The sequence below is a fragment of the Pseudomonas coleopterorum genome (genome assembly GCF_900105555.1).
GTDB lineage: Bacteria > Pseudomonadota > Gammaproteobacteria > Pseudomonadales > Pseudomonadaceae > Aquipseudomonas > Aquipseudomonas coleopterorum.
In genome coordinates, this window is sequence record NZ_FNTZ01000001.1 from 1 (window position 1) to 230686 (window position 230686).

Annotated in this window: 201 protein-coding genes, 2 tRNA genes, 5 pseudogenes and 1 riboswitch (1 of these 209 cut by a window edge); of the genes and pseudogenes, 98 read left to right on the top strand and 110 right to left on the bottom strand. The window is 59.8% G+C overall.

The genetic code is table 11. The features are described from left to right. From BLV18_RS00005 to BLV18_RS00015, 3 genes are all read left to right on the top strand, one after another. Positions 1-224: permuted SH3 domain-containing protein (locus tag BLV18_RS00005; RefSeq protein ID WP_482822331.1), on the top strand; the 224-nt coding region annotated here is incomplete at its 5' end. Continuing rightward, positions 221-1291 (top strand): efflux RND transporter periplasmic adaptor subunit, encoded by a 1071-nt coding sequence (locus BLV18_RS00010; RefSeq protein WP_090355143.1) that lies wholly within the window; start codon positions 221-223, stop codon positions 1289-1291. The genes BLV18_RS00005 and BLV18_RS00010, both read left to right, overlap by 4 nt. Further along, entirely contained in the window at positions 1288-4347 is a 3060-nt protein-coding gene (locus tag BLV18_RS00015; RefSeq protein WP_090355146.1) for an efflux RND transporter permease subunit, read from the top strand. Before BLV18_RS00010 ends, BLV18_RS00015 begins: the two co-directional genes overlap by 4 nt. 127 nt (positions 4348-4474) lie before the next feature. Here the strand turns inward: BLV18_RS00015 and BLV18_RS00020 are convergent, their stop codons facing one another. The 7 genes from BLV18_RS00020 to rpiA all read right to left on the bottom strand — a co-directional run bounded on the left by BLV18_RS00020 (position 4475) and on the right by rpiA (position 12216). After that, the gene (locus BLV18_RS00020) at positions 4475-5119 is read right to left on the bottom strand and encodes a methionine ABC transporter permease (protein ID WP_043191791.1); all 645 of its coding nucleotides are present in this window, start codon (positions 5117-5119) and stop codon (positions 4475-4477) included. Beyond that, positions 5109-6242, bottom strand: coding sequence for a methionine ABC transporter ATP-binding protein (locus BLV18_RS00025; protein WP_090355149.1), 1134 nt, complete (start codon positions 6240-6242; stop codon positions 5109-5111). The genes BLV18_RS00020 and BLV18_RS00025 overlap by 11 nt, the downstream gene beginning before the upstream one ends. A gap of 2 nt (positions 6243-6244) precedes the next feature. Continuing rightward, positions 6245-7036, bottom strand: coding sequence for a MetQ/NlpA family ABC transporter substrate-binding protein (locus BLV18_RS00030; RefSeq protein ID WP_056844562.1), 792 nt, complete (start codon positions 7034-7036; stop codon positions 6245-6247). A gap of 58 nt (positions 7037-7094) precedes the next feature. Further along, positions 7095-8453 carry an LLM class flavin-dependent oxidoreductase gene (locus BLV18_RS00035; RefSeq protein WP_090355152.1) on the bottom strand — a complete coding sequence of 453 codons (1359 nt, stop codon included), beginning with the start codon at positions 8451-8453 and terminating at the stop codon, positions 7095-7097. Continuing rightward, entirely contained in the window at positions 8453-9658 is a 1206-nt protein-coding gene (locus BLV18_RS00040) for an SfnB family sulfur acquisition oxidoreductase (protein ID WP_090355156.1), read from the bottom strand. Before BLV18_RS00040 ends, BLV18_RS00035 begins: the two co-directional genes overlap by 1 nt. A 20-nt stretch (positions 9659-9678) precedes the next feature. Continuing rightward, the gene (locus BLV18_RS00045) at positions 9679-10932 is read right to left on the bottom strand and encodes an SfnB family sulfur acquisition oxidoreductase (RefSeq protein WP_090355160.1); all 1254 of its coding nucleotides are present in this window, start codon (positions 10930-10932) and stop codon (positions 9679-9681) included. A 606-nt stretch (positions 10933-11538) separates the two neighbouring features. Then, entirely contained in the window at positions 11539-12216 is a 678-nt protein-coding gene (gene rpiA / locus BLV18_RS00050) for a ribose-5-phosphate isomerase RpiA (protein WP_090355164.1), read from the bottom strand. 137 nt (positions 12217-12353) lie between these two features. Between rpiA and ilvA the strand changes: the two genes are divergently transcribed. Further along, entirely contained in the window at positions 12354-13868 is a 1515-nt protein-coding gene (gene ilvA, locus BLV18_RS00055; protein WP_049861576.1) for a threonine ammonia-lyase, biosynthetic, read from the top strand. A 337-nt stretch (positions 13869-14205) separates the two neighbouring features. Continuing rightward, on the top strand, positions 14206-14652 hold the full coding sequence (locus tag BLV18_RS00060; protein ID WP_090355168.1) for a DUF2269 family protein: 447 nt from the start codon (positions 14206-14208) through the stop codon (positions 14650-14652). A 415-nt stretch (positions 14653-15067) separates the two neighbouring features. On the opposite strand, the gene BLV18_RS00065 is transcribed toward BLV18_RS00060, so the two are convergent. Further along, the gene (locus BLV18_RS00065; RefSeq protein ID WP_090355170.1) at positions 15068-15721 is read right to left on the bottom strand and encodes a histidinol-phosphatase; all 654 of its coding nucleotides are present in this window, start codon (positions 15719-15721) and stop codon (positions 15068-15070) included. Between the two features lie 140 nt (positions 15722-15861). Between BLV18_RS00065 and BLV18_RS00070 the strand changes: the two genes are divergently transcribed. Further along, positions 15862-16341: an RNA pyrophosphohydrolase gene (locus BLV18_RS00070; RefSeq protein ID WP_043191776.1), complete on the top strand. Its 480-nt coding sequence runs from the start codon at positions 15862-15864 to the stop codon at positions 16339-16341. A gap of 22 nt (positions 16342-16363) precedes the next feature. Next, on the top strand, positions 16364-18643 hold the full coding sequence (gene ptsP / locus BLV18_RS00075) for a phosphoenolpyruvate--protein phosphotransferase (protein WP_049861579.1): 2280 nt from the start codon (positions 16364-16366) through the stop codon (positions 18641-18643). Positions 18644-18691: 48 nt separating this feature from the next. Here the strand turns inward: ptsP and BLV18_RS00080 are convergent, their stop codons facing one another. Both BLV18_RS00080 and BLV18_RS00085 read right to left on the bottom strand, forming a co-directional pair. Next, positions 18692-19618, bottom strand: a complete 927-nt coding sequence (locus BLV18_RS00080) for a 2-hydroxyacid dehydrogenase (RefSeq protein ID WP_090355173.1) — start codon at positions 19616-19618, stop codon at positions 18692-18694. A gap of 678 nt (positions 19619-20296) precedes the next feature. Continuing rightward, complete coding sequence (locus tag BLV18_RS00085) at positions 20297-21376, bottom strand: tartrate dehydrogenase (protein ID WP_090355176.1); 1080 nt, start codon at positions 21374-21376, stop codon at positions 20297-20299. 118 nt (positions 21377-21494) lie between these two features. Between BLV18_RS00085 and BLV18_RS00090 the strand changes: the two genes are divergently transcribed. The 3 genes from BLV18_RS00090 (at position 21495) to BLV18_RS00100 (ending at position 25519) form a co-directional block, all read left to right on the top strand. Then, the gene (locus BLV18_RS00090; RefSeq protein WP_090355179.1) at positions 21495-22412 is read left to right on the top strand and encodes a LysR substrate-binding domain-containing protein; all 918 of its coding nucleotides are present in this window, start codon (positions 21495-21497) and stop codon (positions 22410-22412) included. Positions 22413-22794: 382 nt separating this feature from the next. Continuing rightward, positions 22795-23832 carry an ABC transporter substrate-binding protein gene (locus BLV18_RS00095; protein WP_090355183.1) on the top strand — a complete coding sequence of 346 codons (1038 nt, stop codon included), beginning with the start codon at positions 22795-22797 and terminating at the stop codon, positions 23830-23832. Between the two features lie 13 nt (positions 23833-23845). Next, positions 23846-25519: a GMC family oxidoreductase gene (locus BLV18_RS00100; RefSeq protein WP_090355186.1), complete on the top strand. Its 1674-nt coding sequence runs from the start codon at positions 23846-23848 to the stop codon at positions 25517-25519. A 12-nt stretch (positions 25520-25531) separates the two neighbouring features. Here BLV18_RS00100 and BLV18_RS00105 read toward each other — a convergent pair whose 3' ends face one another. Beyond that, on the bottom strand, positions 25532-26959 hold the full coding sequence (locus BLV18_RS00105; RefSeq protein WP_090355189.1) for an aldehyde dehydrogenase family protein: 1428 nt from the start codon (positions 26957-26959) through the stop codon (positions 25532-25534). Positions 26960-27389: 430 nt separating this feature from the next. On the opposite strand from BLV18_RS00105, the gene BLV18_RS00110 reads away from it, so the two are divergent. The 4 genes from BLV18_RS00110 (at position 27390) to BLV18_RS00125 (ending at position 31252) form a co-directional block, all read left to right on the top strand. Next, entirely contained in the window at positions 27390-28337 is a 948-nt protein-coding gene (locus BLV18_RS00110; RefSeq protein WP_056844549.1) for a LysR family transcriptional regulator, read from the top strand. Between the two features lie 139 nt (positions 28338-28476). Then, positions 28477-29181 (top strand): HAD-IA family hydrolase, encoded by a 705-nt coding sequence (locus BLV18_RS00115; protein ID WP_049861587.1) that lies wholly within the window; start codon positions 28477-28479, stop codon positions 29179-29181. Positions 29182-29227: 46 nt separating this feature from the next. After that, positions 29228-30511 carry an NAD(P)/FAD-dependent oxidoreductase gene (locus tag BLV18_RS00120; protein WP_167375899.1) on the top strand — a complete coding sequence of 428 codons (1284 nt, stop codon included), beginning with the start codon at positions 29228-29230 and terminating at the stop codon, positions 30509-30511. A 30-nt stretch (positions 30512-30541) separates the two neighbouring features. After that, positions 30542-31252 carry a cupin domain-containing protein gene (locus tag BLV18_RS00125; protein ID WP_090355192.1) on the top strand — a complete coding sequence of 237 codons (711 nt, stop codon included), beginning with the start codon at positions 30542-30544 and terminating at the stop codon, positions 31250-31252. 72 nt (positions 31253-31324) lie between these two features. Here the strand turns inward: BLV18_RS00125 and BLV18_RS00130 are convergent, their stop codons facing one another. From BLV18_RS00130 to BLV18_RS00225, 20 genes are all read right to left on the bottom strand, one after another. Beyond that, positions 31325-31816, bottom strand: a complete 492-nt coding sequence (locus BLV18_RS00130; RefSeq protein WP_043191751.1) for an Lrp/AsnC family transcriptional regulator — start codon at positions 31814-31816, stop codon at positions 31325-31327. A 38-nt stretch (positions 31817-31854) separates the two neighbouring features. Beyond that, positions 31855-32541, bottom strand: coding sequence for an HAD family hydrolase (locus tag BLV18_RS00135; protein WP_090355195.1), 687 nt, complete (start codon positions 32539-32541; stop codon positions 31855-31857). 155 nt (positions 32542-32696) lie between these two features. After that, the gene (gene gabT / locus BLV18_RS00140; RefSeq protein ID WP_090355198.1) at positions 32697-33989 is read right to left on the bottom strand and encodes a 4-aminobutyrate--2-oxoglutarate transaminase; all 1293 of its coding nucleotides are present in this window, start codon (positions 33987-33989) and stop codon (positions 32697-32699) included. Positions 33990-34266: 277 nt separating this feature from the next. Next, positions 34267-35355 carry an ABC transporter ATP-binding protein gene (locus BLV18_RS00145; protein ID WP_056844544.1) on the bottom strand — a complete coding sequence of 363 codons (1089 nt, stop codon included), beginning with the start codon at positions 35353-35355 and terminating at the stop codon, positions 34267-34269. Between the two features lie 151 nt (positions 35356-35506). Next, entirely contained in the window at positions 35507-36967 is a 1461-nt protein-coding gene (locus BLV18_RS00150) for an NAD-dependent succinate-semialdehyde dehydrogenase (protein ID WP_090355200.1), read from the bottom strand. A 240-nt stretch (positions 36968-37207) separates the two neighbouring features. After that, positions 37208-38005, bottom strand: coding sequence for an ABC transporter permease (locus BLV18_RS00155; protein ID WP_090355203.1), 798 nt, complete (start codon positions 38003-38005; stop codon positions 37208-37210). Beyond that, positions 38005-38925, bottom strand: a complete 921-nt coding sequence (locus BLV18_RS00160) for an ABC transporter permease (protein ID WP_090355205.1) — start codon at positions 38923-38925, stop codon at positions 38005-38007. Before BLV18_RS00160 ends, BLV18_RS00155 begins: the two co-directional genes overlap by 1 nt. Before the next feature lie 284 nt (positions 38926-39209). Beyond that, complete coding sequence (locus BLV18_RS00165) at positions 39210-40262, bottom strand: ABC transporter substrate-binding protein (protein WP_090355208.1); 1053 nt, start codon at positions 40260-40262, stop codon at positions 39210-39212. A gap of 225 nt (positions 40263-40487) precedes the next feature. Beyond that, positions 40488-42758, bottom strand: a complete 2271-nt coding sequence (gene gspD / locus BLV18_RS00170) for a type II secretion system secretin GspD (RefSeq protein WP_090355210.1) — start codon at positions 42756-42758, stop codon at positions 40488-40490. Next, positions 42755-43270 carry a DNA utilization family protein gene (locus BLV18_RS00175; protein ID WP_090355213.1) on the bottom strand — a complete coding sequence of 172 codons (516 nt, stop codon included), beginning with the start codon at positions 43268-43270 and terminating at the stop codon, positions 42755-42757. The genes gspD and BLV18_RS00175 overlap by 4 nt, the downstream gene beginning before the upstream one ends. Continuing rightward, positions 43267-43887, bottom strand: a complete 621-nt coding sequence (gspM, locus tag BLV18_RS00180) for a type II secretion system protein GspM (protein WP_090355216.1) — start codon at positions 43885-43887, stop codon at positions 43267-43269. Before gspM ends, BLV18_RS00175 begins: the two co-directional genes overlap by 4 nt. Continuing rightward, on the bottom strand, positions 43877-44908 hold the full coding sequence (locus tag BLV18_RS00185) for a type II secretion system protein GspL (protein WP_090355218.1): 1032 nt from the start codon (positions 44906-44908) through the stop codon (positions 43877-43879). Before BLV18_RS00185 ends, gspM begins: the two co-directional genes overlap by 11 nt. Beyond that, positions 44905-45627, bottom strand: coding sequence for a type II secretion system protein GspK (locus tag BLV18_RS00190; protein WP_090355221.1), 723 nt, complete (start codon positions 45625-45627; stop codon positions 44905-44907). The genes BLV18_RS00185 and BLV18_RS00190 overlap by 4 nt, the downstream gene beginning before the upstream one ends. A 14-nt stretch (positions 45628-45641) precedes the next feature. Continuing rightward, on the bottom strand, positions 45642-46265 hold the full coding sequence (locus tag BLV18_RS00195) for a type II secretion system protein GspJ (RefSeq protein ID WP_090355224.1): 624 nt from the start codon (positions 46263-46265) through the stop codon (positions 45642-45644). Continuing rightward, on the bottom strand, positions 46262-46630 hold the full coding sequence (locus BLV18_RS00200) for a prepilin-type N-terminal cleavage/methylation domain-containing protein (RefSeq protein ID WP_090355227.1): 369 nt from the start codon (positions 46628-46630) through the stop codon (positions 46262-46264). Before BLV18_RS00200 ends, BLV18_RS00195 begins: the two co-directional genes overlap by 4 nt. Beyond that, positions 46627-47064 (bottom strand): GspH/FimT family pseudopilin, encoded by a 438-nt coding sequence (locus tag BLV18_RS00205; RefSeq protein WP_049861602.1) that lies wholly within the window; start codon positions 47062-47064, stop codon positions 46627-46629. The genes BLV18_RS00200 and BLV18_RS00205 overlap by 4 nt, the downstream gene beginning before the upstream one ends. Positions 47065-47066: 2 nt before the next feature. Then, positions 47067-47492 carry a type II secretion system major pseudopilin GspG gene (gene gspG, locus BLV18_RS00210; RefSeq protein ID WP_090355230.1) on the bottom strand — a complete coding sequence of 142 codons (426 nt, stop codon included), beginning with the start codon at positions 47490-47492 and terminating at the stop codon, positions 47067-47069. A 10-nt stretch (positions 47493-47502) separates the two neighbouring features. Then, positions 47503-48705: a type II secretion system inner membrane protein GspF gene (gene gspF, locus BLV18_RS00215; protein WP_090355232.1), complete on the bottom strand. Its 1203-nt coding sequence runs from the start codon at positions 48703-48705 to the stop codon at positions 47503-47505. A 2-nt stretch (positions 48706-48707) separates the two neighbouring features. Continuing rightward, the gene (gene gspE, locus BLV18_RS00220) at positions 48708-50432 is read right to left on the bottom strand and encodes a type II secretion system ATPase GspE (protein ID WP_244156791.1); all 1725 of its coding nucleotides are present in this window, start codon (positions 50430-50432) and stop codon (positions 48708-48710) included. Between the two features lie 78 nt (positions 50433-50510). Further along, positions 50511-50741, bottom strand: a complete 231-nt coding sequence (locus tag BLV18_RS00225) for a hypothetical protein (RefSeq protein ID WP_049861605.1) — start codon at positions 50739-50741, stop codon at positions 50511-50513. Positions 50742-51224: 483 nt separating this feature from the next. On the opposite strand from BLV18_RS00225, the gene BLV18_RS00230 reads away from it, so the two are divergent. Continuing rightward, positions 51225-53960, top strand: a complete 2736-nt coding sequence (locus BLV18_RS00230; protein ID WP_090355239.1) for a beta-glucosidase — start codon at positions 51225-51227, stop codon at positions 53958-53960. A 141-nt stretch (positions 53961-54101) separates the two neighbouring features. On the opposite strand, the gene BLV18_RS00235 is transcribed toward BLV18_RS00230, so the two are convergent. Continuing rightward, complete coding sequence (locus BLV18_RS00235; protein ID WP_375143239.1) at positions 54102-54737, bottom strand: TetR/AcrR family transcriptional regulator; 636 nt, start codon at positions 54735-54737, stop codon at positions 54102-54104. A gap of 336 nt (positions 54738-55073) precedes the next feature. Between BLV18_RS00235 and BLV18_RS00240 the strand changes: the two genes are divergently transcribed. Then, the gene (locus BLV18_RS00240; RefSeq protein ID WP_090355244.1) at positions 55074-55700 is read left to right on the top strand and encodes a glutathione S-transferase family protein; all 627 of its coding nucleotides are present in this window, start codon (positions 55074-55076) and stop codon (positions 55698-55700) included. Between the two features lie 12 nt (positions 55701-55712). Here the strand turns inward: BLV18_RS00240 and BLV18_RS00245 are convergent, their stop codons facing one another. Genes BLV18_RS00245 through BLV18_RS00255 form a run of 3 tightly spaced genes read right to left on the bottom strand, consistent with a single transcriptional unit; the run spans position 55713 to position 59037 of the window. Next, positions 55713-57299, bottom strand: coding sequence for a M48 family metallopeptidase (locus tag BLV18_RS00245; protein ID WP_090355248.1), 1587 nt, complete (start codon positions 57297-57299; stop codon positions 55713-55715). Positions 57300-57307: 8 nt separating this feature from the next. After that, the gene (locus BLV18_RS00250) at positions 57308-57667 is read right to left on the bottom strand and encodes a hypothetical protein (protein WP_090355252.1); all 360 of its coding nucleotides are present in this window, start codon (positions 57665-57667) and stop codon (positions 57308-57310) included. After that, positions 57664-59037 (bottom strand): CHASE2 domain-containing protein, encoded by a 1374-nt coding sequence (locus tag BLV18_RS00255; RefSeq protein WP_090355255.1) that lies wholly within the window; start codon positions 59035-59037, stop codon positions 57664-57666. The genes BLV18_RS00250 and BLV18_RS00255 overlap by 4 nt, the downstream gene beginning before the upstream one ends. Before the next feature lie 116 nt (positions 59038-59153). On the opposite strand from BLV18_RS00255, the pseudogene BLV18_RS22630 reads away from it, so the two are divergent. Continuing rightward, a pseudogene (locus tag BLV18_RS22630) lies at positions 59154-59252 on the top strand (hypothetical protein); the annotation flags it as partial. An 11-nt stretch (positions 59253-59263) separates the two neighbouring features. Here the strand turns inward: BLV18_RS22630 and BLV18_RS00260 are convergent. The 7 genes from BLV18_RS00260 to BLV18_RS00290 all read right to left on the bottom strand — a co-directional run bounded on the left by BLV18_RS00260 (position 59264) and on the right by BLV18_RS00290 (position 63862). After that, positions 59264-59554 carry a HigA family addiction module antitoxin gene (locus BLV18_RS00260; RefSeq protein WP_090355258.1) on the bottom strand — a complete coding sequence of 97 codons (291 nt, stop codon included), beginning with the start codon at positions 59552-59554 and terminating at the stop codon, positions 59264-59266. Between the two features lie 13 nt (positions 59555-59567). Beyond that, the gene (locus tag BLV18_RS00265; RefSeq protein ID WP_090355261.1) at positions 59568-59846 is read right to left on the bottom strand and encodes a type II toxin-antitoxin system RelE/ParE family toxin; all 279 of its coding nucleotides are present in this window, start codon (positions 59844-59846) and stop codon (positions 59568-59570) included. Positions 59847-60020: 174 nt separating this feature from the next. After that, positions 60021-60296: a hypothetical protein gene (locus tag BLV18_RS00270; RefSeq protein WP_134722775.1), complete on the bottom strand. Its 276-nt coding sequence runs from the start codon at positions 60294-60296 to the stop codon at positions 60021-60023. A 95-nt stretch (positions 60297-60391) separates the two neighbouring features. Beyond that, the gene (locus tag BLV18_RS00275) at positions 60392-61660 is read right to left on the bottom strand and encodes an NAD(P)/FAD-dependent oxidoreductase (RefSeq protein WP_208598874.1); all 1269 of its coding nucleotides are present in this window, start codon (positions 61658-61660) and stop codon (positions 60392-60394) included. 5 nt (positions 61661-61665) lie between these two features. After that, entirely contained in the window at positions 61666-62418 is a 753-nt protein-coding gene (locus BLV18_RS00280; RefSeq protein ID WP_090355268.1) for an amino acid ABC transporter ATP-binding protein, read from the bottom strand. Continuing rightward, positions 62415-63083 carry an ectoine/hydroxyectoine ABC transporter permease subunit EhuD gene (gene ehuD, locus BLV18_RS00285; protein WP_090355270.1) on the bottom strand — a complete coding sequence of 223 codons (669 nt, stop codon included), beginning with the start codon at positions 63081-63083 and terminating at the stop codon, positions 62415-62417. The genes BLV18_RS00280 and ehuD overlap by 4 nt, the downstream gene beginning before the upstream one ends. 14 nt (positions 63084-63097) lie before the next feature. After that, positions 63098-63862: an ABC transporter substrate-binding protein gene (locus BLV18_RS00290; protein ID WP_056844526.1), complete on the bottom strand. Its 765-nt coding sequence runs from the start codon at positions 63860-63862 to the stop codon at positions 63098-63100. A 215-nt stretch (positions 63863-64077) separates the two neighbouring features. On the opposite strand from BLV18_RS00290, the gene BLV18_RS00295 reads away from it, so the two are divergent. The 4 genes from BLV18_RS00295 (at position 64078) to BLV18_RS00310 (ending at position 66376) form a co-directional block, all read left to right on the top strand. After that, complete coding sequence (locus BLV18_RS00295) at positions 64078-64857, top strand: IclR family transcriptional regulator (protein WP_090355273.1); 780 nt, start codon at positions 64078-64080, stop codon at positions 64855-64857. A gap of 60 nt (positions 64858-64917) precedes the next feature. Next, on the top strand, positions 64918-65148 hold the full coding sequence (locus BLV18_RS00300) for a DUF4160 domain-containing protein (RefSeq protein ID WP_090355276.1): 231 nt from the start codon (positions 64918-64920) through the stop codon (positions 65146-65148). Further along, positions 65136-65591 (top strand): DUF2442 domain-containing protein, encoded by a 456-nt coding sequence (locus BLV18_RS00305; RefSeq protein ID WP_090355279.1) that lies wholly within the window; start codon positions 65136-65138, stop codon positions 65589-65591. The genes BLV18_RS00300 and BLV18_RS00305 overlap by 13 nt, the downstream gene beginning before the upstream one ends. 140 nt (positions 65592-65731) lie before the next feature. Further along, entirely contained in the window at positions 65732-66376 is a 645-nt protein-coding gene (locus BLV18_RS00310; RefSeq protein ID WP_090361911.1) for a LysE family translocator, read from the top strand. Positions 66377-66505: 129 nt separating this feature from the next. On the opposite strand, the gene BLV18_RS00315 is transcribed toward BLV18_RS00310, so the two are convergent. Continuing rightward, complete coding sequence (locus tag BLV18_RS00315; protein ID WP_090355282.1) at positions 66506-67627, bottom strand: SMP-30/gluconolactonase/LRE family protein; 1122 nt, start codon at positions 67625-67627, stop codon at positions 66506-66508. Between the two features lie 102 nt (positions 67628-67729). After that, on the bottom strand, positions 67730-68131 hold the full coding sequence (locus BLV18_RS00320; protein WP_090355286.1) for a type II toxin-antitoxin system HicB family antitoxin: 402 nt from the start codon (positions 68129-68131) through the stop codon (positions 67730-67732). A gap of 259 nt (positions 68132-68390) precedes the next feature. Between BLV18_RS00320 and BLV18_RS22635 the strand changes: the two are divergent. Further along, a pseudogene (locus tag BLV18_RS22635) lies at positions 68391-69545 on the top strand (FIST signal transduction protein); the annotation flags it as partial. 372 nt (positions 69546-69917) lie between these two features. Further along, positions 69918-70412 carry a methyl-accepting chemotaxis protein gene (locus BLV18_RS22640; protein ID WP_425272634.1) on the top strand — a complete coding sequence of 165 codons (495 nt, stop codon included), beginning with the start codon at positions 69918-69920 and terminating at the stop codon, positions 70410-70412. 47 nt (positions 70413-70459) lie between these two features. Here the strand turns inward: BLV18_RS22640 and BLV18_RS00330 are convergent, their stop codons facing one another. Beyond that, positions 70460-71356, bottom strand: coding sequence for a class I SAM-dependent methyltransferase (locus BLV18_RS00330; RefSeq protein WP_090355292.1), 897 nt, complete (start codon positions 71354-71356; stop codon positions 70460-70462). Between the two features lie 312 nt (positions 71357-71668). Then, on the bottom strand, positions 71669-72523 hold the full coding sequence (locus BLV18_RS00335) for a LysR family transcriptional regulator (RefSeq protein ID WP_049861623.1): 855 nt from the start codon (positions 72521-72523) through the stop codon (positions 71669-71671). 95 nt (positions 72524-72618) lie between these two features. Between BLV18_RS00335 and BLV18_RS00340 the strand changes: the two genes are divergently transcribed. The 5 genes from BLV18_RS00340 (at position 72619) to BLV18_RS00360 (ending at position 77970) form a co-directional block, all read left to right on the top strand. Next, positions 72619-72852, top strand: coding sequence for a DUF1127 domain-containing protein (locus BLV18_RS00340; RefSeq protein WP_090355295.1), 234 nt, complete (start codon positions 72619-72621; stop codon positions 72850-72852). Between the two features lie 192 nt (positions 72853-73044). Further along, complete coding sequence (locus tag BLV18_RS00345) at positions 73045-73884, top strand: alpha/beta hydrolase (protein ID WP_090355298.1); 840 nt, start codon at positions 73045-73047, stop codon at positions 73882-73884. A 109-nt stretch (positions 73885-73993) separates the two neighbouring features. Continuing rightward, positions 73994-74491 (top strand): RNA polymerase sigma factor, encoded by a 498-nt coding sequence (locus BLV18_RS00350; protein ID WP_049861626.1) that lies wholly within the window; start codon positions 73994-73996, stop codon positions 74489-74491. Beyond that, complete coding sequence (locus tag BLV18_RS00355; protein WP_090355301.1) at positions 74488-75441, top strand: FecR family protein; 954 nt, start codon at positions 74488-74490, stop codon at positions 75439-75441. Before BLV18_RS00350 ends, BLV18_RS00355 begins: the two co-directional genes overlap by 4 nt. 108 nt (positions 75442-75549) lie before the next feature. Next, entirely contained in the window at positions 75550-77970 is a 2421-nt protein-coding gene (locus BLV18_RS00360; RefSeq protein WP_090355304.1) for a TonB-dependent siderophore receptor, read from the top strand. A 131-nt stretch (positions 77971-78101) separates the two neighbouring features. Here BLV18_RS00360 and BLV18_RS00365 read toward each other — a convergent pair whose 3' ends face one another. Next, entirely contained in the window at positions 78102-79118 is a 1017-nt protein-coding gene (locus BLV18_RS00365) for an SMP-30/gluconolactonase/LRE family protein (RefSeq protein WP_090355307.1), read from the bottom strand. A gap of 261 nt (positions 79119-79379) precedes the next feature. Here BLV18_RS00365 and BLV18_RS00370 point away from each other — a divergent pair, with 261 nt between their 5' ends. Beyond that, complete coding sequence (locus tag BLV18_RS00370; RefSeq protein ID WP_090355310.1) at positions 79380-80333, top strand: alpha/beta hydrolase; 954 nt, start codon at positions 79380-79382, stop codon at positions 80331-80333. Positions 80334-80773: 440 nt separating this feature from the next. Here the strand turns inward: BLV18_RS00370 and BLV18_RS00375 are convergent, their stop codons facing one another. Then, positions 80774-82675, bottom strand: coding sequence for a UvrD-helicase domain-containing protein (locus BLV18_RS00375; RefSeq protein WP_090355313.1), 1902 nt, complete (start codon positions 82673-82675; stop codon positions 80774-80776). After that, positions 82657-84906, bottom strand: coding sequence for an ATP-dependent nuclease (locus tag BLV18_RS00380; RefSeq protein ID WP_244156792.1), 2250 nt, complete (start codon positions 84904-84906; stop codon positions 82657-82659). The genes BLV18_RS00375 and BLV18_RS00380 overlap by 19 nt, the downstream gene beginning before the upstream one ends. A gap of 889 nt (positions 84907-85795) precedes the next feature. Here BLV18_RS00380 and BLV18_RS22165 point away from each other — a divergent pair. The 4 genes from BLV18_RS22165 (at position 85796) to BLV18_RS00395 (ending at position 92062) form a co-directional block, all read left to right on the top strand. Then, positions 85796-86050: a hypothetical protein gene (locus BLV18_RS22165; protein ID WP_139210993.1), complete on the top strand. Its 255-nt coding sequence runs from the start codon at positions 85796-85798 to the stop codon at positions 86048-86050. Between the two features lie 302 nt (positions 86051-86352). Then, positions 86353-87378, top strand: a complete 1026-nt coding sequence (locus BLV18_RS00385; RefSeq protein WP_090355318.1) for a helix-turn-helix transcriptional regulator — start codon at positions 86353-86355, stop codon at positions 87376-87378. Between the two features lie 55 nt (positions 87379-87433). Beyond that, positions 87434-88849, top strand: coding sequence for a hypothetical protein (locus BLV18_RS00390; RefSeq protein WP_090355322.1), 1416 nt, complete (start codon positions 87434-87436; stop codon positions 88847-88849). A gap of 12 nt (positions 88850-88861) precedes the next feature. Further along, positions 88862-92062: a hypothetical protein gene (locus BLV18_RS00395; protein ID WP_090355324.1), complete on the top strand. Its 3201-nt coding sequence runs from the start codon at positions 88862-88864 to the stop codon at positions 92060-92062. 63 nt (positions 92063-92125) lie between these two features. Here the strand turns inward: BLV18_RS00395 and BLV18_RS22170 are convergent. The 9 genes and pseudogenes from BLV18_RS22170 to BLV18_RS00435 form a co-directional block, all read right to left on the bottom strand. Then, positions 92126-92299: pseudogene (locus BLV18_RS22170) on the bottom strand (LysR family transcriptional regulator); the annotation flags it as partial. Then, positions 92298-92417: pseudogene (locus BLV18_RS22645) on the bottom strand (integrase domain-containing protein); the annotation flags it as partial. The pseudogenes BLV18_RS22170 and BLV18_RS22645, both read right to left, overlap by 2 nt. Positions 92418-92902: 485 nt before the next feature. Next, on the bottom strand, positions 92903-93349 hold the full coding sequence (locus BLV18_RS00405; protein WP_090355329.1) for a hypothetical protein: 447 nt from the start codon (positions 93347-93349) through the stop codon (positions 92903-92905). A 318-nt stretch (positions 93350-93667) separates the two neighbouring features. Continuing rightward, positions 93668-93743, bottom strand: a tRNA-Thr gene (locus tag BLV18_RS00410). A gap of 290 nt (positions 93744-94033) precedes the next feature. Then, positions 94034-95236 (bottom strand): methyltransferase, encoded by a 1203-nt coding sequence (locus tag BLV18_RS00415; protein WP_090355332.1) that lies wholly within the window; start codon positions 95234-95236, stop codon positions 94034-94036. After that, positions 95221-95910: an ABC transporter permease gene (locus BLV18_RS00420; RefSeq protein WP_049861637.1), complete on the bottom strand. Its 690-nt coding sequence runs from the start codon at positions 95908-95910 to the stop codon at positions 95221-95223. The genes BLV18_RS00415 and BLV18_RS00420 overlap by 16 nt, the downstream gene beginning before the upstream one ends. Continuing rightward, a complete protein-coding gene (locus BLV18_RS00425) occupies positions 95907-96602 on the bottom strand; it encodes an ABC transporter permease (protein WP_049861638.1) in 696 nt (231 codons plus the stop codon). The genes BLV18_RS00420 and BLV18_RS00425 overlap by 4 nt, the downstream gene beginning before the upstream one ends. Before the next feature lie 55 nt (positions 96603-96657). Further along, positions 96658-97401: an ABC transporter substrate-binding protein gene (locus BLV18_RS00430; protein WP_090355335.1), complete on the bottom strand. Its 744-nt coding sequence runs from the start codon at positions 97399-97401 to the stop codon at positions 96658-96660. 15 nt (positions 97402-97416) lie between these two features. Beyond that, entirely contained in the window at positions 97417-98190 is a 774-nt protein-coding gene (locus tag BLV18_RS00435; protein ID WP_056844502.1) for an ABC transporter ATP-binding protein, read from the bottom strand. 588 nt (positions 98191-98778) lie between these two features. Here BLV18_RS00435 and gabP point away from each other — a divergent pair. After that, entirely contained in the window at positions 98779-100167 is a 1389-nt protein-coding gene (gabP, locus tag BLV18_RS00440) for a GABA permease (protein ID WP_090355338.1), read from the top strand. Between the two features lie 238 nt (positions 100168-100405). Here the strand turns inward: gabP and BLV18_RS00445 are convergent, their stop codons facing one another. Continuing rightward, complete coding sequence (locus BLV18_RS00445) at positions 100406-102151, bottom strand: anti-phage dCTP deaminase (protein ID WP_090355340.1); 1746 nt, start codon at positions 102149-102151, stop codon at positions 100406-100408. 321 nt (positions 102152-102472) lie between these two features. On the opposite strand from BLV18_RS00445, the gene BLV18_RS00450 reads away from it, so the two are divergent. Beyond that, on the top strand, positions 102473-104692 hold the full coding sequence (locus BLV18_RS00450) for a TonB-dependent siderophore receptor (RefSeq protein ID WP_090355342.1): 2220 nt from the start codon (positions 102473-102475) through the stop codon (positions 104690-104692). Between the two features lie 181 nt (positions 104693-104873). On the opposite strand, the gene BLV18_RS00455 is transcribed toward BLV18_RS00450, so the two are convergent. From BLV18_RS00455 to BLV18_RS00470, 4 genes are all read right to left on the bottom strand, one after another. After that, a tRNA-Phe gene (locus BLV18_RS00455) sits at positions 104874-104949 on the bottom strand. A 92-nt stretch (positions 104950-105041) separates the two neighbouring features. After that, positions 105042-105314 carry an oxidative damage protection protein gene (locus BLV18_RS00460; protein WP_090355347.1) on the bottom strand — a complete coding sequence of 91 codons (273 nt, stop codon included), beginning with the start codon at positions 105312-105314 and terminating at the stop codon, positions 105042-105044. After that, positions 105314-106378, bottom strand: a complete 1065-nt coding sequence (mutY, locus tag BLV18_RS00465; protein WP_090355349.1) for an A/G-specific adenine glycosylase — start codon at positions 106376-106378, stop codon at positions 105314-105316. Before mutY ends, BLV18_RS00460 begins: the two co-directional genes overlap by 1 nt. Then, entirely contained in the window at positions 106375-108603 is a 2229-nt protein-coding gene (locus BLV18_RS00470; protein WP_090355351.1) for an AsmA family protein, read from the bottom strand. Before BLV18_RS00470 ends, mutY begins: the two co-directional genes overlap by 4 nt. 406 nt (positions 108604-109009) lie before the next feature. Here BLV18_RS00470 and BLV18_RS00475 point away from each other — a divergent pair, with 406 nt between their 5' ends. The 7 genes from BLV18_RS00475 to trhA all read left to right on the top strand — a co-directional run bounded on the left by BLV18_RS00475 (position 109010) and on the right by trhA (position 114866). Further along, a complete protein-coding gene (locus tag BLV18_RS00475; protein ID WP_090355356.1) occupies positions 109010-110668 on the top strand; it encodes an OFA family MFS transporter in 1659 nt (552 codons plus the stop codon). A gap of 212 nt (positions 110669-110880) precedes the next feature. Then, positions 110881-111474, top strand: coding sequence for an imidazoleglycerol-phosphate dehydratase HisB (gene hisB, locus BLV18_RS00480; RefSeq protein ID WP_043191647.1), 594 nt, complete (start codon positions 110881-110883; stop codon positions 111472-111474). Continuing rightward, positions 111474-112112 carry an imidazole glycerol phosphate synthase subunit HisH gene (hisH, locus tag BLV18_RS00485; RefSeq protein WP_049861647.1) on the top strand — a complete coding sequence of 213 codons (639 nt, stop codon included), beginning with the start codon at positions 111474-111476 and terminating at the stop codon, positions 112110-112112. The genes hisB and hisH overlap by 1 nt, the downstream gene beginning before the upstream one ends. Beyond that, a complete protein-coding gene (locus BLV18_RS00490) occupies positions 112112-112369 on the top strand; it encodes a DUF2164 domain-containing protein (protein ID WP_049861648.1) in 258 nt (85 codons plus the stop codon). The genes hisH and BLV18_RS00490 overlap by 1 nt, the downstream gene beginning before the upstream one ends. A 42-nt stretch (positions 112370-112411) precedes the next feature. Next, on the top strand, positions 112412-113149 hold the full coding sequence (gene hisA / locus BLV18_RS00495; protein ID WP_049861649.1) for a 1-(5-phosphoribosyl)-5-[(5-phosphoribosylamino)methylideneamino]imidazole-4-carboxamide isomerase: 738 nt from the start codon (positions 112412-112414) through the stop codon (positions 113147-113149). 91 nt (positions 113150-113240) lie between these two features. Beyond that, complete coding sequence (gene hisF, locus BLV18_RS00500; RefSeq protein WP_043191638.1) at positions 113241-114011, top strand: imidazole glycerol phosphate synthase subunit HisF; 771 nt, start codon at positions 113241-113243, stop codon at positions 114009-114011. Positions 114012-114248: 237 nt separating this feature from the next. Beyond that, complete coding sequence (trhA, locus tag BLV18_RS00505) at positions 114249-114866, top strand: PAQR family membrane homeostasis protein TrhA (RefSeq protein WP_090355359.1); 618 nt, start codon at positions 114249-114251, stop codon at positions 114864-114866. 3 nt (positions 114867-114869) lie between these two features. On the opposite strand, the gene BLV18_RS00510 is transcribed toward trhA, so the two are convergent. Together BLV18_RS00510 and BLV18_RS00515 are read right to left on the bottom strand one after the other, a co-directional pair. Then, positions 114870-115589 carry a 16S rRNA (uracil(1498)-N(3))-methyltransferase gene (locus BLV18_RS00510; RefSeq protein ID WP_056844496.1) on the bottom strand — a complete coding sequence of 240 codons (720 nt, stop codon included), beginning with the start codon at positions 115587-115589 and terminating at the stop codon, positions 114870-114872. Between the two features lie 159 nt (positions 115590-115748). After that, the gene (locus tag BLV18_RS00515; RefSeq protein ID WP_090355363.1) at positions 115749-117155 is read right to left on the bottom strand and encodes an adenosylmethionine--8-amino-7-oxononanoate transaminase; all 1407 of its coding nucleotides are present in this window, start codon (positions 117153-117155) and stop codon (positions 115749-115751) included. 189 nt (positions 117156-117344) lie between these two features. On the opposite strand from BLV18_RS00515, the gene BLV18_RS00520 reads away from it, so the two are divergent. The 3 genes from BLV18_RS00520 to BLV18_RS00530 all read left to right on the top strand — a co-directional run bounded on the left by BLV18_RS00520 (position 117345) and on the right by BLV18_RS00530 (position 120495). Further along, a complete protein-coding gene (locus tag BLV18_RS00520; RefSeq protein ID WP_090355366.1) occupies positions 117345-119111 on the top strand; it encodes a flavin monoamine oxidase family protein in 1767 nt (588 codons plus the stop codon). A 195-nt stretch (positions 119112-119306) separates the two neighbouring features. Then, positions 119307-119858 (top strand): cytochrome b, encoded by a 552-nt coding sequence (locus BLV18_RS00525; protein WP_090355368.1) that lies wholly within the window; start codon positions 119307-119309, stop codon positions 119856-119858. A gap of 37 nt (positions 119859-119895) precedes the next feature. Continuing rightward, the gene (locus tag BLV18_RS00530) at positions 119896-120495 is read left to right on the top strand and encodes a YceI family protein (RefSeq protein WP_049861655.1); all 600 of its coding nucleotides are present in this window, start codon (positions 119896-119898) and stop codon (positions 120493-120495) included. Between the two features lie 135 nt (positions 120496-120630). Here BLV18_RS00530 and rhlE2 read toward each other — a convergent pair whose 3' ends face one another. The 5 genes from rhlE2 to ahcY all read right to left on the bottom strand — a co-directional run bounded on the left by rhlE2 (position 120631) and on the right by ahcY (position 127099). Further along, positions 120631-122511, bottom strand: a complete 1881-nt coding sequence (gene rhlE2 / locus BLV18_RS00535; protein WP_049861656.1) for an RNA helicase RhlE2 — start codon at positions 122509-122511, stop codon at positions 120631-120633. Positions 122512-122732: 221 nt separating this feature from the next. Then, positions 122733-123563, bottom strand: coding sequence for a substrate-binding periplasmic protein (locus BLV18_RS00540; protein WP_090355371.1), 831 nt, complete (start codon positions 123561-123563; stop codon positions 122733-122735). A 52-nt stretch (positions 123564-123615) separates the two neighbouring features. After that, positions 123616-124698 (bottom strand): hypothetical protein, encoded by a 1083-nt coding sequence (locus tag BLV18_RS00545; RefSeq protein WP_090355374.1) that lies wholly within the window; start codon positions 124696-124698, stop codon positions 123616-123618. 76 nt (positions 124699-124774) lie between these two features. Beyond that, positions 124775-125620, bottom strand: a complete 846-nt coding sequence (gene metF, locus BLV18_RS00550) for a methylenetetrahydrofolate reductase [NAD(P)H] (protein ID WP_090355377.1) — start codon at positions 125618-125620, stop codon at positions 124775-124777. 69 nt (positions 125621-125689) lie between these two features. Further along, entirely contained in the window at positions 125690-127099 is a 1410-nt protein-coding gene (ahcY, locus tag BLV18_RS00555; RefSeq protein ID WP_049861659.1) for an adenosylhomocysteinase, read from the bottom strand. A gap of 20 nt (positions 127100-127119) precedes the next feature. Further along, a riboswitch (S-adenosyl-L-homocysteine riboswitch) is annotated at positions 127120-127227 on the bottom strand. 197 nt (positions 127228-127424) lie between these two features. Here ahcY and BLV18_RS00560 point away from each other — a divergent pair. The 3 genes from BLV18_RS00560 to BLV18_RS00570 all read left to right on the top strand — a co-directional run bounded on the left by BLV18_RS00560 (position 127425) and on the right by BLV18_RS00570 (position 129988). Next, entirely contained in the window at positions 127425-127820 is a 396-nt protein-coding gene (locus BLV18_RS00560) for an acyl-CoA thioesterase (RefSeq protein WP_043191602.1), read from the top strand. Positions 127821-127943: 123 nt separating this feature from the next. Continuing rightward, complete coding sequence (locus BLV18_RS00565) at positions 127944-129164, top strand: putative DNA modification/repair radical SAM protein (RefSeq protein WP_090355379.1); 1221 nt, start codon at positions 127944-127946, stop codon at positions 129162-129164. Next, positions 129161-129988 carry a TIGR03915 family putative DNA repair protein gene (locus tag BLV18_RS00570; RefSeq protein ID WP_090355382.1) on the top strand — a complete coding sequence of 276 codons (828 nt, stop codon included), beginning with the start codon at positions 129161-129163 and terminating at the stop codon, positions 129986-129988. The genes BLV18_RS00565 and BLV18_RS00570 overlap by 4 nt, the downstream gene beginning before the upstream one ends. A 6-nt stretch (positions 129989-129994) precedes the next feature. Here BLV18_RS00570 and BLV18_RS00575 read toward each other — a convergent pair whose 3' ends face one another. Beyond that, positions 129995-130738: an NRDE family protein gene (locus tag BLV18_RS00575; protein WP_090355385.1), complete on the bottom strand. Its 744-nt coding sequence runs from the start codon at positions 130736-130738 to the stop codon at positions 129995-129997. Between the two features lie 350 nt (positions 130739-131088). Here BLV18_RS00575 and lgt point away from each other — a divergent pair, with 350 nt between their 5' ends. The 7 genes from lgt (at position 131089) to BLV18_RS00610 (ending at position 139747) form a co-directional block, all read left to right on the top strand. Further along, positions 131089-131901 (top strand): prolipoprotein diacylglyceryl transferase, encoded by an 813-nt coding sequence (gene lgt / locus BLV18_RS00580; protein ID WP_090355389.1) that lies wholly within the window; start codon positions 131089-131091, stop codon positions 131899-131901. A 54-nt stretch (positions 131902-131955) separates the two neighbouring features. Then, positions 131956-132660 (top strand): thymidylate synthase, encoded by a 705-nt coding sequence (gene thyA / locus BLV18_RS00585; RefSeq protein ID WP_139210994.1) that lies wholly within the window; start codon positions 131956-131958, stop codon positions 132658-132660. An 89-nt stretch (positions 132661-132749) separates the two neighbouring features. Beyond that, positions 132750-133997, top strand: coding sequence for a tyrosine-type recombinase/integrase (locus BLV18_RS00590; protein WP_090355392.1), 1248 nt, complete (start codon positions 132750-132752; stop codon positions 133995-133997). Beyond that, entirely contained in the window at positions 133994-136345 is a 2352-nt protein-coding gene (locus tag BLV18_RS00595; RefSeq protein ID WP_090355395.1) for a site-specific integrase, read from the top strand. Before BLV18_RS00590 ends, BLV18_RS00595 begins: the two co-directional genes overlap by 4 nt. Continuing rightward, the gene (locus tag BLV18_RS00600) at positions 136342-138414 is read left to right on the top strand and encodes a tyrosine-type recombinase/integrase (RefSeq protein ID WP_090355400.1); all 2073 of its coding nucleotides are present in this window, start codon (positions 136342-136344) and stop codon (positions 138412-138414) included. Before BLV18_RS00595 ends, BLV18_RS00600 begins: the two co-directional genes overlap by 4 nt. Then, positions 138411-138917: a helix-turn-helix domain-containing protein gene (locus BLV18_RS00605; protein ID WP_090355403.1), complete on the top strand. Its 507-nt coding sequence runs from the start codon at positions 138411-138413 to the stop codon at positions 138915-138917. Before BLV18_RS00600 ends, BLV18_RS00605 begins: the two co-directional genes overlap by 4 nt. Beyond that, the gene (locus tag BLV18_RS00610) at positions 138914-139747 is read left to right on the top strand and encodes a thymidylate synthase (RefSeq protein ID WP_090355406.1); all 834 of its coding nucleotides are present in this window, start codon (positions 138914-138916) and stop codon (positions 139745-139747) included. The genes BLV18_RS00605 and BLV18_RS00610 overlap by 4 nt, the downstream gene beginning before the upstream one ends. 36 nt (positions 139748-139783) lie before the next feature. On the opposite strand, the gene BLV18_RS00615 is transcribed toward BLV18_RS00610, so the two are convergent. The 8 genes from BLV18_RS00615 to BLV18_RS00650 form a co-directional block, all read right to left on the bottom strand. Next, positions 139784-141211 (bottom strand): heavy metal sensor histidine kinase, encoded by a 1428-nt coding sequence (locus tag BLV18_RS00615; RefSeq protein WP_090355409.1) that lies wholly within the window; start codon positions 141209-141211, stop codon positions 139784-139786. Then, the gene (locus BLV18_RS00620) at positions 141208-141891 is read right to left on the bottom strand and encodes a heavy metal response regulator transcription factor (RefSeq protein WP_090355412.1); all 684 of its coding nucleotides are present in this window, start codon (positions 141889-141891) and stop codon (positions 141208-141210) included. The genes BLV18_RS00615 and BLV18_RS00620 overlap by 4 nt, the downstream gene beginning before the upstream one ends. A 396-nt stretch (positions 141892-142287) precedes the next feature. Continuing rightward, on the bottom strand, positions 142288-142908 hold the full coding sequence (locus BLV18_RS00625) for a hypothetical protein (protein WP_090355415.1): 621 nt from the start codon (positions 142906-142908) through the stop codon (positions 142288-142290). Between the two features lie 294 nt (positions 142909-143202). Then, on the bottom strand, positions 143203-144138 hold the full coding sequence (copD, locus tag BLV18_RS00630) for a copper homeostasis membrane protein CopD (RefSeq protein ID WP_090355419.1): 936 nt from the start codon (positions 144136-144138) through the stop codon (positions 143203-143205). Between the two features lie 2 nt (positions 144139-144140). Continuing rightward, positions 144141-144524: a copper homeostasis periplasmic binding protein CopC gene (gene copC / locus BLV18_RS00635; protein ID WP_090355422.1), complete on the bottom strand. Its 384-nt coding sequence runs from the start codon at positions 144522-144524 to the stop codon at positions 144141-144143. 68 nt (positions 144525-144592) lie between these two features. After that, positions 144593-145558 (bottom strand): copper resistance protein B, encoded by a 966-nt coding sequence (locus BLV18_RS00640; protein WP_167375901.1) that lies wholly within the window; start codon positions 145556-145558, stop codon positions 144593-144595. Positions 145559-145568: 10 nt separating this feature from the next. Then, positions 145569-147425: a copper resistance system multicopper oxidase gene (locus BLV18_RS00645; RefSeq protein ID WP_090355424.1), complete on the bottom strand. Its 1857-nt coding sequence runs from the start codon at positions 147423-147425 to the stop codon at positions 145569-145571. Positions 147426-147765: 340 nt separating this feature from the next. Beyond that, complete coding sequence (locus tag BLV18_RS00650) at positions 147766-148623, bottom strand: hypothetical protein (protein WP_090355427.1); 858 nt, start codon at positions 148621-148623, stop codon at positions 147766-147768. Between the two features lie 257 nt (positions 148624-148880). On the opposite strand from BLV18_RS00650, the gene BLV18_RS00655 reads away from it, so the two are divergent. Further along, positions 148881-150206 carry an OprD family porin gene (locus tag BLV18_RS00655; RefSeq protein WP_090355430.1) on the top strand — a complete coding sequence of 442 codons (1326 nt, stop codon included), beginning with the start codon at positions 148881-148883 and terminating at the stop codon, positions 150204-150206. Between the two features lie 154 nt (positions 150207-150360). Here BLV18_RS00655 and BLV18_RS00660 read toward each other — a convergent pair whose 3' ends face one another. Continuing rightward, entirely contained in the window at positions 150361-150687 is a 327-nt protein-coding gene (locus BLV18_RS00660) for a DUF2790 domain-containing protein (protein WP_090355432.1), read from the bottom strand. 238 nt (positions 150688-150925) lie between these two features. Here BLV18_RS00660 and BLV18_RS22175 point away from each other — a divergent pair, with 238 nt between their 5' ends. Both BLV18_RS22175 and BLV18_RS00670 read left to right on the top strand, forming a co-directional pair. Further along, positions 150926-151144, top strand: coding sequence for a hypothetical protein (locus BLV18_RS22175; RefSeq protein ID WP_139210995.1), 219 nt, complete (start codon positions 150926-150928; stop codon positions 151142-151144). 182 nt (positions 151145-151326) lie between these two features. Next, complete coding sequence (locus tag BLV18_RS00670; RefSeq protein ID WP_090355437.1) at positions 151327-152259, top strand: cation diffusion facilitator family transporter; 933 nt, start codon at positions 151327-151329, stop codon at positions 152257-152259. Between the two features lie 48 nt (positions 152260-152307). On the opposite strand, the gene BLV18_RS00675 is transcribed toward BLV18_RS00670, so the two are convergent. The 3 genes from BLV18_RS00675 to BLV18_RS00685 form a co-directional block, all read right to left on the bottom strand. Then, positions 152308-155445 (bottom strand): CusA/CzcA family heavy metal efflux RND transporter, encoded by a 3138-nt coding sequence (locus BLV18_RS00675; protein WP_090355440.1) that lies wholly within the window; start codon positions 155443-155445, stop codon positions 152308-152310. Positions 155446-155469: 24 nt separating this feature from the next. Then, on the bottom strand, positions 155470-156786 hold the full coding sequence (locus BLV18_RS00680; protein ID WP_090355443.1) for an efflux RND transporter periplasmic adaptor subunit: 1317 nt from the start codon (positions 156784-156786) through the stop codon (positions 155470-155472). Between the two features lie 67 nt (positions 156787-156853). Next, complete coding sequence (locus tag BLV18_RS00685) at positions 156854-158053, bottom strand: TolC family protein (protein WP_090355446.1); 1200 nt, start codon at positions 158051-158053, stop codon at positions 156854-156856. 501 nt (positions 158054-158554) lie between these two features. Between BLV18_RS00685 and BLV18_RS00690 the strand changes: the two genes are divergently transcribed. The 4 genes from BLV18_RS00690 to BLV18_RS00705 all read left to right on the top strand — a co-directional run bounded on the left by BLV18_RS00690 (position 158555) and on the right by BLV18_RS00705 (position 164033). Further along, positions 158555-159229, top strand: a complete 675-nt coding sequence (locus BLV18_RS00690; RefSeq protein ID WP_090355449.1) for a heavy metal response regulator transcription factor — start codon at positions 158555-158557, stop codon at positions 159227-159229. After that, positions 159226-160617 (top strand): heavy metal sensor histidine kinase, encoded by a 1392-nt coding sequence (locus tag BLV18_RS00695; RefSeq protein ID WP_090355452.1) that lies wholly within the window; start codon positions 159226-159228, stop codon positions 160615-160617. Before BLV18_RS00690 ends, BLV18_RS00695 begins: the two co-directional genes overlap by 4 nt. Positions 160618-160773: 156 nt before the next feature. After that, on the top strand, positions 160774-161238 hold the full coding sequence (locus tag BLV18_RS00700) for a DUF411 domain-containing protein (protein ID WP_090355455.1): 465 nt from the start codon (positions 160774-160776) through the stop codon (positions 161236-161238). Positions 161239-161840: 602 nt separating this feature from the next. After that, entirely contained in the window at positions 161841-164033 is a 2193-nt protein-coding gene (locus BLV18_RS00705) for a heavy metal translocating P-type ATPase (RefSeq protein ID WP_425272635.1), read from the top strand. A 218-nt stretch (positions 164034-164251) separates the two neighbouring features. On the opposite strand, the gene BLV18_RS00710 is transcribed toward BLV18_RS00705, so the two are convergent. Continuing rightward, the gene (locus tag BLV18_RS00710; protein WP_090355462.1) at positions 164252-164809 is read right to left on the bottom strand and encodes an arsinothricin resistance N-acetyltransferase ArsN1 family A; all 558 of its coding nucleotides are present in this window, start codon (positions 164807-164809) and stop codon (positions 164252-164254) included. A gap of 50 nt (positions 164810-164859) precedes the next feature. Then, positions 164860-165357, bottom strand: a complete 498-nt coding sequence (locus BLV18_RS00715) for a MarR family winged helix-turn-helix transcriptional regulator (protein ID WP_090355465.1) — start codon at positions 165355-165357, stop codon at positions 164860-164862. A 403-nt stretch (positions 165358-165760) separates the two neighbouring features. Between BLV18_RS00715 and BLV18_RS00720 the strand changes: the two genes are divergently transcribed. The 7 genes from BLV18_RS00720 to BLV18_RS00750 all read left to right on the top strand — a co-directional run bounded on the left by BLV18_RS00720 (position 165761) and on the right by BLV18_RS00750 (position 174433). Further along, entirely contained in the window at positions 165761-166687 is a 927-nt protein-coding gene (locus BLV18_RS00720; RefSeq protein ID WP_244156793.1) for an MFS transporter, read from the top strand. A 143-nt stretch (positions 166688-166830) separates the two neighbouring features. Continuing rightward, positions 166831-167172, top strand: a complete 342-nt coding sequence (locus tag BLV18_RS00725; protein ID WP_090355469.1) for a hypothetical protein — start codon at positions 166831-166833, stop codon at positions 167170-167172. 98 nt (positions 167173-167270) lie between these two features. Continuing rightward, positions 167271-168527, top strand: a complete 1257-nt coding sequence (locus tag BLV18_RS00730) for a TolC family protein (protein WP_090355474.1) — start codon at positions 167271-167273, stop codon at positions 168525-168527. Beyond that, the gene (locus BLV18_RS00735; RefSeq protein WP_090355478.1) at positions 168524-170002 is read left to right on the top strand and encodes an efflux RND transporter periplasmic adaptor subunit; all 1479 of its coding nucleotides are present in this window, start codon (positions 168524-168526) and stop codon (positions 170000-170002) included. Before BLV18_RS00730 ends, BLV18_RS00735 begins: the two co-directional genes overlap by 4 nt. Further along, positions 169999-173157: an efflux RND transporter permease subunit gene (locus tag BLV18_RS00740; RefSeq protein WP_090355481.1), complete on the top strand. Its 3159-nt coding sequence runs from the start codon at positions 169999-170001 to the stop codon at positions 173155-173157. Before BLV18_RS00735 ends, BLV18_RS00740 begins: the two co-directional genes overlap by 4 nt. Beyond that, positions 173154-173492, top strand: a complete 339-nt coding sequence (locus BLV18_RS00745; RefSeq protein ID WP_090355484.1) for a copper-binding protein — start codon at positions 173154-173156, stop codon at positions 173490-173492. Before BLV18_RS00740 ends, BLV18_RS00745 begins: the two co-directional genes overlap by 4 nt. Before the next feature lie 497 nt (positions 173493-173989). Next, complete coding sequence (locus BLV18_RS00750) at positions 173990-174433, top strand: MerR family transcriptional regulator (protein ID WP_090355486.1); 444 nt, start codon at positions 173990-173992, stop codon at positions 174431-174433. A 13-nt stretch (positions 174434-174446) separates the two neighbouring features. On the opposite strand, the gene efeU is transcribed toward BLV18_RS00750, so the two are convergent. Next, on the bottom strand, positions 174447-175286 hold the full coding sequence (gene efeU, locus BLV18_RS00755; RefSeq protein ID WP_090355488.1) for an iron uptake transporter permease EfeU: 840 nt from the start codon (positions 175284-175286) through the stop codon (positions 174447-174449). Positions 175287-175959: 673 nt separating this feature from the next. Here efeU and BLV18_RS00760 point away from each other — a divergent pair. The 6 genes from BLV18_RS00760 to BLV18_RS00785 are packed head-to-tail and all read left to right on the top strand — an operon-like array spanning position 175960 to position 180418. Then, a complete protein-coding gene (locus BLV18_RS00760) occupies positions 175960-176316 on the top strand; it encodes a metalloregulator ArsR/SmtB family transcription factor (RefSeq protein ID WP_090355491.1) in 357 nt (118 codons plus the stop codon). Between the two features lie 24 nt (positions 176317-176340). Beyond that, entirely contained in the window at positions 176341-177624 is a 1284-nt protein-coding gene (locus tag BLV18_RS00765; protein WP_090355493.1) for an arsenic transporter, read from the top strand. Positions 177625-177640: 16 nt separating this feature from the next. Continuing rightward, positions 177641-178111, top strand: coding sequence for an arsenate reductase ArsC (locus BLV18_RS00770; RefSeq protein WP_090355496.1), 471 nt, complete (start codon positions 177641-177643; stop codon positions 178109-178111). Positions 178112-178158: 47 nt separating this feature from the next. Next, the gene (gene arsH, locus BLV18_RS00775) at positions 178159-178872 is read left to right on the top strand and encodes an arsenical resistance protein ArsH (protein ID WP_090355498.1); all 714 of its coding nucleotides are present in this window, start codon (positions 178159-178161) and stop codon (positions 178870-178872) included. Between the two features lie 20 nt (positions 178873-178892). Beyond that, positions 178893-179315 carry an arsenate reductase (glutaredoxin) gene (gene arsC / locus BLV18_RS00780; protein ID WP_090355500.1) on the top strand — a complete coding sequence of 141 codons (423 nt, stop codon included), beginning with the start codon at positions 178893-178895 and terminating at the stop codon, positions 179313-179315. A gap of 29 nt (positions 179316-179344) precedes the next feature. Beyond that, entirely contained in the window at positions 179345-180418 is a 1074-nt protein-coding gene (locus BLV18_RS00785) for an ArsO family NAD(P)H-dependent flavin-containing monooxygenase (protein WP_090355503.1), read from the top strand. Positions 180419-180707: 289 nt separating this feature from the next. Here the strand turns inward: BLV18_RS00785 and BLV18_RS00790 are convergent, their stop codons facing one another. Both BLV18_RS00790 and BLV18_RS00795 read right to left on the bottom strand, forming a co-directional pair. Further along, on the bottom strand, positions 180708-181214 hold the full coding sequence (locus BLV18_RS00790; RefSeq protein ID WP_139210996.1) for a hypothetical protein: 507 nt from the start codon (positions 181212-181214) through the stop codon (positions 180708-180710). 224 nt (positions 181215-181438) lie between these two features. Continuing rightward, positions 181439-181933 carry a helix-turn-helix domain-containing protein gene (locus BLV18_RS00795; protein WP_090355509.1) on the bottom strand — a complete coding sequence of 165 codons (495 nt, stop codon included), beginning with the start codon at positions 181931-181933 and terminating at the stop codon, positions 181439-181441. Positions 181934-182138: 205 nt separating this feature from the next. On the opposite strand from BLV18_RS00795, the gene BLV18_RS00800 reads away from it, so the two are divergent. The 5 genes from BLV18_RS00800 to BLV18_RS00825 all read left to right on the top strand — a co-directional run bounded on the left by BLV18_RS00800 (position 182139) and on the right by BLV18_RS00825 (position 186232). After that, complete coding sequence (locus tag BLV18_RS00800) at positions 182139-182870, top strand: metallophosphoesterase (protein ID WP_090355513.1); 732 nt, start codon at positions 182139-182141, stop codon at positions 182868-182870. 14 nt (positions 182871-182884) lie between these two features. Continuing rightward, on the top strand, positions 182885-183169 hold the full coding sequence (locus BLV18_RS00805; RefSeq protein ID WP_167375902.1) for a hypothetical protein: 285 nt from the start codon (positions 182885-182887) through the stop codon (positions 183167-183169). Positions 183170-183460: 291 nt separating this feature from the next. Further along, positions 183461-183904, top strand: coding sequence for a DUF6957 family protein (locus BLV18_RS00815; protein WP_090355523.1), 444 nt, complete (start codon positions 183461-183463; stop codon positions 183902-183904). Between the two features lie 33 nt (positions 183905-183937). Beyond that, positions 183938-184570 carry an HAD family hydrolase gene (locus BLV18_RS00820; protein ID WP_090355526.1) on the top strand — a complete coding sequence of 211 codons (633 nt, stop codon included), beginning with the start codon at positions 183938-183940 and terminating at the stop codon, positions 184568-184570. A gap of 1164 nt (positions 184571-185734) precedes the next feature. Beyond that, on the top strand, positions 185735-186232 hold the full coding sequence (locus BLV18_RS00825) for a hypothetical protein (protein WP_139210997.1): 498 nt from the start codon (positions 185735-185737) through the stop codon (positions 186230-186232). A gap of 44 nt (positions 186233-186276) precedes the next feature. On the opposite strand, the gene BLV18_RS00830 is transcribed toward BLV18_RS00825, so the two are convergent. Next, positions 186277-188418 carry a nuclease-related domain-containing protein gene (locus tag BLV18_RS00830; protein WP_090355531.1) on the bottom strand — a complete coding sequence of 714 codons (2142 nt, stop codon included), beginning with the start codon at positions 188416-188418 and terminating at the stop codon, positions 186277-186279. A gap of 197 nt (positions 188419-188615) precedes the next feature. Then, positions 188616-189659 carry a TauD/TfdA family dioxygenase gene (locus tag BLV18_RS00835; protein WP_244156794.1) on the bottom strand — a complete coding sequence of 348 codons (1044 nt, stop codon included), beginning with the start codon at positions 189657-189659 and terminating at the stop codon, positions 188616-188618. A 453-nt stretch (positions 189660-190112) separates the two neighbouring features. Between BLV18_RS00835 and BLV18_RS00840 the strand changes: the two genes are divergently transcribed. The 5 genes and pseudogenes from BLV18_RS00840 to BLV18_RS00860 all read left to right on the top strand — a co-directional run. After that, entirely contained in the window at positions 190113-190850 is a 738-nt protein-coding gene (locus tag BLV18_RS00840) for a hypothetical protein (protein ID WP_139210998.1), read from the top strand. A gap of 1 nt (position 190851) precedes the next feature. Then, positions 190852-194151, top strand: coding sequence for a UvrD-helicase domain-containing protein (locus BLV18_RS00845; protein WP_167375903.1), 3300 nt, complete (start codon positions 190852-190854; stop codon positions 194149-194151). Between the two features lie 118 nt (positions 194152-194269). Then, complete coding sequence (locus BLV18_RS00850) at positions 194270-194971, top strand: hypothetical protein (RefSeq protein ID WP_090355542.1); 702 nt, start codon at positions 194270-194272, stop codon at positions 194969-194971. Positions 194972-195159: 188 nt separating this feature from the next. Continuing rightward, the gene (locus tag BLV18_RS00855; RefSeq protein WP_090355544.1) at positions 195160-198393 is read left to right on the top strand and encodes a hypothetical protein; all 3234 of its coding nucleotides are present in this window, start codon (positions 195160-195162) and stop codon (positions 198391-198393) included. A 415-nt stretch (positions 198394-198808) separates the two neighbouring features. Continuing rightward, a pseudogene (locus tag BLV18_RS00860) lies at positions 198809-199123 on the top strand (thymidylate synthase); the annotation flags it as partial. 144 nt (positions 199124-199267) lie between these two features. On the opposite strand, the gene BLV18_RS00865 reads toward BLV18_RS00860, so the two are convergent. The 3 genes from BLV18_RS00865 to cadR form a co-directional block, all read right to left on the bottom strand. Further along, the gene (locus BLV18_RS00865; protein WP_090355547.1) at positions 199268-199741 is read right to left on the bottom strand and encodes a GNAT family N-acetyltransferase; all 474 of its coding nucleotides are present in this window, start codon (positions 199739-199741) and stop codon (positions 199268-199270) included. A 243-nt stretch (positions 199742-199984) separates the two neighbouring features. Continuing rightward, complete coding sequence (locus tag BLV18_RS00870; RefSeq protein WP_090355550.1) at positions 199985-200284, bottom strand: helix-turn-helix domain-containing protein; 300 nt, start codon at positions 200282-200284, stop codon at positions 199985-199987. Positions 200285-200399: 115 nt separating this feature from the next. After that, complete coding sequence (cadR, locus tag BLV18_RS00875; RefSeq protein ID WP_090355553.1) at positions 200400-200849, bottom strand: Cd(II)/Pb(II)-responsive transcriptional regulator; 450 nt, start codon at positions 200847-200849, stop codon at positions 200400-200402. 83 nt (positions 200850-200932) lie between these two features. On the opposite strand from cadR, the gene BLV18_RS00880 reads away from it, so the two are divergent. Further along, complete coding sequence (locus tag BLV18_RS00880) at positions 200933-203221, top strand: heavy metal translocating P-type ATPase (RefSeq protein ID WP_090355556.1); 2289 nt, start codon at positions 200933-200935, stop codon at positions 203219-203221. 8 nt (positions 203222-203229) lie between these two features. Here the strand turns inward: BLV18_RS00880 and BLV18_RS00885 are convergent, their stop codons facing one another. Both BLV18_RS00885 and BLV18_RS00890 read right to left on the bottom strand, forming a co-directional pair. Further along, entirely contained in the window at positions 203230-204588 is a 1359-nt protein-coding gene (locus BLV18_RS00885) for a DUF3482 domain-containing protein (protein ID WP_090355559.1), read from the bottom strand. Then, positions 204581-205960, bottom strand: a complete 1380-nt coding sequence (locus tag BLV18_RS00890; protein ID WP_090355561.1) for a DUF2868 domain-containing protein — start codon at positions 205958-205960, stop codon at positions 204581-204583. Before BLV18_RS00890 ends, BLV18_RS00885 begins: the two co-directional genes overlap by 8 nt. A gap of 65 nt (positions 205961-206025) precedes the next feature. Between BLV18_RS00890 and BLV18_RS00895 the strand changes: the two genes are divergently transcribed. Next, positions 206026-206538 carry a dihydrofolate reductase gene (locus tag BLV18_RS00895; protein WP_090355564.1) on the top strand — a complete coding sequence of 171 codons (513 nt, stop codon included), beginning with the start codon at positions 206026-206028 and terminating at the stop codon, positions 206536-206538. A 58-nt stretch (positions 206539-206596) separates the two neighbouring features. On the opposite strand, the gene BLV18_RS00900 is transcribed toward BLV18_RS00895, so the two are convergent. The 3 genes from BLV18_RS00900 to BLV18_RS00910 all read right to left on the bottom strand — a co-directional run bounded on the left by BLV18_RS00900 (position 206597) and on the right by BLV18_RS00910 (position 211541). After that, positions 206597-207988 carry an L-cystine transporter gene (locus BLV18_RS00900; RefSeq protein ID WP_090355566.1) on the bottom strand — a complete coding sequence of 464 codons (1392 nt, stop codon included), beginning with the start codon at positions 207986-207988 and terminating at the stop codon, positions 206597-206599. A gap of 205 nt (positions 207989-208193) precedes the next feature. After that, complete coding sequence (ilvD, locus tag BLV18_RS00905; RefSeq protein WP_049861674.1) at positions 208194-210035, bottom strand: dihydroxy-acid dehydratase; 1842 nt, start codon at positions 210033-210035, stop codon at positions 208194-208196. Between the two features lie 309 nt (positions 210036-210344). After that, the gene (locus BLV18_RS00910) at positions 210345-211541 is read right to left on the bottom strand and encodes a class I SAM-dependent rRNA methyltransferase (RefSeq protein ID WP_049861675.1); all 1197 of its coding nucleotides are present in this window, start codon (positions 211539-211541) and stop codon (positions 210345-210347) included. 187 nt (positions 211542-211728) lie between these two features. Between BLV18_RS00910 and mutM the strand changes: the two genes are divergently transcribed. Further along, on the top strand, positions 211729-212541 hold the full coding sequence (mutM, locus tag BLV18_RS00915; RefSeq protein WP_049861676.1) for a bifunctional DNA-formamidopyrimidine glycosylase/DNA-(apurinic or apyrimidinic site) lyase: 813 nt from the start codon (positions 211729-211731) through the stop codon (positions 212539-212541). A gap of 153 nt (positions 212542-212694) precedes the next feature. Beyond that, entirely contained in the window at positions 212695-213042 is a 348-nt protein-coding gene (locus BLV18_RS00920; protein ID WP_049861677.1) for a hypothetical protein, read from the top strand. Positions 213043-213062: 20 nt separating this feature from the next. On the opposite strand, the gene BLV18_RS00925 is transcribed toward BLV18_RS00920, so the two are convergent. Together BLV18_RS00925 and coaD are read right to left on the bottom strand one after the other, a co-directional pair. After that, positions 213063-213314: a YfhL family 4Fe-4S dicluster ferredoxin gene (locus tag BLV18_RS00925; RefSeq protein ID WP_049861678.1), complete on the bottom strand. Its 252-nt coding sequence runs from the start codon at positions 213312-213314 to the stop codon at positions 213063-213065. A gap of 101 nt (positions 213315-213415) precedes the next feature. Then, positions 213416-213898 carry a pantetheine-phosphate adenylyltransferase gene (gene coaD, locus BLV18_RS00930; protein ID WP_049861679.1) on the bottom strand — a complete coding sequence of 161 codons (483 nt, stop codon included), beginning with the start codon at positions 213896-213898 and terminating at the stop codon, positions 213416-213418. A 269-nt stretch (positions 213899-214167) separates the two neighbouring features. Between coaD and BLV18_RS00935 the strand changes: the two genes are divergently transcribed. Beyond that, positions 214168-215022: a sulfurtransferase gene (locus BLV18_RS00935; protein ID WP_090355569.1), complete on the top strand. Its 855-nt coding sequence runs from the start codon at positions 214168-214170 to the stop codon at positions 215020-215022. Here the strand turns inward: BLV18_RS00935 and BLV18_RS00940 are convergent. Genes BLV18_RS00940 through BLV18_RS00955 form a run of 4 tightly spaced genes read right to left on the bottom strand, consistent with a single transcriptional unit; the run spans position 214985 to position 219451 of the window. Further along, a complete protein-coding gene (locus BLV18_RS00940) occupies positions 214985-216019 on the bottom strand; it encodes a hydrolase (protein WP_090355571.1) in 1035 nt (344 codons plus the stop codon). The genes BLV18_RS00935 and BLV18_RS00940 overlap by 38 nt on opposite strands. A 21-nt stretch (positions 216020-216040) precedes the next feature. After that, positions 216041-216628 (bottom strand): 16S rRNA (guanine(966)-N(2))-methyltransferase RsmD, encoded by a 588-nt coding sequence (rsmD, locus tag BLV18_RS00945; protein ID WP_049861682.1) that lies wholly within the window; start codon positions 216626-216628, stop codon positions 216041-216043. After that, positions 216628-218103 (bottom strand): M16 family metallopeptidase, encoded by a 1476-nt coding sequence (locus tag BLV18_RS00950; protein WP_090355574.1) that lies wholly within the window; start codon positions 218101-218103, stop codon positions 216628-216630. Before BLV18_RS00950 ends, rsmD begins: the two co-directional genes overlap by 1 nt. Continuing rightward, positions 218096-219451: a M16 family metallopeptidase gene (locus BLV18_RS00955; RefSeq protein ID WP_090355577.1), complete on the bottom strand. Its 1356-nt coding sequence runs from the start codon at positions 219449-219451 to the stop codon at positions 218096-218098. Before BLV18_RS00955 ends, BLV18_RS00950 begins: the two co-directional genes overlap by 8 nt. A gap of 232 nt (positions 219452-219683) precedes the next feature. Between BLV18_RS00955 and ftsY the strand changes: the two genes are divergently transcribed. From ftsY to rpoH, 4 genes are all read left to right on the top strand, one after another. Further along, positions 219684-221159 carry a signal recognition particle-docking protein FtsY gene (gene ftsY / locus BLV18_RS00960; protein WP_090355581.1) on the top strand — a complete coding sequence of 492 codons (1476 nt, stop codon included), beginning with the start codon at positions 219684-219686 and terminating at the stop codon, positions 221157-221159. Next, the gene (gene ftsE / locus BLV18_RS00965; RefSeq protein ID WP_043191541.1) at positions 221156-221827 is read left to right on the top strand and encodes a cell division ATP-binding protein FtsE; all 672 of its coding nucleotides are present in this window, start codon (positions 221156-221158) and stop codon (positions 221825-221827) included. Before ftsY ends, ftsE begins: the two co-directional genes overlap by 4 nt. After that, complete coding sequence (gene ftsX, locus BLV18_RS00970) at positions 221824-222855, top strand: permease-like cell division protein FtsX (RefSeq protein ID WP_049861686.1); 1032 nt, start codon at positions 221824-221826, stop codon at positions 222853-222855. Before ftsE ends, ftsX begins: the two co-directional genes overlap by 4 nt. 165 nt (positions 222856-223020) lie before the next feature. After that, positions 223021-223875 (top strand): RNA polymerase sigma factor RpoH, encoded by an 855-nt coding sequence (gene rpoH / locus BLV18_RS00975; RefSeq protein ID WP_043191535.1) that lies wholly within the window; start codon positions 223021-223023, stop codon positions 223873-223875. A 79-nt stretch (positions 223876-223954) separates the two neighbouring features. Here rpoH and mtgA read toward each other — a convergent pair whose 3' ends face one another. Next, positions 223955-224710: a monofunctional biosynthetic peptidoglycan transglycosylase gene (gene mtgA / locus BLV18_RS00980; protein WP_090355583.1), complete on the bottom strand. Its 756-nt coding sequence runs from the start codon at positions 224708-224710 to the stop codon at positions 223955-223957. Positions 224711-224756: 46 nt separating this feature from the next. Between mtgA and BLV18_RS00985 the strand changes: the two genes are divergently transcribed. The 4 genes from BLV18_RS00985 (at position 224757) to trmB (ending at position 226995) form a co-directional block, all read left to right on the top strand. Further along, on the top strand, positions 224757-225128 hold the full coding sequence (locus tag BLV18_RS00985) for a DUF423 domain-containing protein (protein WP_090355586.1): 372 nt from the start codon (positions 224757-224759) through the stop codon (positions 225126-225128). A gap of 85 nt (positions 225129-225213) precedes the next feature. Beyond that, positions 225214-225414, top strand: coding sequence for a sulfur carrier protein ThiS (gene thiS, locus BLV18_RS00990; protein ID WP_049861744.1), 201 nt, complete (start codon positions 225214-225216; stop codon positions 225412-225414). 54 nt (positions 225415-225468) lie between these two features. Further along, positions 225469-226263 carry a thiazole synthase gene (locus tag BLV18_RS00995; RefSeq protein ID WP_090355589.1) on the top strand — a complete coding sequence of 265 codons (795 nt, stop codon included), beginning with the start codon at positions 225469-225471 and terminating at the stop codon, positions 226261-226263. Between the two features lie 9 nt (positions 226264-226272). After that, a complete protein-coding gene (gene trmB / locus BLV18_RS01000; RefSeq protein ID WP_090355592.1) occupies positions 226273-226995 on the top strand; it encodes a tRNA (guanosine(46)-N7)-methyltransferase TrmB in 723 nt (240 codons plus the stop codon). Between the two features lie 109 nt (positions 226996-227104). Here the strand turns inward: trmB and BLV18_RS01005 are convergent, their stop codons facing one another. The 5 genes from BLV18_RS01005 to metX all read right to left on the bottom strand — a co-directional run. Continuing rightward, positions 227105-227428: a DUF3392 domain-containing protein gene (locus BLV18_RS01005; RefSeq protein WP_043191527.1), complete on the bottom strand. Its 324-nt coding sequence runs from the start codon at positions 227426-227428 to the stop codon at positions 227105-227107. 11 nt (positions 227429-227439) lie between these two features. Beyond that, positions 227440-228627 (bottom strand): radical SAM family heme chaperone HemW, encoded by a 1188-nt coding sequence (gene hemW / locus BLV18_RS01010; protein ID WP_090355594.1) that lies wholly within the window; start codon positions 228625-228627, stop codon positions 227440-227442. Next, positions 228624-229220: an RdgB/HAM1 family non-canonical purine NTP pyrophosphatase gene (gene rdgB / locus BLV18_RS01015; protein ID WP_049861691.1), complete on the bottom strand. Its 597-nt coding sequence runs from the start codon at positions 229218-229220 to the stop codon at positions 228624-228626. The genes hemW and rdgB overlap by 4 nt, the downstream gene beginning before the upstream one ends. A gap of 167 nt (positions 229221-229387) precedes the next feature. Next, a complete protein-coding gene (gene metW / locus BLV18_RS01020) occupies positions 229388-230008 on the bottom strand; it encodes a methionine biosynthesis protein MetW (RefSeq protein WP_043191520.1) in 621 nt (206 codons plus the stop codon). Positions 230009-230015: 7 nt separating this feature from the next. Further along, positions 230016-230686, bottom strand: partial view of a homoserine O-succinyltransferase MetX gene (gene metX, locus BLV18_RS01025; RefSeq protein WP_049861692.1) — the 3' portion only. It continues 469 nt past the right edge of the window; 671 of the gene's 1140 nt are visible here — the last part of the coding sequence; its start codon lies beyond the right edge, outside the window; the stop codon is at positions 230016-230018.

Sequence of the window (230686 nt, forward strand, 5' to 3'; positions counted from 1 at the left end):
AACTGCCGTGGTCGGCGCTGACCAAGGATATCGAAGAGCCTGCCGTGTGGGTGGTCGGGGAAGGCGACAAGGTCAGTCTGCGCAAGGTCGAGGTGGGCCGTTACCTGACTGCCAAGGTGGTGATCGCCAATGGCTTGAACAATGGCGACCGTGTGGTGGTGGCCGGGGGCCAGTTGTTGCATCCCGACATGCAGGTGGAAATTGCCCAGGAGCGTCAGCCATGAAAGCGGTGATCGCGTTGTCTGCGGCCGTGCTGTTGCTGGCAGGCTGTTCGAAGGAAGAGCCGGCCCCCGAGCCCATCCGTCCGGTGTTGTCGGTGGAGGTCGAGGGCCTGGACCAGCAAAGCCTGGGTCGCTTCGCCGGTAATATCCAGGCGCGCTATGAAAGCACCTTGGGTTTCCGCGTGTCCGGACGCATTGCCCGCCGGGCGGTGGATGTCGGCAGCCAGGTGGAGAAAAACCAGTTGCTGGCCACCCTCGACCCCACCGACCAGCAGAACCAGTTGCGCGCCAATCAGGGCGATCTGGCCCGCGTCCAGGCGCAGTTCATCAACGCCCAGGCCAACGCGCGACGTCAGCAGGAACTGTTCGACCGTGGCGTCGGTGCGCAGGCCGGGCTGGACATCGCCCAGACCGACCTGAAAACCACCCAGTCTTCGCTCGATCAGGCCAAGGCCGCCGTCAGCCAGGCCAAGGACCAGTTGAGCTACAGCGAACTGCGTGCCGACCATGCCGCGGTGGTCAACCAGTGGAAGGTGGAAGTCGGGCAGGTGGTCAGCGCCGGTGAAGAAGTGGTGGTCCTCGCCCGTCCCGACGTCAAGGAGGCGGTCATCGACCTGCCCGCCGGGCTCGCCGAGACCCTGCCTGCCGGCGTGGAATTCCACGTGCAGTCCCAGCTTGACCCCAGCGTTGCGACCACGGGCACCTTGCGCGAGCTGGAACCACGCCCCGACAGCTCCACGCGTACCCGTCGCGCACGCCTGACCCTGCGTGAGAGCCCTGCGGGCCTGCGCCTGGGTACGGCGATCAGCGTCACCTTGAGTTCAAGCATCGCGCAGCGCCTGGAGCTGCCGGAAACCGCCGTGCAGGAGATCGACGGCAAGACCCAGGTGTGGCGGGTGGACGTCCAGAACAAGACCGTGAACCCGCAACCGGTCACCGTGCTCAGCCGCGACCGTGGCATCGTGGTGGTGGGCAGCGGTGTGCAGGCGGGCGAGCGCGTGGTCAGCGCTGGCGTCAATAGCCTGAAACCTGGGCAGAAAATCAAACTGGACGAGGCGAGCCGGCAATGAAGGGAAGTTTCAACCTGTCCGACTGGGCGCTCAAGCACCAGTCCTTCGTCTGGTACCTGATGTTCGTCGGCCTGCTGATGGGCGTGTTTTCCTATTTCAACCTGGGCCGTGAAGAAGACCCGGCGTTCGCCATCAAGACCATGGTCATCCAGAGCCGCTGGCCCGGGGCGACTCAGGAAGAGACGCTCAAGCAGGTCACCGACCGCATCGAGAAGAAGCTCGAAGAGCTGGACTCGCTGGACTACGTGAAGAGCTACACCCGCCCCGGCGAGTCCACGGTGTTCGTGTACCTGCGCGATACCACCAGTGCCAAGGCGATCCCGCAGATCTGGTACCAGGTGCGCAAGAAGGTCGACGACATTCGCGCGACCTTTCCCCAAGGCTTGCAGGGACCGTCGTTCAACGATGAGTTCGGTGACGTGTTCGGCTCCATCTATGCCTTCACCGCCGACGGCCTGAGCATGCGGCAGCTGCGCGACTACGTGGAACAGGTGCGCGCCGAGATTCGCCAGGTCGACAACCTGGGCAAGGTCCAGCTGGTAGGTCAGCAGGACGAAGTCATCTACCTGAATTTCTCCACGCGTAAACTCGCAGCGCTGGGCCTGGATCAGCAACAGGTGGTGGGTGCGCTTCAGGCGCAGAACGCAGTGACGCCGGCGGGTGTGATCGAGGCGGGACCAGAGCGCATTTCGGTGCGAACCTCGGGGCAGTTCAAGTCCGAGAAGGACCTGGAAACGGTCAACCTCAGGCTCAACGACCGTTTCTATCGGCTGACCGACATCGCCGACATCGAACGTGGCTACAAGGACCCGGCCGCGCCGATGTTCCGCTACAACGGCCAGCCTGCCATCGGCCTGGCCATCGCCATGAAGGACGGCGGCAACATTCAGGAATTCGGTACCGCGCTGCACAAGCGCATGGACGAGTTGACCGCGCAACTGCCCGTGGGCGTGGGTGTGCACAAGGTGTCGGACCAGGCCGAGGTGGTCGAGAAGGCGGTCGGTGGGTTCACCAGCGCGTTGTTCGAGGCCGTGGTGATCGTGCTGATCGTCAGCTTCGTCAGCCTCGGCGTGCGCGCCGGTCTGGTCGTGGCCTGCTCGATTCCGTTGGTGCTGGCCATGGTCTTCGTGTTCATGGAGTACAGCGGCATCACCATGCAGCGTATTTCCCTGGGGGCGTTGATCATCGCCCTGGGCCTGCTGGTCGACGATGCGATGATCACCGTGGAGATGATGGTCACCCGCCTGGAGGCAGGTGACAGCAAGGAGGAAGCGGCTACCTTCGCCTACACCTCCACCGCATTCCCGATGCTCACCGGCACGCTGGTCACCGTGGCGGGCTTCGTGCCGATCGGTTTGAACGCCAGCTCGGCAGGTGAGTACACCTTCACCCTGTTTGCCGTGATTGCGGTGGCCATGCTGGTGTCGTGGGTGGTGGCGGTGCTGTTCGCGCCGGTCATCGGCGTGCATATCCTGAGCAAGAACGTCAAACCCAAGCCGGAGCAGCCCGGGCGCGTCGCGCGCTGGTTCCACAGTGGGCTGCTGGGCTGCATGCGCCACCGTTGGCTGACGATCATCGGCACGTTGCTGCTGTTCGCCGTCGCACTGTTCTGCATGCGCTTCGTGCAGAACCAGTTCTTTCCCTCGTCCGACCGGCCGGAAATTCTGGTGGACCTGAATCTGCCGCAGAACGCCTCGATCAACGAGACGCGCCAGGCGGTCGATCGCCTGGAAGCGACGCTCAAGGATGATCCGGACATCGTTCGCTGGAGCACCTACATCGGTCAGGGCGCGATTCGTTTCTACCTGCCTTTGGACCAGCAACTGGAGAACCCTTACTACGCCCAGTTGGTGATCGTCAGCAAGGGTCTGGAAGAGCGCGGGGCCTTGACCGAGCGTCTGAAAAAGCGTCTGCGTGACGACTTCGTGGGCATCGGCACCTATGTTCAGGCGCTGGAAATGGGTCCACCCGTGGGGCGGCCGATCCAGTACCGGGTCAGCGGCAAGGACATCGATCAGGTGCGCAAGCACGCCATCGAACTGGCCACCTTGCTGGACCACAACGCGCACATCGGCGAAATGATCTACGACTGGAACGAGCCGGGCAAAGTGCTGCGCATCGACATCGCCCAGGACAAGGCCCGGCAGTTGGGGTTGTCGTCCGAGGACGTGGCGAAGCTGATGAACACCATCGTCAGCGGTTCGGCGGTGACCCAGGTCAACGACGATATCTACCTGGTCAACGTGGTGGGCCGGGCCAACGATGCCGAGCGTGGCTCGCCGGAAACCCTGCAGAACCTGCAGATCGTCACGCCCAGCGGGACGTCGATTCCGCTCTTGGCGTTCGCCACCGTGCGCTACGAGCTGGAGCAGCCGCTGGTGTGGCGGCGTGATCGCCTGCCGACCATCACCTTGAAGGCGGCGGTCAGCGACGATATCCAGCCGACCGACCTGGTGGCCCAGCTCAAGCCCGAGATCGAGAAATTCGCCGCAGACCTGCCGGTGGGCTACAAGGTGGCCACCGGCGGTACGGTCGAGGAAAGCGGCAAGGCGCAGGGCCCGATCGCCAAGGTGGTGCCGTTGATGCTGTTCCTGATGGCGACCTTCCTGATGATTCAGCTGCACAGTGTGCAGAAGATGTTCCTGGTGGCCAGCGTGGCGCCGCTGGGCATCATCGGGGTGGTGTTGGCGTTGGTGCCGACCGGGACGCCCATGGGCTTCGTGGCGATCCTGGGGATATTGGCCCTGATCGGTATCATCATCCGCAACTCGGTGATTCTGGTGACCCAGATCGATGCCTACGAGCGTGATGGCTACAAGCCCTGGGACGCGGTGCTGGAGGCGACCGAGCATCGTCGTCGGCCGATCCTGCTCACCGCAGCGGCGGCCAGTTTGGGCATGATCCCGATCGCTCGTGAGGTGTTCTGGGGGCCGATGGCCTACGCGATGATCGGCGGGATCGTGGTGGCGACCTTGCTGACCCTGTTGTTCCTACCGGCGCTGTATGTGGCCTGGTACCGGATCAAGGAAGGTGAGGGCGAGGGGAAGGAGGCCTGATGATTTGAGGTGTCTGGCAGGGCCTCTTCGCGGGTAGAGGGCTCGGCCGCCCGCCCCGCTCCCACAAGGAACGCGTAACCCTGTGGGAGCGGGCTCTGCCCGCGAAGGGGGCGCTGCGGTATGGGAACTAGCGCTTGTTGAGCACCCGCGCCAGCCGGTCGCCGCTGAACTGGATCAAGGTCACCAGGGCCACCAGCAGGACGATCACCGTGAGCATGATCTGACTGTCGAAACGCTGGTAGCCATAGCGGTAGGCGATGTCGCCCAGCCCACCGGCACCGATGGCGCCTGCCATGGCCGATGAGTTGATCATGGTCACCACGGTGATGGTGAAACCGGCGACGATGCCGGGCCGCGCCTCGGGCAGCAGCACGTGCCAGATGATGTGCCAGCGTCGGCAGCCCATGGCCTGCGCGGCCTCGATCAGGCCATGGTCGACCTCACGCAGGCTGACCTCGGCGATGCGCGCAAAGAACGGCGTCGCAGCGATGGTCAACGGCACCACCGCCGCCCACACCCCATAGGTGGTACCCACGATCAACCGAGTGAACGGTATCAGCGCCACCATCAGGATCAGGAACGGCACCGACCTGAACAGATTGACGAACGCGCCCAGCACGCGGTTCAGCGCCGGCGCCTGGTAAATGCCGCCTCGGTCGCTGGTGACCAGCACCACCGCCATCACGACTCCCACCGGCAACGCGATCAACGACGAAACGCCCACCATCAACAAGGTGTCGAGGGCGCCCTGCAGCAGACGGTCAAACCACATAGCCCAGCTCCTCTACCTGTTGTGCCCATTGCCGGGCGCGCTGCAGCAGATGCTCACGGTCATGGGGCGAATTGCTCACCGCCACGACCAGGCTGCCCAGCGCCCGCCCTTGAATGCGTTCGATCCCGCCCTGCAGCAGGCTGACCTGCCCGCCCAGCAGGTTGAACAGCGAGGATAGATCCGCTTCACCCGTCTGTGCCCCGGTTACGCCCAAGCGCAACACCAGCGCGGCCTCGGGTGTCGGCGCCGTACTGCGCAGACGTGCTCGCAGCTCATCGGACAGGCCGTGTTGCAACGGTGCCAGCAGAGTGCGGCTGACCTCATGCCGAGGGTCGCCGAAGACCTGCCACACTGGCCCCTGCTCGACCACCTGGCCGCCCTCGAGCACCACCACGCGGTCGCAGATGGCACGGATCACGGCCATTTCGTGGGTGATCAAAATGATCGTCAGCCCCAGGCGCCAATTGATGTCGCGCAACAGCGCCAGGATCGATTCGGTGGTCTCCGGATCCAGCGCCGAAGTGGCTTCGTCGCACAGCAGGATCTGCGGGTCGTGGACCAGCGCGCGGGCGATGCCGACGCGCTGCTTCTGCCCGCCGGACAGCTGCGCCGGGTACGCGTCGCGCTTGCCCTGCAGGCCGACCAGTTCGAGCAGTTCACCGACCTTGCGCCAGCGCTCGGCCTGGGGCACGCCGGCGACCTTGAGCGGCAGCTCGACGTTCTGCCACACGGTTTTCGCCGACATCAGGTTGAAGTGCTGGAAGATCATGCCGATGCGTCGCCGCAGCGCCACCAGGCGATCCTCGTCGAAATCACCGATGTCCACCTGATCGATCAGCACGCGCCCACTGCTGGGCTGTTCCAGCCGGTTGATGGTGCGGATCAGCGACGACTTGCCGGCGCCGCTGCGGCCGATGATGCCGAACACTTCACCCCGCTCGATGGTCAGGTCGATACCTTGCAAGGCCTGCACCGGACCCTGCGCGCCCTCATAGGTCTTGCCGACGCCGATGAAGCGCACCAGGCTGTTGGCCAGTTGCGGGTGCAGCTCCAGGGGTTCGGCAGGCTGCCGGGCAAGGCCGGCGGTATCGGCCAGACGGCGTTGGACATTGGTGGTGGGCATACTCACTCCTTCCAGCCGACTTGGTAGAGCTTGCCGTTGATCTTGTCGAGCGAAGCGCGCACGACGGGCGAGTGTTGGTAGATATCCACGAACTTGGCCAGGCGCGGATCATCCTTGCGCTCGGGCTTGATCACGAACTGGATCACGTACTCGGGATGGTCGAGGCCGTCGAACAGCAAGGCCGAGCCGGCATCGAAGGTCTTGGCCAGGCGGATGTAGGCCGGGTAGCCCTGCACCAGATCGGCGTCGTCGTAGGCGCGCACCAGTTGCACGGCTTCGACCTGAAGAATCTTGATGCCCTTGGGGTTGGTGAGGATGTCGTCTTCGGTGGCCTTGTAGCCAACCCCCGGCTTGAGGGTGATCAAGCCGGCCTTGGCCAGCAGTTGCAGGCCGCGACCGCTGTTGATCGGGTCGTTGGCGATGGCCACGCTGGCGCCCTTGGGCAGCTCGTCAAAGCTTTTGTAGCGTTTGGAATACAGCCCGACGTTGTTGATGATGCCCGGTGCATAGGGCACCAGGTCGGTACCGGCCTGGGTATTGGCGTTTTCCAGAAAGGGGATGTGCTGGAAGTAGTTCACGTCGATGTCGCCGGCGGCCAGGCTGACGTTGGGCGCGATCCAGTCGGTGAACTCCACCAGCTTGACGGTCAGACCTTGTTTCTTGGCTTCCTCCACGGCGGTTTCCAGGGGAATGGCGAAGGCGGCGGTGGTGCCGACGATCAGGGGCTTGTCATCGGCGGCGTGGGCCAGGCCGGTGAGGAGGGTGAGGGCGAGTAGCAGGGTGGGTTTGAGCATGGTGTTGGTCCATTGGTTTTTGTGGGGTTGGGAGGGCCTCTGCCGCGAAGAGGCCCGGTCAAGCACCGCGCTTGCAACTGAAACCGGCATGCCCCTCGGGCAACCCCGGGCCTTGGCCGAAGACCTTTTCGCGCAACGTGCCCTGGGCATAGGCGGTCTTGTACGAACCGCGCGCCTGAAGCACCGGAATCACCAGATCGATGAAGTCGACGTAGCTTTCCGGCGTGACCGTGCGGGTCAGGTTGAACCCGTCCAGGCCGGTCTCGGCGATCCAGGCTTCGAGTTCGTCGGCAACCTGTTCCGGGTCGCCGACCAAGGTGATGTAGCGTCCGCCCAGAGCGTGCTGGTCGAGCAGTTTGCGGCGGGTCCAGTCGTTGTTCTGCAGGGTCTTGGTGGCCGATTCGATGGCGTTGCCCTTCACGTACTGAATGGGCTCGTCGAGTTCGTAGCGGGCAAAGTCGATCGCGGTGGAGGCGGCGAAGTGGGCGACGCCGGCCTCGGCGCTGGCGTAGCTCAGGTATTCGTCATGCTTGGCCCAGGCCTGGGCCTGGGTGGCAGCGACGATGACCGTGATGCCCATAAAGACCTTCACGGCCTGGGGATCGCGGCCGGCTGCGCGGGCTGCGTCGCGCACCTTGTCCACCTGGGCGCGGGTGGCCTGCTTGTTCTGTCCGCTGATGAACACGCATTCGGCATGCTGACCGGCGAACTGCAGGCCCCGTGACGAGCTGCCGGCCTGGAACAGCAGCGGTGTGCGCTGTGGCGAGGGTTCACAGAGGTGGTAACCCTGGACCCGGTAGAACTCGCCTTCATGCTGCACCTTGTGGACCTTTTCCGGCTGGGCGTAGATGCGCCGCTCGCGGTCTTCGACGACAGCGTCGTCTTCCCAGCTGCCTTCCCAGAGCTTGTAGAGCACCTCCAGGTATTCGTCGGCCTGATCGTAACGGCGGTCGTGCTCCACCTGCTGGGTCAGGCCCATGGCCTTGGCCGCACTGTCCAGGTAGCCGGTGACGATGTTCCAGCCGACCCGACCGCGGGTCAGGTGATCGAGCGTGGACAGGCGTCGGGCGAACAGATAGGGCGCTTCGTAGGTGAGGTTGGCGGTCAGGCCGAAACCCAAGTGGCGGGTGACCGCGGCCATGGCCGATACCAGCAGCAACGGGTCGTTGACCGGCAGCTGGATCGACTCCTTCAAGGTCACATCGACCGAATCCTGATAGATGTCGTAGACCCCGACGATGTCGGCGATGAACAGCCCATCGAACAGACCGCGCTCCAGCAATTGGGCCAGCTCGGTCCAGTATTCCAAGGTCTTGTACTGGCTCGACGTGTCGCGCGGATGGGTCCACAGGCCGTGGTTGATGTGGCCCACGCAGTTCATGTTGAAGGCGTTGAGGAGGATCTGCTTCTTGCTCATCAGATCGTCCCCCGGCGGGGTGGCAGCTGGTCGTTGAGGTAGTAGTTGCCGATCGCGTGGTACTTCCAGCGCACCGGGTCGTGCAGGGTGTGCACGCGGGCGTTGCGCCAGTGCCGGTCCAGGCCATGCTCGGCCAGGGTGGCCTGGCTGCCCGCCAGTTCGAACAGGGTGCTACCGGCGGTCAGGGAAATTTCGGTGCTGAGGGCGCGGGCTTCGGCCACGGCGATCGAGGCGGCGCCAACGTGTTCGGCGGTGGGCTCGACCTGGGCTTTGTCGAGGATTTCGCCGGCACGCTCCAGCAGCGCTTCGGCGGCGTGCAGGCGGATGGCCAGATGGCCGAAGCTCTTGAGCGACAGCGGATCTTCCACTGCCTTGTCGCTGGTCGCGTCGATCCACGGCCGGGTACGGGTGCGGACGAATTGCAATGCGTCCTCGAATGCCCCGCGCGCGATGCCGGTGTCGATCGCGGCGTGAAGAATCTGCGCGAACGGGCCGACCGTAGTGGGCCGTTCGAACGCGCTTTGAAACGGTACGATGGCGTCGGCGCTGACCCAGACGTTGTCGAACACCACCGAGCCGCTGCCCGTGGTGCGCTGGCCGAAGCCGCTCCAGTCGTCGATGACCTGGACTCCGGCACTGTCGGCGGGCACGAAGGCCAGTTGCTGTACGCCCTGTTCATCGATCACCGAAGTGGGAATGCATTGGGCATACAGCGCGCCGGTGGCGTAGAACTTGCGGCCATTGATGCGGAAACCGTCGCCGTCGCGGGTCAGGCGCGTAGTGCGGTCGTGGGCGGTGCGGGTGCCGAGTTCGGCCAGGGCGTTGCCCAGCCGCTGGCCTGCCAGCACATCGGCGTACAGGCGCTGCTGCTGCGCCGGGCTGCCGTTGATGCGCAGCACTTCCAGGGCATAGAAGTGATTCTGCGGGATCTGTCCCAGCGAGCCGTCGGCAGCCGCCAGCAGAGCGATGACCTGGGCCAGGGTCACGTTGGACACACCGGCTCCGCCGAACGCCCTGGGCACACTGATGCCACCCAGGCCGGAGCGGGAGAACAGCGTCAGTTCGGTGTGGGGCAACTGCCGCTCGCGGTCGCGCAGGGCGCTGTCGTGCTGCAACTGGGGGGCCAGCTGCCGGGCAACCTCCAGCGCCTGCTGATCGTTGGCGATGCGTGCGACGCCGTCGAGGGGGTGGGGCAATGAGCTCATGCTGATCTCCAGCGGTCTGGTCAAATCCAGGAATGGCGTGCAGGCAGGCTGCCGTTCAGGTGATAGGCGCCGACGGCGTGATATTTCCAGCGCACGGGATCGTGCAGGGTGTGCACGCGGGCGTTGCGCCAGTGACGGTCGAGGTTGAACTCGGCGAGGGTGGCGCGGCTGCCGGCCAGCTCGAAAAGCTTTTCACTGGCCTGCAGGGCGACTTCGGTGGTGATCACCTTGGCCTCGGCCACGGCGATCGAGGCCTGGCCGGCGAGGGCGGCGTCCACCGGCCCCTGGCCAATCTGGTCGAGCGCGCGGGCGGCCTTGCGCAGCAGTGCCTGCGCGGCGTGCAGTTCCAGCTTCAAGCGACCGATGTCGGCGATCACGAACGGATCATCGCTGGCACGCTCGACCCCGGCATCGATCCACGGGCGCGATTTTTCCCGGACGAAGGCGATGGTGTCGTCGATCGCCGCTTCGGCAATCCCGGCGTCGATGGCGGCCTGCATCAGTTGCGACACGGCGCCCTGAATGTTCGGTTGCTGTGCCTGGCGCCAGATCTGCACCACATGGGCGTCGGGTACGTGCGCATTTTCGAGCACGACAGTGCCGCTGGCGGTGGTGCGCTGGCCGAAGCCGGACCAGTCGTCGACGATGCGCAGGCCAGGTGTGCCGCGGCGTACGAACGCCATAACCAGACGCTGTTCATCGTCCACGGCCTTGACTGCTACCCAGTGGGCGAACAGCGCGCCGGTGGAGTAGAACTTTTGCCCGCTGATTCGCCCGCCGTCATCGTCGCGGACGATGCGGGTGTTGATTTCCAACGTGTTGCGGGCGCCGCGTTCAGGGCCGCCGTTGCCGATGCGCGCGCCTCCGAGCACGGCAGTGAATAGCGCGTGCTGCTGCGCTTCGGTAGCGGTGCCGCGCAGCATCTGCAAGATGCCGAAATGGTTCTGTGGGATCTGCCCCAGAGCTGGATCGGCGGCGCTGATGACGCGGAAGACCTCGGCCAGGGTCACGAAACTGACGTCGGGGCCACCGAAGGCGCGTGGCACGGTGATGCTGCCCAGGCCGCTGGCGGTGAACTGCTCGATCAGTGGCCAGGGCAGTTCACGTTGCTGGTCTCGCCTGGCAGCGTGGGTGCGGGCACTGGCGGCAAGCGCCTGCGCGGCTTCGAGTGCGTCGGCGTCGTTGCGCAGGATCTGCGCAGGCAAGAGTGCCGGGCCGTTGTCGGTTGTTGTCTGTGGTTGGGGGTGTTCGAGGGAAATCGAGTGGTTGACCATACCGTCCTCACGTCATGCAGGGCGTATGTCGCCTTGCTTGGATGTACGCAGGTCCGGTGGTCCGGTTCATATACCCTAATCGTTTGTTAAATTTAAATGAACTAACGATTGGGAATATGGATAGATGTGTTTTTTTATGGCTGTACAGTGACCCTTGTGGGAGCGGGGCGGAGCCCCGCTCCCACATCTGGGGTGTGTCAGAGACGCCGCGGCGCGCCCTTCGCGGGCAGAGCCCGCTCCCACAAGCTGCGGTGTGTCAGGTACAGCGCAGCGTGTTCTTCGCGGGCAGAGCCCGCTCCCACAAGCTGCGGTGTATCAGGTACAGCGCAGTGTGTCCTTCGCGGGCAGAGCCCGCTCCCACAAGCTGCGGTGTGTCAGGTACAGCGCAGCGTGTTCTTCGCGGGCAGAGCCCGCTCCCACAAGCTGCGGTGTATCAGGTACAGCGCAGCGTGTTCTTCGCGGGCAGAGCCCGCTCCCACAAGCTGCGGTGTATCAGGTACAGCGCAGTGTGTCCTTCGCGGGCAGAGCCCGCTCCCACAAGCTGCGGTGTGTCAGGTACAGCGCAGTGTGTCCTTCGCGGGCAAGACCCGCTCCCACAATCGAGGGTCAGGTGGGGCGGGTGAGGGTCTTGACGCCTTCGCTGGCGCCCAGCAGCAGCACATCGGCCGGGCGGGCGGCGAACAGGCCATTGGTGACCACGCCGACGATGGCGTTGATCTGTGTTTCCAACGCCACCGGGTCGGTGATCTGCATGTTGTACACGTCGATGATGATGTTGCCGTTGTCGGTCACCACACCCTCGCGGTAGACCGGGTCGCCGCCCAGTTTCACCAGCTGGCGCGCGACATGGCTGCGGGCCATCGGGATGACTTCCACCGGCAGCGGAAACTCGCCCAGCACCGGCACCAGCTTGCTGCCGTCGGCGATACAGATGAACGTGGTGGCCACGGCCGCGACGATCTTCTCGCGGGTCAACGCAGCGCCGCCGCCCTTGATCAGGTTCAGGTGCTCGTCGCTTTCATCTGCGCCGTCGACGTAGAACTCCAGGTCGCCCACACTGTTGAGTTCGTACACCGGAATGCCATGGCCCTTGAGCCTGGCCGCGGTCGCTTCGGAGCTGGCCACGGCGCCGTCGAAGGCGCTTTTGTGCTGCGCCAGCGCGTCGATGAAGCAGTTGGCGGTGGACCCGGTGCCCACGCCGACGACGCTCTTTTCGCCCAGCTTGGGCAGAATGAAATCCACGGCAGCCTGGGCGACGGCCTGTTTGAGTTGGTCCTGGGTCATGCAAGCTCCGCAGCGGCAGTTGGGGCTCTAGTGGTTGTGGCCCCGAAGGCGCGCATTATAAGGGCAAAACCTTGGTTTTGCCGTGGTCGTTGGCTTAGACTCGTCGGCCCTGCCCGTTATCGTCAGTGATGTCCGCCATGCTCGAACAGTACGTAAAGATGATCCTCACCTCGCGCGTCTACGACGTTGCGGTGGAAACCCCTTTGCAGCCCGCCGGGCAGCTGTCCGAGCGCCTGAACAACAAGATTCTGCTCAAGCGCGAAGACTTGCAGCCGGTGTTCTCGTTCAAGATTCGCGGCGCCTACAACAAGCTGGCGCAGCTCAGCGCAGAGGAACTGGCCCGTGGCGTCGTCACCGCCTCGGCCGGCAACCATGCCCAGGGCCTGGCGCTGGCGGCGCGCGAGCTGGGGATCAAGGCCACCATCGTGATGCCCAACACCACCCCCGAGATCAAGATCGAAGGCGTGCGTTCGCGCGGCGGCATCGTGGTGCTGCACGGCGACTCGTTTCCCGAGGCCCTGGCTCATTCGCTCAAGCTGGTGGACGAGCAGGGCATGGTCTACATCCATCCCTACGACGACCCGTACACCATCGCCGGCCAGGGCACGGTGGCGATGGAGATTCTGCGTCAGCATCCGGGCGATCTCGACGCGATCTTCGTGCCGGTGGGCGGCGGCGGTCTGATCGCGGGCATCGCCGCGTACGTCAAGTACCTGCGGCCGGGCATCAAGGTCATCGGCGTCGAGCCGGACGATTCCAACTGCCTGCAGCAAGCCATGCGTGCCGGTGAGCGCGTGGTGCTGCCGCAGGTCGGGTTGTTCGCCGACGGTGTGGCGGTGGCGCAGATCGGCCAGTACACCTTCGAGATCTGCAAGGATCACGTGGACGAAGTGATCACCGTCAGCACCGACGAGATCTGTGCGGCGATCAAGGACATCTACGACGATACCCGCTCGATCACCGAACCTGCCGGCGCGCTCGGGGTGGCGGGGATCAAGAAGTACGTCGAGGCACGAGGTGTGTCGGGGCAGACCCTGGTAGCGATCGATTCGGGTGCCAACGTCAACTTCGACCGGCTGCGCCACGTGGCCGAGCGGGCCGAGCTGGGCGAGGGGCGCGAAGCCATTATCGCGGTGACCATTCCCGAGCGTCCGGGCAGCTTCAAGGCCTTCTGCGAAGCCATCGGCAAACGGCAGATCACCGAGTTCAACTACCGCTACCACACCGGTCACGAGGCACACATTTTCGTCGGCGTGCAGACCCACCCCGAGCGGGATCCGCGGGCGGTGCTGGTGCAGACGCTGCAATCCCATGGCTTCCCGGTGCTGGACCTGACCGACAACGAGCTGGCCAAGCTGCACATTCGTCATATGGTCGGTGGCCATGCGGTCCGGGTCAGCGACGAGATGGTCCTGCGCTTCGAGTTCCCGGAGCGTCCGGGTGCGCTGTTCAACTTCCTCGACAAGCTGGGCGGGCGCTGGAACATCTCGATGTTCCACTACCGCAACCACGGCGCCGCCGATGGGCGTGTGGTGGCTGGGCTACAGGTGCCTGAAGAGGAGCGCCATCTGGTGGCCGGCGCGCTGGCCGAAATCGGCTACCCGTTCTGGGACGAGACGGACAACCCGGCTTATCAGTTGTTTCTGGGGTAGTGATGCGGTGCCTGGATTGAGTCCGTAGTGTGCCATTCGCGGGCAGAGGGCTCGCCGCCCGCCCCGCTCCCACAAGAGCGACCCCGGCTTATCAGTTGTTTCTGGGTAGTGATGCAGGGCCTGGCTTGAGTCCGTGGTGGGTCATTCGCGGGCAGAGCCCACTCCCACAAGAGCGACCCCGGCTTATCGGTTGTTTCTGGGTAGTGATGCGGTGCCTGGCGTGGTGGGCCATTCGCGGGCAGAGGGCTCAGCCGCCCGCCCCGCTCCCACAGGGTGAACTCGACGGGTGCTACGCTTGTCGATGATGAATCGTCAATGCCCATAGGGATCACGCGTCATGGAAAGCCTGGCGATTTTGAAAGTATTTCACGTCGCTGCTACGGTCGTGCTGCTGGGCAGCGTGGTGGCCGTCATCTACCGTGCCTGGCGCAGTTGGAAAGGCGGCGACCGGCTGCCCTTCGCCAGTACCCTGCAACGGCCCTGGGTGTACGCCTGGGTGGTCATGGCCGTGAGCCTGGTGAGTTTTCCAGTGACCGGCTGGTGGCTGGTGCACCGGGTCGGCTGGCCTTTGGGGCAAACCTGGATTCTCACCGCCGCGGTGTTGTATGTGATCGGCGGTGGGGTCTGGCTGCTGCTGATCAATCGGGTGAATCGCCTGCGTCTGGCGACGGGACTCGATGAGGTCGTCGTTGCGGCCAAGCGGCGCAATGTCTTGATCATCGCGACCATGGCAGTGGTGGTGCTTTTGTCGATCATCGGACTGATGGTGACCAAGCCTGCCTGAGGCTGCGCATTCAGGCAGACCGCGGCGTATTCTTCGCGGCCGATGACCGCTCCTACGGTTGGCCGCGATCCCTGTGGGAGCGGGCTCTGCCCGCGAAGAGAACCTCGCGGTGGATCAGACAGACCGCGGCGCATTCTTCGCGGGCAAGCCCGCTCCCACAGTCAGGCAGACCGCGGCGCATTCTTCGCGGGCAAGCCCGCTCCCACAGTCAGGCAGACCGCGGCGCATTCTTCGCGGGCAAGCCCGCTCCCACAGTCAGGCAGACCGCGGCGCATTCTTCGCGGGCAAGCCCGCTCCCACAGTCAGACAGACCGCAGCGCATTCTTCGCGGGCAGAGTCCGCTCCCACAGTCAGGCAGACCGCGGCGCATTCTTCGCGGGCAGAGCCCGCTCCCACAGTGAGCAGTGAGCAGTTATCAGCGCAGGGAGATTTCCTTCCAGCCGCGGCGCTTGGCTTCTTCGTGCAGGCGGGGGTCCGGGTCGACCACCACCGGGTGGGTCACTTGCTCCAGCAGTGGCAGATCGTTCATCGAGTCGCTGTAGAAATAGCTGTCGTGCAGATCGTAGCCGTTTTCTTCCAGCCAGCGGTTCAGGCGCGTGACCTTGCCTTCCTTGAAGCAGGGCACATCGAAGCTGCGACCGGTGTAGCGGCCGTCGACGCTTTCCACTTCGGTGGCCAGCAGCGTTTCCACGCCCAGGCGCTCGGCGATCGGGCCGGTCACGAAGCGGTTGGTGGCGGTGATGATCACCAGCTTGTCGCCCGCGTCGCGATGCTGTTGCAGCAAGGCGGCGGCCTTGGGCAGCATGATCGGCTCGATGCAGTCACGCATGAAATCGCGATGCCATTCATCCAGTTGCGCCACGTCGGTCGCCGCGAGGATTTCCAGGGTGAAGTTCAGGTACTCATTCAAGTCCAGACGGCCTGCCAGGTAGTCCTGATAGAACTCATCGTTGCGTGCCTTGTAGGTGTCGGCATCGAGAATGCCGCGGGCGCACAGATAATCACCCCAGGCATGGTCGCTGTCGCCGCCGAGCAGCGTGTTGTCGAGGTCGAATAGGGCCAGGCGCATGAAATGACTCGCATTAAATGGGGAAAAGGCCCACAGAATACGGACTTTTCACATGCGTGCACATAAGCTACGCGGCGTCGTTGCTGCCTTCACAGGCTTTGTGGAACAATGCCAGAACATGCGTTTACGAGGTTGTTGCCGTGATCGACCCCGATGGTTTTCGCCCTAACGTTGGCATCATTCTCACCAATGACGCCGGTCAGGTGCTATGGGCTCGGCGTATCAATCAGGACGCCTGGCAATTTCCGCAAGGGGGTATCAACCCTCAGGAAACGCCGGAAGAGGCCTTGTACCGCGAGCTGAATGAAGAAGTCGGGCTGGAACGCCAGGATGTAGAAATACTTGCCTGCACCCGCGGCTGGTTGCGTTATCGTCTACCCCAACGCCTGGTGCGCACGCACAGCCAACCGTTGTGCATCGGCCAGAAACAGAAATGGTTCCTGCTGCGCCTGGTATCCAACGAGCAGCGCGTGCGCATGGACCTGACCGGCAAACCCGAGTTCGATGGCTGGCGCTGGGTCAGCTATTGGTACCCGCTGGGCCAGGTAGTGACATTCAAGCGCGAGGTCTACAGACGCGCGCTCAAAGAGCTAGCCCCGCGCCTTCTCTCGCGCGACTGACGACGGAGTTCGACCCCGAGCCATGCTCAATACGCTGCGCAAGATCGTCCAGGAAGTCAACTCCGCCAAGGATCTCAAGTCGGCGCTGGGGATCATTGTGCAACGCGTCAAGGAAGCCATGGGCAGCCAGGTCTGCTCGGTGTACCTGCTGGATCTGGAAACCAATCGCTTCGTGCTGATGGCCACCGAAGGCCTCAACAAGCGCTCCATCGGCAAGGTCAGCATGGCCCCTAACGAAGGCCTTGTAGGCCTGGTGGGCACGCGCGAAGAACCGCTCAACCTGGAAAACGCCGCCGGCCACCCGCGTTATCGCTACTTTGCCGAAACCGGCGAGGAGCGCTACGCGTCCTTCCTCGGCACGCCGATCATTCACCACCGGCGCGTGGTGGGGGTGCTGGTGATCCAGCAAAAGGAGCGGCGTCAGTTCGACGAGGGCGAAGAAGCCTTTCTGGTCACCATGAGCGCGCAATTGGCGGGGGTGATCGCTCACGCCGAAGCCACCGGCTCGATCCGTGGCCTGGGACGTCAGGGCAAGGGCATCCAGGAAGCGCGCTTCGTCGGCGTGCCCGGTTCGCCCGGCGCGGCCGTGGGGACCGCAGTGGTCATGCTGCCGCCGGCCGACCTGGACGTGGTGCCCGACAAGAGTGTCAGCGACATCGATGCCGAACTGGCGTTGTTCCAGAACGCGCTGGAAGGCGTGCGCAACGACATGCGCACCCTGTCGGCGAAACTGGCCACCCAGCTGCGCCCCGAAGAGCGGGCGCTGTTCGACGTCTACCTGATGATGCTCGATGACGCTTCGCTGGGCAGCGAAGTGACCAACGTGATCAAGACCGGGCAATGGGCCCAGGGTGCGCTGCGCCACGTCGTCACCGAGCACGTCAACCGTTTCGAATTGATGGACGACGCCTACCTGCGCGAGCGCGCCTCCGACGTCAAGGACCTGGGGCGGCGCCTGCTCGCCTACCTGCAGGAGGCGCGTCAGCAAACCCTAGTCTACCCCGACAACACCATCCTGATCAGCGAAGAACTGTCGCCGGCAATGCTCGGCGAGGTGCCGGAAGGCAAGCTGGTGGGCCTGGTGTCGGTCCTGGGCTCGGGCAACTCCCACGTTGCCATCCTGGCGCGCGCCATGGGCATCCCGACGGTGATGGGCCTGGTCGACCTGCCGTATTCCAAGGTCGATGGCATCAAGATGATCGTCGATGGCTACCACGGCGAGGTCTACACCAACCCCAGCGACATTCTCAGCAAGCAGTTCGCCGATGTGGTCGAGGAGGAGCGGCAACTGGCGCTGGGCCTAGACGCCCTGCGCGAATTGCCCTGCGTGACCCTCGACGGCCACCGCATGCCGCTGTGGGTCAACACCGGTCTGCTGGCCGATGTGGCCCGTGCGCAGCAGCGCGGCGCCGAGGGCGTGGGCCTGTACCGCACCGAAGTGCCGTTCATGATCAACCAGCGCTTCCCCAGCGAGAAGGAACAGCTGGCCATCTACCGTGAACAGTTGGCCGCCTTCCACCCGCTGCCGGTGACCATGCGCAGTCTGGACATTGGCGGCGACAAGTCGCTGTCGTATTTCCCCATCAAGGAAGAGAACCCGTTCCTGGGCTGGCGCGGCATCCGCGTGACCCTCGACCACCCGGAAATCTTCCTCGTGCAGGCCCGCGCCATGCTCAAGGCCAGCGAGGGTTTGAACAACCTGCGCATCCTGCTGCCGATGATCTCGGGGACCCACGAGCTGGAAGAGGCTCTGCACCTGATTCACCGGGCCTGGGGCGAGGTGCGCGACGAGGGCACCGACGTGCCGATGCCGCCGGTGGGCGTGATGATCGAGATCCCTGCGGCGGTGTATCTGACCAAGGAGCTGGCGCGCCAGGTCGACTTCCTTTCGGTGGGCTCGAACGACCTGACCCAATACCTGCTGGCTGTGGACCGCAACAACCCGCGCGTGGCCGACCTCTACGATTACCTGCACCCGGCCGTGCTGCAGGCTCTGCAGCATGTGGTCACCGAGGCGCATGCCGAAGGCAAGCCGGTGAGCATCTGTGGCGAAATGGCCGGCGACCCGGCTGCGGCGATACTGTTGATGGCGATGGGTTTCGACAGCCTGTCGATGAACGCTACCAACTTGCCGAAAGTGAAGTGGATGCTGCGTCAGGTCAATCTGAGCAAGGCCAAGGAACTGCTGGCCCAGTTGAGCAAGATCGACAACCCGCAAGTTATCCACAGCTCGCTGCAGCTGGCCCTGAAGAACCTGGGCCTGTCGCGGATGATCAATCCGAGTACACCGAAGAAGCACTGAAGCGCCTGACCTGTGGCAGCCCTCTATGTGGCTGCCACAGGTTTGCCGCTAATAGCCGGTGCCCGGTTCCACAAGACCGACCATGCCCTCACCTCGTTGATGCCTGCGGATGTTCTCCAGCAGTACCTCGAAGGCCGAGTGCGGATCGGTCATGGCGCCGATGTGCGGGGTCAGCCAGATTTTCGGATGGTCGAGGAAGGGGTGATCGCTGCGTGGCGGCTCTTCTTGCAGCACATCGACGATTGCATGGGCCAGATGGCCCGAGTCCAGCGCCGCCAACAAGTCCGCTTCCACCAGATGGCCACCACGGCCCAGGTTGATCAGGCTCGCGCCCGCGGGCAGCGCGGCGAAGGTCCGGGCATCGAGGATGCCGGCCGTGTCGCTGGTCAGGGGCAACAGGCACAGCAGGATGTCGCAGTTGCCCAGGAACTCCGGCAACTGGTCGCGGCCGCCGTAGCAGCGTACGTCCGGGAGGGTCTTGAGTGTGCGTGACCAGCCACTCAAGGCGAAGCCGAACGGGCGCAGCGCTTGCAATGCCGCCTGGCCCAGGTTGCCCAGGCCCATCACACCTACCCGACGCTTGCCGGCGGCCAGCAGTGGATGGGTCTTCCATACGCCTTGGCGCTGTTGCTGCAGGTAGGTTGGCATCTGTCGATGCAGGCCCAGCACGGCGAAGCCGACGTACTCGATGATGCCTTGGGCGATGCCGGGGTCGAGCATGCGCACCACGCTGACCGATTCGGGCACATGGGCAAGGTCGAACTGGTCGACCCCCGCCGAGGTGGCAAACACAACCTGCAACTGCGGGAATTGCTTATACAGGTCCGCAGGCGGCTGCCAGGCCGCGAAATAGCGCACCTGCGCCGGGTCGCCGATGTCCGGCCAGAAGCGCAGGGGGATATCCGGTGCATGCTCGGCGAACAAGGCTTTCCAGGCCGACGCACGCTCGTCGGGGACTTTGAACAGCAGCGTCATAAGGCGGGCTCTCATGGACCATCGGGGTTTACACCGACGATGCCAGATCGCGGCGCAACATTCTCCCGAATCGAGCGGGTCAAACAGAACAGTCGTCCGTAAGAGCGGTGCCGTGTGGGAGCAAGACTCTGTGGGAGCGGGCTCTGCCCGCGAACGGGGCGCCGCGGTGTGTCAGAGGTACCGCAGCGCTTGCTTCGCGGGCAGAGCCCGCTCCCACAGGGGCGCTGTGGTGTGTCAGGGGTACTGCGGTGTTTTTTTCGCGGGCGGAGCCCGCTCCCACAGGGGCGCTGTGGTGTGTCAGGGGTACTGCGGTGTTTTTTTCGCGGGCAGAGCCCGCTCCCACAGGGAGCGGTGATAGCCTTTTCCCACGGCGCACTGCCGATAATCTGTGGAGCATTGGCACCTTGTGGGAGCGGGCTCTGCCCGCGAAGGCTTCACTGCAGTACACCTGACGCACTGCGGCGCTTGTTTCGCGGGCAGAGCCCGCTCCCACAGGGGAGCGGTGATAGCCTTTTCCCACGGCGCACTGCTGATAGCCTGTGGAGCATTGGGACCTTGTGGGAGCGGGCTCTGCCCGCGAAGGCTTCACCGCGGTACACCCGACACACTGCGGTGCCTGTTTCGCGGGCAGAGCCCGCTCCCACAGGGGCGCTGGGGTGCGTCAGAGGTACTGTGGCGTCAACAGGCGGCGGCGATGGCCTCGCCCAAGGCGCGGGTGGTACCGGTGCCGCCGATATCGGCGGTAAGGGGCGCCTGTTCAGGGCCCATGGCCAGGACCTTTTCGATGGCCGCCAGAACTGCCGCACCTGCCTCCGGATGGCCGAGGTGTTCGAGCATCATGGCGCCGCACCAGATCTGCCCGATCGGATTGGCCACGCCCTTGCCGGCGATGTCCGGCGCCGAGCCGTGCACCGGTTCGAACAGGCTGGGGAAGGTGCGCTCCGGGTTGATGTTGGCCGACGGCGCAATACCGATGGTGCCGGTGCAGGCCGGACCCAGGTCGGAGAGGATGTCGCCGAACAGGTTGCTGGCCACCACCACATCGAACCAGTCCGGGTGCAGCACGAAGTTGGCCGTGAGAATGTCGATGTGGTACTTGTCGACGTTGACGTCCGGGTACTGCTTGCCCATTTCGGCCACGCGTTCGTCCCAGTACGGCATGGTGATGGCAATGCCGTTGGATTTGGTCGCCGAGGTCAGGTGCTTCTTGGGTCGGCTTTGCGCCAGGTCGTAGGCGAACTTGAGAATGCGGTCCACGCCAACGCGGGTCATCACCGTTTCCTGAAGGACGATCTCGCGGTCGGTGCCGGGGAACATCTTGCCGCCTACGCTGGAGTACTCGCCTTCGGTGTTCTCGCGCACAACCCAGAAATCGATGTCGCCAGGCTTGCGATTGGCCAGTGGTGCCTTGACCCCAGGCATCAAGCGGCAGGGACGCAGGTTGACGTACTGGTCGAACTCGCGGCGGAATTGCAGCAGCGAATCCCACAGCGAAACATGGTCGGGCACCACATCGGGCCAGCCCACGGCACCGAAGTAGATCGCGTCGTAGCCCTTGAGCGTTTCGAACCAGTCATCGGGCATCATCTTGCCGTGAGCCAGGTAGTAATCGGCACTGGCGAAGTCGAACCAGTCCCACTGCAAGTGCAGGTCGTGGCGGGCGGCCACGGCGTCGAGCACGCGAACCCCTTCGGGCATGACTTCCTTGCCGATGCCGTCACCGGGGATCACCGCGATCTTGTAAGTGGACTTGCTCATGCTGCACTCCAGTCATTGATGCATGGGTTGATGAACCTGTGGACTCAGTGTAATCAGTGTCAAAGGATTAATAATTGGCCTGCCGGTTAAGCCATTCTTAGATTCAGGTAAACAATCCATGAGCATGATCGATGACCTGAGCTTCTTTCAGCAGGTGGCGACTCGCGCCAGCCTGACCGACGTCGCGCGCCACTTGGGTCTTTCACTGCCGGCGGTGAGCAAGCGTCTGAGCCAGCTGGAGCAGCGCCTGGGCGTGCAGTTACTGCAACGCACGACGCGACGCTTGTCGCTGACCCCCGAAGGCGAGCTGTACCTGGAGGGCGGGCGGCCGATTCTGCGCCAGCTCGATGAACTGGAAAGTGCGCTGGGTACGCGTCAGCCGACGCTGCATGGCCGGTTGCGGATCAATGCCACCCTGGGCTTTGGCCGCAGGCACCTGGCCCGGGTGGTCTCGACATTTGCGCGCCTGCACCCTGAATTGGAAGTGTCCCTGGAGCTGAGCAGCCAGCCGATGAGTCTGCTCGACGATCAGTTCGACCTGGGTGTGTTCATGGGCGAGCCGCCCGATTCACGGCTCATCGCCATCCGTCTGCTGGAGAATCCACGGGTGCTGTGCGCGGCGCCCGGATACCTTGAGAACATGCCTGCACCGACTCAGGTGGCCGATCTGGCGGCGCACAATTGCATCGTGCTGCGCCAGTTCGGCAGCGATTACGCCATCTGGCGCTTTCACAAGGACGGCCGCGACTATGCGCACAAGGTCACTGGGACGCTGTCGAGCAATGACGGCGAGGTGGCGCTGGGCTGGGCGCTGGACGGTCACGGTGTGATCCTGCGCTCGCGCTGGGATGTGCAGGCGCATCTGGAGAGTGGCCGGTTGCAGGCGCTGCTGACCGACCACCAGGCGCCGCAGGCCGACGTGTACGCGGTGTACCAGCAACGGGGTCACACGCCCCAGCGCATCGTCGCCTTCATGCATTACCTGCGCGAGGCGCTTGGCCAACGATTGCCGTTCGCTATGCTGGAACACGGCTGACCGGCACCTGCGTCCCGTAGCAGCGGCGCGAGCCGCGTCCGGCCTGCATGCGGTGGGTCAGGTGTACCACGGCGTTGGTGACGCGGCTCGCGCCGCTGCTACAGGGGCTTGTTTTGCGTTTGGGGTCCATGCGGTGGGTCAGGTGTACCGCGGCGTCGGTGACGCGGCTTGCGCCGCTGCTACAGGGGGTGTGCCGGGGTTGGGGCTCATAACCTGAGATCATGGTGATACTGACTAATGGTGCATTGTCGTCCTGGGTTTTCGTCTTGTACCTTCCAGCGATCCCGCTCGGTCGAACAAAAATACAGAACCGGTGCAAACATGGGTTACCCGTCGAGGTTTTTGTCGCTGCCGAATTAATCTACCTACAGGATGATTTGCCATGAAAACCTTGTCTTTCGGTGCTGTTCTATCCCTGTTGTACGTGGCCATGGCGTGCGCAACGACCGCTCAGGCCGAGCAGATTACCTTCGTCTCCCAAGGTGGCGTCTACCAGGAAGCGCAAACCAAGGCCATCCTCGACCCGGCCGCCAAACTGCTGGGTATCACCATCAAGCAGGACAGCGTTCCGGACGCCTGGCCCATGGTCAAGGCCCAGGGCGAAACCGGCAAGCCGGTGTGGGACGTGATCGACACCCCACCTTCGAACTGCCTCCGCGGCGGCCGCGAAGGCCTGATCGAACCGCTGGACCTGGCGAAGATGCCCAACGTAAAGGGCATGCCCGAAGCCTATCGCACGCCGTATTCGGTGGCCTATGAGTTCTATTCCTCGGTCCTGGGCTACAACACCAAGACCCTGAAGAAGGTGCCGCAGAGCTGGGCCGACTTCTGGAACGTCAAGGACTTCCCCGGCACCCGCGCCTTGCGCAACGACCCCATGGGCACCCTGGAAGCGGCGCTGATCTCCGACGGTGTGCCGCGCGACAAGCTCTACCCGCTGGACGTCGACCGCGCCTACAAGCGCCTGGCCCAGATCAAGCCGGACATTGCCGTGTGGTGGAGTTCAGGCGGGCAGTCGGCGCAGCTGCTCAATGACGGTGAAGTGGACATGCTGATGATCTGGAACGGCCGCGTGGGTGCGGTGAAGAAAGACAACGCCGATGTCGACTTCACCTACAACGACGGCATCCTGCAGAACACCCAGCTGTGCATTCTCAAGAACGCGCCGAACCTGGCCCAGGCGGTCAAGTTCGTCGACACTGCTGTGTCGCCCGAGCTGCAGGCCGACCTGCCCAAGTACATCGATTACGGGCCAGGCAACCCGGCCGCCTTCGCCACCGGCAAGCTCAGCGCCGAACGGGGCAAGGAGCTGCCGAGCTCGCCGGAAAACGCCGCCAAGCAGGCGCTGATGTCCGAAGAGTGGTGGTCGTCGGCCGAAGGCATTGCCGCCAAGGACCGTTGGTTGAAATTCGTCCAGTAAGGCGGCCGCAAGCGTGATCGACTATCTGATTCTCGGCGGTGGCAGCGCGGGCTGCGTGCTGGCCGCGCGGCTGTCCGAAGACCCGAACAAGCGCGTGTGCCTGGTGGAAGCGGGGCGTGACATTGCGCCGGGCAAGATGCCCGCGGCCATTGCCAGCCGGTACCCCGGTCGTGCCTATCTGGATGTACGCAACATCTGGCAGCGCCTGACCGCGCGCATGGCCGCCCAGGGCAGTCGTCGCTACGAGCAGGCGCGCCTGCTCGGGGGTGGCTCGGCGATCAATGCGCTGATGACCAATCGCGGTGCGCCGGACGACTACGATGAGTGGGGACGGTTGGGCGCCGAGGGCTGGAGCTGGGACAGCTGCCTGCCGTACTTTCGCAAGCTGGAAACCGACTGTGATTTCAGCGGACCCTTGCACGGTGATACCGGACCGGTGCGCATCCGGCGTACGGCACCGGCGTTCCTGTCGCCCTTCGTCAAGGCGGTCATGGGGGTGTTGGCGTCCCGTGGCTTGCCCATTCGGGCGGACCAGAACGGAGAGTGGCAGGATGGCGTCTACGTGGGCGCGATCGGGGTGAGCGAGCAGGGCGAGCGGATTCCGGTGTCAGTGTGCTACCTCACCAACGAGGTTCGTGCGCGGCCCAACCTGACGCTGCGTACCGAGTGTGTGGTGGACCGTGTGTTGTTCAGGGGCACGCAGGCCGTCGGTGCGCGCGTGCTGGATCGGGCTGGCGCGGTCGAAGAGCTGCACGCGGCAGAGGTGATCGTCTGTGCCGGGGCGATCCACAGTCCAGCGCTGTTGATCCGCAGCGGGGTCGGACCGCTGGACCAATTGCTGGACCTGGGCGTGCCGCTGGTGGCAGACCGGCCAGGCGTGGGCGGCAATCTGATGGAGCATCCGTCGATCGCTGTGTCGGCGCTGCTGACGACACAAGGACGCACGCCGCACGTCGACGAGCATCACGAACAGGCGATCGTGCGTTTTTCATCCGGGCTGCCGGGCACTGTGCCGGGTGACATGCACGGGGCGATCCTCTCGCGTTCCGGCTGGCATTCGGTGGGTTACCGTTTGGGCACGATGTTCTTCTGGGTGAATAAATCCTACTCGCGCGGACGGGTGCAGGTGACGTCGCTGGATCCGTTGCAGGAACCGGATGTCCGTTTTTCGATGCTGTCCGAAGCACGCGACCTGCAGCGTTTGAAGCAGGCCCTGCGCATGGGCGCCGAGACGTTGTCGGCACCGGGCCTGAACCCATTGCGCTCCGTGGTGTTTCCATCGAGCTACTCGCCAAGGGTGGCCAAGGTGGCCATGCCGGGACGCTTCAATGCCTTGCAGCGCGGGGTGTTAAGCCTGCTGCTGGACATAGCCGGCCCCTTGCGCGGATGGGTGGTGCGTGGCCTGGTGACCCAAGGGGTCACCCTGGACAAGCTGTTGGCCGACGATCGAGCATTGAGCGAATTCGTGCGAGCCAACGTGGGTGGCACCTGGCATCCGTCGGGTACCTGCCGCATGGGCCGGGCGGACGATCCCCAAGCCGTGACCTCGAGCGATGGTCGGGTGATCGGCGTGACGGGATTGCGGGTGTGCGATGCGTCGCTGATGCCGGCGATTCCGTGCGCCAACACCAACGTGCCGACCATCATGATCGCCGAGCGCATCGCGGATCTGATCAAGGCGGGGTGACGCTGCGGTGTTTCAGGCCCCCCAGCCGACGATTCCCTTCACCTCCAGAAACGCTTCCAGGCCCCACTCGGCATATTCGCGGCCATTGCCGGACTGCTTGTAACCCCCGAATGGGGCTGCGGGATCCCAGCTGGGGTAGTTGATGTAGACACTCCCGGCGCGCATCTGCAAGGCCACCTGGCGAGCGCGCTCCAGGCTCGCTGACTGTACGTGCGCCGCCAGCCCGAACACGCTGTCATTGGCCATGCGCACCGCGTCCTGTTCATCGGCATACGGCTGGATCACCAGCACCGGGCCGAAGATCTCTTCGCGGGCAATGGTCATCTGCGCATCCACCCCGGCGAAGATCGTCGGCTGCACGTAGTAGCCAGTGCCCAGACCGGCTGGCCGGCCCAGGCCGCCGCACACCAACTGCGCGCCTTCGTCGATGCCGATGGCGATCATCCGCTGGATCGCCCGGTATTGCCGCTCGCTGATGACCGGGCCCAGGGTTGTCGAAGGATCGTCGGGCGCGCCGACTCGATGGGTCGATGCCGCCTGGCGAGCGATGGCCACGGCGCGATCGTGCAGCGCGGCGGGCACCAGCATGCGTGTCGGTGCGTTGCAGGACTGGCCGCTGTTGCCGAAACAGCCGTTGACCCCCGCCGTCACGGCCGCCTGCAGGTCCACATCGTCGAGCAGGATGTTCGCTGACTTACCGCCCAGTTCCTGATGCACGCGCTTGACCGTCGGCGCGGCCAGGCGCGCCACTTCCACGCCGGCCCGGGTCGAGCCGGTGAACGAGACCATGTCCACGTCCGGATGACACGCCATGGCGGCACCCACAGTGGGGCCGTCGCCATTGATCAGGTTGAACACACCCGCGGGCACTCCGGCGTCGTGCATCACTTCAGCGAAAATGAGTGCGTTGATCGGCGCGATTTCGCTGGGTTTGAGGACCAGGGTGCAGCCGGCTGCCAAGGCGGGTGCCACTTTGCAGGCGATCTGGTTGATCGGCCAGTTCCAGGGGGTGATCAAGGCCACCACGCCAACGGGTTCTTGGTTGATCAGCGTGGTGCCGCGGCTCTTGCGAAACTCGAAGCTGTCCAGGGTACGCAGCATCTGCTCCAAGTGCCGCTTGCCGATGCCGGCCTGCCAGTCATGGGCCAGGGCCTGCGGCGCGCCGACTTCCTGCATGATGGCGGCGGCGATGTCGTCGTAGCGGGCCATGAACGACTCGAGAATTCGTTCGAGCAGCGCCTTGCGCTCGGCTGGAGTGGTAAAGGCAAACTCGGCAAAGGCCCGCCGCGCCGCCGCAACGGCTGCATCGACATCAGCCTGCTCACCCAAGGCGATTTCGGCAAAGGCCTGCTCGGTGGCCGGGTTGATCACCGCCAGGCGCCGCGCGCCGGAGGGCTCGACCCAGCGACCGTCTATATAGAACTTCAACGCGTTGTCCAAAATCGCTCTCCACCCATGATGAAAAAAACCGATGCCCCTGCGTACCCGTAGCAGCGGCGCGAGCCGCGCCCGGGGTTGTGCGGTGTGTCAGGCATACCGTATGTGCCGCCGACGCGGCTTGCGCCGCTGCTACAGGGACAGCGCACGCGTCCGGGGGTGTGCGGTGCGTCAGGCATACCGTGTGTGCCGCCGACGCGGCTTGCATCACCCCTGTAGCAGCGGCGCGAGCCACGTCCGGGGGTGTGCGGTGTGTCAGGCATACCGTGTGTGTCGCCGACGCGGCTTGCGCCGCTGCTACAGGGGACCGCGCACTTGGTTGGGGTTGTGCGGTTTGTCTGACAGACCGCACGCGTCGCCGACGTGTCAGGATAGGAAGGGTTTCAGTGTCGCGGCAATTTACTAATAGTTTTCCCAGGCATAAACTCAGGTCATGTCCAATCTTCGTAGAAAGCTGCCCAGTTCCGGCTCCTTGTTCGTTTTCGAGGCGGCGGCGCGTTGCGGCAGTTTTACCCGGGCGGCCGACGAGCTGTGCGTCAGTCAGCCTGCGGTCAGCCGCATGCTTTCGCGGTTGGAAGATCATCTCGGGGTGCAGCTGTTCGAGCGTGTCCGTGGCGGCGCGCGGCTCACCGAAAGCGGGACCATTCTCTATCGCCGGGTCCAGGAAGGCTTCGACACCATCGAATCGGCCATCAGCGAAATCTCCGCCCGCGCCACGGGTATGGAGACCATCACCCTGTCGGTGTCCACTGCGTTCACCACTCACTGGCTGATGCCGCGCATGAGCCGTTTCAGCGAACGTTTTCCTTCGGTGGACATGCGCTACCAGCTGATGTCCGGGCGCATCGGCGGGCCGTTGATGGATGTCGACCTGGGCATGCGCTACCTCGACGTCGGCAGCGTCAAAGCCGCAGACAGCCTGGTTCTGCCGGAAATCACCCTGCCTGTGTGCAGCCCCCAGTACCGCTCCGCAGTGCCGGGCGGCAAGGGCAAAAGTGCAGCCCCGGCGCTGATCCACATGGACAACCAGGACCGCGCCTGGGCCGCGCCTTTCGACCACGGCGGGCGTATCGACAGTGCCCTGGTGTTTTCCGATTATGCCGTGGTCGTGCAGGCGGCTTTGCTCGGTCAGGGTATGGCACTGGGTTGGCTCAACGTGGTGTCGCACTGCCTGGCCAACGGACAACTGCTGCCGGTGGGCGATGCGGTGACCGTCAGTGCCCGGCGCTGCTGCCTGGTGACCCCGGCCAACCGTCCCAGCCGGCCGATCGTCGACAGCGTGCGCCAGTGGATCATCGAAGAGATGCAGGCTGACATCGCGCGAATCGACCTGCTTTATCCTCAGCTGGACCTGGCCGGAAAGATCGCCGAGGCCTCCTGAACCCAGGTATGCCGCGATCGCGGGAAAAACGGTAGGTTATGCCCTCAGGTAAGGACAAAACAGAACATATGGCGATTCACCCGGCTGATAATTGAACCACACCCAGCACCTTCCCTTGGTTCATCCTGCGGAGCGCCCTATGTCATTCAAGCAGTTCAAAGCCCTGACGTTCGATGTTGTCGGCACCCTGATCGATTTCGAAGCCGGCATTCTCAACCACGTGCGCGAAGTGGCCGGTGAAGCGGGCAAGGCGTGCAGCGACGACGACATTCTCAAGGCCTACCGCGAAGCCCGTGCCATGCCCGATTCGGGTTGGTGGCCGGACGACCTGGAGCGCTGCTACCACCTGATCGCCGGCAAGCTCGGCCTGCCGGACAACGACGAATATGCCCGCGGCCTGGCACTGGCCGTGGAAAACTTCCCCGCCTTCCCGGACTCGGTCGAAGCGCTCAAGCGTCTGCACAAGCACTTCAAGCTGGTGGCCACCACCAATTCGCAGATCTGGGCCCTGAACCACATGGCCAAGACCCTCGACGAGCCCTTCGATGTGCGGGTGACGGTCGACGACGTGCGCTTCGAGAAGCCCGATCCGCAGTTCTTCGCCTACACCCGTGGCGTACTGGCCACGCAAGGCATCGTCTTCGAAGAGATTCTTCACGTCGCCCAGAGCCAGTACCACGACATCGGCGTGGCCATGCGTCTGGGCTACCAGACCTGCTGGATCGAGCGTCGCCACGCGCAGAAAGGCAGCGGCGGCACCCTGGAATCCGAGCACACCAAGCCGCATTACCACTTCACCTCGCTGGCGCAACTGGCCGACGCGGTCGAGCAGGAACTGGGCTGACAACCGCGGCGCTCATCTGGAGCGCCGCCTCTCGTGGAAACCGGCTATGACTGTGAAGAGTTTGTGGGCGGCCACCGCCCGACCGGGGCCGGCACTGCAAGCGCTGCAGGGCGACCGGCAGTGCGACGTGGTGATCGTCGGCGCCGGCTATACCGGGCTCTCGGCGGCGCATCACATTGCCCTGAGCGGTCGCGAGCCGTTGATTCTGGAAGCCAATACCCTGGCCTGGGGGGCCAGCGGCCGGAACGGCGGCGTGGTGTCGCCCAAGTTTCGGGTCGGCTTTGCGACCCTGATGCAACGCTTCGACCGTGACACGGCGTTGCACATGTACCGCACCGGCTATGCCGCTGTGGACAGCCTGGTGGAAATGGTCGAAAGCCTGGGCATCGAAGACGCCCAACTGCACATGGGTGGGCACATCGCCGCGGCCCACAACGAGCTTGCCCTGACCGGGCTGCGCAACACCGCCGAGTGGATCAAGCGCGAAACCGGCGGCGAGTCGTCACGGATGATCGATGCCGCCCAGGTGCAGGAAATGACCGGATCGAGCATTTTTCACGGTGGGCTGCTGACGCCGAAGGCGGGCGGCATTCACCCCCTCAACTACGCCCGTGGCATGGCCAACAGCCTGCACGAACGGGGCGTGAAGATGTTCATCAACAGCCCGGCGTTGCAGGTTCGCCAAGAGGCTGACCGGGTGATCGTGCAAACGCCTCAGGGTCGGGTCAGTGCCAAACAGGTGGTGTGTGCCACCAATGGCTATTCCGACCAGAGCGCCGCGACCGACACCCTGCATCGACGACTGATCCCGTTTCGCAGCGCCATCATCGCCACCGCACCACTGCCCGCCGACGTACTGGCCAGACTCATGCCCGGCGGTCAGGTCTGTGGCGACACCAAGCGCATGCTGCGCTGGTTCCGCGTGGTTGGCGACCGGCTGATCTTCGGTGGCCGCGGTGCGTTCGGCAAGAACGACTCGGACAGTGCCTTCGCCACCCTGCAACGCAGCATGGGCGTGGTGTTCCCGATTCTGCGTGACCAGCCCGTGACGTTTCGCTGGTCGGGCCTGGTGGCCATGACCCTCGATTACCTGCCTCACGCCGGTCAGCTGGACCCGCGCAGCTTCTACGCCATCGGCTACAACGGCGGCGGTGTGGCGATGTCCACCTACATGGGCAAGCAACTGGCGGCCATGACTGCCGGCGAGCCGGTGCAGCTGGGGCTGCTGGCGGGCGATACCTTCAAACCCATTCCCCTGCATGCCTTCCGCGCGCCCGGTGTACGCCTGGCCGCCGGTTGGCAACAACTGCTGGATGCCATCGGCCGCTGAGCCGCGAACCTCATTGCCAAGACGAGCCTTATGCCCCCGATCCTGCATTACTCACAACCTCCTGCGGACCGCCAATTGCCCCTGGCAGCCTTTGCCTTGCAGGACGACCCACTGGCGGCCGGGCGTACCGTGCATTTTCATGATCCGCGCACGGGTTATGCCGTGGGTGCCTCGACCAGTGTCGGCGCCAACCTCTTGATCGAAGACTTTCCCTGGGTCGAGTTGGGGATCGTAGAAGCTGGCGAGCTGACCCTGCAAGGCGAGGGTTTCGACCTGCGGTTGAAGGCCGGCGATTGTTTCGTGGTGCCCCGTGGCGTGGCGGTGCGCTGGCAGCATCGGGGGCAGTTGCGCCGCCTGTTCATGGCCTTTCCCGGTTTGCCGCCGAGCAACGACATGCCGAACGCGCCGCTGAAGATCGACTTTACCCAGTCACTGCCGCCCAGCGATCCACCGGCACCCACCGTGCTGCTCACGCCGACCCCCAAGGCCTGGAGCGAAACGCTGTTCAGCGCGGCCAATCTGCGCATTGGTCTGTGGCAGTGCGAGGCCTATGCGCGCAAGCAGGTGCAGCCAGGCTACAGCGAGCTGATGTTCATCCTGGAAGGCGCCATGACCCTCACGCCCGAGCAGGGCGTGGCGTGCACGGTGAGCGCAGGGGAGGTCGTGATAGTGCCGGCAGGCGCGACCAATGCCTGGGCCAGCACGCAGACGGTGCGCAAGGTGTTTTGCATATTGAGTTGAGACGGTGGGACCAGCGGACGCGGCTTGCGCCGCTGTTACAGGGGATTGGTGTGCTGGCTGGCGGTGCGGCTGTCAAACCGCCCGCACCAGACTGCGCAACGGCACGGCGCTCTTGAGCACCGGGCTCTTGATGACGATGTAGCTGAAATACTTGTCGATGCCGATGTTCTTGTCGAGGATCGACTCCATCAATTCCTGGTAGTGCTGGATGCTGCTGCACAGGAACCGCACCAGGTAGTCATACCCACCGCTGATCAAATGGCATTCGAGCACCTCGTCGATGTTGCGGATGCTGGATTCGAACTTCACGAAATCGGCGCGCTTGTGGTCCGACAGAGTCACCTCGGTGAACACCGTGACGGAGCTGGCGAACTTGGCCAGATTGACGTGCGCTTCGTAGCCACTGATGTAGCCCGCCGATTCCAGGCGCTTGACCCGTTGCAGGCAGGGGCTGGGTGACAGGCCCACCGCTTCGGCGAGGCTGACGTTGGTCATGCGCCCGTCTTTCTGCAGTTGCACCAGGATATTGATGTCGATGCGATCCAGTTTCGTTGCAGCATCCATGGGGTGGACCTCGTCAAGTCAGAACATGAACGTGGGCCTCAGGCGTGCAATGCCGTTTGATGGGCATGGGCGAGGTCCGCAAGGCTGGCGTACTCACAGCGCTTGCCGTCCAGAGCCTGGGCCGAAAGATTCCATGGCTGGCGATGATCGCGATGCAGGGTGCACACCGGAAAATCCACACGCAGGTTCCATGGGTCATCCGTTTCGGTACTGCGCACCGGCAGTAGCTGCGAACGCTCCAGGTCCAGGCGCTGCAGCTCGCTGGCGAGGCTGCTGTGCCAGGCATCGTTGCAAGGCTCGATGACCGCATCGAATGCCACCGGCAAACGTTGGGTCAGGGCGCCGACATCGATGCCCTGGGGTGGGGCGATCAGTATCAACCGGTAGAACTTGCTCAGGTATTGCAGGGCACCGGGGGCGTCTTCGAAGATCGGCCAATGGGCTGACGAGCTACCGAAGGCAACACTTTCATCCCAGCCGGGAATCACATGCAATCGGTGCGCCATGCGTTGGTACAGCTGGCCGTGGAAAGCGCTGGCACTGGCGTTGCCGCCCGCCTGGCCCAGCTCCTGGGCGATCTCGCGATAGGCGTCAAGCAGTTGCTCGTCGCTGCTGGGCGTGCGGCTCTGCACCGACAAGGGTCGCAGACCTTCGAGAATGCCCCGTTCACGGTCGACCAGGGTGGCATAGGAGAACCCCAGCGCCTTGTACTGTGTTACTTTCATGATTGGCTCCCGAGCGACGGTATGAGTGGCTTCCCTGCAGACTTCTACAGCTTTTCCGGCGTAGGAGCGGTCCGTGGCCGCGAAGAGGTTGCTGCGGCGTATGAGAAAAACCGCGGCGCCTTCTTCGCGGGCTGAGGCCAAAAGGCTCGCGTCGATCAGGCCCCGGCTTTTGCCAATGCCTTGTCGAGCATCTGCAAGGCCTCTGCCACCTGCTCCTCGGTGGTCACCAGCGGCGCCAGGAAACGCACCACGTTACGGTACAAACCACACTTGATCACCAGCAGCCCCGCATGGCGCGCCTCGTCGATGACGCGTTGGGTGAGGTCGACATCCGGGCTGTGCGCGGCATCGTCCTTGACCATCTCGATCGCCAGCATGAAGCCCAGGCCACGCACTTCACCGATGCGCGGGTAACGTTTCTGCAATGCCAGCAGGCCCTCGCGCAATTGCAACGCGCGTTGCTCGCCCTGGGCCAGCAGGTCCTCACGTTCGAACAGGTCCAGCACCGCCAGTGCCGCCGCGCAGGCCACGGCGTTACCCCCATAGGTCCCGCCCAAACCGCCTGGGGTCGGTGCATCCATCATCTCGGCCCGACCGACCACGCCCGACAGCGGCATGCCACCGGCCAGGGACTTGGCCACGGTGACCAGATCCGGCTGGATACCGGCATGCTGGAAGCCGAACATTTTCCCCGTACGACCGAAACCGGCCTGGATCTCATCGGCGATCAGGACGATGCCATGTTGCGTGCACAACGCGCGCAGCGCCTGGAGGAATTCGACCGGCGCGGCCAGAAAACCGCCGTCGCCCTGCACCGGCTCGATCAGGATCGCCGCCACGCGATCCGGTGCCACGTCGCTGGCGAACAGTTCGTGCAACTGCGCCAGGGCGTCCTCGCTGCTGATGCCGCGGTAGGCATTGGGGTAACTGGCGTGATAGATCTCCGCCGGGAACGGGCCGAAGTTCTGTTTGTAGGGTTGGCTCATGCCGGTCAGGGTCACGCCCAGCAGGGTGCGGCCGTGGAAGCCCCCGCGGAACGAAATCACCGCCGGCCGGTTGGTGTGGCTGCGGGCGATCTTGATGGCGTTTTCCACCGCTTCGGCGCCGGACGTGAACAGCACCGTTTTGTAGTGCTCATCCCCGCCAATCAGGGCATTGAGCCGCGCCGCCACGTCGATGTAGGTCTCGTAGGCCGCCACCTGGAAGCTGACATGGGACACCTTACCCACCTGCTGACGCACCGCCTCGACCACGGCCGGGTGATTGTGGCCTACATTGAGCACGCCGATGCCGCCGACGAAATCCAGAAAGCGCTTGTTGTCCACGTCCCACAACTCGGCGCCCTGGGCGCGCGCGGCGACTACCGGGTGGGCGGTGGCGATGCCACGGGGAACGTGTTGTTCGCGCAGGGCAAGCAGGCGTTGATTTTCGGTCAGTGCAGAATTCATCTCGATCTCCGTGAGCGCCGAGCATGGCGGGTGATGTGATCAGGATAAGGAGTGGCGCTAATCACAAGCACCGAAGTTGCGGGCTGTGGTGGGGTGTTTGCCTGTTTTTTGCGGGTGGGGCGGTAGATTCGGTTGTTTGGGTTGTTTGGGTGGTGGGGTGGAGGGGTGTCAATGAGGGCCTCTTCGCGGGCAGAGCCCGCTCCCACAAGGACCTGCACAACTGTGGGAGCGGGGCGGGCGGCGAGTCCTCTGCCCGAAGGAGCCAGCACTGAACTCCTCAAACCCCGGCGCGGGGCACTACGATGGTGTCTTCGGGGTGCAGGCGCATCAGCATCGGCGAGCCGATCGGTGGCAGGCTCAGGTTGCCTTCGTGGTGGCTGGGCTGGCGCAGGCTGACCGTTGGGCCGCCGTCCAGGTCGACGAAAACCTTCAGGCTTTCGCCCTGAAAGACGATGTCGGCGACCCGCCCGCTCAAGCGGTTCCACTCAGGCCCGGCGCTGGCGCTGTCCAGCAGCAGCTTTTCCGATTGCAGCGCCAGGAACACATCGCCCGAAGCCGGGACCGGCCGGGTAGTGCGCAGCGGCGTGGCGCCCAGGGTCAAGCCGTTGTCCGCGCCGCGTTGCAAAGGCACCAGGGTGCTTTCACCGATGAAGCTGGCGACGAAGTCGTCCGAAGGGTGATCGTGCAGGCGGCGAGGGGTGTCGACCTGGACCAGTTGCCCGCCGCGCATGATGGCGATGCGGTCGCTCATGGTCAGCGCTTCACGCTGATCGTGGGTCACGTAGATCATGGTCGCGCCCAGGCGCTTGTGCAGGGCGCGCAATTCGATCTGCATGGTTTCGCGCAGCTGCTTGTCCAGGGCCGACAGCGGCTCGTCCATCAAAATCAGTTTGGGCTCGAAGACGATGGCCCGGGCCAGGGCCACGCGCTGGCGCTGGCCGCCGGAAAGCGCTGCGATCGAACGCTCTTCGTAGCCGCCCAGTTCGACCGTGGCCAGCGCCTGCTTGACCCGGTCGCGGCTCTTGCTCGCGCTTTCGCCGCGGGCGCGCAACGGGAAGGCCACGTTCTCGCCCACGGTCATGTGCGGAAACAGGGCGTAGTTCTGAAACACCACGCCGATCTCGCGCTTGTGCGGCGGCATCAGGGTGACGTTGCGCTCGCCGAACAGGATGTTGCCAGAGCTGACCCGGATGAAGCCGCCCAGGATGCTCAGCAAAGTGGTCTTGCCTGAGCCCGACGGGCCGAGCAACGACATGAACTCGCCGGCTTCGACCTTGAGGTTGACGTTGTCCAGCGCCTTGAGGCTGCCGTAGTGCTTGCTGACCTGGTTGACGCTGACCGATTCGAAACCTTCAGTGAAATTCATCTGTGGTGCTCCAAGAGATCAAGAATGTCGTTTCGGGAGGGTGTCAGGGGCGGCCTCTTCGCGGGCAGAGACCCGCTCCCACAAAAGCGCGCACGCTGTCTGTGGGAGCGGGTCTCTGCCCGCGAATGAGGCCCGTCATGACACCCCGCCTTCACCCCAACCCGCCGATATGCCAGGCCTTCACTTCGAGGAATTCATCCAGGCCGTACTTGGAACCCTCGCGGCCGGTACCCGATTGCTTCATGCCGCCGAACGGCGCCACCTCCATGGAAATGATCCCGGTGTTCAAGCCCACCATGCCGAACTCCAGGCGCTCGCCCACGCGCCAGGCCCGACGCATGTCCTGGGTGAAGTAGTAGGCGCCCAGGCCGTAGGGCGTGGCGTTGGCCAGTGCCAGGGCTTCTTCTTCGGTATGGAAGCGGAACAGCGGCGCCACCGGGCCGAAGGTTTCCTCACCGGCCAGCAGCATGTCGGCGTTGGCCTCCAGCAACACCGTGGGCTGTACGTACAGGCCATCGTTTTGCGGCAACCCGCCGATGGCCACGGTGGCGCCTTTTTCCACCGCGTCGCCGATGTGGCGCGCCACCTTGTCCACCGCCGCGGCATTGATCAATGGGCCGATGGTCACCCCTTCGGCCAGACCATCGCCAACTTTCAGCTCGGCCACGGCCGCCTTCAGGCGTTCGGCGAAACGGGCATAGATGCCGTCCTGCACCAGGATGCGATTGGCGCACACGCAGGTCTGCCCGGCGTTGCGAAACTTGCTCTGCATGACCCCGGCGATGGCCAGGTCCAGGTCGGCGTCGTCGAACACGATGAACGGCGCGTTGCCGCCCAGTTCCAGGCTCAGGCGCTTGATGGTCGAGGCGCACTGGCTCATCAACAGTTGGCCCACGCGGGTGGAACCGGTGAACGACAGCTTGCGCACGGCCGGGTTGCTGGTCATTTCGCCGCCCACGCCTGCCGGCAGGCCGGTGAGCACGTTGAACACCCCCGCCGGAATGCCCGCGCGCTCGGCCAGCACCGCCAGGGCCAGGGCCGACAGCGGGGTCATCTCCGAGGGCTTGACCAGCACCGGGCAACCGGCGGCCAGGGCCGGGGCGCACTTGCGGGTGATCATGGCATTGGGGAAATTCCACGGGGTGATCGCCGCGACCACGCCGATCGGTTGCTTGAGCACCAGAATGCGGCGGTCGGCGGTGGGTGAAGGAATGGTGTCGCCGTAGATGCGCCGGGCTTCCTCGGCGAACCATTTGACAAAACTGGCGCCGTAGGCGATTTCGCCGCGCGACTCGGTCAGGGGCTTGCCTTGTTCGGCGGTCATGATCAGCGCCAGGTCTTCCTGGTTGTCCATGATCAGCTGGTACCACTTTTCCAGGAGCTTGGCGCGCTCGGCCGCCGGCGCTTCGCGCCAGGTGGCGAAACAGGCTTCGGCCGCCGCGATCGCGCGTTGGGTTTCGGCGCCCTGCAGGGCCGGGACGTGGGCGATGGTGCTGCCATCGGCGGGGTTGGTCACCGCCAGGGTGGCGCCGTCATCGGCATTGATCCACTGGCCGTTGGCGTAGGCCTGCTCGACGAGCAGGGAAGGGTCACGCAGTGAATGCTTCAACATGATCAGGGTGCCTTTGCAGTCCGAACGATGGACCTAGTGTAGAAATGTCCGCGCAGTGGCCGATGCCGAGATGGGGCACGCGGCGGGGCGTGGATGCTGAATTGCGGTGGGGTGGCGGCAGGCTGTGCTGGGGGGTGTCAGTGCTGGCCTCTTCGCGGGCAGAGCCCGCTCCCACAAAGGATCTCCAATAAAGCGCGGTTCATGTGGGAGCGGGCTCTGCCCGCGAAGAGGCCGGATCAGTCACCCCTGCTTGTTCCGCCCAGCCACCACCACCAGAATCAGCGACGCCAGGATCAGGATCGAGCTGATCGCCGCGATCGTCGGGTCGATCTCGTCGCGCAATGCGGTGAACATGCGCTTGGTCAGGGTCTGGTTGTCGCCCCCGGAGATGAACAGCGCCACCACCGTTTCATCCAGCGACGTGATGAACGCGAACAGAGTTGCCGAGATCACGCTGGGCTTGATCTGCGGCAAGGTCACCGCCATGAACGCGCGAAAGCGGTTCATGCCCAGGCTGCGCGCGACCATTTCCTGGGACATGTCGAAATTGCGCAGCCCGGCCAGCAGGGCGATGATCACGTAGGGCAGGGCCAGCATGATGTGCGCCAGCACCAGGCCGGTCAGCGAACTGATCAGCCCTACCCGCGCGTAGACGAAAAACACCCCCGCCGCGATCAGGATGATCGGCACCATCATGGGCAGCAGCAACACGATCTGCAGGGTGCGAATCACCTTCAGGCTCGAGTTGTTGATGGCGTAGGCCACGGCCATGCCGATCGGCAGGCTGACCGCCGTGGTCACCACCGCGGTGATCAGGCTGACCCGCGCCGCCGACATCCACTCGGCGCTCTGGAAGAAGGCTTCATACCAGCGCAGCGACCATTCCTTGGGCGGGAACTGCAGAAAGCGCGCCTCGGAGAACGACATCGGCACCACGATCAGCACCGGCACGATCAGGTACAGCAGAATCGCCGCGACCAGCACGGTGAACAGCACGTGCGACAGGCGGAGCTGGCGCAGGTAGGCAAGCGTATTCATCAGCGTGCTCCCAGGATGCGTTCGATGGGGATGAAGCGGTTGATGCCCCAGAAGATCAGGAACACCACGAACAACAGCACCAGGCCCACCGCACTCGCGGCGCCCCAGGCGTGATAGAGCTCGACGTTGCGCTGCACCAGCATCGACACCAGGATGGTGCGGCCACCGCCCAGCAGTTCAGGGGTGATGAAGAAGCCCAGGCAGATCACGAAGACCAGGATGGAACCGGCCATCACACCGGGCGCGGCCATGGGCAGGAACACCCGACGAAAGGTGTAGAAGGGTTTCGCCCCCAGGCTCTCGGAGGCCTGCATCAGGTCTTGCGGGATCTTCTTCATCACCGAATACAGCGGCAGCACCATGAACGGCAGCATCACGTGCAGGGTGCCGATCACCGTGCCGGTGGTGTTGTGCATCATGTTCAACGGCTGGTCGATGATGCCCAGGTCCAGCAGTGTCTGATTGACCACGCCGCGCCGTTGCAGCAACACCAGCCAGGCGTAGGAGCGCACCAGCACGCTGGTCCAGAACGGCAGGATCACGCAGATCAGAATCAGGTTGGCCCAGAAGCCATGCAGGCGCGAGGCGGCGTAGGCGATGGGAAAGCCCATGACGATGGACAACAGGGTCACGATCAGGCTGATCTTGAACGTCAGGTAGAAGGTGTCCCAGTAGATGCGTTCTTCGAAGATGCGCGCGTAGTTGGCCAGCGAGAAGCCTTCTTCGGTCTGCACCGACTGGAACGCCAGCCAGCACATCGGCAGGATCAGCAGCACCACCACCATGAACAACGCCGGGGCGAGCAGCAGCAACATCGAGGTGTTTTCCCGACGCTCCTCGCGTACCAGGGCATCGGCATTGCTTGCCGGTGGCTCACGGTGGGCGTCGGGCAGGGATTTGGCGAGATAGGCGTTGGACATGGAACGATTCCTCACGGCCGAGCGCCGGTGGACCAGCGCAAGCAGCTTGTTGTCGGTCGGTCAGGGCGACCCTCAGGGTTCAATGTACCGACAAGCCAAAGAACGAAGCGGGCTTAAACGGCCCGCGCGCAAGTGGTTTGTTTCGTATTGAGGGCGGGCGACAGCAGCAACTGCGTTGGCCCCTTCGCGGGCAGAGACCCGCTCCCACAAAAGCACGCACGCTGTCTGTGGGAGCGGGGCGGGCGGCGAGCCCTCTGCCCGCGAAGAGGCCCGCCCTGGCACCGCTACTTCTTCTGCACAAACGAGAGCCAGCGCTCTTCAGCCTTCACCCCTTCCTGGGACGCCCACCACTTCGCCGACAGCAGTGCCTGACGGGAGATGTTCTGCGGCGACGACGGCAGCTTGGCCGCGCGCTCGGCGGGAATGGTGCCGGTCTTGAAGGCTTCCGGGTTCAGCGGGCCGTAGTCGATGATCATCGGCAGGGCTGCCTGCAACTTGGCATCGATGGCCTCGTTGACGAACTTCATCGCCGCCGCCTTGTGCGGTGTGCCCTTGAGCACGCACAGCGAGTTGGTTTCCAGCACGCCCTGGTTGTAGTCGAACGCCACCGGCGCACCGTCGGCCTGCACGGCCGTGATGCGGCCATTCCAGGCCTGGATCATGTCCACTTCACCATCGCTGATCAGCTGCGCCGACTGCCCGCCCGAGGTCCACCAGGTGGCGATATGCGGTTTGATTTCCTCGAGTTTCTTGAAGGCGCGCTCCACGTCCAGCGGATACAGTTTGTCGGGCGCCACACCGTCAGCCATCAGGGCAATTTCGAGGGTAGGGCGCGGCAGGTTGCGCAGCGAGCGTTGTCCGGGAAACTTCTTGGTGTCCCAGAAATCCGCCCAGGTCTTGGGGACGTTTTCGCCCTTGAAGGCATCGGTGCGGTAGGCCAGCACGGTCGAGTAGCTGATGTAGCCCACGGTGTAGTCGTCTTTTAGCTCCGCCGGAAGCTGCGCGGCATTGGGGATCAACGCTGGGTCGAGCTTTTCGAACAGGCCTTCGGCTTCGCCGCGCAGGCAGTCGCCGGTGGGCAGGTCGACCACGTCCCAGCTGACCTTGCCGCTTTCCACCTGAGTCTTGATGATCGGGTAGGCCTTGGGCGAACTGTCCTGCTTGAGGGTCAGGCCCAGCTTCTTGGCCGCCGGCTCCAGGATCGCCTTGCTCTGGGCTTCCTGGTAGGCGCCGCCCTGGGATACGAAGGTGATGTCCTCGGCCCAGGCCTGCCCGAAGGCGCCGACCAGCAAAGCCAGGCCGGTCAGTTTGAATGCGCGCAGCGTCATCGATGTCATGTACAGGACTCCCGAAAGTTGGCAGGTTGGAGGCGCGAGACGGTTGTCATGCGGTCGCTCTGCAGGACCTTGGGTATCCAATTTACCGGTAACGCTGTACTGCAAACGGTCACAAATTCGCGTCGAGGAAGCGTTTTATTGCAAAAACGCAGGGCTGCGCAGCACATTCTGCAGCGCGGTGGCAGCACGCCCGCCAGCCGGGCCACCACCCGGCTGGTTCTGTTGCTACAGCGGTTTGATCAGCTGCAATTGCTGGCGGTAATCGTCCGTCACCTGGCGTGCCTGACTGTTGCTGGTGACGACCCTGGGCGTGATCAGCACGATCAGCTCCGTGCGGTTCTTGCTCTTGCTGGTGTTGCCGAACAGCCAGCGCAAGCCGGGCACCCGGCCCAGGTAAGGCACGGCCGAGACGGTATCGCTGTTGTCCTGCTTGATCAGCCCGCCGAGCAGCACCGTCTGCCCGCTCTGCACCGCGACCTGGGTGGACACCGAGCGCGTGGAAATCCGCGGGTTGCCATTGCTGTCCGCACTGCCGTTATTGTCGGCATCGCTGACCTGCTGCTGGATGTCCATGTACACCAGGCCACCGGGATTGATCCGCGGCACCACGTCGAGAATTACCCCGGTCTGGATGTATTCCACACTGCTCAGGGTAGTGTCCGAGGTGTTGGTATTGACCGTGGTCTGGCTGATCGGGATGTTGTCGCCGACCTGGATCTGTGCCTGCTGATTGTTCATCACCACCAGCGAAGGCGCCGACAGCACCTGGGTACGGCCGCTGGTTTCCAGGGCATGCAGGGCAAACTGCAGGTTGCTGCTGACGAACGAGTAGAACAGCGAATCGGCGGCGCCCAGCCCGGCACCACCGCCGCCCAGCGCGCCCTGGCTGCCTGCGGTGTTGGCCACGGTGGTGCTGCCGGAGTTGCCCGCCAGCCGGCCCAGGTACCACTGCACGCCCAGATCCAGCTCGCCGCTGAGGCTGACTTCCAGGATGCGCGTCTCGATCTGCACCTGCATCGGCGCATTGTCCAGGCGCTTTATCGCCGCTTCGATCTCGGCCCACTGCGCCGGACGGGTGCGGATCAGCAACTGGTTGCTGCTTTTTTGCGCCGTGATGCGAGTGCTTTCATCCAGGCTCTTGGCCGTACCCGATTCGGCACCGGCAGTGCCGCCTTCCAGACCACCCTCGTCGGTGGTTTCGTCCATACCTTCTTCGCCGCTGTCCTCCTCGCCGTCCTGCACCTGGCTCTGCAGGTTGCCGTTGCCCTGGCCCTGACCCATGCCGCCCATGCCGGTGGACGCAGTGCCGCCCATGCCGCCGTTACCGTTGAGTGACGACAGCGAGCGCGTGCGCAGCCCCGGCGCCACCTTGGCGGCGCTGTCGTCCTTGATCTGGCCGTTGCCGTAGATCTGCCGCAGGTACTTGGCCAGGTCCGTGGCCTTCATGTTGCGCACGTCGTAGACGTACATCTGCGGCTCGTTGCCGCCGCCCTCGTCGATAGTGTGAATCCAGTCACCGACTTCGCTCAGGTACTGCGGCTGCGAGGAAATCGCCACCACCGAATTGGTCCGCTCGATGGGCAGGAAACGCACCATGCCTGCCAGCGGCATACCGCTGTCGGGGCCGAACATCTTCTGCAGTTCGGGCATCAGCTCGCCCACGGTGGCCCGTTGCAGGCCATAGACGCCGATGGACATGCCCTTGAGCCAGTCCACATCGAAGGTGTCGATGGTGTCCTGGTAATTGGCCAGCTCATCCGGGGTACCCGCCAGGCTCAGCACGTTGCGCGCCGGGTCCACCAGCAGGAAGGCGTTGTCGCGGGCGAACGGCTTGAGCAGTTTCTGCATCTCGGTGGCCGAGATATAGCGCAGCGGGAACAGACGCGCCGACAGCCCGCTGGACGGCTTGGACACGGGCATCTGCGGCACCAGCTTGCCGGCCACGGCCTGGTTCGACGGCAGGATGACGTAGCGGTCGCCCTGGCGAATCATGGCGTTGTCGGTCCAGGACAGCAGGGTCTCCAGAATCGACAGCGCCTGCTGCTTGTTCACCGGTTGTGAGGTGGAAAAGCTGACGTTGCCCTTCACACCCTGGGCGATGCTGTAGTTCTCGTGCAGCAGGTCGCCCATCACGCTGTTGATCACCGCCTCGATGGGCTGGTCGGTGAAGTTGAACACGATGTCGCCACTGGTTTGCGCGGTCCCCTTGGGCGTATTGGCCGCCGGCGCAGGGCCGCGGACGAACGTCTGATTGCCCCGCGTGATCTGACGGCGCGCGGCAGTAGTGGCCGCTGGCGTCGTCGGGCTTGCGGTGGCTGCAGGCGGATCGACCATCGCCGTGCGTTGCGAACCGGTGCCGTTCAATGCTTCCTGCATCAGCGCCGGGTCGTTTTCGAAAGGCTCGGGGGTGGAGGCGCAGCCCGCAAGGGCGACGGCGGTGGCCAGGCACAGCAAGGGGCTGCGCAGACGGGAGAGTTCAGGGTAGCGATCGTTCATGGTGTGGTTACGTTTGGAAGGGTGATGGCGGGGGCCTTCGATGGCGGCGGAAGGCGTAGCACGGGAAGGCTCAGCTGTTGGCTCTGGCCCTGATGCAGGAAGGTGGCGGTTTGTGGCGTGACGCTGGTCAGCGTCCAGCCGTTGTCCAGCGTGCTGCCCACGGCCAGCTTGAGCGTGCGCTGGTTGGCCAGGCGCAGCAGCGCCCACTGGGCCTGACCGTCGATGATCACGCCGCTCAGGCGGATGCCGGCCAGGGAGGTGGCCTGGCTCTTGCCGGTGGCCGCATCGGGCTTGCGGTCGGGGCTGAACATCGATTGCTGCCAGGTCAGGGCCAAGGTGTTTTCAGGCAGCGCCGCCAGGCTGACGGGCTTGGCGGCGGGCGGTTGTTCATGGGGATGGCTGGCGGGCAGCCAGTCGACGGTCCGGCCGGCGCCCAGCAACAGGCTGCTGGCCACGCCGATCAGCACCGCCGCCGTCGCCAGCAGGGTCAGGCCTACGCTACCCAGCTTCATGTCGCAGGCTCCTTGGCCAGGGTTACCGGCGCCGGTTGCAGATAGCCGCGCAGCAGCAGGTGCACGCGCAGACGCCCCGCGCCGCCGACCGAGGGCGCCGTGCTGGTGCGGCGAACGCTCAGGTTGTCGACGAACAGGAAGGGCTGGCCGTACTCCAGATCCCGCAACAGCCGGGTCAGGGGTTCCAGCGCGCACTCCAGGGTGAGGCTGACTTTGACCTGGCGGTACGGCTCGGCCGTGTCCTGCTCCGGGGTGATGGGCATGCGCTGTGTCACCTGGCAGCCCGGGCCTTGGTCGGCATGGGCCTTGACCAGGTCGAGGCTGCGTTGCATCAGGTCGGCGGCCACGGCGCTGGGGTCGGTGCCCGGCAGCAGGCTGCTGCGGCTGGACGGATCGCGCCGCGCGGCCTGCAGGCGCTGTTGCAGGTCATCGCGCTCGGCCAGCACGCCGGCGTAGCGCTGTTGCTGCTGGCGCAAGGTATCGGCCTGTTCTTCGATCGCGGCCAAGGGGTCCAGGAACCAGCTCTGTACCAACAGGTACCAGGCCAGCCACAGCACCGCGGCAAGGGCTATCCAGGCGGCGCCGCGGCGTTCGCGTGGTGTGAATTCACGGCGCATCGGCAGGCTCCTTGCGCAACTGGGCGCGCAGCGAAAAACGCTCCTTGGCGGTTTTTTCGTCGGGTTGGATGATGCCCTGGAATCGCGCATCGACCAGGGTCTGGCAGGCTTTGACCCGGGTGATCAAGGTGCTGGCCTTGGCGCTCTGCCCGCTGATGGAAAGCGTGCCGTCCTCGGCGATTTCCAACTGCTCGATCCAGGTGTCGGCACCCAGGCAACCGGTCAGGTCCACCAGCACGCTGGTCAGGGTCGGCTTTGCGGCTTTCTGCTGCGCCAGATAGCGCGCAGCGCCCTGGGTGTTGGCCAGCTCCTGACGCAACGCCTGCACTTGCTGCACCTGCTCGCGCTGGGCGGCCACGCTGTCCTGCATGCTGGCCAGGCGGTCGCTGCGGGCGTCCAGCCACAGCAGCATGCAGGCCAGGGTCAAAGCCACGCACCCCAGCGCCAGGTAGCGGGTCAGGCGGTCATGTCCGGAGCGAGGGGGGCGGCGATCCGCTGGCAACAGGTCGACGCCCAGAGGCTGACCGGCACGGTCCAGGCCGTCCACGGCCACGAACGTCAGGCCACGGTCGCGACACTGATCCAGCATCTGCGTCAGACGCTCCTGCACGATGGCCACCAGCAACACCTGCGCCTGGGTCTTGCCCCGGCTTTGCAGGCGCGCCACGTAGTGCATGCGCTCGCGGGGGAAGGGCGTGTACTTGTCCAGCTCGAAACCCACCACGCTGTGCAGGTCGCGAATGGCTGCCAAGGGCAATTGCAGGGTCTGGGCCATCACCGTGTCGGCGGGCAGCAGCAGCACCAGGCGCTCGCCCGGAGCGCTGTCGAGAGGCTCTGACAAGGGCCAGCGAATCGAGCGCTCGCTCACCTGCGGCAGCAACCGATCGCGCCAGCGGGCGGGCAGCGACTGGCGCAATTCGTGCAGCCATGCCCGCCACAGCCCAGGGGCCGGCGATGCGCGCCACTGGCTGTGCAAGCGTGCCTGCAGCGGCGCCAGGCGTTGTGTGAGTCGTTGCTTCATTCTTGCCAGCGCAGGACCCGGTAAGGTCGTGCCCCCTCCTTCGATGGGTTGAGTAACAGGGTGACGCGCAGCGTCGTGGTGTAACCACCCGGCAGCGTCGCCTGGCTGCGGATCGTGACGATGGGCCCGGCGTCTTCGCCCATCGGCCCGCCCTGTGGCAGGTCCAGTGCGCGGCGCAGCCATGGCGCCGCCAGGCGTGGTTCGGGGCTCGGCAGGCCGCTCCACAGGGTCAGGTAGGGCGCAGCGCGCCGGTACAGCGACTGGTCCATGCCCGGTATCGCGCGCAGTTCTTCGAGCATGCGCAACGGTGCATGGCCATCGCCCCGGCGCTCTTCCAGCGCTCGGGCCAGCTGACGCGCCTGCTCGGCGCTGGCGCCGGCGGCCTGCAACAGCCGTGCGATCTGTTCGGCGGAACCGGCGTTGAGGTCCAGCTTGCCTTGCTCGCTGCGCAGGCTGACCGCCAGTTGCGCACCGTTGAAGCTCAAGGCGTGGGCTTGCCCATCGGCCAGCCAGTGCCGTTGCGGATCGCGCTGCAGTTGCGCCACCACCGCCATGCCCACACCCGCTTCGGCGGCCAGCAACGCCTGGGTATGCTGGCGTTGCCACAGCGCCTGGCGGTTCTGCAGGTGCACCCAGCCCACCAGGCCGGCCAGCAGAGCGCTGAGCAATGCCAGCACCCATAGCACCAGCAGCAGTGCCACGCCGCGCTGACGACGCATCCCACTTCGCGCCGTCACAGCGCACCAGCCTCGCCGGACAGGTCCAGACGCAGGTTCACGCTTTGCAGCGGCCAAGGCACTGGCCCTGCCAACCGGACATCGATGCGTACCCCGCGCGGCAAGCGGCTGGGCCATGGCCAGTGGTCCAGCCAGCCGGTGGGCTGGCCTTGCGGCGTCAGGCCGCGATAGCTCAACTGCAGCGTCTGCACCCGATGGAGCAACACCTGTGGCTCGCCGTGGGGTTGCAAGGTCTGCCCTTGCAACCGTGCCAGCGTGAGTTGCAAGCGCTGGCCCGCCAGTTCCAGACTGTGGCGATACACGCCGCCTCCCAGGCTGGGCGACAGCGGTGCATAGAAACGCACGTGCTGTCCGTCGCCTTCGAAAATCGCCTCGGCGGGCTGCCCTTCCAGCGCGCTCTGCCCGGCACCCGCCGCCAGTGGCAGGGCCTGCCCCAGCGCCGTGCGCAGAAAGTTCTGGCCGGCACGTACTTCGTCCAGGGCCATGCTGTAGCGCTCGGCCTTGGCCATGGCGCGGTTGGCGCCCAGGATGGCGCCTGCGATCAGGCTCAGCAGCACGCCCAGCAGGCTCAATACCACCAGCACTTCGAGCAGGGTGAAACCATGGCTGCGCGCTTTCATCGATTGGCGCCACTGGCGCGGCTGCGCACCTGCAGCGTGCTGTATTCAGCCTGACGGGCACCCTGACCGACCCGTAGATCCAGGCGCCAGACGTCTACCGGCGCCTCACCGGCGGGCAGGGCGCTGATGGCCAGCCGCCAAGGCAGGCCACTCCAGCGCCCTTCGGTGCTGCCTGCCTGCAATTGGCCCGCGCTGGCTTCGTCAAGAATCGAGCGCGCCGCCAGGCTCAGCTCATCGCTGCGCTGGGCCTGCTGCAGGGCGCGGGCGCTGTTGCCGAAAGCCAACACCAGCACCGTGCTGCACAGCGCCAGTATCAGCAGCGCCGCGAGCATTTCCAGCAGGGTGAAACCGCGCTGGCCGATCAATTGAGGCTGCGCAACTGAACGTTGCCGGTCAGCCAATTGATGTCCACGCGCCAGCGTTTGTCATCGCGTGCCAGCAGCAGGTGCCCACCGCTGGCGCCGCCATCGGGGTAGAACTCGAAGGCCGGCCCCAGCCCGTCGGCAGTCTGCAACTGCACGTGCATGTCACCGGGCAATTGCCGGACCGGCTCGCGCGGCCCCTGGAAGCGCCCGGCGTTCAGGTCGAAGCGGGTCCGCGCCGGCTGGCCGGTGACGATGGCCTGCACCCTGGCGGCCCGCAGCGACTGCACCACTTCACTCAGCGCGCGTCGCTCGCTGGCCGCGTGCAGGCCACGGCCGACGCCGAAGCCGACCAGGCCGATGGCGATGCCGATCAGCACGATCACCACCAGCAGTTCGAACAGGGTGAAACCACGGTGGCTGCGCGGGCGGTTCATGCTTACTGCCAGTTGCCGATGTCGGCCTTGTAGCCGTCACCGCCGGGCTGGCCGTCCTGGCCGAGGAAAATCAGGTCGAAGCTGCCATGCTCGCCGGGGTAGCGGTAGGCGAAGGGGTGGCCGAATGGATCCTTGAGGTCCGACGGCTTGGCATAGGGGCCGGCCCAGCCGACGGCGTTGGCCGGCTTGCTCACCAACTGCTGCAGATTCGCCGGCGGCGAGCCGACGTCCAGGCCGTAGCTCTCGATTTTCATTCCCAGGCTGGCGAGCTGGGCCTTGCCGGCACCGTACTTGCCCTTGTCGACATTGCCGCCGACCTGGCGCACCACGATGGTGGCGACGATGCCCAGCAGGACGATCACCGCGAGCATTTCCAACAGGGTGAAACCGCCCTGGCGGGTGCCGCGGGCAGAGTTGAATCGGGACATCGCAGTTTCCTCAAATGTTACTGGTAAGACTCATCAGCGGCAGCATGATGGCGAGCATGATCACCGCCACCATCACCGCCATCACCACGGTCAGGCTGGGCACCAGGGCGGCCAGCAAGCGGTCGATGCCACGCTTGGCCTCGACGTCGAACACGTCGGCCACCTTGAGCAGCATGGTGTCGAGGTTGCCGGACTGTTCGCCCACCTCGATCATCTGCAAGGCCAGCTCCGGCAGCAGCGGCTGCTCGCCGAAGGCCTGCGCCAAAGTGCCGCCGCCCTTGACCCATTGCGTGGCCTGTTCCACCTGTTCGCGCAAGGCATGGTTGCCGCACACCTGGCGCACGATGGTCATGGCCTGCAGCAAGGCCACGCCGTTGTTCAGCAAGGTGCCCAGGGTTCGCGCCAGCCGCGCGACTTCGATGCGTTGCAGCAACGGGCCCAGCACCTTGACCGACAGCACACGACGGTCGTGTCGCTGGCGCCGCTGGGGATTGCGTCGCGCCACGGCAACACCCCAGACCAGCGCCACCAGGGCGGCGAGCAGGAGCAGCCCATAGCCGCTCAGAAATTCACCCAGGCCAAGGATCGCCTGGGTGATCAGAGGAATGGGCACGCCCAGGTCGCGGAAGATGGGCACGAACTGCGGCACCACATAGGCCAGCAGCAAGGCCAGCGAGCCGAGCACGCCGACCACCAGGAAAATCGGATAGATCAGCGCGTTGATCACTTCGCCACGCACTTTCTGGCTGCGCTCCAGGTAGTCGGCCAACTGGTGCAGGGTGTGCTCCAGCGAGCCGCCTGCTTCCCCGGCGCGCACCATGCTCAGGTAAAGACTGGAGAACTGTCCGTGTTCCTCTTCCAGCGCCTGGCTCAACGGCTTGCCGGCCTTGACCTGCTCGCGCACACGCTCCAGCAGGGCCCGGCGCCGAGGTTCGCCAGCCTGTTTCAACAGGATGCCCAACGAACGCTCCAGCGGTTGCCCCGCCCCGAGCAGCGTTGCCAGTTGCTGGGTAAAGCCGACCAGCGCGGCGGCATTCATGACACCGCGCTGGCGCGTACCGCCAAGGCTGGCCTGAACATCGCTGTCCAGACTCAGCAGCAACAGCCCACGCTGTTGCAGTACCCGTGCGGCGGCATCGCGATCGCTGGCTTCCAGGCTGCCTTGACGGCTGGTGCCGTCGGCGTCCACTGCCCGGTACTTGAAATAGGCCATGATCAGTCGCCGCGCGTGACGCGCAGCACCTCTTCGAGCGAGGTGATACCGGCCACCGCCTGGCGCAAACCTTCTTCATACAAGGTACGCAGGCCACCGCGGCGCGCGGCCTGTTCGAGGGTGGCGGCATCGGCCTGGCGCATGAGCAACGAGCGCAGCTCTTCGTTCATGACCAGCAACTCGGTGAGGGCGCTGCGGCCGTGGTAACCGCCGCCGGGCAGCTCGCTGGCGGGTCGGTAGAGCATGATCGGGCGCTGCGTCGTGAAGCGCTCCAGCCCATGCTCGGCGATCAGTTCGAGCGGTGCCTCGAAGGGCACACGGGTCTGCGGGTCGAGCCGGCGCACCAGGCGCTGGGCCAGAATGCCCTTGACGGTGGACGCGATCAGGTAGCTTTCCACGCCCATGTCCAGCAGGCGGGTGATACTGGCCGCGGCGCTGTTGGTGTGCAGCGTCGACAGCACCAGGTGGCCGGTGAGCGAGGACTGGATGGCGATGCGGCAGGTTTCCAGGTCGCGCATCTCACCGATCATGATGACGTCCGGGTCCTGGCGCACGATGGAGCGCAGGGCCCCTGCGAAATCCAGACCGATGCTGGGTTTGACCTGAATCTGGTTGATGCCTTCGAGCTGGTACTCCACCGGGTCTTCGACGGTGATGATCTTGCGCTCGGCGGTGTTGAGCCGCGACAGCGCGGTGTACAAGGTGGTGGTCTTGCCCGAACCGGTGGGGCCGGTCACCAGCAGAATGCCGTGGGGATTCTCCAGCACGTCCAGGAACGTGCTCAGCCGCTCGCCATCCATGCCCAGGCTGGGAAAGTGGAAGCTCACGGTCTGGCGATCGAGCAGGCGCATCACCACCGATTCGCCGAAGCTGGTGGGCACGGTGCTGACCCTCAGGTCCAGCTCCTTGCCTTGGATGCGCAGCATGATGCGGCCGTCCTGAGGCAGGCGGCGTTCGGCGATATCCAGGCGCGCCATGATCTTGAGGCGCGAGATGATCGCCGCCGACGAGGTCGATGGCGGGGCCTCGGCCTCGTGCAGTACGCCGTCGATGCGATAGCGCACCTTGAGCTGGCTCTCGAAAGGTTCGATGTGAATGTCCGAAGCCCGCTGCTCCACTGCGCGTTGCAGGATCAGGTTGACCAGGCGGATCACCGGCGCTTCCGACGCCAGGTCGCGCAGGTGCTCGATATCGTCTTCGGCACCGCTGTGCTCGTCGAGGGTTTCTATCAACGAACCCATGGCCGACCGCCCCTGGCCATAGAGCTTCTCGATCAAGGCGTCGACCTCACTGGCGGCCCCCACCGACACATACACCGGTCTTTCACAGGCGTAGCGCAATGCCTGCAAGGCATAGTCGTCGCCCGGGTTGGCGGCCAGTACATGAATGCCGTCGCCATGGATGCCCAGCGGCACCAAGCGGTAATGACGCAGAAACCGCTCGTTGACGGTGGGCAAGGGCTCTTCGCAAAGCTGCACGGCGTCGGCCAGCAGCAAAGGCGCCTGCAAGGTCGCGGCCCACGCCTTGGCCAGGTCCAGTTCGGACACCAGCCCCAGGCGGGTCAGCAATTCCACCAGCGTGCTGCCTTCCGATTCCTGTGCCAACCACCGTGCCCGCTCCAGGTCGCTGGCCTTGAGGTGGCCATTGTCCAGCAGCCAGGCACACACCTGCTCGACACCCTGTGTCGGCAAGTAATGGCTATCGATGGGGGCGACGGATAAAGACACGGTGGTGTACTTCAAATGATCAGGGGCCACTTTCGAGGCCCCTGAGGTGTAATGACTACAGTAACTAGGCGCGCTGCGTTAGTTTGCCGCAGGCTTGCTCTGCTCTGTAGGGCGGCCACGCTGATTTTCATCGGACTGCTTTTGCTGCTTCTGTTGTTTCTGCTCCACTTTGACGTTCTTTTCCTGTGTCATGACCGTGGAGTCGCTGACGCCTTGAGCGTTTTGTTCAGTGCTGGATTCGGCTGCGAAAGTGGTGCCGGCAGCAACAAGAGTGAACGCGGCAATAGTGCCCAGTAGTGGCAATTTCATTTCAAGCATCTCCAAGGTTTGTATCGAGCCCGTCCGCCTCAGCGGATTGATGCTCGCGATCGTTTGCCGAGTTTCGCTCAAAATGGCCGCTGTACGAGCGTTTTTGAGGGTCGATCGACAAAAATGCTAAACCTACAGACCGGAAGGTTTAGCGATGGTTCCCCATGTGTAACAAAAAAATACCGAGAAAATACTAAAACCGCCGAAGTTCACCTTTTCGTTTGACTTCGTTTGTAAACAATTGTCTTAATTTAAAGGCGCGGGCACGTCTCGTGATAATTACTGGCAACTTGCCATTCACCTTAGTTATCCAGGGAAATATCGCCTCAGAACTATCGTAAGTCGAAGTGCCACTAGCGGTGATCTTCCGTGCTTCCTGCGAAGTTGCGGTATAGGCCCACTATTGCCTGAAATAAAGGCGTGCAGTACATCGACTGCGACAAATGAGCGCGGGGGTACCTGATACTTGGAGATCGTCTTCACATGCTAAATCGGAAAACCTTGGGTGCTCATTCGGCCCTGGCCCTGCTGAGCCTGGCCGTCGGCCATGCCAATGCATCGACGACCATCAGTCCGAAACAACTCGCCGCCAATGAGCTGCGCGCCGACAAGGCCGCCGAACGAACCCTGGCCAAGATGACCCAGGAAGAAAAACTGGCCTACATCGGCGGTATCGGCGGTTGGGACGTCAAGCCACTGACCCAGTACGGCGTGCCGCAGATCCACGGTGCCGACGGCGGTGCAGGCATTCGCTACACCAGCGAAGGCAACGATCCGGGCGTGGTCTACCCTTCGGGACCGAACCTGGCAGCGACCTTCAACCCGCAGCGCGCCATCGACTTCGGTCGCGCCCTGGGCTACGACACCGCCACCGGCGGCTACCAGTTCGTCACCGGCCCGGGCATGAACCTCTATCGCATGCCGTGGAGTGGTCGTGCCTTCGAATACCTCTCCGGTGAAGACCCGTTCCTGGGCGCGAGCCTGGCTCCGGCGGTGGTCAACGGTATCCAGCAACGTGGCGTGTGGGCCGAAGCCAAGCACTACGCAGGCAACGACCAGGAGACCAACCGTTTCATCCTCGACCAGACGATGCCCGAGCGCGTGCTGCGCGAGCTGACGCTGCCGGCGTTCGAGTCCTCGGTGAAGAACAGCACCGTGGCCATGATGATGTGCTCGTTCCAGAAGGTGAACGGCGAGTACGCCTGTGAAAGCAAGCACCTGATCGCCGATATCCTGAAGAAGGAATGGCGCTACAAGGGGCTGGTGCAGAGCGACTACAACGCCGTGGTGCACGGCCTGCCTGCGGCCCAGGCCGGTACCGACCTCGACATGATGGGCGGCCAGATGAACAGCACGGTGCTCAAGCCGTACCTGGACAGCGGCGAGCTGGACATGGCGACCATCGACGACAAGGTCCGCCGCATCCTCAAGAATATCTACCTGTACAAGTTCGACAAGATCGACCCGCAGACCACCCACGACATGAACAGCGCTGCCAGCAACAAGGTCGCACTGAACATCGCCCGCGAAGGCATCGTGCTGCTCAAGAACCAGAACGACGTATTGCCGCTGGACAAGGCGAAGGTCAAGCGCATCGCCGTGGTCGGCAACCTGGCCAAGTACGCGCCGCCTACCGGTTTCGGCAGCGCCCACGTCGACGCCACGCACTACATCAGCGAGCTCAGCGGCCTGCAGCAGATGGCGCCGAACGCCAAGGTCGAGTTCCTCGACAGCCTGTCCCTGGATCCGGCAGCGTCGCAATGGACCACCACCGACAGCAAGGGCAATACGGTCAAGGGCATGAAGACCGAGTTCTTCACCAACGCCAACTGGTCCGGCGACCCTTCGGCCACCCGTATCGACAGTCACGTCGACATGGACTGGTCCACCGACGATATTCCCAGCAACGGCGACACGGCCAACACCTCGATCCGCTGGACTGGCCAGGTCACCCCGACCATCAGCGGCGAGCAAGTGTTCAAGGTCCGCGCCGACGGTGCGGTGCGCGTGTGGGTCGACGGCAAGAAGATCATCGACAACGGCGACGGTGAAAACATCACCAACAAGAGCATTCCGCCGACCATTCCCGAGTCCGGCAAGATCACCCTGGAAGCCGGCAAGACCTACGACGTGAAGCTCGAGTATTCGCGCCGCGATGGCTACCTCTCGACCATGGGCGGCCTGGTGGGCGTGCAGATGGCCTGGGCCTCGCTGGCCGCGCCGCAAGACCTGTCCCAGTACGATGCCGTGGTGGTTGCCGTCGGCAACAGCAGCGAATACGAAGGCGAAGGGTTCGACCACAGCTTCGACCTGCCCGAGTATCAGAACGAGCTGATCCAGAACATCGCCAAGGTCAACCCGCGCACGCTGGTGGCGATGCACGGCGGTACCGCACTGAAGATGAGCGACTGGATCGACCAGGTCCCGGCCGCGCTGCATGCCTTCTACCCAGGCCAGAACGGCGGCCAGGCCCTGGCCGAGATTCTGTTCGGCAAGGTCAACCCATCGGGCAAACTGCCGATCAGCATCGAGCGCAACATCGAAGACAACCCGCTGTACGCGGATTTCCCGAACTTCGACAACACCCGCACGCTCAAGGACCTGAGCTACAAGAACGATCTGACCATGCTCGGTTACCGTGGTTACGACAAGACCGGGACCAAGCCGCTGTTCGCCTTCGGCCATGGCCTGTCGTACACCCAGTTCACCTACAACAACATCTCGGTGACCCCGGGTGTGGCGGTAGGCAACACGCCGATCAAGGTCTCCTTCGACCTGACCAACAGCGGCCAACGCGCCGGTGCCGAAGTGGCCGAGCTATACGTCGGTCAGCAGCATCCGAAGGTGGAGCGCGCCGTCAAGGAGCTCAAGGGCTACAAGAAGGTCTTCCTGCGGCCGGGTGAAACCCGTCGTGTCACCATCGAGCTCAACGATCGCTCGCTGGCGTACTTCGACGAGAAGAGCAAGCAGTGGGTCGTCGATGCCGACACCTTCGATATCAGCCTGGGTGCAGCGTCCGATGACATTCGTCTGAAGGGCCGCTTGGTCAATCCGTTCCGTCAGGAACTGTCGACCACCACCAGCAACCCACTGCCACGTTCGGCGTTGAAGTCGACCAAGGTATCCCAGTCGCACGACAACACCGGCGGTGTGTTCGAGCAAACCGAGAGCGAGAACGAATCGAGCGGAAACAGCGAGTACGAAAACGCCGCTTACTAAGTGAAACCGACGCGGCTTGCACCGCTGCCACAGAGGATCGCAACACCCCTGTAGCAGCGGCGCAAGCCGCGTCAGCGTTCCGTGCAGTATCCCTGACTCAACGCAACACATCTGGACGCGGCTCGCGCCGCTGCTACAGGGTCAGGCCGAGGGGGCTCGGATATCACGTTCTACCTGAGCTATATAACTGTCGAACCGCTCCACCAGATCGACAGTCTCCGGAAACCGCAGCCACTGCAACTGCAAGCCATCCATCATCGCCAGCAACTGGTGAATCAGCGCATCCAGGTCCACATCCCCACGCACTTCGCCAATGGCCACCAGATGATCGAGGCGCGTGCGCATACGCCCGTGGATAGCCGCATAGCGTGACTGGAACCACTCCCAGCCCGGATGACTGTCCACCAGGCTTTCGGCATTGAGCATGCTGAAGGCGCGGATCACACCCGGCGCGGTCGCGTTGGAACGGTTGATCTGCTGCAGACCTCCCAGAAAACTGCTCAGCGTCAGCTCGCTCTGCAAGGCGTCGCTGATCTTCTGATTGACCTCGTCCCGGCGCGCCAGCACACCCATCAGCAATGCAACCTTGTTGGGAAAGTGGTGCAGCACGCCGGCCACCGAGATCCCCACCCGGTCGGCGATCCGGGCGATCGACGCACCGCTGTAGCCTTCCAGGGAAAACAGCTGCAACGCCGCATCGAGCAATTCCTCGCGGCGCTTCTCGCCTTTGGGCGCGCGGCGAGTGCGGGGGGCGATGTCGGGGGTACTGTCGGTCATGTCTGTCATGGGCACATCCTGTGTGGGGTATTTCCTGCGTCAGGTGCTTCCTGACATGGAACATCCTGCGGGGGGCTGAGGGGTCGGTTCGAGCAAACCCGGTTTCGAGCAAACCTAATGCAGATGGCCTGCGCCCTGCAATGGTGCGCCAGGGCAAGCCACGTTCAGATGTGTCAGCGACGAGCGACATTAAGTTCAGAGAATCCCGCCGCCGCGCCGTCGAACCGGGTCGGCACTCTCTCGATTGGCACTTACTCAATTGGTACCTACTTGATTGGCACTCTGGTCGATGCGCAGGGTCACCTGCTTACCTCTTCAACAAAACAGGTTCGACCCATGATCACCGTTCACCACCTGAACAACTCCCGCTCGCAACGCATCATCTGGCTGCTGGAAGAGCTGGGCGTGCCCTACGAGATCAAGCGCTACGAGCGCGATGCGAAAACCAATCTCGCGCCCGCCGAGCTCAAGGCCGTTCATCCATTGGGCAAATCGCCGATGATCCAGGACGGTCCGCATACCATCATCGAGTCCGGCGCCATCGTCGATTACCTGATCCGTCGTCATGGCCATGGCGCGCTGCAACCTGATCCGGCCAGCGCCACCTACGACGAATACGTGCAGTGGCTGCACTTCGCCGAAGGCTCGGCGATGCTGCCGCTGATGCTCAATCTGTACGTGGGCCGTCTGGGCGACGCTGGCGCGCCGCTGCATCCACGTATCGAATCGGAGTTGGAGAACTACCTGGGCTATCTGAATACCGCCCTCAGCCTGACCCCTTACCTGGTGGGCGAAGAGCTGACCGGCGCCGACGTGCAGATGAGCTTCGTCGGCGAACTGGCCAAGGCCCAGGGCAAGCTGGATGCCTATCCGCACCTGTCGGCCTGGGTCGAACGCCTGCAGGCGCGTCCGGCTTACCAGAAAGCGATCGAGCAGGGCGGCGAGTACAAGTTCGCCAAGTGACCGCGGCATGCGTCAGGCCGGCAGCAGCTTCTTGCAGCCGTCCTTGCGCGTCGGGTACTGGGTGCACTTGCGCGCCAGTTCCTTGACCTGCGCATCGTCCTTGAGCTGTTGGTTCGCCGCCAGCTTCTCGGTGATGAACAGCTCCTCGGAACCCAGCGTGCGTTCGGCCTGAGCGATCATCGCCAGGGCCGCATGCGGATCCTTGTTGAGCAGATGATGGGCAATCATCAGGTCATACAATTCGGGGCTGGCCAATGACCAGTCCTTGATCGCCTGCAATGCCTGCAACGCCTCCCGGCGCTTGCCTTCGGCCATCTCCACACTGAACTGCGCACGACGAATACCCGGCTGGTCGCGCACCGGCGAGGCCAACGCACGTTCGCTGAACAGGCGAGCTTCCCGCACCTGTCGCTGTTCCAGGGCCACCGTGGCGGCGTAGGCATCCTTGTACGCCTGCAACGACGGCGCCACCGCAGTGGAGGCGCGCAGCTGCTGCCAGCCATCCGCATTCACCCGTGCGCGGCGCTGCCCGTCGTACTGCCGTTGCAGGTACTGACGCAGTTCGGTATCGCGATCCAGCGGCGACATGTGCGAGCGCTGAAAGTATTGACCTGCGGCGCTAATGCCGGTGGTCAGACCCTGATTGAGGGTGACCCCAACCTCCTTGACCAGACGATCGACCTGCAGATTTTTCACCGACTCCTGCAGGGCGTCCTTGCGCGCCGTGGCAAAGCTGCCGAGCAAGGATTGCTGCTTGCCTTGGAAATCGCTCAGGCGTTGCAGGCTGTGGCTGGCCGCCCGCGGCGCGTAGCCAGCCTTGATCATCAGGTCCGCGCCCAGCAGATCGGCCTGATCTTCCTGGGTGCGGCCCCAGGCGGTGCTCCAGATGTTCTCCGAAAAGCTGTTGATCAAGGCGGTGTACAGCACCGTATTGCTGACGGTCTTCTGGGTGCGCTGGGGGTCCTTGCTGACGAACTTCAACGTGTCCGAGCGATGATCGACCCGGGTATCGGCGACCTTGGCCGCGAGCACGATCGAGGTCGCCACGTTGGTCAGCATCGCGTTCTGTTGCTGGAAGGCCGCGCGTCGGTCGTGGTGGTGCAGCAGCACATGGCTCATTTCATGGCCCAGCATCGCGGCGATTTCGTCTTCGCTCTGGACGTTGTCGAGCATGCCCAGCGGCACGAACAGATTGCCGAACGGATCGGCCGAAGGACCGAAGCCGTAGCTGTCGATCACCTTGACCTGCAAGGCCGGCAGCTCGCCGGGCCAACCCTTGCCCAGGCGGGTGACGATGCCTTGCAGATACGCCTGCAAGGGCGGAATCAGCACCACGTTGTGCTGACGGATCTCGCCGGCCGGGATGGCCATACCGTCGTAGCTCAAGCGCTGCGCCGTGACCCGCTGCGGGTCGAGCTTGTAGTACTGGCGCACGTCGGCGGTATCCAGGTAGCGACCCTGGACCTGGGACTGGGTCGAAGGCCCTACCAGATTCATGAAGGCCGCATCGGCGCCCTTGAGCGTGCCGCAGCCGCCAAGCAGAAGGCAGCCGATAGCGCCGAATACCAGGCCGATGCCATGACCGCGCGGGTGTGTCATTGGCCGGATCATGGCTTGTTGCAGCCTGAACCGAAGCCGATGGTCGAGGCATTGCGGGTGTCGGCTTTCTGGCTGTTGGACAGGCGCTCGCACGGCGTGGTGACGATCTTGCCTTCATTCAAGCGCAGGTCCATGGTGTCCAGCCAGACCTTGCGTCCGCCGAGCTCGACCTGCACCAGCTCCAGGTTCGGATTGCTCTCCAGCACCGGTAGCGGCGGCTTGGGCGCGTCCTTGAGGGCCAGCGTACCCTGGGATTTGCCGTGCGCATCGAGCAGCGTCAGCGGATCCGCCTCGAAAGCCTCCACGGTGGCGGCAAACACGCCGGGGCTGCACAGCGCAGCCAATAGCAGAAAAGTGGTTCTGGTCATCCTTGAGTTCCTTTGAGAAGTGAAATACGGACGCGCCTGCGTCGAGCGAAGCCGCGCAGAAGCGACCGCCATTGCCGCCTGACAAACTGGCTGATCGGCTCTGCAATGATGGAAAGGGACAGCACGGCGATGGCCAGCACATTGGCCGGACTGATGTTGTTCCTCCACAGCCCCCAGCACATCGCGGCCAGCGCCACCTGGACGACGGCCCACCAGAACAGCGGTGCGCGCCAGCTTCGGGCGCGGCGATGACGGCGCCGCCGGTACCAGGCGCGCAAGCCGACGATGACGATGACAAAACCCAGTTGCACCAGGTCCAGCCAACTGATCGACAGCCAGGCATAAGGCTGCGGATCGCGTTGATACGTGTCGTGGTAGGTCACCAGGTTGTCCAGCGCCATGGCGTGCAGGTACACCCCCGGCAGCAGGCCGTGCACCGGCGTTTGGGCCAGGTCACCGGCCGACGTGATCTCGGCACCCACCAGCACCAGCTTGTCGCCGAGCATCTGCCGCAACAGCGCACGATCCTCCGGCGAATTGGCTTCCAGGGCACTGGCCTTGAGCGTGAGGGTGTAGGCGCAGCTGGCTGGGGCGCTGTCGCCGAACTTCCAGAAGATCGCCTGCCACAGCTGGATGTACCAGGCGGTGTCGTCAATCGAACACTCCGCCACCGAGGTAGACCGCGCTTGCAGGGGCGACAGCGTCGTTCCCCAGCGCAGCGCCATCGGTGGGCGTTGCGCGGCCTCGGCGGCATCCACCGGCAGCCCGGCACAGTCGCGGTCGCGGCAGAACTCGCGGTACAGGCCCAGTGCTGGGGTTTCGAGCAGTCCTTGCGAAGTCTCGACGGCCAGCGGGTACCTGTCGCCAACATCGCTCCACTTGACCAGGGCGCGACGGGTCATCCGATCCAGCGAGTCCAGGGCATTGGCCTGGCCGTCGACGCCGCGCCGGTCGCCGGTATTGGCCAGCAGCAGCGCGATGCCTTGTTCCCGATAGCGCTCGAAGACATTCACCAGCAGCTGGCTGCCGTTGTCGGCGTCATTGGGTGCATGGTCGTGGCTGTACATCAAGTCCACGAACACAGCCCGTGGCTTGTAGGCGAGCAGGCGTTTGAACAACTGGCTTTGCTGCGCGTAGGGCAGGGGCCAGAAGGTGGCGTTGTGCATGAGGTAGGCGTCGTCGATCAGCACCACGACCACCTGCTGTTGACCGGTGTCCGGGTAGCTGCTGGCGGTGATGCGATTGATCCACTGCGAAGACGCAGCATCGCTGGCACTGGACAGCCCGAAAGGATCGAGCAGTGCAATGCAGCCTATGACCAGGCCGAGCAGCACTTGCCCCAGCCAGAAGCGAAAATAATTAGCCTTCATCCGTGGCCTGATCAGCGATTCCTTGTGTGTCGGCTTTGTAAAGGAAGTGGACAGATGATGTCAAGGCGATGGCAGGCGGCGTTGCGCGCGGCTGAATAGGGTTATTCTTTAATTCCCTTGCCAAACTCATGCACCGCGTCGGCGCGATCAAGAACAAACCGGCCTCCAGGCAGATTTACTTTTTCAAGGACGCCAAGCCGTTGCAGGGGAGTTGAGAGCAGCGCAGTCAGGAACCCCGCACTGCAAATGGCTCGATCGGCGGCTGCTCGCGGTGCTCCGCCTGCCATAGATCCCAATCGGCCTGAATGGCCAGCCACGTCCGCGCCTTGCCGATGCCGGCACGTTCCAGGCGTACGGCGAGGTCCGGACTGATAGGTGCATGGCCGTGCAGGATTCGCGACAGGGTTTCCCGGGCATAACCCAGACGACGGGCGAATTCGGCGATCTTGATGTTCAAGGCCGGAAGTACATCTTCCAGCAACGCTTCGCCGGGATGAGGAGGGTTGTGCATAGGCATGGCGCATTAATCCTTAGTGATAGTCGAGGTAATCAAGCAGTTCGACGTCGCCGTCATCGAAGCGAAAGATCAGCCGCCAATTACCGCTGACTGTCACCGACCAAAATGTCACGAGATCGCCCTTGAGCGGGTGGAGTCTCCACCCAGGTATATCGACGTCGCCAGCATCGATGGCGCGATCGAGAATCGGTAGGATGCGGGCCAGACGTTTGGCATGATCGGCGCGGATACCTTTGGTTGATCCGGTCTCGAAATAGACCTTGATGCCTTTGTGTCGAAAGCTTTTTATCATGCTCACTCCGTGATGTAAATGATCACGCTTCCGGTGCGTGCCTGGCACAGCCTACCGCCATTTCGGAAAGTCTCTGAACATCTGGCTGTTTCCAGATATGGTTCGAAGCCGGATGCCCAGGCATAAAAAAGCCCCGTCCATCACTGGCGGGGCCTGGGTCGATCGCGCTGCGAATTACTTTTTCTCGGGCGCCTTGATCTCGTCCGGTACGTCCGAGGACAGCGCCTGATGGCGGTCTTCGGTCACGCGCTTTTCGCGGGCCTTGTCGTGTTCTTCGGCGGCTTCGGCTTTTTCCTCGGCGGCTTGCTCAGGCTTGCCCTCGGCTTGCTTCTGGGCGGCGGCTTCGGTGTGCTCGTTGGCTTTCTGCACGTGGTCTTCGGACGTCTTGTCACAGGCCGCCAGGCCCAAGGCAGAAATCATCAGCAGAGCGAGGGAAAGTTTCTTGGGCATGGGACGCAACCATTGTTCTGAATGAACCCCTTTGAAACCGGCGCACGGCGATTGGTTCACCGCCAACGCCAGGCGCGACGCTCTGCCGCAGGCCATCAGCTCACGTTCAGGCGATCCAGCAGGCTATACCAAGCCACGCCGGCGCCGATGTAGAAACGTTGCAGTCCGTGCATCGGCAGCTTTTGCAGAGGGCTCACCGGGTAGGCGAAGTCGGCCTGGCTGTCGCACAGGCTGGTCGCCAGTTGCTGCCCCAGGCTGGTACACAGGGCAATGCCGCGACCGTTGCAGCCCAGCGCCAACGTCAGGCCCGGCGCGGGTTGATGCACATGCGGCATGAAGTCCCGGGTGATGGCGATGCGTCCGGCCCAGCGGTACTCGAAATCCAGCCTGCCCAACTGCGGAAACAGCAACGCCAGCGAGCGTTCCAGATGAGCGAAATCCTGGGGTGCACCGGGGTCGGCGAAGGTGCCGCGGCCGCCCATGAGCAGGCGCCCATGGCTGTCCTTGCGAAAGTACAGCAACAGCCGCTGCGCCGTGGACACCGTTTCCTGTCCGGGCAGAATGCTCTGAGCCGCAGCGCCCTGCAGCGGGCGGGTGGCGACGATGAAGCTGTTCGCCGCCAGGACGCTTTGCGCCATGCCCGGCCACAAGCCATCGCTGTAACCATTGGTGGCGAGCACCACCTGGGCTGCGTTGATTGTGTGGCCGCTGGCGGTCTGCACCTGCCAGCCCGACGCGACCGGCTGCAGCCCGATCACCGGGCTCTGCCCGTGAATGCTGGCACCGGCCGCCTGGGCTGCCCTTACCAACCCACGGGCATAGGCCAACGGCTGAATGGCCCCGGCACGGCCATCCAGCCAGCCCCCGGCAAATGCCTGGCTGCCCATGCGCGTCGCCACGTCGGCGGCATCCAGGCACTGCACCGGCACACCGCGACGTTCCCACTGCGCGGCCCGCGCGTGCAGGCCGGCAACGCCCTTGTGCGAATAAGAGACCTGCATCCAGCCCTTGCGCACCGCAGCGCACTCAATGCCATGGCGATCGATCAGGTCGAACACCAGGTCGGCCGAGCGCGACACGGTATCGATCAACGGTTCCGCCACGGCCGCGCCATACAGCCGCACCAGTTCGTCCGGGTCATGCTTCAAGGTCGGATTGACCTGCCCGCCGTTACGTCCCGATGCCCCCCAGCCCGGCTCCCGTGCTTCCAGCACGCACACGCTGACACCTCGCTCGGCCAGGTGCAGGGCAGTGGACAAGCCGGTGTACCCGGCACCGACGATCACCACATCGTACGTGCCCGATTCGCGCAGTGGCGGTGTCACCCGCGCGGGGGGCGCGGTCGCGGCCCACAGTGAAGGCACGTCGATCATGGCTGGCTCCGCGTGCTGGTGGTCGGATGCAACACCCGGCGCAGGAAATCCTGGGTACGCGGATGTTGCGGATTGCCCAGCACTTCTTCGGCCGGTCCGGTTTCCACCAGGTAATCACCGTGCAGAAAGCACACGCGGTCGGAGACTTCCCGGGCAAAGCCCATCTCGTGGGTGACGACGATCATGGTCATGCCCTCGTCGGCCAAGGTGCGCATCACCTGCAGCACATCGCCCACCAACTCCGGGTCCAGCGCCGAGGTCGGTTCATCGAACAGCATCGCCTCGGGCTTCATCGCCAGCGCGCGGGCAATCGCCACGCGTTGCTGCTGGCCACCGGACAACTGTTCTGGATAGGCATCGGCCTTCTCCGCCAGTCCGACCTTGTCGAGCAACGCCAGTGCCTCGCGGCGCACCTGCGCGGCCGGCTCGTTTTTCACGTAGAGCGGCCCCTCCATCACGTTTTCCAACACCGTGCGATGGGGGAACAGATTGAAGCGCTGGAACACCATGCCCATGCGGCTGCGCAAGGTATGCACCGTCTTGCTGCCGCGCTGCACGGTTTCGCCGAAGGCCAGGATCGAGCCGCCTTCATAGGTTTCCAGCGCATTGATGCAGCGCAGCAAGGTCGACTTGCCCGACCCCGACGGGCCGATCAGGCACACCACTTCGCCTTTCTGCACCTGCAGATCCACCCCGTGCAGCACGCGGTGGTCGCCATAGTTCTTCTGCAGTCCACTGATCTGGATCATGCCTTTTTCCTCCGGCTCAGACGCTGCTCCATGCGCCGCAACCCGTACACCAGCGGCAGGCTCATCAGCAGGTACAGCAAGGCCACCAGGGTGTAGACGGTCATGTTCTGGAAAGTCGACGAGGCGATGAGCTGGCCCTGGCGGGTCATTTCAGCCACGGTGATGGTCGACACCAGCGACGAGTCCTTGAGCATCATTACCAGCGTGTTGCCGTAGGGCGGCAGCGCGATGCGAAACGCCTGGGGCAGGATCACCCGGCGCATCATCATGAACGAACGCATGCCCAAGGCTTCCGACGCCTCGCGCTGGCCCTGGTCCACGGCAATGATGCCGGTGCGAAAGTTCTCCGCCTGATAGGCCGAGTAGGCGATGCCCATGCCGATCACCCCGGCCTGGAAGGCCGTCAGGTGAATGCCCATGTCCGGCAGCACGAAATAGATGTAGAACAGCTGCACGATGATCGGCAGCCCACGGATCACGTTGATCACCGTGCTCGCCGCCCACGACAGCGCGCGGATCGACGACAGCTTGAGCAGCGCCAGCACCAGCCCGATGGCGCTGCTGAGCAGGAACGACAGCACCGTGATCTGGATGGTCACCCACGCGCCCTGAAGCAGAATCGGCAGGAAGTCCTGCGCGTTCTGCAAGAAGTCAGCAAGCTTCATGGTCGCTCCTCAGCCTACACGCCCCACTTCTGCACAATGCCCTGCAGCGTACCGTTGGCCTTGATGGTGTCGATGGCCTTGTTCAGGCGCTCCAGGGTTTCGCTGTCACCCTTGCGCACCACGAAGCACACATCGCCTACCTTGGCCGCCTTGTAGTCGGCAGCCAGCTTCACCCCTTTGAAGGTGTTCTGGCGAATCTGGTAGGCCACGATCGGCTGATCGGCCACGGCCGCCTTGATGCGGCCCAGAGACAGGTCGCGGACCATCTCGGCGATCGAATCGTAGGTGCGCACTTCCTTGAAGATGCCCATCTTGTTGACCAGGTCGTAGAACGCGGTGCCCGCCTGGGCGCCGATCACTTCACCCTTCAACGCCGCCAGGTCGGGGTAGGCGGTGTTGTCGTCGGCACTGACGATCAGGCCTTCGCCGTAGGAATAGACCGGCGCGCTGAAGTCCACCACCTTGGCCCGCTCGTCGGTCTTGAGCATCCCTGCGGAAATGAAGTCCAGCTTGCCCGAGGTCAGGGACGGTATCAGCGCTGCGAAGTTGGTCTGCTCCATCTGAGTTCCGAAGCCACCGGCTTCACCGACCGCCTTGGCGATATCCACCATCATCCCCTGAATACTGTTGCTCTTGATGTCCAGGAAGGTGAAGGGTGAACCCGTGGCGGTTGCACCAACCTTGTACAGCGGTGCCTCGGCGGCGTGCACCAGGGATGCACCAAGGGTCAGGCAGATACCGAACGCGAAACGGCGAAACAGAGGGGAGAGGCTGTTCATCGGGTCACTCCAGAAGGGATCGGAAGGTGGAGACCGCCAGGCGGACTTGACCGAAGTCGCAAGCTCTATGCCATTTCACACCGAAATCATCGATTTTCAGTGACTGGAAATCGATAAACATCACATTCGTATCGGTATCCGATTTTCAGGCGCGTAAATTGCTGTCTCTTTGCTGTTGTCCGGGTCCATTCGCCGAATATTGCCTCGAGGCTCTCATGTCCGAAGATCGCAACAGCCTGTTCAATCAATCCCTGGAAAAAGGCTTGGCCGTGCTGCGTACATTCAGCGCCAAGCGCCGCAGCATGAGCCTGGCAGAGATCGCCGAAGCCTCGCACATGACCAAAAGCTCGGCCCAGCGCATGGTCTTCACCCTGGAAAGCCTGGGTTACCTTCGGAAACACTCGCGCACTCGGCATTACCAGCTGACACCCCATGTGCTGGAACTGGGCTTCAGCTACCTCGATGCTCATTCCCTGATCGAAGTCGGCAACCCGTTCCTGGCCGAACTCACCCGACTCACCGGCGAGACCGCCTGCCTGACCGAACCCACCGGCATGGAAATGACCTACATCGCGCGCTTCGTCAGCGCCCGTTTCGTACCCGTGCACATGCCCATCGGCAGCCGCGTGCCGATGTACTGCACCGGCTCCGGCCGCGCCTACCTCAGCGCCCTGCCCGAAGCCGAAGCGCTGGCGCTGGTGCAGGGCAGCACTCGCGTTGCCCACACCCCGCACACCCACACCGAGGTGGACGACATCATGGCTTCGCTGCAAACGGTGCGTGACTGCGGCTACGCCGTGAACACCCAGGAACTGTTCCTGGGCGACATGACCATCGCCGCCCCCGTCATCGGCGGCAACGGCCGGCCCGTAGCCGCCGTCCACGTGGTAGCCCCCACCAGCCGCTGGACCCGCGCCGACGCCGAAAGCCAACTGGCACCGGCCTTGATGCAGTGCGTGCAGGTGTTGAGCAATTCGGCGCGGAGTTTGGGGTAGGGGAAAATGGAGGCTGTACTCTAATATTGTGATATCGCCAAATTGGCGATACGATCAGGCATGTCTACCAAATATCGATTTCGCGATAAATACCGTATCGAGTTGCGGGAGAGAGACCATCTGCCTCCGCATGTGCACCTCACTGGCGGTGGTTTGGATGTCCAGATCAGTCTGGAACCCGTTGCAGTTACCCAAGGCAAAGCACCTCAGAAAATCTTGCAGGAAGCCTTGGCGTGGATCTCGGCCCATCAAGCCGAACTTTTGAAGGAGTGGAAGCAATGGCATCGATGAAACGCCCCCGCCTGCGGGCTGTGCAGGCACATCCAGGCGCCATACTTGATCTGACGTTTACCAGCGGTCAGCAATTTCGCCTCAACATGCATGACGATTTGAAAAAGTATCCTGGCCTGCGCCCACTGGCCAAAGGCAAAGCCTTTGAAGGCGCTGTGATGGGTGATGCAGGTTGGACGGTCGAATGGCCTGCGCTCGATATTCAGATCGGTGCCGACACGCTGTTTCTGGACGCACTGGCGCAATCGGCGGTGGACGAAAATACGCGCCTCTTTATCCAGTGGCGATTGAAACACCGCCTTACACTGGATCAGGCTGCCGAGGCTCTAGGGGTGAGCGCTCGCAGCATCAGCCGATACAGCAGTGGCCGAGAGACAGTGCCGCGGACCTTGGCGCTGGCGTGCCTGGGGTGGGAAACGCTGGATCATCCAGATGCGGCTTGAAGGGTGGCTAATCTGCTTCCGATCTAGCAGTTACCAGGTGTTCCCCACATGATCCAAGCGCACGAACACCAACTCGGTTGCCGGTCGTGAGCCGAATACGCTTGGCTGCAGGGCAACAGGATTCTAGATAAGGGATGACTATGTTTGATATCACCAACTTTTGGCTTTTTATAGTTGCCGTTTTTATGCTTTCCATAACACCAGGCCCCGACATGGCTTACGTGGTGGGGCAAAGTGTTGCAAATGGTCGGCGTGCGGGCGTCATCTCAGCGGCTGGCGTGGCCTTGGGCAGTTGCACTCATGCGTTGGCGAGTATTGTCGGGCTCACGGCCCTGATTGCGGCCTCGCCTGTCATGTTTACCCTGGTTAAATATGTTGGCGCGATCTACCTGATCTACCTGGGTGGAAAGTTGGTGCTCGAGACCTTTGGTCGCGCACGCGCAGAAGCCGCTGAAAGCGCTGACATCAAAAAAGATGCGGATCTTTATGGCCTCCTGTCAAAGGGGTTCATAACGACCCTGATGAATCCAAAGGTTCTGCTGTTCTTCATTTCATTCTTTCCACAATTCGTAGCGCCTGGAGGCGAGCACCACACCGCGTCTTTCCTGGTGTTGGGATTGACCTATGCGCTGGTAGCCTTTTTAACCGACGCAACCTTTGCGATCCTGGCTGGAAGTGCCTCAAGCGGCATGTCACGCAACCGATCGCTGCAGAAATTGATGGATCGTGTCGTCGGAGGTGTGTTCATCGCGTTAGGCATCAGGCTTGCGCTGACTCGTACATGAAAATGCCTAGGTAATCGCCGGGTTCTGCAGGTGATCACGAATCACATCCCGTGACGGATGCAGGCCACTGTTCGACGCCGCAGACTCATCGACTGCCGTGCATCCCCCGATGCGCGGCAGACTGGGTCATTACACCGCGAACGTCGCCCCACGCGCATTCACGAACAACGAATAGATCGAGTGACTGCTGGCCATGAACAGCCGGTTTCCCTCGCGCCCGCCGAAGCACACATTCGGGCAGCGTTCGGGCAGGGAAATGTGCCCGATGGCCTTGCCCTGTGGATTGAACACGCGCACGCCGTCGAGTTTTTCCAGGTCGGCCTTGGGATCACCATTGCCACCCCAGCCGCACCACAAATTACCCGCCTCGTCGCACTTGATGCCGTCGATGGCGGCGTAGTCCAACCCTTCGATATGTTTGCGGCGCTCGCCCAGAGTACCGTCGTCCTTCACATCGATCGCCCAGATCAGTCGATTGGGCTTGGCCCGGCCTTCGACGACGTACAGCAGTTTTTCATCGGGTGAAAAACACAGGCCATTCGGTCCGTTGATGTCGTCGATCACCCGCGTGACTTTCCTGCTCTCGCCGTCGATGCGGTACACCGCATGAGGTTGAGTGGGGGTGATCTTGTGGCCTTCGTAGTTGTTGATGGTCTGGAAGGGCGGATCGGTGAACCAGATGGATCCGTCGGTTTTGCAGACGACGTCATTGGGGGAATTGAAGGGCTTGCCGTCGAAACTGTCAGCCAGGACGGTGACGGTGCCGTTGTGTTCAGTGCGCGTGATGCGGCGGCCTTCACTGGTGGTGGTAGAGCCTTCGCAGACGATCAATCGCCCCTGGCGATCCTGGCACATGCCGTTGGAGAAGTTGGAGTGTTCGCGGTACACGGAGAAGGTGTCCGTGATTTCGTCCCAGCGCATGATGCGATTGTTGGGGATGTCGCTGACCAACAGATAGCGACCAGCGCCGATCCACACCGGCCCTTCGGCCCAGCGCAGGCCGGTGGCCAGTCTTTCGACGCTGGCGTTGAACACCCGCAACTCAAGGAAACTGTCGTCGAGCACGTGCACCAGCGGGTCAGGGTAACGCTGACTCAAGGGCTCGGCGGCACTGGACAACCGGGGCAGCGCAGCGCTGCCCACGGTGGCAAGTGTGGCGGAAACCGCGAGGGATTGTTTCAGAAAACTGCGGCGGGTATTGCCCTTTGCTCGGTCGAGCCGTTCAGGCTCGGCGGACGAGAATGAGTCCATGTAGCGATCTCCGTAGTTTTGTTTTTATGAGGAGACGTAGTAATACCTTGTGATAGGACATCGTACAAGTATTTGGCCTTGTTTCGGGTCCCGGTTTTTTGCTCAACGCCCTAGTTTTTCAAGTGCCGCATCGGTCAAGAAAGAAGATCGACTTTTGACATTGTGCTCACGAACAAATCGGTCGATCTGCGAAATCACGAATCCAGGCAGTGTGACGTTGACCTTTTCGGTCTTGCCCAAGTAAGGCGTTATATCGATATCGAGCATTCCCCAGCCCATGTCCGTGTATTCGGCGTCGTTACGAAGGACTGCCGTCGCGCTTGGGAGAGGAATACGCTCTCCACGAGCCGCAAGTTCCTCCAGCATGATATGAGCGATCTCGATCGCAGCACCGTAGGCCTCTTCGAACGTGTCGCCAGCGGTGATGGCGCCAGGAATGTCGAGCACCTGAATTCCGACGGCTGTAGGTTCATCGCCCCACTCGATGCAGATTGGGTAGCGCATGGCATCTCCAGACACTTTTTGTACATAGGTTTATAGAATTGAATGCGCTTGGGCTTCCCTGATTTGCCCCAAGCCTTTTCAAGATAACGGGTATGCCGTTTCGCCTGAAAACCCTGGCGTTTCAAGAAATGTCCAACCAGCAGCCTAGATCCCCACAAACCCGACCACCTGCATCAAGTCCACCTCCCCATGGCCGATAGCGAAAGCAATGCAGGCCACGCCCCGCGTGCGCTGTGCAACCTTTCCAGCGAGCCATGTGATGAATCTCTTCAAACGCTTCAACCCCGCCCGCGCACTCAGCCAGGGTGCCGTGAGCCTGAGCTGCACGGCCAATGAGCTGGACCGCGGTCTGGCCGGTTTGCGGGCGGATCCTGTGCTGGTGACAGGCTTCGTCTCGCCTCACCTGGACATCGACAAGGTCGCGGCCAGCGTTCGGCAGCGCTTCCCCAATGGCACCATCAGCCTGTGCACCACTTCAGGCGAGCTGTGCAACAGCGCGGATGGTCTGTACTGCGCGGCGGGCGAGCACTGGGACCGCATCGTGCTGCAGTGTTTCGAGCGCAATGTGATTACCTCGGCGGAAGTGGTCATGGTGCCGCTGGAGTGCGAAGACATCCGCAACGGTGGCAAACGCATGGAGATGCGCGAGCGCATCGCGAAGCTGGTCGCCAACATCAAGCGCGTCCAGGTCAGTACGCCCATCGACCACCGCGATACCCTGGCCTACGTGGTTTTCGACGGGCTGTCGGCTTCCGAATCGTTCTTCATGGAAGCGCTTTACGAGTCGGGCCGCTTTCCCTGCCTGTTCGTCGGCGGCTCTGCGGGCGGCAAATCGGATTTCCAGAAAACCCTGATCCACGACGGCCAGCGCAGCTACCAGAATCACGCCCAGATCGTCTTTCTCAAGACCGCACCGGACATCCGTTTCGGTGTGTTCAAGAGCCAGAACTTCGAGCCGGCCGGGCTGACGTTCAGCGTGCTCACCGCCTCCGTCGAAGACCGCACCATCGATCAGGTGATCGACAGCAGCGGCAACATCATGAGCATGGTCCAGGCCCTGTGCAACGCGTTCAAGTGCGACAGCCATTCCCTGGAAAAGAACCTGGCCGAGTACTCCTTCGCCATCCGCGTCGGCAGCGAATTGTTCGTTCGTTCCATTGCCCGTATTGACCATACCCAACAGATCATCCAGTTGTTCTGCGACGTTGCGCCGGGCGAAGAGCTGGTCATGGTCAAGCGCACGCCGCTGCGTCAGGCCACGGAAAAAGACTACCGACAGTTCCTGCAAGGCAAGGGCGGCCAACCGGTGGCTGCCATTCTCAACGACTGCATCCTGCGCAGGCTCAACAACGCCAATGACCTGGGCAGCATGCGCGGCCTGTTTGGCGACGTCCCGGTGGTGGGCTTCTCTACCTTCGGTGAAATCCTCGGCTTGAATCTCAACCAGACCCTGACCGCGATTTTCTTCTTCCGCGTCGCCAAGGGCGCATCGTTCACCGACGAGTATGTGGATAACTTCATCGCCCACTATGGCGAGTTCAAAGCCTTCTTCCTGCGCCGCCAGCTCAAGAAAATGGTCGGCCTCAACCACGTGGTGGTGAAACAGATCGAAGCCTTCAAACGCAACGATTTCACCAGCGCCCTCGACACCCGCGGCCTGGACACCGGCATCCTCCCCGTTTTCAAAGGGCTCGCCGCTCTGGGCCAGGTGCTCGCCGACGCTGGCGAACACCAACAGCAGATGGCCACCCAGATCAACCATTATTCCGGCGAGCTGCACCTCTCCATGGACGATCTGGCCGCCACCATCGACCGGCAGAATACCGTTTCGACCCAGGCCGGCAGCACCGTCGAAGATCTCGCCCGGCAGGCCGACCAAGCAGTGATCGGCGCGCGTGCCCTGGCCAGTTCGAGCCTGCAGATTCAATCCATCGTCCAGGTGATTCAGCAGATCGCCGGCCAGACCAATCTGCTCGCGCTCAACGCCGCCATCGAAGCAGCCCGCGCGGGCGATCTGGGAAGGGGCTTCGCCGTGGTGGCCGACGAGGTCCGCAAACTGGCGGAGATCACCCGCAAGAATGCAGCGGACATCGGCGTGGATGTCGATCTGCTGTCGAGCGAGATCCAGCGAGTGGCTCAGCAGATCGAAGATCAGTCCACAGGAGTGAGTGCGTTGAGGGAGATGCTAGACACCTTGGAGGCGTCGAGCCAGGCAACCGAGGGGACGGCGAGGCGGACCAAGGGGATTGCGGATACGTTGACGGGGCTGACGCGAGGCTGATGATGAGACGAACCATGCACCGCTGATCCTGTCTCGCAGCGGTGCAGTCACACTTTGGTGATCTCCAGATAAATCACGTTGAGGTAGGGGTCGAAGTGCAGATATGACTTGGCTACTTGGCTAGCCGGTATCAACGTGCGCATAGCGTCTTTGGTTCTCAGGATCAAATGCCAATCCATGACGGTTTCCATATACCCGCGCCCCCAATTGTCCGGGGTGAAATTGGCGATGAGAAGTGTGCCTCCGGAGGTCGTTCGCTTTAGAAGTGCGGTGCACAACGCCGTTGCAGCACGATCTGGAAGGTAGTCGAACAAACCTGCCGAATAGATAAGATTAAAGGATCCCAAGCTCGAATCGGTGGCGATGTCTTTAACATTCATTCGTACAGGTGTTACGAACCCTTTCAGACTGTTTCGGACAACTTCGAGGCTTTTGGCATCCTGATCCAAAGCGATAAGGCGCTTTATTCGGGCTTTGGTTGCAGGCTGCAGCATCAGGCCTTCGCGGCAATGACCGCACGCCACGCTGAGCACGGACAAACTGCTTCGACGCTGGGCTTCACGGGCAATCAGACCGGCGAGATACTCGCATCTCCAGCGCACGCTCGCGCCATTGGGGCTGGCGACCACAGCCCTGAAAATACGCTCGCCCAGTTCGCTGCACCCACGGGGAGGTTGCTGAAAATTCATGTAGTCCATCATGACTGCATCGCCAGCGTAACCTCGGGGCTTCTCCAAGGCGCGGCGAGTGTAGGGATCCTCCTGCAAAATCCGAGCGAGGGGATGGGACCTGAAAACCTTGAGAACCTGAGCACTCCAGTCGTCCTTGTTCAGCTTCAAGCGGTGCTCTGTCAATTCTTCCGAAAGCTGGGTAAAGCCCTTGACGAGATCGCCGTTTTCAATTTCATCACGGCACGCGTTGAATAACGTCTGCATAGCTGACATGTGAGAAGTTTCCCGTTCAAGTAGGCCAGCGGTAAATTGCATTGCGCACTTTAATAACGCTAGCACAGCTTCGAGCCGAATCGGCGGAATGATCAGTAAATGAAATGAATGTTTATTTTTTTACAATTACGAAGTCAATGAAAAGGATATTTGAATGCTGAGTGGCGTGGTTCTGGCCATTGAATAAAAACTCATTGGTTTTGGATATGCTGTATATCAACAATCACCTTGGAGTCATCCGGGCGGTACTGGCATCGTTTCGTGGTCTTTTTAGAGGATCCTGCAGTTGGCGGGCCACGAACACCCGCTCGATCAAAGCCTGAACCCCTCGACGATATGCTCGGCCAACGCATCGATCATTGGCGACCGGGTATCGGGGTTGCGCAGCAGCATGATGCTCGCCAATGGCAACAAGGGCATGCCCTCGGCTTCGCCGATGATCCGCAGCCCCGGCGTGATCAGGCTCTGCAGCTGTGCGGTGACCGCCAGACCAACGCCGACCGCGGCCATTATCGCCGCGAGGCTGGGGCTGGAGTAGGCGATCCGGTAGGGTTTCTGCCCGGCGTCCAGGGCATTGCACGCCCATATCCGGCAAAAACAATCGGTATTGAACATCGCCAGTGGCACGGGCGTTTGTTCATGGAGAAAAAAGCCCTCGGCTTCGGCCCACACGAAGCGCTCCTGACGCAGCAACTGGCCGACTTCGCGCCCGGGCTCACGGGTAACGATCGTCAGATCCAGGTCCTTGCGTTGCATCAACTGCCGGGAGCTCTCGCAATGCACTTCCACCTGCACCAGCGGAAACGCCTGAGCAAAGCCCGACAAGATCCCCGGTAGAAAGCGCATGGCGTAGTCGTCCGGAGTACCGATGCGCACCGTGCCGACCATGTGCGGCTCGCGCAGGGTGGTGAACACTTCGCTGTGCAATTTGAGAATGCGGCGCGCATAACCCAACAGAATCTGCCCTTCAGCCGTCAGCTTCACCTGCCGGCCATCGCGCTCGAACAGTTGCCGACACAGCACGTCTTCCTCGAGCCGCTTCATCTGCATGCTCACCGCCGACTGGGTGCGGTTCACCCGCTCACCGGCCTTGGTGAAACCGCCCTCATCGGCGATGGCCACGAAGGTACGCAGGACTTCCGAATCGATGCTCTGGTAGTGGGACATTGATCAATCTCTGAGATGCACTGCATTCAAAACATTCGTTGGATTGATGTTAAGCCTGAACCGAAAATCAAGCCATCAACCCGGAGGATGAGCAGATGAAAGGTCAAACAGTGAGTGCTTGTGCTTCGCACAGCTGCTGCACCCAAAGTGAATCAGCCAAGCCTTTTGCCAATCCATGGAAGCGCATCACGCGCTGGTATGAACTGGCTCGGCAACGGCATCAACTGGAGCAGATGAGTGACGCCGGGCTCAAGGACCTGGGCTTGAGCCGGGCGGATATCTATAAGGAGATCGAACGCCCGTTTTGGGATGATCCGTTTTGCAAGTAAGGTCTCGGGCGCTGAAGGAATGGCACAAATTGGAATAATCCGCTCGGCCATCGCCAGCTCAAGACAAACGACGCCGTCATCCGTCTTATTGGCAACCGAGCGCATTCTCCGCCGCGTGGGTTTGCCGGTCGGCTTCTTCTGAGGTCTACCCCCTACGCTCACGTGCCTGCACAGTAAGGAACACTCAGAAACATGATCCGCAGAGTATTCACCGTATTGAGCGCATGGTTGCTCGGTGCAGCGATGGTCGCTCAGGCGCAGCCGGTTGCGCTGGACGGCACCGAGCAATGGACGATGAAAAGCGAAGGCGGGCGGGACTACCGCATCATGATCAGCCTGCCCGAGGGCGATGTTCCTTATACCGGTGGTTATCCGGTGATTTACCTGTTGGATGGCAATGCCTATTTCCCCGCGTTCCATGCCGCCAAGCGCGCGCAGGCCAAATTGCGCGGCTCGATTCTGGTGGCGATCGGGTATCCGAGTGACACGCCGCTGGACTTCGCCAGGCGCGCGTTCGATCTGACACCGCCTGCACCGCAAGATCGCAACACGCCGGCACAGGGTGGCCAGGATCTGTTTCTCGACTTCATCCAGAAACGCTTGATGCCCAAAGTGTCCGAGCATTTCAAAGTCGACGAAGATCAACGCAGCCTGGTCGGGCACTCATTTGGTGGCATGCTAGGTGTGTACGCGGTGTTCACTCGGCCCACCCTGTTTCAACACGTTGTAGCGGTCAGCCCCAGTCTGTGGTGGCGCGACCAGTTCCTGTTGGCGCCCGAACGCGCTTTCGACGAGCGCGTCCGCGCCGGACAACTCGATATGACGCAGACAAGCCTGAGCATCGTGATGGCCGAGCGCGATTCGGTTCAGGCGATCCAGGATGCCAGCGCGTTGTATTCACGCCTGCAAGCATTGTCAGGCTTCGGACTGCGAACCGGCTTTAGGGTCGAACCTGGCGAAGACCATGCGTCTATACCCTTTCGCATCCCCAACCAGGCGCTGGGTGAGCTGATCGGGGCGAGGCGCTTTTAAGGCAGGGATATACACGGTTGTGTGAATGCGGGCAGGAGCGCGCAAGCGCAAATGATTCTCTTTGTGATATTTTCCTGCCCTTGCCACTCCGCCTTTCAAGGTTGCGTTCATGTCCGGCTCAGATCTCAAGGCGCTGTACCTCGCCCACCGCAGCGAAATCCAGGATTACCTGGATCGTCGCTTGCGTTGCAAAGAGACCGCCGCCGACCTGACTCAGGACACCTTCATTCGCCTGTCCGAACAAATGGGCCGCACCCCGATTGCCAATTTCCGCGCCTATCTGTTCTCCAGCGCCCGCAATCTGTTCATCGACCACACCCGACGTCAGGAGCATCGCAAAGGCGAGACCCTCGATCCCCAGACAACCTCCAGTTTCGAGCCGTCCACGCCGACCCTTGAACAAGCGGCGATTGCCCATCAGCAACTGAATACGTTGAACGACGTGATTCAGAATATGCCCGCGCCGTGTCGCGAGGTGTTTCTGATGGTGCGCGTGGAAGGCCTGACCTACGTGGAAATAGGGCAGCGCCTGGGGATCCCGTCGAAGACCGCTTACAGCCGCATGGTTCGTGCCTTGGACCTGATCAAGATCGGTATGTCCGAATGAGCGCCGAACCCCCACCAGTGTCGCGCGTTGACGACATCAGCCATCAGGCGAGCGCCTGGTTCGCGTTGGTTCAGGGCGGCTCACCCACTGCCGCCGAGCGGGCGGAGTTGGTAGCATGGCTCGATGCCGACCCCCGACATGCCGAGGCCTACGCCCAGCTCGAGCACCTGTGGGCCGCTTCCGCGCAGTTGCACTCACTCGCCATTACACCGGCTGCCCCGCAACTTTCCCGCCGACGTTTCGTCGGCTTGGGCATCGCCGCCAGCGCCGTCGCCGTTACCGCTTGTGCATCGGCGCTATGGCTCAAAGATATGGGCCTGCCGTTCGCCGATATCCGCAGCGCCGTGGGCGAGCGTCGTACCGTCACGTTGCCCGATGGGTCCTCTGTCGATCTCGCCGGCAACACCGCATTGAATGTGGAATTTTCACCGACCCGGCGCGCCGTGGAACTGCTTCACGGCGAGGCCTATTTCAATGTGCTGCCCTCGGCGGCCGGCGAGTTCACGGTCAACAGCCGATCGGGGCAGGTGGTAGCCGCCGACGCTGGATTCTGTCTGTCATGCGATGACGCCTCGGCGCTGCTGGCAGTGAACCGCAAAACGGTGCGCGTCGTGACGGCCAGCCAGCAGGTCGATTTGGGCGAAGGCCTGTCGATGCGCTTCAGCAGTGATCGTACCGGCGCCATCCAGTATGCCGAGCTTGAGCAGATCCTCGCCTGGCGCAGCGGACGATTGGTGTTTTTTGACAAGCCTTTGCTCAGCGTCATCGATGAGTTGCAACGCTGGCGCGAAGGCCGAATCTTCATCATGGACAAGCAACTGGCCATGCGCCGAGTCAGTTTGATACTCAACCTGAACAAGCCCGAGCAGATGCTCGACGCCATCACCAAAGCCCTGGCCGTTCGAGTGGATCGCTACACCGACCTGATCACCCTGATCTATCCCGCCTGATCCCGCTGTAAATAATTCACGCGACCTTAGGGAATTGCGCTCGCTCATGCGTCTTAGCCTGACTGATTGGTATTCGCATCTTCGAGCACTCCCTGGGGAACGACCGCAATGGCAACGCAACTCAACCATGAATCCAGAATCGACAGCCGCTGGCAGCGTCACGCATTGGGCACCGCATTGGCGTGCACGCTGTTCGTCGGCGCGCTTCAGGCTCATGGGGCACAGGTCCATCCGGCGACGGCGTCCATAGAGCGTCTACCCCTCAATATCGCTGCCCAACCTCTGCGTCAGGCCTTGCTGCTGTTCAGTCAGCAGTCGGGCCAGAACGTGTTGCTCGACGGCAACCTGGACAGTGCCCTGCGCAGCACCGCAGTGGAAGGTCGCTACTCCACGGAAGAAGCCCTCGCGAGGTTGTTGCAAGGCAGTGGCTACACCTTCGCCCGAACCGATGCCACGACCGTTTACCTGGTCCCGGTTCAAGCCGAGCAGGCCAACAGCGAAATCTTGCTGGCGCCCACGCAGATCCAGTATCAAGACAACGCAGGCGTCAGCCCAAGCCAGAGCTACCGGGCAAACCCTGTGTCCAGCACCACGCGCCTGGGCCTGAGCGACAAGGAAACGCCGCAGGCGATCACCGTGGTGACCCGCCAGCAGATGGACGATTTCCAGCTCAATAGCGTGAAAGATGCGTTACGCAATGCACCGTCGGTAACCGTGGAACAGTTCGAAACCGATCGCACCGCCTTTACTTCACGCGGCTTCAAGATCGAAAACTTCGAGTTCGACGGCATGAGCCTGCCGTTCTCCGGCGGTGTACTGGTCGGCGATCAGGACATGACCGAATTCGAACAGGTCGACGTGCTGCACGGCGCCAACGGCCTGATGAGCGGCACCGGCGATCCGTCCGCCACGGTCAACCTGGTGCGCAAGCGGCCTACCGACACGCTCCAGGCGCGGGTCGACAGCAGCGTGGGTTCATGGGACAACCGCCGCTTGGGCTTTGACGTGTCAGGTCCGCTCAGTCAAAGCGGGAATGTTCGCGGACGTTTCATCACCTCCCACGACAAAGGCAATTCCTACCTCGATCAGTACGGCCATGAGGTCAACGTGGCGGCGGGCCTTTTGGCCTTCGACCTGTCCGAGGCCGACACCCTGACCGTGGGCTTCACCCAGCAGAACAGCTACTCCAACGGCAGCACCTGGGGCGCCTTGCCCATCGCCGATTACCAGCGTAACCGCATTCACTACAGCAGCCGCAGCTCCAGTGTCGGCCAGCCCTGGACCTACTGGGACGTGAAGACTCAGCGCGCCTTCGCCGAGCTGACCCACGCGTTCGACAACGGCTGGAGCAGCACCCTTACGGTGGCCGGGATGAAGCAAGATTCCGACACCAAGATGCTCTACGCCATCCCCGCCACCGCCGACGAGGCCTACGCCTATATCAACCGCACCACCAGCAAGGAAGAGCAGATCACGGCCGAAGCGAAACTGTCCGGCCCCTTCGCGCTGTTCGGCAGGCAGCATGAGTTGACCCTGGGTGCCAACTACGGACGCACCCACCACGACGAGGTCGGCCATTACAGGAACTCATCCGGCTACCAAATGGAGAGTTTGATCGACGTGCTGTCCGGGAATGTCGTGCAACCGCCGCTGAACTACACCGACGACCTCAATACCCAGCTGTTCACCGACCGCCAAAAAAGCCTGTTCGCCGGCGCGCGCTTCAGTGTTGTCGATGACCTGCACTGGATTGCCGGCGCGCGCATGCTCAGCGCCGACGGCGATGGCGCCGGGTATGGATCGCCCCACGACACCCGGGTCCACGGCAAAGTCACCCCTTACACTGGCCTGGTCTACGACCTCACGCCGCAGTGGAGCCTGTACACCAGTTGGACGAAAATCTTCAAACCGCAATACCTGCGCAGTACCGGCGGGGGCTTGCTCCTTCCACTTGAAGGCAAGAGCCTGGAAGTCGGTATCAAGGGACTCGTGCTCGACGAGCGACTCACCCTGACCGCTGCGGCGTTCAAAACCGATCAGCAGAACGTTGCCGAACTCACCGGAGAAGTCGTCGGCGGTCAGTACCTGTATCGCGGCACCAACCTTAAAAGCCGTGGCTTCGAGCTGGGTGCATCGGGAGAAGCGTTACCAGGCCTGGACATAGCAGGTGGCTATACCTTCGTGCAGATCGAAGACGCCAATGGCGATGAAACCCGCAAGTACATCCCCACCCATACCCTGCGCGGCAGCCTGACCTACCGCCTGCCCGAGATGCCCAGCGTCAGAGTGGGCACCCGTTTCCAATGGCAAAGCGCAACCGAGGTGGACACCAACCGCAATGTGCGCCAAGACGCCTACGCGCTGGTGGACCTGATGGCCAGTTACGACATCGACGACAACTGGAGCACGTCGCTGAACCTGAACAACGTCACCGATCGCAAGTACTTGCTGTCGCTATATCAATCGTCCGGTTCTACCAATTACGGGGCGCCGCGCAATTTGACGGCGTCGGTGACGTGGAAGTATTGAGCTGTTGGGGACCGCTTGGTCATCACCTGGCAAGCTAACTCGTCGACACTTTCGGTGGGCTAAACGGACTTCTTGGCGGGGGTGGTGAGCGTCTGCAACAGGACGCTCACCACCTGCTCAGCGCTACTGGCCTAGCGCCCGGTAACCCCCTTCGCCACTTGCACGCGGAGTACCTTGTTGGCAGCGGTGATATAGGCCCAACTGCCTTGTTCATCCGAGCAGAACGTTAGGTTGCTGGTATCGCTCGCGCTTACCAGCAGTTTACCCAGCAACTTGCCGGCTGCGGAAAAGACCTGGATGCCTTCCTTGCTGCTGCTCCAGACGTTGCCAAGCGCATCCACCTTGATACCGTCGGGAATGCCGGATTCGATCTCGGCAAAGACCTTGCCGTTGCTCAAACGACCGTCGCGGACCTGATAGACCATGATGCGGTGCGCCAACGTCTTGTTGCTGAAGTCATGGGCCATTTGCGAGTCGGCCACATACAACAGCTGTTGATCCGGCGAGAAGGCCAGCCCGTTGGGTGAATGCACTTCTGGCGTCTCGAGACGGGTGATCTCACCGGTCTCGGGCACATAGCGATAGACGAACTCCCCGCCCTGTTCGGGCGTGCCGCCGTAGCCTTCACTTTTGCTCAACACCCCGAAAGTGGGGTCGGTAAACCAGAGCGTGCCGCTGTTATCGGCCACCACATCGTTCGGGCTGTTCAACCGCTTGCCCTGGTACGTGTCGACCAGGGTCCGCCACTCACCGTTGGCCTCCTGCCGCACGATACCGCGCTTGCCGTGAGACGCCGCGACCACACGGCCCTGCGCGTCCAGCGTATGCCCGTTCTGGAAGTCGGCCGGTTCCAGCCAGGTCGACACGCCATCCTTCGCTTGCCAGCCGCTGACCTTGTTCGCCTTGATATCGCTCCATATCAGACGACCATCCTGCAGACACAGCGGCCCCTCGGCCCACTTCGCCTGATCGGTGAGCAGCTCGACCCGGGCCTTGGCGTCGACCAACTGGCTGAACGCCGGATCGGTGACCACTTGCCGGACAGGCGCCGCTGCAGTGGCAGCGCTGGCAGAACCTGCGACCAGAATCGCGCTGCCCAACAACCAGGACGAAGGGCTCAGGAACAGTTTTTTAAAGGTTGGATTCATGTGTTCAGGTCCGTTGGAAATCAGTAGGCACAGCTGCCGTTGATGCGCTTGTCAGCCGCACCTGGCTTGAGTTTGATGATCAACTGAACATTGGGTTCATCGGCTACGGTGCGGGTCAGGGACCGAGCGCCGACACATCACTGCAGGAATAACTTTCCGGAGCAGGTAGGTTGGTCAAATTTGAGGTAGTGTTTCTAACGCACCAGACAAGCCCCCAGGCTGGAAAAGCAAAACCCTTGTTCATAGACCGAGTGAGCTTTCATGAATCGCCGCAATTTCATTCTAGGCGCCGGCACGGCAGTGTTGATGTTGAAAGTAGCGGCCATTCAGGCCAAAGATCCAACGGCCAACAGTGAAACAGTCCAGCTGTGGAGCGACGTCCCGCCAGGGGGCGGCGGACCCTCGGGCAACCACCTGCTCACATCCCATGGCTCGCTAAGCAACGTCACCCGTCCATACCTACAGATCTTCAGACCCGTCAAACCCAACGGAAAAGCGGTGATCGTCGCTGCCGGTGGCGGGTACAAACGAATCGAACTGGGGATCGAGGGATGGCCCTTGGCGGATTGGCTCACGGAGCGCGGGTACACCGCGTATGTGCTGGCCTACCGCTTGCCGAGTGAAGGCTGGAACGCCGGCAACATCGTCGCACTGCAAGATGCACAGCGCGCCCTACGCATTGTCCGCAGCCGGGAGAGCCACGTCTCGCTACTAGGCTTTTCAGCCGGTGGCCATCTGATGGGCATGACCGCGACGCTTGGCGATTCTCAGACTTATGCTGCGCAGGACAGCATCGACTCGATATCTGCCGTGGTTGAAGGAGCGGCGTTGATCTATCCACCTATTACGTTGGAGCGGCCTTACACACATACCTCGACCCACAAGGTACTGGTGGGGCCAGACGCGTCGGCGCAAGAAGAGGCTGAGTGGTCTGTGCAGAATCGGGTGACGGGGAGCACACCGCCCGAGTTCTTGGTGCAGGCGGAGGATGACTCGGTGGTGGATCCGCAGAATACGTTGATCATGGCTGCGGCTTGTAAGCAGCGTGGGGTGGCTGTGGAGATGCATCGGTATGCGACAGGGGGGCATGGGTTTGGGTTGGGGAGGGGGGATGCGCCGACTAAGGAATGGCCTGGCCGGTATGAGGCTTGGTTGGGGAGGTTGGGGGTGGTTGGAGTGAGGAGTGGCAGCCGAGATCAGTCTTACGGTTCTTAAAACGCTGCGTTTGACGAAAATTCACAAGCGACTTTGGGGCATGGGCTGTCCAGCGTAGGTAAGCTGGGCAGGAGACATTGCACCATAATAAAAAAAGCGAAAGCTGCCAGCTGTGTGAAGAACTCATTTCGCATGGTTATGGCGTCGTATCAGGAATCGAAAAAAATTGTAAAGTTATGACTTATATTAAGTATTTACTACGAAGAGGCTGAGTTTGTTTCCAGAACTATCCTTTGATAGCCGACGGATCTGGGTCTCCTAGAAAAATTTCAAATAGTTTGGTCTGGAGGAACTCCTGCAATCTCGTGACAATCGTGTAAGGCGTACGATTTTCCACTGTTTGAGCATCAAAATTTGGCTATGCGGAACTTGCGTTTATTGAGTTCTGCTAGGTTGGCGTACCGCACAGAAAGTGCGGCGCGCCTAGAGTAAGAAATGAATTAAATAAGTCTTAATACGGAGGCATCTCCGAACCATTTTTTGGCTGTTGCTAACGCTTTTTGGCTAGGGTTGCGATAGTACACGACTAAGCTTTTTTTAGAACGCGTAGTGCAGACATAGAATAGTTTTTTTGTCCGCTCAAGGACAGATGGGGTGCCAGCTTCTTCGAACAGGTAATTAAAGTTGTATTTGGTCCAATTCCCATTATCCAATACAACAAGTACGTTCTCGAACTCGGCACCTTTTATTTTATGCTGAGTTGAGAATGGAGTGTACCCCTCTAAGTATTGATATAATTTTTTAAATTCATTGAATTTTATCTTTATCACTCTGTCATAAACATAACGATTGTGTGCAATAAAAATAGAAAGTTTATCGTCCTTTCTGCAGATGCCAAGCTCATCGGCTCTGTCGATGACTGCGCCAATCGAAGCATTCGACATTTTTCTCAACTCGTCAATGATGTCTCTAAGTCTTTTTTTGTCATCGATCGAGCGTATTTTAAATTCCGTGCGCTTAAGAAATTCATTGAATTTCTTATCCTCATAAAGACAAATTATGTGTTGAATTTTGAATAGGTGCTTAATCAATGCGTCACGTTTACTACCAGCCTTTGGGGATCCGTCAGGGTCATCTTTTTTATCGTCTATAAGCGCATCTTTGGACAAGTATATGCGTTTGAAAATTTCGTACGGCTCCGTAAGTGCACGGTTGTACAGCTCAGGATTTAGATCTATGAACTGCTGCATCCCCGCTGTAGGGGATAGATCGGATTTCTGGGCTGGGAAATTATCAATTAGGTTGTCTATGACCTGTCCGAAAGTGAAACCCGAGAAGTCAGTAAGTAGTTTGCGGCTCTTGATAAATCTTTTAATGCGATCGCGGTATTCTAGTATTTTATCTCCGTCATAAACAAGCATCAATTCTGGGAATCCAGCTTTAGGTGCGATTAAGTTATGAGTTAGGTTTAATTCTTTGTTTTCTTTGCTGTGACCAAAGTCCCAGCCCAGTGAGTCTTTAACCTGCTGCAGTCTATCATCTGGTCCTTCCGTATAAATTAGCCGTATTTCACCATCTATAACAACCCCATTTAACATATTAGGAGCATTATCGTCGAGCGATGCAGTCTGTTGTAGGTTGTCGGTTCTTAGCCTGTTGGCAAGCTCAAAGACTAGTCTTGGATTTCTTCGGTTTTGTTCTTTCTTTACCTCGTAAACATATTGCTGCGTGATGTACTTGTCTAGATTCCCCACGCCGTCATCATATATTGACTGCATCGCATCCCCAAAAAAACCTACAATATTTTTTTTCACACCTTTTTGGAAGTGATCGAGAAGTACTTCTATTACAGCAGCCGATGTATCTTGGTACTCGTCGACGAATATAAACTTGTATCTATCTTTAGCTATGTCACAAAGTTTCGGATGAGACTTGAACATGTCATGAGCGATAATCAACAATTCGTCATGAGATATAATTCCTTCCCGAATCAATGTGTATTCTTTATATTTTACCTCTCGCCCCTTCAACACGGAGGGGTCAAAATCTTTGTCCGGATTAACGATAGAACTTTTGGCTTCACTCTCCAGAGACTGTATTAGCACATCCATAAGCTCCACCCTATAAGGGCGTATCAAGTCCCATAAGAATTCATGGATGGTGCCTACGCTCAGCCTATGATCGCTTACCCGGCTACGAATCTCTGCGACAGCTGCATTTGTATAAGTCATACAAGCAATCTTGCAGTTTAAATTTTCGCTTAACACTTGCCTTATGCACTGCACCAACGAATATGTCTTACCGCTACCTGCCCCTCCACTGAGCAAGAAATTTTTTCCTTCATCAATTAGATTAAATATCTCCTGGACTTCACGCTCTAGAATTAGTCTTGCTTCAGCCATTTTAGAGCCTCCTTAATATAGCTAGGGGTATTCCAGTTGGCAAATTCCATGGAGACTGTTTTAGGATTGCCAGACTGAGCGTCTGTGAGTGTGACTTCATGGCTCGAACTATTTAACAGTACTTCCATGGCGAATGATGGTTTGCTACCTATTGCTTTTTCAGCACATGTATAAGCATCGGTGGTGAAATCCGCGAAATCTTTTAGATGTTTTTGAACTAGTGATGGTAGTGTTGACTTTCCGATAAACTCATTCTTGTCGTCGTATGTTAGGCTTTTTATGAAATCTGTATTTATATGGAAGAATGCGTCCTCGAAGCTACGGGCGTGGTATCCCTCACCAAGCTTATTTTTTTCTAATGTTTGATAGGCGCAAAGGAGTTCTCCCTTTTCGCATTGGCTCCATGGGACATTAATTTTCTTTGTTAGTCTTTTGTTTGCCATTTCAAGCGCGCTGTAAAAAGCTAAATCATCTGTATTATAGAAAAAGGCCAAGGAAGCATTTGTGGTATGAGTGCCCTCTATAACGCGACATTTTTTTAATTCCGTTTTGGGGTCGCCTTGCTTATTAAGTTTTTGATTGCCTTTGTCGTCTAGATCCGGAAATTCTTTAGCCGAGTCAATGTCAGTGATGATTAGTGACCGGACACCAATAAAGCTGACGAACTTCTCAAAAATATGTGAGTAGGCACCTACCTCAATCATTGAGATGTTTTGGGAAAGCAGTGGGATTTGGCTTATTGCCCCCGATTTTATACTGTCTACCAAATCTTCTTGGTCAATTTTCATCATCATGGCAGGAAGAAGAACACGCTCGGTATCTCCTTCGATGAAAATTGCTTTGTCTGCAAAGAATAGCTCAGATCTATGTATTGTCAGGTACTGCTTAAGAAAAGTGTAGTGCTGTGAATCTCCATAATAGTCTTTGAGGTCTTTTAAGTTTTTGGATGTCACGCATCCATCCGATTTTTTGAAATATTTAATATCTTCAAAATCGCTTTCGGACACTATGTATGAGGAATGAGTGCTTAGTATTGTTTGAAGAGACCTGCTGATTCCGTCAGCACGACTGATTCCTGGGCTCAGTAACGACTTGATATTTTTTATAAAAATTCTTTGGAGCTGAGGATGTGTATGAGCTTCTGGCTCCTCGATAAATAACAAATTGACATCGGAAGGGGACTCGCTAATTTCTTTTTGAAAGTCATGAAGTTTGAGCTTTATTTCATAAATCATACTTATTAGGTTTAAGTAACCCAATCCATTATAGTTTTCGGGCAGGTCGTGTTCGCCACTACCCAATCCATACATAACGGTGGTGTTCTCTTCAAGGAGGTCTCGATGTTGCAGCGAAGATACGATTTTTATTATTGATTCGTTTTGGTTGATACCCCCGAATTTCTTAACATCGACAATCACGTCCTCAAAAATTTTCTCATACACTAAGTTGAGCTTTGTGTCAGTCGTACTTAACGTATCTTTGAAGTCCTCTACGATGTTTTGGTCTGGATTGCTAGCCTCAAGCTTTTTATATATTTTAGCGGACAACATAGATAGTGAGTTGTCAGTGTCTTTGTTGGAGACGTTTCTGCGTGCGCTAATCCATTTGAAGTTTATTATTCTCGATATATTGACGCCTTCTGCATCTAAGTCTACGAAATCGCTTTCATCTTCCGTATTTGATGTTGTGTCAAATCGCAGACTACGCCTTGTTGTTGAGAAGTATTTCCCATGACTTTCCCTCAAGTAGTCGAATAGGTTTTTATAGGGTTTTCCTTCGGCTATTTTTTTGGCTTTGATGTTGTGAAAGTCAGTTGCAAGACGATTTATGTCCTCTTGCGTTGCGCTATATTCAAAAGCTAGAACAATGTATTGGTTGTCAGGGTCTAAATCCATTATAACCTTGTCACCTATGTGCTCAAGGTCGTCTTTTTCATCGTACTGAATAAATATCTTTAATGATATTGCAATCTGTTGATCATTCGGTAGCGTTCCTTCGATCACTTTTAGAAGAAAATCTTTTGTGTCGCTATTTAGATCTTCAAATGTAAATTGATTTCTTGTTGCGCTACCGCCAATGAATTTTTCCAGACATAAAAGAAATGAAGTTTTCCCACAGTTATTTTTGCCGATTATTAAGGATAGATTTTTCTCAATGTCTACCGTTGTATTCTTTAGTAATCTAAAGTTTTTGATTTTGATTTTTGTAACTCGCATATAGCTTCCTTTCATCAGCGACACATTTATTTGCAGAATTTGCCTCGCGTCTTTCTGAGTCAGCAGCAGACTGACATGTAGGTCAGTTTCGCTAAAGATACGCACTAGAAGAGCCGAGTATTTTTAAGGTGAATGCCAGATCCGTCCTATAGGGGCCTCGCCAAATCAGTAGCATGGTGATGGCACATTAGACCTATAAGAATTTTAAGGCAAGCCGAGTCTAGGTCCGCTCCTACTGGGGTTGTGCGCGGATCGGACACCCACAAAAACCACAAACAAAAGGCCCACCTTGCGGTGAGCCTTTCTCGTCAAACTATGGTGACGGCACTAGACGAACGGTCTGTTTCGGTGAGGCCAGGTTTTCGAGCGTCTGGATTTCGGTGGAAAATTCGGCGTACCCCAGCTAGTAACTATGAACAAATCAGCTGGTTATGGCGTTCGGTGGAATCGAATTCGGGATTCTTGATATGTCAGGACGTTGTCGGTCTGCAAGTAATTCAGAGCCGCATACGGAATGGTAAACCTCCTGAGTTCGAACGTTGTCGATCATTCCCTCCGTAGAGGATAGGCAGGAGCCCGCCAAGAGCTGCCCGTGGCGACAGGTTGAATCCACAGCCAAAAGCTGCCCGTTACGAATCCGCAGATGTTTACGAATATGTTCACGCTACGACTGCTGCCGAGAGTGTTGACGTGAACGCTCTGGACCGAAGGTCAAGAGCAGACCACTTCCCAACCAGGGCGGCCTCTATCGGCAGCTTTTGGCGAAAAAACATAAAACGGTGGCTGTTTAGTTCAGTAAATCGCCCGCTCCGTCCCCTTCCCTGCTCAGCGCCTGTGGATGAGCGACATGTGCTGTCGCCCTCGCAAAGCAATCTTGCAGCACCGAAGATTGCAGGAGGTAGCCATGCTCATCTCATCACTCCCTCTCACTCTTGTCTGTCTCGAATGCTCTTGGAAAACGACCGTCTTGCCTTGGTGTGATTCACGACCGACCGTTTTGCCGCCTCCCACGCGTTGCCTGGCTTGCCATGACCTGCCGCTCGGATACCGGGAAGCAACCAACAAAGAGGTGCTGAAGGCGCGTCTGGAAGAATTTCTGGCCCTGAACAACGAAATAGGGCGCGACACACCTCGTCGCCCTACTGAAGACAATGAATGAAAACAAGGCGTCCCTTATGAAAAACCTGGTAGCAGTGATCGGACTGTGTGTCGTTCTGCAGAAAAGTTACGCGTTTTATCGCAAGTACAGCGATCTTAAACGCGATGCCCAGAGCCGCTGTTCCCGCGCTTGAACCGGCGCAGACAACTGCGTCATTTTGAAAATCCCCGCCCTCTATGTCGAGACTTTAGTGGTATGGCAAACATGAAAGATGGCACTGAGCCATTCAGTCCCGTAGCATCGACGCTAAGTTGGCGCCAGAATGGTGACCATCCGTTGAATCGGCTTACAAGGTAGTTGCCATGTCTCAAGCGAAGGATACGCTCCTGCGGCTGTTCGCATTGCTGCGTTTGATGCCCACCGAGCCGCAGCGCATCGCCACCTCGACTCTGCTGGAAAAGCTCCGGGACAAGGGTTTCTCCGTGACGCTGCGCTCCGTTCAGCGCGATCTGAACCGATTGTCCATTCCCTTCTCGCTGCAGTGCGACGACAGTGAAACTCCCTTCCGCTGGAGTTTTACCCGCGATGCGCCGCTGAAACTGGAAGACATGGACACCCCGACAGCGCTGGCGCTCTACCTCTCCGAACGACATCTGACCACACTGCTCCCGCAAGTTGTTCTGGACCAGCTCGGCCCCCAATTCAGGCGCGCCCGAAATTTTCTGGGCGGTCTGGGTGACAACGGCTTGGCGGATTGGGCAAAGCGGGTCCGAACGGTTCCCAACGGAAAAACCTTGCTGCCTGCCAGCATTGCACCGCAGGTCTGGAGTGAGGTTTCAACCGGCTTGCTGGAGCGCCGGAAACTGGAAGTGGCGTATCAGAGCCGCAGCAAAAGCGAACTCAAGCAGTTCCGTCTGCACCCCGCCGGACTGGTGTCGCGACATGCCATCAGCTACTTGGTGGCATCGGTTGACGGCTACGACGATCTTCGCCAGTTTGCCCTGCATCGCATTCGCGAGGTCAGGGTGCTGGATGAAGTGGCGGAGCTGCACGCTACGTTCGACGTCGACGACTACATCGACACAGGAATTTTCAACCATCGACAAGCCGATGCGCAGGTCGAACTGGTCGCCGACGTTCACCCGCAGATCGCCGCCTTACTCAGTGAGACACCGCTGAGCAGCGTGCAAAGCCTCAGCGACCTCCCTGACCACAGCTGGAAACGCTTGCACGCTCAAGTGTCGCTAGACCGGGACACGCTTTGGTGGATTTTTGGGCTCAACGACAACATTCGGGTCCATGCGCCACAGGTCTGGGTCGATGAGATTAGCCAGAAGCTGAACAACTTGCGAACCCTCTATTGCGACGCCGTCTCAACAAGCACCTGATGCCCGACAGCGCGCCGATCAACCCTCTGTATCTAGATGATGCCAAGGAAGCTTCATGGACAACCAACGTAAAAGGGCATTGAACAGCTCAGTCAGCCTCTGCCCGATCTGGCCCACCCAGGCGTCGGAAAAGATTGGCCACATGCTGGGCGAAATCAATCACGCGAACGCCATCATCGACAAGATTACCGGAACCGCGCAAAACAGCGCGATCAAAGGTGGGTTCGCCGCAGAGACATGGCACGCCGAATCATTCAACCTAGACGCGATCCTCAAGGACAAGGAAGTCCGCGCCTTCACTGACAACTTCACCAACACCCCGTTGGCGAAGAATCACACCACCCACGATATCGTGGTCATGAAGGGCGACGAGCAACTGCTCGGAGCGCAGTTGAAATATTTCAAGAATGGCGATGCCACGCAGAAGGCATTCAGATCCACGAAAGACGGCATTCATCAGTATCAGGACAGTGATGCATTCATCGGGCCTGCAGATCAGATCGAACAGATCAAGGAAGCGGCCAAACGAGACATGCAGAGAAACCAGCAAACGCGGCCGGAAGTGGCCAATGCCGCCAAAAAGGTTCGCGAGAAGACGACGGGCAACCTCGATGTCGAGGGCGTTCAGTCAACGCCTCTGGGCAAACGGGACGCCGAGCATCTGGGCAGCGGCACCGAGGCAGGCAAGCAATTGCATGAAAAGATGCAGAACGGTTACCTGAACAAGGCCACCATTCAACAAAGCCTTCACGCGGCAGGTTCGGCAGCTGTCATCACTACGGTGATCGCGGGCAGTATTAATACTTTCCAGTCGATCAAACAAGCCCGCGACGGCGAAATCACGGTGGAGCAAGCGATTTTCCAGATTCTCCAAAACACCGCAATCGCCGCCGGTGACAGCGCGCTGAAGGCAGGCATCGCGACTGCGACGGTCAGCATCACAGCACGCAACTTGCCTGCCCTGTTCGCGGGCTCGGCGTTCAAGCGCACCTTCGCCAAAAATGGTGTGGCTGCTGCTGCGGTATGTGCCGTGGACGTGGTGCAGAACGTGGTGCTGTTTGCCACCGGCAAGATCACAAGCGAAGAGCTGGAAACCCGAACGGGCCACAATTTACTGCAGACTGGTGCAGCTGTCGTCGGCAGCTCGGTGGGCGCTGCAGTGGGCACTCTCGGTGGACCGATCGGTGCGCTGGTGGGCGGCATTATCGGCGGCCTGATCACTACGATGGCCATGAGCATCGCTATCGACAACCACATCGAGAAAAGTTTCCGGTTGACGCTAACCGCCACCGAACACGTGGTGGGTACCGCAATGATCATGCATGACTCGCTGGAATACCTGCAGATGTCGCAGTCGTTCTATGCCGAATTTCACAAGGGCCTGTACTTGTCCGAGCGCCACTTTGCTGGCCAGGTCAAGACCATGGCAGCCCAAAGCACACAGTTGAAGAACCTGATCGATAATCTTTAAGGCATATTTTCAATGAGCGAAACGGTCGAAGCAGTACCTCAGGAAATCTTCAATCAACCGCTGAACGCCTCGGAGCAGGAAGCGCTTGAGGCACTGGTTGCTCAGCATCAGAACAACGCAGCGCTGACCCAGCAACTGGCAGTGGATGCTTCACGGCTGGTCACGTGCAGCGAGGAACGCCTGAAACAACAAGCCGAGAGCGGATTCTTCAAGCGGTTTGCCGGTGCATTCAGCGGCAAGAATCGCCAGAAGCAGTTGCAGAACCAAGTTGACGCGCTGCACATGCAGAAATTCGCATGGCACTACCTCAAGCAACTGCAGCAGCAGAACCTGATCAACGCCCAGAGTATTGCGGTGATACGCAACAACTTGGGCACAATGAACGAATACATCATCGAAACCCGTAATTTCGTCTTGGTGGCGGTCGACAAGATCAATCGCCGCCTGGTTCGGGTTGAGAACAACACCAATTTTCACCAATGGTCGCTGAACATCGAAGCGAACAAACGTCGCTACAAATCGATGCCCAAGAGGCTGCTGGTACTCAACCTGGCGTATGACTTCATACGAAGCCACCCCGGCGTCATGCTGACCACGCAAGACATCAACCACCTGATCGTCACGCTGGAAAAGCTGGACGTGGACTGTGACGAAGAAGTCCAGCTATTAAGTTTCATCATCGACCTGATCGATCAGATCGAAACCACCAGCATCGAACGCTACCGCTCGGTCATCGAGCTATCGTTCGAAGAACACGTCGCCGATTCGTACTTCGTCCAGAAAAACATCTCGGGTTTGGCGTTCAACTCGCTGTATTACCTCTCCGACGAGTACGACCGCATCATCGACATGATCTCGGATGGCGAAGTCTGTGACAGCGACGAGAAGCGCGAGCGAATTATTTCCAGATTCTTTGGCAAGGCGTTTTCCGGCCTCTATACCCAGTACCGGTTGCGCGACCTGATAGAGGAAATCATCGGCGGCAGCCTGCTGACTCTGGAGATTTACAAGGATCAGCACGGTCTTAACGCCTTGCCCGACGAACCTGCCGAAGATGCCCAAGCCGAGCCGGTTGCACTGGTGTCGTCGTTGCCGGAGATCCACTCCCACACCTTCTTCGACACCACTGACGATCTTGACGCCCGACACAACTATCTGTTGCTGTTCGCTCTGTGCATCGAGAACTCGGCGTCATTGAACAGACAGGGCCGGGAGTTTCTCGAGTTGCTAGCGCACAAGGCCGGGTGCCCGCAAGCGCCAATTGAAATCGCAGTACTGGCGGACAATCCCCGCAAGGTTCAGGACTACTTGCCGATCCTGCAGGATCTGCTCAAAGGCGACGACAAGACCTACACCTGGCTGCTCGATGCGTTTTACCTGCTGACGCTGTGCCAGAAACAGATCGAAGGTCCTCATGTGCTGCGTATCCTGAACGCGCTCAAGCCCGCACAGTTCAAGGAAAACTTCGCCCGTGGGCTGGTGATCAGTACCGAACAGGATGAAGAGCACGTGCTTGCGGCTGCCGAGAAGTTGCAGCAGCAGACCAACGGCTGGAAAAACATCGTTCGCTACCGCGAGCTGCGTTTTGAGCAGACCTTCACCGAGGCTCGCGCCAGACTGCGCACGGTCGGTCATGAGGCCGGCAGTCTCTCGTTCGATCTGGCGAAAGCGACTCTGAAAGCCTCTGATTACTCGTTCTTCATGGAAGCATGGGACGACTCGTTCCTGAGCAAGGTCAGCAGCAAAGTGGAGGGAACGGCTTACACTCTTGGCCGTGGTTCCTGCCTGTCCGCGCTGAACGAGATGCGCAAGAAAATCAGCGATTTCATCTCCGGACATTCCAGCGCGCTGAACCAAGGTAATCGTATGCTGGCGCGCTGGGGCCTGCCCACGATCTCCTTCAAGGACGAATCCGGCTATGCCGATTTCGAGCTGGACAACTCCGCAGCTAACGCAGACTGGTACGACCAGTTCAATCACTTCGAGCGCCAGCTCGACGACACACTTAGTGCCTTTTCAAATGCCTGTGCGGACGTGGCCGAACAGCTCGCGCAATTCATGGAAGGTCGATTCGACGAGTCCGTGGTTGAGCGCAAAGCAAAGCAGCGTGCCGAGCGACTTTATCAGGAACAGCAGGAAAAGCTGGCCAAACAGTCGGTCGTCATCGAAAAAGATGACCGGGATCATTTGTTCAGCATCGAATGGGGTCAGGTACAGCACGCTCCCTGCGACCCCGAGAAAATCCAGTACATCAAGACCGATGGCATCACGTGGTTGATCGTCGACCATGACAACCATGTGTATCGCAGCCTGGATCGAGAGCACTGGCAGAACGTGCGTCTCAGCGCCACCGATAACTTACCCGCAATCTCCCAGCTGTATTTTGTGGGTGGAATATGGATTGCTATAGCGGGTTACAACGATGGGTTCTATTACTCCCGCGATGCGCAGAACTGGAAACAGACCCGTTTCCCGGATGCGCAGGGCTGGGAGTTCACCCAAACTGAAGAGGTCATCCGGTTCAACGGCCTGTGGCTATGGAGATTCAAGGAGCGCAAGGAGTACTCCTACGTCGAAAAAGGGCTGATTTTCGACTCTACAAAGACCGGCATTTACGACGAGGTCGCCATCTTCTGCACCGCCGACCTCGACGGCCCATGGCTGCGCTGGGAAGACGCACCGAGCTTCTCGGAGGGAATCGAAGTAGAAAGCATCCAGCCGCTGCCCGATGGAAGCAGCTTACTTGCATTCTGCAAGTACAACTGGGTATTCAAGTCACTGAAGAAGAAGAACAACGCGGCCTCGTTCGTCAGCTATTACGTTGTCGGTAAAGGCTGGCGAATCTGTACCTGGGCGAGCGAAGACGACAGCTACGATGCACCGCTCATCACGCGTATGGGACAGACTGTGATGTGTTTCTACTCGGATCGTGTCATGACGTCCGACAAAGGCTATGAGTGGAAACTTCAATCCAAAGACATTCGCATCAATGCCAGCGCTCATCTGCGAGATGTCAGTCTATTTACGACACGCTGGGGGCGAGAGGCGCTATACGTGAGCCAGACAGGAGAAAACTTTGCGGAACTGGTACTCGAAGAAGGCGATTGGAAGCACTTCGCGGCCAACGAGCAGGGCACCTTGAGCGTCTACTCGCCGAACAAACACGAAACCTTCCTGCGAAGTGGCAACTATATCTACCAGCCGAAAGCGTAGCGCGGATCGGAGGGGGGGGGGCGTCGCCGATGCTCCCCTCTGCCGTCAATGCGCGATTTGCGCTCAATACCCCGCCATCAACTCGACGATCCAGTCGATGAACACTCGCAACTTGAAACTGATGTGACAATTGGGCGCGTAGGCCACGAACATCGGCATCACCTCCAGTTGCGAGTCCTTAAACAGCCGCACCAGCTCGCCCTTTGCCACCGACGTGTTGACCATGTACGTCGGTAGCTAGAGCACGCCCATAATGCCCTACGCCAAACAGATCACGTAGCACCTGTAGCCCGGCATAACTCAGTTGCCGTCCATACCTAAAGTTCCGTCCATCCCGTCTGCCTACCAATACCATGATCAAACTCCTAACCTTTGAAACCTTCTCCACGTCATCCCGCCAAGAATGTTGAGTGTTATCAGGGATCGAGGCCCCTGCGACCTGTGAGGGTTGTCCAATAACGCGGGACTTGCGGCTCCTTACGACCGGGAGCATGGGCACTCATGATCTGGCCTTCTGAGCACCGTTACCAGTGGGCGGGTGGAGGCTGCGCTGGCTGACGAAACCAGCGCCGCGAGATCCTGAGTCGGGTGAAGGCAGCGGTGCGATGACCGGGGTATGGCTGGCTGTCAGCTGGGTGTAGTCCAACCCGTGGTCTGCAGCACCATGATCTGCATCGCTGTTGCTGGTGACTTCTGTAGTCGTCAGGCCGATTGTCATGAATATAACTGCGGCAAAGCCCCGCGAGAGATCTCTATCAGCTGGGATCGACCAGCTCAACCGGTGGTAGCCAAGCGACTTATAGGCCACCTATCGATCCGCGCCCTTCAGACGCGGCATAACTAGTGAGATGCCCGAGCTTGCTGTGATAGGAACTGATAGTCAGCGAAAAGCTCCAGCTGTCCCGCTTCTTCATAAGAAAGGTAGAAATTCTTGTCGAAAATTTTCCGATGGATTACGTCATATCTAGCATGCCACTCCCCAAGGGAGGTGATCAGTACACATGGGAGACGTACATCGTATTGGTCAGCGGTGATGTCAACATTCAGTCCGTCGATGCTCAACCAAACATGTCGGCTCTGGCGATCACCCACTAATTCCCCAGTCACCAATTCGACCTGAATATCCGGGTGCTCCTCGACAAGAAACCAAGCTAGCAGGAGGCTGGCATATTCACAGCAGGCTGTGGGGAAGCTCGTAAGTAGCTCGAAGGCGAAGTCGTCACGGGGTCGCTTTCGGAAGGCGTCGGAGAATGCAAAAGCGGATTGGCTGATTGTGGAGTGCTTCATGCCAAGAGATCGAGTCTACGGATGGTTTGGATGCTCAGTATGGGTTATAGCCCTCACGGATCATAAGCTGGCAGCTATTGATGTTGATTCCGTTGCAGCCGGGTGCCACAGCGAGTGGCGATATGGATATTTAGATCTGCGGGGTTCAATAGCTTCGAGCCTACGAACAGCGAGTGAATGAGGCGGGAGGATGCGGCGACTAAACCGACGCCTTCGCGGCCACTGGCCGCTCCTGCAGGGGGTGCGCGTGGGCCAGACACCCACAAAAACCACAAACAAAAAAGGCCCACCTTGCGGTGAGCCTTTCTCGTCAAACTATGGTGCCGGCACCAGGAATCGAACCCGGGACCTACTGATTACAAGTCAGTTGCTCTACCATCTGAGCTATACCGGCAAGTGAGGGCGCTGATTATAGCCATTCGATCGCCCGAGTAAACCCCCCTGCGGCATAATTTCTTCGTCTTTAGCTCTTAACCCGTCAGTGCTTATGCACATTCGGCGTGCCAACCTGGTCGACCGTTCGCCGATTAGGTCGTTTTGATGACATCGTTCGCAAGCTACTGTTTTCGCTGGCGAATCGGACATGACCGAAAAATGACCAGTCTGCATTCCAGCGTTCTGGCGCAGCACCGATGCGTCGCGTCACACTTCTACCCACAGAGTTATCCACAGGTTGCGCAGGCTTCAGGTGTGTTCGGCGATGATCATCAGATTGCGGGGCGTCAGGGTTTCCGGGCAGAAGGTGCCGACCTGTGGGGTGTACTGGCGTTCTTGCAAGTACAGGGCGCGGTCGAGCACCAGCCACAGCTCCAGCGGCTTGCGGAACAGGCCGCGCAGTAGCTCGAGGTTGCGGACTTGGGCAAGTCGTTGCCAGCCGCGCGCTTCGAGGTCGTCGAAGTCCACACCATGCGCTATGGGTACGCTCTGCAGTGTGGCCAGGTCGCGGCAGTAGTCGGCGAAGGGTTTGTCCAGCCAGGCGGCGGGCAGGGAGGGGCAGGGCAGGTAGTGGTCAGTGCCGCGTTGCTCGCGCTGCAGCAGGTCGAAGGCGAGTCGGCGGGCCATGGACTGGTCGCGCTGGCGGCGCACGCGGGCGCCGGCGGTGACGGTGGCTTCCAGGGGCAGGCCGAGGTCTTCGAGGGTGAGGGAGAGGGCGGAGGGCTCGCTGCACAATTGGCGGTAGGCGCCGTGGGTGCGGTTGTAGCAGCAGGGTGCGAAGGCCAGGTGCTGGCAGCCTGCTTGGGTGGCGCGCTGCATGAGCTGGACGTGCAGCTCGCCGCAGGCGTGGAGGGCGACGGGGGTGGTGGAGGCTGGCAGGCGCAGGTCGTCGGCCATGACGTCTTGCAGCTGGTGGTGGGCGGGCAAGGCGTGATGGCTGCTGAGTTGGGCGCCGCTGGCGACCAGTGCGGGGTCGTATTCCAGGCAGGTGAGGTGCTGGCCATCGCGCAGCAGGCGGCGGCCGAGGTGGCCTTTGCCGGCGCACCAGTCCAGCCAGTGGCTGGTGGAATCGGCGAAGGACAGGGCAGCGGCGAAGGCTTCGATCTGCTGCCATTTGCGGCCGGGCACGTCGACGTTGAGTCGGGGGCGGGCAGCGGGCACGTCAGTGGTCGGCAGCGGGCCTACTGCGCTTAGCGCATGCGCTTGTTGGGCCAACGCAGGAAAAGGCGCGGGGGCGTCCAGGTCGAGCAGCGAGTTATGCACAGCCTCGGCTTCGGCCAGGGTGCGGGCGCGCAGCCAGCTGGCAAGCTCGGGATACTTGGCTTCCCAAGGTAAGGTCAGTTGGATGAAGGGCTTGGGCCGCCACAGATCGACATGCGCGGCCAAAAAGGCGTCCAGTGCGTGAAAGCGCTCACGCAGCTGGTCGCCTTGCAGGGTCAGCGGCCCTGGCACGCGTCCACGCGCAGCCAGCGCTCGAGCAGTTTGAAGGCCTGCACCAGCACGAACGACATGGCCAGGTAGAACATGCCGGCGGCGAAGAAGATTTCCACCGGCAGGTAGGTGCGGGCAATGATCGTGCGGGCCATGCCGGTGAGTTCCAGCAGGGTGACCGTGCTGGCCAGCGAGCTGGCCTTGAGCATCAGGATCACTTCGTTGCTGTAGGCCGGCAGGCCGATGCGGGCGGCACGTGGCAGCATGATGTGCACCAGCGCCTTGCTGCGAGACATGCCGAGGGCGCGGGCGGCTTCGATCTCGCCCTTGGGAATGGCTTGCAGGGCGCCGCGCAGGATTTCTGCGATGTAGGCGGCGGTGTGCAGGGTCATGGTCCCGGCGGCGCACCAGAACGGGCTGCGCAGGTAGGGCCACAGGCTGCTCTCGCGCACGGCGTCGAACTGCGCCAGCCCGTAGTACACCAGGAACAGCTGCACCAGCAGCGGCGTACCGCGAAAGAAGAAGATGTAGGCGTAGGGCAGGCCGCTGATGTACCACTTCTTCGAGGTGCGGGCGATGCCCAGCGGGATGGCCAGAATAAGTCCGGCCAGCACCGCGATGGCGACCAGTTCCAGGGTCAGGGTGGCGCCTTGCATGAGGCGCGGCAGCCACTTGATGATCACTTCCCAGTTCATTGCGAAGCCCTCGCGAAGCCGCGCGCGGCACGTTTCTCCATGAAGTGCAGGGCAACCATGGCGACCACGGTGAGGCTCAGGTACATCAGGGCGGCGACCATATAGAAGGTGAACGGCTGTTTGCTGACGGTGACGGCGTTCTGCGCGTTGCGCATGATTTCTTCCAGGCTGATGACGGAGACCAGCGCGGTGTCCTTCATCAGAATCAGAAACAGATTACCCAGCCCCGGCAGGGCGATGCGCCACATCTGCGGCAATACCAGGCGGATGAAGATCCGCGACGTACTCAGGCCCAGGGCCAGGCCGGCTTCGCGATGACCTTTGGGGATGGCCAGGATGGCGCCGCGGAAAACCTCGGTGGCGTAGGCGCCGAAGCACAGGCCCAAGGCAATCACGCCAGCGGCGAAAGGGCTGAGTTCCAGGCTCCCGACACCCAGCGCCAGGCCGAAGCTGCGCAGGCCGTTGACGGTGCCGAAGTAGATCAGCAACACCCATAGCAGCTCGGGGATGCCGCGTACCAGTGTCGAGTAGAAACCACCGAGCCACTGCAGGGGGCGGTTGCGGGAGGTTTTCGCCAGAGCCCCGGCGAGGCCCAGCAGTAGCCCCAGGCACAGGGCGCTGAGGGCCAGTTTGACGGTCATCAGCGCGCCTGCGGCAAGCGCAGGGCCGAAGCCATAGAGATCGATGTTCATGGGCAGGCTTGTTCAGGGGCAGGTGTCGGCCTTTAGGTCGACGCCTGCCGGGCTGTCAGAGAATGCTGAAAGGGAAGTACTTGTCGTTGATCTTCTTGTAGGTGCCGTCAGCGATGATTTCCTGCAGTGCCGCGTTCAGCTTCTCGCGCAGGGCGTCGCCCTTGCGGACGGCAATGCCGATCTTGTCGCTTTCCTCGACCGCATCGCCCTTGAACTCGAAGTCTTGGCCGGCCTTGCTTTTCAGCCAGTCGTAGCTGGCGTACTTGTCGGCCAGGATGGCATCGAGGCGGCCGCTGCTCAGGTCCAGGAAGGCGTTTTCGGAGGTGTCATAGAGCTGAGCCTCGATACCGTACTTGTCTTCCAGCCAGGTGCCGGACAAAGTCGCGCGCTGGGCACCGATGGATTTGTTCTCCAGGCTTTCGCGGTCGATGGGGAAATCCACACCCTTCTTGGCGATGAACTGCAGCTTGTTGCTGTAGTAGGGGTTGGTGAAGTCCACCACTGCAGAGCGCTCGGGGGTGATCGACATGGACGACACCAGGAAGTCGAACTTCTGCGACTGCAGCGCGGGGATGATGCCGTCCCAGTCGGAGGTGACCACTTCACATTCCACTGCCATCTTCGCGCACAGGGCCTTGCCGATGTCGACGTCGAAGCCCACGACCTGGCCGCTGGTGTCCTTGCTGTTGAACGGTGGGTAGGCCGCTTCCACGCCCATGCGCAGTTTTTCGGCCGCCATGGCCGCGCCGTTGACCAGCAGTGTGGCGGCAACCGCCAGAAAGAGTTTCTTGATGTTCATATTGTTATTGCTCCGTTAGCGGTTGCTGGACATGAACTGCCTGCAGCGCGCCGACAAGGGGTTGTCGAATACTTGCTCGGGCGTACCCTGCTCTTCCACCAGACCTTGATGCAGAAACACCACTTCGCTGGAGACTTGCCGGGCGAAGCCCATCTCGTGTGTCACCAGCAGCATGGTACGGCCTTCTTCGGCCAGGTTGCGAATAACCGAGAGCACCTCCTGGACCATTTCCGGATCCAGCGCCGAGGTCGGCTCGTCGAACAGGATAACCTTGGGCTGCATGGCCAGGGTGCGGGCAATCGCCGCACGTTGTTGCTGACCGCCGGAAAGCTCGTTCGGATAGGCGTGGCGCTTGTCGGCGATACCGACCTTTTCCAGCAGCGCCTCGGCCACCTCGACCGCTTCGGCGCGGCTCTGTCCGAGCACGCGGCGCGGCGCTTCGATGATGTTGTCGAGCACGCTCATGTGCGGCCACAGGTTGAAATTTTGAAACACAAAACCGATCTGGCTGCGCAGCCGGTTGATCTGACGATTGTCGGCGGCAATCAGCTCGCCGTTGCGTGCGGCCTTGAGCTTGAGCGCTTCACCGGCCACCAGGATTTCGCCCTGGTGAGGGTTTTCCAGCAGGTTGATGCAGCGCAGCAGGGTCGACTTGCCGGAACCGGATGAACCGAGGATGGAGATCACTGCGCCGTCGTTGGCGGCCAGCGATATGCCTTTGAGCACGTCCAGTGCACCGTAGCGCTTGTGCAGGTTACGGATTTCCAGAGCGGGCGTGGCCTGAGCCATGTGCGGTCCTCATATAGGCGGGTGCGGTCTGCCATCGTCGACATGAACAGCCAGGCGCACAGCTAGCATAGCGCGGATGGCGGGACTGAACGTGCAGCTGGGTTCTCGAGTGCCTGATGCACGGTGCAAGGGCACTGTGGCAGGACTTCGGACGGGCAGGGCGCGGTAAAAAGGCGCGATGTTGCCAGTTTTGCCGGGACGAGGAAAGCGCGAATGCAGCGGATGTTCAATGGCGCGATGAGAGGCAGGTGGCACGAAGTAGCACCTGAGCCGTGCATCGTCCGCGCAAAAGTTGCGCCTTTAGGTTGCACTGTTTTTGTGCGAGGGTGTTACCGGCGTCGTTTTTTGGTGCGGCATAACGACCCAGGCTGAGTAGTTCGGTAATGCGCAGGAGCCACAAGAGCAAACCTCAACGGATTCAATCCCTTGCCACGATCGGTCGAGAGGTCCGATTCAGGGCGGCAGGATATACCTTGGTACAATTTGGCGCAATTATTGCGTAAAAGATATGGAACGGGGTGTAGCGGACTTTGCACAAGGGTCGCGACCACCGCCGGACAGAACGCTATTTTTCGCAAAGGTAGTTTTATGAGTACGCAGAATTCCACAGGTCTCGCTCAGGGACTCAAGCCGCGTCATGTAACTATGCTGTCGATCGCCGGTGTGATCGGTGCCGGCCTGTTCGTAGGTTCCGGCCACGCCATCGCCGCTGCCGGCCCCGCCGTGCTGCTGGCCTACGCCGCTGCCGGTAGCCTGGTGGTACTGGTCATGCGCATGCTGGGTGAAATGGCCGTTGCCTCGCCTGACACCGGTTCGTTTTCCACCTACGCCGACCGCGCCATCGGCCATTGGGCCGGCTTCTCCATCGGCTGGCTGTACTGGTGGTTCTGGGTGCTGGTAATCCCGCTGGAAGCCAACGCCGCCGCCTCGATTCTGCACGCGTGGATTCCCGACGTTGCGCATTGGGTGTTCGCGTTGGTGATCACCCTGGTGCTGACGGTAACCAACCTGTTCAGCGTGAAGAACTACGGTGAATTCGAGTTCTGGTTCGCGCTGATCAAGGTGCTGGCGATCATCGCCTTCATCGTCGTGGGCCTGGGCGCGGTGTTCGGCTTCATGCCCAACAGCCAGGTCAGCGGTGTCAGCCACCTCACCGACACCATGGGCTTCATGCCCAACGGGCTGGGCGCCGTCGTCGCTGCCATGCTGACCACCATGTTCTCGTTCATGGGCACCGAAATCGTCACCATCGCCGCCGCCGAATCGAAGAACCCCGGTCAGCAGATCTCCAAGGCCACCAACTCGGTGATCTGGCGGATCTTCCTGTTCTACCTCGTATCGATCTTCCTGGTGGTGGCCCTGGTGCCATGGAACGATCCGCGCCTGGCCGAGCTGGGTTCCTACCAGACCGTGCTGGAGCTGATCGGTATTCCCAACGCCAAGCTGATCGTCGACATCGTGGTACTGGTCGCGGTAACCAGCTGCCTGAACTCGGCGCTGTACACCGCTTCGCGCATGCTGTTCTCCCTGAGCAAGCGTGGCGACGCGCCGGCTGCCGCACAGAAAACCTCGAAGTCGGGCACCCCGTCGGTAGCCGTGCTGATGTCCACCGCCGCCGCCTTCGTGGCCGTGATCGCCAACTACGTCGCGCCAGCTGCCGTGTTCGATTTCCTGCTCGCCACCTCCGGCGCCATCGCATTGCTGGTGTACCTGGTGATCGCTGTGTCGCAACTGCGCATGCGCCGCAAGCGCGAGATCGCCGGTGAGAAGATCGACTTCAAGATGTGGCTGTTCCCCGGCCTCACCTACCTGGTCATCCTGTTCATCGTTGCGGTACTGACCACCATGGCGCTGCGCGAAGACCACCGCGTGGAAATCCTCGCCACGGGCGGCCTGGCCATCGCGGTTGTGGTTGCGGGCCTGATCATCTCCAGCCGCCGCAAGGCTGGTAATGCGCGAGTAGCGCTGAGCCGCTGATCGATTGGACCGCTGGAATGCAAAGGCCGCTGTCAGTGATGACAGCGGCCTTTGTCGTTTCAGGATGGACAGGTCACTGCCCTGACGGTCCTCGCAGACTGTGTTCTTTTTGCCCCATGTCGCTGTTCTTCGGGCCTGCCGGAGGCTTGAAGATATCCTGCTTCCAACTTGGCCAGCGAGCGACAGCTTGTCGACACATGGATACGTGGTTTAGAAATTCCTGCTTCTTGGTCGTCATTTAGGTTCCCTCTATGTAGGTAGACAGCAGATTCGCTGCTGCTGCTTCACGATCCATGTAAGAGCACGGAAGCATCTGGGTCCTGAGCTTTGCACTCTCTTCTTTCCACTCGACGATTTCGCCGTCGTCGTTCTTGCGTGCCACCGGGTAGCCGCTGCCGAGATTCGTCGAGAATAGGTTGAAAAAGCTCCGCGGGCCAACCCCGATGAAAGGTTCGAATACGACATTGTCCGGGTTGTTCCCGAGCGAGATGGCGTCGGAGTGAAATTCCAGAGCCTTGCTCTTGGGGTAGGGTTCTACGTAGACCACCCGTTTGATACCTGCAGCCACAATGTGCTTGGCGCAGTTGTGACAGGGGAAAGTCGTGCAGTACAAGTCGCTGCCCGAGCAGTTCACACCCGAGCGGGCGCTCGACAGCAAGGCCTCCATTTCGGCATGCACCACCCGGCCATATTCGGTGATGTCCTTGATCTTGCTCCTTCTGATCAATGGCGCGAGTTCCTGGTGATACTCCTGGGGAACCACCGCAAGGATATCGTCGATGATCAGCCTTTTCTGGATGGCATTGGAGTCTTGACCGCGCATGTAATCACGCCCGTCAGGCGCATCCACGATGCCGTGGGTGTCTGGATCCTTTTCGGGCCAGTAAAGGCCTCCGTGGGCCTTGGGAACATCATTGGCCCCGGTGGCGATGATGCAGCGGTGCTTGGTCAGGACTGCCCCTACCTGACGCGACAGGTCGGCAGACCTCAACGAGGCGGAAAACGCCATGAACATCGCGTATTCGTCGAACGTCGGGGTGATGTAGGGGCGACCGAAAAGCAGGTCGAGAATACGCCACGTCTGTTTCTTCAACGAGTCGGAGTTGCCATTGTAGTCAATGAAGAAGTCGGAGAGATGGTAGGTGTTGCGGGTGTGCTGACCATGTTCGTCGCGCTCGTCCGCATCACGCTCGATCAGGCGCGATGCCTGCTCCTCCGTCATGGACAGGTCCTTCACCAGATACTCATGGCGTCGTGTCAGATCGGCGTGGACGCCGACCAGAAAAAAGCCATCCGAATAGATCTTGCGCAGACGCTCGACTTCCGCAGGGCTTTTCAATGAGTTGATGATGAACGCCCGGCGACGCATGGGGGCCGACTCGCTTCGCAGCTTGTTGATGTGCACCGCCGCGCCCAATGCCAGTATGGCGTTGTCCTTGCTCTTCTCGCGCAGCCGGTTCCCTTCTTCCATGAAGCTGCTGATGCGGTCGTACTGATGGGTGGTGTCGGCAGGGGAGCCGATGCTGGCAATGACATCCGTAGAGACTTTGATGGTGCAGGTTTCGTAGCCGAAAATCTTGAGCCGGTCGCCGATCAGCTTCGACACCTCCGGGAGGTCGGTTCCGATCGTCCCGACCAGCCCGATGATGAGCTCGGAATCGGAATAGGTATCGTCGATGAAATAGGATGTGTCCGGTGCAGGTTCCTGGGAAAGCTCTGCCAGCATTTGCGCTGCATCGTCAGGTTGCGTGTGCTGCGCTCCGTAGTGGCTATTGAGCAAAGGCTCGACCATTTCCTGGAGCTTCGATGCCGCGTGGGGTTTGCCCTGGAAGTGCAGGGTGCCAGTAGACGGGTACCAGTTGAGAATGCCTTTGCTGCGAGTCTTGAATTGATGCTGGTTTTCGTTGATTACCCGCCACTCTCCAGCGGGCAGAATGCTTTCGAGCTTTATCTTCAGTTCTTCGAACGTGCCATCAAAGCGCATGGTGACTCCTTGTTCTTGCTGCCGATCAATCCGTTGATCGAGGGGGCTCTCGGTGACTTTCGAGAGGTGGGACGTGAAGCGAATAAAGATAGCCCATCAAGACGCGAGCGTACGGTAACCAGTCCTGCGATAGGTAACAGCATGTGTGAGTCACCCAAGCCATTCCCGAACTAGCTCAACGAGGCCACGAGAATCCTCAAACCCAAAACGACTTAAATAGAAATGCGAATCACTCCGTGCTAGATTCTCCCGCTTTTTTGAGATATGTCGACACAAAAAAACGGCTGGTCTTCGCAGGATCTTCAGGGGAGAGGATGGTAGATGGCTCGCAATAACAAGATTAATTCCAGCGCGAACTCTGTGGCTTTACTCGTTGCCACACTCAGTTGGCAGGGCATTGCCGCTGCTGACCAGGCGCCTGCCACACCTGCAACCAAAGATGCAGTTCTACAGTTGCAGAACCTGGTCATTACCGAACAAGCACCGGAAAGCCAGCAGAGTACGGGTTATCAAGTAAAGAACAGCACGGCGGGCACCAAAACCAGTACGCCTTTGCCCGAGACGCCGCGTTCTGTCTCGGTGGTCACGCGCCAACGCATCCAGGACCAAGGTTCTCAGACCCTTACCGACATTCTCGGCTACGTGCCGGGCATCTTCGCGCCGCCTTTCGCCGTGGGCGATGGTTTGGCCGGTGATCTGTTTTCCATCCGCGGCTACAACGCCACGGACTATGGCTATGGCTTGCTGAAAGATGGTTTGCGCCTGCAAGGAAACCGATACGACACCACCACCGAGCCCTATGGGCTGGAGCGTACCGAAGTCTTTCGAGGCCCAAGCTCGATTCTCTACGGGGAAAATGCGCCGGGCGGACTGGTCAATCTGGTCAGTAAAAAGCCGACCGAAACCGCGCAGGGCGAGGCCAAGCTCACCTACGGCAGCAACAATCGCCGCCAACTCGGACTCGATGTTTCGGGTCCGTTGACGGACGACAACCGTATTCTGGGCCGGCTGGTGATGCTGGGCCGCAATGCCGATACGCAAGTTGACTCGGTGCCGGATGACCGCCTCTACATCGCGCCGTCGATGACGTTCAACTTCAGCGAAGACACTGCACTGACCTTGCTGTCGACTTACCAGCGCGACCGCACCAAGTTGCTGTTGGGCTATCCGGCAGCAGGGACGCTGCTCAATAACGTCAATGGCAAGATCGGCAAGGACCAGTTCAACGGCAATCCGAACTGGGACGATTTTGAGCGCGAAACCTGGACCTTGGGTTATGAGTTCAGCCATCAGATCAACGACGTCTGGCAGTTCCGTCAGAACTCGCGCTACATGGAATCGCGCTTGAACCGTCATGAAACCTGGCCAAACAATCTGAACCGAGCCGGCTTTGGCAGTACGTTGAGCAGCACGGCTTATGATCGTGACAACAAATCGATCACCTATTCAGTGGATAACCAGTTCGAAGGCCACTTCACTTCGGGGGCGTTGGATAACACAGTGCTGCTCGGCGCAAGTTACGACCGCACCTCGTTCAACCAGGATTGGAACGCAGGCTTGGGCGGTACTTACAACGTGTTCAACCCGGTGTTTTCGGCGGTGCAACCGAACGCCTCGCAATACGTGCAGAACTCCCAGCTCGATCAGCACATGTACGGTGCGTATGGCCAATTGCAAAGCAAGTACGACAACTGGATCTTCCTGTTGGGCGGGCGCCAGGACTGGGTGCAGAGCGAATACCGCAACCGTGCCAGCGCGGCGCGTCCAGGCAGCGCAGCAATAGCGGCCACGGACCTGGATGGCTGGGATCACCGGTTCAGCTGGCAGACGGGTTTGATGTACCAGTTCGAAAACGGCATCTCGCCCTATGTCAGCTATTCCACGGCATTCACCCCCGTACAGCAATCGTCCCAGCCCAATGGCGATCTGCTCGACCCGATTCTCAGCAAGCAGTATGAAGTGGGTGTGAAGTTCGAGCCCAAAGGGTGGAACACGACCTTCAGCGCGGCTGTTTTCGACCTGACCAAATCACGCGACGTGGTCGCAGGCAGCAGCGGCTTCAGCCGGCAAGTGGGCGAGAGCAAGTCTCAGGGCTTGGAGCTTGAGGTCAACAGTGACGTGACGCCCAATCTCGGTCTGGTTGCGTCGTACACCTACACGGACGCGCGGGTGACCAAAGATGCGCCAGGGTCATTGTTCGAAGACCATCAACTGACGGGCATTCCACGCAACCAGGCGTCGACCTGGGCGACGTATCGCTTCCTGGATGGCGCGCTGAGCGGTCTACGCCTGGGCGGCGGCGTGCGCTACTTCGACAACACCTTTGCCTACACAGCCCCGACGCTGTACGGCAAGCTGAAAACCGGCGATGTGACGCTGGTGGATGCGTTGGTGGGGTATGACATCAACGAGCATTGGTCGGTGGACGTGAACGCGAAGAACCTGTTCGACAAGGAATACGTGTCGGGCTGCAACAACGCGGGTCGCTGTTATTGGGGCGAGGAGCGAACGGTGCTGGGGACCGTGGCGTTTCGCTGGTAAGTCACCCAATTTGGCCAAGGAAGGCGCGCCGGACGTGTGAGTGGATCCGAGGACCGAACTCGATCCACTCCCATGCCCACGGGCTTTCACGAGGTGTAAAACGCCAGACAACAAAAAGCCCGCACTAGGCGGGCTCTCTGTGTGTTTTCAGGTACTGCGTACACCACCTGAAAACGGAAGGTGGTGCCCAGAGACGGAATCGAACCGCCGACACGGGGATTTTCAATCCCCTGCTCTACCGACTGAGCTATCTGGGCAACGGGGCGCATTAAACTGGTTTTTCGACGGGTCGTCAAGCGTGATGTCGAAAAAAATTTTAATTAATACCGTCGCTTACGATTTTGCTGGGTTATTCGGCGGGTGGCACGTAGCCGTCGGCCTTGGCGTATTCCTCGCCGGACAGGTACTTGTCCATCTCGCCCTGCAGGAATTTGCGGTCTTCGGCGTTCATCATGTTCAGGCGGCGCTCGTTGATCAGCAGCGTCTGGTGTTTCTGCCAGTCGCCCCAGGCTTGCTGGGAGACATGGTTGTAGATGTCTTCGCCCTTGGCGCCGGGGTAGGGCGGGCGCTCGAGGCCGGGCAGTTCTTCTTTGTACTTGCGGCACATTACGGTGCGGGTCATTACAGATCTCCTGCGTTCAAGGCGTCGGCTGCGTGTTGCAGCAGCTTCTTCACCGGGGCTGCCAGGCCCAGGCGCGGCGGTGTGGCGAGGTTATACCAGAGCCAGTCGGCCTCGGCCACGTGGTGGGCGGTCTGCTCGACCTGCACCAGCCACGGGTCGATGGCCAGCTGGAAATGGCTGAAGGTGTGAGTCAGGGCAGGTAGCTGGCGCCGGCCGAGCAGATGCAGCGCGTGCTGGTCGGCGAGGTGGTCGAGGTCGCTCAGGTCGTCGAGCTGGGGAAGGCTCCACAGGCCGCCCCACAGGCCGCTGGAAGGCCTGCGGTAAAGCAGGATGGCGCCTTCGCGGTTGGCGAGCAGAGGCATCAGCGTTGCGCGTTGCGGAACGGCCTTGCGCGGCTTGGGCACCGGGTAGCGGATTTCCAGGCCGAGCATGTGCGCTTCACAGCTTTTTTCCAGTGGGCAGAGCAGGCAACTGGGCTTGCTGCGCGTGCACAGGGTGGCGCCCAGGTCCATCATCGCCTGGGTGTAGTGGTTCACTCGGGTCTGCGGGGTCAGGCGCTCGGCGGTGGCCCACAGCGCCTTGGCCACCTTGGGCTCGCCCGGATAGCCTTCCTGCGCGGTATAGCGGGCGAGCACGCGCTTGACGTTGCCGTCGAGGATCGGCGCGCGCAGGCCCATGCTGATGCTGGCGATCGCCCCGGCCGTGGACAGACCGATGCCGGGCAGTTCGACCAGTTTCTCCACGTCGCGGGGAAACTCGCCGCCGTGCTCGGCCATCACGATCCTGGCGGTTTTCTGCAGGTTGCGGGCGCGGGTGTAGTAGCCCAGCCCGGTCCACAGGTGCAGCACTTCGTCTTCCGGCGCCTCGGCCAGCGCCTGCACGGTGGGCAGCGCCGCCATGAAGCGGTCGAAGTAGTTCAGCACCGTGCTGACCTGCGTTTGCTGCAGCATGATTTCCGAGACCCACACCCGATATGGGTTGATGTCCTGCTGCCACGGCAAATCATGCCGGCCGTTGCGGTCGTACCATTCCAGCACGGCGCTGGAAAACTGCTCGGGACTCATCGGTTGAACAGACCTCGCAACGCGTCTTTGAGTTTGGGGTCGACCTTGTCGCCCAGTTTTTCTTCGAGCTTCTCGTCGATCTTGTCGCGAATACGGTCGCCGGCCAGCTTGGCAGCCACCTGGCCCAGGCCGTCACGGTCGATGCGGCAGGCCTTGGCGCCCATCTCCAGCGGGCCGCGGCAGCGCAGCGGCAGTTCCACGCCGACGAAACGTTCGCCCACCTGACAGGCCGGATCGGCGCTGGTGCCCTGTTCGCCTTCCACCACCACGCCCACGCGGTAGTCCATGCCCAGTACGCGCAGATCGACGTCGCCGTTGCCCTTGACGGTCAGGCCGGGAATACGCACCAGCAGGTCCTGGTTGCTGGCCACGCCGTTGCGGAACACCAGGCTGCCCTTGAGCTCCTTGAACGGTGTGTCCTTGCCTCGCGGTTCGCCGTTGAGGGTCTTGCGGTTGAGCACCGAGATACCGCGGCAGATCTGCTGCTCCAGGTTGGCGTTGACCAGTACGCCGTCGTTGAGGACGAAGCTGGCGGTGCCGTTGAGCGATTCGACCAGCGCTTTCTGGCTGTTGCCCGAGCCGCTCAGGTTGCTGTTGAGGTTCAACAGGCCCCTGACCGGTGGGTTGGCGTTCTGCGATTTGATGAAGTTTTCCACAGGCACCTTGTCGATGCGCGTCTGCAACGCCAGCAGCGGCGTTTCCGGACGCACGTCCAGGGTGCCCTGGGTGGTGAAGGTGCCGTTGTAGAGGCCACCGGCCAGGGTTTGCAAGGTCAGCATGCCGCCCTGGCCCTGGGCCTTGAGGGTGGCGTTGCGCACCGGCAGGCCCTTGAGGGTCAGTTGGCCGATGGCGAGGTCGGCTTGTACGTCCAGAGCTCGCAGGCGCTCGACGGGCAGCAGGCGATCGTCGCTCCAGGCGCCGCGGGTTGGCGCGTCGGGCAGCGGCGATTCACCGGATGCCACGGCGGCCGCTTCGCTGTTCTGCACCTCGGCCTGGCGCGCCGCGCTGGCGTTGGCGGCCTTTTCGGTCTTGGCCGGCAGGTAGCGGTCGGCGTTGAAAGTGTCGCCCTTGAGCTGCAGGCGCAGTGCCTGGCGGGCGAAATCTTCCACGGCGATGCGGCCGGTGAAGGTGCTCTCGTCCAGTTTCAGTGTCAGGTCTTCCAGGCCCAGGCTGTCGCGGGTGCCCTGCAGCCGGCTGACCAGTTCGAACTTGCCGAGGCTGCCCGGGGCCATCGCTGGCAGCGGTTGGCCGATGCTGTCGAAGAAGGCACGCAGATCCAGCTCGGCAATCGACAGGCCGCCGGTGAGCTGAGGCTCGCTGTCCAGATTGCGCACGCGCAGTTCGCCCAGCGCACGCATCTGGTTGGCGGCCAGCTTCAGGCCGGTCCATTCGGCAATGTTGGCGGACTGGTCGAGCAGCAATTGCCCCTGGGCGCTGAAGGTGACCGTCTTGCCTTGCAGGGGATCGCCCGAGGCCTCACCGCTCAGGCGCATGTCCTCGAGCTGGTAGCGCTTGAGCACGCGGTCGAAGCGAAGCTCGCCGGCCAGTTCGGTACGGGCCCGCACCACGGGCTGGTTGGTGCCCAGGAACGCGGTCAGTTTCAGCGGGATGTCGGCGCCTTCGTGCACGGCGCCGGTGCTGAGCTGGATGCTCTCAGCGGTGTACATGCGGCCGGTGCGCGCATCGTGGTACTGCACGCGGGCGTTGTTCACGGTGAGGCTGTCGATGTCCAGCTTGACCGGGCGCGACGGTGCCTGGGGCTTGCCGGGTTCGGTGACTGCCGGGGCGTTCGGGTCGTTGGGGTCTGCCGTGGTGGTGGGCAGGGGCTTGCCGATGTCTTCCCAGTTGCCGTGGCCGTTGGCGTCACGCTCCAGGGACAGGTTCAAGCCCTCGACCCGCACGTCGCTCATCTGCACTTCCTTGCGCAGCAGTGGCAGCACGCGCACCGAAAGGCCGAGCATCTGCAGGTCGGCGAAAGGCGTCTTGGGGTTGGCGAGCGTGGCCACGCTGGCGTCGTGCAGTTCCAGACCCAGCCATGGGAACAGGCTCCAGCCGATGTCCCCGTTGAGGGTCAGCTCGACGTGAGCCCTGTCCCGTGCCAGTTGGCGAATCTCGTCCTTGTAGTCGTTGGGGTCGAAGAGGTGGGTGAGGGCGAAACCCAGGGCCACCAGAATCAACAACAGACCGAGAATGCACAGGCCGAGGATTTTGCCGAACGCTTTCATGGGCGAGTCCTTTAGTCCGAAATTTGGAAGTTAGCGGGAGAGTATAACGTTGTGCGTCTGGCGATGTGGGCGGTCTGTCGGTGCCGTTGCATCGGGCGTTCGCCGCTGCGTTGCGAGAGCGTCGCGAGCGCTTTGGCGCGCAGGTTTCGGCAATCCAGGGTAAATCCTCGGGACCGTTCGGGAGGTTTTGCCAACCATCCGGCAGTTCATTGAAATAAAGGGATAGCAGTTTGCTTCCATTGGTTACATCTGGTGGTAATCTTCTCGCCTTCGACTGTCCGCTGCGACTTTATGTCGCGATTTGCCAAATGCTGCCGATAAAACAATCGATCGCCAACGTGCATGAAGGATGTGGGCGCATTTGTGTGCAGACAGCTGAATTACAAAAATCAACGGGGGTTACGAAATGAGCAGTAGTCTTTCGGGCGGCGGCGCGGGTGCCCAGCCAGGATTTCTGTCCAAGGAGCGGATCATCGCCAAGCCTGGCTTCAACCGCTGGCTGGTTCCACCAGCCGCGTTGGCCATTCACTTGTGCATCGGCATGGCGTACGGTTTCTCGGTGTTCTGGTTGCCGCTGTCCAAGGCAATCGGCATCACCGCACCAGTGGCGTGCGCGCCCGACCTGAGCTTTTTCAGCCAAGTGTTCTCATCATCCTGTGACTGGTCGGTGTCGATGCTGAGCTGGATCTACACCCTGTTCTTCATTTTCCTGGGCTGCTCGGCGGCCATCTGGGGTGGCTGGCTGGAACACGCCGGGCCGCGCAAGGCCGGTGTCGTGTCGGCGCTATGCTGGTGCGGTGGTCTGGTCATTTCCGCGTTGGGTATCTACACCCACCAGATCTGGCTGATGTGGCTGGGCTCGGGCGTGATCGGCGGTATCGGCCTGGGGCTGGGCTACATTTCCCCCGTGTCGACCCTGATCAAGTGGTTCCCGGACAAGCGCGGCATGGCCACCGGCATGGCGATCATGGGCTTCGGCGGCGGTGCCATGGTCGGCGCCCCTCTGGCCGCTGCCTTGATGGGCCATTTCGCATCCCCTACCAGCGTTGGCGTGTGGCAGAGCTTCCTGGTGATGGCGGCGATCTACTTCGTCTTCATGATCGGCGGCGCGCTGTCGTACCGCGTCCCACCCACCGGTTGGAAGCCTGAAGGCTATGTTCCTTCGGCGAAGAAGGCCAAGGGCATGATCACCAACCGCCACGTGCACGTGAACGTGGCCTGGAAGACCCCTCAGTTCGCACTGGTCTGGCTGGTGCTGTGCCTCAACGTTTCCGCCGGTATCGGCATTCTGGGCATGGCTTCGCCGCTGCTGCAGGAAGTGTTCGGCGGCAAGCTGCTGGGCGTGGACCTGGCGTTCAACCAGCTGGACTCGGCGCAACTGGCGCAGATCGCTGCCATTGCAGCGGGCTTCACCGGTCTGCTCAGCCTGTTCAACATCGGTGGCCGGTTCTTCTGGGCTTCGTTCTCCGACTACATCGGCCGCAAGGTGACCTACTTCGTGTTCTTCGCCCTGGGCGTGGCGCTGTATGCCTCGGTACCGACCCTGGGTCATTCGGGCAACATCGCGCTGTTCGTGGCGGCGTTCTGCATCGTGCTGTCGATGTACGGCGGTGGTTTCGCCACCGTGCCGGCCTACCTGGCCGACCTGTTCGGTACGCAGATGGTCGGCGCCATTCACGGTCGCCTGTTGACCGCCTGGGCCGTGGCCGGCGTGTTGGGCCCGGTGCTGGTGACCAACCTGCGTGACTACCAGCTGGCTCACGGCGTAGCCCGTGCGGCGGTGTACGACACCACGTTGTACATCCTCTCCGGCCTGCTGGTGCTGGGCTTCATCTGCAACGCGCTGGTACGTCCGGTGGCCGACAAGTACTTCATGACCGATGCCGAGCTCAAGGCCGAGCAGGCGCTGGGCCATGACAAGGGCACCGATGGCACCACCGTGCTGGAGTGGAAGGCCAATCCTGCGTCCAAGCCTCTGGCTGTCGCGGCCTGGCTGGCCGTGGGCATTCCGTTGGCGTGGGGCGTGTGGGTGACCCTGCAGAAGACGGCGGTGCTGTTTCATTGATGTAGACGTTTGAATCGGTGGTGCGGCCTTCGCGGGCAGAGCCCGCTCCCACAGGATCAACATTGATCTATGTGGGAGCGGGGTGGGCGGCTGAGCCCTCTGCCCGCGAAGGCCGCACCGCCAATCCCCCTCTGAACCTCTTCTGTTCCTGTTTCCCGCCCGCGTGCCTATAATGATCACCTTTTTCGCCCAACGATTTTGCGGAGCTGGTGATGGCCGAACGTATCGCGTTCGTCGAGCGCAACACTCTGGAAACCCAGATCAAAGCCTCGATCAACCTGGATGGCACCGGAAAGGCCCGATTCGATATCGGCGTTCCTTTTCTTGAGCACATGCTTGACCAGATCGCCCGGCACGGGCTGATCGACCTGGACATCGAGTGCAAGGGCGACCTGCACATCGACGACCACCACACCGTGGAGGACGTCGGCATCACTCTGGGCCAGGCGTTCGCCAAGGCCATCGGCGACAAAAAGGGCATCTTTCGCTACGGCCATGCCTACGTCCCGCTGGACGAAGCGCTGTCGCGCGTGGTCATCGACTTCTCCGGCCGCCCCGGCCTGCAGATGCACGTGCCCTATACCCGCGCCACCGTTGGCGGCTTCGACGTCGACCTGTTCCAGGAGTTCTTCCAGGGCTTCGTCAACCACGCCAATGTCTCCCTGCACATCGACAACCTGCGCGGGCACAACACCCATCACCAGATCGAAACCGTGTTCAAGGCCTTCGGCCGCGCCCTGCGCATGGCCGTCGCCGTCGACGAACGCATGGCCGGGCAGATGCCGTCGACCAAGGGCGTGCTCTGATGCAGACCGTCGCGGTAATCGACTACGGCATGGGCAACCTGCACTCAGTGGCCAAGGCCCTGGAGCACGTGGGTGCCGGCAAGGTGCTGATCACCAGTGACGCCAATGTCATTCGCGAAGCCGACCGCGTGGTTTTCCCCGGTGTCGGCGCAATCCGCGATTGCATGGCCGAGATCCGCCGCCTGGGCTTCGATGCGCTGGTGCGCGAAGTCAGTCGGGACCGGCCGTTTCTGGGGATCTGCGTCGGCATGCAGGCGCTGATGGAGCACAGCGAGGAAAACGCCGGCGTCGACTGCATCGGCGTGTTTCCCGGCAAGGTGCGCTTCTTCGGCAAGGACCTGCACGAAGACGGCGAACACCTGAAAGTCCCGCACATGGGCTGGAACGAAGTGCAGCAGGCGGTGGATCACCCGCTGTGGCACGACATTCCTGACCTGGCGCGCTTCTACTTCGTGCACAGCTACTACATTGAGGCCGGCAAGCCGGGCCAGGTCGTAGGGCGCGGCCATTACGGTCGCGACTTCGCTGCGGCACTGGCCGAAGGTTCACGTTTCGCCGTGCAGTTCCACCCCGAGAAAAGCCATACCCATGGCCTGCAGCTGCTGCAGAACTTCGCAGCCTGGGATGGACGCTGGTAATGGCCAAGGCCAGCAAGCCGCCCATTCTGACCCTGACGCCGGAGCAGGAAAGCGAAGCGGCCGACAAGATCAAGCGGTTCATGCGCGACCGCTTCGATCTGGACCTGGGTTCGTTCGAGGCCCTCGAGGTGCTCGAGCTGTTCACCCGCGAAATGGCTCCACACTATTACAACAGGGCGATTTTCGATGTGCAGGCGCACCTCAGCGAGAGGTTCGAAAGCATCGAGAGCGACCTGTGGGCGCTCGAGAAGAACTGACTTCCGAGCATCGCCGTTCACCGACCCCGAAGGTTTTTGCAGATGCTGATTATCCCCGCTATCGATCTTAAAGACGGTGCCTGCGTGCGCCTGCGCCAGGGCCGCATGGAAGATTCCACGGTGTTCTCGGACGATCCGGTGAGCATGGCGGCCAAGTGGGTCGAAGGCGGCTGCCGTCGCCTGCACCTGGTCGACCTCAACGGTGCCTTCGAAGGCCAGCCCGTGAATGGCGAGGTGGTCACCGCGATCGCCAAGCGCTACCCGCACCTGCCGATCCAGATCGGCGGTGGCATCCGCTCGCTGGAAACCATCGAACACTACGTCAAGGCTGGCGTCAGCTACGTGATCATCGGTACCAAGGCGGTCAAGCAGCCCGAGTTCGTCGCCGAGGCCTGCCGTGCGTTCCCCGGCAAGGTCATCGTCGGCCTGGACGCCAAGGACGGTTTCGTCGCCACCGACGGCTGGGCGGAAGTGAGTACGGTGCAGGTCATCGACCTGGCCAAGCGCTTCGAGGCCGATGGCGTGTCGGCGATCGTCTACACCGACATCGCCAAGGACGGCATGATGCAGGGCTGCAACGTGCCGTTCACCGCTGCCCTGGCGGCCGCGACCCGGATTCCGGTGATCGCTTCCGGCGGTATCCACAACCTGGGCGACATCCGTGCCCTGCTGGACGCCAAGGCCCCGGGCATCATCGGCGCCATCACCGGCCGGGCCATCTACGAAGGCACCCTGGACGTCGCCGAGGCCCAGGCTTTTTGCGATTCGTACAACGCGTAATGGCTAAACGCGGCCCGCGCCCCGGCTCCCTGTAGCAGCGGCGCAAGCCGCGTCCGCCGGCACCTGTGTCCTACTTTAGCGGAGAACCCCCATGGCCCTGGCCAAACGCATCATCCCTTGCCTGGACGTGGACAACGGCCGCGTGGTCAAGGGCGTCAAGTTCGAGAACATCCGCGACGCCGGTGACCCGGTCGAGATCGCCCGGCGCTACGACGAGCAGGGCGCCGACGAGATCACCTTTCTCGACATCACCGCCAGTGTCGACGGCCGTGACACCACGCTGCACACCGTGGAGCGCATGGCCAGCCAGGTGTTCATCCCGCTGACCGTAGGCGGCGGCGTGCGCACGGTGGCGGACATCCGCAACCTGCTCAACGCCGGTGCCGACAAGGTCTCGATCAACACGGCGGCGGTGTTCAACCCCGAGTTCGTCGGCGAAGCGGCCTCGCGCTTTGGCTCGCAATGCATCGTGGTGGCCATCGACGCGAAGAAGGTTTCCGGGCCGGGCGAAGAGCCGCGCTGGGAAATCTTCACCCACGGTGGTCGCAAACCGACCGGGCTGGACGCCGTGCAATGGGCGCAGAAGATGGAAGGTCTGGGCGCGGGTGAGATCCTGCTGACCAGCATGGATCAGGACGGCATGAAGAATGGCTTCGACCTGGGCGTGACACGCGCCATCAGTGACGCGCTTGGCATTCCGGTGATCGCCTCCGGTGGGGTGGGCAACCTGCAGCACCTGGCCGATGGCGTGATCCAGGGCGGCGCGAGCGCGGTGCTGGCCGCCAGTATCTTCCATTTCGGCGAATACACCGTACCCGAAGCCAAGGCCTTCATGGCCAAGCAAGGCATCGTCGTACGCTGACCCTGTAGCTGCGGCTGTAGCAGCGGCGCGAGCCGCGTCAGGCCTCACCGCGTTCTTCCAGGCCTCACCGCAGTGCCCGCCGACGCGGCTCGCGCCGCTGCTACAGGAAATCGCAGTGCCTGTAAACGCATTCTGAGTCGCCGCAACCCCTGTAGCAGCGGCGCAAGCCGCGTCGGCGGGCGCCGCGGTAGGCCTGACGCGGCTTGCGCCGCTACTGCGGGGAGCAAGGAGTTGTGTATGTACCATGGCGAACGAATGAACGCCTGGACCCATCTGGTGGGCGCCGTGCTGGCGGCGGTCGGTGCTGTCTGGCTGCTGCTTCTGGCGGCGTTTGAAGGTGACCCCTGGAAGATCGTCAGCGTGTGCATCTACGGCGCCACGCTGATCGTGCTCTACAGCGTGTCCACGATCTACCACAGCGTGCGTGGGCGCCGCAAAGCGATCATGCAGAAGCTCGATCACCTGTCGATCTACCTGCTGATCGCCGGCAGCTATACGCCGTTCTGTCTGGTGACCCTGCGCGGGCCCTGGGGCTGGAGCCTGTTCGGCGTGGTCTGGGGGTTGGCGGTGCTAGGCATGTTGCAGGAGATCAAGCCGCGCTCCGAGGCCCGTGTGCTGTCCATCGTCATCTACGCGGTGATGGGCTGGATCGTGCTGGTCGCGGTCAAGCCGCTGCTGCACCTGCTCGGGCCAGCTGGGTTCGCCTTGCTGGCTGCAGGCGGTGTGCTGTACACCGTGGGCATCATTTTCTTCGCGCTGGACAAGCGTCTGCGCCATGCCCACGGCATCTGGCACCTGTTCGTGATCGCGGGCAGCGTGCTGCACTTCATCGCGATCTTTTTCTACGTCCTCTGAAGCCTAGAAATCCCCCCACAGCTGCTGGGCCACCGCCAAGGCGACCACCGGCGCGGTTTCGGTGCGCAGCACGCGGGGGCCGAGGCGGGCAGCGTGAAAGCCGCCGGCCTTGGCCTGCTCGACTTCGGCATCGCTGAGGCCACCTTCGGGACCGATCAGGAACGCCAGGCTGGCAGGCTTGGCGTGGCTGAGCAGCGGCTCTGCGACAGGGTGCAGCACCAACTTGAGCTCAGCGTTGCTCGCGGCAACCCAGTCGGCCAACACCTGCGGCGAATGAATGACCGGCACGCTGGAGCGACCACATTGCTCGCAGGCGCTGATGGCCACCTGTCGCCAGTGGGCCAGACGCTTGTCGGCGCGCTCGTCCTTGAGGCGGACCTCGCAGCGTTCGCTCACCAGCGGTGTGATCTCGCTCACGCCCAGTTCGGTGGCCTTCTGGATCGCCCAATCCATTCGCTCGCCACGGGACAAGCCCTGGCCCAGATGGATGGCCAGCGGCGAGTCGGGTTGGCCGGTGAACTGTTCGTCGAGGGTGACGCTGACGCGTTTCTTGCCCACTTCCAGCAAGGTACCCAGGAATTCCTGACCGCTGCCGTCGAACAGCTGGACCTTGTCGCCGGTGGCCATGCGCAGCACGCGGCCGATGTAGTGGGCCTGGGCTTCGGGGAGTTCGTGTTCGCCCAGGCTCAGGGGGGCGTCGATGAAAAAGCGGGACAGTCGCATGGGGGGTGTCTCTGGTGGTTTTGTGGTGTTTATTCTGGCCTCTTCGCGGGCAGAGGGCTCGCCGCCCGCCCCGCTCCCACAGGAAGTTTCGGTCGCTCATGCGGTCCTTGTGGGAGCGGGCTGTGCCCGCGAAGAGGCCGGTACAGGCACTGAACAACCTCAACCCGGATCGCGAAACCCGGGATGGAAATCTTCAGCCACCTGCACGCTCACACTGCTGCGCGTGGCGATATCGATCCCCTCGCTGGCCACTTCGGCCAGGAAGTCGATCTGCTCCGGCGTGATCACATAGGGCGGCAGGAAATACACCACGCTGCCCAGCGGTCGCAGCAGCGCGCCACGCTCCAGGGCGTGGTTGAACACCTTGAGTCCGCGTCGCTCCTGCCAGGGGTAGGCGGTCTTGCTGGCCTTGTCCTGGACCATTTCGATGGCCAGGACCATGCCGGTCTGACGCACCTCGGCCACGTGGGCATGGTCGGCCAGGTGCGCGGTGGCAGTGGCCATGCGCTGGGCCAGGGCGCGGTTGTTCTCGATGACGTTGTCCTGCTCGAAGATATCCAGCGTGGCCAGCGCCGCAGCACAGGCCAATGGGTTGCCGGTATAGCTGTGCGAATGCAGGAAGGCGCGCAGGGTCGGGTAGTCGTCGTAGAAGGCGCTGTAGACGTCATCGGTGGTCACACAGGCCGCCAGCGGCAGGTAGCCACCGGTCAGCGCCTTGGACAGGCACAGGAAATCCGGGCGGATGCCAGCCTGCTCGCAGGCGAACATCGTCCCGGTGCGGCCGAAGCCCACGGCGATCTCGTCGTGGATCAGGTGCACGCCGTAGCGGTCGCACGCTTCGCGCAACAGCTTGAGGTACACCGGGTGATACATGCGCATGCCGCCCGCGCCCTGAATCAACGGCTCGATGATCACGGCGGCCACGCTTTCATGGTGTTCGGCCAGAGTCTGTTCCATGGCCTGGAAAAGGGTGCGCGAGTGTTCTTCCCAGCTCACTCCTTCGGGCCGCAGGTAGCAGTCAGGGCTGGGGACTTTCAGAGTATCGAGCAGCAGGGCCTTGTAGGTTTCGGTGAACAATGGCACGTCACCGACCGACATCGCGGCGATGGTTTCGCCGTGGTAGCTGTTGGTCAGAGCCACGAAGCGCTTCTTGTTCGGTTGACCGCGGTTGACCCAGTAGTGAAAGCTCATCTTCAACGCGACTTCGATGCACGAAGAGCCGTTGTCGGCGTAGAAGCAGCGAGTCAGCCCTTCGGGCGTCATCTTGACCAGACGCTCGGACAGCTCGATCACCGGCTGATGGCTGAAACCGGCCAGGATCACGTGTTCCAGCTGATCGACCTGATCCTTGATGCGCTGATTGATGCGCGGGTTGGCATGCCCGAAGACATTGACCCACCAGGAGCTGACCGCGTCCAGGTAGCGCTTGCCCTCGAAGTCCTCCAGCCACACGCCTTCGCCGCGTTTGATCGGGATCAGCGGCAGCCGCTCGTGGTCTTTCATCTGGGTGCAGGGGTGCCACAAGACCTCGAGGTCTCGTTTCATCCACTGGTCGTTGAGTCCCATCTTTCTCTCCCGCGGCAACACGCTTGGCAAACAGTCGCGCAAGCCTATGCAATGAGGCCTCGGCTAACAACCCAAACATGCTCGATGGCGACACTGGCGGGCACTATGCCGCTGGCGTATGCTGCGCGGCAATTTGCCACTGCCGGGGCTCGATCCGGCCATTTCGCTTGCTCTGCCGGAGTTCTCTGCATGTCTGCTGGTTGGTTGCGCGCCTGGGCGCTGATAGTAGTAGGGCTGTTCAGCGCGCAGGCGTTGGGCAATGACAAGGCACAGACGGCGATCGTCGTCGGCGGCGGTCTGGCGGGGCTGACAGCCGCCTACGAGCTGCAGGCCAAGGGCTGGCAAGTCACTTTGCTGGAGGCACGACCCAGCCTCGGCGGCCGCTCGGGCCTGGCCACCAGTGAATGGATCGGCGGCAGCAAGATCCAGCCGGTGCTCAATGGTTACGTGAACACCTTCAAGCTGGCCACCCAGCCGGCGCCGGAATTCGTCCGCAACCCTGGCTACCTGATCGACGGCGAATATTTTACCGCCGCCGACCTGGCCACCAAGCAGCCAGCGACTGCGGAAGCCCTCAAGCGCTACGAGAAAACCCTGGATGACCTCGCCCGCTCGGTCAAGGATCCGGAAAACCCCGGCGCGACCAGCACCCTGTTCGCGCTGGACCAGATCAACGTGTCCAACTGGCTGGATCGCCTGCAACTGCCCGCCACCGCGCGGCAGCTGATCAATCAGAAGATTCGTACGCGCTACGACGAACCGTCGCGTCTGTCGCTGCTGTATTTCGCTCAGCAGAACCGGGTCTATCAGGACATCGACGACCGTGATCTGCGCGCCTCGCGCCTGATCGGTGGCAGCCCGGTGCTGGCCCAGGCGTTCGTCAAGCAGATCAAGACCATCAAGACCGATTCACCGGTGTCGGCCATCAGCCAGGACAAGGACGGCGTGACCGTCAAAGTGGGCGCCGTGGGTTACCAGGCCAGCTATGTGGTCCTGGCCGTCCCTCTGCGTGCACTGGGCAAGATCGCCTTCACCCCTGCGCTGGACAACCGCCAGCTGGCGGCAATCAAGGGCACCAACTATGGCTGGCGTGACCAACTGCTGCTCAAGTTCAAGACGCCGGTCTGGGACAGCAAGGCGCGGATGTCCGGCGAGATCTACAGCAACACCGGGCTCGGCATGTTGTGGATCGAGCCCGCCTTGAAGGGTGGCGCCAATGTGGTGATCAACCTGTCCGGTGACAACGCCCGCCTGCTGCAGGCCTTTGGCGACAAGCAGATGGTCGACCAGGTATTGATCCGCCTGCACGCATTCTATCCACAGGCGCGCGGTGCCTATACCGGCTACGAGATCCGTCGCTACAGCACCGATCCTTCGTATGGCGGCGCGTACCTGGCCTACGGACCGGGGCAGATCAGCAAGTTCTGGAAGGTCTGGGAGAAGCCTCAGCAGCGCATCGCCTTCGCCGGTGAACACACCGACTCGCTGTACCCCGGCACGCTGGAAGGCGCACTGCGCAGCGGTCAGCGTGCTGCCGGCCAAGTGGTTGATCTGGCGGCAGGCAAGTCCTTCGAACCGGTCAAGGTCGCGCCGCCTGCAGCAGCGCCGGTCAAGGCTGCCGAGAGCAAGCCTGGGTTCTTCTCCAAGTGGTTCGGCGGCGGTGAAGCGCCGGCAGCCAAGCCCGTCGAGCCGGCACCTGCGCCAGTACCGGCGCCGGCACCTGCTCCCGTTCCTGCGCCGATGCCTGCACCTGTTCCAGTGCCTGCCGTCGCGCCCGCGCCGGTCAAGGCAGAGCCTGCGAAGAAAGCTGCGCCGGTGAAGAAAGTGGAAACGAAAAAACCGGAGCCCAAGAAGGCGGAAACCAAGAAGCCCGTGGTCAAGAAGCCGGCCGAAGCGAAAAAACCGGTTGAATCCAAAAACAAGGTAGAAGTAACGAAACCTACAGTGCAGCCGTAGGTTTCGCACCGCAGCCGTCGGCCTTTTCGCGGGTCGGCGGCGTCTTTACGCGTATAAAACCGCGTTCCTGGCCTCAGAGCAGTGCGCTTAATACTGTCTTAATCAACTTTATCGATATTTCAAAGCGAGATTTTCCGCTTTAATCCGATAGATAAGTCAGTCATCTTGAGCGCAGTTCTTACAAGGTCCAGGCACATGCAACTACGTAATTCCACTTCACGCTATGGTTGGGTCAGCATCGTCCTGCACTGGGGCGTCGCGCTGACCGTATTCGGGCTTTTCGCTCTTGGGTTGTGGATGGTGGACCTGGGTTACTACGACCCATGGCGCAAGGCCGGCCCTGACCTGCACAAAAGCATCGGCCTGGTGCTGTTCTTCTTCATGCTCGTGCGCGTGGTCTGGCGCTTCATCAGCCCACCCCCGCCGCCCACACCCAACCAGGGCAAGCTGACCCGCACGGCGGCTCATCTGGGGCACCTGTTTCTCTATGCGGACCTGTTCCTGGTGATGAGCGCCGGCTACCTGATTTCGACCGCAGACGGGGTGGGCATTCCGGTTTTCGGGCTGTTCGAAATACCCGCGCTGGTCAGCGGCCTGCCCAATCAGGCGGAAACCGCCGGTACCGTGCATTTCTACCTGGCGTGGGTACTGGTGATATTCGCCGTACTGCACGGCTTGGCTGCATTGAAACACCACTTCATCGATCGTGATGCAACCCTCATCCGTATGCTGGGTCGCAAAGCTTGACTGCCGTACCTATCAAACTTCAAGAGGAATACTCCCCATGTTGAAAAAGACCCTCGCTGCACTCGCCATTGGCACTGCCCTGTTCACCGCAGGCCAGGCCATGGCCGCTGACTACACCATCGACAAGGAAGGCCAGCACGCTTTCGTCGACTTCAAGATCAGCCACCTGGGCTACAGCTTCATCACCGGTACCTTCAAGGACTTCGACGGCAAGTTCAGCTTCGATGCCGCCAAGCCCGAAGACGCCAAGATCGACGTGACCCTCAAGACTGCCAGCGTGTTCACCAACCACGCCGAGCGTGACAAGCACATCAGCAGCAAGGACTTCCTGGACGTGGCCAACTTCCCGGAAGCCACCTTCAAGTCCACCAGCGTCAAGCCGACCGGCAAGAGCGCCGATGGCAAGACCACTGCTGACGTGACCGGTGACTTGACCCTTCACGGCGTGACCAAGCCCGTCGTGATCAAGGCCACCTTCCTGGGTGAAGGCAAGGATCCATGGGGTGGCTACCGTGCCGGCTTCGAAGGCACCACTTCGATCAACCGCAAGGACTTCGCACCCAAGTCCATGGACCTGGGTCCACAGTCGGACACCGTCGAGCTGTACTTCACCTTCGAAGGTGTGAAAGCGAAGTAAGCGCTTCGCTGACATGAAAAAACGCCGCAGCCTGTGAGGGCTGCGGCGTTTTTTTGTATCCGGCATGGGCGCCGTGGTGAAGCCTTCGCGGGCAGAGCCCGCTCCCACGGCGGGGCGAGCCAGCCTACCTCATGCTCAGCCTTCGCGATTGCGCGTCAGCAGTGCAGGTTTTTCACCCCGCGGGCGGCTTGGCAATTGCTCCAGTTGCTCGGCAGTCGGGAAACGATCGATCTTCGATTCCTTGTGCACGATCACCGGTTGGCTCGGGTTGCGCGAGTTGCTCACCGCCGGTTCCTGGCGTGGCTGCTCGTCGCGTGCCGGGCGACGGTTGCGCGGGTTGCTGTCGCGACGTGGCTGGCCGTCACGAGCGCCACCCCCGTTGCTGCGCGGACCGCGCTTGGCGCCGGCGTTGTCGCCAGTGCCGGCCGAACGTGCGCCGCCACCGTTGCGCGGTGCGCCACCGGCAGGGCGACCCTGGCGAGGCGCTGCTGCTGGAGCAGTACCACCGGCCGGTGCAGAGCCTGCAGGACGACGACCGCGACCCTGGTTCTTGCCCTGATAGGGGCTGACGTAATCCGCACGGTTGCCGAAGTTGTCCACTTCGTCATCGAGGAATTCGTCCGGCGCCCGGTTGGCGGAAACCGCCGGTTCTACGGCCGCGCGTGCAGCCTGTGGCTGACGTGGCTTCTGGTCACGGGGTTGGCGTTCAGAACGCGCCCCGGCGGGCTTTTCCTTGCCTTTGTCCTTCCCTTTGTCCTTGCGACCGCTGCTGGCGTTGCTAGTGCCATCGCCGCGAGGTGCGCGAGCACCGCGGGCATTGTTGGCCTGAGGACGCTCGCGCACCTCGGGTTTTTCCGCTTCCACGGTGCTGGCATCGAACCCCATCAGATCACCGTCCGGGATCTTCTGCTTGGTCATGCGCTCGATGCTCTTGAGCAGCTTCTCTTCGTCTGGCGCAACCAGCGAGATCGCCTCGCCACTACGACCGGCACGACCGGTACGGCCGATACGGTGCACGTAGTCTTCGTCGACGTTGGGCAGCTCGAAATTGACCACGTGTGGCAGCTGGTCGATGTCCAGGCCACGCGCGGCGATGTCGGTGGCTACCATGATGCGTACGGAGCCGGCCTTGAAGTCGGCCAGGGCCTTGGTGCGCGCGTTCTGGCTCTTGTTGCCGTGGATCGCCACGGCGCTCAGACCGTGCTTCTCCAGGTACTCGGCCAGGCGGTTGGCGCCATGCTTGGTACGGGTGAACACCAGCACCTGCTCCCACGCGCCCTGAGTGATCAGGTGCGCCAGCAGCGAGCGCTTGTGGCTGGAGGCCAAACGATAGACGCGCTGCTCGATACGCTCGACCGTGGTGTTGGGCGGCGTGACTTCGATGCGCTCGGGGTTGTGCAGCAGCTTGCCGGCCAGGTCGGTGATGTCCTTGGAGAACGTCGCCGAGAACAGCAGGTTTTGACGCTTGGACGGCAGGCGCGCAAGGACCTTCTTGACGTCGTGCACGAAGCCCATGTCGAGCATGCGGTCGGCTTCGTCGAGCACGAGGATTTCAACGTGGGACAGATCGACGCTGCCCTGACCACACAGGTCGAGCAGACGGCCGGGGCAAGCCACCAGCACGTCGACGCCGCGGGACATGGCCTGTACCTGCGGGTTCATGCCGACGCCGCCGAAGATGCAGGCGCTGACGAACTTGAGGTCGCGGGCGTAGAGCTTGAAGCTGTCGTGAACCTGGGCAGCCAGTTCGCGAGTGGGGGTCAGGACCAGTACGCGCGGTTGGCGCGGGCCGTGACGTTGGGATTTGTCCGGGTGACCACCTGGGAACAGCCGCTCCAGAATCGGAAGGGCGAAGCCGCCGGTCTTACCTGTACCTGTCTGAGCGGCGACCATCAGGTCGCGGCCTTGCAACACGGCGGGAATGGCCCGCTGTTGCACCGGGGTGGGCTGGGTGTAGCCCGCTGCCTCGATGGCGCGGACTAGAGCCTCGGAGAGACCGAGGGAAGCAAAGGACATGAGTAATCCTGTTCTAGTAGGGGCTTATGCCCGAGGGATAATCTTGCCTGGCGCGACGGGTGTGGGGTGACACTGTCGCGTCCGGTCCTGCTGGGGTTGCAAAGTGCGCTTCACGAAGCGGTGCGCGGGCTCAGGCCCAGCGGGCAGGTGCTTCGGGAGGCCTTGGCAAGGCCGAGCGGCCGGACGTAAGCCTGGCACAAGGGCCGAGTATAACAGAGCAATCACATTGCGCTGCTTTCACGCTGCCCAGCGGTGCCTGCGGGCGTTGGCTGCAATGTCTGCGGCGCAGCGGAAGGTATCGTTTTACCACTCATTGGCCCAACGGCATAGCGTGCCAGTAGCTGCTCATAAGCAGGCTCCTGCTTGAACCGGCGCAGTTCGGCAGCGAAACGCTGCACCAGCAGATCCATTCCAGCGCCTCGGCGCACCGCCAGAAACTGCGGATTGCTACCGACTTCCATAGGCAGCGAACTGACTCGATGCTGCAGGCCCAGCCGCTTGACGGTGTACTCCCCCACGCGGCGGTCGGTGATCAACAGGTCGATGCGCGCCTTGGCCAGCTTGCCGAAGTTGGCTTCCTGGCTGGGCCCGCTCTCGCGGGTGACACCGGGCGCCTGTTCGAACTCGTCACCATAGTCGTAGCCGGCCGTAATGCCCACGGTCAGCCCGTCGAGGTCGGCCATGCTGTGTACCGGGTGCGGTCGATCATTGGCCTGGTAGAACACCCATTCCACTTCCGACAGCGGTTCCCTGGCGTAGAACAGGCTGGCATCGCGCTCGTTGGTCTGGAAGATGTCGAGGATCCCATCCGCCTGTCCTTGGTCGAGCATGGCCAGGCAGCGCTTCCATGGCAGGAACTGCCACTGCACCTGGATGCCCAGGCGTTCGAAGATCAGCGCCGTGATGTCGTAGTCGATCCCGTGCGCGGTGCCGTTCTCTTCAAAAGCATAAGGCGCCCATGAATCGGTAACGATGCGCAGCGTTTCGCCATGGGCCTGCAGGCACCAGCAAAGGAGAAGCGCAGAGGGCAACGAGCGGAGGATGGCAACCATGGGCCGGAGATTACGACGCCTTGCCCTGCTTGAAAAGGTCTGCGCCGGGCTTTCAGGACTTTTGCCGACTCGTCAGGTGCTGATAGATGGAAGTGCGACGACGGCCCAGCAGTAACCGAACCCCCGGATGGCCCAGCCATTGCTCCAGTTGCCGGGGCTGCAACGGCGTGCGCATGCGCCGCTCGACGTTGTCCTGGGCCTTCTCCCACCACACGGGTGCACAGGCCTGGTCGAACTCGTTGGCATGGGGGTAGCAGCCATACAGCACTTCGCGCACGAATTGCCGCTGATCACCGGGCAGCATCAGGGTCAAGGCCTTGAACAGCAGGCGTTGCGCAGCGGGCGGACGAGGCAGTTGCGCGGTAACCTGGCGGGTCTCGTCCAACGCGACGGGGTCGAGCGGTACGTCCTGATGCTTGCGCAGCCAGGCCATGACCTTGGCGCGAAACAGTTGCTTGCGGCTCCAGTAATGGTGAATCAGGTCGGGGCACTCGCGGATCGAGTAGCGTTTGTAGGCGGCGATGCCCAGGCAGAACTCTTCGAGAATGTAGGCACCCTCGGCGCGCGGATACAGATCGTCCATCAGCTCGATGGAGCGCTCCAGCAGGCCGGCATCGTTGGCGTGCAGCCCGATGACACCGGAATTGATCAGCGGCATCTGGTCATCGGCCAGCCCACGTGCCAGTAGCTCCGCACTCAGCGCGGAGTAGAGCACGCTCTCCGGGCATTCCCCGTAGCGAATGCCAATCGAATTGCACAGCAGGCTGCCCGGCGTGATGCGCTCGAACAGCGCCAGTGGCGATTGATGGAAAAAGGTATCGGTATCGATCAGCAGGGCCACTTCGGACTCGCGCAACACTTCGCGCAGCGCCATGTGCTTGATGCGGAAATGATAGCCGTGCGGCTGCATCCAGGCTTCGCGGGTGGCCGTATCGAAATTGCGTACCCGCACCGGCAGGTCGCGATAGGGCGCCGGGTCATCGGTGAATACCTGGATGTCGAGGCCGTGATCGGGGGTTTCCCGCAGGCGCGCCAAGGCGCTGCAGATGCTGAAGACCGCTTCGCGATGGTAGGTGTCGGCACCGAACACCAGGTAGACCAGCTGCGGGCGTGAGGAATCGATTCGAGTGTGCATGGACTTGATTCTACTGCTGGTGATCGACAAAAAAAGGCCCCGGCAAAATGCCAGGGCCTTGGGCCGCCTGAAAGACTCAGCTGCTGAGTTTCAGATTGTTCCATACGGCCAGGCTGGGTTCTGCCTGGTTCAGGGTATAGAAATGCAGGCCGGGTGCGCCGCCTTGCAATAAGCGCTCACACATCTGAGTGATCACTTCCTCGCCGAACGCCTGGATGCTCTTCACATCATCGCCATAGGCTTCCAGCTGCTTGCGTACCCAACGCGGGATCTCTGCGCCACATGCATCGGAGAAGCGCGCCAGCTTGCTGTAGTTGGTGATCGGCATGATGCCCGGCACGATTGGGATGTTCACGCCCAGCTTCTGCACGCGCTCGACGAAGTAGAAGTAGCTGTCGGCGTTGAAGAAGTACTGGGTGATCGCACTGCTCGCGCCGGCGTTGGCCTTGCGCGCGAAGTTGACCAGGTCGTCTTCGAAGTTGCGCGCCTGCGGGTGCATCTCGGGGTAGGCCGCCACTTCGATGTGGAAGTGGTCGCCGGTTTCGGCGCGGATGAACTCGACCAGGTCATTGGCATGGCGCAGCTCGCCGCTGGACATGCCCATGCCCGATGGCAGGTCGCCGCGCAGCGCGACGATGCGCTTGATGCCGGCCGACCGGTACTGGTCGAGCAGGCCGCGCAGGTCCTGTTTACTGTCGCCCACGCAGGAAAGGTGCGGAGCGGCGGGAACGTTGACTTCGTTTTCCAGCTGCAGAACGGTGTTCAGGGTACGGTCGCGGGTCGAACCGCCGGCGCCGTAGGTGCAGGAAAAGAAATCGGGTTTGTAGGCAGCCAACTGGCGGGCGACGCCCATCAGCTTTTCATGCCCGGCATCGGTCTTGGTGGGAAAGAACTCGAAGCTTAAGGGACGATCGTGAGACATGGCAGTTTCTCGGTAAACCCATCGAGCGGGCCAGCGTTGACTGGCCCGCCGTATCAAGAGCCTGAACGCTTAGTAGCGGTAGGCTTCTGGCTTGAACGGACCTTCGACGGTCACGCCGATGTAGTCGGCCTGCTGCTGGGTCAGTTGAGTGACCACGCCGCCGAAGCCGCGGACCATTTCCAGGGCCACTTCTTCGTCCAGTTTCTTCGGCAACACTTCGACGGTCAGGCGGGCAGCCTTGCCGTCGGCGTCCAGGTCGGCGTACTTCTGCTCGAACAGGAAGATCTGCGCCAGCACCTGGTTGGCGAACGAGCCGTCCATGATGCGGCTTGGGTGGCCGGTGGCGTTGCCCAGGTTCACCAGACGGCCTTCGGCCAGCAGGATCAGGTAGTCGTCGTTCTGCGCATCGAAGCTACCGGCACCGGTACGGTGGATCTTGTGGACCTGTGGCTTCACTTCTTCCCATGCCCAGTTCTTGCGCATGAAAGCGGTGTCGATTTCGTTGTCGAAGTGGCCGATGTTGCAGACCACGGCACGCTTCTTCAGCGCCTTGAGCATGTTGGCATCGCAGACGTTGACGTTACCGGTGGTGGTGACGATCAAGTCGATCTTGCCCAGCAGTGCCTTGTCGATGCTTGCCTCGGTGCCATCGTTGATGCCATCGATGAACGGCGAGACCAGCTCGAAGCCGTCCATGCAAGCCTGCATGGCGCAGATCGGGTCGACCTCGGAGATCTTGACGATCATGCCTTCCTGACGCAGCGACTGAGCCGAACCCTTGCCCACGTCACCGTAGCCGATCACCAGTGCCTGCTTGCCCGACAACAGGTGGTCGGTACCGCGCTTGATGGCGTCGTTAAGGCTGTGACGGCAACCGTACTTGTTGTCGTTCTTGCTCTTGGTCACCGAGTCGTTGACGTTGATGGCCGGGATTTTCAGCTCGCCCTTGGCCAGCATGTCCAGCAGGCGGTGCACGCCAGTGGTGGTTTCTTCGGTCACGCCGTGAATCTTGTCCAGCATGGCCGGGTATTTCTTGTGCAGGATTTCGGTCAGGTCGCCGCCGTCGTCCAGGATCATGTTGGCATCCCATGGCTGGCCATCCTTGAGGATGGTCTGCTCGATGCACCACTCGTATTCTTCCTCGGTTTCACCTTTCCAGGCGAACACCGGGATACCGGCGGCGGCGATGGCGGCGGCGGCCTGATCCTGGGTGGAGAAGATGTTGCACGAGGACCAGCGAACTTCGGCACCCAGGGCGACCAGGGTTTCGATCAGCACGGCAGTCTGGATGGTCATGTGGATGCAGCCCAGGATCTTCGCGCCCTGAAGCGGCAGCTGGCCGGCGTATTTGCGGCGCAGGCCCATCAGCGCGGGCATTTCCGACTCGGCAATGATGGTTTCGCGACGGCCCCAGGCAGCCAGGGAGATGTCGGCGACTTTGAAATCGGAAAAACCAGCAGGCGTAAGTACAGCGCTCATTAAGAGCCTCCATTCGTAGGTTCGAATGGGCGCCGTTGTATGCGTTTGGCGTCCCCAGGCAAGACCTGTAGGGACAACGCCCCATCCGAGCCTGACAGGTCGAACCTGCTGCAGCGCCCCTCGGACGGGTGGCGGGAACGGCCGGGAAATGAAGAAGGCCGTTGAGTGAATCGCTGGCGATTATATAGAGGTGTGGCCAGCTTCCAAAGTATTTCTGACGATTACCGCCGGATGGATAATGGTATTGATAGGCAAAGCTCAATGGAGGCGGGCGCTGTGGTCTGCCATGATTCGACACACTTAGGTGAAGAGCAGAGGAGCCAGCATGAATTTTCATACGCGCAAATGGGTAAAACCTGAAGACCTCAACCCCAACGGCACCCTGTTCGGCGGCAGCCTGCTGCGCTGGATCGATGAAGAAGCGGCTATCTATGCCATCGTGCAACTTGGCAACCAGCGGGTGGTGACCAAGTACATCTCCGAGATCAATTTCGTCAGCGCCTCGCGCCAGGGCGACATCATCGAACTGGGCATCACCGCCACGGAATTCGGCCGGACCTCCATCACCCTGACCTGCGAGGTGCGTAACAAGATCACGCGCAAGAGCATCCTCACCGTGGACAAGCTGGTGTTCGTCAACCTGGGCGAAGACGGCCTGCCGGCACCCCATGGGCGCACCGAAATCCGCTACATCAAGGATCAGTTCGAAACCATCGACTGAACCCGGCCCATGTAGCGCTCGTCCCGTTCCAGGCCGCGTGTGGCCTGGCTTCTAGCCGACCGGCGGCGTTGATGAAGGGCCTGTATTTCTGTACTGTACATAAAAACAGTATCGGGAAATTTCATGCAATTGATCGATAAGCTCAGCATCCTCGCCGACGCCGCCAAGTACGATGCCTCGTGCGCCAGCAGCGGTGCGCCCAAGCGCAGCTCCGAAGGCAAGGGCGGGCTGGGTTCGACCAACGGCATGGGCATCTGCCACAGCTACACGCCGGATGGTCGCTGTGTATCGTTGCTCAAGATACTGTTGACCAATTTCTGCCTGTTCGACTGCCAGTACTGCGTCAACCGCCGTTCCAGCGACGTGCCACGGGCGCGCTTCACGCCTGAAGAAGTGGTGCGCCTGACCGTGGACTTCTACCGGCGCAACTGCATCAGCGGCTTGTTCCTGAGCTCCGGCATCATCCGCTCGGCCGACTACACCATGGAACAGCTGATCCGCGTGGCGCGCCTGCTGCGCGAGGAGCATCAGTTCCGCGGCTACATCCACCTCAAGACCATTCCCGAAGCCGACCCGGCACTCATCGAAGAGGCGGGTCGCTACGCCGATCGCCTGAGCGTGAACATCGAGCTGCCCACCGATGTCAGCCTGCAGACCCTGGCGCCGGAAAAGGACGTGAAATCGATCAAGAAAGCCATGAGCACCATCTACACGGGCCAGCAGACCGTGCTCAACGAACCGCGCGCGCCACGCTTCACGCCGGCCGGGCAAAGCACGCAGATGATCGTCGGTGCCGACCAGACCGACGACAGCACCATCCTGCACAGCGCTGAATCCCTGTACGGCAACTACGGCCTGAAACGGGTTTACTATTCGGCGTTCAGCCCCATCCCCAACAGCCCCAAGAGCGTGCCGCTGGCAGCACCGCCACTGATGCGCGAGCACCGCCTCTACCAGGCCGATTTCCTGCTGCGCAGCTATGGCTACAAGGCCGACGAGCTGCTCTCCGGTCCGGGCGACCTGGCGCTGGACATCGATCCCAAGTTGGCCTGGGCGCTGGAAAACCGAAGCGTTTTCCCATTGGATCTGAACCGTGCGGAACCTGCACTGATCGCCCGCATTCCCGGCATTGGCCTGCGTACCACCAAGCGCCTGGTGGAGCTGCGTCGGCAGCGGCGGATCCGTTATGAAGACCTGACCCGCCTGCGTTGCGTACTGGCCAAGGCCAAGCCGTTCTTCATCACCAGCGACTACCACCCACAGCAGGCAGAAATCTCTACTTTGCTGTTGCGCGACCAGCTGCGTGATCGTCCGCAGCCCCAGCAGTTGGGGCTCTGGGGATGATATGCCTGGACTGCGACGACCTGTTCGCCACCTGGCGGCAACAGGCGCGCTGGCTGCTCAGCCATCAGATCGATCCGAGTCATGTGGGCTGGAACACCGTAGCGGACCTGTTCGCCACGGACGAGCATTACCCGGAGGAAATCGGTCCTTTCCAGGCGCGCATTCCCGTGGCCCTCATCGAGCTGCTGCAAAGCGCGGCGCAGTACCGTGGCGAGCAACGCTGGAGCCTGTTATACGAAGTGCTCTGGCGCGTCAGCCATGGCGACCGCACGGCCATGCTGGCCGGTGATCGCCTGGGCAGTGAGCTGCACCGGCGTATCAAGCAGGTTCGGCGCGAGAGCCATCATCTGCATGCCTTTCTGCGCTTCGTCGAGATGCCGGTCGCGACCGAGGGTCCTCCCGGTCCTGAATACGTGGCTTGGCACGAACCGGCTCATGACATCCTGGCCTTGGCCAGCGAGCATTTCATCGGGCGCATGGGGCGCAGCCGCTGGCTGATAGCGACGCCTCAGGACGGTGTCTATTACGACGGCACCCAGCTGATCCACGAACGGCGATGCCCATTGGAATGGCAGCAACTGGCGCAGCAAGCCCACGACCCGCAGGGCGAGCTGTGGCTGACCTATTACAGCCACATCTTCAACCCGGCGCGCTTGAACCCCAAGGTCATGCAAGGTCACTTGCCCACTCGCTTCTGGAAGAATCTGCCTGAAGGCGCATTGATTCCCGGCCTGATCAGCGATGCGCGCACCGGCAAGCAGCGTGATGGCCAGGCTCGCGACATCGGCAAACGCCAGGGCAAGCGCATCGGACGCTCGGTTTAGCGCTCGCTAGACCCCCTGCAGATGAACTTCACCCAGCACACTTCCCAGCGGACCGAAGCTGCGCTCGATCATTTCCCGATGACCCTCGGCGTCAACGATAACTACCGTACTGGCGCGCGTTCCGTAGCTGGCACCGGTAATGAACACACTCGACAGCAGCCGCTCGGTGGCCAGGCCCACGCCCGTATCAGGTAGCGCATGTTCCGGTGCCTGGTCGGCATCGGCCAGCATTGCCAGTAATGCGTCAGGCTGGCTACCAGCGACCTCCAGCCCGTGACAGGCTTTCACCAGCTTGGGCCATGGCGTGTCGAGGCTGGCATTGGACAGCCCGTAGGTGCCTGCCTCCAGATACTGCGGCGTGCCTGCAGCGGAGTGCAGGTAGCACAGGCGCTGACCATCACCGAGCAGCAGATTGAATCCGGCGTATTGGTCCAGGCGATCCGTGACGGCCTGCAGATAAGCCTCGATCGACAGTTCACCGGTCAGAAAACCCGCCACCAGATCACCTCGGGAGCGGCGCGCGGGTGGCTGGCCGGGGCGCCGGATATTGGTCAGCGCGGCGATACGCCCGTTCGGCCCGATCCCCAGCCAGCTACCGCCTGCTTCCAGGTCCCGACCGGCGTACACCCCGCAAGAATCCCGCCACTGGGACAACGGCGCCGTGGGTCGGGCGTGGAATTCGTCACGGTTGCCTGCCAGTACCAGCGGTGTGTCATGGCCGGGCTGCCAGGTGAAAACGATCAGGCACATACGTGGAAATCCTTGCAGTTTGGCTTCACTCTACCGATCCGCTGTCGGTCTATCCATCGCTGCAAGGTGGAGCGTCAGGGCCCGGTTCCGGTACCATGCCGAACGGTTTGCGGGCGCAATCATGAAATTGCGATGTACCTACCGCCCGGTGCCTGCACGGTGCCCTGGCCCAGCGTATAGTTCCGAATTCGCCCATGCGCCCGCCTTGGCATGCATCGCCATCACCGTCTGGTTTCGCCAGATACGCTGCGCGCCGGGCGCACAGATTATCGTTCAAGGTGCTCAAACACCTGTTCGCCGCGCTGCCCTTCGGCGTCGGCATGAGTTTTTTGCTTAGCTGAGGAATTGCAATGCTGCCTTACCCGCAGATCGACCCGGTGGCACTGGCCATCGGACCGCTGAAAATCCACTGGTACGGCCTGATGTACCTGGTGGGCATTGGTGGCGCCTGGTTGCTGGCCTCACGCCGGCTCAACGGGTTCGACCCGACCTGGACCAAGGAAAAACTCTCGGACCTGGTGTTCTGGTGTGCAATGGGGGTGATCCTCGGCGGCCGCCTCGGCTACGTGCTGTTCTACGACCTGGAGCAATACATCGCCAACCCCACCTTGATATTCGAGGTGTGGAAGGGCGGCATGTCGTTCCATGGCGGGCTGCTGGGCGTAATGCTGGCCACGTGGTGGTTCGGCAGGAAGAACGACAAGTCGTTCTTCCAGCTGATGGACTTCATCGCTCCGCTGGTGCCGATCGGTCTGGGCGCCGGGCGCATCGGCAACTTCATCAACGCCGAGCTGTGGGGCAAACCCACCGATGTGCCCTGGGCCATGATCTTCCCGCCTTTCAGCGATCCGGCGCAGTTGCCCCGTCACCCTTCGCAGCTCTACCAGTTTGCGTTGGAAGGCGTCGCTTTGTTCGTCATCCTCTGGCTATTCTCGCGCAAGCCGCGGCCGACGATGGCCGTATCGGGCATGTTCGCCCTGTTCTACGGCATCTTCCGCTTCATCGTCGAGTTCGTCCGCGTGCCCGATGCGCAGTTGGGCTACCTGGCGTGGGGCTGGCTGACGATGGGGCAGGTGCTGTGTCTGCCGATGATCCTGGGCGGTCTGGGGCTGATCTGGTTGGCCTACCACCGCGCGCCGGCGGCTCCGCGCCCGGCTGTTTGATTCTTTTTTGCCTGGGCGCGACCAAGGTTGCGCCCTGAACGATGCAGGTACGTCATGAAGCAATATCTGGAACTGGTCGCCCACGTCATCAAGAACGGCACCTTGCAAAGCAACCGCACCGGCGTGCGCACCATCAGTTTCCCGGGTGCCATGCTGCGGTTCGACCTGCAGGAAGGCTTTCCGGCGATCACCACCCGGCGCCTGGCCTTCAAGTCGGCCATCGGCGAAATGGTCGGGTTCCTGCGCGGCGTCAACAATGCCGCCGAATTCCGCGCCTTGGGCTGTAAGGTCTGGGACCAGAACGCCAACGAGAACGCCCAGTGGCTGGCCAACCCCTTCCGCCAGGGTGAAGACGACCTGGGCGAGATCTATGGCGTGCAGTGGCGCCAGTGGCCAGCCTACAAACGCATCGCCCTGAGCAACCCCGCGGCGATCGAACTGGCCGTCAGCCAAGGCTATCGGCAGATTGCCCAGGCCGAGGAAAACGGCGAGAGCTTCGTGGTGCTGTACAAAGCCATCGACCAGATTCGCCAGTGCCTCGACACCATCATCAAGGACCCAGGCAGCCGTCGAATCCTGTTCCACGGCTGGAACTGCGCCCAGCTCGATGAAATGGCGCTGCCGCCGTGCCATCTGCTGTACCAGTTCCATCCCAACCCGGAAACCCGCGAGATCTCGTTGACACTGTACATCCGCTCCAACGACCTGGGTCTTTTATACCCCCTTCAAGAACCTGCACAGTACGCAATGGCTGCGTAGCAAAGCTTTACCTTCCAGGCTCATTTATTGTGCCCCAACGCTAATGCACATTGTGTATAGTGCGGGCCGTTTTGAGGAGAGTGGAAGGAATGAAGGTAGTAGCAGTACGGGGTCAACCTCTTGATCTCAGTGAGTCCCCGACCAGGCGGGACGATGTTTCCAATGAGTACCAGACTCAGGAAGCCTTGAAGCTTACAGGGGCAGCCGTCTTCGATGACGATGAGCGTCTGATGCCTCTGATCTCGGGGTTCCTATCCCACGAGCTCCGGAACGCTCTGATCTCCCAGCAATCAGCCCTTACCTATGGCAGGAACCTGGGGTACTTCCATGAGTACCTGATGGGGCGTCGTGAGTTCGCAGACTGTGAGCGCGACTCAGCCTTCTTGGAAATCCGGACTCACGTTATCGAGGAGTACTTTGCTCACATCCGTGAAGCCGAGGAGATTTCGAAGAAGACTGTGCGCAACCGCGATTCATCCCTGATGGCTTTCTTCAACAAGTCCTTGTGCCGAGGAGTAGATGATCTTCCGGCTCCTCGAACTGGGCCTAACCCCTACGTAGGTGGCTTGCTGTCGCCCCGGCCAAACAAGAGATTGGTGATCGCCTGCTCGCTGGACAACCTCAGAGAGCTCATCTTGGCCACGCAAAGTGAGCGTGAACGCTGCCTGCTGCAGTTCATCTACGATACCGGCGTGCGACGCTCAGAAGTCCCGCGGGTAACTCTGAAGGCGATTGATGACGCCCTTCGTTTCCAAGACACCTTGTTCGTCTCGCCTGGTGCTTCTGTCAGCGTCAATGCTGATTACTGCCCCATGCGTATCGATGGCAGCAAGGGCTCTGCAGACTCTTTCAAACCGCGTGACACGTTAGTGAGCCGAGCTACCCTGCTGCGCGTAAAAAAGTACCACTCCTCCCCGCTATACAGGATGTACAAAGGCCAATTCCGCAATGCGGAGGACACCCCCGCTTTCCTGAACGCTGAGGGTGGCCAATACACTGCTCGCTCGATCTCAAAGCTCCTAGAGCGCACCTCGAAGCGTGCCCTTGATCTATTGAGGATCGACAGGATGATTTCCCCTCACAAATTGCGCCACGGAAACGCCTACGCCCTGCTCAGGACGCCGGACATCGGTACTGATTTCCTTGATCGGATGGTCGCCGTGCAGAAGACGCTGGGCCACTCGCGGCTCACAACGTCGGAAACCTACACTCAGATTCCTCACGACCTTTATCAAAAGCTCGTCCGCCCTGGCACTGAAACCAAAACGAAAGCAGGTGAGATGGCCGAGCTTTCCCAACAGACGCGCCTGAGAATTGATGCTGGAGATATGAAATGAGTAGTCGGTTGAATAGTGCTCAGGTAGATGCAGTCATCGAATCGTTTGTGGCCCGTGCAACAGATGATCGGGCATCATTGCTTAAGGTTCGCTTAAGCCCAAACGCTAGCGTGGCTGTGTCCGCTAATTATGTGATTGAACAGACCAATCTGAGCCCGGCTGCAATTTCAAAAAGATCTTCATACTTCGAGCCGGTCTTAGACGCAATGCGTGCCGAAAGAATAATCGTCTCAGGGCATCCTTCAGGGGCTTGCGAGTGGCGGCGACGGCTCTTGGCCTGGTACGAGGGTATGTCCAAGGAAGAGCAGCTATCCATTCCCGTTTATGCTAATTCCATTCTATATCAGGGGTTCATAAGTGAAATTCCTGAGCTGGCGGGATTCTCTGGTGCAAGGACAAACTATGAACTTGTACGGCAGACGTTAGAGGAGATTCTTAGTGATCTGCGAGAACTCGGTGTTCTTGACGAAAACTACCAGACTGTCGAGCAGCGCATTGCCTCGAAAAAGCCGGTCGAAAAAACGGAGTCGTTGAAAGATGCTTTCCGAGCACTGCGCACGACCCACATACATATATTTTCCGATATTGCACTGCCAGAGCCTGAGCGGCCATTTGACCACCTCCTTCATTTGTTTAGCGTCTCATCGATGCTGAGTAGTAGCAGTTCAGGCCAGAATAACTTCATTGAGGCTTTCAAATACTATCGAAATTTTCTTGAGGCTTCTGGCTATACAGGTCTTGAAGATATTCGTGAATTGGTGACACCTTACACGCTTCCAAAATTCAGAGGTTATCTTGAAGAAAAGATAATAGAACGCCTGTTGTCGACTAGTCACTGCAGTTCGATGATGAGCTCGGCTCGAAAGATGATGAATCGCGCACTCCAGATTGAAGGCTTGGGGCTGACTAATTTCATGCCAGCGCAGGGCTTCGATACAGAACGCGAAACCGATAAATACAAACCTTATGCAGCACCCATCCGGGCTCGCATAGCCGATGCCATTGTGCAAGAAATTGCAGAAACTAACCGTCTAGCACAACCCTATACGCTGGGCAGCGTAGGTGAAGATCCTCTCGAAGATAGTGGGAAAATTCGCAGAGGGTGTGCGGAGCTCGATAATGCTCGATGGATATTTGAAAACAAGCTAGCGTGTAAGCCCCTAAGTTTTAACTCTGTCGATCAGGGAAATATTTACGAGAAAGCTTTCATCAGCATAGTCGCGAAATCATCGAAGTCGATATTTCAAATCTATAAAGATTGGGGCGTTCTTTATCAAGTTGATAGTCGAGTGCTGGCTCCCTACATGGCTAGGCTTGCTCAGGTTACGGGCATGAACGCAGACTCGCTGGTTGGGCTTGAGTTGGATGACTTTATTGAGAATCATGATTTGACAGATCGGCCTTGTTTACTCTATTGGAAGGAAAGGTCTGAAGGTGAAAAGATGTATCCTCTTGATCTTTTCCATGCGGAAATTTCATGGTTGACTATGTCTCAAGGGCGGGCCGTCAAGCAGATTTTCGATGATGTTAAGTTCCTTACTCGTCATATCCGTATGGAGGCTCCGGCGTTAGTAAGCAATAAACTATTTATCTATCGATCAAGTTCTCCAAGGAAATTTGGCGTGATCGACTCTGTCGAAAACTCCGGCCAAAGCCTACTTAATAAGATCTTGGAAAGGTTTTCGGTTGATCATGGCTTAGTTGACGAGGAAGGTGAGCGGCTCAGACTGTCACCCTCCCGCTTCCGGCCAAGTTTCGTGAGTGAGCTGATTGAGCGTGGAGTGTCCCCTCGTGAAATCCAGGCCCTGCTAGGCCATAAGAGCCTGAGCACCACTATGGCTTATCTAGATCAGATGGATTTCAACCCCATGGCGCGCAGGATGTTGAATAAAGTGCTCCATGAGATGCACCAAGACACCCTGAACGAAACGGCAACTATCATTCCAACCCGGACAATCGAGCCCACCCCAAAGAGTATGCCGTTGGAAACTGGAAGTGTTACGTGCATGAACGTGTTCGATCCACCGGATTTTATCAAAAGCCTCACGGGCTACGACCCCAGTAAGCCTTGCACGCTGTTCAACAAATGCCTTTCGTGCAGTAACAGCATCATCACCGTCTCCCACTTGCCAGAGCTCTTTGCCAGGCGGCGCGACTACCATCGCATGATCGAGGTCAATCGGGTGCTCGATACGCCCTATGGAGTCGTTATCCTGGACAACCTTGACGTGCTTAACAGCATTCTCGATCCAGGGACGTCGGATTTCTCAGCAGAAGAGCTTGCCAAAGCCGAGCGACTTTCTGAAAACCTTCAGACCAATATCCTCACAGAAGGAGTCGCGCTATGAGTGAGGTCATGTTTCCGGAGCTTGCAGCCTACAAAAAATGGCGGGATGTGGCGCATGTCCTTTTGGTCGGTATCCAGCGGGAAGGCTCTGGAACCAGCGGGGTGCCGTTGGAAATGCTTTCTTGGTACAACGCGCTCATGGCTTTGCCGGTAAGCAAACGCTCGACGCTTGGTGATCCGATTTGGGACTTCAATGATGACTACCCTAATGCTGCCAGAAACATCAAGGGCGCCAAGCTGCGGTTGAACTTCGAGCTGTACCCAGCGCTTAACCAGTCAGCAATTCTCGAAGTGAAGGTCGCCATGTACTGCTGGCTGAAGATACCTTCCAGCCTAAGATCACTGGCGAATTCTGGGAGAAACGTCAAGGCCAATACCGTCATCCCGTGTATCAAGGCGGGCCTGAGCTTTCTGAGCTCGATGTCAGAGCAGGCGCGCCAGCTCATGACGGATGAGTTCTTCGAGGTTGGTTACCATGGTCTGACGTATTTCGATGCTGGCATGTATCGTGCCGCAGCCGTTGTTCACCCCCACGCTTTTGGCCCTGATATCAAAAGATTTTTCAACTTGGTCAGGTCGCCTTTTCTCCAGGAGCAGATTTTCGACAAGCCTCTACCCTATGTTGAGCTTGAGTCTCTGTCTTGGGCCAAGGTGATTAAGCACACCGAAGAGGCTGACAGAATATATCGAATCCTTCCAAGCGATGTGTTTGAGAAGGCCTCCCGCGAAGCCTCGTTTGCTGTCGTCGATTTCCTGAGCGTACTGGGCGAGCCTGTCGATGACTTGGTTGCCCTGACTCGTCAAACCGCCAAGGAGTATTCCTTGGGCAAATCTCAGGGGCTGTCGCGTTACAATTTCGATCTTTACGTAGCGCTGCGGCTTCGCAGGAAGGGCTATGATTTTCACGCGATGTCTGAGGCGATGGTTCAGGTGCGACCAGAGTTTCATTCGGATCAGTACCTAGATACTTTCAAAGCCCCTGTGAACCTGATCCAGCTTACCGATGTGCACCTTGGGGATGATTTTCGCCAGTACATTAACTTTGTTTCCTATAGTGCCTGCTACCTTGTGGCTCAGTACACGGGTATGCGCCCCTCAGAGCTCGCCGAGATCTTGGTTGAATCGTGCATAGAGCAAGAGAACGATTATTGGCTGCTGATCAGCAACGTAATCAAGCACCGCCAAGGATTGGCAAAGTTGTTTGACGATAAGTGGATCGCTATTCCCATCGTGCGCGACGCGATTCGTGCTGCGTGTTTGATCGCAAAGGTCAAACAAAACCCATACCTGTTTTCTAACGTGGACACCGTTGCTCAAGGAGCAGAGCCGACATCGATGACCTCGACGGGTATCACATTTCAATTTCGGGCGTTCTTCGAGGAGATTCTGACTGACGAGGAATATGAGACGCTTACATTTTCTCCCTACACCTTGCGCCATACCCTGGCTCACCATATGGCCAGGGCTGAGCTTGGGTTGCCCTTTATCTCTCACCAGCTGAAGCATTTTGGCGACCTAGTAGGTGGGGCGGGTCAAAACAAGGCGTTTAGTGAAGTCTCGCTCGGCTATGGCGCCATCGCGGCAATCCTTTCCAAAGGAGGTCGCTCGGGTGGAAAGACGCCTCTCCAAATGGCAGAGGAAGAGTACATCACGAGCTTTTGCGATCCCGATGGAAACTATGCCGGCCCGAATGCGCAAATCCATAAGGCCCGGATGAAGAAGGTATTTGATGGGTACATGGCTGCTGGTTACACCAAGGAGCAGATCATTACCCAGATGGTGAAGAAGCGTCTGGCGATCATCAACGTTGGTCAGGGCTTCTGTTACGGCATGAAGCGTGAGGAGCATGATGAGTCGCTGCCCTGCATTGGATCGTTGCGTTGCAATCCCATCCGTTGCAAGAACGCCGTGGTCTCTAAGGTTCATGCACCGAAATGGCGGGAAGTCTATGTCCAGAACAGCCTTGCATTGAGTTCTCCGGCGTCGGCACAGGTCGAAGAAGAGCTTCGTGCCGCCATGGAAGAAGCCAAAGGCGTCTTAGAGTATCTGGGCGAGGAGGTTGAAGTATGACCGGCCAAGCTTTTGATGACAAAAATAAGCACGACTTCGACAAGAACACTGAGCTGCTGGCTCAAGGGATCATGCAGATCGCCTCTGACAAGTCGTTGAAGCCTACAGCTGCCGAGCTCGGTCGGATCACGGGCATTCATCGCAACACTATTAGGCAGCGCCGATGGCCCCTGGAGCGTCTTGAGGCCATCAAGGACACTCGACGCATGGAGGTGCTTGCTCAACGGGTCAAGGCAGAGAAGAAGCAGGATCCCAAGACGATTCTCATGCAACGGCTTGAAAAGAGCCGACTGGAAGTGCTTTATTGGTTTAATAGGTTCCAGGAAGCTGAGAGCTCATTCGCCTCGATCGATAAGCGGTTGTCTACCGTCCGTGAGTCCAGGGACTACTACGTCCAGGTCACCGAAGAGCAGCGATTGACGATCAGACAGCAGGAAACTGAAATTCAAAAATTGCGTGATGCGCTGCATATGGTCAGCGTAAATCTTGAGGAATCGAAATGAAGGTGTACCACGAGTTGCTGGCCGACGTTCTGGAAAACGGCGTCGAGAAAGGCGACCGGACAGGAACGGGCACGCTGAGCGTCTTTGGTCGCCAGTTCCGTCATAATCTGGAAGAGGGTTTTCCCCTACTCACCACCAAGAAGCTGCATTTCAAGAGCATCATCAATGAGATGCTTTGGTTTTTGAACGGCGACACCAACACCAAATGGCTCAAGGAGAATGGTGTCAAAATCTGGGATGAATGGGCGACTGAGGACGGCGAGCTTGGGCCAATCTACGGTAAGCAGTGGACTGCTTGGCCGACCCAGGATGGCAAGACCATCAACCAGATTGACTACGTCGTCCATACGCTCAAGACCAATCCGAACAGTCGGCGCATCCTCTTCCATGGATGGAACGTCGAGTACCTGCCCGATGAGTCAGTGAGCCCACAAGAGAATGCTCGTAACGGAAAGATGGCACTGCCGCCTTGCCATTTGCTTTACCAATTCTACGTGGCCAACAATAAGCTGTCGGCGCATTTATATATTCGATCGAGCGATCTACTACTCGGAAATCCCTACAATTTGGCTGGCGTTAGTTTCCTGACTCACATGCTGGCTCAGCAATGTGATTTGGGTCTGGGTGAAGTAGTAGTAACCATGGGCGATGCTCATATTTATCTGAACCATATTGAGCAGGTGAAGTTACAACTTACTCGCGAGCCGCGCCAACTTCCGAAGCTGGTTCTCAAGCGTAAGCCAGCTAGCATTTACGACTATAAATTCGAGGATTTTGAGATCGTGGGCTACGATCCGCATCCTCATATACCCGCTCCTGTATCCATCTGAGCCATTACGGCTGTAAGGTAGCGGTGGTTACCTCGCCTATCCCAGCGAGGGCGCCGCTGCATTGGTATAGGTCGGATGGTGAGCATCGCTGTCCCAAGCGGGCAGGCTGATCGTAAACGTCGTATGACCTGCCCCGGAGGCACATCCAACGGTGCCTCCATGAACATCAACCAGCGATTTTACGATTGCCAACCCTAACCCCGCGTTGTTGGTGGCGCCTTCTCTGCGGGCAGGGTCGGCTCTGTAAAAACGGTCAAACAGCCGGGGCAAATGCTCTGCCGCTATCTCTTCGCCGGGGTTTTGCACTGACAAGCTGATCATGTCGCCATTTGGGTTGATTCTGACGGAGATCGCAGAGTCAGGTGGGGTATATCTGAGCGCATTAGACAACAGATTAGAAATCGTCCGATCCAACATCGTGCCATCACCGTACACTGCGCCATGCCCGGAGACTTGTAGCTTTACCCCGGTATCGTCTGCCAGCAACTGGTAATACTCGAAGAGCTTTTCGACGACCGACCGTAGCTCTATTTTCTCTTTGGCTGGCAGAACCAAACCGTTATCCGACTTGGCCAAAAACAGCATGCCATCAATAATGCTTGAGAGCCGGTTCAGATCCTCCAGATTGGAATAGAGATTCTCTTCATAGATCTCGGGCGCACGTTTTTTTGCGAGGATGACTTCGGTGTGCGTTCGCAGATTGCTGATCGGAGTGCGCAGCTCGTGTGCGATATCAGCCGAAAAGTTGGACAGCCGAACAAATGACTCTTCAAGGCGAGCAAGCATGGCGTTGAACGAAGAGACAAGGCTTTCAAGCTCGCGAGGTACCGCGTCCATCGGGATGCGCTCTTTCAGCGATCCGGCTGACATCGAGGCCGCAACTTGGGTCACCTGTGCTACCGGCTTCAGCCCACTGCGCGCCACCAGCCATCCTAAAGCTGCGCTGACCAAAGCACTGATCGTCAGCCCGATCACCAGCCACCACCGTAAGGTTTCGACGAAATGCAGATGGCTGGTGATATCTAGACTCAACCAAGCGGTCAGTGGCTCGGCTTCGTTTACTAAGCGAACCTGGGCCCGCATGCCTCGGTACATATGGTCGCCAGCTGTCCACTCCCACATGTCTTCTCCAGGGACGCCCGAGTAGGAAGGAGGATGCTCAACTGCATTCGGGGTCGCGAAGATCGTCTTCCCATCCTTGGTGGTAATCGAGGCCGAGAGTTCCTGATGAGCACCAAGCAACGCCTGTAATTGCAACACGACTTCTGATGAGTCTGCGGAGCCAGCTTTGCCATCCATAATTTGCCGGATGGATTCGAGCTTTTCCGTCATCGCCTGACGGTCGAGCGCCTTGAAATGATGTTGGCTAAACGCATCGAAGGTAAAGCCTGCTACAACCAGCACGGCGACGACAGCACAGACAAACATCATGCTCAACCGCAGGGTAAGAGATGCTCGCCTCATTCTGTATCGGGAGTGTCTAGCATGTAGCCCATTCCCCTCGTGGTCTGAATCAGTTTGGTGTCGAAGTCATCGTCAATCTTGGCCCGAAGCCTGCGAATGGCGACTTCGATCACGTTGGTATCGCTGTCAAAATTCATATCCCAGACCTGCGATGCAATCAGTGATTTTGGCAAAACTTCGCCCCTACGGCGCATCAGCAGTTCAAGTAGCGAAAACTCTTTAGCCGTGAGGTCTATCCGGCGACCAGAGCGCATGGCGCGGCGCTTCAGAAGATCGACTTCCAGATCCCCGATCTTGATTGATGTCTGGTTGGGCGCGGCGGAACCTCGGCGAAGCAAGCTTCTGACGCGAGCAAGCAACTCGGAAAAGGCGAATGGCTTAACCAGATAATCGTCAGCTCCTAGCTCCAACCCCTTGACCCGATCATCAACTCCGTCCCTGGCCGTTAGAAACAGCACAGGAACTGCTCGCCCGGCTGCGCGGATGCTTCGGATGACTTCCCAGCCATCAATGCCCGGCATCATTACGTCCAGAATTAGGAGATCGTAGGTCTCGCTCAGTGCTTGATGCAATGCCTGCGTCCCTGTCACAACCCTGTCGACACTGAAGCCGGCTTCCACCAAGCCTTGCTGAAGGTAAATTCCGGTTTTGGGTTCGTCTTCTGCTACCAAGAGTTTCATGCTTGGGCTCCGGTTGTGAGGCCTTCGAGTGTGCGACCAAATTGGCCGCTATGCGCAAGCTGACGCAAATGTAATCGTCTCGAAGCCTGCGGATAGCTTCCCTTGAAGGCAGGTCGAGGTGAGGTAGACACGGTCAAAGCAGCGAGCAGGCGGCTTACAGAAATATAATCGGCAATCTGAGTATTTGCGCTTAACCTACCCTGTAGTCGGTGCGTAAGCGCGACTCGCGGCTTAGCCATCACATGAAGCAGACAATCCTTCCTAAGTCGGCTGCATAACTAAGAGCAGAAAGCACAACGCCCGGTGATCAACCGGGCGTTTGTACCTCAGTACACGGGCACCATATCTGTGCCGCATCACCCTTATCGCTGTCGGGCGCACGTAGCGACGACCTGTTTAATGAATCAACGGTTTACAGATCAAGCAGTCAACGGACGTCATCAGCGATGCCCCGTCTACACCATGGAGACACTTGCCTGATGTCATCGATAAATAATCGAACGTTGAATTTAGTGGCACATGCCCTAACATCGCTTGCAGGTCACGAGTCGTGAATGGGGGGGGCAGCACCGGCATTTGCTGCTTAGGCCTGGCCGTTAGAGTATCCATATAAGCATCAATGAGCTCAGTCTTTACTGCTTGACCGACTACCCGATTGTCCGCATGCCCGTAGTGGTTACGGTAGGTACTCAATTGCAGGAACGGCCATTGAAAAATCTGCTCCTGAAGCTCGCCAATGTTGAGTACTCTGCATTGGCCAGATTCCATTAGCTCAGCCGTCATTGTAGCCAGGCATTGAGTCATCACGTTAGCGAGAGGCGCGAATTCAGCACTGCCTTGCTTGGCATTACGCTTCATGTCGTGAAGATTCGAGTAGCCGAGGCACCTCGACATCAACTCGCTCGCCTGAGACAGGCTGATCGGTTCGATACCGAGCCACTCGCGCTTCAAGGTTCTAGCAAGCCGAATAAAACCGGTGCCGGCCACGAGGTCATCAGGATGGATTGGAACACGCATAATCATTCTCCATATGTCTACGCGGTGTCGGCTGCCCGCAATGACTGATGTCGAATGCACGTGACAGGATGTGGAGCGACGTCTGTGGGTTACCTATGCGTGCCGACCGCTTGATCCAGACTGACCAGTTTTTGATCCTATCATGAGGAGAATTTTGCGTCCCATTCAAACGTTGTAGTCCTGCAGCAGGCGAGCTCATCGACCACACCACAGCCCAGGAAAGCCTGAAGTCAAGAACGCCTGACTTGGTTCGACTTTGAGCCGCATTAGGAACCGCTCAGATCTGCTTTTAACTCACCCTTGAGCCATGTCGATAGACGGGCTCAGTGTCCCAAGCCAAGCCACCAAGACGACGATGGCCACAGCACAGGTCGATTCAAGCACCACGCTTGTTCTCAAGGCAGTCACTGCCAGAGAGTAATCACCGGCCTGCGCAGATCGCTCAAGGGCAGGACTCAGGTAGAAACGATTCAGGGTAGCAAGTCCGATCATGCCCACGAACAGCACGAGTTTCACGAGTAGAAGAACACCATAGGTGCCCGATATGACATCGACCACTGTCGGCCCAACGATGAAAAGATAATTAGCGACGCCGGTAACTATGACCGTGCCAACGATCAGTGCGCCTGCTGTTTCGAATCCGCTGAGCGCTCGTGGCAGCACCCGGACGAGTAGCTCTGGATCAGAGCTTTTCATCCTTAGCATCAAACCAAACGCCGCGAGAGCTCCGATCCACCCGCCAGCGGCAAGTAGATGCAGGATATCAGCGGCAAAGTGCCAGAACCGCTTGGCACCCTCATCCATGGCCCCATGACCTGTCCACGCGAGCGTCGCCAGGGCGATGCTGCCAGCTAAGGTAGCAACCCATAGACTCTCTGTTGGCCATCGCTTGCTCTGGCTTGCGACAGCAATGACCACCGCTAGCGAGATCATGCGCGTCACCCAGCTAAAGCCGATCTCGGTCTCGTACAGCATCATTTCCAAGTGTGGCCGCAGCCCCGTCCAATCGGAGGCGCCGCTCATGTTGCTCGTCATAACCACGAAAGCTGCTATGGACAAAAGCATGCCTATAGCAGCGGTGCCGGGCAGTATCCACCCAAAATGCAACACTGCTCCGGACACACGCTCTTTACCCCGAAAGCTGTACAGTCCAAAGACCGCCAGGCCGAACAGGAGCATCAGATCGAGATAAAGCGCGAAGCGCAGCGCCACATTCAACGGGTCGCCCATGCTTATTTCACTTTGAACGTAACGCTGCCGGTAATCGGATGGGTATCGGAGGAGACCGCTCGCCATTCTACTTTGTAGGTGCCAGCGGTGAGGGGGGCAGCTGGAGTCAGGATCATTGTTTTTGGATCGCTACTTCCTGCAACGCTGGCTTTCATGGGCATAGGGGAGTGAGACATACCAGGCATTTCCGTCATGACCAGCTTGGCTCCGGAAAACTGGGTAACTAGGTTTTCAGAAAAGTGCAGTTCAATCTTCGCAGGAGCAGGGCCGCTCTCGCCTTCAGCTGGAGTGGAAGACAGCAGCTTCGGGTGAGCCTGGGCAACTGCGCTGAGCAGAAGGCTGGAAGAAAGAGCGACGGCCACAAAACAGGATTTAAATACTGACATGCAAGGCTCCTCACAGCGCGTAGCTGTTGTAATGAGGTTAGATAATTATTGTTGCCGCTAAGTTTGATTTAGAACCACACCCGGATACCGAGCACCAGGCGTGCTTCGTTACTGTCTTCGCCTTCATCGCGGGCGTAGTCAGCGGTCTTTCCATAAGCCCGATTCCAAGTCACACCGACGTAAGGTGCGAACTCTGGGCGGATTTCGTAGCGGAGCCGCAGACCAATCGCACTTTCAGACAGTCCTGAGCCAACGCCCCGCTGGGGATCGTTTTTGCCATAGAAGTTGAGTTCTGCCGTCGGTTGCAAAATCAGCTTATTGGTCAGGAGAATGTCGTAGTCTCCTTCCAGCCGGGCAGCGGTCTGACCACCTTCACCCAGGTAAGCAGTAGCCTGAGCCTCGAAGTTGTAGAGCGCCATGCCGTGGATACCGAAAGCTGCCCACGTTTGAGGGTCGCCTGGTTTGAAGTCTTGACGAACTCCGCCGACCAGATCCCACCAAGGGCTGATGGAGTGGCCCCAAAGCGCTTGAACCTCGGCTTCTTCAGTCTTTCCGTTGGTGCGCTCACCTTCGGAGCGCAGCCATAGGCGATCAACATCGCCACCTATCCAACCTTGGGCTTCCCAGTTGAGCGCGCTTCCATCATCAGCGTCCTGCCATTCCAGCTTCTCAAATATAAAAAAAGTATTGAGAGCAGTGTCATGGACTTCGTGACCACCAGGCGCCTTATAGACTGCGGCTCTGTCAGCGTCAGTTAAAGGCGGTATTGGAGTCCGGCTTTTGGTCTGTGTCTGCTGCTTGGCGGGCTGCATACCCTCCATTTGGCTGTGATCCATGCCCTGCATCTGGCTATGATCCATACCCTGCATTTTGCCGTGATCCATACCCGGCATCTGTCCGTGATCCATTGTCTGCATCTTCCCGTCTTCCGTGCCCTGGCCGGGTTCAGCGGCTACAGGCAGGATAAAACCAGCGGTTAGAGCAACCGTGAATACAGCTGAATGCATGCGAGTCCCGCAAAAGAAATTGCTCATAGTCAGCTCCTTATTCCTCTACACGCACTTCGCGGAACATACCCATTTCCATGTGGTACAGGAGATGGCAGTGGTAGGCCCAGCGTCCCAGCGCATCGGCTGTCACTCGGTAGCTGCGCTTTGAACCTGGCGGCATATCGATGGTGTGTTTGCGGACAAGGAATTGCCCGTTTTCATCTTCAAGGTCGCTCCACATGCCATGCAAGTGGATGGGATGGGTCATCATCGTGTCGTTGACGAGAACGATGCGGACTCGCTCGCCATATTTCAGTTTTAAAGGCTCGGCGTCCGAAAATTTCACGCCGTTGAAAGACCAGGAAAACTTCTCCATATGACCGGTCAAGTGCAGTTCGATAGTTCGACTTGGCTCACGGCCATCTGGATCCTCAAACGTGCTCTTTAGGTCAGAGTATGTCAGTACCTTTCGGCCATTATCGCGAAGGCCCATACCGGGATCATCAAGCTTTGGCGACGTCGACATGGCCTGCATATCGACGAGAGGGTTGTTGGACTCTGAGGCCGGGTGCTGCTGCATTTCTCCCATGCCACCCATAGACATTTTGCTGTGATCCATCCCAGTCATACTGTCCATGCCGGGCATGTCTTGCGTAGCGCCATGATTCATACCTTTCATGTCGCCGCCGTCCATCCCCGACATACCCTGCATTGAGCTGCCTTCCGTACCGGCCATCTTGCTGTGATCCATTCCAGCCATGTCGCCCATACCACCCATCGCGCCATGATCCATACCGGCCATACCCATGTCGGCCATGGTGACGAGAGGACGAGGGTCAAGTTCAGGTACTGGCGCAGCCATACCGGGCCGGACGGCCAAGGTGCCTCTGGCGTACCCCGATCGATCCATCGACTGCGCGAACAGCGTGTAAGCGTCCTGAGTCGGTTCAACGATCACATCGAATGTCTCAGCTGTGGCGATCCTGAGCTCATCCACGGTCACAGGCTTGACATACAAGCCATCGGCGGCTACGACGGTCATCTTCAAGCCCGGAATACGGACATCAAAGTAGGACATGGCCGACCCATTGATGAATCTCAATCTGATCTTTTCGCCGCGTTTGAAAGTGCCCGTCCAGTTGGAATTAGGAGCCAGGCCGTTCATCAGATAGGTGTATGTCGCGCCGCTGACGTCTGCGATGTCAGTGGGATTCATCTTCATCTCGGCCCACATCTTGCGATCAGCGACGGTGGCTGACCAACCTTTGTCCGCTACGTCTTGGATGAAGTCACCGACTGTCCGCTTGTGGATGTTGTAGTAGTCCGCCTGCTTCTTCAGCGTTTTCATCAGCGAAGCAGGATTTTCATCCGTCCAGTCAGTAAGCATCACCACGTGCTCACGGTCATACTCAAAAGGCTCGGGCTCTTTTGCTTCGATTACCAGCGGGCCGTACACACCTACCTGCTCTTGGAAGCCGGAATGACTGTGATACCAGTACGTTCCGTTTTGCTTCACCTTAAATCGGTAAACGTACGTGCCATCAGGCTCGATCCCATGGAAGCTAAGGCCCGGCACACCGTCCATATTCGCGGGAAGAATGATCCCGTGCCAGTGGATGGAGGTCATGTCCTTGAGGCGATTCTTGACCCGCAAGGTCACGGTATCTCCTTCACGCCAGCGCAGCAGAGGCCCCGGAATTCCACCATTGATGGTCATGGCCGTACGGGAATTGCCAGTGATGTTTACCGGCGTTTCTCCGATGAATAGGTCAAATTCTGTACCTGACAGGGCACTGGTCTCGCCCAAGCTTGGAGCCGCCCATACAGGCGTACGCCATAGCCCTAAGCCACCGAGAATTCCGCCTGCGGTGAGACCTTTCACGAAGGTGCGCCGAGAAGTTTTGGATTGCATACCGATTCATGTCCTGTGAGTCAGGTGCACGCACTGCAGTGTATTCCTGAGGGTTTGCCCTTTAGATAGCTAGTGCGCTTGATACATCGAAGATGCCATAAGCGAACAAACGGCGTAATTACATTTCCGTAAGCTGGGCGGCTCAGCAGTGATGAGTCTGCGTAAGCGTCCGGCCAACACGCCTTCAAAATTTATTAAGTGGAATTTAGAGGCGGCGTATAGCCGAGCTGCTGTCGTCTAACCGGAATCGCTCGGCGAAGGTAGAAGGGCTCGTTTACACAGTCGATCCGCGCATAAACATGGCTCATGTGGTGATAAGGGCAGCCCTGTCGCTCGGGGTCTACCTGCAGTGCCGCTTGAGCTCCACAAATGCGCGGAAATCCCCGTAGGGAATGGGCAGTTTACCGTGGAAGAAAATGGACGATGCCTGGTTGTAAAAGCCGTGCGGTGATTTTACATACGCTTTTGCTCTAGCTCGGGCTGCTTGAATCATTTCGCGATTACGGTACCCGGCTTTTTCTACCTGGTCGGTGACGATCTGCTCTACGACTTCAGCACGCCCTGCAGCGTTGAAGCTGGTCACCATAAAAGTGGCTAGGGTTCGGTAAAACCATTCTCCGCAGTGGAATAGCTTCAGAGGGGCAGCTAACAAGGCAAGCCCTGCCTGCAAATCGCCAGACTGAACGACTGACTTGTAGAACGCTGGAATGACGTCTCGAAGGTAGCCAGCTTGCACCTCATCAGGTGCCGCAATGAGATAGTTGAATGGGCAAGGCGCCGTGATGCTTACAAGCTTTGAAATCTCCAACCCGTGGCATACAGCTAGCACTACCGCCGTGTTATTACGGGTCGCCTGGTTAATCGCCGCAATCTCCTGGACAAGCTCTTCCCATCCGACATATTCATTGCTGGCGGGCAGGAAGATTCCTTTCGCAGGATCTCCATGGCACTCGAAATGTAGTACGGGAAAGAGAACGCCTGATCTGCATTCCGTCTGCACCATCCTCAGTGCTGCAATCAACATCTGCTTGCTTTTGATCTTGTGGAAACTGCAGTACCCCGCTCGGCCAATAGCGGTGGAGTGGTCGAGCAAATCCTCGTAAAGCCGCAATCCTGTTTGCATTTCGCTTTCACCGAGCGCATCGAAAATGATCAAGCCGTTGTTTTGGCATATCGAGGTATAAACCAGCTCTTCCATAGTCACGATTATCCAGGTGGTACGGGTTTCGTATCATGCCTGCCGCGCCCCAGCGGCGCACGCAAGGCGTCACGCCGTCCATGACCTACGAGGTTCCCCAGGGGGATACGTTCCTCTGCGGCTGCCTTTCGTTTTTGTAATCCTACCTCCACCTCGCCGTTATGTTCGACTCGTCAAAATGCGCCTGCTGGCAGCTCGCATAACAAAACAAGCCAGATCGACATTGACAAAAATCTGCCGATTCGAACGGAGCGCACATGACTCACTTGAAGAAACTATCCCTGGCCTTGATTTCAGCAGCAGCCAGTTTTACACCCGTTACCAGCTTTGCGGATGAGGAAAAGGAGGGATTTATCGAGGGCAGTACGCTCACGGTACTCACCCGGAATTTCTATATGAACCGTGACCACCGAAAGGGGGAGTCAAGCCCCACAGGCAATGGGTATTCCGAGGCATGGGCACAAGGAATCATTGGCCGATTTGAATCTGGCTTCACGCAGGGCACCTTTGGTGTTGGGGTTGATGCGTTTGCGATGACGGGTATCAAGCTCGATACCGGTGGAGGCCGTAACGGCGCCAGGAGCTCATTTGACGTACTACCGGTTGATGGCAATGGCGATGCCGAAGATGAGTACACAAAACTGGGTGGTTCGATCAAGGCACGGGCTTTCGATACCGTTGTAAACATGGGAGACGTGTTCCCTACGACCCCAGTCGTGTCCTTCGGCGATTCGCGCCTGCTCCCAGAGAGCTTCCGAGGGGTGACCGCTGTGAACAACAGCATCAGCGACTTGACCCTTCAAGCAGGGCGCCTTCATGCAATGAGCCAGCCTGCGTCCAGCGGGATGCAGGATGATTTTGCTACGTTTTATGCAGGCTCAGTGGACTCACCATGGGTTGGGTACTTCGGAGGCGAGTATGACGCGACTGATCGGCTAAGCCTCAGTCTTTACGGAAGTCGTTTGAAAGATGCGTGGGATCAAACCTACGTCTCTGCTTCATATGTTCAACCCATCACAAACGCGCTTGCTCTCACCGCTGACTTCAACTACTACAATGCAAAAGATGAAGGAAGAAAACTTCTTGGCGAGTTCGATAACGACATCTGGAGCGCGAAGCTTGGAGTCAAGTACGGCGCACATACGCTGTCGCTCTCACACCAGCGTAACCAAGGCGATGATGACTTCGATTATCTGCGTCAATCCGATTCGATCTATCTCGCGAACTCGATCCAGTACAGCGACTTCAACTCCCCTAAGGAAAGATCATGGATGATCACCTATAACATCGAAATGTCACCGTTTGGCTTGCCTGGTCTGTCGTTCATGACCCGTTACGCCAAGGGCACCGGAGCGGATTACTCGAATGCGAATAACGTCTATATGCGTCGAGATGGAGAAGGAAACCCCTTGACCGATCAACATCGCTGGGAGCGTGACATTGAGGCCAAGTACGTCGTCCAAACAGGATCTATGAAAGACTTGTCACTGCGAATGCGTCAGGCCACGACACGAGCTACGGCCTTTGAATCTGACCTAGACGAAGTCAGGCTGATAGTCGAGTACCCACTCAGCATCCTGTAACGCCCTAACCATAACGCCTGGCGCTATGGTGACGTTATAGCTGAGTAACAAAAGAAAAGGCGCCCTATACAAGGCGCCTTTATCTGCGGAATATAAAATACTTAATGCGTTAGTCCGGTAGGCCGTTTTAAGTCCTTGCCGTCCGCTCATCGGGTCAGTGTTTATTGCGGCATTCGCTTAGCGCCATGTACTGCACTGTCATTAGCTCACCCGCTGAGTTCTCATAAGTCATAAGTCGCGGTATGACCTGGCAGCTTTTTGTATCCGGTGTCTGTCGTACAACTTTCGCTACGTCCAGTTTCATGCCGTACTTGTATTCGATAATCTCTGGCATGGGCTTGTCTTTCTTATCTGCATAGGCCTGGATAGCAATTTGATGCTTCTCAATAGACTCCTGAGCCAAGGAGTCGCCACTGAGTGCATAGGATGGCAGAGAAGCTAAAGAAATGCAGGTGGCTATCAGTGCGGACATAAGGCGCATAGTGTGAACCTCTATTAGTAAGTATCCCCATTATATGAAGGGGGGATTACCTGGAGGTTGCCCAAGAATTACGATTCGGAAATCTATATCCTCCGAACGATTGCCGCTACCTTTGGCATAACAATATTGTAATCTTGCGATCATGTTGCTGTTAGCAGGCGAGGGTTATGCTTTACCTAATCTCTACAGAAAGGAATTCTGACTTCTGGAGCCGCCCAATAATTTTCCGGTGATATATATGAAGCTCGTGAAATCGATCCTGTTCGTGGCCACAACTCTTTCTTGCGCCCTGGCCTTTGCCCAAGATGGCAGCGAGCGCTCCATGCAAGCGGCTCAGCAGTTCCGTCTTGCCCAGCAGGAAGCCCGCGAAAAGAATGAATTGCGCGTTGAATCGCAGCGGCTGGTAAAGGACGAAGATAAAACGGAAAAACAAGTGTCGGAGAAATCCGAAGGTTAACCACATCACATCGGATTCACCTTAGAAGCTCAAGAGCTCCTTTGGAAAAGGTGAATATTTAAGCGTCCTTCGGGGCGCTTTTTTTTGCCTTTTCGGAACTGTGGTGAACACCTCCAACACGCGTCTGTCTCACAGATACAAACTGGTTTGCACTTCTTTTTATCTGATGCAAGGAACACATTATGAGCGCAGGTCACAGCCATGGGCAGGTACGCGCAGGGCATGAAAAGAAGCTCTTGATGGCACTGGGCCTGACCACTGGATTCATGATTGCAGAAGTGATCGGCGCATGGATAACCGGCAGCCTGGCATTGCTTTCTGATGCTGCTCACATGTTCACAGATTCTGCGGCACTGGCCATCTCGTTGATGGCTTTCCAAATCGCCAAGCGACCTGCTGATCGGAATCGAACATTCGGGTACGCGAGGTTTGAGATTCTGGCCTCAGCGTTCAACGCGATCCTGCTGTTCCTCGTGGCTCTTTATATTCTCTATGAGGCTTACCAGAGGCTCTTCAATCCCTCCGCCATTCAATCGACTGGCATGTTGATTGTGGCCGTCCTAGGTCTTGTGGTTAATCTGATTTCGATGCGCCTGTTGGGCGCTGCAAGTGGTGAAAGCCTGAATGTGAAGGGCGCTTATCTGGAGGTCTGGAGTGACATGCTCGGCTCGATAGGGGTGATCGTTGCCGCTATCGTGATTCGGTATACCGGTTGGGCATGGGTGGACTCACTGGTCGCTGCGGCCATAGGCTTATGGGTGCTTCCTCGCACCTGGACGCTACTACGCGAGAGTATGAATGTGCTGCTTGAGGGCGTGCCCAACGGCATCGATTTAGACAAAGTAGAACAAGCCATACTCTCTGTGACGGGTGTCCAAGCTGTCCATGATTTACACGTTTGGTCGGTCACCAGCGGCAAGAACGTGATGAGCGTCCATGTGGTCATTTCGCAAAGCTCTATGGACGGTCAGTCCATTCTGGCGTCAATTACCGCTTTGGTTACTGAGCAGTTCGAGATCGGCCACTGCACCATCCAGCTGGAGCATGACGGCTTCCACGATGATGATCATTCAGCGGACGATCATCATGAGGATGGGCACCTGCACCATTCCTGACGCTCGCGGCAGAGTTGCCGCGAGCTTGCTTTGAGGGGGGAGGCTCGATCAGTCCTCCTCCCGGCGATATGCCCATTGGTACAGCGCCGGGAGCACCAGTAAGGTCAGCGCCGTCGACGACAGGATGCCGCCGATCACTACGGTGGCCAATGGGCGCTGAACCTCAGCCCCTGTGCCGGTAGCCAAGGCCATGGGTATGAACCCGAGCGAGGCAACGAGGGCCGTCATCAACACCGGGCGCAGGCGTGTCAATGCCCCGATGTTGATAGCGTCGCTCAGAGAGCGCCCTTCTTCTCGAAGATTTTTGATAAACGCGATCATGACCAGCCCGTTGAGCACTGCGACGCCAGACAGCGCAATGAAACCAACGCCCGCTGAAATGGACAGTGGTATGTCCCGAAGCCACAGCGCCATGACGCCACCGGTCAATGCAAACGGAATACCGGTAAAGACCAGCAAACCGTCCTTGAGGTTGTTGAACATCATGAAAAGCAGGGCCAGCACCATCATCAATGCTACTGGTACCACGATCTGTAGCCGCTTGGCCGCAGATTGTAACTGCTCAAACTGCCCGCCCCATGTTGTCCAATAGCCTGCCGGTATCTGCACGCCATTTTCGATGGTGTCGGCAGCTTCCGATACAAATGACCCCAGGTCTCGCCCACGGACATTGGCAGTGACGACGACTACGCGCTTTCCATCTTCCCGGCTAATTTGGTTAGGCCCTAGTACCAGATCAAGGCTCGCGACTTGCGATAGCGCGATGAAACCAATCTGCTGATCAGTACTGCCCGCGCTGGCCGGGACAGGAATCAACAAGCTCGATAAGCCAGCAACATCGGTTCGAAGCTTCTCGGACAGGCGCACGACCATGTCGAATCTGCGGTCACCTTCGTACAACGTTCCCGCCTGTCGACCACCCACAGCGATCGCAATGGCGTCTTGGACATCTCCCACATTCAGGCCGTAGCGAGCAGCCTTGTCCCGGTCAATATTGATTGTCAGCACCGGCAGGCCGGTGGTCTGTTCTACCTTGACCTCAGAAGCTCCAGGCACTTTTTGCAGGGCAGCGGCGATCTTGGCTGCCGTCTGGTTCAGTACCTCCATGTCATCGCCAAACACCTTCACCCCAACGTCGCTTCGAACCCCGGACACCAGTTCGTTGAAACGCAGTTGTATGGGCTGGGACAGCTCATAGTTACTGCCCGGCACACTCGCGGCAGCCTTCTGTAGATCGGCAATCAATGCCTCCCGTGACTTTCCTGGATCGGGCCACTCACTCTGTGGTTTGAGCATGACGTAGCTGTCGGAGATGTTGGGCGGCATTGGATCGGCTGCGATTTCAGCTGTACCGGTTCGAGCGAACATCCGCTCTACTTCAGGCACCTTCTCGATGACCGCTTTCTCCAGGCGTTGCTGCATATCCACCGATTGACTCAGGCTTGTTCCTGGCACCCGGAGTGCCTGCAAGGCAAAGTCACCTTCGCTCAAGCTGGGGATAAACTCGCTGCCCATTCGGCTGGCGGTAAAACCCGACAGGACGATCAGCAAGAACGCGGCTGAGAAGGCTATCGAGCGGTGGCCAAGCACCCATTTCAGCACAGGTTCGTAGCGAAGGCGTGCTGTGCGCATGACGACGCCTTCTTCTTCCTTGACCTTGCCGGTGACGAACATGGCGATCGCAGCAGGGACGAATGTCACGGAAAGAATCATGGCGCCGAGCAAAGCAATGACGACGGTGAATGCCATCGGGTGGAACATTTTGCCTTCAACGCCCGTCAAGGCAAAGATCGGCAGGTAGACGACCATGATGATGAGCTGACCAAAAATCAGAGGTCGACGTGCTTCTTTTGCGGCAGCGAAAACCTCATGAAATCGCTCCCCTCGGGTCAACATCCGTCCATGCTTTTGCTGAGCATGAGCCAGCCTGCGAATCGCGTTCTCGACGATTACAACGGCTCCGTCGACGATGATGCCGAAATCCAGTGCGCCCAGGCTCATGAGGTTGGCACTGACTTTGTTGGCAAACATACCTGTGAAGGTAAACAACATGGCCAGCGGAATCACCATCGCCGTAATCAAGGCAGCCCGGATGTTCCCAAGGAACAGAAAGAGGATCGCGATGACCAGGATTGCCCCTTCAATCAAGTTCTTCTTGACGGTTGCGATGGCCTTTTCAACAAGATTGGTGCGGTCGTAGACCGTTACGGCCTGGACACCTTTGGGCAACGTTCGGTTGATGTCTGCCAGTTTGGCAGCTACCGCTTGTGAAACGGTGCGGCTGTTTTCCCCGATCAGCATGAAGACCGTGCCCAGCACTACCTCACGCCCATTCTCGGTCGCCGCGCCTGATCGTAGCTCCTGGCCGATACCTACATCCGCAACGCTTTTGACGCGGATAGGCGTGCCCTGCACGTTAGCAATTACAATGTTCGCAATATCTTCGGCAGTGGCGAGCTGACCAGGTGCCCTAATCAACAGCTGTTCCCCACCGCGCTCAATGTAGCCCGCTCCGACGTTCGCGTTGTTGCGCTCCAAGGCCACTACCAAATCGTTGAGCGTCAGCTTGTAAGCGGCCAGTTTTTTAGGGTCTGGAGCGATCTGATACTGCTTAGCGAAGCCGCCGATGGTATTGATTTCAGCCACGCCTGGGACGTTGCGCAGTTGCGGCTTGACGATCCAGTCCTGAATGACCCGCAGGTCGGTCGGGGTGTAGGGCGTTCCGTCCTCCTTAAGAGCGCCCTCGGCTGCCTCGACTGTCCAAAGGAAGATTTCCCCCAGACCCGTCGAGACCGGCCCCATCACTGCGTCAACGCCTTCAGGAAGCTGATCCTTGGCAACCTGCAGCCGTTCGCTGACCTGCTGGCGAGCAAAGAACAGATCCGTACCGTCTTCAAAAATGACGGTGACTTGCGACAGGCCCGACCGTGACATCGAACGTGTCTGCTGGAGCCCTGGCAAGCCGGCCATGCTGGTTTCAATCGAATAGGTGATCCGTTGCTCTGTTTCGAGCGGCGAGAAACCTGGTGCAGATGTGTTGATCTGTACCTGGACATTGGTAATGTCAGGGACTGCATCAATAGGAAGTTTCTGGTAGCTGGCAATGCCTAGCCCAGCCATCAGCAGGACAGCCAGCATTACGACAATGCGCTGTTCTATCGCGAATTGAATCAACCGTTCAAACATGGGTTTGTACTCGTGCGACGCGGATCAATGGGCGTGCTCAGCCGAGCCTTTACCAAGCTCTGACTTGAGAATGAAGCTGCCTGTAGAGGCCACTTGGGTACCTGCGGCCAGGCCTTGAACGACTTCTACGTAACCACCGTCACGTCGACCCATGGTCACCGGCTGTAATTGAAATCCCTCTGGATTGCGCACGAACACCGAAGGCTTGTCCTCAACGGTTTGAATAGCTGACTCAGGAAGGCTGACAGCCGCTTGGGCCTTGTCCGCTGTCACGTCGATTGATACAAAAAGCCCTGGACGCCAGGCACCCTCAGGATTGGGCAAAATGACTCGCACCACTGCAGCCCTTGTCTGTTCGCCCAGCAGGCTGCCGACGTAGCTCACACGGCCTTCAACTTTTGCGTCCAGATCAGGTGCGCTGACTGTCACCGGCTTGCCAACGACGACCTTGTTCAAGTCTTTTGGTGTGACGCCAAAGGTTGCCCATACACGCGTCAGGTCTGACAAAGTGAACGCGGTGCTGGCCTCATTCACCATCTCACCGATACTCAGATGCTTTTCCACGACCACGGAATCAAAGGGGGCCACGAGCTCATACCGGTTTCCTGCAGACGCGTTCAGATTTGCCCCAATGGCTCCGAGTTTCTGCCGCGCATTGGCCAGATTGATCTCTGCCTCTTGATACGCCTGGCGGGCCAGCAAGTAGTCCTGTTCGGCAGAAATCTTGTTCTGCCACAGCTCTTTCTCGCGCTGCATGGTCAGCCGTGCCAGTTCAAGGCGCCTCTGGATAGCGCTCAGCTCGCTTCTCTGATCCGAGATCTGTTGGCTGGCAATCACAGCCAGCACCTGGCCTTTTTTCACGGTCTGCCCCAGGTCAACCCTCACAGACTCGACTACGCCGCTTACGCGAGGCACTACGTGAGAGGTGCGGTCTTCATCGAAGCGAATTTCGCCGGGGAATGTCACAGACGTACTCATCTGTCGAGGTGCAGCGGCTACGACCTCAATACCAGCGGCAGTGATTTGCTCAGCCGTCAGCTCAAGGTGGCCTTCCTCTTCGTGGGCTCCCTCTGATGCAGCTTCTGTGTGGCCTTCCTTGCCATGGCCTTCATCGCTATGTTCTTTTTCCCCATGGCCAGTTTCTTTTTCTCCTGCTGCACCGTGCTCGTCCTTGTCATGTCCGTCTTCGCCGTGAGCGTCACCGGATTCCTTGTCATGTCCATCGCCAGCAGCTTGAACCTCAGCCACAACCGGCGGCATCTTGCCGCCTACCGCAACGCTACCCAGACCAATGATGGCAACGACCGCCACAGCGATTGTTATGCCCCGTGTTTTATTCATGAATGCTCCTGACGACCACCTGCATGCATCGCATGCAATGTGCCCGATAAGTTCGGATTAGCGAGATTTACGGATTAGGGGACAGGCGACTGAGATCGCCATAGATGCGCTCCACGGTTACCCTGGCATCAGTCGCCGTAGCCATGGATTCCAGGTACTGGGTGCGTGCATCAATGAGCGTGCGCTGAGCGTCGAGTACTTCCAGGTAACCGAATTTGCCCATTTCAAAACCGCGTGTGGCAGTGTCTACAGCGTTTTGGGCTGCCGGCAGGATGACTCGATTGTAGGACTCGACCTCCCGTGAAGAGGTTGTCCATTGATCCAGAGCCGATTGGACTATGGTGCGAAGTCTTAGCTCTGCGGCGTTGCGCAGATCTCGGGCCTGATCTGCACGACGAGAGGCGGCCAAGACATTGCCTTGGTTACGATTGAACAGCGGAAGGGGCATGGACATGCCAACGACGTTTACCTGCTCTCGGTCTTCGCGGCTGTACTGGCTGCCAACGCTAACGGTCAAATCCGGCACACGTTGTGCTCGTTCCGATCCTAAGGTTGCTTCAGTTCGCTGTATTTGCGCTTCAGCCAGGCGGAGCTCGGCGGACTGACTCAGCGCGCTCAACAGTTTCATTGAGGGCGGCGCTACAATCTTCGACAGATCAGCACCGTCCAACCTGTCGAAAGAGATCACAGCAGATCCCGTTGCCTTGGCCAGTTCTCGATAAGCGTTGATTTTAAGGGTCAGTGCCCGCCGCGCTTGAAGGTCTGTCTCTGCAAGCTGCACCTGGGCTCTGGTGGCCTCGACTGGTGAGGACTTACCCGCACGAACTCGACCTTCGGCTACCTCCAAACCCCTCTGTGCGAGGCCCTGCGACTGCTTGGCCAGATCAAGCCCGGTCTGTGCCCTAAACGCTGCAAAGTAGGCCTGCACCACATCGGCGCGCAACTCATTGCCCCGACGCTCCAGCTCGATCCTTGCCGCATCTTGCCCACGATCTGCTACGTCAATGCGGGCGCCCCGCTTGCCACCCAGCTCAAGTGCCTGACTCAACATGACCGTGGTGGTGCTGGTGCTGCGGCGGGTATCTTCTACCTCCCACGACAATTCGGGATTTGGCATCAGCCCGGCCTGTTGTCTCTCCCCCTCGGAGATCTGGATCTCCCACCGGGCAGCAGCAAGATCCGGGTTGCGTGAAAACGCAGCCTCAATTGCCTCTTGCAAGGATATGTTTTGCGATTTGTCCAGCGCCGCAGCGCTAAGTGGCACCATCAGAAGGGACAAGACGCCGAGTGCGTAAGCACATCTTAAAGTGCGCGTCGCTACTGAAAAATTTCCAAGCCCAAGCACTGCACTTCTCCAGTCGTTCAACAGGGTCAGCTCGATACGAGCAGGCGAAACTCGGTCTATAGCTAGACAAAGTAGGTGCGAGGACTCTAGAGATCTGCGGCTATCACAAGGGTTGCAGGAAAATTACAATTTCGTTATCTGGCAGCGGGTTTCTTGGGTTTGGATTAAGGTAGTCAGGTAGCAGGTCTTCGACGGAAATATGGAGTAACACCTTAGTTGTTTTCTGCATGGGTAGTCGGGTGCAGTCAGCGTGCACCGGGCCAATTCTTTATGTCAGGAACCTTGACCCTGAACCTGCTACAGGCTTTAAAATCCCTTTACGCACAGGGTCTTGTGAAAATTCTGTGAAAATAACGGCGCCGGGCATCTAAAAAAATCTATAGCTCGTAAGTCAGATAATGTAATTTATAGAGGATGTCTTCTATGCGAATCCTTGTTGTAGAGGACGAGCTCAAAACTGCCGAGTACATGCATCAAGGTCTGTCGGAAAGTGGCTATGTAGTTGATATAGCTAAAACTGGCATTGATGGTCTGCACCTTGCTCAAAGCCAAGTTTACGACATTGTAATTTTGGATGTTAACTTGCCGGTGATGGAAGGCTGGGAGGTGTTGAGAGAACTTAGAAAAACTTGCAATACGCGAGTTATAATGGTGACGGCGCGTGGACGCTTGGAAGAAAAAGTAAAAGGTCTCGAAATGGGTGCCGACGACTACCTCGTCAAGCCCTTTGAGTTTCCCGAGCTATTGGCCAGGATCCGGACACTGATGCGCCGAAGCGAGCAGTCGGGGCTGCCCGAAGTGCTCCGCGTGGCGGATCTTGAGCTTGACCAAGGTAGGCACCGAGCCTTTCGCGGCACCCAGCGCATCGACCTAACTACCAAAGAATTCGCTCTTCTTCATTTGCTGATGCGCCATAGCGGTGAAGTCATGTCCCGGACACAAATCATTTCTATGGTATGGGACATGAATTTCGACTGCGATACCAACGTAGTAGAGGTGTCGATACGTCGACTCAGGGCGAAGATAGATGACCCGTTCGACCGCAAGCTGATTCACACCCTGCGCGGTGTTGGATATGTGCTGGAAGCTCGGGAGTGAGGCCTACCAGACTGTCCATGCGCTTAGGGCTGACAGTGAGTATCTTCTGTGCGCTCCTGGTGCTGATTATGGCGACGTTAGCGTATGCGACCCTTTCGCGCCAGCTTGATGCGCGGGCTGTGGATGCGCTTAATGAAAAGCTTAGCCAGATCGAGCATAGCTTGGCGGAGGGCTTAAGCTCGGTGGCCGAAGTAGTTCTGCACCCGCATAACCTTCGCGATCAGATCATTGGCCATGATGACTACACGCTGACAATCCTGGATTCCAGTTCGCCAAGAAGACAGCTGTTGTCCTTAGGTGGCGATGAGGGAAAGGAGCTGCCTATTCCTGAAACAGATGGTCGGTCTAAGGATTTCCTACACCTGACAAGCCCAGAAGGCCAAGAAACCTTAATGGCCTACAGGGTGGTACGGCTGCTCAATGGTCAGCATGTGCTCGTGCTGCTTTCCCTGGACAGGAAAAGCGACGTCGCTCTCCTAAACGCTTATGTGAAATCTTCCCTCTTTGCGGTTCCACTGATCCTTCTTTTGGTAGGCGGCGGCGCCTGGTGGTTTGTTCATCGAGAGCTAAAGCCGCTGCGTGCGTTTCGGAAAGTCGCTGCGATGGTATCTGCGCGTGATCTCTCTCATCGGATGAAAGTGGATGGCCTTCCTGATGAGCTCCGAGATCTGGCCCACGCTATCAATTTCATGCTCCATCGGCTCGATAGTGACGTGCAGCAGCTTGCACAGTTTTCTGACGACCTTGCCCATGAGCTCCGCTCGCCTATGAACAATCTGATGGGCAAGGCTCAGGTGACGCTTTCAAGAGAGCGTCCGCCTTCGGAATACAAGCAGGTGCTGGAATCATGCACTGAAGAGCTGGAACGGCTCTCGCGCATGGTTTCACAGATGCTATTCCTAGCGAGCGTCAGTCAGCCATCTCTGCCTCTAGCGACCGCGTCGATTGATCTGCGCAGCGAAGCGGAGAAAGTGACGGAGCTGTTCTCGCACTCGGCTGAAGACAAGGGTATGTCTTTGGTCATTAGAGGGTATGCACATGCCCATGGTGAGACGCTGATGATACAAAGAGCGATCTCAAACCTTCTCTCGAATGCTATCAGGCACGGCCCTGCTGGGAGCACAGTCGCATTGGAGCTTGCAGAAAGCCGAACCGAGGCCTTACTGGCGGTACGCAATACTGGGGAGGGAATCGCAGCTGAGCACCTGCCTAGGATTTTTGACAGGTTTTACCGTGTCCACCCTAGTCGCTCCAGGCAACAGGGTGGAACTGGGCTGGGTCTAGCCATCGTGCGAAGCATCATGAGCCTCCATGAAGGCCATGTGACCGTAGAAAGCGAGCTCGACGGCCCGACGACGTTCAAGCTGATATTCCCCAAAAGCGCATAAGCTTAAACACTCAAAAACGGTGAGCGGCAGACCGGATTGACGGATACAACGTGTTACATATTCATGGCTTGTAGTGCGCCGTTTTCTCCATGAGGCTGCATTGAGCCAAGTGCGACGAGCCCAGGCTGTATTTTCTATATTAACGTGAGCACACACATGAAATTGCCAAGTATGAAAATCGCAGGGCGTCGCATTGCCATGCTCATTGCAGTAGGCACTGTGTCACTGGTTCAAGCTGCTCCAGCCCAGACCATTGACGTACACCGAGATCCGAACTGCGGGTGCTGCTCCAAATGGATCGCCTACCTGCGAGACAATGGCTTCACGGTGAACGATCACCTGGAAGACAACATGAGTGCAGTCAAGGCCAAGCTGGGCGTGCCCGATAAACTGGGCTCATGCCACACCGGCGTAGTAAATGGGAAGTTCGTAGAGGGCCATGTGCCCGTGCAGCAGATTGCCGAGTTGGCTAAGCGCTCAGATCTCATGGGTGTCGCCGCGCCAGGCATGCCCATGGGTTCCCCTGGTATGGAATCAGGCAATCGTAAAAGCGCCTATCAGGTCATTGGTTTGACCACGCAGGGTAAAGAGCTGGTCGTGGCTGACTATCCCGCGCAGTGACCCTCCATGGTATCGAGTCGAGCCTTTTGGGACTTGACCCTGTAGCCACTTCAGGGTGTTTACTCGCAGCATGACTTGCTGAGGGTAACGAAATGAAGAAGTGCTGCGGCGAACCGAACGGTTCCCCCGCCGTCGCCGAAAAGGCTGAACGAGCGGTTGAAACATGGGTGCCAAACCACGAGAGCACGGTCAGCGGGCTGGGCAGCGCTGTTTCGCCCTACTGCGGCACTCGCGATGGCTTGGCGTCGGATGCTCCGGCAGCGACGTGCTGCTCTTCTGGCTCGCAAACTCAGTTGGCATCTGCCGGTTCGAGCCAGCTCTACACCCTCAGCGAACCAGCTAATTCAACTAAGGAGATGCGCAGTCCGATGCCCAGCGTCGAGCGTGCTCTTGGTGGCTGCTGCACGCCCTCTGAAAGTGTTAAATCACAATGCTGTGTGACACCTGAGCTAGCCGACCTAGGTGATACACCCCAAAGCCAATCCTCCGCAGGTGCGTCGTTCAATACTTTCCATATCAGTCAGATGTGCTGCCCCACAGAACAGGCCATGATCGAAGGCAAGCTGGGCAAGATGGCGGGTGTCGAGAAACTCGAATTTAACATGATGAAAAGAACGCTCGGCGTGTGGCATACCCTTGCGGATACGACTGTAATTGCCAAGGCAATCTCTACCCTGGGAATGACTGCGCAGCGGCTGGATGCCGCCAGAACCACGAAGATCCAAGTCGCCCAGCTGGACTGCTCGGCAGAGGAAAGTCTCATTCGCGCCAAGCTCAAAACACTTGCGGGAGTGGAGGGGCTGGAGTTCAACATCCCTCAACGCGCCGTCATTCTTACGCATCAGCCAGAGACTCTTGATAGGGCGTTAGAAGCTATTCGCAGCCTGGGGATGTCGGCTGTGGTTGCAGAAGAAGGCGGCAGCCAGCCGGCCCCAGCAGCCCCGAAGACTCCGTGGTGGCCTCTAGGTGTGGCAGGTGTCGCAGCGGTCGGTGCTGAGATCTTGCATTTGACGTCAGCTGCGCCGGAATGGGTTGTGGCCATGGTTGCCCTGCTTTCCATAGCGATCTGCGGGCCGGCCACCTACAAAAAAGGCTGGATTTCGATCCGGCATTTGAATTTGAACATCAATACGCTGATGTCCATTGCGGTCACAGGCGCGGTGCTCATTGGCCAATGGCCAGAAGCGGCTATGGTGATGTTCCTCTTCACCATAGCGGAGCTGATAGAGGCAAAATCGCTGGATCGTGCTCGAAATGCGATCCAAGGCTTGATGAGCCTGTCGCCTGATCGCGTGACTGTGAGGCAAGCAGAGGGGCAATGGGAGGAAGTGGACGCGAAAACTGTGGACATCGGCGACCTCGTTCGCACGCGTCCCGGTGAGCGAATCGGCCTGGATGGCGAAATCGAACGTGGCCACTCGACAGTGAACCAAGCCCCGATTACCGGCGAAAGCATGCCCATCGAGAAAACTCTGGGCGACAAGGTATACGCGGGCTCGATCAATGAAGCCGGTGCGTTTGAATACCGTGTTACTGCAAAAGCCAATAACACCACGCTGGCCCGTATCATCCATGCTGTAGAAGAAGCCCAGGGCTCGCGTGCGCCCACACAGCGTTTTGTCGATCAGTTCGCGAAGTACTACACCCCGTCAGTATTCTTTTTCGCGCTGGCGGTTGCAGTTATCCCACCCATTTTCATGGGCGGGGCCTGGTTCGACTGGGTTTACCGAGCCTTGGTCTTGCTGGTAGTGGCTTGTCCGTGCGCCCTGGTCATTTCGACCCCGGTGTCGATTGTCAGCGGACTGGCTGCTGCGGCGCGTAAAGGGATCCTGGTCAAGGGCGGTATCTATCTTGAAATCGGTGCCAAGATGGATTACGTCGCGTTGGACAAGACCGGCACCATCACTCATGGCAAGCCAGTGCTGACTGACTTTTATAGTTTGATCGACCGACCTGAAGCTGAATTGCGCACGATCGCGGCAAGCTTGGGCGGCAGGTCTGATCACCCAGTTTCGCTGGCGGTTGCGCGCGATCAGGATGCGACGCAGGCCAAGCAAGTCGATGACTTCTCCGCATTGCCAGGGAGAGGGATCAGGGGAACCATTGAGGGTAAGCAGTACCACCTGGGTAACCACCGGTTGCTGGAAGAGCTTGGGCTGTGCAACGCCTCGCTGGAATCGCGTGTGACTGCTTTGGAAATGCAGGGAAAGACCGTTGTCGTGCTGAGCGATTCATCTAGCGCGCTGGCCATATTTTCAGTTGCTGATACCGTCAAGCAGTCGAGCCAGAAAGCGATTGAAGAACTGCATCAACTTGGTATCAAGACCGTCATGCTCACGGGTGACAACAACCACACGGCAGCGGCCATCGCTCAAGCGGTGGGTATTGACCAAGCGAAAGGAAGCCTGTTGCCAGCTGACAAGCTCACGGCCATTGCAAGCTTACAGTCGGACGGCCATGTCGTAGGAATGGTAGGGGACGGCATCAATGATGCACCTGCCCTAGCCAAGTCCCAGATCGGTTTTGCAATGGCTGCAGCAGGCACCGATACGGCCATCGAAACCGCCGACGTGGCGCTGATGGATGATGACCTCAGAAAGATTCCGGCCTTCATTCGTCTCTCCCGTCAGACCGCGAGCATTCTCAAGCAGAACATCGTGTTCGCGATTGGCATCAAGGCAGTGTTTTTGGTCTTTACCTTGGTAGGGATGGCCACGATGTGGATGGCAGTGTTCGCCGACGTTGGGGTGAGCGTTCTAGTAGTGCTGAACGGACTGCGCTTGCTTAAGAAGTAATCCATAAGCCTCCAGCGCAGGCTGTTGCACGGTGTGCTGTGAAATGCACGCTCGCCACGTTGCACAAACAACCCGCGCTGAAGGAGCCTCGGCGAATGTCGAGGGTGCGGGAATTGACCAAGATGGAGATACGAAGCTGCCGAGACGTGACCATTTCTGCAGACCTGACCCTGAGTTCAAGAGCGAGGTCTGGCTGTAGTTGTGAAATGGAGGAACGGTCAACAGGTGCTTAGCCCACCTGTTTCGGTGCTTGATCCAACGACAGGGGCAATGCCGCTGGCCTGGTTCTCAGGAAAAAGTCGTTCGACAATCACGCAGTCGATCCACTGACCATCAAGGCAGGCATGTTTCTCATACACCCCCACTTGGCGGAAACCGCATGCTTTGCACAATGCAAGGCTGGCACGGTTGAAGCTAAATACGCGGGAAAGGACTTTCCAGAAACCCCGTGCTTGCGCCTCTTTAAGCAGTGCTTGAAGCAGATGCCTGCCCAGCCCCTGACCTCGAACCTCACCGCTCAAGTAAATTGAAAAGTCAGCAATGCCGTCGTAGCAAGCGCGAGCGCGGTATACGCTCAGACTCGCCCACCCTATAACCTGGTCGTCCACGTTAAGTAATACCAGGACAGGGTAGCGATCACTTGCCTGGAGTCGTTCAAGCATGTCTTTTGGGTTTCGAAGTGTCGTCTCGAACGTCGAACTTCTTTCCTCAATCCCTTGGTTGTAGATGGCAGCTATCGTAGGTGCGTCACTGGGCTCGGCGGGACGGATGCGCATAGGTAACTCCGTTGGTTGGTAGTAGCAACATTTAAGGCAAAAAAACAGCTCTAACTCGGTTGCTTGGGGTCTGAGCAAGTCCCACTTGAGACGCCACACCGTTTTTCGGTAGCTCGGGTGAGTTGTCTGACCACGGTCAGCGCTCCCTGCCTGGCTTCGGCTGAAAGGTTCTCAATCATTGCTTTCTCTTCAGCGACCAGGCCGTTCCTAATTTTCTCGTAGAGCTCCCTGCCAGCGCCCGTGGCCTGAAGCTTCACAGCGCGGCGGTCTTCACCATCCTCAACGCGTGAGACGTACCCTTTGCGTTCGAGCGCATCGATTACCCGGCTCGCCGTGCTCTTGTCCAAAAACATCTCTTCAGCCAAGACGTGGAGGCGCAGGGGCCCTTTCTTGACCAGCGTTTCGACCGCGTAACATTGTGTGACCGAAACGTCGTAACAGCAGATTCGGTCTCGGTCTCGAAACTGGTAAACGCGGACAAGCTGGTTTAACGCCTCGTACAGATCCTCGGCATCTTGCGACAACTGATCTTTTTTCCGCTTAGGCATAATCGTCACACATTTGTTGTTAGCTGCAACAATAATCGCGTGAGTGGTGCACCGTCAACGAAGCTATGTTGGCGGACAACAGCCCCATCACTCCAGTACGGCTAGCCAACCAGAACGAGTTCAGCCAGTGAGTCTTCCCGAGGTGTTACACCCTGCGGTCAACCGAACCAAGCTCGTTTGGGCAATGGGTATCAATCAGATTCTTGCGTGGGGCTCTACCTACTATCTGCCTGCAGTTCTCGCCGCTCCGATTGCGAGGGAGACGGGCTGGTCGATCACCAGTGTCGTTGGAGGTCTGTCGTGGGGGATGTTGCTCGCGGGAGCAACGTCCCCCACCGTAGGGCGGCACATCGACCGACACGGGGGCCGAGTGGCGATGGCGCTCAGCTAATTTCTTCTTGCCATGGGCCTTGCCACGATGGGGGTGGCTGAAAACCTACCGACGTATTATTTCGCATGGAGTTTGATTGGCATCGCTATGGCGGCAGGGCTTTACGATGCGGCCTTTTCAACCCTGGGGCGGCTTCTCGGCGAAGGGGCCCGAACATCGATCACAGGCTTAACGCTGCTGGGTGGATTCGCCAGTACGCTGGGCTGGCCCGCAATGGCCGCCATGGAGGAGTGGCTTGGCTGGCGGGGAACCTGCCTTTGCATGGCCGCCGTCCATTTGCTTATCGGGTTACCTGTTCATGCCCTGATGATCCCCAGTAGCGCAAAGCAACCCGTTAGGCCTGTGATAACCGGAAATGGCCACACGACGCGTACCCCAAGGCAGGCTAGCGGATTGTTTCTGCTCATCGGGATGATGCTGACTGTCTTAGCGCTGGTCGTATCGAGCGTCTCTGTACATCTTCTGGACGCTCTCAAGCAGTTAGGGATTGCGACCGCCGTTGCCTTGGCAATTGGCATGGTGATCGGCCCGGCCCAAGTCGCGGCGCGGATCGCAGAGTTTTCAGTCGGCAGAAACCTGCATCCGACATGGTCGGCACGTGTGGGCGTGCTCCTTTGCCTGTTCGGGGTTGGCTTACTGATCGCGGGAAAACCGTGGCTCTCATTCGTCGCAATTGTCCTCTATGGAGCAGGTAACGGCATTCTCACAATTGCTCGCGGAACACTGCCTCTGGCATTGTTTGGTGCTCAGGGGTACGGGTCACGAATGGGATTGCTGGCCCGCCCAATTTTGATTGCTCAGGCTTGCGGCCCTATCCTGGCCGCCTTGGTGCTGGATACATTTGGCCCAGCACCAATGTTAAGTGTGCTTTGCTGCTTGCTGATGATTTGCGTGGTAATCAGTTTTCGCCTACCAGCAAGTAGCCATCCGACTGCATGAGGGCGAAGCATGCTCACGCTTGCTTCCTGGGGCGTAACATTGGCTTAATCCGCACTTGCTGTGATTGCCTCTAAGCGATCGGTTTGGGCTGGCCAGGCTGCCCTTATTGTCCTTGTGGTGCTCATCCCCTACAGTGCAGTGGTATGAAACGTTATCTGCGGTTGTGCCTCATTTTTCTGATCAGCCTCACGCTTCCTTTAACCGGGATGGCGGGTGTTCAGGCACCCACAGAACCTTGCCCTATGAAGACCACGGGCATGGTGATGATGGCCGACATGGGGATGGACTGTTGTAACGACATGAAAAGCTCTGCTGATCACAGCAAACCCTGTAAATCAGGTCAAGAGTGCAAGAATGGCAGCATCGTCGAAGTGCTGGCCTTCAGGCCGCCTGCGTCTCCCCTTAATGCCGTTATGGGGTTTTTTGTTAGCGACTCCGCGCCTGTAGGCACTTCATCCGGTGTGTGGCGACCGCCACGCGCTTAATTCCTTTTTGACATTAAGGCCCTTTTTGCCCTCGCGAAATGGACAGGCCGTGCGCGGTTATATTTCGCATGCGGTGGATGATCACAGGAATAAAACTGATGAATGCCAAGTGCTATCGCATTGGCTGGCCCGCCGTGGTCGGTTTGATGGCAAGCGTAATGGCAGCGCACGGCTTTGCTGGCACCCTGACGCTTGATGAAGCGTTACGCCTGGCAGATACGCACGCGCCCTCGCTCGCCGCACAAGATGCCAACATCCGGGCCGCCAGCAGCGCAGCCATACCCGCCGGCGAATTACCCGATCCCAAACTGATAGCAGGCCTGCAAAACTACCCAATCGGAGGCCCGGATCGCTGGAGCGTCAATGATGATTTCATGACTATGCAGATGGTCGGAATCAGACAGGAGATGCCCAACAGCGACAAGCGCCGAGCGCGCATTGAGGTGGCCGATGCGGCCATCGAGCGCGCCGCAGCCGAGCGCCAGGTTGAACGTCTCAACGTTCGCCTGTCGACGGCGCTGGCCTGGATAAGCAGCTATTCGGTCGAACGCAAGAACGCGCTGTTTCAGGAGTTCTACCGGGAAAACGGACTGTTCGCCGAAACTGTTAAGGCGCAGATAGCCGGTGGTCGAGCACAACCCGCCGAAGCAGTCTCGCCCATGCAGGAGGCAGCACTGCTCGCAGAGCGACAAGATGATCTGGATGTTCAGCGGACTCGGGCGCGGGCGGCCCTCAAACGGTGGATAGGCCCGGCAGGCAATGACGAACCGGTAGGCAGCCTGCCGGAGTGGCCCACCGACACGTCTGGCTACTCGCACAAGCTGCAACACCATCCTGAACTGGCAGCCTTTGTTCCAATGACCCGAGAGGCACAGGCAAAGGTGCAAGAAGCCGTCTCGGAGAAACGCCCTGACTGGAGCTGGGAGCTGGATTATCAGCACCGGAATCGTGAATTCGGGGACATGGTCAGCGTGCAGTTTTCATGGGATCTGCCCCTGTTCACCGACACCCGGCAGAATCCGAAGATCGCTGCTAGACAGGCAGAACTCAGCCAAGTTGAGGCACAACGCGACGCCCTGGCCCGAGAGCACGTAGAGCAACTGGAGCGCGATTTGGCCGACGACGCCCGGCTGAATCGCGCCGTGCAACGCGGTCGGGAAAGCTTGGTGCCCCTAGCCCAGCAGAAAGTTGAACTCAGTCTGGCCAGTTATCGAGCAGGCAAAACCGATTTAAGCGCTGTCGTCACGGCCCGTCGTGAAGTCATTGAAGCGCGGCTCAAGCAGGTGGACGTGGAGGAGCAACGGGCGCTGACGAGTGCCCGTCTGTATTTCGCGTATGGAGAGGCACGTCCATGAGCCGACAGTGGAGTTCGATTTGTATTGCGGCGGTTTTCATGGGCTTAGGTGCGGCGGGCGGATACTGGTTCGCAGAACGGCCTCACGTCAATGCTTCTCCGGCAACCGTTGTACCTGATAGCCGTGGTTCGCAGGAGCGTCAGGCGCTGTATTGGTACGACCCCATGTACCCGCAGCAGAAGTTCGACAAGCCGGGGAAGTCGCCCTTTATGGATATGCAGCTGGTTCCTCAGTATGCCAGCGGCGCCGATGATCCAGCGGCCCTCAATATCGATCCTGGCGTGACGCAAAATCTTGGTCTTCGACTTGCCACCGTCAATCGGGGTGCGCTGGACGTGACGCTCGACGTCACGGGCGTCGTGAACTTCAACGAGCGGGACGTCGCGGTGGTTCAAGCGCGTACCAATGGGTTTGTCGAGCGCGTATATGGGCTCGCGCCGGGTGATGTCCTTCCAGCCAACGCGCCACTGGCCGAAGTTCTTGTACCGGACTGGGTAGCTGCTCAAACAGAGTTCCTGGCGCTCAAGGCCCGAGGTGACGCAACGCTTCTCGCAGCAGCGCGGCAGCGGCTGCGGCTGACGGGCATGCCACCGGGCCTGATTGCTCAAGTGGAGCGCAGGGGTAAGGTTCAGCCCTACGTGACGATCAGCAGCCCCATTGGGGGCGCCCTTCAGGAGCTGAACCTTCGCACGGGCATGACCTTAACTGCCGGTGCAACGCTGGCCCGTATCAATGGTTTGAGCAGCGTCTGGCTGGCCGTCGCCGTTCCAGAATCTCAAGCCGGATCGCTCCAGACAGGGCAAATCGTCGAGGCTCAGTTCCCGGCTTTTCCAGGCAAAACCTTGGCAGGTAAGGTCAGCGCTATTCTGCCCGAGACAAACCCTGACAGCCGCACGATTCAAGTGAGGGTCGAGCTTCCCAATCCCGACGGACAACTCAGACCAGGTCTTACGGCACAGGTACGTCTGCGCAGCACGAGCGAGCACAGCGTACTATGGGTGCCCAGCGAGGCTGTCATTCGAACCGGACGGCGAGCGCTAGTCATGCGTGCCGAGGATTCGGGTCACTACCGTCCGGTGGAGGTACAGCTAGGACAGGAGACCGATGGCAAAACTGCAATTGTCAAAGGTCTGGAAGAAGGACAGAAGGTCGTCGCATCGGGCCAGTTTCTGCTGGACTCGGAGGCCAGCCTGAAGGGCATCATCGCATCGGCTCACGATGACTCAGCCCTTGGGGCGTCGCCTCGTTTACATGAGGCAGATGGGCAGATCGTCGATATAGACGACACCACAGTCACGCTCGCTCATGGGCCCTTCAACACCCTCGGCATGCCAGGCATGACGATGACGTTTCCGGTCGCCAACCCACTTCTGGTGAGAGGCCTGAAGGCGGGCGACAAGGTTCGGATAGCCGTTAGCCAGACCGATGATGGGTTAGTGGTCGAGCGACTGAACAAGATGGGGAGTCAGCCATGATTGCTGCCCTTATCAGGTGGTCGGTTGTAAACCGTCTGCTGGTGCTTCTGGCGACGATGTTCGTCACCGCGTGGGGCATCTGGTCATTGCAGGGTACCCCCATCGACGCGCTGCCCGATCTGTCCGATGTCCAAGTGATCATCCGCACCCCTTACGCGGGTCAGGCGCCGCAAATAGTCGAAAACCAGGTGACCTACCCTTTAGCGACCACCATGCTTTCCGTGCCCGGCGCGAAGACAGTGCGCGGTTACTCTTTTTTCGGTGACAGCTTCGTCTATGTGTTGTTCGAGGATGGCACGGATCAGTACTGGGCTCGGTCGCGGGTATTGGAATATTTAAGTCAGGTACAAAGCCGCTTGCCCGCGAACGCAAAGCCGGCGTTGGGGCCCGATGCGACAGGGGTCGGCTGGATTTACCAATATGCATTGGTGGATCGCACTGGCGTGCACGACCTTGCGCAGTTAAGGGCTTTGCAGGACTGGTTTCTCAAGTTCGAACTCAAGACTATTCCCAATATTGCAGAAGTGGCCACTATTGGCGGCATGGTCAAGCAGTATCAGGTGGTGCTAGATCCCCTGAAGCTCGTCAACCTGCGGGTCACTCAAGCAGAGGTCACTGCCGCTATCGGCAAAGCCAACCAGGAGACCGGGGGGGCGGTGCTGGAAATGGCGGAAACGGAGTTCATGGTGAGAGCTTCCGGCTATCTGAAGACGCTTAATGACTTCCGCGCAATCCCTTTGAAATTGGGAGCTGGCGGTGTGCCGATCACGCTGGGTGACGTCGCCACGATCCAACTGGGCCCGGAGATGCGCCGTGGCATTACCGAACTCGACGGAGAAGGTGAGACCGTAGGCGGTGTTGTAGTACTGCGCAGCGGCAAGAACGCTCGCGAAACCATCGCAGCGGTCAAGGCGAAGCTGGAGGAACTCAAGCCCAGCTTACCGGCAGGGGTAGAAATCGTTACTACCTATGATCGCAGCAAGCTGATCGATCGTGCAGTAGATAACCTCAGTCACAAGTTGATAGAGGAATTTATCGTCGTTGCCCTGGTGTGCGGAATATTTCTGTGGCACTTGCGCTCGGCGCTGGTGGCGATCATTTCGCTGCCTGTCGGGGTGCTGATCGCTTTTATTGTCATGCGTCATCAGGGCATCAACGCCAACATCATGTCGTTGGGCGGCATCGCCATCGCCATTGGCGCGATGGTCGATGCCGCCGTGGTCATGATCGAAAACGCCCACAAGAAAGTTGAAGCGTGGCATGTCACCCATCCCGGTGAGGTTTTGCAAGGAGAGCGCCGCTGGCAGGTGATGATCGACGCAGCAACGGAAGTCGGCCCAGCCCTGTTTTTCTGCCTGTTGATTATCACCCTGTCGTTCATTCCTGTGTTCACGCTGGAAGCTCAGGAAGGCCGCCTGTTCGGGCCGCTGGCCTTCACCAAGACCTATGCCATGGCGGCAGCGGCGGGTTTATCAGTCACACTCGTCCCGGTATTGATGGGCTACTGGATTCGCGGTCGGCTTCCTGAAGAGCAACAAAATCCACTGAACCGCTTCCTCGTCCGTGTTTATCAGCCTGCGTTGGACGCTGTCCTGCGTCGGCCCAAAACGACATTGCTGATCGCAGCGCTCGTGTTTGTCAGTGCGCTTTGGCCGCTTTCCCGACTGGGCGGCGAGTTTCTGCCACCGCTGGACGAAGGCGACCTGCTCTACATGCCGTCTGCACTTCCAGGCTTGTCTGTTCAGAAAGCGGCTCTGCTGCTGCAACAGACCGACCGACTGATCAAAACCATCCCCGAAGTCGAGCACGTGTTTGGCAAAGCCGGTCGCGCCGAAACAGCCACGGATCCCGCGCCGCTGGAGATGTTCGAAACGACCATCCAGTTCAAGCCGCATGAGCAATGGCGTGCGGGCATGACCCAGGAGAAGTTGGTGGCAGAACTGGATCAGGTGGTGAGAGTTCCGGGGCTGACCAACATCTGGATACCGCCCATCCGCAACCGGATCGATATGCTAGCCACCGGGATCAAGAGCCCAATTGGAATCAAGGTGGCGGGTTCCAACTTGGCCGAGATCGATACCGCCACTCAAGCCGTAGAACGGGTGGCCAAGACGGTAGCAGGCGTCAGCTCCGCCCTTGCAGAACGCTTGACTGGCGGGCGTTACATTGACGTTGATATCGATCGTAGCGCGGCTGCTCGGTACGGACTGAATATCACCGACGTGCAATCCTTGGTGGCGGGCGCGATCGGCGGTGAAAACATCGGAGAAACGATTGAAGGGCTGGCACGCTTCCCGATCAATGTACGTTACCCGCGCGAATGGCGAGACTCTGTCAGCGCCCTGGAACAACTACCGATCTACACCCCGCTAGGCACTCAGATTACGCTGGGGACAGTGGCGAAGATCAAAATTACCGACGGCCCTCCAATGCTCAAAAGCGAAAACGCACGACCCTCAGGGTGGGTGTACATCGATGTGCGCGGCAGAGATCTAGCCTCAGTGGTGGGCGATCTGCATCAGGCCATAAGCCAGCAGGTCAAGTTGCAGCCCGGTATGAGCCTGAGCTACTCGGGTCAGTTTGAATTCCTTGAACGGGCCAATGCTCGATTGAAACTAGTCGTGCCGGCCACACTGCTGATCATTTTCGTGCTGCTGTACCTAACCTTCTCCCGAGTCGATGAGGCGTTCCTGATCATGGCCACACTCCCGTTCGCACTCACCGGTGGAGCTTGGCTTCTGTACGTCCTCGGTTTCAACCTGTCGGTTGCGACGGGCGTCGGTTTCATCGCACTGGCGGGGGTTTCCGCCGAGTTCGGCGTCATTATGCTGCTCTATCTTAAGAATGCCTGGACAGAACGCCAGGATGCGGGTGACTGCTCGGAGATGGGGTTGGGGGAAGCGATTCGGCATGGTGCCGTCCAGCGCGTGCGACCCAAGGCAATGACTGTCGCAGTCATCCTTGCGGGGTTGCTCCCGATTCTGATGGGAGGTGGCACCGGTGGCGAAGTCATGAGCCGTATTGCAGCCCCGATGGTAGGCGGCATGGTCACCGCGCCACTGCTCTCGCTGTTCGTGCTGCCTGCTGCCTATCGCCTGATGCGCCGAAAGTACACATCTGACCACTGCAAAAACCCACATGGAGAAACCCTATGAAAAGATCTCAATCTGCACTCGCAGCTGCCATGCTCGCGCTATCCGTTTCTGTCTGGGCCGACGATATGGCGGGCATGAAAATGGACGGAACGAATGCCTCACCTGCAAACTCCGCTCAAGTTGCAAACGCCGAGGGAGCGATTAAGGCCATTGACCGTGAAAAGCACTCCGTGACCATCGCACACGGCGCCGTTCCTGAAGTGCAGTGGCCGCCGATGACGATGGCATTTTCGGCTTCGGACGATCAGATGAAGGGGCTTCAAGTGGGAGACAAGGTGGCCTTCTCCTTCGCGCAACCTGGGGGCAAAGCCACCATCATTTCAATAAAAAAATGAAGTAGCCCCTGCCTTCGGTTGCTGCCAATTACCTTATGGCAGCAATCCCAAGGCCTTCGGGGATGAACGTCACGAACTAGCAAAGCGCTAGGGCGGTGAATCGAATCACCCCGCATGGAGGCTAGCCATGCGGGGTTTCAGAAAAATCGATAGTCCTAGCAAGCGTCTCGGTGACGGATAGGAAAAGGCCAAACAGTGTTGTGCCCGTATATTGCGTGTTTACGCAATGATGAACAGTACGAGGATGCTCCTTCGCGTCCATGCGAAGAGGTTTTGCCGAACGCTTCGAGGCATGCGCTGATAAGCTGTCGCCATGCGGTTGGCGTGGTGTCCCGATAGGGTCGAGGTCAGGACGGCTTGAACAGACTGCTTGCGGCTCCACGCGGTGAGCGCGTGGGTTCATGCCTTTGGGGTTGCGTATAACAATCCAGGCCACGACCGCGACTTTGAGTCGCCATAGCGTAAGCGGTTAAGTTAGTTGACCTGCGAGGTTAAAAATGAAAATAGGGCAACTTTCAAAAATGGTAAATTGTCCAGTGGTTACCATTCGATACTATGAAAGCATAGGACTCTTGCCCGTCCCTGAACGCTCCACAAGCGGTTCCAGAGTTTATTCAAACTCCGATGCTGAGCGCTTGGCGGTGATCCGAAATTGTCGGGCATTTGATATGTCGCTCAGCGATATACGTATCATCCTGGCGCACAAAGACAGACCTTCGGAAGACTGCGTTGAAGTTACTGAACTGGTGATTAGCCAAGTCAGAGCGATTGACGATAAGATTCAGGCACTTTCAAAGCTCAAAGTGCAGCTGGCTGATTTGGGATTAAGCTGCCCCAGTGGTAGCGAAGGAGCGGCTTGTAAGATTATCAGTCAGCTGGGACGTAAAGTGTCCAGCGAGAACAGAAGCAAAAGTGCTCCTGTCCTGAATGCGGACGACTAGCAGGTGAGAGGGATCATGATGCTTGGCTGTTTTGCGGAAGCTTCGTAATGCCCCTATATGGCTGGAAGTAAAGAAGTAATGCTGCTATCAGGTAGACGCCCCACGCGATAAGCGAGCTGATCGTGGGAGTATCTTGGTACCCTAGTACGCCCGCCAGAACCGCGCCAATGGGGCCATCCGCAGGCAACGTTTCACTCCAGTCAAACACAATTTGTTGACCAGCGTTCCACAGGCCCGCTTCATGCAGGGCCTTGAAAGCATTGGCCAAGATGCCTGCTGAAACGAAGATGATAAGGATCGACGTAGCCTGGAAAAATCGACTCAAGTTGAGACGTAGGCTGCCCCGGTATAGGCAAATGCCGATTACGAATGAAGCTGCAATTCCAAGCAGTGCGCCAGCAGGCGCACTGAAGCTATCGCTTTGCTGAATCAGCGCCAGAAGAAAAAATAGGGTTTCGAGCCCTTCCCGAGCTACGGCAAGAAACACCATGAAAATCAATGCGAGTGCATGGTTACGCTTGTTGTCGAGGGCGTTATCGACGGCGGATCGTAAGTGGCCTCCAATTGACTTTGATACTTTTTTCATCCAAAGCACCATTGAGCTTAATATGCAGACTGCCACTATGCCCACCACGGCTTCAAACAACTCAACTTGCTTTTGCGGAAATTCTGCTGTGGCATACTCCAGCGCACCACCAATTAGTAAGACCATTGCCAGCGCAAGAAAAATCCCTACCCAGATGGCTGGCAACCATTGTTGTCGTCCCGTTTGCTTCAGGTAGCTGGCTATAATGCCTACCACAAGAGCTGCTTCTATACCTTCGCGTAAAACTATTAAAAAAGCTACGAGCATATTATCCACGCCTTGTTTTAAAAGCCGTTACAGGCTAACTCATGATTTATCGGTTGGAACATGCAGCATGTGTCAGCTCTTTAATATGAGCAGAGATTCCCGGCCATGTCGGCAATCCTTCTTAAGGGCAGTTCCTTTGTACTGCTCCGTAACCTGTCGTCGGCAACATTCGGATTGGCGTCATTGCAACTGGCACTGCACGTGCCAGTCTGGCTGGTCTGTCGCACATGGACGATTAGCTCGCTTGGAAAACCTTAGTGGACACCCTATAGCCGCTATAGGGTCAAGGGCAAAAGCGGTGCGAGAGCTTGATCCAGGGTATCTGAGCGCGCGCAGGGCCGGCCATCAAGCAGCAGGCTTTGTCGCCCGTGTATCTGCTTTACTGAATATGCGGAAATGCGTATATTTGAAGTTCGACTCATGAGCGATACCCCAATGTCATTGTGAATCAACGTACTTGCTGTCTGCGTAGCTAACTCATTGCGCTCGCAGCTAGCAGAATCGTCGCTGAGCCGTGGTGACCCATGCGCTGCAGCGTTCAGCCGGCTCTCAACCGCCAGGTCTTGCCTCCAGCGGTCGCAGCTTTGAAGAACGTCGTGGTGGAGGCGTCTGGACTCCGAAGTAATCCATCAAGCTCTTCGTACAGATCAAGACCACACCTCCCGGAGGATCAATGAAAGAGCCTATGACCCCCACCTCGTTGTTCAAGTGTTTGGCCGATGACACTCGAACCAAGATCACGCTCCTCATCGTAAGTGAAGGCGAGCTGTGCGTTTGCGAGCTCACTGCTGCGCTCGACCAGAGCCAACCCAAGATCTCTCGCCATCTGGCGCTGCTTCGCTCAGCAGGTTTGCTAATGGATCGTCGTCAAGGCCAGTGGGTGTACTACCGCTTGCATCCTGGGCTGCCCGAGTGGGTGACAGCGATCCTGAAGGATGTCGTGGACGCAAACCAGCGATGGTTGGAAGCCGAAGCCAAACGTCTGTGCGACATGAATGGCCGACCTACCAATCAGGCCATTTGTAACTGATGCTGCGCCTACAGAGTCTCTGAAATGCTGATTGCCATACTGATTTTCATTGCAACTATCGTGTTGGTCATCTGGCAACCTAGAGGTTTGGGAGTCGGCTGGAGCGCGACCCTTGGCGCTGTTTTGGCGCTGCTGACTGGCGTCGTCAGCCTTGGGGACATCCCAGAGGTCTGGCACATTGTCTGGAATGCCACTGCGACCTTCATCGCGGTGATCATTATCAGCTTGCTGTTGGATGAGGCAGGTTTTTTCGAGTGGGCTGCGCTTCATGTCGCTCGGTGGGGGAAAGGGAGCACCAGAAAGCTTTTCGCGTTCATCATATTGCTGGGCGCCGCCGTATCGGCGCTCTTTGCCAATGACGGCGCGGCGCTGATTCTGACGCCCATCGTGATCGCTATGTTGTTGGCCCTCCGGTTTTCTCCTGCAGCCACTTTGGCATTCGTGATGGCGGCGGGATTTATTGCCGATACGGCGAGCTTGCCGTTTGTGGTCTCCAATCTGGTCAACATCGTCTCTGCCGATTACTTCAACATTGGATTCGCCGAATATGCCTCTGTGATGGTGCCGGTGAACGTTGTGAGCGTCTTGGCGACACTGGCGATGCTGCTGTGGTTCTTTCGCAGAGAGTTACCTGCGACCTACGATCTTGCGCAACTGCATCAACCTTCTGAAGCAATTCGCGACCGGCCAACATTTATCGCGGGCTGGCTAGTCCTGGTGATGTTGCTGGTAGGTTTCTTCGTGATCGAACCCCTAGGTGTTCCGATCAGCGTCATAGCTGCAGTCTGTGCACTCATCCTCTACGTAGTCGCTGCCCGTGGTCACGCCATCGACACCGGGAAGGTACTCAAAGGTGCGCCGTGGCAAGTGGTGGTCTTTTCATTGGGCATGTACCTAGTTGTCTACGGACTCAAGAATGCTGGGCTAACAGATCACATCGCACAGATCCTCAACGTCTTCGCGGGATATGGTATCTGGAGCGCTTCGCTTGGAACCGGCCTTCTCACGGCGCTTTTGTCTTCCATCATGAACAACATGCCGACCGTCCTGGTCGGGGCTTTGTCGATTCATGACGCCGAAGTCGATGGTGTCGTCCAGCAAGCCATGGTGTACGCCAACATTATTGGCTGCGACCTAGGCCCGAAAATCACTCCAATCGGCAGCCTGGCCACGCTGTTATGGCTGCACGTGCTGGCTAAGAAAGACATCAAGATCAGCTGGGGTTACTACTTCAAAACCGGAATCGTGCTGACCCTGCCCATCCTCGTCGCCACCCTATCTGCCTTGGCACTGCGCCTCAGTTTTTGAATCAAGGAGTCTTCTGATGAAAGTCTTGTTCATGTGCACCCATAACAGTTGCCGCAGCATCCTGTCCGAGGCGCTGTTCAATCACTTGGCGCCCGAAGGCATACAAGCGGTCAGCTCAGGAAGCTTTCCCAGCGGTCGAGTGAATCAGCGGGCCTTGCAGACGCTTGAGGCAGCGGGGATCCCTACTGCAGGCTTGAGCAGCAAGGCTTCGGATGAGTTTGAAGGCTCGCCTCCAGATATTGTTATCACCGTCTGTGATCGGGCTGCGGGTGAGGCATGCCCCATCTTCTTCGGCCCGGCCTTGAAAGCGCATTGGGGCTTAGCCGACCCGTCCGAAGCTACTGGATCGGAAGGCGACATCAGCACCGCATTTGAAACCACCCTTGCCAAAATTCGTGAGCGGGTTACGGCCTTTCTTGAGCTGCCGCTCAAGACGATAAGCCCTGACCAACTGAAAGCCGAACTGAACCGCATCGGTTCGCTTTAAAGATCAACCGAGGCGGCTTTCCATTTCGCGCTGCTGTAGGAGTCTATATGCAAGACACATTGCCGAACGTGCAGGCCGAACTAATCGACATCCCTTCGCTGGAACAACTGGAGCCGCGTAAACCCTCGCTCCATAAGCCACGAATTCTTCTTCTGTACGGCTCAACGCGAGAGCGCTCCTTCAGCCGGCTGGTGACTCAGGAAGCCGCACGCCTGCTGGAGGAGTTTGGCGCCGAAACCAAAATCTTCGACCCCTCGGGTTTGCCGCTGCCGGACGATGCTCCCGATACGCATCCCAAGGTCGCGGAGCTACGCGAACTGATGCAATGGTCTGAGGGGCAGGTGTGGTGTTCCCCTGAACGACACGGCTCTATGAGCGCGGTATTCAAAGCCCAGATCGATTGGGTTCCGCTTGCGATAGGCGCTGTACGCCCTACGCAAGGAAAGACCCTTGCGGTGATGCAGGTCTGCGGAGGGTCGCAATCTTTCAATGTCGTCAACCAGCTACGCGTACTGGGTCGGTGGATGCGGATGTTCGCCATCCCAAACCAATCTTCCGTGGCCAAGGCGTTTACCGAATTCGATGAGGCAGGTCGGATGAAGCCTTCCTCCTACTACGACCGTCTGGTGGACGTTATGGAAGAGCTGATGAAGTTCACGCTGCTGCTGCGCGATCGCCAGGACTACCTTGTTGATCGCTACTCTGAACGTAAAGAGTCCGCCGAGGAGCTGTCCAAGCGCGTCAACCAGCGCTCCATCTAACACCAGTGTGAGAAACCTGCATGAGCCAGATCACGATCTACCACAACCCCAACTGTGGCACCTCTCGTAACACCTTAGAGTTGATCCGCAACAGCGGGGAGGAACCGACAGTCATCGAGTATCTGCAGACCCCACCTGACCGCACCACGCTGATCGGGCTGATCAAAGATATGGGCATTGAGGTGCGAGCCCTTCTGCGCATCAAGGGCACTCCCTACGAAGAGTTGAGGCTGAGCGATGCATCCCTGACTGACGAATATCTAATCGATGCCATGATGGCTCACCCCATCCTGATGAATCGGCCCATCGTCGTGACGCCGTTGGGCACACGCTTATGTCGTCCGTCAGAGGCCGTTCTCGACATTCTCCCTCAAGCGCAGCGCGGCAGTTTTGTCAAAGAAGACGGGCAAGTCGTCATTGATGAGAATGGCCACAAGGTTTGAACCGATACGAAGCGGATTGGCCTGGAGGGATGACGGTGAATCAAAACCCAATACTTGATGTTGTGGTCATTGGCGGTGGTCAGTCTGCGCTGACAGCGGCCTACTTCCTCAGGCGCTCAGGTCTTTCCTACGTGTTGCTCGATGCCGAGACTGCACCTGGAGGCGCATGGCGACATGGATGGGATTCGCTCCGTCTCTTCTCTCCGTCCGCGTGGAGTTCAATTGCAGGCTGGCCGATGCCTGCTGTGTCGAAAGAAACGCCTCATCGTGACGAAGTCGTCGACTATCTCACCCAGTACGAGCGTCGTTATGATTTTCCGATCGTCCGCTCCATGCGGGTGACCCGCATCGAGAAAATCGAGGGCGGACTGCGCGTTCTCTCTGAGGATTGCTGCTGGGATGCCAGGGTAGTCATCAGCGCAACGGGCACGTGGGGCTGCCCGTTTGTTCCAACCTACCCAGGACAAGAAGTGTTCAAGGGGCAGCAGATCCATTCCGCCCAATATGAGAGGCCCAGTGAGTTCGAGGGAAAGACGGTTCTTGTCGTAGGTGGTGGCAACTCGGGTGCCCAGATTTACGCCGAGGTTTCAAAAGTGGGTCAGGCCACCTGGGTGACTAACGAGGCACCAAAGTTTCTTCCAGATGACGTCGATGGCCGTGTCTTGTTCGAGCGAGCCACAGCTCGGTTGAAGGCGCAGCAAGAGGGCGTGGAGCCCCAGAAGCCTGTGGGAGGGCTGGGCGACATCGTCATGGTGCCACCGGTATTAGAAGCTCGCGGACGAGGTGTCCTCAGCGCAGTACGGCCATTTACGCATTTCACTTCATCAGGTGTGGTATGGCCGTCGGGAGTCGAGACGAAGGTTGATGCCGTCATCTGGTGCACCGGATTTTCTCCAGCGCTCGACCACCTGCGTGACCTAGGTGTCGTCGGTCATGACGGCAAGGTAGCCGTAGACGAAAACCGAAGTGTTGATTTACCCAATCTTTGGCTGGTGGGTTACGGGGATTGGACAGGGCTCGGATCGGCCACATTGATCGGGGTCACCCGCACTGCCCGAGAGGTAGTGAAGCAAGTGCAAAGCTATCTTGCAGGTCTAGCCTGATGGCCTGTGACGCATAGCATGTACACCTACTTGGATGCTTCCAGGAGGGCTCTCGACAGGTGAATCGCGCTGGCCTGGATTTTGACGATTCGAGGCGCGGACTCACTCCGGTGAGCCGGTCGCGGGGAGTGAATTTGCCCAGGCCTTAACGCTACGTTGATAAGCGTTGCAGAGCCTGAGATGGGCGAGAGCTTTTGGGTGTAGATCTAGGACTTTAGATCTTGTCTCCCCGAGAGCATGGTGAGAAGCGGAGGGTTATCTCGGTCACTGGAGAGGAGCAGCTGCTGGCTTAGAGCCCGAGATCCTGCGCAATCTGGACATCAATCATTTTGCTGTCGGCCCAGCCATCTTGTATCAGTTTCCAGCGCAGGCTCCTTGAGATGGCCTTGATGCGGGCGCTCTCGATAATTAGGGCGCGCTGGTAACCGCTTGAGCTACGCTGCCTTCGCTCGCTTAATCCCCCGATGTTTGTGTGGCCCAAAGCTGCACTCTTGTTATCACGTTGCCACGCGGCCTGTAGCCGGAGCAATTCGATTTCCAGCTGTGCGTGACCGTAATTTTCGATCCAGGCTTTCTTCAAATGGCGCAGCGTCGTTCGTGCGGATCTTAGATCCGACAACGCGTTGACTCTGGCTGCTCTGAGGGCAGGGCTCAAGGGCATACTCACCGCATTTCCAGCATTAATGCACGCAGTATGCGCATGAAACATGTTGCCTGGTGACGATGAGCAAACACCTATTTGAGAGCTAATGATCTCTGGAACCATCATCTGCGTGCAGCTGGTTTTTTTGATCATCTCGCGCCTCCGTCTACATATCACAGAGATTTTCTAGTCGGACTGATGCTCATGCAACCTCAGATTCCTCAACTGACATTTTGAACACAGGTCAGGTGGGCCAGTGCTTTTGCAACGTTGACCATGGAATCTTCAACATCTGCATTGCCTCAGATCCAGACGCTCTTGCCCCCTCGCTGAGGAAGATCAGTCAGGGTAGCTGCGCCGACAAGGCCGCCACACGCTCATCTCCTTGGGAGATGAGCGTGTGGTTCAGAGTGCCAATAACGCTGGATGGTAGAGTGAGACAAGCCCAGTTCACGCTTAGCCTCGGCTTGGGTTTTACCTTGAGCCTTTAAAGCCTGTACGGCCTGCAGGTTTTGAATTCGCAATGGCTGACCAGGAGATCTTTTGGCCAGCTTTTCACCATCCATTTGCTGATGGAGTAATTCAACGCCGCCTGCCGCAGCGAATCGCTGAAGCTCTTCTTGAGCTGACGCAAGTGTATTTTCGAAACTCTCGCCGCGTTGCAAGGCCACGCACAGGGTTATGAACGCAACCGGATCAAATTCCAAGCCTTCAGCAAGTTCTATGAGCTTGGCGATGCTCACTCCGGATTTGCCCCTTTCCAGCAAGCTGAGCGTAGTACGAAAGGCCACATCGCCCAAATTGTCGTAGCTGAGCTCGCGCTGCTGCCGGATAGCCCTCAGCGTCGCAGCTATCTCTGTTTTTAGGGGCATAAGCATCCAAAAAACAAGGATAGAGCCACAGGGTGGTCGGCCCAATAAACAGCGTATATTGTGTGTAGTGGGTGGTTGTAGGTATCATGCCACGCCAGAGCCGCTGTCTTGGTTGCGAGCTGATCACACTGTTGATGCATGGCTCGGATCTCACCGTGACTGGGTGAGTTATCAATTTACGCCTAAACCGACTAAGGAGGCGTCTGTGAAGGTTTACGTCCTGTCCGACCTGCACGCCGAGTTTGAGCCATTTGTGCCGCCGTCGTTGGAGGTCGACCTGGTAGTGCTCGCTGGGGACATCAACAAGAAAACGCGAGGGATCGAGTGGGCTAACGACACCTTCAGCTGTGATGTTGCGTATGTCATGGGGAATCATGAGTACTACACGGGCCATTTTGACCGAACGCTCGACAAGGCACGCAAGGCCGCCGCTAGTCATGTGCATGTGTTAGAGAACGAGACGTTCGTCTGGAGGAATACCCGCTTCCTGGGTTGCACTGCGTGGACGGATTTCTCCAGCACCGGTGATGTAAGCGCCGCAATGTCAGTGGCGCGAGAGACAATGACGGACTTCCGAGCGATCAGAGCGGATACCAACTTTCGACGTTTGCGACCTGATGATGTTGCTGCGCGCAATCGCCAAGCCAAAGCATGGCTGACAGCAGAGCTGCACAGACCATTTGATGGTCGGTCGATCGTCGTCACCCATCATGCGCCTGTTCCGGAGGTCGCAGGCGATGAGCATGGAGGACATCTGAGCGCCGCTTACTGCAACGCATGGCACTCGCTGCTCCTGCAGGCAGACGGCTGGATTTTCGGTCACACGCATCGCGCTGTAGATACCGTTCTGGGAGGTTGCCGCACCGTGAGCAACCCCAAAGGTTATCCAGGCGAAGATACCGGCTTCAACCCCAGCAAGGTCATAGAATTTCAGTAAATGTGGAGACATTCGTGGGCTTTGGTAACGCTACAGGAATCCCCGATGGGGTTGAGAAAGCCAAGGGAATCGACTGGGGAGTGCCCATCGATGCATATCTCATGAACGCTGCGCGGGTCGGCAATCGATTCGCTGCCTCCGTGTATTGCGACCTGTCGGGAGCATCTGCCAACGGGATGACCATCTTGACGCCGCCTGTTCGGCATTTAGCTACGGTGGGAAAGTTTGAGATGCTCCAAAGCTTGAACGGTAATGACCATTACGTCGTTGTGACGCGATTCAGTAGCGAGGAAGCATGAGTACTCGCGAGCCAGTACCAGGAGCTGTCCTTGAAGCTGAGACGATTAGCTTCGAGCTAGGAATCACCGCATACCTCTTTGAGCCACAGCTTGTTGGTTTCTGCTTGGAGGGAACCATCTATTTGGATAGAAAGGATAGATTCCAGTCCGGTCGACTTATACGTACTTCAGCAGTAATGGAGTTCGAAACGTGCGGCGGCTACGTGGTTGCTGTGACATGGAGTGGGAGCCGCTATGTCCTTTTGGCAGAGGATGGGCCTTGGGTGCTGACGTTGCCGCACAGGAGATTGGATGAGCCTGCCCCGTATAGCTGAGCTGCTTTGCCTGGATGGTGAGCGGGTGAGCGGTGCGTCGATGGCCAGTAAAGCGGCTATCGAGCAGAAGCTCAGACTAACGAGCAAACCCTATTGTGTTGTGTCCGCATGGATACTCATTGATGTCGCAGGTGTTGACCCTGTAGTCACTCAAAGCACTCATCTGATGCCTACTGTCCTGTACGTACATCACGTGCTCTCACACAGTAGCGGTCAGTTGTCTGGAGGGGATTCGGTGATGACCGGGTATGCGGCCTATATGGATCCGGCAGGCATTTTTGAAACAGTCGATACGGTCTACATCCTGTTGTCGCACGGCTTTCGCAAGTCAGCGGATATCGAAACCGTGCGCACTGCTCAAGCCCAAGCCAACAGGATGGCAAGCGTGTCGTTTTCACCTAACGGCCCTCTTGATGAGTAGCCTCCAGACCCGACCTCCTTGCCAGGGAACCTGATGAAAATCGCGGCAGTAATCTTCGATGCGTTCGGCACCCTTGCCCGGATAACACGGCCAATACATCCCTATGGTCAGCTGCTGCGCGAAGGCAAGCGGCAAGGCCGCAAGTTTAGGCCAGACGATATGCAGACCCTGATGACCCACAGGCTGTGCATTTCAGAGGCGGCTGCACGTTTTGGTATCAAGCTGACGCCTGACCGGCTCGGTTTCCTGGAGCAAGCCCTCAAAGCCGAGCTTGCGAGCATTGAGCCGTTCCCAGATGCCTTGGAAGCCATAGCGATGCTCGGGGCTGCGGGCATGCGGACAGCTATATGCTCAAATCTGGCCATGCCATATGGCCCAGCGATTCAACAGATATTTCCGAACCTCGATGGCTACGGGTTCAGCTACGAGATGGGTGCCATGAAGCCTTCCCCGATCATCTATCGACATACCTGTGATTTAATGGGTGTCAGGCCTGGTGATGACTTCGGCAGTCACGGACGAGTCGTGATGATCGGCGACTCGGTGCGATGCGACAGAGACGGCCCTCGCCGATGTGGTATCAGCGGCTTTCTCTTGCGCAGGGAGCGGGCAGAGCGATTTTCGAGCCTAACCGACTTCGCGCAGGTTGTGCTCGCCTACGCGTAGTTGTGCACGTTGAGTTGGGCTGATGCTTACCAAACCACTACATTTTGCGCCAAATCAACGCAGGAATTACTCGGATGTAAGTAAGCTCGCTGGTTGCATCGAATGCAATCGGGATCGTCAATCCTGCAATGAGACATCTTAGGTGAGATGAGTTCGCCGGGCGCTTACAAAATTCGGGCCTGTAAACCAAATTTTTAAACTGTAAACCCCTGCGGTTAACACGTTAAAAAATTAGTTTATAGGTGCATCTGGATTCTGGCCGCGCTTGGCCATGTTGCCAATTTTTTGATAATGAGAGCCGGCGTCGGATCCTAAGACCCCACTGACTGATGGTCAGCTCTGGTCTCTTGCCTGCAAAGCCGAGCTTCCCGTAACCCCGTGGGCGTCAGCGGCCCAGTAGCTTTCTGATCCTGCATGGCGCTTCATTATAGGCTCAGCAGCGGCCCAGATCTTCATCGGTTAATCTCCACTGATCACAAAACGGAGTCGAGCTCGTGACTAGAAATCCAGTTGAACGGGCTCTCATGGCACGAGGGGTAGACAGTGCGTTGGCCAGGAGGCTGAGGGAAGAGAAATGGACACTCGCGAAGCTTCAATTACAACGTCCGGAGAAACTGCTGGAGCTGGGGCTCAGTGAATCGGTCGTGCCCAAGATCCTCGGGAAAGGCAGGCCACCGATACCACTGGATGTCCTCATCAAGACCCTTTACGACAATCGCTGGGTTTGCTGTGTCTGTCGAGACGCTGAGCGCCCGGTCATCGTTCACCACATCAAATCATGGGCGGAAAGTCGCGATCACTCGCCGGCCAACCTCGCAGTCCTTTGCTCTATCCATCATGGGGAGGCGCATTCCACGCATGCTCTGGAGCTTACGCTCACCGCTGATCGGCTCAAGGCGGATAAGGCGGTGTGGGAACAGGATGTGAGCCGGCTCGATCCTTTGGCCATATTCAAAGCCACTCCAGCTAATGAGTTGCCAGTGGTGGTACTTCAATCACCTCAGGGTTTTCGAAATTGCCGAACACGTCGGAGTGGATGTTACGAAGCTCCAGGGATATCAAGCGGCTCTTCGCAATGGGGTCTGTGACGAGGATGGCTACCTTTGCACCAGAGAGGGTCTGTTGTACGTCGGCCAGGCACCATCGCACAGCTTGCACCGTTACATGAGCAATATGTTGCGGGCCGCCATGGATCATGCCTGTGTCAGGAATATCTCGGATGACCTAGATCGGAGCACGCTCGATATTCTGGTCACCCCTGGTGACCTGGTGTTCGTACAGGGCTCCTATCATTTCACGGATATGCCTCCTGACGGCTCCGGCGCGGACATGGTTCGGGGGCGACGACGCGTCAACAAAGTCGAAATCAAGTTCGTCTTCGATAGGAATGAAGGAACGTCCAGCTCAGCACGAACCGAGTGGCTTCTTGGCGTGCACACCTTGGGCTGTCTGTTGCGCGTGAACAAGTTACAGCGAGATCTCAACGGTGTGTTGCATCTCGCTGCTACCGTCTTGGCGATTCGCAGCGCTCATGAAGAGTTGAAGTCGAGGATGTATGAGATTGGCCTTTATCAAAGCGGCCTGATAGGTCATGAGGATGAGGAATTGGAAGATTTCGATTCGGAGCACGATGAGGAGAGTGACGATGCGCTTCACTTCTAGCTCGGACAAGACCTGAGGCCACAAGCTGTGGGACTTCTATGAGGTCATTTGCCGCAGCATTTTTTGAATTTCTGATCACTCCCACAAGGACATGGAGCATTTCGCCCGTATTTTTTAGGTCGCATCTCTCGCTCCAGGGCTTTGAGTGCAGTCCCCGCGCTGGAGGGTGGTACAGCGTCCTTTACCAACGCTTCCACCCCATCGTCTTTCTCCCAAGGGAAGGTGAATGACACGCCGAACTGCAGGCGGCCCTCGGGGCTCACTGAGACACCAAACCAGCGGGAGGCACGTTGCAAGTACTTGCGTTTGAGGCAATGGGCTTGCAATACCTTTACCGCCTTTTCACCAGGGAACGGGTTGCAATGGAAGCAGATGCCGGTTGTTCTATCGTCCCCCTGGATCGTGAAATCATGTGCAGACCCGTCGCTACGAGAGCGAGCAGTGATCGCCACCAGACCGCGATCAATGTTGCGGCAGGTTTGTTCCCCTAATGCGAGCAACTGCAGCCCCAGGCTTATGATCGAAGGGTCGTTTTGCCATTCAATCTGAGAGATGAGTTTTTCGTACAGTGTGCTCACCATCGCCGTGAGTATCCCAGGCGGCGTCCGCTGCCCGGGAAAACCGTCGCGTCTCACCATCATCGCGACGTCAAGATCTGTCGAGATCGAGTCCTCCAGCATGTGCATGTTGTACGCGGGGTCGAGCCAAAGATTACGGCGAAGATGAAACGCCAACGTGGTCAGCTCATGGCTGGCCATGACTTCATCTATTGCAGCTACACGTAAGCCGATATAGCTCAGAAGTCGAAGCGGTGATGACAGCATCTCCACCAGAACGTCGAGCAAGAAAACGTCCATCACGAAAGGAGGGCGAATGATCTCTGTGGTGATGTGTTTCAAATATTGCCCCGCTTGGAATGCTAACGCTGGGTAGTGATCTGAGACCAAGCAAATGGGGTAGACGTCTTTGATAACCCCAGGCAGCTTGATCTCAGCACCTGAGCTATCAACAAGATGGCACCGACCACTTAGAATCGCCTGTGCACACTCATACCCCTGGTCATAGGCATTCTGAATGGCTGCCGCGAAGTCGCTTTTGAGCTGCCCATCGTTTCCCTTGCGAGCAGCAAGCGTCAGCTTCTTTGCTTTGGCTTGAACGATGATCAGTTTGTCGGCGTATATAACGAGTACGTCTGCTTCGCCAGCAATATCCTTGCCGTCAAAGATGTTGACGTTGGAGTGCACTCTGCCCTGGCCGAAAATTTCAGCCAGCCGACGGTGCGCGAACTTTTCCGCGAAGGCGCCACGGTTGTCTGACGCGGTCGCTCTGTAGGTTTTGTCAGCAATCATCCAGAAGAATGGCGACTCATACAGCGCTTCATAAATTGCGTACTGCTGGAACAAAAGCACCGATCCCCGTCCGGTGGGCAACAGTGGTGTAGCGCAAACAGCGTTGAAGTCGCCAATTTCCCTAAATTGGTCATTAGTGGAGTCAAGCGTCAGCGCGCGGAAGACGTTTTCAACAATTTCCAAGGTTAGGTGGCTTCGTTCCGCCACGGCCTGAGCGGTGAATTCATAAGGCAGCAAAATGTCGCCCAGCCGATCAGGGGCGCGGGAGGGCGTTTGGTTAACCCGGATATTCATGAGGGCGCACATTGATCGGGCAACAATCTGCGCTTGCCCGCTTGTGAACCCTTTGTTCCTAATAAGCCATTGATCGTCAGGAGCGTGTTTCTCAACGAACAGATCACGGTATTGGAATGGGTACGCCGACTCGCTGCCGTAGAAGATGGGCTCCCGCATCGCTGCCCCCTGCCAAACCTCATCCGGGTTTTGGCTACTAGAAGCTGCGAGTATCGAAGCCATCGAGGGCTGGTTCATTGCGTGATGCAGTTCCGACATGAGCGCATCCGTGCGGCTGACCAGCTCCTGCAGCTGCTCAACCGTAGGCTGTTGCAGATCGATCGGCTGGCGAACCATCAGTCCCAGCAGGGTTGTGATTTCGGTTCTGATCAACCGCTCAGTGCCCCGAAGTCGCTCCAGGTTCTCTGCCAAGAGCTCATCGCCATACATCACCAAGTCGTCCCTGTGGCAGATCGTGGCCAGTGCGTAGACATAACCCGGCTGAGCAGTGAGACGCATCAGCTCAGCAACCACTTCTTCCTCAGATCGATACTGAACCACCATTCATACCCCATCGCATCCAATTCGCTCACCTGCTCTGAGGTTAGAATATCATTTCACGGATATGGCCAGCGACGGCGCTGGTGGGGACTTGGTCAGGGGATGTCGCAGGGTCAACAATGTTGAGATCACGTTCGTGTTCGACAGGAACGAGGGCACGTCGGGTTCAGCCCGTAACGAGTGGCTCGTAGGGGATCCACTTATGGAAAAAGCTTGAACGAGCTTTCTGGATAGCGCTGGGCCGCCGTCAGATCGCTGGTGTCCAGTCCGTAGGTACGCAATAGCCATCGAGATTCGCCTCCTGCTTCCCCACCGACCTCGCTACGCCCATGCAAGCCTACGCGATTGTTTACGACCAAAAGATCGCCAGGCGAGATGACAACCGAGGTCGAACAGGCCAGGCATGCTTTCTCAAACCGATCCAGTACCTGTTTAGGCAGATCTGAATCGAAATCCGCATCGCCGGCGCTGTGACTGTACCGAATCCAGTATCCATCCCCCGCCTCGAAAAGCAGTTGGATGTTTTGAATTGGTTTGGCAAGTGGGTGCCGTGTACCAAAAAGGCTATCCAGGCCAAGCTTGAAGGTTTTCTGGGGGCGAAGTACGTACTGAGGCTTTATCAGCTCGGCGATGTCCTCAGCTGAAAGCTGCTTCAGAACCATTTCCAGTGGCATGACGTTTGTAAAAATGCTGTCCGGGTTCCGGAGGCCGCTCAAGCAAACGAAGTCTGGTGAAGGCGCCACTCTCGGGTCGAATTCGTGGGGCTGACCACGGAGCGGAAATGATACGCCGTCGGTATGGCCGCGCATGTCCTTTTTGGACTTTTGCGCGAAGTCATCGTCGCCTGGCATAACGACAAGGTTTACAAACAAATCCCCGCCATTCTCCGAACCGTAAGACACGGTATCCGAATTCAGCGCAGCCAAGCAGGCCACGGCACAGGCTCTTGCTGCAATGGTTGTAGCAACGTCTGGAACAGGAGTGAAAGCGAAAGGGGTTTCAGGCAGATCTCGATGCAGTTCAAAAACTGCCCGCAGGTGAATTAGCGGATTCGTCCACGCATGCTCTTGGACGTCATAAAGCTCAATACCGACCTTAGCCAAAGAGGACTCGATGGCAGGAAGCAGAACGGCGCCAAGACGCGAGGGGTGATCAAGAGCTGAAAGGCAGGTATCGAGTGAATTTTCGAGCATCCAGCCGCTCACTGCGCCGTGGATAGCCCGTGAAAAATGAGCGTTGAGCAATTGCGTCCCTCCATGGCCAAGTGATATAAAGATGATATACGAACGCTCGTAATCACTGTGTTCCTACCATCACGATGGCCAAAGTCTACCATGAAAAGTAATGTCAATTTGACTTCTTCGTCCCTTCGAGCTTGGGCCGATTATCTCGCGTGGGTCTCTTGCGCGAGTGATTTTCAGGAGGTGGACGGCATCCATCAATGCACGGTACCTCTGCCAAGCGGCGATGTGCTGAAGGTGCAGGCGCAGTCTCCCGATTTGCTCGCCAAAAGGGTCATGGCGGAGTTGACGTCTAACGTTGTAGTTCCTCCACACTTTGCCAGTTCGCCAGAACCATCGAGTTCATCGCCTGTCCAGGTTGTGTCACAAAAGGATGTGTCGCTTAAGGAGGTGTCTATGCGTAGTCGTTACGAACCAGCGTTGCCTCGTGCTTCAGAAACGCCTCGGACGGGGCCAGTGACCAGCACCAAGGACGTCCTACAGACGTTTGGTGTTTATGTGCCAGAGTCCATGCATGAAGCGCTGAAATCGGCTGCTACTATTCAAGGGAAGAAGTTTTCAGTGCTGATCCGGGAGATGGTCGAAACCGGCTATGGCCGTTTCGAGGAAGCACTCAAGCAGCGCAGTGGTAGAAAAGTCCTCGATGGGTATGAGCAGAAAGTCGCGGCCTACAGCGGTGAAAACTACCAGTGGATGGCCAGGCTCGACCGTACTCTAAGCTTGGATATCAAGTTAACCGCTAAGGAATACGGTCGCTCGGCGTCTCAGATTGTGGGAGGTTTTTTGGCCGAGGAGCTTTCCTACTGCCTGCAGCCCCAAGCAGCGACTCTCTGCACAGCCGTAGAAGTGGAGCAGGCGCAGGCCGCTATGGCGCAGTTCGTGGGCCCTAAGGCTAGCGAGTTGGCGGTGGCTCTCGGGCTGCCGGGCAAGCGCAAGCTGGTGAATGAATTGGTTTGCGGGATAGTACGTGCTCCTAGTGTCCTCTTGGATCGTGCTGCACAGTTCTTCAAGGTCTCCCAGCAAGCAATAGCTCAGGCGGCCAGTATCAATTTCCGTCAGTTGCAAGCACCGTCTTTCAAGGCACCAAATGGTCGACCTAGGATTCTGACGGAGCCTGTATCGTGGGAAGAGGCAGTGAAAGCGCTCGATCTGCCTCACGATGAGGAAGCTCAACTGTTGGCCTTGGGAGACTAGGATGAATCCTTTCGACCGCGCACGAATTCAGGCAATGAACGCGCGGGCGAAACTCATCGCTGCGTGTGGTGAGAACTATCCAACTAGTCAGCAGTTGCTCGCAGTCGTCGAGGATACTTTGGGCTTAGCGATCGAATGGGTAGCTCCGGACGATTATGCGCTGGGCGGGGGAAATGCCCTCATACAGCGATCCATGCTCACGATCTTGGTTCGTAATGATGTTCGCCAGGAAGAGAAAGCCTATCTGTTAGCTCATGAGCTCGGCCATTGGTATCTCGACGCTCCCCAGCAGTCGCAAGGCTCATCCTCATCGTCCTTCCTCGATGAAGGTGCCGGGCAGTCCGCTGGGTCTGCAGTGGTGGATGGGTATGGAGCTTGGGAGCGCCAGGAGCTCCAAGCCAACGTCTTTGCACGGGAGCTCTTATTACCCAAATCGACGGCAAGGGCGCTGTGGTCAAGCGGATGGCGCTCTCGGCAAATTGCCGCGCACTTTCTTCTGCCCTTGGAGGTAGTACGGCAGCAACTGGCTGACGCTTTGCTGCTTCCCGATGTTCCCCCTGCGCTTCCTGCGCCTGCGCACCCCCCAAGTGATGCTCAGCGCCAAGCGGCTCAGGCGACCGAGAAGTACGTCAACGTCGTGGCAGGGCCAGGCACAGGCAAGACAACAACGCTCGTACATCGCGTAGCCCACCTCATCGGAACGGGTGTGCCTGCAGATAAAATCCTGGTCATGACGTTCACCAACCGCGCAGCGCAGGAGCTGGTAGAGCGACTCACAGCGGCCAATGTTCCGAGCGCCGCACATATTTGGGCAGGCACCTTCCATTCCTTCGGCTTGGAATTGCTGCGCAAACATCATCATCTCTTCGGATTGACCCCTCAGATCAAGGTCGCAGATCTGCTGCAGCAGGTCAGAATGATGGTCGAAGAGCTCCCTAATCTAGAGCTGAAATATTTTTTCAGGTTGCGCAACCCTTACGACTGGCTGCCCGATGTCTTAAAGACTATCCATCGGCTGAAGGAGGAGCTCGTCTTTCCTGATGACTATTCCTCCATCCTTCAGACCCTTCCTCCAGTCGACCCAGACGTTTCGCTTGAGCGTGGCGATATTGTCACCCTCTACAAAGCCTACGAGGATGTCCTGCGCCGGGAGGGATGGGTCGATTATCCAGACCTGCTAGTGCGGCCCACCGTCAGAGCGCGAGAGGATCGCCCCTCTTTGGCAGCCTTCCTTGACCAGTACGATTATGTCTTGGTAGATGAGTACCAGGACGTCAACCATGTCATGGTTGAGTTTGTTAAGAAAATCGGTTCTGCGCAGCGCCATCTCTGGGTCGTCGGCGACATACGCCAAGCAATTCACCATTGGCGCGGAGCATCGATTCAAAGCCTGCTCAAGTTTGATGAAGCCTACGTTGTTAGGGGGCAGACGGATTCGATCAAGCGTTACAGCCTGGATATCAATCGCCGTAGCTCGCCCGAAATTCTGCGCGCAGTCGAAAGGGCTGGCACTCACCATGTCTTGCAGACGCTGGTGCCTCTTGACCCTGTCTCACCTTCTCGTTCCTTAAGTGGCGTTATGCCAGCCTTGTTCCAGGTGGCAAGAGATGCCCAGAGCGCCAACATCATTGCGCAGATCGGGCAACGTCTGATGGCTGGCAACAGTTATGGTAGCCAGGGGATTATCAGCTCCACTAACGTGCAATTGGACAAGCTAGCCCAAGACATCGAACGGGCCGGGATTCCCGTATTGCACATTGGGGAGTTGAGTCAACGAGCTGAAGTTAAAGAGCTCATGTGCTTGATGCAGCTCCTGGCACAGCGTACACCCAGTGCGCTCTTGGGGCTACTGCGGCGCCCTGAGTTCAGCATGCCGGCCTCGGATATCACCCTGCTCACTAACCTGTCTAAGCTCGGCTTCGATTACCAGCGCGGTCGTTGGCTGAAGCAGCCCGTGCCGGGAATATCACCAAAGGGGCTGCAGGTTGTCCAGGCGTTGAATACGTTGCTGGGCGCAGCAACCCGCAGCTCTCGCCCTTGGGCATTCGTATGCGACCTGATGTTTGAACAGGGTTTCGGGCTGGATAACTTGGCTGATCAGTCGCCCTCCGCGCAAATTCGGCGCTTGGCGCTGTGGCAATTCCTCTACGGTGTGCGCAATAGCGATGGTGTCGGCAGCCAGGCAACTCTTTCCAAATTTCTGGTAAGGGAGGATTTCAGGCGCTATATCGGCCAGCGGTCGGTGGAGCGATCATTGCCGCCTGAGGCCGCTGCGATTGACGCAGTCCGGCTCATGACGGTTCACGGGAGCAAGGGTCTCGAATTCGACGTGGTACACATGGCTAACGTCGATAAGTTTCGCTTCGGTGCTGATGCTCCACCGCCTCGGCAGGAGGATGATCGCCAAGCGTCTATGCTTCCTCCTGAAGTTCTCAACAGCACACCTCAGAAACGGGCTGAGGGTGAAGCCATCGAGCGTAACAACCTGCTTTATGTAGGTATATCGAGGGCCAAAGACAGCCTCAATATCTACTGCGGTACCGATACTTCGAAGATTCCCACACCGTTGTGTGATCCGTCGGTCTTCACACCGACCCGTGGATCTGCCAACGCGCTTGTCGTTGCGCCACCCCTTGCTGTTGTTCCCTTCGCGGCGCCTGCCGCGATCAATTTCTCGATGCTCAACGGGTTCATGGGTTGTTCGCTTCAGTACCACTACGCCCACGAGTTGAACCTTCCTGCAGAGCAGGAGTTGGACATCTCAATCCGGGCCCGTCGATCTGTGCTTGCAGGGCTGGAATATGTTTACCGCGATGGGGCAAAGCCGCAGGACGCATTCCTCCAAGCGTGGGGTGAGAAACCTTTGCCCACTCATGCAGAGGACAGGATGCTATCTGAGCATGCCTGGATCGCTTTTTCTCGCGGCACCATTTTACAGCCAGGGATTTCACAGTACGTGCCCGAAAGCACGGCTACCGTGAATGGGCAGGTCATCACCATGCCTTGGATGCTTCGTGACTCAAACGGTGGCTTGGTCTGGCTACGCACGGGCATTGGGCTGACTGACGTTTGCAATAACGTGCGCCCCCTCCTGGAAAACCTCGGTGGGGGTCGATGCGAAAACATCTCCATACATTCCCTAGTGAGCGGGCGCTCTGGAAGTGCAATTCCTTCTGCCAGGGCGAGCAGCACCAACGTGTTCAAGGCGATAAAGGCACTTCGTGCGGGAGAGCGCTCCGCGAGTCGTGGGAAGCATTGCAACCGTTGCGCGTATTCAACTATCTGTGCCCAAAGACCTTAACCCATTCGCCCGATGGCTTGCTGGCCGTAATAGGTCGGTACTACGGAATCATTGCTCGTATGACTGCTCGGGGCCGAGATGCCGACGTTATCTAATCACTTAAGGAAGAGCTCCACGCATGACTGTCATTAATCTGCCCCGCGATCAGCAGAACGCCATAAGCGCTGTCGATGTGAAATCCTTGGAGATGGCAATGCAAAGGTGCCTGAGCGAGGAGCGGATAGGCCCGATGCACGAGCTGCGTCTCAGTGAGTGCGGCGAATATGTCGCCTCGAACCTTGAGGCGTTCGAACGGGCAATAACCAATTACAGCAAAGCAAAGGCTTATCTCAAAGTCGAACAAACCAGGGCCGATGCGTTACGAGCGGGCGGTGATTTGGTGTATGCCATCCAGCAGATGAAAGACAGGGTCGAAACTGAACAAGACCAGGGTGAGCGGTTCTACGTGGACGACCAGATCCTGGCGCCCTATTCGTTCGGAAATCGGCTGACAGTCAGCGTTCGATATCGCTGGCGCGCTTTGCCCTCTGCGAAGTGGATCAGCGGTACGACGACGTTCGTGTATGACGCTTCGCCACTGCCGAACTATGCCCAGCCCTTGCCCAAACGCAAGCCCAGCGCAGCTAAAGCCGCTAGCGATGAGCAAGATAGGCTGTACCGCGAATGGGAATACCTGAAGGTGCAGGCGCTCTGCTCGGTGAGGGACTTCTTCCGGGACAGTGGAGACGGCAACCAAATTCCGGAAAAGTTTATGGTGCGGCCTAGCCGGCATGGCGAGGGACTAAACAACTTCAGCTGTAATTTCTGGCTGGCCTCATAAGCGGTCGTTTACCACGCGGGTTTTCTGAAGGCAGGCGTCATGTTAGATGGCAGGGCGCTGCATCTGTGTAGCCAAATTGGCTGCAGGCTGAGCCAGCGACGTAAAGTTGAATTCAGTCAACGTTGTTACGTTCGATGCCTACGTAACGCTTCCACAGCTAAAAATTTATTTCGTGCCAGGAGTGGATCATGGATAAGCCTGCGGAGTCGACAAGACTCTCCCGCCCCAACCCCAAAGACTTTTTGCGAGCGAGGCGACCGGAGGAGTTCTCTGATTCTGTAAAGCTGCAGGAGTCAGCCATCGACCGCTCCATGCTGGAGTATCATTTCGCATCACTGAATAATCGAAGCCAAGAGCTTCAGTTCGAAGTCTTTGTAAGAAAGCTCTGCGAGCGTGAGGTCTGTCCGAATCTCATTCCTCAGACCGGGCCGACGGCGGGTGGCGACGGCAAGACCGATACTGAAACGTATCCTGTCTCGAACCAGATCGCCTTCTTCTGGGGGCTCAACGATGCCCCGGAGGCTGAGCGATGGGCATTTGGGGTGAGTACTCAAAAAGCCTGGAAGGCGAAATGTGTCAAAGATGTCGAGAGCATGCTTTCTACCGGGCGTGGCTACTCCAAGATTTTCTGCGTCAGCAGCATGTATATCAAGAACAGTTCAAGGGTGGCGTTGCAAGATAAGCTCTCGAAGGAGCACGGAGTCGAGGTAACGATTTTTGACCGCAGCTGGCTGCTGGACAAAACACTTCATCCAAAAAATCAGCAGCTCGCCATTGATTACCTCGGGCTTACGGGAAGTATAGAAAGCCAAATCCAAATCGGGCCTTTCGATGCCGATAAGCGCATCCAGCTAGCAGAAATCGAACGAAAAATTGATCAGATTGAAGATCCTGGCAACCTGACCTTCTCGCAGGTTGATCTCTACACCAAGCGGGCAATTATCCACAAAGAGTTAGAGCAGGACGCCTACGCTGTTCGGCACCATTTTGATGTCGCCGTTCGAACCGCAAAAAAATTTGGAAGCAAAAGACAGCGTTTTGACGCTCTATACCAGTACGCTTGGGCAGCGTACTGGTGGCTTGAAGATATCGACCTTTTTGAGTCCTACTTTGAGCAAGCAATTGCTGTTGCCGAGCAAACTGAGAATGTAGAGGTCTGGGAAAAGGTTGTCACCTTGTACAATCTGGTGATCACTAGCCACAGGCATGGCACGTCCACTCTAGATAATCCTGCATTGGAGGGAAGGATTCGCCTTAAGTTGGACAGCTTGGCCAACGATCCCGACATGATCAGCAGTTCACTTCAAGCCCAAACCGCCTTGGGGTTTTTGGATTTGTTAAGCTGTCAAACCGAGGATCAGGTCAATGCCGTCTTTGGCAGACTGGAGACCATAGCTGGCGATGCGCATAAGCTGATAGGTTACCCTATAGCCCGACTGCTCAATTTGGTTGAAGCCCTCGACGTAGCGTTTGGTGACCTCGACACCTACAACTCGCTACTAAACAAGCTCATTGATGATGCTGGCGCTCGTGAGGGTGGTCTGGTAGTCGCAGACAGGTATCTGCGACGCGCGGCTGTCAGTTTCGACAAAAAAGACTACAACAGAGCAATCAAGCATCTGGGAATGTCGCTTTACGGGCTGTACACACCCGAAACAAAAGATGAGATGTTCTCAGCGCTTTATATGCTCTCCCATGCATATGAAAAGAAGGGGCTGCCATGGGCAGCAAGGGGCGCAGCAATCATGGCCGCGCACCTTGTAACATCGCAGGCTATCAAGGGACAACGCGGTTCTCGTCGCCAGGTAGCCATCTACAATCGTTTATTGTGGATAGAAGCGCAGCAAGGAAGGCTAAGCCAGTCTTTGCATTGGTATTCGTTATCTCGGCTGGTGGGATCAACGCTGGATGATGACCCGTGGACAGATGATCAGCGAATTAGCTACGAATGTTTACTAGGGCAGTTGTTGCTTAATGCAAGCTTTTCAGAGGTGCAGCAATTAGCCTGGCTTCCAGATAAACTGAGGTCAATGGGGCTGCACATTGTTGCCGACGCGTTGTGGGTTTGTCTTGGGTATGAGTCTAAATTATCTGAGGATGACGTCCCGTTCAACATTGAGTTTATCAATACTTGGCGTGGTATGGATTTTGGCGTCCCAGTAGCCCCTTTGGATTTGTATATGGAGCGCTGGACGACCGTTAACTCCCAAATACTGGGGTGCGCGGTCAGTGTTTCGTTTCCTATTAAATCCCCGTGCATCGAAGTGGCGCAGCAACTGCTGGCGGTAATTGAGAGCTTCTGTGCACCTATGATGGCAGAGCGTGCGGTGGCGTCGGTGCCGAGCATGACGATTGATATTTCGCTTGAACACAGTGCCTCTACGGTCATTGAATACAGCTTTGATATGGGAGCGCAGATCGCATCTGCCCACATCACGTGCTCTGCTTTCGACAGCACTCAAATGACTGCCAGCGAGCTAGAGTCTGTGCAGACCTTTTTCACTGAGTTTTGCCTTCACTTTGTTTCTGCAATTTGCCCTCATATTGGTTTCTCCAAACTAGAGGAAATGTTGCGGGACGATAAGGCTCTAGAGCGCGCTGTGACCTTCAACTCTAATTTGGGTTTGCAAACTCATATGATGGGCAAGGACGTTGACCCAAGTATAGAATCTCATAAAGACGCTTCTTATGAGCTATACCTGCCAACCAGGAGCGTCAGTTGGGCCGATCATTATGATGTGCCAAAATCTGCAGAGGTCGAAGCTAACAAAGCTCCTACGGACGAACAAGAAGTCTGGCATCCTTATAAGTTAGATGATCTGAAGCACAGCGACGTAACGGTTCATTCGTTGATTCAAAACCACCTTTGGGATCAGGCTGGGTGGCGAGGTGTCGGGTTTGGACTGGGCGAACGAAAACTGCCGCTGATGATGTTCGCTTTTGAGCAGGTAATGGTTGGCCAAAAGATTTTTTCAAATATGGCAGGGTCTATTGGTAAAGAGGATTCAGCTGGATCGCTCCGCATAACCTTGATTCGCGGTATCGATAAGGCGAACCCAGCTCATTACCGGGTCGTGGTATCGCAAAACGTGGACTACTCCAAAGCAGATTCTTCGAAGCTCCAAACCCTTCTCTCCCGTATCAATACCATGACCCCAAACTCCTCAGAGAATCTTGAGAGATTCCTGCATGAATATGGGTTGGCGAAGAAATGCTGCGTCGCGACGCCTAGTGCAGATGGAAGGCCCGTTACCCACATCATAACCACTGGCGTCGTGACGAAGTGGGCTTGGGAAATTGATGCGAACGATCCGGACATTTCAGCGATCGGTCTGGAAGACGATGTATACATTCCTGAGGGTGAGATTGACCCGCCCATCAGAAGAGCACACGCACAAATCGGTTCGTTTCGGAGGCGTTGAGATTCTAGCCCAAGGCGGGTGTTCAACAGTCCGCCCTGGCACGCGTCAGTCTAGCGATATTGAACCTCGCGGATACCCCACGTTGGAAGTGAGTGCATGAGCGTTTGCCGAGGTCAATGGACGAAATGGTCAAGCTTTCAGGCAGTGTCCGGGGCAAGGCTCTGGAACCACTGATTGGTAGCTTTCTCTATGCCCATAAGCGGTGATCTCCGGCAAAATAATGAGCGATCTCAGAGTCGGTTGTGACCATAGAATGCGTGGCTAGAAACAGCGATAGACTGTGACTATTTCGCGTTTTTTCGAGGAAGGCCTGTTGCGTTCATATTGTGCAAAAAGCTATAATGCACATATGCAGAAACGCTAGGAAGGCTTCAAAAGTTACCGTAGTGTGCAGTAATATGGGGGGAGGAGTTTTTTGGGTACGCCGTTCAACCTCACCGAAGGCGCCGCGCTGCTGTCGCTGGTCGGACGCCTGACGGGCTACACGCCGCGCTGGTTCACCTACTTCATCGGCGACGCCCATGTGTACGAGAACCATCTGGACATGCTCAACGAGCAAATGAAACGCGAGCCCCTACCGGCCCCCAAGCTGGTGATTTCCGATCGCGTGCCCGAGTTCGCCAAGACTGGCGTGTACCAACCGGAGTGGCTGGAGCTGATCGAACCGAGTGATTTTTCCCTGGAAGGCTACGAACACCACGCGCCACTGACTGCACCGATGGCGGTGTGATCGCGCAAGCTCCCGTATGCGTAGGGGTGAACCTGACAAGTCGCGGCATCTGCGCCTGCTACGAGCCCGTGTGGGAGCGGGCTCTGCCCGCGAAACAGACACCGCAGTCTGCCTGCTGCACTGCGGCCAGGCGTTTCGATGCAATTACCCCGATGCTTTGGTGAAGATATTCATCCCCCCAACGTCAGTCTCGATCTGCTCCCAGCCAAGCCGCCCGTAGTACGCCGACTTTTCCTCGACAGCACATAGATAGACCCGCTCGACACCCTCAGCTTTCGCTTTCTGCATTCCGGCTGTGAGTAATGCCGCCCCGACGCCGTCATTGCGGCTCTCGGCCTCCACCCACAGCGCCGCCAGCCAGGGCGAATACTGCACTCGTTCATCCATGTCCGAAACGATCAGCGATACCGTGCCCATGAACCGCTCACCTGCATGAGCGACCAAAGTGGTGGGAATGGGCTTGGAACGCAGGCTGTCTTCCAGAAGCGTCAGCACATCTTCCAAGGTGTGGCCGTCTTCCTTCCACCAGGCTTGCCACAGCCGCTCGCCCACGATGGCAAGAAAACCAGGTTCAGTGCGCAGATCGGATATTTGAAAGGGGGTTGCGGTGCGATTCATGACAGGTTCTTTTTGTTGGACATGTGCAACGAACCTATAGGCAGGCTTTGCAATAGCGAAACTAGGATTGTTTCAAAACCTTGCTCGCTGATTCAGTTAAGAGATCCGAAAGTCCGCATGCAGGTGTTGCCAATGCTGGTGCAGGATCGCTTGCTGGTCCGGCCTCATGACATTGGCGGCAAGGGCCTCAGCCGACCAATTACGAATGCAGCGTCAGCTTCAAGGCCGCTACGGTTTCTACACTCATGGCAGATCATCCCAAGGATTTTCCGGATAGTTATCCACAGGTCGATCATCCTCGAAATACACCGGCGCGCCTGCGAGGATCTTTTCGATCAGTTTGAGTTGGTCCTTGGGCACCAGGACCATGCTTGCATCCAGACCTTCGGCAATCAGGTCCAGGGTGTTGAGGCGCGGGTTGCCGTCCTTTTCGATCTTTCCATATTGCTGGCGGGTGAGGCCAGTGCGCAGGGGCATGTCCTGAATCTGAAGACCCAGTTGTTGGCGGCGGTTGCGGATCTGTTGCAGAAGTGTGGTTAACATAGGCTGAGTATGAGCCTGATATGGTTCATGTCAAATGAAATGAGCCATATATTATTCATATTTCTTGGGCGATTCGCATGCCAGGGTGTATCTGCTGAACCGCGACGTATTTTTTTCAATGCCCGTGACTGCGGCCCACATGTGAGTGCTCAGCATCGGGGACGGTGACGGCGCCGCTGACTTCCAAACGCTGGAGAATCGCGCAGTGCTCCTCGGCGGTACCGCCATGGCATTTCTGGCGCAGAGCAACGAGCTGCTCCTGCAAGGCTACCAGGCCGTCTATCCGCGCCTTGACGTGATGGATGTGTTCATCGATCAGGTCGTTGACGCTCTGGCACTGGTCCTGGGGGCTGTCGCGCAGGGTCAACAGGTTGCGGATCTCGTCGAGGGTCATGTCCAGGATGCGACAGTTGCGGATGAACGTCAGCCGTTCGACGTGAGCCTGGGTGTAGAGGCGATAGTTACCGTCGCTGCGGGCAGGGGGCGGCAAGAGGCTTTCGCGTTCGTAATAGCGGATGGTTTCGACTTGGCAGTCGGTGATTTTCGCCAGTTCGCCGATTTTCATGCTCATAACCCTGGAAGATGCTTGACCCTATAGTGGCTACAGGGTGTTCACTTGGCAACCTGCACTTCAGGGAATTGCGACCAATGAGCCACCCCACTTCCGGCCATGCCCACGATCATAAGCACGAGCACGAGCACGAGCACGAGCACGAGCACGAGCACGAGCACGAGCACGAGCACGAGCACGAGTACGAGACCAGCCCTGCGCCGTCGGGCCATTGCTGTTCTGGCAAGGCGGCCATTCCGTCGACCGTCCAGTTGGCACCCGGCGGCAGCCAGGAGGCCCGGCTGAGTCAGTTCCGCATCGAGGCGATGGACTGTCCGACCGAGCAGACGCTGATCCAGAACAAGCTGGCCAAGCTGACAGGCGTGCAGCAGCTGGATTTCAACCTGATCAATCGGGTGCTCGGCGTGCGCCATTCGCTGCCCGATACCCAGGCGATCGAGAGCGCCATTAAATCACTGGGCATGCACGCCGAACCCATCACCGGGGACGAACCTGCTACCAACGACCTGCCGGCGCCGCGCAAACCCTGGTGGCCGCTGGCGCTTTCGGGTGTGACGGCAGTGGCGGCCGAAGTGGTCCACTTCACCCAGGCGGCGCCGACCTGGGTCGTGGCATTGCTGGCCCTGGTGTCGATCGCCAGTTGTGGTCTGGGCACCTACAGCAAAGGCTGGATCGCACTCAAGAACGGCAACCTCAACATCAATGCGTTGATGAGCATTGCGGTGACCGGCGCGGTGCTGATCGGTCAATGGCCGGAAGCGGCGATGGTGATGTTCCTGTTCACCGTAGCCGAATTGATCGAGGCCAAATCCCTGGATCGGGCCCGCAATGCGATTGGTGGTCTGATGCGCCTCACGCCGGACACGGCCACCGTGCGCCAGGCCGATGGCCAATGGCTGGAACAGGACGTCAAGATTGTCGCCCTGGAGGCCATCGTCCGCGTGCGTCCGGGGGAGCGTATCGGTCTGGATGGTGAAGTGATTTCCGGTCAATCCAGCATCGATCAGGCGCCCATCACCGGTGAAAGCCTGCCGGTCGAGAAAGGGGTGGGCGACCAGGTGTTCGCCGGGACCATCAATCAGGCCGGCTCGCTGGAATACCGGGTCACGGCCGCCGCCGGCCAATCGACACTGGCGCGCATCATCCACGCGGTCGAGCAGGCCCAAGGTGCGCGCGCGCCTACCCAGCGCTTTGTGGATAACTTTTCGCGGGTCTACACACCCGTGGTGTTTGCCTTGGCCCTGCTGATCGCGGTGGTGCCGCCGCTGGTGGGGTTGGGCGCGTGGTTCGACTGGATCTACCGCGCGCTGGTGCTGTTGGTGGTCGCCTGTCCGTGTGCGCTGGTGATTTCCACGCCCGTCACCATCGTCAGTGCCTTGGCCGCTGCTGCGCGCAAAGGCATCCTCGTCAAGGGGGGCGTGTACCTGGAAGGTGGTCACAAGCTGGACTATCTGGCGCTGGACAAGACCGGCACGCTGACCCATGGCAAGCCAGTGCAGACCGACTACGCGCTGCTCGATTCCGCCTTCGAAGGCCGGGCACAGGCGATTGCCCAGGCGTTGGCGGGACGTTCGGACCATCCTGTGTCGCGAGCCATTGCTGCTGACGCCAATGGGGCGGCTCTGACCTTGGACAACTTCGAGGCCTTGCTTGGGCGAGGCATCAAGGGTCAGGTGGAAGGGCAGACCTATCACCTGGGCAACCATCGCCTGGTGGAAGAGCTGGGTCAGTGCTCCCCGGCGGTGGAAGCGCAACTCGATCAGCTGGAGCGTGAAGGTAAATCGGTCGTGGTATTGCTGGGCCCGCAAGGGCCGGTGGCCTTGTTCGCGGTGGCCGATACGGTGAAGCAGATCAGCCGCGAGGCCATTGCCCAGTTGCATGCGTTGGGCATAAAGACCGTGATGTTGACCGGAGACAACCCGCATACCGCCAAGGCGATCGCAGCTCAAGTGGGGATCGATCAGGCGATTGGCGACCTGTTGCCTGCTGACAAGCTCAAAGCTGTGGAGCAGTTGTACGCTCAGGGTCACCAGGTCGGCATGGTTGGCGACGGGATCAATGACGCGCCAGCGCTGGCGCGGGCGGAAATCGGTTTCGCCATGGCGGCCGCAGGTACTGATACCGCGATTGAAACGGCCGATGTCGCCTTGATGGACGATGATCTGCGCAAGATACCGGCGTTCATTCGGCTGTCGAGGCAGACCCGTTCGGTGCTGTTGCAGAACATCGTGCTGGCCCTGGCGATCAAGGCCGTGTTCCTCCTGATGACCGTGGCCGGCATGGCGACGCTGTGGATGGCGGTGTTTGCCGACATGGGTGTGAGCCTGCTGGTGGTGTTCAACGGGCTGCGGTTGCTGCGCAAATAACTGCGGCGTCAGAGCTGCTGGGCCAGGGCTTCGATCTGTTCTTCACGCTCGCGCTGGGCCAGGTGCTTGTGGCCGTTGAGCGAGGACCATTTCGGGTAGGCTCGGGCCTTGTTCAGGGCTTCGGGCAGCTTGCCTTCGCGCCAGGTCTGCTCCTGTGGCGCCGCTACCTCGATGGTGCCCATGGCAGCATGGCCACGGGCATCGAGCGCTTTCACCAGTTGCTGCTGACGCAAGGCCAGCAGCCGCAGCACGTTGTCGTCCACGGTCAGTTCGCGCTCGCCCTTGAACTTGCCCAACAGGCGCGCGCCATAGCCACGGGCGGTCTGCAGGGCGCCGCCGGCAATGGCGCCAGCGATGGCTGCCATGCCCAGGGTCAAGCCGCCCACCAGCAGATCGACGCCAGCGCCCGCCGCCGCACCGGCCGCAATGCCGCCGCCGACCTTCACGCCCAACTGCTTGAGCGTATCGGGATTGAACAGGTCGTCGCCCCAGCGCCCATCTGACAGTGGCAAGTCGCCGGCCGACGCATCCTGGCTGCGAAAGGCATACAGCTTGAGCAAGGCTTCCACGCAGCGCTGCTCGCGCTTGCGTACCGCCTGGCGAAGCTCTTCGATGGCGCCTGCGGCCGCTTCGCTGGTCACACTGCGGCGACAGGCTGCGCAGTCGATCAACAGTTCGGCGATCAGCCGCCGCGCGCTGCCCTGGCGCGCCAGTCGTTGCGCCTGTTGATCTTCGATCAGCCGCTGCAATGCTGGGCGTGAATGTTCCAGCAGCAACGCCAGACTTTCATACAGCCGCCGCTCGCCATCCTCGGGCGGTGCCACACTGTCGAAGCGAACCAAGGCGTGCAGACCGAGGCGGGCCAGTGCCTCGCGCCAATCCCCCTCGCGTTGCTGGCTGCTGCTGACGAAGTTGAGCACCGGCAGCAACGGTTTCCCGCAGCTGGCCAGCACTTCCAGTTCGTCGCGGTACTTGGCCAGCACCGGCTCGCGCGCGTCGATCACATACAGGCCGGCATCGGAGGCCAGCAACTGGCGCAGCACCTTGGCCTCCTGCTCGAAACGTTGGCGCGCCTCGCTGCCCTGCAGGAACCGCTCGACCCGCGCCGGGCCGTCGAGCCGCTCGCCGGGGCGATCCAGGCGTTCGAGGAAATCCAGCAGGGCGATGGCATCTTCCAGGCCGGGGGTGTCGTAGAGTTCCAGCAGGGCGTCGCCATCGACCGAAAGGCGTGCGCCTTCCACATGACGCGTGGTGCTGGGCCGGTGCGACACTTCGCCGAAGCCTACGTCGCGGGTCAGCGTGCGCAGCAGGGAGGTCTTGCCGACATTGGTGTGGCCGACCACGGCCAGGGTCAGGGGCTTACTCATGGCCGGTCTCCAGCCAGTGCAGCGGTGTCGATTCATCAATGGCCAGGCCCAGTGCATCCAGGCCGGTCCGCCAATCGCCGAGCCGTTGCGGGTCGAGCACCTGGCCGGGCGGTGCGGGCAACAGCCACACGCGGGTGACCGTGGCGCAGCGGGCCATTTCGGCGATCAGGCCGAGGCTGCCGCGGTCGGGCGAGCGCCGCGGATCGCAAGCGATCACCAGCCGCGCGGGCGGGAAGCGGGTCATCTGTTCCAGCAGCCGCTGGCGCGACTCGCGGCTGTCGAGCACGCCAGCGTTCTGAATGCCGGTGGCCAACGCGGGCGGCCACGGGTGCTGGCCGTCGAGCTCCAGACCTACCAGCACCGCGCCATCGCTCGGCTCGCTGGCTGGCGCCGTCGTAACCTGGGGCAGGGCGTCGGGCGCCTCATCGCGCACACCAAGGCGCTCACTGCTGGGCATCAGCCGTTCACGCAACTGGCTGTAACCCGGCAGAGTGGTATCCAGCGTCAGGCGTGCCCGGCCTCGGCGCCAGCGCCACTGGCAAAAGGCGGCCAGCAGCAGGCGTGGGCCGATTCCATAGACCAGCAGCACGCCGACCAGCCAGCCGGCCCAGGCCTGGCGTGCCCCTTCGACGTTGGTCGCCTGATCGCCACTGGCGCGGATCATGTCGATGTCCGGTACGCTGAAACCCAGCAGCGCGGGCACGGCGCCCAGGGTCCGGGTCAGGCTGATGAAGGTGTCCGCGCCCAGAATGGTGGTCTCCCAGACGAAGCCGTAGCGCCGGGTGGCCAGGAGCAACAGCAGCACGGCCAGCGCACTGAGCAGCGCCAGCAGCCACAAGCCATGCACCAGCGTGCCCAGTGCCCAGCGGTTGAGCCGACGACGTTGCAGCAGCAGTACCAGCGCCGGCGCCAGGTGCACGGCTTGCGCATCGCGCGCCAGTTTCTCGCTGAGCCACAACCACAGCCGCCCCAGTACCGCGCCGTGGCCACCGGCAGCGACCAGCCCCAGCAACCAGCTGAGCAACAGAATGAGATTGAGCCCCAGCAGGCTGCCCAGCGCCCAGAACACATTGACCGGCTGCTGGCCATCGCCCAGCGCCGCGAACGCTAATCCGGCACCACTGAACACGGCCAGCACAGCCAGCAGCAGCATCGCCAGCCGTGCACCCTGCAACCAGTGGCGCAGGGCCTGGCGCTGGCCATCGCGGTCGGCCAGTATCAGGGCGCGATGTTCGATGCGTGCGGCCAGGTCGCCCCCCTGTTGCCGCGCTCGGCGGTTGGCTTCCAGGTCTTCCAGGGGGCCTGCCTGTTCTTCGCGCAGGCGGATGGCTTCACTGAGCCAGAGTGTGTGCAAGGGAGTGGGTGCGCTCACGCGTTTTTCCAGGCGGCGGATTCGCCATGAGCATAACCCAAGGAGGCTCTGCTATTCTGCCGGCCATGAAGACATCTCTCCCTTTAAGCCTGATCGCGGCACTCGCCGAGAATCGCGTGATCGGCATCGACAACAGCATGCCCTGGCACCTGCCGGGCGATTTCAAGTATTTCAAGGCCACCACCCTGGGCAAGCCGATCATCATGGGTCGCAAGACCTGGGATTCGCTGGGCCGACCACTGCCTGGCCGCCTGAACCTGGTGGTCAGCCGCCAGCCGGACCTGCAACTGCCGGGTGCGGAAGTGTTCGCTTCGCTGGACGCGGCCATCGAGCGGGCCGAAGCCTGGGCTCACGAACAGGGCGCGGACGAGGTAATGCTCATCGGTGGTGCTCAGCTGTACGAGCTGAGTCTCGCTCAGGCGGACCGCCTGTACTTGACGCGAGTCGCCTTGCAGCCGGAAGGGGACGCCTGGTTTCCCGAGTTCGACGAGAACCAGTGGCAAAAGGTGTCGAGCGTGGCGAACGAAGCGGTCGATGACAAACCGGCCTACGCGTTCGAGGTGTGGGAACGCAGGTGATCGGGTTGCCTGTTCGCGCTGCCTTTACCAGAAGGCACCCGCGAACAGGCAATACCGGTTAGGCCGAGGCCAGTTCCTTGTGCTCATCGGCCGCCAGCAGCGCCTTGTCGGTCTGACCCATCACTTGGCTGGTGATGGTGCCCGCCGCCATCGAGCCGCTCACGTTCAGGGCGGTGCGGCCCATGTCGATCAACGGTTCGACTGAAATCAACAGCGCCACCAGGGTGACCGGCAAGCCCATGGCCGGCAGCACGATCAACGCTGCGAACGTCGCGCCGCCGCCGACCCCGGCCACACCGGCCGAACTCAGGGTGACGATGCCCACCAACGTGGCGATCCACAGCGGATCCAGTGGATTGATCCCAACCGTGGGCGCGACCATCACCGCCAGCATGGCTGGATAAAGACCGGCGCAACCGTTCTGGCCGATCGTCGCGCCGAACGATGCCGCGAAGCTGGCAATCGCTTGAGGCACGCCCAGACGCCGGGTCTGCGCTTCGATGCTCAGTGGAATGGTCGCCGCGCTGGAGCGGCTGGTGAAGGCGAAGGTCAGCACCGGCCAGACCTTGCGAAAGAAGCGCAGCGGGTTGACCCCGGCCAGGCTCAGCAGCAGCCCGTGCACCGCGAACATCAGCGCCAGGCCGATGTACGACACCACCACGAAGCTGCCCAGCTTGACGATGTCCTGCACGTTGGAACTGGCCACCACCTTGGCCATCAGGGCCAGCACGCCATAGGGTGTCAGCTTCATCACCAGGCGCACCAGGCGCATCACCCAGGCTTGCAGCACGTCGATCGCAGCGAGCACTTTTGTGCCCTTGTCCGCATCGTCCTTGAGCAGTTGCAACGCCGCCATCCCCAGAAACGCAGCGAAGATCACCACGCTGATGATCGAGGTGGGCTTGGCGCGCGCCAGGTCGGCGAAGGGATTCTGCGGAATGAACGACAGCAACAGTTGCGGCACGTTGAGGTCGGCAACCTTACCCGCGTAATCGCTCTGAATCGTGGCCAGGCGCGCAGCTTCCTGAGTCCCGGCCACCAGGCCCTCGGCGGTCAGGCCGAACAGGTTGGTCAGTCCGATGCCGATCAGCGCGGCGATGGCGGTGGTGAACAGCAACGTGCCGATGGTCAGGAAGCTGATCTTGCCCAGCGAAGAGGCGTTGTGCAGACGGGCCACGGCGCTGAGGATCGACGCGAAGATCAACGGCATGACGATCATCTGCAGCAACTGCACATAGCCGTTGCCAACCAGCTCCAGCCAGCCGATGGTGCTCTTGAGCACGGGGTGCCCGGCACCATAGACGGTGTGCAGGCCGATACCGAACAGCACGCCCAGAGCCAGGCCCAGCAGGACCTTCTTGGCCAGGCTCCAATCGGTGCGACGGGTTTGTGCCAAACCCAGCAGCAGCGCTGCGAAGATCAGCAGATTCAACAAGAGGGGCAGGTTCATGTCAGCTCCGGAAAATGAAGGACCGCACCTCTGCGGGCGCTGGTCAATCGCGGATGCTAACACCTTGAATCGAAAGGCGATTAATACCTGAATGGAAGATGCTTAGGTGTTTTTGGAATAAGTGTCAGGCGTGTTTCCAAGGCTTGGAGTGGATCCTCACGCTGGCGCTGTGAGGATCCATTCAGGACCACGAAACGACGGGGGCTTACAGCCCGTCGAGCATCGCCTTGTTGCGCACGGCACCTTTGTCGGCGCTGGTGGCCAGCAGGGCGTAGGCCTTGAGCGCGGTGGTCACCTTGCGTGGACGCACCTCGACCGGCTTCCAGCCCTTCTTGTCCTGCTCGGCGCGACGGGCTGCCAACTCGGCATCGTCCACCAGCAGGTTGATCGAGCGATTGGGGATGTCGATCAGCACCTTGTCGCCGTCCTGCACCAGACCGATGGCGCCACCGGCGGCTGCCTCAGGCGACGCATGGCCGATGGACAGGCCCGAAGTGCCGCCCGAGAAACGTCCGTCGGTGAGCAATGCGCAGGCTTTGCCCAAGCCCTTGGATTTCAGGTAGGAGGTGGGATACAGCATCTCCTGCATGCCCGGACCACCTTTGGGACCCTCGTAGCGAATGATCACGATGTCACCGGCCTTCACTTCGTCGGCAAGGATGCCGCGCACGGCGCTGTCCTGGCTTTCGAAGATCTTGGCATTGCCTTCGAACACATGGATCGACTCATCCACACCGGCGGTTTTCACCACGCAACCGTCCAGCGCGATGTTGCCGTAGAGCACGGCCAGGCCGCCCTCCTGGGAGTAGGCATGTTCGAAGCTGCGGATGCAGCCATTTTCGCGGTCGTCGTCCAAAGTGTCCCAGCGTGTCGACTGGCTGAACGCGGTTTGTGTCGGAATGCCCGCCGGGCCCGCCTTGAAGAAGTGATGCACCGCTTCGTCGGTGGTCTGGGTGATGTCCCACTTGGCGATGGCTTCGGCCATGCTGCGGCTGTGCACGGTCGGCAGGTCGGTGTGCAGCAGGCCGCCACGGGCCAGCGAACCGAGGATGCTGAAGATGCCACCGGCACGGTGCACGTCTTCCATGTGGTATTTCTGGATGTTCGGCGCCACCTTGCACAGCTGCGGCACGCTGCGCGACAGACGATCGATGTCACGCAGGTCGAAGTCGATCTCGGCTTCCTGGGCTGCGGCCAGCAAGTGCAGGATGGTGTTGGTCGAACCGCCCATGGCGATGTCCAGCATCATGGCGTTTTCGAACGCCTTGAAGTTGGCGATGTTGCGCGGCAGGACCGATTCGTCGTTCTCGCCGTAGTAGCGTTTGCACAACTCGACGATGGTGCGGCCCGCCTGCAGGAACAACTGCTCGCGGTCGCTGTGGGTCGCCAGCGTGGAACCGTTGCCCGGCAAGGCCAGGCCCAGGGCTTCGGTCAGGCAGTTCATCGAGTTGGCGGTGAACATGCCGGAGCACGAACCACAGGTAGGGCAGGCGCTGCGCTCGTATTCGGCGACCTTTTCATCCGAGGCGGTGGCGTCGGCGGCAATCACCATGGCGTCGACCAGGTCCAGGCCGTGGCTGGCCAGTTTGGTCTTGCCGGCTTCCATCGGCCCGCCGGAAACGAAGATCACCGGCACGTTCAGGCGCAAGGCGGCCATCAGCATGCCCGGGGTGATCTTGTCGCAGTTGGAGATGCACACGATGGCGTCGGCGCAGTGGGCATTGACCATGTACTCGACCGAGTCGGCGATGATCTCGCGGCTGGGCAGGGAATACAGCATCCCGTCATGGCCCATGGCGATGCCGTCGTCCACCGCAATCGTGTTGAATTCCTTGGCCACGCCACCCGCGCGCTCGATCTCGCGTGCAACCAGCTGACCCAGGTCCTTGAGGTGCACATGGCCCGGTACGAACTGGGTGAACGAGTTGGCGATGGCGATGATCGGCTTCTTGAAATCGTCATCCTTCATGCCAGTGGCACGCCACAGCGCGCGGGCACCGGCCATGTTGCGGCCGTGGGTGGATGTTTTCGAGCGATAGTCAGGCATGGAACGACTCCGGGCGGCTAATCGGGTTTCAGTGAGGGAGTGAGCTTTTCCTGGTCCGCGGCACGCTCGGTCGGTGTGTTGCCGTGCTTGCGGATGAGGCCGGTAACGCTGCGGGATCGCCACGCGTTCGGCCGAGCTCATAAACCCGCCGGGGGATGATTGGCGAAGAGTAGGGCGATTCTACACCCATGGGGGAAGGATGGAACGTGGGGCAGGGCAAGTAATCGCCAGTGATGCCTGACGCGGCTCGCGCTGCTGCTACATAGCCCCTGTAGCAGCGGCGCGAGCCGCGTCAAAAGCGCCGCTGCATCAGCTATTAGGCAACAACCGGCACGTGATGCTCTTGATGTACCGCGTCTCCGGAATCGCTGGATGCACCGGATGGTCCGGGCCTTGGCCGCCGCGTTCGAGCAGTTGGATGTTGCGGTCCAGGTGGCGAGCGCTGGTCAGCAGGATGTTCTGCAGGTCGTCCTCGGGCAGGTGCATGGAGCACGAAGCGCTGACCAGGATGCCGTCCTTGCTGAGCAGGCGCATGGCTTGCTCGTTGAGGCGGCGGTAGGCGCCTTCGCCGTTCTTCAGGTCCTTCTTGCGCTTGATGAACGCGGGTGGGTCGGCGACGATCACGTCGAAGCGTTCTTCGGCGGCCTTCAGCTCTTTCAAGGCCTCGAACACGTCACCTTCCACGCAGGTGACTTTCTCGGCGAAGCCATTGAGCGCGGCATTGCGCTCGACGCCATCGAGGGCGAAGCCCGAAGCGTCGACGCAGAACACTTCGCTGGCGCCGAATGCGCCGGCCTGCACGCCCCAACCGCCGATGTAGCTGAACAGGTCGAGCACACGCTTGCCCTTGACGTACGGCGCCAGGCGCGCGCGGTTCATGCGGTGGTCGTAGAACCAGCCGGTCTTCTGGCCTTCCATCACGGGGGCTTCGAACTTCACGCCGTTCTCTTCCAAAGCGACCCACTCCGGGACCACGCCGAACGCGCTTTCCACGTAGCGCTCCAGGCCTTCGGCATCGCGGGCGGCGGAATCGTTCTTGAACAGGATGCCGCTGGGCTTGATCACCTGGATCAGCGCGGCCATGACATCGGCCTTGTAGCGTTCCATGGTGGCCGAAGCGAGCTGCACCACCAGAATGTCGCCGAAACGATCCACGACCAGGCCCGGCAGCAGGTCGGAATCACCGTACACCAGGCGATAGAACGGCTTGTCGAACAGCCGCTCGCGCAGCGACAGGCAGACGTTGAGGCGATGCACCAGCAACGACTTGTCCAGGCTCAGCTTGACGTCGCGCGACAGCAGGCGGGCGCAGATCAGGTTGTTCGGGCTCAGTGCGACGATGCCCAGAGGCTTGCCGCCCGCCGCTTCGAGAATGGCCTGGTCGCCCGCCTGGAAACCGTTCAGCGGGGTCGCGGCCACGTCGATCTCGTTGCTGTAGACCCACAGGTGGCCGGCGCGCAGGCGGCGGTCGGCGTTGGCTTTGAGGCGAAGGCTGGGCAGGGACATGAAGTCGCTCCGGGTAAAAAAGAGCGGGAGTATACCCCTTTGGTCCCGGCCTCGAATGGGGGATTCGACAAATGACCCGCCGCGCACGGTGGGCGCTAGGGGCCGCAGCGGTTAGAATCCGCGCTGTCCGAGGCGTCGAGCCTGGGGCATGCTTGCCTATCGATCCGCGTTTCCCGTCAGGAGCCCCATGCCTGAATTACCCGAAGTAGAAACCACCCGTCGGGGCATCGCCCCGCACCTGGAAGGGCAGCGTGTGAGCCGCGTCATCGTGCGCGATCGACGCCTGCGCTGGCCGATTCCCGAAGACCTGGATGCGCGCCTGTCCGGGCAACGGATCGTGGCGGTCGAGCGGCGGGCCAAGTACCTGCTGATCAACGCCGAAGTGGGTACCTTGATCAGCCATTTGGGGATGTCGGGCAATCTGCGTCTGGTCGAAGCCGGCTTGCCGGCGCTCAAGCACGAGCACGTCGATATCGAGCTGGAGTCAGGCATGGCCTTGCGCTATACCGATCCCCGGCGCTTCGGCGCCATGCTCTGGAGCCAGGATCCGCTCAACCACGAACTGCTCCTGCGCCTGGGCCCCGAGCCGTTGACCGAGCTGTTCGACGGCGAAAGGCTGTTCCAGCTGTCGCGTGGGCGCAGCATGGCGGTCAAGCCGTTCATCATGGACAACGCCGTGGTGGTGGGTGTGGGCAATATCTACGCGACCGAAGCGCTGTTCGCCGCCGGTATCGATCCGCGTCGCGCGGCGGGAGGCATATCCCGTGCCCGCTACCTGCGCCTGGCGGTCGAGATCAAGCGCATCCTGACCTATGCGATCGAGCGCGGCGGCACCACGTTGCGTGATTTCATCGGGGGGGATGGCCAGCCGGGCTACTTTCAGCAGGAATTGTTCGTCTATGGTCGCGGTGGGCAGCTGTGCAAGGTCTGCGGCACCACCTTGCGTGAGGTCAAGCTGGGCCAGCGTGCCAGCGTGTATTGCCCGCGTTGCCAGAAATGACTGTGCTGCACGGACGGTGTCGAGAGGGGCAGGGATAGCCAAGCCTTCGGCTCTTCAAGAAGCGGCTCGCGCCTGTCCTGCACAATCACGAGCAACTGATATAGTTACCGCATCGCAAATCGCAGTCGCCCACGTGAGCAGAAGGATTGTGCCATGAACCTGTTTCGAACCCTGTCGCTGGCGCTGATCGTCAGTTTCGGCCTGCACGCCGTGCCGGCCATCGCTGCCGACTCGAGCATGAGCGCAAGCAGCGGTGACCCGACCTACCAGATCCAGAATCCGCCAGCCTACGCGATGATCGGCGACCTGCTGATTGCGCGGCCGTTGCTGGTCGCCGCCACCATCGTGGGCGCAGGTCTGTTCGTGATCTCGTTACCGTTCACTGCAGCCGGTGGCAACGTCGGGGCGAGCGGCAAGGCTCTGGTGGTGGATCCAGGCAAGGCAGCGTTCGTGCGTTGCCTGGGCTGTACGCAGAGCGGCTATAACAACGCCGGCAATTGAGCCGGCGTTGCTATGGGAATTCAGTGCTTGCCGGTGATCTGCCGGTACTTTGCCATCAGCTGTTCCTGGGATTCAGGGTGCGCTTCGTCCAGTGGAATGCAATCCACCGGGCAGACCTGCTGACACTGCGGCTCGTCGTAATGCCCTACACACTGGGTACACAGGTTGGGATCGATCACGTAGATCTCTTCCCCCTGGGAAATGGCAGCGTTCGGGCACTCGGGTTCGCAGACGTCGCAATTGATGCAATCGTCGGTGATGATCAGGGACATGAAAACTCCGGCCCGAGACTACGGCCCAGGCATGTGAAAACCAATGGCCGCAATTGTGCCGCATTAGCGCCCGCAGTGCACGCGGGCGCAGCACCGGATGCCTACTTCTTGCTGAAGCGCTGGGTCAAGGCCTCGGCCACGGCCGGGTGAACGAACTTGGTGATGTCTCCGCCCAGCGCGGCGATTTCTCGCACCAGCGTCGAAGAAATGAAGGAATAACGTTCCGAAGGCGTGAGGAACAGGCTTTCCACGTCCGGCGCCAATTGCCGGTTCATGTTGGCCAGCTGGAACTCGTATTCGAAATCGGACACCGCTCGCAGGCCACGCAGCAGCACGTTGGCGTTCTGTTCCTTGGCGAAGTGTGCGAGCAAGGTCGAGAAACCGACGACTTCGACGTTCGGCAAGTGCCGTGTCACTTCGCGCGCCAACTCCACGCGTTGTTCGAGGGCGAACAACGGATTCTTCTTGGGGCTCGCGGCGACCGCGATGATCACGTGATCGAACAGGCGCGAAGCGCGTTCGACCAGATCACCGTGACCCTTGGTGATCGGGTCGAAGGTACCTGGGTACAACACTCGGTTCATCACGGCGTCCTGGCGGGAATCGGTTGGGGAGTGCGATGGTATCGCAGCCGGAGAGGTCGGCCAAGCCTGCATCGCGGGCGCAATGCAAGGGTGATCGCCTGTGGCACGCTGTCGCGGTGCATGCGTGTCCGCGGTAGGATGGCGGACAGGCCGGGTGCGCTGCGTGCGCCGCCGTGCCGACTGCTACAGTGATTCATGCCGCGATGGCTGCTGTCCGAGCTGCTCCGGCGGCGGGCAGGTCCATCATTCATTCACCGCTGGAGTCCTTCATGCCCCTCGCGCAACTGATCAGCCCGCAAGCACTCGCCGAACACCTCGATTCCCCTGAATGGGTCCTGCTGGACTGCCGCTACAGCCTCGAAGACGCCGACTATGGCCAGCGCAGCTATGCCGAAGGCCACATCGCCGGTGCCCATTTCGCCGACCTGGGCCGCGACCTTAGTGCGCCGGTGATCAAGGGCGTGACCGGGCGTCATCCGTTGCCCGAACCTGCGCACTTGCAGGAGCGGTTGCAGCGTTGGGGCATCGATGCAGACAGCAAAGTCGTCGTCTATGACGACGGGCCCGGCGCCTATGCGGCGCGGGCGTGGTGGCTGCTGACCTGGCTGGGCAAGCGCGATGGCGTCTTTCTGCTCGATGGAGGGCTGGCCGCCTGGCACGCCGCCGGGCTGCCCTTGAGCCTGGATGCTGCGCCCACCGAGCCCGGCAATTTTGTCGGCACACCGGATGGCGCAAGGGTGGTGGATGCGACCGATCTGCAGGCACGCCTGGAAGATCCACAGTTGACCTTGCTGGATGCACGCGCGTTGCCCAGATTTCTGGGCGAGGTGGAGCCCATCGATCCTGTTGCCGGGCATATCCCCGGTGCGCAGTGCGCGGCCTTCACCGAAAACCTGGGGCCCGATGGCCGCTTTCTGCCGCCAGCGCAATTGCGTGAGCGCTTCGCCGCCCAATTGCAGGGCCGGACCGCGGAACAGGCGGTGGCTTATTGCGGTTCCGGCGTCACCGCCTGCCACAACCTGTTCGCCATGGCCCTGGCCGGTTACCCGTTGGCGACACTGTATGCAGGCTCCTGGAGCGACTGGATCACCGATCCGCAGCGACCTGTGCAGACGGGCTCATGAAATCGATCCACTGATTCAGCCATTGCGGTATGCGCCGTTCCAGGTAATAGCCGGGTTGGCGCAGGCTGCCCTCGACGAAACCGACATGACCGCCTCGTGCATGCAGTTCGAATTCTATGCAGGGCGACATCTCTTCGGCGGTCGGCAGGCTGTGGGGGAACACGAATGGATCGTCCTGCGCCTGGATGATCAACGTGGGTTTTGCAATGCCACCCAGGTAGTACCGACTCGAAGAGCGTCGATAGTAGTCCTGCGCGTCCTTGAAACCGTGCAGCGGCGCCGTGACTTGGCCATCGAAGTCCCAGAAGGTCTTGATGCCCTGCAATGACCCCAGAGCTTCCAGCGCCGCCAGCCCTTCGTGATGCCCTTCCTGCTGGAAGCGACTGCGCTTGTCGGTCAGGTAGGCAAGCATGGCGCGCATGAAATGGGCCTGGTACACCCGGGAAAAGCCTTGGGTCATGCGGTCGGCGCACTGATCCAGGCGGAACGGCACAGAGACCGCCACGGCGGCCTGCAACGGACTGTTCGGCCCACTTTCGCCCAGGTGCTTGAGCAGAATGTTGCCGCCCAGTGAGTAACCCACGGCGAACAGCGGCGCCTGGGGCCTCTGTGCGCCCAGGTGATCGAGTACGTGCTGGAGGTCTTCGCTGGCACCCGAATGGTAGCTTTGCGCCAGAAGATTGGGCTCGCCGGAACAGCCGCGCCAGTTGACGGCCACGCTGGCACACCCGTACTTGCCCAATTGCCTTTGCAGGCCGGCGACGTAGGGCGAGTTGGATGATCCGGTCAGACCGTGCAGTACCACCACCAACGGGGCGTGGGGTGTGTGGGGGCCGTGCCAGTCGAGGTCGACGAAATCACCGTCCGCCAGCCACAGACGCTCCCGCTCGCGCGGCAACGCCGGTTGCTTGCGCCACAAGGGGCCCCACAGCGTCTGCAGGTGTGGGTTGGCCAGCCCGAGGGCTGGGCGAAAGCGAGGATGTGCTGCGTTCAACATGAATGCCCTGACAAGCCGGTGTCAGCCACGCTGCCACAGAGAGTAGTAGACCTGCCCGGCTTTCTTCTCGCGGTGCAAGCGCCAGGTAGCCGGCATCTGCAACGCTGAGGGCGGTGTCTCGCTCTCGGTGTAGATCCAGGCGCGCTCTGCCAGCCAGCCTTTTTCTTCCAGCAGCGTGCAGGTCGCCGGCAGCAGGTTCTGGTGGAAGGGTGGGTCGAGGAACACCAGATCGAATGCGCTCGGAGTCTGGGTTTCCAGGTACTTCAACGCATCGCTTTGCAGCAACTGGCCCGTGGCGCAACCAAGCAGGTCCAGATTGTGCCGAAGGCTGGAAATGGCGGTGGCATTGGCATCCAGCGCCAATGCCATGCTGGCGCCACGGGACAGCGCTTCGAGGTACAGGGCACCACTGCCGGTGAAGGCATCTAGCACCTTGGCACCTTCGATGTGCGCTGCCAGCCAGTTGAACAGCGTTTCGCGTACCCGATCAGGAGTCGGGCGCAGGCCGGGTGCTTCCGGGAAGCCCAGCTTGCGGCTGCGCCACTGGCCACCGATGATGCGCAGGTGGCCTTGGCCACCATGGGGTTGCTTGGGTTTGACGCTGGCCATCAATGCTCCGGTACGCCGAGCGGTTGCTCGGTAGGTTTGTCCGTTGGGGCCGGCAAGGGTTGCTGCGCAACCTTGGGGCCAGCCGTGACGATCACCAGTTTATCGGCATCCAGATGTTTGTTCATCGCGGTTTTCACCTGCTCCACGGTCAGCGCCTGCGACTGCTGCAGGAAGTCTTCCATCCAGGTCAGCGGCATGTCATAGAACCCGGTGGCGCCCAGTTGCGCGACGATGCTCGCGTTGCTGGCATTGGACAGCGGGAAGCTGCCGGCCTGTTCACGCTTGGCGTTGTCCAGTTCTTCCTGAGTGGGGCCCGTCTTGAGGTAGTCGCGCAGGATGTCCTGCACCAGCTTCAAGGTGCCATCGCTGAGTTCGGCGCGGGTCTGCAGGTTTATCATGAACGGTCCACGGACCTGCATCGGGGTGAACGCCGAGTAGACACCGTAGGTCAGGCCGCGTTTCTCCCGGACTTCGCTCATCAGCCGCGTACCGAATGCGCCACCCCCAAGGATCTGGTTGCCCATGGACAGCGCGGCGAAATCCGGATCCTTGCGATCGATGCCCAGCTGCGCAATGAACATCTGCGTCTGCTTGGACGGGAAGTCGATATGGGTCACGCCGGCCGCTGGTACGGCTGGCTGTGCCGGCTTGGCCAGCGCAGGGCCCTTGGGCAGGGCGCTGGAGACTTGTGCGGCGATCTGCTCGGCTTCGTTTCGCGACAGATCGCCGACGATGGCGATGACCGCATTGCCGGCAGCATAGGCGCGCTTATGGAAGGCACGCAGCTGTTCGATGCTCAGGCCGGGGAGGCTCTTGGCGTCGCCTTCACTGGGGTGTGCATACGGATGGCTGCCATACAGGCGCGTGAACAGCTCGTTGCTGGCCAGCTTGGCGGGGTTCTGCTTCTGGAACTCGAAGCCGGCGAGCAGTTGGTTCTTGATGCGGGCCAGCGCATCGGCCGGAAAAGTCGGCTTGCCGACGACATCGGCAAACAGCTTGAGGGCCGGGGTGCGCTTGTCGGTGTCGCTGAGGCTGCGCAACGAGGCCACGGCCATGTCGCGATAGGCGCCGTTGGAAAAGTCCGCGCCCAGGCCCTCGAAACCTTGGGCAATGGCGCTGACGTCCTTGCCGGCCACGCCTTCGTTGAGCATGGCGTTGGTCAGCAGAGCGATGCCAGGGTGGTTCTGATCCTGGCTGCTACCGGCGGCGAAGGTGAGGCGCAGATCGAACATCGGCAATTCGTGCGCTTCGACGAACAGGACCTTGGCGCCTTCGGCGGTTGTCCAGTTCTGGATGTTCAGACTGCGATGACTGGGGGCAGTATTGCCCAGCTCCTTCACCGATTGCAGTCCACGCGTGGGTTGGACCGCGCTGGCGGTGTCTGCGGCCTGGGCACCGAAGGTGGTCAGCCAGCCGGCCAGCACCAGGAGGGTCGAGCCAGCCAGGAGGCGACGGGGGGTGATGGGCTCACTCATGAGCGGCTTCCTCGGGCAGAACGTGGGCGATGCTCAGGCGATCGCGGGTGAAATAGGTACGGGCGGCGCTCTGGATGTCCTGCGGCGTCACGCTCTTGAGATCTTCGAGTTCGCTGTCCATCAGCTTCCACGACAGCCCCACGGTTTCCAGCATGCCGATGGTGGTGGCCTGGCTGCTGATGGAGTCGCGGCTGTAGACCAGATCGGCGATGACCTGGGCACGCACGCGCTCGAGCTCCTCGGCCGAGGGCGGCGTGGTCTTGAGCTCGTCGAGCAGCTTCCAGATGCCTTTCTCGACGTCGGCCAGGGTCTTTTTCTTCTGCGCGTTGGGTGTCGCGGAAATGAAGAACAGGCTGTCACCACGGGTGAAGGGGTCGTACTGGGCGCCGCCACTGGAGATCAGCTCCTGACCGCGTTCCAGACGGGTAGCCATGCGTGCGCTGTAGCCACCGTCGAGCAGTGCCGAGATCAGCCGCAAGGCCTGGACATCGCGGGGCTTGTCGGCAGTGGCCAGGGCCGGAACGTTGAAGCCGTACAGCAGGCTCGGCAGTTGGGTGCGCACATGCAGCGTGGCCAGGCGCTGGCCAGGGGTGGCCAGTTCCAGCGGGATCTTCGCCGGTGGCGTGGCACGGCTGGCGATGTTGCCGAAGAAACGTTGAGCCAGCGCCTTCACCTCGTCAGGCTGGACGTCGCCCACCACCACCAGGGTGGCGTTGTTGGGCACGTACCAGGCCTGGTACCAGTGGCGCAGTTCTTCGACCTTCATGCGATCGAGGTCAGCCATCCAGCCGATGGTGGGCGTGTGGTAGCCACTGGCGGGAAAGGCCATGGCCTTGAACATCTCGTAGGCCTTGGCGCTGGGCTTGTCGTCGGTGCGCAGGCGACGTTCTTCCTTGATGACTTCGATTTCACGCGCGAACTCTTCGGCGGGCAGGCTCAGGCTGGCCATGCGGTCGGCTTCGAGGTCGAACGCCACGGCCAGGCGGTCCTTGGCCAACACTTCGTAATAGGCGGTGTAGTCATCGCTGGTGAAGGCGTTTTCCTCGGCGCCGAGGTCGCGCAGGATACGCGAGCCTTCACCTGGGCCCAGTTTGTCGGTGCCCTTGAACATCATGTGTTCGAGCGCGTGGGACAGGCCGGTCTGGCCCGGCGTTTCATAGCTGGAACCGACTTTGTACCAGATCTGGGACACCACCACCGGAGCGCGGTGGTCCTCGCGCACGATGACCTTGAGGCCATTGTCCAGGGTGAATTCGTGCGTGGGCTGTGTATCGGCGGCAAAAGCTGCCAGAGGCAGGCTGAGCGTGCAGAGCAGCAGGCCTGCGGCGCGGCGGGCGAGGACATTCATGGGATTTAGAACCTTGAGAGCTACCCGCTTGGCCTTAGCGTCTACGGGCGAGGAGGTGCTAGGATACTGATCCGGTCCGCTGGGGGCCATGCCTGGTTGGCATGAACCTGCCTGGGCAACTCGACAAAATGTTGCGCGTGAACGAGCCGGCGTAAAAGCAGTCTGTGTTGCGTCTTCGAATTTTTTCCGACAAGCCGCCTGGCGTGTCGCTACCTTGAGATAGCCGTCTTCCATGTTTGGTTCCAACGACGACAAAAAGACCCCGGCCCCGGCCGGTGAAAAGAAAGGCCTGTTCGGATGGCTGCGCAAGAAGCCGCAGACACCTGTCGCCGAACCGCCATCGCCCCCTGCCGCCCAGGAGCTCCCGACCGAAGCCGAGACGGCTGCGCAGGCTGCCGTGGCGCTCGCCCCGGAGCCGGTGCTGCCGCCCAAGGTCGAAGCCGAACCTGAGCCCGTACCGACGCCAACCGAGCAGCCCGTTGCGCACGGGTTGGTGCTGCCGGTGCCCGAGGAACCGGTGGCGCTGGTCGAGGACGATGCGCCGCAGACACCGCCGGCCATCGCCCCACGGCAGGAAGTGTCGGCCCCAGCCGCGGCAGAGCCGGTTGCCGCTCCTGTTCCGCCACCTGCTCCTGCAGCGCCCAGCGCACCAGCCCCGGCACCTGCTCCAGCTCCGATTCCAGCTCCGATTCCAGCGCCTGTGGCAACCATCGTGCCGCCCGTTATCGAAGCATCGCCCCCTGCCGTCGTTGCCTCGCAACCTGCAGGGCAGGCCAGGACCGGCTTCTTCGCGCGTCTCAAGCAGGGCTTGGCCAAGACCAGCGCCAGCCTCGGCGAAGGCATGGCCAGCCTGTTTCTGGGCAGCAAGATCATCGATGACGATCTGCTCGAAGAGCTGGAAACCCGACTGCTGACCGCCGACGTGGGCGTTGAAGCCACTTCGGTGATCATCCAGAGCCTGACCCGCAAGGTCGCGCGCAAGGAACTCACCGATGCCGCCGCCTTGTACAAGGCGCTGCAAGGTGAGCTGACGGCACTGTTGCGTCCGGTCGAGCAACCGCTGGTGATCAAGGCCGAGCACCAGCCGTTCGTGATTCTGGTGGTGGGCGTCAACGGCGCCGGCAAGACCACCACCATCGGCAAGCTGGCCAAGAAGCTGCAGCTCGAAGGCAAGAAGGTCATGCTGGCGGCGGGCGACACGTTCCGTGCTGCGGCTGTGGAGCAACTGCAGGTGTGGGGCGAGCGCAACAAGATCCCGGTCATCGCCCAGCACACCGGCGCCGATTCGGCGTCGGTCATCTTCGATGCCGTGCAGGCTGCCAAGTCGCGCGGCATCGACGTGTTGATCGCCGACACCGCCGGCCGTCTGCACACCAAAGACAACCTGATGGAAGAGCTGAAGAAAGTCCGCCGGGTGATGGGCAAGCTCGACGAACAGGCGCCGCACGAAGTGCTGCTGGTGCTCGATGCCGGCACCGGGCAGAACGCGATCAACCAGGCCAAGCAGTTCAATCAGACGGTGGCCCTGACCGGCCTGGCCCTGACCAAGCTCGACGGTACCGCCAAGGGCGGGGTGATCTTCGCCCTGGCCAAGCAGTTCGGCCTGCCCATCCGCTACATAGGCGTGGGCGAAGGCATCGACGACCTGCGCACCTTCGAGGCAGAACCCTTCGTCCAGGCATTGTTCGCCGAGCGGGAGCCTTCATGATTCGATTCGAACAGGTTGCCAAGCGCTACCCCAATGGCCATGTCGGTCTGCATGAACTGAGCTTTCGGGTCCGGCGTGGCGAATTCCTGTTCGTTACCGGTCATTCCGGCGCGGGCAAAAGTACCCTGCTGCGTCTGTTGCTGGCGATGGAGCGACCCACCAGCGGCAAGCTTCTGCTGGCCGGCCAGGACCTGGGCCAGATCACCAACGCGCAGATTCCGTTCCTGCGTCGGCAGATCGGCGTGGTGTTTCAGAATCACCAGTTATTGTTCGATCGCACGGTGTTCAACAACATCGCCCTGCCGCTGCAGATCCTTGGCCTGAGCAAGCCGGAAATCGCCAAGAAGGTCGATTCGGCGCTGGAGCGTGTGGCGCTGGCGGACAAGGCCGAGCTGTACCCCGGCGACTTGTCCACGGGCCAGCAACAGCGTGTGGGCATTGCCCGCGCCATCGTCCATCAGCCAGCCTTGCTGCTCGCCGATGAACCTACCGGCAACCTCGATCCGCGTCTGGCGGCCGAGATCATGGGGGTCTTCGAAGACATCAACCGGCTTGGCACCAGCGTCTTGATTGCCAGCCACGATCTGGCGCTGATCGCGCGCATGCGTCATCGCATGCTGACTTTGCAGCGTGGGCGTCTGATCGGTGACGGAGAGGCAGGACAATGAGTGCGACACGCAGTCCCAAGGTCGCGGACCGGGTAGCGCCCAAGGGGGGCGAGCCCCAACCGCAGAAGCCGAAGAAACGTCGCAATGACGACGATGACGGGCCGGATTTCAGCAGCCTGCTGCGCGCCTGGATCGAAAGCCATCGGGCCAGCTGGACCGACAGCCTGCGCCGTCTGGGCAAGCAGCCGATCGGCAGTTTCTTTACCTGCCTGGTCATGGCGGTGGCCCTGAGTTTGCCCATGGGGTTGTCCCTGCTGCTCAAGAACGTCGAGCGTCTGGGCGGTTCCTGGCAGCGTGCGGCGCAGATTTCGCTGTACCTGGACCTCGACGCCGGCGAGCGGGAAGGCCAGGCGTTGGTGACGCAGATCAAGGGGCTGTCGGGCGTGGCCCAGGCCGAGTTCGTCAGCCGCGAGCAGGCGTTGAGTGAGTTCCAGCAGCAGTCCGGGCTGGGTGAGGCGCTCAAGGAGCTGCCTGAAAACCCGCTGCCCGGCGTGGTGGTGGTGACGCCTCTGGAGATCGACAAGGCTGCGTTGGAGAGCCTGCGCCAGCAGCTCGCCGAGTTGCCGAAGGTGCAGCAGGCGCAGCTTGATCTGGTATGGGTAGAGCGGCTTGCAGCGATTCTCAAGCTGGGTGATCGATTCGTCTTCGGCCTCACTCTGCTGCTGGTTTCAGCGTTGCTGCTGGTGATTGGCAACACCATTCGTCTGCACATCGAGAACCGCCGCATCGAAATCGAGGTCATCAAATTGGTAGGCGGCACGGACAGCTATGTGCGTCGGCCGTTTTTGTACATGGGGGCGCTGTACGGCTTTGGTGCAGGCATTTTCGCCTGGGGTATCCTGGCCTTCGGCCTGGATTGGCTCAACGATGCGGTGACTGGATTGTCCGGCTTGTACGGCAGTGACTTCGCGCTGGGCGGTGTGCCTGTGGCGGACGGATTGTCGCTCTTGCTAGGCGCGGTATTGTTAGGGTATATCGGTGCATGGATTGCGGTCTGGCGGCACCTGCGCGAACTGGCGCCGCGTTAGCCCGCAGTATCTGTGCAGTACCTATGTAGGCTCTTTGAGTATGTAGTTGAGTTAACTTTATTGTCATGGACCGTTAAAGCGTCATAGGGAACTTGTCAACTGGTTCCCGGTCTATTTTTCGCAGTGCCTACGGGCATGAGTCATGTGAGTCGGAGGTTTTTTCGTATGACCACTTCTTTGCAACCTGCTTATGCGCTGGTCCCGGGTGCGAACCTGGAAGCCTACGTGCATACGGTGAACAGCATTCCCTTGCTGACGCCCGAGCAGGAGCGTGAACTGGCCGAGAGTCTCTACTATGAGCAGGATCTTGGAGCGGCTCGGCAGATGGTGCTCGCTCACCTGCGTTTCGTCGTGCATATCGCGCGCAGCTATTCGGGCTACGGTTTGGCTCAGGCCGACCTTATCCAGGAAGGCAACGTCGGCCTGATGAAGGCCGTAAAGCGTTTCAACCCCGAAATGGGTGTGCGCCTGGTGTCGTTCGCCGTGCACTGGATCAAGGCTGAAATCCACGAGTTCATCCTGCGCAACTGGCGTATCGTCAAAGTGGCGACCACCAAGGCGCAGCGCAAGCTGTTCTTCAACTTGCGCAGCCAGAAGAAGCGTCTGGCCTGGCTGAACAACGAAGAAGTCCACCGCGTGGCCGAAAGCCTGGGCGTGGAGCCGCGTGAAGTACGCGAAATGGAAAGCCGTCTGACCGGTCATGACATGGCCTTCGATCCGGCTGCCGAAGCCGACGACGACAGCGCGTTCCAGTCGCCAGCCAACTACCTGGAAGATCATCGCTACGACCCAGCGCGTCAGCTCGAAGATGCCGACTGGAGCGACAATTCCAACACCAACCTGCACGAAGCCTTGCAGGTACTGGACGATCGCAGCCGCGACATTCTCTACCAGCGCTGGCTTGCCGAGGAGAAGGCGACGCTGCACGAGTTGGCCGAGAAGTACAACGTGTCGGCCGAGCGTATTCGTCAGTTGGAAAAAAGCGCGATGAACAAGCTGAAGGTCTCCATCGCTGCCTGATGTGAGCCGTTGACGCGCTGCATGCAAAAGCCCCGACTGGTTCGGGGCTTTTTGTTGTCTGGCAGGGCGTGATCGCGGCCTAATCGGCCCAGGGTGCGGGGCGTGGCTGGTCAAGGCGCAGGAGGTAGTCATGGCCGCCCAATTGGCCCATCTGCTGGCGAATCCAGCCAGCGCGACGGCTCACGTAGGGGCTGGGCCGACTGGCGCTCCAGTTGCGCGGATTGGGCAGTACGGCAGCGAGCAGGCTGGCTTGCTGCCGGGACAGCTGAGCCGCATCAACGCCGAAATGATGGCGCGCCGCTGCTTGCGCGCCGAACACACCGTCGTCCCATTCGGCGCTGTTGAGGTAGACCTCGAGGATCCGCTGCTTGGACCAGAAGATTTCGATCAATCCGGTGAACCAGGCTTCCAGGCCCTTGCGCAGCCAACTGCGTCCCGACCAGAGGAATACGTTCTTCGCCACTTGCTGGCTCAGGGTGCTGGCGCCTCGCAATGAACCGCCTTCCTCGTTATGGGCGAAGGCTGCGCGGATGGCGGCGATATCGAACCCCCAGTGCTCGGCAAAGCGTTGATCTTCACCGGCGATGACCGCCACCTTCAGATCGTCGGAAATGTTTGCCCAGGATTGCCAGTCTCGCTGCAGATCGATTGGCTGGCCCTCGGCCCAGGATTCGATCTTGCGTTCGACCATGAGCATGGTGCCCGGTGGCGGGATGAAGCGAAAGATCACCACCAGAGCCACGCTTGCGGCGACAAACCAGAGCAGTGCCTTGCACAGACGACGGAAAAGGGATTGCAGCATGAAGGGCTTGGCCTGGCCGGGTGAGCGGGCCATTATACAGACCCTGCGATGCAACACGGCTTTATGAGGACAAACCTGGATGCTGCGTACGTTCATGATGCTGGCCGCGTTCTTCGGCTTCACCGGTGTGGCGCTCGGCGCGTTTGCCGCACACGGGTTGAAGAACCGGCTGAGCGCCGATTACCTGGCCATTTTCCAGACTGGCGTCAGCTACCAACTTATCCACACCCTGGCATTGTTCGGCGTCGCGCTGCTCAGCGTCCATGTGCCAGGGCGTCTGGTAGGGTGGGCAGGTGTGCTGTTCTGTCTGGGCATCGTCCTGTTCTCGGGCAGCCTGTACTTGTTGACCCTGACCGGCTTCAGCAAGCTGGGTATCGTCACCCCGTTCGGCGGTCTGGCCCTGCTGGCCGGGTGGCTGTGCCTGGGCCTGATGGCCTGGCGCCTGGGTTGATCGCACGCGTGGTCGGCTTGGCCTTGGGAATCCTCGGCGATCGGGCTAGAATAACGACCCCCAAAAAAAGATGGCTGCCGACCGCATGCGCATTCAATTGAACGGCGACCCTTTCGAACTGCCCGACGGCGAAACCGTTGCCGGGCTGCTTGCCCGCCTCGAACTGGTCGGGCGCCGCGTCGCCGTCGAGCTGAACCAGGACATCGTCCCGCGCAGCCAGCACGGTGACACCGTACTGGGCGAAGGTGACCAGATCGAGGTGGTTCACGCCATCGGCGGCGGCTGATCGAGTTGCCAGCACCTTCCACGTCCGTATCTTTACCTCAGCAGAGGAATTCCGATGAGCAATGCTCGCATTGACAAGCCATTCACCCTGGCCGGTCGCACCTTCGAATCGCGCCTTCTGGTCGGCACCGGCAAGTACCGCGACCTGGAGCAGACCCGCCTGGCCATCGAGGCTTCGGGTGCCGAGATCGTCACGGTCGCCGTGCGCCGCACCAATATCGGCCAGAACCCTGGCGAGCCGAACCTGCTCGACGTGCTGCCGCCGGATCGCTACACCATTCTGCCCAACACCGCTGGCTGCTATGACGCCGTGGAAGCGGTGCGCACCTGCCGCCTGGCCCGCGAGCTGCTCGAAGGTCACAACCTGGTCAAGCTGGAAGTCCTGGCCGACCAGAAGACGCTGTTCCCCAATGTGATCGAAACCCTCAAGGCCGCCGAAGTGCTGGTCAAGGACGGTTTCGACGTGATGGTCTACACCAGCGACGATCCGATCATCGCCCGCCAGCTGGCCGAGATCGGCTGCATTGCGGTCATGCCGCTGGCTGGCCTGATCGGCACGGGCCTGGGTATCTGCAATCCGTACAACCTGCAGATCATTCTGGAAGAAGCCAAGGTGCCTGTGTTGGTGGATGCCGGCGTGGGTACCGCGTCCGATGCCACCATCGCCATGGAACTGGGCTGCGAGGCCGTGCTGATGAACTCGGCCATCGCCCACGCGCAGGATCCGATCATGATGGGCGCGGCCATGAAGCACGCCATCATTGCCGGGCGCATGGCCTATCTGGCCGGTCGCATGCCGAAAAAACTCTATGCCAGCGCCTCTTCGCCGCTGGATGGTCTGATCAAGTAAGAGCCCCCGATGACTGACTCGCAAGAAACGCCAACGGCCGACGAAGGCGAACCGCGCCAGCACCGTGCTATCAAGAGCTTCGTGATGCGCGCTGGGCGCATGACCGAAGGCCAGCAACGCGGCCTTGACCAAGGCAAGCCGTTGTTCGTGCTGCCGCTGACCGACGCACCGACGGACTTCGACCAGGTGTTCGGTCGCAGTGCCCCGCGCACCCTGGAAATCGGTTTCGGCATGGGCCATTCGCTGCTGGAGATGGCAGCGGCCTCGCCGGAACTGGATTTCATCGGCGTGGAGGTGCACCGTCCCGGCGTTGGCGCACTGCTCAACGGCGTGCTGACTCAAGGTCTGAAAAACCTGCGGGTCTACGACTGCGATGCCATCGAAGTGCTCAAGCAGTGTGTGGCCGACAACAGCCTGGATCGCCTGCTGCTGTTCTTCCCGGATCCTTGGCACAAGGCGCGCCATCACAAGCGGCGCATCGTCCAGCCGGCGTTCGCCGAGCTGGTCCGCAGCAAGCTCAAGGTGGGGGGTGTGCTGCACATGGCGACCGATTGGGAGCCCTATGCCGAGTACATGCTGGAAGTCATGAACGTGGCGCCCGGTTACCGCAACCAGGCGGCCGACGGTGGCTGCGTACCGCGTCCGGCCGAGCGGCCGGTTACCAAGTTCGAACGCCGCGGCGAGCGGCTCGGGCATGGGGTGTGGGATTTGAAATTCGAGAAGGTTGATTAAGGCCTTGTGGAGTCAATGTGGGCCTCTTCGCGGGCAGAGCCCGCTCCCACAATAAGCGGGTATTGTGGGAGCGGGCTCTGCCCGCGAAGAGGCCGGTGAGGCTCACGCATCACTTGCGATCAGCGACAATCCCTAGCAGCACAAGCACCACCAACAGCACCGGCGCCAGGCTGTAGTTGTTGAACTGGCTCAACCCCTTCAGCACCCAGGGCGTGGCATAGATCAATGCCGCGCCACTGCCGATCACGCACATCAGGGCAATCAGTGGTACTCGCAGCGCGCCCGAGAGCGAGCCCAGACGGCCCTCGGCCCACGCCTTCACATCGGCGCCGAACAGCACCAGCACGCAGCCTACCAAGGCCAGGGAAATCTCCGAAAGGTTGCCTCGGCCCCAGCGTGAAACGGTGGCGAGCAGATCGAGCACGAAATCCATCAGGACAATCCTTATACCAGGAAGTATTGCAGCAGGTCGTTGAGGAACAACTGCCCGCGGGCAGTGGCGACCAGACGCGTCGGTTCGACCTGTAAAAGGCCTTTTTGTTCGGCCTCGGCGCGTGCTGCGGCCAGGGTCTGCAGGGGCAGGCCGGTCCGCTGCGCGAACAGCTCGGCGTCGACGCCCTGGGTGAGGCGCAGCGCGTTCATCAGGAACTCGAAGGGCAACTCGTCGGCAGTCAGGGTTTTCTCGCCCGCCTTGAACTGCTTGCCAGGGTTCAGGTAATCCTTGGGCAGACGGGTTTTCCAGGTGCGCACGATGCGCCCGTCGGGGTGGCTCAGCTTGCCGTGGGCGCCGGCGCCAATACCGATGAAGTCGCCGAAGCTCCAATAGTTGAGGTTGTGACGCGCGGCCTTGCCCGGCCGGGCATAGGCCGACACCTCGTATTGGCTGAAGCCATGCTCGGCCAGCAGGGCCTGGCCGGCTTCCTGGATGTCCCAGAGGATATCGTCCTCGGGGAGCTCGGGCGGCTGATTCCAGAACACTGTGTTGGGCTCCAGGGTCAGCTGGTACCAGGACAGGTGCGTGGGCGCCAGAGCGATGGCCTGGCGCAGGTCGTCCAGGGCTTCTTCCAGGGACTGGTCGGGCAGGCCATGCATCAGGTCCAGGTTGAAGTTGTCGAAACCGGCGCGACGCGCCATTTCAGCGGCGCGCAGCGCTTCGTCTCCGGTATGGATACGCCCGAGGGCTTCGAGCTTATTCGGCTGGAAACTCTGGATGCCGATGGACAGGCGGTTGATCCCAAGCTTGCGATAGGCGACGAACTTGTCCTGTTCGAACGTGCCGGGGTTGGCCTCCAGAGTGATCTCGATATCCGCCGTGAACGGGATGCGTTGTTCCACGCCCGCGAGCAGCCGGCCCAATGCCGCAGCACTGAACAGGCTGGGCGTGCCGCCGCCGAAGAAGATCGAGCTCAGTGGCCGTCCGTAGACCGCTGCCAGGTCCTGATCCAGGTCCGCCAGCAGTGCGTCGACGTATTCCTCTTCCGGCAGTACGGGACTGGCCGCGTGGGAATTGAAGTCACAGTACGGGCATTTGCGCACGCACCAGGGGACATGGATGTACAGCGCCAGCGGCGGCAGCTGCGTCAGCACCTGGCTGGGAGGCGGCGCCGCTGGGTAGATCAGTGAATCGTTCATGCCAGGCTCAGGCGTTGACGCAGCAAGGCCATGGCGCGGGCGCGATGACTCAGTTGGTTCTTTTGCGTGGGGTCGAGCTCGGCGCTGGAGCAGTTGCGCTCGGGCACCCAGAACAGTGGGTCGTAGCCAAATCCATGGGCGCCGCTGGCGGCGTGCAGGATGCGACCGTGCCAGAGCCCTTCGCAGAGGATCGGCAACGGATCCTCGGCATGCCGGACCAGCGCCAGCACACAGACGAACTGCGCGCCGCGCTGTTCGTCCGGGACGCCCTGCAGGGCATCGAGCAGCTTGGCGTTGTTGGCGGCATCGCCCTGGCCATCGGCGTAGCGCGCCGAATAGATGCCGGGGGCACCGCCAAGGAAGTCCACGGCCAGGCCGGAATCGTCGGCCAGCGCAGGCAAACCTGAGAGACGCGCGGCGTTGCGGGCCTTGAGGATGGCGTTCTCGACGAACGACAGCCCGGTTTCCTCAGGCTCGACCTGGCTGAATTCGCCGACCGAACGCAGCTGCACCGCACCGCCGAGCATGGCCTGCAATTCCTTGAGCTTGCCGGCGTTGTGGCTGGCGAGGACGAGTTGAGTGAAATTGATCATGGTTGTGAATGGGTTCCGAAGGTTTCAAAGAGCCAGTTCATGCCGGCGGCCTGACGAATCGGGTCGCCTTCTTCGCGGGCAGAGCCCCGCTCCACAAGGTGAGTTTTGCGCACGATCCTGTGGGAGCGGGGCTCTGCCCGCGAAGAAGGCGCCATGGTCGTCGAGTGTTACACCGCCACCCGATGCTCCTGCAGACCAGGGCTGCTGACCCGGTAGATGCCGATTTCACCCAGAAGGTTAGGCCAGATCTTGCTCGCCCACCCGTGCCGGTGCTGTTGATCCACCGCCAGGCGATTGAGGACCTGCGCCCGGCGCTCGCTGCACAGGGCTTCGAAGTCGGCGAAGGTGCAGAAGTGAATGTTCGGCGTGTTGTACCAGGTGTACGGCAGAAACTCTGACACCGGCATGTGGCCCTTGCTGGCCAGGTACCAGCGGCAGCGCCAGTGACCGAAGTTGGGGAAGGTGATGATGCACTGCCGACCGACCCGCAGCATCTCGTCGAGAATGCGATCCGGGTATTCCACGGCCTGCAGCGCCTGGGTCATGACCACGATGTCGAAACTGTTGCTGGCGAAGTTGCCCAGGCCCTTGTCCAGGTCCTGCTCGATGACGTTGATGCCCTTGCGTACGCACTCGGTGATGTTGTCGGCATCGATTTCCAGGCCGTAGCCGGTGACCTGCTTGTGGTCGCGCAACCAGGCGAGCAGTTCGCCGTTGCCGCAGCCCAGGTCGAGCACGCGGCTGCCGGCGGGGATCCAGTCCTGGATGATTTCTAGGTCAGCTCTCATGGATGCCTCACAGTGCAATGCGGTTCATGTAGCTGCTGAACGCCTGCAGATACCGTGGAATGGGGATCAGAAAGGCGTCATGACCCTGTGGTGCATCGATTTCCAGGTAGCAGACGTCTTTCTTGGCGGCCATCAACGCATCCACCAGTTCGCGCGAGCGGGCCGGCGAAAAGCGCCAGTCGGTGGTGAACGACATCACGCAGAACTTGGCTTTGACGTTGGCAAAGGTTGCGGCCAGGTCATCGCCATGGGCAGCGGCCGGGTCGAAGTAGTCCAGCGCCTTGGTCATCAGCAGGTAGGTGTTGGCGTCGAACCGGCCGGAAAACTCCTCGCCCTGATAGCGCAGGTAGCTTTCAACCTGGAACTCGACGCTGTGGAAGTCATAGTTGAGCTTCTCGCTCTTCAGGCCACGGCCGAATTTCTCGCCCATCGAATCGTCCGACAGGTAGGTGATGTGCCCGACCATGCGCGCGAGCATCAGGCCGCGCTTGGGAATCACGCCACGGGCCTGGAAATCGCCGCCATGGAATTCGGGGTCGGACAGGATGGCCTGGCGGGCCACTTCGTTGAAGGCGATGTTCTGCGCGCTGAGCTTGGGCGCCGAAGCGATCGCCAGGCAGTGGCGGACGCGGTCGGGGTAGGTGATGGTCCACTGCAGCGCCTGCATGCCGCCCAGAC

Bases quoted from the DNA above. Each gene is read 5' to 3' on its own strand.
- BLV18_RS00010 (WP_090355143.1), top strand. From the start codon at position 221: ATGAAAGCGGTGATCGCGTTGTCTGCGGCCGTGCTGTTGCTGGCAGGC.
- BLV18_RS00015 (WP_090355146.1), top strand. From the start codon at position 1,288: ATGAAGGGAAGTTTCAACCTGTCCGACTGGGCGCTCAAGCACCAGTCC.
- BLV18_RS00020 (WP_043191791.1), bottom strand. From the start codon at position 5,119: ATGTGGTTTGACCGTCTGCTGCAGGGCGCCCTCGACACCTTGTTGATG.
- BLV18_RS00025 (WP_090355149.1), bottom strand. From the start codon at position 6,242: ATGCCCACCACCAATGTCCAACGCCGTCTGGCCGATACCGCCGGCCTT.
- BLV18_RS00030 (WP_056844562.1), bottom strand. From the start codon at position 7,036: ATGCTCAAACCCACCCTGCTACTCGCCCTCACCCTCCTCACCGGCCTG.
- BLV18_RS00035 (WP_090355152.1), bottom strand. From the start codon at position 8,453: ATGAGCAAGAAGCAGATCCTCCTCAACGCCTTCAACATGAACTGCGTG.
- BLV18_RS00040 (WP_090355156.1), bottom strand. From the start codon at position 9,658: ATGAGCTCATTGCCCCACCCCCTCGACGGCGTCGCACGCATCGCCAAC.
- BLV18_RS00045 (WP_090355160.1), bottom strand. From the start codon at position 10,932: ATGGTCAACCACTCGATTTCCCTCGAACACCCCCAACCACAGACAACA.
- rpiA (WP_090355164.1), bottom strand. From the start codon at position 12,216: ATGACCCAGGACCAACTCAAACAGGCCGTCGCCCAGGCTGCCGTGGAT.
- ilvA (WP_049861576.1), top strand. From the start codon at position 12,354: ATGCTCGAACAGTACGTAAAGATGATCCTCACCTCGCGCGTCTACGAC.
- BLV18_RS00060 (WP_090355168.1), top strand. From the start codon at position 14,206: ATGGAAAGCCTGGCGATTTTGAAAGTATTTCACGTCGCTGCTACGGTC.
- BLV18_RS00065 (WP_090355170.1), bottom strand. From the start codon at position 15,721: ATGCGCCTGGCCCTATTCGACCTCGACAACACGCTGCTCGGCGGCGAC.
- ptsP (WP_049861579.1), top strand. From the start codon at position 16,364: ATGCTCAATACGCTGCGCAAGATCGTCCAGGAAGTCAACTCCGCCAAG.
- BLV18_RS00080 (WP_090355173.1), bottom strand. From the start codon at position 19,618: ATGACGCTGCTGTTCAAAGTCCCCGACGAGCGTGCGTCGGCCTGGAAA.
- BLV18_RS00085 (WP_090355176.1), bottom strand. From the start codon at position 21,376: ATGAGCAAGTCCACTTACAAGATCGCGGTGATCCCCGGTGACGGCATC.
- BLV18_RS00090 (WP_090355179.1), top strand. From the start codon at position 21,495: ATGAGCATGATCGATGACCTGAGCTTCTTTCAGCAGGTGGCGACTCGC.
- BLV18_RS00095 (WP_090355183.1), top strand. From the start codon at position 22,795: ATGAAAACCTTGTCTTTCGGTGCTGTTCTATCCCTGTTGTACGTGGCC.
- BLV18_RS00110 (WP_056844549.1), top strand. From the start codon at position 27,390: ATGTCCAATCTTCGTAGAAAGCTGCCCAGTTCCGGCTCCTTGTTCGTT.
- BLV18_RS00115 (WP_049861587.1), top strand. From the start codon at position 28,477: ATGTCATTCAAGCAGTTCAAAGCCCTGACGTTCGATGTTGTCGGCACC.
- BLV18_RS00120 (WP_167375899.1), top strand. From the start codon at position 29,228: ATGACTGTGAAGAGTTTGTGGGCGGCCACCGCCCGACCGGGGCCGGCA.
- BLV18_RS00125 (WP_090355192.1), top strand. From the start codon at position 30,542: ATGCCCCCGATCCTGCATTACTCACAACCTCCTGCGGACCGCCAATTG.
- BLV18_RS00130 (WP_043191751.1), bottom strand. From the start codon at position 31,816: ATGGATGCTGCAACGAAACTGGATCGCATCGACATCAATATCCTGGTG.
- BLV18_RS00135 (WP_090355195.1), bottom strand. From the start codon at position 32,541: ATGAAAGTAACACAGTACAAGGCGCTGGGGTTCTCCTATGCCACCCTG.
- gabT (WP_090355198.1), bottom strand. From the start codon at position 33,989: ATGAATTCTGCACTGACCGAAAATCAACGCCTGCTTGCCCTGCGCGAA.
- BLV18_RS00145 (WP_056844544.1), bottom strand. From the start codon at position 35,355: ATGAATTTCACTGAAGGTTTCGAATCGGTCAGCGTCAACCAGGTCAGC.
- BLV18_RS00150 (WP_090355200.1), bottom strand. From the start codon at position 36,967: ATGTTGAAGCATTCACTGCGTGACCCTTCCCTGCTCGTCGAGCAGGCC.
- BLV18_RS00155 (WP_090355203.1), bottom strand. From the start codon at position 38,005: ATGAATACGCTTGCCTACCTGCGCCAGCTCCGCCTGTCGCACGTGCTG.
- BLV18_RS00160 (WP_090355205.1), bottom strand. From the start codon at position 38,925: ATGTCCAACGCCTATCTCGCCAAATCCCTGCCCGACGCCCACCGTGAG.
- BLV18_RS00165 (WP_090355208.1), bottom strand. From the start codon at position 40,262: ATGACATCGATGACGCTGCGCGCATTCAAACTGACCGGCCTGGCTTTG.
- gspD (WP_090355210.1), bottom strand. From the start codon at position 42,758: ATGAACGATCGCTACCCTGAACTCTCCCGTCTGCGCAGCCCCTTGCTG.
- BLV18_RS00175 (WP_090355213.1), bottom strand. From the start codon at position 43,270: ATGAAGCTGGGTAGCGTAGGCCTGACCCTGCTGGCGACGGCGGCGGTG.
- gspM (WP_090355216.1), bottom strand. From the start codon at position 43,887: ATGCGCCGTGAATTCACACCACGCGAACGCCGCGGCGCCGCCTGGATA.
- BLV18_RS00185 (WP_090355218.1), bottom strand. From the start codon at position 44,908: ATGAAGCAACGACTCACACAACGCCTGGCGCCGCTGCAGGCACGCTTG.
- BLV18_RS00190 (WP_090355221.1), bottom strand. From the start codon at position 45,627: ATGCGTCGTCAGCGCGGCGTGGCACTGCTGCTGGTGCTATGGGTGCTG.
- BLV18_RS00195 (WP_090355224.1), bottom strand. From the start codon at position 46,265: ATGAAAGCGCGCAGCCATGGTTTCACCCTGCTCGAAGTGCTGGTGGTA.
- BLV18_RS00205 (WP_049861602.1), bottom strand. From the start codon at position 47,064: ATGAACCGCCCGCGCAGCCACCGTGGTTTCACCCTGTTCGAACTGCTG.
- gspG (WP_090355230.1), bottom strand. From the start codon at position 47,492: ATGTCCCGATTCAACTCTGCCCGCGGCACCCGCCAGGGCGGTTTCACC.
- gspF (WP_090355232.1), bottom strand. From the start codon at position 48,705: ATGGCCTATTTCAAGTACCGGGCAGTGGACGCCGACGGCACCAGCCGT.
- BLV18_RS00225 (WP_049861605.1), bottom strand. From the start codon at position 50,741: ATGAAATTGCCACTACTGGGCACTATTGCCGCGTTCACTCTTGTTGCT.
- BLV18_RS00230 (WP_090355239.1), top strand. From the start codon at position 51,225: ATGCTAAATCGGAAAACCTTGGGTGCTCATTCGGCCCTGGCCCTGCTG.
- BLV18_RS00235 (WP_375143239.1), bottom strand. From the start codon at position 54,737: ATGACCGACAGTACCCCCGACATCGCCCCCCGCACTCGCCGCGCGCCC.
- BLV18_RS00240 (WP_090355244.1), top strand. From the start codon at position 55,074: ATGATCACCGTTCACCACCTGAACAACTCCCGCTCGCAACGCATCATC.
- BLV18_RS00245 (WP_090355248.1), bottom strand. From the start codon at position 57,299: ATGACACACCCGCGCGGTCATGGCATCGGCCTGGTATTCGGCGCTATC.
- BLV18_RS00250 (WP_090355252.1), bottom strand. From the start codon at position 57,667: ATGACCAGAACCACTTTTCTGCTATTGGCTGCGCTGTGCAGCCCCGGC.
- BLV18_RS00255 (WP_090355255.1), bottom strand. From the start codon at position 59,037: ATGAAGGCTAATTATTTTCGCTTCTGGCTGGGGCAAGTGCTGCTCGGC.
- BLV18_RS00260 (WP_090355258.1), bottom strand. From the start codon at position 59,554: ATGCCTATGCACAACCCTCCTCATCCCGGCGAAGCGTTGCTGGAAGAT.
- BLV18_RS00265 (WP_090355261.1), bottom strand. From the start codon at position 59,846: ATGATAAAAAGCTTTCGACACAAAGGCATCAAGGTCTATTTCGAGACC.
- BLV18_RS00270 (WP_134722775.1), bottom strand. From the start codon at position 60,296: ATGCCCAAGAAACTTTCCCTCGCTCTGCTGATGATTTCTGCCTTGGGC.
- BLV18_RS00280 (WP_090355268.1), bottom strand. From the start codon at position 62,418: ATGATCCAGATCAGTGGACTGCAGAAGAACTATGGCGACCACCGCGTG.
- ehuD (WP_090355270.1), bottom strand. From the start codon at position 63,083: ATGAAGCTTGCTGACTTCTTGCAGAACGCGCAGGACTTCCTGCCGATT.
- BLV18_RS00290 (WP_056844526.1), bottom strand. From the start codon at position 63,862: ATGAACAGCCTCTCCCCTCTGTTTCGCCGTTTCGCGTTCGGTATCTGC.
- BLV18_RS00295 (WP_090355273.1), top strand. From the start codon at position 64,078: ATGTCCGAAGATCGCAACAGCCTGTTCAATCAATCCCTGGAAAAAGGC.
- BLV18_RS00300 (WP_090355276.1), top strand. From the start codon at position 64,918: ATGTCTACCAAATATCGATTTCGCGATAAATACCGTATCGAGTTGCGG.
- BLV18_RS00305 (WP_090355279.1), top strand. From the start codon at position 65,136: ATGGCATCGATGAAACGCCCCCGCCTGCGGGCTGTGCAGGCACATCCA.
- BLV18_RS00310 (WP_090361911.1), top strand. From the start codon at position 65,732: ATGTTTGATATCACCAACTTTTGGCTTTTTATAGTTGCCGTTTTTATG.
- BLV18_RS00315 (WP_090355282.1), bottom strand. From the start codon at position 67,627: ATGGACTCATTCTCGTCCGCCGAGCCTGAACGGCTCGACCGAGCAAAG.
- BLV18_RS00320 (WP_090355286.1), bottom strand. From the start codon at position 68,131: ATGCGCTACCCAATCTGCATCGAGTGGGGCGATGAACCTACAGCCGTC.
- BLV18_RS22640 (WP_425272634.1), top strand. From the start codon at position 69,918: ATGGACGATCTGGCCGCCACCATCGACCGGCAGAATACCGTTTCGACC.
- BLV18_RS00330 (WP_090355292.1), bottom strand. From the start codon at position 71,356: ATGTCAGCTATGCAGACGTTATTCAACGCGTGCCGTGATGAAATTGAA.
- BLV18_RS00335 (WP_049861623.1), bottom strand. From the start codon at position 72,523: ATGTCCCACTACCAGAGCATCGATTCGGAAGTCCTGCGTACCTTCGTG.
- BLV18_RS00340 (WP_090355295.1), top strand. From the start codon at position 72,619: ATGAAAGGTCAAACAGTGAGTGCTTGTGCTTCGCACAGCTGCTGCACC.
- BLV18_RS00345 (WP_090355298.1), top strand. From the start codon at position 73,045: ATGATCCGCAGAGTATTCACCGTATTGAGCGCATGGTTGCTCGGTGCA.
- BLV18_RS00350 (WP_049861626.1), top strand. From the start codon at position 73,994: ATGTCCGGCTCAGATCTCAAGGCGCTGTACCTCGCCCACCGCAGCGAA.
- BLV18_RS00355 (WP_090355301.1), top strand. From the start codon at position 74,488: ATGAGCGCCGAACCCCCACCAGTGTCGCGCGTTGACGACATCAGCCAT.
- BLV18_RS00360 (WP_090355304.1), top strand. From the start codon at position 75,550: ATGGCAACGCAACTCAACCATGAATCCAGAATCGACAGCCGCTGGCAG.
- BLV18_RS00365 (WP_090355307.1), bottom strand. From the start codon at position 79,118: ATGAATCCAACCTTTAAAAAACTGTTCCTGAGCCCTTCGTCCTGGTTG.
- BLV18_RS00370 (WP_090355310.1), top strand. From the start codon at position 79,380: ATGAATCGCCGCAATTTCATTCTAGGCGCCGGCACGGCAGTGTTGATG.
- BLV18_RS00375 (WP_090355313.1), bottom strand. From the start codon at position 82,675: ATGGCTGAAGCAAGACTAATTCTAGAGCGTGAAGTCCAGGAGATATTT.
- BLV18_RS00380 (WP_244156792.1), bottom strand. From the start codon at position 84,906: ATGAAAGGAAGCTATATGCGAGTTACAAAAATCAAAATCAAAAACTTT.
- BLV18_RS22165 (WP_139210993.1), top strand. From the start codon at position 85,796: ATGCTCATCTCATCACTCCCTCTCACTCTTGTCTGTCTCGAATGCTCT.
- BLV18_RS00385 (WP_090355318.1), top strand. From the start codon at position 86,353: ATGTCTCAAGCGAAGGATACGCTCCTGCGGCTGTTCGCATTGCTGCGT.
- BLV18_RS00390 (WP_090355322.1), top strand. From the start codon at position 87,434: ATGGACAACCAACGTAAAAGGGCATTGAACAGCTCAGTCAGCCTCTGC.
- BLV18_RS00395 (WP_090355324.1), top strand. From the start codon at position 88,862: ATGAGCGAAACGGTCGAAGCAGTACCTCAGGAAATCTTCAATCAACCG.
- BLV18_RS00405 (WP_090355329.1), bottom strand. From the start codon at position 93,349: ATGAAGCACTCCACAATCAGCCAATCCGCTTTTGCATTCTCCGACGCC.
- BLV18_RS00420 (WP_049861637.1), bottom strand. From the start codon at position 95,910: ATGAACTGGGAAGTGATCATCAAGTGGCTGCCGCGCCTCATGCAAGGC.
- BLV18_RS00425 (WP_049861638.1), bottom strand. From the start codon at position 96,602: ATGAACATCGATCTCTATGGCTTCGGCCCTGCGCTTGCCGCAGGCGCG.
- BLV18_RS00430 (WP_090355335.1), bottom strand. From the start codon at position 97,401: ATGAACATCAAGAAACTCTTTCTGGCGGTTGCCGCCACACTGCTGGTC.
- BLV18_RS00435 (WP_056844502.1), bottom strand. From the start codon at position 98,190: ATGGCTCAGGCCACGCCCGCTCTGGAAATCCGTAACCTGCACAAGCGC.
- gabP (WP_090355338.1), top strand. From the start codon at position 98,779: ATGAGTACGCAGAATTCCACAGGTCTCGCTCAGGGACTCAAGCCGCGT.
- BLV18_RS00445 (WP_090355340.1), bottom strand. From the start codon at position 102,151: ATGCGCTTTGATGGCACGTTCGAAGAACTGAAGATAAAGCTCGAAAGC.
- BLV18_RS00450 (WP_090355342.1), top strand. From the start codon at position 102,473: ATGGCTCGCAATAACAAGATTAATTCCAGCGCGAACTCTGTGGCTTTA.
- BLV18_RS00460 (WP_090355347.1), bottom strand. From the start codon at position 105,314: ATGACCCGCACCGTAATGTGCCGCAAGTACAAAGAAGAACTGCCCGGC.
- mutY (WP_090355349.1), bottom strand. From the start codon at position 106,378: ATGAGTCCCGAGCAGTTTTCCAGCGCCGTGCTGGAATGGTACGACCGC.
- BLV18_RS00470 (WP_090355351.1), bottom strand. From the start codon at position 108,603: ATGAAAGCGTTCGGCAAAATCCTCGGCCTGTGCATTCTCGGTCTGTTG.
- BLV18_RS00475 (WP_090355356.1), top strand. From the start codon at position 109,010: ATGAGCAGTAGTCTTTCGGGCGGCGGCGCGGGTGCCCAGCCAGGATTT.
- hisB (WP_043191647.1), top strand. From the start codon at position 110,881: ATGGCCGAACGTATCGCGTTCGTCGAGCGCAACACTCTGGAAACCCAG.
- hisH (WP_049861647.1), top strand. From the start codon at position 111,474: ATGCAGACCGTCGCGGTAATCGACTACGGCATGGGCAACCTGCACTCA.
- BLV18_RS00490 (WP_049861648.1), top strand. From the start codon at position 112,112: ATGGCCAAGGCCAGCAAGCCGCCCATTCTGACCCTGACGCCGGAGCAG.
- hisA (WP_049861649.1), top strand. From the start codon at position 112,412: ATGCTGATTATCCCCGCTATCGATCTTAAAGACGGTGCCTGCGTGCGC.
- hisF (WP_043191638.1), top strand. From the start codon at position 113,241: ATGGCCCTGGCCAAACGCATCATCCCTTGCCTGGACGTGGACAACGGC.
- trhA (WP_090355359.1), top strand. From the start codon at position 114,249: ATGTACCATGGCGAACGAATGAACGCCTGGACCCATCTGGTGGGCGCC.
- BLV18_RS00510 (WP_056844496.1), bottom strand. From the start codon at position 115,589: ATGCGACTGTCCCGCTTTTTCATCGACGCCCCCCTGAGCCTGGGCGAA.
- BLV18_RS00515 (WP_090355363.1), bottom strand. From the start codon at position 117,155: ATGGGACTCAACGACCAGTGGATGAAACGAGACCTCGAGGTCTTGTGG.
- BLV18_RS00520 (WP_090355366.1), top strand. From the start codon at position 117,345: ATGTCTGCTGGTTGGTTGCGCGCCTGGGCGCTGATAGTAGTAGGGCTG.
- BLV18_RS00525 (WP_090355368.1), top strand. From the start codon at position 119,307: ATGCAACTACGTAATTCCACTTCACGCTATGGTTGGGTCAGCATCGTC.
- BLV18_RS00530 (WP_049861655.1), top strand. From the start codon at position 119,896: ATGTTGAAAAAGACCCTCGCTGCACTCGCCATTGGCACTGCCCTGTTC.
- rhlE2 (WP_049861656.1), bottom strand. From the start codon at position 122,511: ATGTCCTTTGCTTCCCTCGGTCTCTCCGAGGCTCTAGTCCGCGCCATC.
- BLV18_RS00540 (WP_090355371.1), bottom strand. From the start codon at position 123,563: ATGGTTGCCATCCTCCGCTCGTTGCCCTCTGCGCTTCTCCTTTGCTGG.
- BLV18_RS00545 (WP_090355374.1), bottom strand. From the start codon at position 124,698: ATGCACACTCGAATCGATTCCTCACGCCCGCAGCTGGTCTACCTGGTG.
- metF (WP_090355377.1), bottom strand. From the start codon at position 125,620: ATGTCTCACGATCGTCCCTTAAGCTTCGAGTTCTTTCCCACCAAGACC.
- ahcY (WP_049861659.1), bottom strand. From the start codon at position 127,099: ATGAGCGCTGTACTTACGCCTGCTGGTTTTTCCGATTTCAAAGTCGCC.
- BLV18_RS00560 (WP_043191602.1), top strand. From the start codon at position 127,425: ATGAATTTTCATACGCGCAAATGGGTAAAACCTGAAGACCTCAACCCC.
- BLV18_RS00565 (WP_090355379.1), top strand. From the start codon at position 127,944: ATGCAATTGATCGATAAGCTCAGCATCCTCGCCGACGCCGCCAAGTAC.
- BLV18_RS00570 (WP_090355382.1), top strand. From the start codon at position 129,161: ATGATATGCCTGGACTGCGACGACCTGTTCGCCACCTGGCGGCAACAG.
- BLV18_RS00575 (WP_090355385.1), bottom strand. From the start codon at position 130,738: ATGTGCCTGATCGTTTTCACCTGGCAGCCCGGCCATGACACACCGCTG.
- lgt (WP_090355389.1), top strand. From the start codon at position 131,089: ATGCTGCCTTACCCGCAGATCGACCCGGTGGCACTGGCCATCGGACCG.
- thyA (WP_139210994.1), top strand. From the start codon at position 131,956: ATGAAGCAATATCTGGAACTGGTCGCCCACGTCATCAAGAACGGCACC.
- BLV18_RS00590 (WP_090355392.1), top strand. From the start codon at position 132,750: ATGAAGGTAGTAGCAGTACGGGGTCAACCTCTTGATCTCAGTGAGTCC.
- BLV18_RS00595 (WP_090355395.1), top strand. From the start codon at position 133,994: ATGAGTAGTCGGTTGAATAGTGCTCAGGTAGATGCAGTCATCGAATCG.
- BLV18_RS00600 (WP_090355400.1), top strand. From the start codon at position 136,342: ATGAGTGAGGTCATGTTTCCGGAGCTTGCAGCCTACAAAAAATGGCGG.
- BLV18_RS00605 (WP_090355403.1), top strand. From the start codon at position 138,411: ATGACCGGCCAAGCTTTTGATGACAAAAATAAGCACGACTTCGACAAG.
- BLV18_RS00610 (WP_090355406.1), top strand. From the start codon at position 138,914: ATGAAGGTGTACCACGAGTTGCTGGCCGACGTTCTGGAAAACGGCGTC.
- BLV18_RS00615 (WP_090355409.1), bottom strand. From the start codon at position 141,211: ATGAGGCGAGCATCTCTTACCCTGCGGTTGAGCATGATGTTTGTCTGT.
- BLV18_RS00620 (WP_090355412.1), bottom strand. From the start codon at position 141,891: ATGAAACTCTTGGTAGCAGAAGACGAACCCAAAACCGGAATTTACCTT.
- BLV18_RS00625 (WP_090355415.1), bottom strand. From the start codon at position 142,908: ATGCGTGTTCCAATCCATCCTGATGACCTCGTGGCCGGCACCGGTTTT.
- copD (WP_090355419.1), bottom strand. From the start codon at position 144,138: ATGGGCGACCCGTTGAATGTGGCGCTGCGCTTCGCGCTTTATCTCGAT.
- copC (WP_090355422.1), bottom strand. From the start codon at position 144,524: ATGTCAGTATTTAAATCCTGTTTTGTGGCCGTCGCTCTTTCTTCCAGC.
- BLV18_RS00640 (WP_167375901.1), bottom strand. From the start codon at position 145,558: ATGAGCAATTTCTTTTGCGGGACTCGCATGCATTCAGCTGTATTCACG.
- BLV18_RS00645 (WP_090355424.1), bottom strand. From the start codon at position 147,425: ATGCAATCCAAAACTTCTCGGCGCACCTTCGTGAAAGGTCTCACCGCA.
- BLV18_RS00650 (WP_090355427.1), bottom strand. From the start codon at position 148,623: ATGGAAGAGCTGGTTTATACCTCGATATGCCAAAACAACGGCTTGATC.
- BLV18_RS00655 (WP_090355430.1), top strand. From the start codon at position 148,881: ATGACTCACTTGAAGAAACTATCCCTGGCCTTGATTTCAGCAGCAGCC.
- BLV18_RS00660 (WP_090355432.1), bottom strand. From the start codon at position 150,687: ATGCGCCTTATGTCCGCACTGATAGCCACCTGCATTTCTTTAGCTTCT.
- BLV18_RS22175 (WP_139210995.1), top strand. From the start codon at position 150,926: ATGAAGCTCGTGAAATCGATCCTGTTCGTGGCCACAACTCTTTCTTGC.
- BLV18_RS00670 (WP_090355437.1), top strand. From the start codon at position 151,327: ATGAGCGCAGGTCACAGCCATGGGCAGGTACGCGCAGGGCATGAAAAG.
- BLV18_RS00675 (WP_090355440.1), bottom strand. From the start codon at position 155,445: ATGTTTGAACGGTTGATTCAATTCGCGATAGAACAGCGCATTGTCGTA.
- BLV18_RS00680 (WP_090355443.1), bottom strand. From the start codon at position 156,786: ATGAATAAAACACGGGGCATAACAATCGCTGTGGCGGTCGTTGCCATC.
- BLV18_RS00685 (WP_090355446.1), bottom strand. From the start codon at position 158,053: ATGGTGCCACTTAGCGCTGCGGCGCTGGACAAATCGCAAAACATATCC.
- BLV18_RS00690 (WP_090355449.1), top strand. From the start codon at position 158,555: ATGCGAATCCTTGTTGTAGAGGACGAGCTCAAAACTGCCGAGTACATG.
- BLV18_RS00700 (WP_090355455.1), top strand. From the start codon at position 160,774: ATGAAATTGCCAAGTATGAAAATCGCAGGGCGTCGCATTGCCATGCTC.
- BLV18_RS00705 (WP_425272635.1), top strand. From the start codon at position 161,841: ATGATGAAAAGAACGCTCGGCGTGTGGCATACCCTTGCGGATACGACT.
- BLV18_RS00710 (WP_090355462.1), bottom strand. From the start codon at position 164,809: ATGCGCATCCGTCCCGCCGAGCCCAGTGACGCACCTACGATAGCTGCC.
- BLV18_RS00715 (WP_090355465.1), bottom strand. From the start codon at position 165,357: ATGCCTAAGCGGAAAAAAGATCAGTTGTCGCAAGATGCCGAGGATCTG.
- BLV18_RS00720 (WP_244156793.1), top strand. From the start codon at position 165,761: ATGGGCCTTGCCACGATGGGGGTGGCTGAAAACCTACCGACGTATTAT.
- BLV18_RS00725 (WP_090355469.1), top strand. From the start codon at position 166,831: ATGAAACGTTATCTGCGGTTGTGCCTCATTTTTCTGATCAGCCTCACG.
- BLV18_RS00730 (WP_090355474.1), top strand. From the start codon at position 167,271: ATGAATGCCAAGTGCTATCGCATTGGCTGGCCCGCCGTGGTCGGTTTG.
- BLV18_RS00735 (WP_090355478.1), top strand. From the start codon at position 168,524: ATGAGCCGACAGTGGAGTTCGATTTGTATTGCGGCGGTTTTCATGGGC.
- BLV18_RS00740 (WP_090355481.1), top strand. From the start codon at position 169,999: ATGATTGCTGCCCTTATCAGGTGGTCGGTTGTAAACCGTCTGCTGGTG.
- BLV18_RS00745 (WP_090355484.1), top strand. From the start codon at position 173,154: ATGAAAAGATCTCAATCTGCACTCGCAGCTGCCATGCTCGCGCTATCC.
- BLV18_RS00750 (WP_090355486.1), top strand. From the start codon at position 173,990: ATGAAAATAGGGCAACTTTCAAAAATGGTAAATTGTCCAGTGGTTACC.
- efeU (WP_090355488.1), bottom strand. From the start codon at position 175,286: ATGCTCGTAGCTTTTTTAATAGTTTTACGCGAAGGTATAGAAGCAGCT.
- BLV18_RS00760 (WP_090355491.1), top strand. From the start codon at position 175,960: ATGAAAGAGCCTATGACCCCCACCTCGTTGTTCAAGTGTTTGGCCGAT.
- BLV18_RS00765 (WP_090355493.1), top strand. From the start codon at position 176,341: ATGCTGATTGCCATACTGATTTTCATTGCAACTATCGTGTTGGTCATC.
- BLV18_RS00770 (WP_090355496.1), top strand. From the start codon at position 177,641: ATGAAAGTCTTGTTCATGTGCACCCATAACAGTTGCCGCAGCATCCTG.
- arsH (WP_090355498.1), top strand. From the start codon at position 178,159: ATGCAAGACACATTGCCGAACGTGCAGGCCGAACTAATCGACATCCCT.
- arsC (WP_090355500.1), top strand. From the start codon at position 178,893: ATGAGCCAGATCACGATCTACCACAACCCCAACTGTGGCACCTCTCGT.
- BLV18_RS00785 (WP_090355503.1), top strand. From the start codon at position 179,345: ATGACGGTGAATCAAAACCCAATACTTGATGTTGTGGTCATTGGCGGT.
- BLV18_RS00790 (WP_139210996.1), bottom strand. From the start codon at position 181,214: ATGATCAAAAAAACCAGCTGCACGCAGATGATGGTTCCAGAGATCATT.
- BLV18_RS00795 (WP_090355509.1), bottom strand. From the start codon at position 181,933: ATGCCCCTAAAAACAGAGATAGCTGCGACGCTGAGGGCTATCCGGCAG.
- BLV18_RS00815 (WP_090355523.1), top strand. From the start codon at position 183,461: ATGAGCCTGCCCCGTATAGCTGAGCTGCTTTGCCTGGATGGTGAGCGG.
- BLV18_RS00820 (WP_090355526.1), top strand. From the start codon at position 183,938: ATGAAAATCGCGGCAGTAATCTTCGATGCGTTCGGCACCCTTGCCCGG.
- BLV18_RS00825 (WP_139210997.1), top strand. From the start codon at position 185,735: ATGAGCAATATGTTGCGGGCCGCCATGGATCATGCCTGTGTCAGGAAT.
- BLV18_RS00830 (WP_090355531.1), bottom strand. From the start codon at position 188,418: ATGGTGGTTCAGTATCGATCTGAGGAAGAAGTGGTTGCTGAGCTGATG.
- BLV18_RS00845 (WP_167375903.1), top strand. From the start codon at position 190,852: ATGAATCCTTTCGACCGCGCACGAATTCAGGCAATGAACGCGCGGGCG.
- BLV18_RS00850 (WP_090355542.1), top strand. From the start codon at position 194,270: ATGACTGTCATTAATCTGCCCCGCGATCAGCAGAACGCCATAAGCGCT.
- BLV18_RS00855 (WP_090355544.1), top strand. From the start codon at position 195,160: ATGGATAAGCCTGCGGAGTCGACAAGACTCTCCCGCCCCAACCCCAAA.
- BLV18_RS00865 (WP_090355547.1), bottom strand. From the start codon at position 199,741: ATGAATCGCACCGCAACCCCCTTTCAAATATCCGATCTGCGCACTGAA.
- BLV18_RS00870 (WP_090355550.1), bottom strand. From the start codon at position 200,284: ATGTTAACCACACTTCTGCAACAGATCCGCAACCGCCGCCAACAACTG.
- cadR (WP_090355553.1), bottom strand. From the start codon at position 200,849: ATGAAAATCGGCGAACTGGCGAAAATCACCGACTGCCAAGTCGAAACC.
- BLV18_RS00880 (WP_090355556.1), top strand. From the start codon at position 200,933: ATGAGCCACCCCACTTCCGGCCATGCCCACGATCATAAGCACGAGCAC.
- BLV18_RS00885 (WP_090355559.1), bottom strand. From the start codon at position 204,588: ATGAGTAAGCCCCTGACCCTGGCCGTGGTCGGCCACACCAATGTCGGC.
- BLV18_RS00895 (WP_090355564.1), top strand. From the start codon at position 206,026: ATGAAGACATCTCTCCCTTTAAGCCTGATCGCGGCACTCGCCGAGAAT.
- BLV18_RS00900 (WP_090355566.1), bottom strand. From the start codon at position 207,988: ATGAACCTGCCCCTCTTGTTGAATCTGCTGATCTTCGCAGCGCTGCTG.
- ilvD (WP_049861674.1), bottom strand. From the start codon at position 210,035: ATGCCTGACTATCGCTCGAAAACATCCACCCACGGCCGCAACATGGCC.
- BLV18_RS00910 (WP_049861675.1), bottom strand. From the start codon at position 211,541: ATGTCCCTGCCCAGCCTTCGCCTCAAAGCCAACGCCGACCGCCGCCTG.
- mutM (WP_049861676.1), top strand. From the start codon at position 211,729: ATGCCTGAATTACCCGAAGTAGAAACCACCCGTCGGGGCATCGCCCCG.
- BLV18_RS00920 (WP_049861677.1), top strand. From the start codon at position 212,695: ATGAACCTGTTTCGAACCCTGTCGCTGGCGCTGATCGTCAGTTTCGGC.
- BLV18_RS00925 (WP_049861678.1), bottom strand. From the start codon at position 213,314: ATGTCCCTGATCATCACCGACGATTGCATCAATTGCGACGTCTGCGAA.
- coaD (WP_049861679.1), bottom strand. From the start codon at position 213,898: ATGAACCGAGTGTTGTACCCAGGTACCTTCGACCCGATCACCAAGGGT.
- BLV18_RS00935 (WP_090355569.1), top strand. From the start codon at position 214,168: ATGCCCCTCGCGCAACTGATCAGCCCGCAAGCACTCGCCGAACACCTC.
- BLV18_RS00940 (WP_090355571.1), bottom strand. From the start codon at position 216,019: ATGTTGAACGCAGCACATCCTCGCTTTCGCCCAGCCCTCGGGCTGGCC.
- rsmD (WP_049861682.1), bottom strand. From the start codon at position 216,628: ATGGCCAGCGTCAAACCCAAGCAACCCCATGGTGGCCAAGGCCACCTG.
- BLV18_RS00950 (WP_090355574.1), bottom strand. From the start codon at position 218,103: ATGAGTGAGCCCATCACCCCCCGTCGCCTCCTGGCTGGCTCGACCCTC.
- BLV18_RS00955 (WP_090355577.1), bottom strand. From the start codon at position 219,451: ATGAATGTCCTCGCCCGCCGCGCCGCAGGCCTGCTGCTCTGCACGCTC.
- ftsY (WP_090355581.1), top strand. From the start codon at position 219,684: ATGTTTGGTTCCAACGACGACAAAAAGACCCCGGCCCCGGCCGGTGAA.
- ftsE (WP_043191541.1), top strand. From the start codon at position 221,156: ATGATTCGATTCGAACAGGTTGCCAAGCGCTACCCCAATGGCCATGTC.
- ftsX (WP_049861686.1), top strand. From the start codon at position 221,824: ATGAGTGCGACACGCAGTCCCAAGGTCGCGGACCGGGTAGCGCCCAAG.
- rpoH (WP_043191535.1), top strand. From the start codon at position 223,021: ATGACCACTTCTTTGCAACCTGCTTATGCGCTGGTCCCGGGTGCGAAC.
- mtgA (WP_090355583.1), bottom strand. From the start codon at position 224,710: ATGGCCCGCTCACCCGGCCAGGCCAAGCCCTTCATGCTGCAATCCCTT.
- BLV18_RS00985 (WP_090355586.1), top strand. From the start codon at position 224,757: ATGCTGCGTACGTTCATGATGCTGGCCGCGTTCTTCGGCTTCACCGGT.
- thiS (WP_049861744.1), top strand. From the start codon at position 225,214: ATGCGCATTCAATTGAACGGCGACCCTTTCGAACTGCCCGACGGCGAA.
- BLV18_RS00995 (WP_090355589.1), top strand. From the start codon at position 225,469: ATGAGCAATGCTCGCATTGACAAGCCATTCACCCTGGCCGGTCGCACC.
- trmB (WP_090355592.1), top strand. From the start codon at position 226,273: ATGACTGACTCGCAAGAAACGCCAACGGCCGACGAAGGCGAACCGCGC.
- BLV18_RS01005 (WP_043191527.1), bottom strand. From the start codon at position 227,428: ATGGATTTCGTGCTCGATCTGCTCGCCACCGTTTCACGCTGGGGCCGA.
- hemW (WP_090355594.1), bottom strand. From the start codon at position 228,627: ATGAACGATTCACTGATCTACCCAGCGGCGCCGCCTCCCAGCCAGGTG.
- rdgB (WP_049861691.1), bottom strand. From the start codon at position 229,220: ATGATCAATTTCACTCAACTCGTCCTCGCCAGCCACAACGCCGGCAAG.
- metW (WP_043191520.1), bottom strand. From the start codon at position 230,008: ATGAGAGCTGACCTAGAAATCATCCAGGACTGGATCCCCGCCGGCAGC.